Here is a 229,813-nt window from a genome sequence, read left to right on the forward strand (position 1 = left end):
CAGCGTGCCGCGGCCCTGGATGTCGACGCGGACGGTCCGCAGGAACTCGACGGGGCCGTGCACATCGAAGACGATCGCCGAGCTGCGCGGCGCCTGCGCGTCCTCGGCGACGACCTTGGGCAGCACGGACAGCAGCTCGTCGCGGACCACATGGGCGCCCGGCGAGTCCAGGTTGCCGGGGCGGCCGAGCGCCGTACGCAGGTCCTGCTCGTGCACCCAGACGTCGAAGGCCCGGTTCCGCATGGCCTGCTCCAGGGTGAGCTCCACGCCGAGCGGGCCGCGCACCTTGGTCTCCGGGTCCCGTGACTCGTTCCGCAGCTGGCGGTTGCGGCGGATGACCGTGTACTCCAGCTCGGCGGTCATCTCCGGCCCCGTGTGGTGGCGGCGGACGTCGACCTGCATCTCCATGTAGCGCTGGTGGTCGTTCTGCACGTGGTACAGGTCGCGCGGCAGTGTGTGGATGGGACGCGGGTCGCCGAGCATCTCGCAGTCCATGCCGATCACATGGGAGACCACATCACGCACCGACCAGCCGGGGCACGGTGTCCGGCGGTTCCACTCGCCCTCCACGAGCGGTGCCACCAGCTCGGATATCGCATCCACGGAGTGGGTCCAGGCGTCGGCGTAGGGCTGAAGAGTGGGATGCAGACTCACGGAACGGGACCCCTCGGGCGGTCGGTACACGGGCGGATGCAGCCGGTGGTCGGCGGTGTCAGCGGTCGATGGGCGTCGTGGAACTCCCCCGAGCTCTCGGCTTCGCTCGAGCAGGGGGGACCCCCAAGCTACGCTGCTGCGAAGCACCCCGGCAGTGCTTTCGTGTGACGATCGTAGGCCCGTGTGGACGGCTCGAATGTCAGGACGGTGGTAGTGTGCGCGCCTCGCTCATCCAGATCGGCGTAGACGAGGGCGAATCGGTCGATTCGCGTCGGCAGCGTGTGGCTGCCCTCGTACGGGAACAAGCCGAAGCGGACCTCGTCGTGCTCCCGGAGCTCTGGACCACCGGCGCCTTCGCCTACCAGGCGTTCGCCGACGAGGCGGAGCCGCTCGAAGGGCCCACCTTCGAGGTGATGGCCAAGGCCGCGAGCGACGCGGGCGTATGGCTGCACGCGGGCTCGATCCCCGAGCGCGCGCCCTCGACCGACGGCTCCGACGAAGGTGCTCTCTACAACACGTCTCTCGTCTTCTCCCCCTCCGGTGAACTGGCCGCCGCGTACCGCAAGATCCATCGCTTCGGCTTCGACAAGGGCGAGGCCGTCCTGATGGCGGCGGGCGGCGACCTGGTGACGGTCCGGCTGCCGGAGACGACGCTCGGCGTCGCGACCTGCTACGACCTCCGTTTCCCCGAACTCTTCCGCGGTCTCGTGGACGCCGGCGCCCAGACGCTCGTCGTCCCGGCGGGCTGGCCGGAGCGCCGCCGCTCCCACTGGACGCTGCTGGCCCGGGCCCGGGCGGTGGAGAACCAGGCGTACGTCCTCGCCTGCGGAACGGCCGGGACCCACGCGGGAGTTCCGCAGGCGGGCCACTCGATCGTGGTGGACCCCTGGGGCGAGGTACTGGCCGAGGCGGGCTCCGGGGAGACGGTCCTCACGGTGGAGTTCGACCCGGCGAAGGTGGCGACGACGCGCGAACAGTTCCCCGCGCTGAAGGACCGGATGCTGGGCCTCGCACCACCGCGCCGCTGACTACACGCGCGCGGGTGGGCGGCGGCCAGGCCGCCGCCCACCTTGTCACCTCGGGCGGACCGCCGACGGCCTACCGGTAGCCCTCCCGTATGTCGACGTCCCGGTCGTCGTACGGACGGCGAGGTTCGTCGTGGGTGCCCCGGCGCCGGGGGGCGTCCCTCGGCTCGCGCTCGGACTTCTCGTACGGGTCGTCGTGGTAGGGGTCGTACGGGTCACGCCCGGGCGCGCCGTCCTCGTACGCGGTGCGGTCACGCATGCCGGAGCCGCCGGTCTGGTGAGCCATGGAACCACTCCTCGGAGTCGTCCCCCCTGGGTGCGTCGAGCATCTCTCCAACACGGCTCGTACGCATCCCGTGGGCGGTCCGGCACGGATCGTCACCGGGTTGTCCACAGGCTCGCGAGCGTCCCACGGACAAGTGGCACCCTTGAGCCATGAACGACTCCACACCCCGCCGCGCACGTGTCCGCGCCCCCGAGCTGATCGGCAAGGGCGGTTGGCTGAACACGGGCGGTGAGCAGTACACCCTCGCCGACCTGCGAGGACGCGTCGTTGTTCTCGATTTTTGGACGTTCTGCTGCATCAACTGCCTGCACGTCCTCGACGAGCTGCGGGAGCTGGAGGAGAAGCACCGGGACACCGTGGTGATCATCGGCGTCCACTCCCCGAAGTTCGTGCACGAGGCCGAGCACCAGGCGGTCGTGGACGCGGTCGAGCGGTACGACGTCGAGCACCCGGTGCTGGACGACCCCGAGCTCGCCACCTGGAAGCAGTACGCGGTGCGGGCCTGGCCGACGCTCGTCGTGATCGACCCCGAGGGATACGTCGTCGCCCAGCACGCGGGCGAGGGCCACGCGCACGCCATCGAGAAGCTGGTCGAGGAGCTGGAGGCCGAGCACGAGGCGAAGGGGACGCTGCGGCGCGGCGACGGCCCGTACGTGGCGCCGGAGCCCGAGCCGACCGTCCTGCGCTTCCCCGGCAAGGCGCTCGCGCTGCCGGGCGGGAGCTTCCTGGTCAGCGACACCACCCGGCACCAGCTGGTGGAGCTGGACGCGGACGGCGAGACGGTCCTGCGGCGCATCGGCTCGGGGACACGCGGCTTCGCGGACGGCACGGCGGAGTCGGCGGGCTTCAGCGAGCCGCAGGGCCTGGCGCTGCTGGACGACGGCGCGGTGGTCGTGGCCGACACCGTCAACCACGCGCTGCGCCGGCTGGATCTGGAGACCGGGTACGTCACCACGCTCGCCGGGACGGGCCGCCAGTGGTGGCAGGGCTCGCCGACGTCGGGTCCCGCGCGCGAGGTGGACCTGTCGTCGCCGTGGGACGTCGCGGTGTTCGGCGGGCGTGTGTGGATCGCCATGGCGGGCGTCCACCAGCTGTGGGCGTACGACCCGGCGGGCGACGGCGAGGGCGGCACGGTCGCCGTCGCGGCCGGGACGACGAACGAGGGGCTCGTCGACGGTCCCGGCGACCAGGCGTGGTTCGCGCAGCCGTCGGGGCTCGCGGTCTCCGCCGACGGGGAGCGGCTGTGGCTGGCCGACTCCGAGACGAGCGCTCTGCGCTGGGTGGACCGGGAAGGGGCCGTGCACACGGCCGTCGGCACCGGCCTGTTCGACTTCGGGCACCGGGACGGCTCGGCGGAACAGGCGCTGTTCCAACACCCGTTGGGGGTGACGGCCCTGCCGGACGGCTCGGTCGCCGTCAGCGACACCTACAACCACGCGCTGCGCCGCTACGACCCGGCGACGGGCGAGGTGACGACCCTCGCCACGGATCTGCGGGAGCCGTCGGACGCGGTGCTCGTGGGGGACGACATCGTGGTCGTGGAGTCCGCCCGGCACCGGCTGACCCGGCTGCGGCTGCCCGAGGAGGCCGTGCAGGTCGCCTCGGTGGCCCACCGCACCCAGCGCGCGGCCACCGACGTCGCCCCGGGCGAGCTCCGGCTGGACGTGGTCTTCCAGGCCCCGGCGGGCCAGAAGCTCGACACCCGGTACGGCCCCTCGACCCGGCTGCTGGTCTCGTCGACCCCGCCCGAGCTGCTGCTGGCGGGCGAGGGCGCGGACACCGACCTGTCCCGCACCCTGGAGCTCAACCCCGCCGTACCGGAGGGCGTGCTGCACGTCTCGGCGATGGCGGCGTCCTGCGACGACGACCCGGCGAACGAGTACCCGGCCTGCCATGTCCACCAGCAGGACTGGGGCGTCCCGGTGCGCGTCACCGAGGGCGGCGCGGACCGGCTGCCGCTGGTGCTGGCGGGAATGGACGCCTGACGCCGTACCACGTACCGCACGTACAGGGCGGCGCGCCGTCGGTCTCCCGATCGACGCGCCGCCCTGTGGTGGTGGCTGTGCGGGGGTGTCCGGCGGCCTCATACGCCGCCGTACCCGTCACGGCGCGGTTCCTCGCTGACCACGGGAGACGTGGGCGGCACCACCACACGCCTCCGCTTGGCGATACTGCTGAACGTCGCGACGCCGATGAGCCCGACGATCATGAAGATGATGCCGACCAGGTCGAGGTTGACCCCCTGCATGTCCCAGTCGGTCGCGAACGTGAGGATGGCCCCCACGGCGATCAGAATGATGCACCCGCCCAGGCCCATGAGTGCTACCTCCCTGTCCGGTCCGGTCGGTCCGGTCGGTCCGGTCGTTCCGGTCGTTCCGGTTGCTTCCGGTCACCACCGAGTACCCGGACGGGCATCACCCAATCGGCAAGAGGGAGTTCAGCCTTCCAGGAACGCGGTCAGGGCGCTCGCCAGCAGGAACGGGTCGTCAGCGCCGCAGAGTTCGCGCGCGCTGTGCATGGAGAGGATGGCCACGCCGATGTCGACCGTCCTGATGCCGTGGCGGGCCGCGGTGATGGGGCCGATGGTGGTGCCGCAGGGCATGGCGTTGTTGGAGACGAAGGACTGGAAGGGAACGCCGGCCTTGTCGCAGGCGGCGGCGAAGATCGCGCGGCCGGAACCGTCCGTGGCATAGCGGTTGTTGACGTTCACCTTGAGGATGGGCCCCCCGTTCACGCGCGGGTGGTGCGTCGGGTCGTGACGCTCCGCGTAGTTGGGGTGGACGGCGTGGCCGGTGTCCGAGGAGAGACAGACGGTGCCGGCGAAGGCTCTCGCCCGGTCCTCGTAGGACCCTCCGCGCGCGTAGACCGAACGCTCCAGGACCGAGCCGAGCAGAGGGCCGTCCGCGCCGGTGTCCGACTGCGAGCCGTTCTCCTCGTGGTCGAAGGCCGCGAGGACGGGGATGTACGGCAGCGCGGCGGCGTCCTCGGCACCGGCGACCGCGGCCAGCGCCGCCGTGCCCGCGTGCACGGAGAGCAGGTTGTCCATGCGCGGCCCGGCGACGAGGTCCTTGTCGCGGCCCAGGTAGGCGGGCGGCTCGACGGAGTGGACCATCAGGTCCCAGCCGGTGACCTCCCCGCGCGCGAGGCCCGCTTCCTCCTCCAGGAAGCCGATGAGGTCGCCGTCGCGGACATCGTCCCCGAGCCCCCAAATGGGCTGTAGATGACGCTGTTTGTCCAGCTTCAGCCCGTCGTTGACCGAGCGGTCCAGGTGGATGGCGAGCTGCGGGACGCGCAGCAGCGGGCGGTCGACGTTCACCAGGCGGGTGGTGCCGTCCCGCAGGGAGAGCCGGCCGGCCAGGCCCAGGTCGCGGTCGAGCCAGGAGTTGAGCAGCGGGCCGCCGTACACCTCGACGGCGACCTGGCGCCAGCCGTGCGCCCCGGTGTCGGGCCGCGGCTTGACGCGGAGGTTGGGGGAGTCGGTGTGCGCGCCGACGATGCGGAACGGGGTGTGCGGCCCGGCGCCCTCCGGGACGTACCAGGCGACGATCGCGCCGCCGCGCAGCACGTACTTGCCGCCGGTCGTCCCGTCCCACGCCTCGGTCTCCTCGACCTGGCGGAAGCCGGCCTTCTCCAGCCGCTCGGCGGCGTTCGCCACGGCGTGGTACGGCGACGGGCTCGCCGCCAGGAAGGCCATCAGGTCGTCGGTGAGTCCGCGGCCGAAGCGGAGCGATGCGCGCGAAGCGCTCGATACGGGGGCGGTGCCCGGAGCCGGGCGGGCGCTTGTGCTCATGGTGTTCACCTTAACGACGTACGAGGGCCCGCTCCCGGCCTAGGGGAGCGGGCCCTCGTGAGGGGGATGTGGAGAGTCGGACGGCCCAGCGGCGGACCGACGCGTTCCGTTTCTTAGAACGCCGCCTCGTCCAGCTCCATCAGGTCCAGGTCCACGCCCGTGGACAGCTTGCGGGCCAGGGTGACACCCGGCAGGACGTTGGCCGCGAAGAACTTCGCCGCCGCGATCTTGCCCGTGTAGAAGGCCTTGTCCTTCGCCGAGACGCCGGACTCCAGCTTCTCGGCGGCGACCGCGGCGCCCCGCAGCAGCAGGTAGCCGACGATCACGTCACCGGAGGCCATCAGCAGGCGGGTGGTGTTCAGCCCGACCTTGTAGATGTTCTTGACGTCCTGCTCGGTGGCCGCGAGGTCGGTGAGCATCAGGCCGACGATGGCCTCCAGCTCGACGGCGGCCTTGGCGAGGTGGTCGCGGGCCGCGGCCAGCTCCTCGCCGCCGGTGCCGATCGCCAGGAACTTCTTGATCTCCTCGGCGAGCTGGTTCAGCGCGGCGCCCTGGTTGCGGACGATCTTCCGGAAGAAGAAGTCCTGGCCCTGGATCGCGGTGGTGCCCTCGTACAGGGTGTCGATCTTGGCGTCGCGGATGTACTGCTCGATCGGGTACTCCTGCAGGAAGCCGGAGCCGCCGAAGGTCTGCAGCGACTGGGCGAGCTGCTCGTAGCCCTTCTCGGAGCCGTAGCCCTTGACGATCGGCAGGAGGAGGTCGTTCAGGGCGTGCAGCGCGGCGGTGTCCTCGCCGGCGGCCTCCTTGACGGCGATCTCGTCCTGGACGGAGGCGGTGTGCAGCACCAGGGCGCGCATGCCCTCCGCGTACGCCTTCTGCGTCATCAGCGAGCGGCGCACGTCCGGGTGGTGCGTGATGGTGACCTTGGGCGCCGTCTTGTCCATGAAGTTGGCGAGGTCCGGGCCCTGGACACGCTCCTTGGCGTACTCCAGCGCGTTCAGGTAACCGGTCGACAGGGTCGAGATCGCCTTCGTGCCGACCATCATCCGGGCGAACTCGATGATGCGGAACATCTGGCGGATGCCGTCGTGCTTGTCGCCGATCAGCCAGCCCTTGGCGGGGTGCCGGTCGCCGAACGTCATCTCGCAGGTGTTGGAGGCCTTCAGGCCCATCTTGTGCTCGACGTTCGTGGCGTAGACGCCGTTGCGCTCGCCCAGCTCGCCGGTCTCGAAGTCGAAGAGGTACTTCGGGACGAGGAAGAGGGACAGGCCCTTGGTGCCGGGGCCGGCGCCCTCGGGACGGGCCAGCACGTAGTGGAGGATGTTCTCCTCCATGTCGTGCTCACCCGAGGTGATGAAGCGCTTCACGCCCTCGATGTGCCAGGAGCCGTCCTCCTGCTGTACGGCCTTGGTGCGCCCGGCGCCGACGTCCGAACCGGCGTCCGGCTCCGTGAGCACCATGGTGGAGCCCCAGGTCCGCTCGACGGCGACCTTCGCGGCCTTCTTCTGCTCCTCGGTGCCCTCCTCGAAGAGGATGCGGGCGAACGCCGGGCCGGAGGAGTACATCCAGACCGCCGGGTTGGCGCCGAGGATCAGCTCCGCGTAGGCCCAGATCAGGGACGGGGGAGCGGTGGTGCCGCCGATCTCCTCGGGCAGGCCGAGCCGCCAGTACTCGGAGTCCATGAAGGCCTTGTAGCTCTTCTTGAAGGACGCCGGGACCGGAGCGGTGTTCGTCTCCGGGTCGAAGACCGGCGGGTTGCGGTCGGCGTCGGTGAAGGACTCGGCCAGCTCGTTCTCGGAGAGGCGGGTCAGCTCCTCCAGGATGCTTTTCGCGGTGTCCGTGTCCATCTCCGCGAAGGGGCCGGTGCCGTACAGCTTGTCGCGCCCGAGCACTTCGAAGAGGTTGAACTCGATGTCGCGGAGATTCGACTTGTAGTGCCCCATGGCGACGCCTCCGTGGAGAGATCGGCGAGGCACTGGATCCTCGCGCTAGTTCATATACCAACAAGTAGCTTCGATGATGCTACCCACCGGTAATAAGACGCAACCCCGGCCGGGAAGGTGTGACGAGGCTCTTACGGGGCCGGCCGGGGCGCCTACGGTGCGTGACGCGCGCGGGAGTGCGGACGGTTGCGCACGGCACTCAGGGAGGTGTGACGCGCCTCGCGTGCGATTTATTGCCGCACGTTGCCGAAGGAACGCCGGAGGAACGCCGGAGGAACGATGCTGCGGCACCCGGGGGTTGACTACTCTTTGAGGCATGTACGGCTACGACCAGAACGCGGGCGCCCAGCAGCAGTACGCCCCGCCGCCGCAGCAGCAGATGCCCGGCGGGTACGGCCAGCAGCCCCCGCTGTACCCCGAGCCGTCCCCGCCCTCGCTCGCGGACGCGGTGCGTGCCTTCACCACGGGCCAGATGTCCGCCGAGGACTTCCAGCAGATCTTCGCCACCTCCAAGGTCTACTGCCCGCGCGGCGACAATCCCGGATTCCTGGCGCTGCACAACACCCAGCAGCCCGTGATCCCGATGTTCAGCTCGCTCAAGGAGCTGCGCCGCTACGCCGGCAAGGAGTCCAAGTACTTCGTGATCACCGGTGCGGAGGTCATCGACCTGCTGCCCACCGGCTACGGCTTCGTGCTCGACATGGAGGGCGAGCACCGCATGGTCTTCGACGCCAAGGCGGTGGAGCAGATGGTCGAGTTCGCGATGCGCCGGATGTACGGCTAGCCGCCCCGACCACCAGACGTCCGGGAGCCCGGAGGGAATGCCCTCCGGGCTTTCGCTGTTCCGGGGTAGCAGAAAGTTCAACTCTCAACTAAAGTTCGAGCACGAGGAGGTACCACGTACATCATCGACGGGACCTTCGACCACCAGGACAGCCACGGCGGTGGCGGCACCATCACCAACGGCGACACCCAGTGGATGACCGCGGGTGCGGGCCTGCTGCACATCGAGGCCCCGCCGGAGCAGCTCGTCATGTCCGGCGGCCTCTTCCACGGGGTCCAGCTGTGGGTGAACCTGCCGGCCAAGGACAAGATGATGGCCCCGCGCTACCAGGACATCCGCAGCGGCAGCGTCCAGCTGCTCACCTCCCCCGACGGCGGCGCGCTGCTCCGCGTCATCGCCGGTGAGCTCGACGGCCACGAGGGCCCCGGCATCACGCACACGCCGATCACGATGATCCACGCCACCCTCGCCCCGGGCGCGGAGGTCACCCTGCCCTGGCGGGAGGACTTCAACGGCCTGGCGTACGTCCTCGCCGGGCGCGGCAGCGTCGGCACCGAGCGCCGCCCGGTCCACCTGGGCCAGACGGCCGTCTTCGGCGCGGGCTCCTCGCTCACCGTGCGCGCGGACGAGAAGCAGGACGCGCACACGCCGGACCTGGAGGTCGTGCTGCTCGGCGGCCGGCCCATCCGGGAGCCCATGGCCCACTACGGCCCCTTCGTGATGAACACCCGCGAGGAGCTCCAGCAGGCCTTCGAGGACTTCCAGAAGGGCCGCCTCGGGACGATCCCGGCGGTGCACGGGATGACCGAGGACGGGATCTGATCCCTGGCCCCCCTCGGGACCGTACTGACGAAGCGTCACCCGGGCGGACCGTCCGAACAGGACGGCCCGCCCGGTGCGTGATCGGGTGGGCAGCGTGCAGCTGCTGCCCGAGCCCGTGCGCCGTCTGGCGGCCTGGTGTGCCGTCGTCCTGCTGGTGTCCGGGGTGGTGTACGTCGCCATCCGGCTGTGTGTGGAGTTCCGGACCGCCGTCATCCCCGTGCTGCTCGCGCTGCTCGGCACCGCGCTGCTGAAGCCGCTCCACCGGTGGCTCGTCCGGGCCAGGGTCAACCGCTCGGTCGCCGCCTTCGTCACCTGCGTGGCGGTCGTGGCCGTGTTCGGCGGGGCCGTCTACATCGTGGTCGCCGCCCTCATCGACAGCGGGGACCAGATCATCGCCTCCCTCCGGCAGGCGGCCCGCTCGATCGCCGACCACTTCGGGGCGGCGGGCACCTCCCTGGACGACCTCGCCGCGAACTCACGGGACCTGCTGAACCGGTTCGGCGGGACCGCCGCGTCCAACGTCATCAGCGGGGTCAGCGTCGTCGGCGAGGTCATCGCCATGGCCGTCCTCGCGCTCCTGCTCGTCTTCTTCTTCCTGCGCGACTCCCAGCGGGCCGCCGACACCCTGCGCGCCGCCTCCCCGACCGCCGCCGCCGACACCGTCGAGGCCGTGGCCCGGCGCGCCTTCCAGGCCGTCGAGGGATTCATGCGCGGAACCACCCTCATCGCGCTCATCGACGCCGTCTGCATCACCGTCGGGCTGCTGATCCTCGGTGTGCCCGGCGCCCTGGGACTCGGCGCGCTGGTCCTCGTCGGCGCCTACATCCCCTACCTCGGAGCCTTCATCTCCGGGGCCGTCGCCGTGCTCGTCGCCCTCGCCGACCGCGGGTTCGTCATCGCCGTGTGGGCCCTCGCCGTCGTCCTCGCCGTACAGGTGCTGGAGGGGCACGTCCTGCAGCCGGTGATCCAGAGCCGTACGGTCCAGATGCACCCGGCGGTCGTCATGGTGACCCTCACCGCGGGTGCGGCCGTCGCCGGGATCCTCGGCATGCTGCTGGCCGTACCGCTCACGGCGGCCGCTTTCGGGATCGTGCACGAGCTGCGGGACCGGTACTCCACCGAGGAGTCGCGAGAGGGGTCAACCACCGGGTGAGGCGGTGGTGCCGTCCGCCGTGGCCGGCTCCCGGAGCTCGAACCAGATGCTCTTGCCCTCGCCCCGCGGGTCCACCCCCCACGCGTCGGCCAGCAGCTCCATCAGCATCAGTCCCCGCCCCGAGGAGGCCAGCTCGCCGGGCCGCCGCCGGTGCGGCAGGTCGTCGCTCGCGTCCGTGACCTCGATCCGCATCCGGCGGGCGGCCGGCTCACCGGAGGCCCCCGCGACCTCGGCGACCAGCAGGGCGTCCGCGTCGGTGTGGACCAGGACGTTGGTCAGCATCTCCGAGACGAGCAGCACCGCCGAGTCGACCTGGTCCTCGCTGCGCCAGTCGTGCAGCAGCTCGCGCAGCTGGCGGCGGGCGCCGGCGATCCGCTCGGGCTCGGCCTGGGCGACGGTGAGCGCCGTACGCCGGACCGGCGGCCGGAGCGGCCCGGAGCCGTCGCGACCGTCCCCCGCGCCCCGTTCCGCGCGCTGCCGGTGCAGCAGCAGTACCGCTATGTCGTCCTCGCGCCGGTCGGCCAGCGGGCCGGTGGTGTGGTGGGACGAGGGCCCGTGCACGGCCTGGACCAGGGCGTCGGCCAGCGCCTCCACATCGCCGTCGAGTCCGCTGTCGTGCGCCTCCAGGACCCGGCGGATCCGCAGCCACCCGGTGTCCAGGTCGTGGCCCCCGGTCTCGATCAGACCGTCCGTGCAGATCAGCATGGTCTCGCCGGGCTCCAGGGAGAGTCGGGTCATCGGGTAGTCCGCGTCCGGGTCGACGCCCAGCGGCAGCCCGCCCGAGGTCGACCGCGTCAGGACCGTGCCGTCGCACATGCGCACCGCCGGCTCCGGATGCCCGGCGCGGGCGATCTCCAGCGTGCCCGTCCCGGGGTCGACCTCGATGTACAGACAGGTCGCGAAGCGCAGGTCGGCGTACTCCTCGTCGTACGTGATGCCGTGCAGGAAACGGGAGGCGCGGGAGAGGACGGCGTCCGGGCGGTGGCCCTCGGCCGCGTAGGCGCGCAGGGCGATGCGGAGCTGGCCCATGAGACCGGCGGCCCGCACGTCGTGGCCCTGGACATCGCCGATGACGAGGGCGAACCGCCCTGATCCGGACCTCGTCCGGGAGGTGCCGGAGGGCAGCGGGATCATGTCGTACCAGTCGCCGCCGACCTGGAGGCCACCACCGGTGGGCACATACCGGGCGGCGACGCTCATACCGGGGATCTGCGGGCCCAGCATGGGCAGCATCGAACGCTGCAGCCCGTCGGTCAGCTCACGCTCCGTCTCGGCCGCGCCGGCCCGGGAGAGCGCCTGGGCGAGCATGCGCGCCACGGTGGTGAGGACGGAGCGCTCGTCGGGCGTGAAGGACACCGGGTACGAGAACGCGGCCATCCACGCGCCCATCGTGCGCCCGGCCACGGTGAGCGGCAGGAACGCCCACGACCGGCGCGCGAAGCGTTCGGCGAGCGGCCAGGAGGCGGGGTAGCGGGACCGGTACTCCTCCGGGGACGACAGGTAGACGGCCCGGCCCGTACGGGCGACCTCGGCGGCTGGGTAGTCCGTGTCCAGCGACATATGGGTGAACGGGCGTTCGTCCCCCGGCTGCTGCCCGTGGTGACCGATGAGCCCGAGCCGGTCGGCCTCCACGCCGAACACGGCCAGTCCGTCCGGCGAGAACCCCGGCATCGACAGCCCCGCCGCGACCCGCAGCACCTCCTCCGTGGAGCGCGCCTCGGCCAGCGCCCGCCCCGCGTCCAGCAGGAACGCCTCGCGCGAGCGGCGCCAGTCCCCGGTGACGGGGGTGTGCGCGGCGCCCGGCGGCGGCTCGCTGACCTCCTGGAGGGTGCCCACCAGGTCGAACTCCCCGGTGGCCGGGTCCAGGGACGGCTTCGCGCGGCTGCGCACGATGCGGACGACGTCCCCCCGCTCGTCCATCACCCGCATCCGGACCTCGGCGATGGTGCCCTCGGCGGCGGCGAGCCGGATCACGCCGTCGACCTCGATCCAGTCGACCGGGTGGAAACGCGCGCGGACCGCGGCCTCCGTGACGGTCACCGGCTCCGGCGGCAGCCCGACGAGCCGCGCGGCCTCGCCGTCCAGGGCGACGAGCCCGGCGCCGGTGTCCGCGCGCCACAGCCCGGTCGCGAGGGCGGAGAGGATCTCCCCCACTGCGGGCAGGGGCTGATCAGTGAGCATTGCCCCACTTTAAGAACAGTTGATCGGGCACTGCCACCGAAGGTGTACGAGGCACCCGGACGGCCCACCCGCCACAGGGGTTCCACGGGTCGAACGGAAACGCAGGAGAGGTGATCACAACGTGGCCGGTACCCTGGGATGGCCTAGGCCGTACCCGCCTGGGCGTTCCCCGATCCGCGAAGGCTGGATGAACGACGATGCATCGGTACAGGTCCCACACCTGCGGCGAGCTCCGCGCCTCTGACGTCGGCACCGACGTCCGGCTGAGCGGCTGGCTGCACAATCGGCGCGACCTGGGCGGCATCCTCTTCATCGATCTGCGCGACCACTACGGCATCACGCAGCTCGTCGCCCGTCCCGGCACGCCCGCGTACGAGGCGCTGGACAAGGTCTCCAAGGAGTCCACGGTCCGGGTCGACGGCAAGGTCGTCTCCCGTGGCACGGAGAACGTGAACCCCGACCTGCCGACCGGCGAGATCGAGGTCGAGGTGAGCGAGGTCGAGCTGCTCGGCGCGGCCGCCCCCCTCCCCTTCACGATCAACACCGAGGACGGGGTCAACGAGGAGCGGCGCCTGGAGTACCGCTTCCTCGACCTGCGCCGCGAGCGCATGCACCGCAACATCATGCTGCGCACGGCGGTCATCTCCGCCATCCGCCACAAGATGGTGGCCCTCGGCTTCAACGAGATGGCGACGCCGATCCTCACCGCCACCTCCCCCGAGGGCGCCCGCGACTTCGTGGTCCCCTCCCGTCTGCACGCGGGCCGGTTCTACGCCCTGCCGCAGGCCCCGCAGCAGTTCAAGCAGCTGCTGATGATCTCCGGCTTCGACCGCTACTTCCAGATCGCACCCTGCTTCCGCGACGAGGACGCGCGCGCGGACCGTTCGCCGGGCGAGTTCTACCAGCTCGACGTGGAGATGTCCTTCGTCGAGCAGGAGGACGTCTTCCAGCCCATCGAGAAGCTGATGACCGAACTCTTCACGGAGTTCGGCGGCGGCCGCGAGGTCACCTCCCCCTTCCCGCGGATCCCGTTCCGCGAGGCGATGCTGAAGTACGGCTCGGACAAGCCGGACCTGCGCGCCCAGCTCGAGCTCGTCGACATCACCGACGTCTTCGAGGGCTCGGAGTTCAAGGCCTTCGCCGGCAAGCACGTACGCGCCCTCCCGGTGCCGGACGTGTCCGCCCAGCCGCGCAAGTTCTTCGACCAGCTCGGTGACTACGCGGTCGAGCAGGGTGCGAAGGGCCTGGCCTGGGTGCGCGTGGCCGAGGACGGCTCGCTGTCCGGTCCCATCGCGAAGTTCCTCACCGAGGAGAACGTCGCGGAGCTGACGAAGCGGCTCGGGCTGGCCGCCGGTCACGCCGTCTTCTTCGGCGCGGGCGAGTTCGACGAGGTCTCGAAGATCATGGGCGCCGTGCGCGTCGAGGCCGCCAAGCGGGCCGGCCACTTCGAGGAGAACGTCTTCCGCTTCTGCTGGATCGTCGACTTCCCGATGTACGAGAAGGACGAGGAGACCGGCAAGATCGACTTCTCGCACAACCCGTTCTCGATGCCCCAGGGCGGCATGGACGCCCTGGAGAACCAGGACCCGCTGGACATCCTGGCCTGGCAGTACGACATCGTCTGCAACGGCGTCGAGCTGTCCTCGGGCGCGATCCGGAACCACGAGCCGGACATCATGCTCAAGGCGTTCAACATCGCCGGCTACGACAACGAGACGGTCGAGCGCGAGTTCGCGGGCATGCTCCGCGCGCTGCGCTTCGGCGCCCCGCCGCACGGTGGCATCGCCCCCGGCGTCGACCGCATCGTCATGCTCCTCGCGGACGAGCCCAACATCCGCGAGACGATCGCCTTCCCGCTCAACGGCAACGCCCAGGACCTGATGATGGGCGCTCCGACGGAGCTGGACGAGGCGCGTCTGCGGGAGCTGCACCTGTCGGTGCGGAAGCCGCAGCCGAAGTAGGCAGGTCCGCGCAGGCTCAGTGGCCCGGAACCGGCATCGGTTCCGGGCCATTGTTGTAAGCAACGCTTGTTCCCAGCTGTCACCCAGGTGCCTGACAGGTGCACGCCCTAGCGTCCCGGGCCATGACGGAGAAGCAAGCACCAGCACACAAACGGAATCTGACGCGCCGAAAGGTCGTCGTGGCGGGCGGCGCGGCCGTGGCCGCGGTGGGCGTCGGAGGCGGTATCGCCGCGACCGCGAACGCCGGCCAGACGAAGGACACGGCGACCTCCACCGCCTCCGCCGGCAGCGCGGAGACCTGCTACAAGCTCACCTCGGAGACGACGGAGGGCCCCTACTACATCGACGCGGACAAGCTCCGTACGGACATCACCGAGGACAAGGAGGGCATCCCGCTGACCCTCCGCATCAAGGTGATCGACTCGGAGACCTGCAAGCCGCTCCGCAACGCGGCCGTCGACGTCTGGCACTGCGACGCGCTGGGCATCTACTCGGGCTACGAATCGCTGAGCACGGGCGGCGGTGGGGGCGGCATGCCCTCCGGCGCCCCGACGGGCGAGCCGCCGTCCGGTACGCCGACCGGCATGCCGACCGACATGCCGACCGACATGCCGTCCGGGGGCCCCGGCGGCGGAGGCGGCGGCGTCCACGAGGAGCCCACCGACGACGAGCGCTACCTGCGCGGTACGTGGCGCACGGACAAGCAGGGCTACGTCACCTTCAAGACCATCTTCCCGGGCTGGTACCAGGGCCGCTGTGTGCACATCCACACCAAGGTGCATGTGGGCGGCGAGTGGGCCGACACCGGGTACGAGGGCGGCAACACCTGCCACACCGGCCAGTTCTTCTTCGACGAGGAGGCCGTCCTCGCCTCCGCCGAGGTGGAGCCCTACTCCACGTCGACGACCGAGCGCACGACGCTCACCGAGGACACCATCTACGACCAGTCCGGCACCCAGGGCGGTCTGCTGAAGCTGAAGTACAAGAAGAAGGACATCGCCAAGGGCGTCGTCGCCACGATCACGGTGGGCGTTGACCCGGAGGCGACGCACGAGGGCACGGAGGACTCGGTGCAGCCGGGCGGCGGGCCGGGGACGGCGTCGCCCTCGGCGTCGGCTGCGAGCTGACGGACGAGTCGTTCCCGTACGGCACAGTGGCCCGGAACGGTCGGCGATTCCGGGCCACTCGTGCTGTGGAGAGGGTGAGCCGTCACCTGTCGCGCTGCAGGATCACCGTGCGCATGACCCCTCCGGGCGCCGTCCGTTCCCGTACGACCTGGAGTCCGGCGGCGCGGCACTGGTCCAGGACCCAGGCGTGGGAGATGCGGAGCTTGCGGTAGCTGTGGGCGTTCATGGTCCAGCCGGATCCGGAGCTGTCGCCGTCGCCGGCACGGGTGTGGACCAGGTCGTGCACGACGACCGTGTAGTCGTCGAAGTCGTCCGGGTACTCCAGGAAGCACGTCATGATCCGGTCCCCGGCGGCACGCACCGGCAGGAAGCGGTCGGTGCCGGTGAGCGGGACGGTCAGGTCGCGGTAGGACAGCACGGCCGTGCCGTCGGGTGCGAGCGCGGTCGCGATGTCCTTGAGCAGTGCGGCCACGTCTCCCCTGGTGGGCAGGTGGGTGAGCGTGTCGCCCAGGCACACCACGGCGTCCGCCGAGCCGGGGCGGACCAGATCGGGGAGCGCGGTGCGCAGGTCGGCCTCGACCGGGCGCACGGCGGGTACGTCGGCGGCGTGTGCGGAGAGTTCGTCCAGCAGGGACTGGCTCAGGTCGACGGCGAGGACCTGGTCGAAGCCCAGGTCGGCCAGGGCCAGGCTGGTGTGGCCGGGGCCGCAGCCGAGGTCCACGGCAAGTGCTCCTGAGTGGCTCTGGTCCGGGATCACTCCCCACTCCCGCAACTGTTCGCGCTGCGTCGCGGCGAGGGAGAGAAGGTCTCCGCCCAGCATCCAGGTGTAGTGCTCCGCGAGGAACAGGTCGTAGTGGTCGGCGGCGGCGGTCGTCATGGAGGCGCGGCTCCCTTCCCATCCGGCATCCGGTGAATGGGAAGGAAGCTAGGTGGTGGTGCGGGAATGTGGGGGCTTTGCCGTCCCAAATTCGGAATCCGGCCCAGAATGGCGGTCATGGACGGCATTGATTCGGCGATCCTGGACCATTTGCAGCGCGATGCACGGCTCACCAACCGGGAGCTGGCCCGCCTGGTCGGTATCGCACCCTCCACCTGTCTGGAGCGCGTGAGGGCCCTGCGGGCGCGCGGCGTGATCACCGGCTACCACGCGGCGGTGCAGCCACGCGCGCTCGGCCGTGCGCTCCAGGCGCTGGTCTTCGCGCGGCTGCGCCCGCTGAGCCGGGACGTGATAGCCGGCTTCGAGGCCTACCTCGCCCAACTGCCGGAGGTGGTCTCCGTGTTCGTGGTCTCCGGCGACGACGACTTCGTCGTCCACGTGGCCGTGCCGGACATCGAGCGACTGCACGCGTTCCTCATGGACCGCTTCAGCGCCCGCCGGGAGGTCGTGAGCTTTCGCAGCTCGGTGATCTACCAGCAGACCAGTACGCGGGTGCTGACGCCCGTGGACGACTTCGAGTGAGGCCGGAGAGCGGGGTGGGAGAGCGAGGTGGGCACTACCTCGCCACGAACTGCGTGAGTATCGCCTGGACCTCGTAGATGTCGACGCCCTTGGTGAAGGTCTTCTCGACGGGCATGGACGTGCCGGAGATCCAGATCTTGAGCTCGGCGTCGAGGTCGAAGGTGCCGGCGGTCTCCACCGCGAAGTGGGTGATGCTGCGGTAGGGGACGGAGTGGTACTCCGTCTTCTTGCCGGTGATGCCCTGCTTGTCGACGAAGATCAGGCGGCGGTCGGTGAAGAGGATCGTGTCGCGGATCAGCAGGTACGCGGCCTGGATCTGCTCGCCGTGCCCCAGCAGGCGCGCGTAGTCCTGCTGCGCGGAGGCCGGGTCGATGCTGTGTGCGTTGCCGAACAGTGCCATGGATGGTCCCCCCAGTTGGTTGGTCGTCCTGCCGGGTGGCGGCCGATATGGCCGTCCCGTTCATGATCTTGACGTTCGGGGCGGGTTGTCCATTGTGGTCGGGTAGCGGGCGGGTAACAGGCCTGCTACTCGGTCGTGAGGTCCGTCAGGTCCGTGAAGATGTCCTCGGCTGTCGGGGCGGTGACGGCGCGCCTGTGCCAGCGGGTCAGGGTGTCCAGGTGGGTACAGCTTGTGACGCGACCGCGGACGTGGTCGGGGATGGCGAGGCCGCGTGCTCCCAGTACGACGAGGATGCTCTCGGCGCCGGCCTGGGCTTGGCCTTCGGCCCGGATCTCTTCCGCGATGTACGACCTGTAGAAGGAGAGGTCTCTGGTCGCCACTAGTCGTCCTCGAAGATCCCCTCGGCGGTGGCGGCGGTGATGGCGCGCCGGTGCCAGTGGCGCAGGACCTCGGGGTCGCCGCAACTGGTGATGCGTTCGCGGACCTCGTCGGGGACGTCGATGCCGCGCACTGCCAGGACCTCCAGGACGTCTTCGGCGGCGCGTCGGATCACGCCCTCGGTACGGCCCTGGGTACGGCCCTCGATACGGCCCTCGTCTCGGATCTCTTCGCTGAGGGGCGACTTGTAGAAAGACAGGTCCACGGCCACCAGTGTCCTCCAGAGCTCTGCGGCTGGGTATGTGCCCAGGCCTTGTGCGATGAATTCGATGATCGGGTCGGCCAGGTCGCGCGGCGTGTCCCGCAGGACGGTCGTCATTGCTTTGAGTATGGCCCCGATGTCCGGGTGTGTGGCGTGGGTGATGGCGCTCAGCGTGGCGAGTACCAGGTCCTTGCGGACTTCGGCCGACTTGGTGATCACCGGCATGTTGTGCGGGCCCGCGACCAGTGGGCGCAGGGTGAGCAGGGGCCACTGGCGGGGGCCGAAGTGAACGGGGCGGGCCGCCCACTCGGCGGTCGCGCGGTCCTGACAGACGACCAGCAGTATCGGCTGCGCTTGTCGGTACTTCGCCAGCAGGTACGAGGCGTAGTACGCCCAGCTCGCGGGCTTGGCCGGGTCCTTCTTGCCCTGGGCCTCGACAGCGAGGAGGAGCGGTCCGTCGTCCTCCGTCTCCAGTTGCAACAAAGTGTCGACGCGGCGTTCGACCGGTCGGTTCTCGGTGAGGTCGGTCGGCATGACGGTGACCGAGGTGGGTGGGGGGAAGTCGACGCCGAGCACCTCGGAGAGCCTGGAGAAGAGGTCCGGGAACTCCTGGAAGATGCGGTGCATCGCCTCGTGGGGCGAGCTGACCATAGGGGATCCTGTTCAGTCGCCGCGGTAGTCGCGGCAGCGGGTGGGGCCGTCGGAGCGGAAGCCGCGGTCGCAGCCGTCGCAGTTGATCATTCGGTGGGGGACGGGTGTGGGTTGCGCGGGAGCACGGAACGGAGGCAGGGGCGGGAGCCCGGTGGTGAGGCGGTGGGCCAGGAGAGCTGCGGGGCGGCGCAGGGATTCGGGCGGTAGGTCCGCTGTCAGGGCGTGTACGACGGCTGTGGGGGGCAGGTCGCGTTCCAGCCAGGCAGCCACTCCGGGGGCCAGGTGTTCGGCGTCCGTGGCGGAGAGGAGCAGGCGGGGGTCCTTGCGGCGGAGGTCGGCGAGTACCTCGGTGGCTGTCTGGAGGAGGGAGAGGGCGGGGTACGCCGGGCGAGGTACGGCAGGAAGGGCGCGGCGTGGTGGCTCCTGCTGCGGGGCGGCTGCGGCTCGGCGGGCCGGAGGCCTGGTGGGCTCTGCTGGTGCGTGTCGGCCCGGCTGGTTGCAGGAGACCGTGCGGGTGACGACCCGGCCGCTCTCCGTGCGTTCGCGGGTGCGGCGCAGGTAGCCGTGGGTCTCCAGTTCGCGCAGGGCAGCGGCGATACGGGTGGTGCCCTCCGGGAAGCGGGCGGCGAGGGTCTTGATGTCCACGGGGACGCCGGCGGGGACGGACTGGATGTACACCGCCAGGCCGATGGCGAGCCCCGACAGGTCGGGGTGCTGGGCCAGGTGGTTGCCGATCACCGTGAAACGGGTGGTGTGGCGGGTGTTGTCGTGCTCGACGCCGCCGGGATGCGCGTTCCGGTGGTGGTTTTTACCGGTGACTCGGGACTGGGCGTGCGAGCGCACGTTAGGGTGCTGCGTATCCATCGGGAAGCTCCTACTTCCTCGGTGGTCAGGCCCTCGCATTGGGATGCCAGTCCCGGCGGGGGCCGTCGCATGTCTGGGTGTTGTGCTGTGCCGCGCTGAGCGTAGGGCAGGCAACCGGTCCCGAATCCAGCCGAGTTGGCGATGTTCACTCCCGCGAGTGAGTTTGCGCTGCGGGCGGGAGGGGTGGGGCTTGGTGTGGTTTCTTTCCCTCTCGTGTTTCTTGGGGAAGACCGCCCGCAGCACCGGAGTCCAGGTTTCTGGACTCCGGTGGCACATCGAGTTCGGCCCACGGCAGGTTCCACGTGCGCAGGTTCTCGGTGGTCAGGCGGCGGGCGAGGCTGGCGCAATGTGGTGTGGGGGACAGGTTGACGCTGAAGTGACGCTGGTGGGTGAGTAGTTGTACGGGTTGCTCTTTCACATCGCTCAGCGTGGTCGCCTGCGCTTACTGTGAACAGTGACAGAGCCGTTGCGTACGGTGACTGTCCGCTGGTTGTCCGGTGCCGTCCGGACTGTCGGAGCGCGAGGGGGCAGGGATGACGGATGAGCCGGGGTGGGAAGTCGATCCGGATGACGACTGGGGTGTCGCCGTCGTCGCCACCGTGGGGCGGCAGTTGAAACTTCGGCGGGAGGCGGTGGGGATGCGGGCCGCCGAGTTCGGAGAGGCGGTGGGGTACGGGGAGGACCTCGTCTACAAGATTGAGGGCGGGAAGCGAATTCCGCAGCCTGGGTATCTGGACAGGGCGGACGAGGTGCTGGGGGCGGATGGGTTGCTCTCGGCGATGAAGGTGGACGTGGCGCGAGTCCGTTACCCGAAGAAGGTTCGGGATCTGGCGAAGCTGGAGGCACAAGCGGTTGAGATCGGCGTGTACGTAGGGCTCAGCATTCACGGCCTCCTGCAGACGCCGGAGCATGCGCGGGCCCTGTTCGAGGCGCGACAACCGCCGTACTCGGAGGAGGAGGTGGAGCGCCTGGTGTCCGCTCGTATGGCGCGTAAGTCGGTCTTTGAGAGGTCGCCCGCCCCTCCGCTCAGCTTTGTCCAAGAAGAGGCAGCACTATGGCGCCGTGTCGGGGGGACGATGGTGCGGCGCCGTCAGCTCGAACACCTGCTGGAGGTGGCGCAACTACGTAACGTGACATTTCAGGTGATGCCTACGGACACCAGCGCCCATCCTGGTGTGGACGGCAAGATCGAGGTGCTCAAGTTCGCGGACGGTACGGCAGTCGGGCGCTCCGACGGTGCGTACAACGGCCGTCCGACCTCCGACCCGAAAGAGCTGCGGATCCTTGAACTCCGGTATGGCATCATCCGGGCCCAGGCTCTCACGCCGGGGGAGTCACTCGCTTTCATCGAGCAAGTGCTGGGAGAGACATGACCTCTGAACTCGATTGGTTCAAAAGCAGCTACAGCGACGGCACGGAAGGTGATAGTTGCATTGAGATAGCTGTCGCCGTCGGCACAGTGCACGTACGCGACTCCAAAAACGTCGGCGGCCCGCACCTCGCGCTCGCGCGCGATGCGTGGGCCGCCTTCGTGAGCTACACGGTCATGCCGTCGGCTTCTCCTCGAGGCGCGGGAACAGGATCGCGCCCTTCGTGATCGTCGAGCCGGCCGGGAGCCTGCCCCAGTCGCCCGTCTCCTGGATTCGCTGGTCCGCGAGGGCGCCGAGACCGGCCTCCGCGCCGAGGGACTCCCAGAGCTTGGCGGAGGTGTCCGGCATGACCGGGTTGAGCAGGACCGCCACCGCGCGCAGCGACTCCGCGGCCGTGTAGAGGATCGTCGCCAGGCGGGCCTTGCCCTCCTCGGACGTGTCCTTGGCGACCTTCCAGGGCTCCTGCTCGGTGATGTAGCCGTTGACCTGCTTGACGAAGTCGAAGACCGCCAGGATGCCGCCCTGGAAGTCCAGCTCCTCGCCGATCTTCCGGTCGGCCGTCTCGACCGCCTTCGCCAGGCCCTCTTGGATCGCCTGCTCGGCCTCACCGGATGCCGTCGCCTCCGGCAGCGTGCCGCCGAAGTACTTGCCGACCATGGCAGCCACGCGGGAGGCGAGGTTGCCGTAGTCGTTCGCCAGCTCGCTCGTGTAGCGGGCGGAGAAGTCCTCCCACGAGAACGAGCCGTCCTGGCCGAATGCGATCGCGCGCAGGAAGTACCAGCGGTAGGCGTCCACGCCGAAGTGCGAGGTCAGGTCCTGCGGCTTGATGCCGGTCAGGTTCGACTTCGACATCTTCTCGCCGCCGACCATCAGCCAGCCGTTGGCCGCGACCTTGCGGGGCAGGGGCAGGCCCTGCGCCATCAGCATCGCCGGCCAGATCACCGCGTGGAAGCGGAGGATGTCCTTGCCGACCAGGTGGACGTCGGCCGGGAAGGTCGACTCGAACTTCTCGGGGTTCTCGTTGTAGCCGACCGCCGTGGCGTAGTTGAGGAGCGCGTCGACCCACACGTAGATGACGTGCTTGTCGTCCCACGGGATCGGGATGCCCCAGTCGAACGTCGAGCGGGAGATCGACAGGTCCTGAAGGCCCTGGCGGACGAAGTTCACGACCTCGTTGCGCGCGGACTCGGGCTGGATGAAGCCCGGGTTGGCCTCGTAGTGCGCGAGCAGCTTGTCGCCGTACTCGCTGAGCTTGAAGAAGTAGTTCTCCTCGGCGAGGATCTCCACCGGCTTCTTGTGGATCGGGCACAGCTTCTGGCCGGCGTACTCGCCCTCGCCGTCGAGCAGCTCACCGGGGAGCTTGTACTCCTCGCAGCCGACGCAGTACGGGCCCTCGTAGCCGCCCTTGTAGATCTCGTCCTTGTCGTACAGGTCCTGCACGAACTCCTGGACGCGGTCCGTGTGCCGCTTCTGCGTGGTGCGGATGAAGTCGTCGTTCGCGATCTCCAGGTGCTCCCAGAGAGGCTGCCACGCTTCGGTGACGAGCTTGTCGGCCCACTCCTGCGGGCTGACGCCGTTCGCCTCCGCGGTGCGCATGATCTTCTGACCGTGCTCGTCCGTGCCGGTGAGGTACCACACCTTCTCGCCGCGCTGACGGTGCCAGCGGGTGAGCACGTCCCCTGCAACGGTCGTGTAGGCGTGGCCCAGGTGAGGAGCGTCGTTGACGTAGTAGATGGGGGTGGAGACGTAGAACGCCTTCTCACCCTGCTTCTCGGATCCAGTGGCCGCCATGGTCGAAATCCTACTGTCCCCGTGTAGATCGACTCACACGCGTTTCGGGTGGCGGACGGTCTGCCTCCGATGTCCGTCCGCCACCCGTGGTGCGTGTCACATGGGGTACGGCGTCATGGACGCCAGTTCGCCAGTACGCCCTCGAAGAGCTCGCCGTCCGTCAGCTCGCGCGGGGTCTCGCCGGCCAGGAAGTGGGCGGTGTTGCCCGTCTTGAGCTTGCGGAGGTAGTCGAACGCCTTGTTCTCCGGGTCACCGAAGGCGATGAAGGAGAAGAAGACGGAGGGGTTCGTCTTCGCCGCGTCTGTGAGGGACTGGGTCGCGGGGGTCTTGGCGTCCGGGGCGCCGTCCGTCTGGAAGAGGACGAGGGCGGGGTCCTTGGTGCCGGAGGTGTCGTAGTCGGTGATGATCTGCTCCACCGCCGCGTGGTAGCTCGTACGGCCCATGCGGCCGAGGCCCGCGTGCAGCTCGTCGATCTTGTTCTCGTGCGCGGCGAGGGTGAGCTCGCCGGTGCCGTCGAGCTCCGTGGAGAAGAAGACGACGTGCACCTTGGCCTCGGGGTCCAGGTGGGCTGCGAGGGCGAGGGCCTGCTCTCCGAGTGCCTGGGCGGAGCCGTCCTTGTAGTACGGGCGCATGGAGGCGGAGCGGTCGAGGACGAGGTAGACGCGGGCACGCGTGCCGGTCAGTCCGTGTTTCTCCAGCTCCGCGCCGGCGGCGTCGTACGCGGTGACGAGGTCCGGGGCGGTGGTGGTGAGGGTGGCGCGGGGGCAGGCGGGGCCGGTGGTCGTGGTCTCTTCCGTGACTGGCTCCGGCTGCTCCGGCTCGGCGTCCTTTTCGGTCTCCGGCTCGGCGTCCGTTTCGGTCTCCGGCTCGACCGCCTTCTTGGCGACCGTGGTGACGATTTCGGGCTTCGGCTCGGGTTCCGCCTCGGGCTTCGGCTCGGGTTCCGCCTCGGCGGTGGGCTCCTGCTCGGGCTGCGCGGTGGCTGACGGCTCCTGGGCCTCGGCCTCGGCCTCCGCCTTGGCTTCGGGCTCGGTCCCGGGCTGGGGCTCCGTGTCCGCCTCGGCCTCGGCCTCGGTCGCGGGCTGCGGCTCGGTCTTGGTCTCCGGCTCCGCCGACGGGGTGCCTTCGGGCTCGGTGGCCGGGGCGGGCGCGGGCTCGGGTGCCGACTCCGGCTCGGGGGCGGAAGCGGGTGAGGCTTCGGCGACGGGCTCGGGCTCCGGCTCCGGCTCGGCGGCAGGAGTGGGCTCGGACGTCGGCTTCGCCTCCTCGACGGGCTTGAGCGTCGGCTCGGGGACGGTCTCGTCGGCAGGAGAGGGGGCCGCTTCGGCGACCGGCTCGGGTGAGGGTTCCGGGGCGGGTACGGGCTCCGGCTCGGACTCGACGACGGGCTCCGGCTCGGTTTCCGCGATCGGCTCGGGTGCGGGCTCGGGCTCCGGGGCCGGCTTCGACTCGCTTGTCGGCGCCGGCTCAGGAGTGGTCTCGGCCACCGGCTCCGGTGCAGGCTCCGGCTCGGGCTGGGGCTCCGCGTCCTGCTTCGGCTGCTCCGCCGGGGGCGCCTGCCGCGGCTCCTCGGCCGAGGTCTCCGGCTCGGGCTCCGGTTCGGGCTGTTCCGCCGGAGGCGTGGGGCGGGGCTTGGGGACCGTCACGTTGTCGAAGGCCGCGGAGACCAGTTCGTCGGCCATGGACGGGGTCGGCTTGGCCTCGGGCTCGGGCCCGGACGAGGCGGTGGGCTCCGGGGCCGGGGCCGGGGCCGGGGCCTCGTCCTCGAGCTTCGGTGTCTCGTCCACGCCGGTCGCCGTCTCCGTCGCCGGCGGCGTCACCGTGTCGCGCTCCTCCGACGGGGCCGGGATCCGGTCGCCCTGCGAGGTGGCGTCCTCCGACCCGTCCGCGGTCTTCCGTGACGGGTCCTGCGCAGCCTCCCGCAGGGGCTCCGCGTCGGTGTCGCGCCCCTTGCGCGAGCGGCCGAACGCGTTCCGCAGGAGAGAGAGAATGCCCATGTGCGCAACCCTTCGCATGAGTTGTAGCCCGTCTATCCCTGGCCAGGACGGACACGTAAGGTTAGCGGCCGACGCGGGCGATCTTGGGGAGGGGAGGGCCAGTCGGTTACCTCCGCCGCGCCTCGCTGTCAACACCGCCCGACTCCCTCCGGGGTTCACCCCTCGTTCACCAGGAAGCAGCGCTTTCGCTCGCATGTGCCCCTAGCGTCACGTCGACATCACGGGCACGTATGGGAGAGCAAAGTGCGCAAACTGCTGCCGATCCTCGGGACCAATGGGGCGTCGCATCCCGGTGGGCGGTCTGCCCTGACCTGCCGTTTCCGCTGTGGCGACGCCTGCTTCCACGAGGTGCCGAACACCAGCACCAATGAATACGTCGGCGACGTCATCGCCGGTGCGCTCAGCCGCCGTTCGATGATGCGCGCCGCTGCCGTCGTCACCGTGGCGTCCGCCGCCGGTACGGCCGCCCTGACGGCCGGTGCCCCGCAGGCGCAGGCCGCCGCCCCGGCCGCGGCGGACAAGGGCAAGCACGGGGGCAAGGGGAAGGCCGCACGCGGGCTGCGCTTCACCCCCGTCGCTCCCAACACCGCCGACCAGGTCACCGTCCCCGAGGGCTACCGGCAGAACGTCGTCATCCGCTGGGGCGAGCCCATCCTGCGCGGCGCCCCCGCCTTCGACCCGGAGAAGCAGACGGCCAAGGCCCAGGCCGGGCAGTTCGGGTACAACAACGACTTCCTGGCGCTGCTGCCGCTGCCCGGTGAGCGGGGCCGCCAGATCCTCGTCGCGAACCACGAGTACACCGACGAGGTGCTCATGTTCCGCGACTACGACTCCGACAACCCCACCCGCGAGCAGGTGGAGATCGGCTGGGCGGCGCACGGTCTCTCGGCCGTCGTGGTGGAGGAGGACCGCCGCACCGGCAAGCTCACCGTCGTGTCCCGGCACCAGCTCAACCGCCGTATCACCGCCACCACCAAGTTCAAGCTGACCGGTCCGGCGGCCGGCTCCGACCTGGTGAAGACCTCCGCCGACCCGTCCGGCACCACGGTCCTCGGCACCCTCAACAACTGCGCGGGCGGCGTCACGCCCTGGGGCACGACGCTCCACGGCGAGGAGAACTTCAACCAGTACTTCGCCCACGGCACCCGGACGACCGACAAGCGGTACGGCCTGGGCAGCGGGGCAACCGACCGCAAGTGGGAGCGTTTCGACAAGCGGTTCGACGTCGCGCAGGAGCCGAACGAGGTCCACCGCTTCGGGTACGTCGTCGAGCTCGACCCGTACGACCCCGACTCCACGCCCCGCAAGCACACCGCTCTCGGCCGGTTCAAGCACGAGGGCGCGACCGTGCGCCTCACCTCGGACGGCCGCCCCGTCGTCTACACCGGTGACGACGAGCGCTTCGACTACTTCTACAAGTTCGTCGGCAGCAAGCGGATGAAGAAGGGCAGCTCCCGGGCCGTCCGCGAGCACAACCTCTCCCTCCTCGACGAGGGCACGCTGTACGTCGCCAAGCTGACCGGTGACTCCCCGGCGATCGAGATCGACGGCACCGGCAAGCTGCCGAACGACGGCGAGTTCGACGGCAGCGGTGAGTGGATCCCGCTGGCCACCGCGACCGCCAAGGGCGCCGTCTCGCACGTCGACGGCATGACGGCGGAGGAGGTCTTCGTCTTCACGCGCCTCGCCGGTGACAAGGTGGGCGCCACGAAGATGGACCGCCCCGAGGACGTCGAGCCCAACCCGGTCACCGGCAAGGTCTACGTCGCCCTGACGAACAACTCCAACCGCGGTGTCGGCTCCAACGCCAAGGCGGACGAGGCCAACCCGCGCAACGCCAACAAGCACGGCCAGGTCCTGGAGCTCACCGAGCGCTGGAACCGCGCGGACAGCACGAGGTTCGCCTGGTCGCTGTTCCTCGTGGCGGGCGACCCCGACGACCCGGCGACGTACTTCGCGGGCTTCCCCAAGGACCGGGTCAGCCCGATCTCCTGCCCGGACAACGTCGCCTTCGACTCGTACGGCAACCTGTGGATCTCCACCGACGGCTCCGCCCTCGGCTCGCACGACGGCCTGTTCGGCGTCGCCACGCGCGGTGACCGGCGCGGCGAGCTCAAGCAGTTCCTGACGGTGCCGACGGGTGCCGAGACCTGCGGGCCGGTGATCCAGGACCGGCGTGTGCTGGTGGCCGTGCAGCACCCGGGCGAGGTCGACGGGGCCTCCGCCACGAACCCGGGCAGCACCTGGCCCGACGGGCCCGGCAAGATCTCGCGCCCGGCCGTCGTCGCGGTGTGGCGCGCGGACGGCAGCGACATCGGCGAGTGATCTCGGCGGGTGACCTCGCCGAGTGACATCGGCGAGTGACCTCGGCGAGCGGGGGCGCTTCTCTTCTGAGGAGCGCCCCCGTTCGCCGTCACGTCCGGTCGTGCAGCGTGAGGTCGACGACCAGGGCACGGTGGTCGGTGTCGTCGAGGTCGAGGAAGCGGGCCCGGCGCGCGGCGAAGTCCCCGCTCACGAGGACGTGGTCGATCTGCGCGCCCAGCGCCAGGGGGCCGCGGGCGGTCCGGGCGGGCCAGGTGGGGGTGCGGGACTCCCCGGCGAGCCGTGTGCTGTCGTACAGGCCGGCGTCGAGGATGCGGCGGAAGGCCGCATGGTCCTGGGAGGCGTTGAAGTCGCCGGCGAGGATCGTGGGCGTGCCGCGGCCGGCCGCGGCGTACGCGCGCAGGGCACCGAGCTCGCGGCGCCAGGTGTCCAGCTGGTCCGGCAGCGGCGGCATGGGGTGGGCGAGCTGGAGCCGTACGGGGTGGCCCGCGACATCGGCGGTCGCGCCGGGCATGCCCAGGGTGCCGGTGACACCGTCGGCCGGGGTGAGCCGGTGTCCGCTGAGGATGACGGAGCCCTCGGAGCCGTACGCGTCGACGGCCTGCCGGTACGGGTAGGCGCCGGTGTCACCGCCGAAGGCCTTCCTGAGCGCGGCGGAGCAGGTGTACTCGCATTCCTGGACGAACACGATGTCGGGGCGGTGCCGGCGGATCTCGTCGACGAGGGCGTCCGTTCCCTGCCCGAACCGCACGTTGGCCGTCAGCACCCGGAGCTCGGCCACGGGTCTGCCGCCCGGGTCGCCGGACTTCCCGTACGGCTCCAGGAACCATGCGAGCGCCCCGAGGACGATCACACCCCACAGCAGGACGAGCCGCCGGCGGGCGAGCGCGGCGAGCAGCAGGGCGGCGCCCGTGGGGGCGAGGAGCCAGGGCAGGAAGGCGAGCAGCTGGGGCACCGGGGTGACGCCGTCGCTGTCCGCCGCCCGGCATCCGACGACCACGCTCACCCCGAGGAGCAGGAGCCCGGCGCACCAGGCGGCGGCCCGCCGCCCGCCCGTCCGTTCCCCCTCGCCCACCGCCCGGTCGGCCGCCGCTGTGTCCACGTCCCGGCCTCCGCCCGGTCGCTGGGTGCCCGCTCTCCGGATCCCCTCGAACTCCTGGTGACGCTCCTGGTGACTCCTCATGAAGACGGGGATTCCGGAAAGAAGGTTGCCACTGTGCCGTCGGTGCGGTGTCGAGTGGATGCGCCGGGCGGGATGCGCCGGGCGGGAGTCGCCGGGCGGGAGGCGCCGGGATGTGGCGGGCGACGGCCGTGATCACCGTCCGCCGCCCGCCACCCGGTCACCTCGTCGCGTAGGTGTCCCGCACCGTCAGCAGGGACCAGATGACGAACACGCCGATCGCGATCGAGATCACCGACCAGACGGGCGCGTACGGCAGGAACAGGAAGTTCTCGATGATGTACAGCGCCGCCAGGACGACACCGGCGACGCGTGCCCAGGACTTGCCCTTGAGCAGGCCGAAGCCGGTGACGGCGACCAGTACGCCGAGAATCAGGTGGATCCAGCCCCAGGCGGTGAGGCTGAACTCGTACACGTAGTCACCGACGAACGCGTACACGGTGTCCCTGGCGATGCCCGCGATGCCGTTCAGGATGCTGAGCACGCCGGTCACCACCAACAGGACCCCGGCGAAGGCGGTGCCACCGGCGGCCAGGCCCGTACCCCGCGGGCGGGCCGGGTGCGGAGGGGCCGAGCTCGGTGAGGATGCGGTGGGTTGCTGGGCCATGAGGGCCTCCTCGGCTTCGACAGCTCATCCGCATGCTTGTGCCGGGGCGGCGGGACCGCACTCGGCGTGGGCCGGACGGATGAGTCGCGATACGGTCCGAACCGCCTCAGACTACTCGGGACGGGACGTCCCGCAGCGCCGCGCTGCACTCTTTCGGCCGCCGCCCCAGGCCGCCCGGCGTGGCGTCAGACGGGGGCCCGTCCCGGCTCCTCCGCCGGAGGCGTCGGAGTCGCCGGAGCCGGGGCCGGAGCCGGAGCCGTAGCCGGTGCGGGCTCCGTGGGCGCCCGCCGTCCCCGCCCGTGACGGCCCGTGACCCACGCGCCCAGCGCCACCGCCACCCCGAACACCACCAGCAACCACGTCACCACGCGCAGCGTGCCCGTGAGGGCGTCGTAGACCGCGGCCGCCGCCCCACGCGACACGTCGGGCGGCAGATCGGCGAGTGTGAGCCGGCGCCCCACGGCCACGGCCAGTCCCAGCAGGGCGCCGCCCAGCGCCGTACCGATACCCGTCGCGAACAGCGCGCGGCGGCGGTGGGCGGCCAGCAGGACGCCCGCCACGGCCAGCGCGGCGGCGAGCGACGGCAGCCAGAACGCGGTGATCTCCAGCACGCGATACCCCTTCCGGAGCCGGTCCAGGTCGCCCGACGACAGGACGGTCACCTCGGTGTGCTCGACCGGGATGCGGTGGGCGAGCGGGACACCGTCGTGCACGAGCTGCCGCTTGACGCGTGCGGCGACGGGCGCGACGTCGAGCGTCACGGGTCCCCCGCCCTCACCGCGTACCGCCCGCATCACCGCGGCGTGCGTGGCCCGGTTCGCCTCGTTCCACGCCGTACGGAACGCCTCGGTGCGGGTGAAGGACCGGACGGCCCGGTACGTGAACGAGCGCACCGGTGCGTGGAGCGCCGGGGCCACCCGGACCTCCCGCATGATCCCGTCGGTCACCGCGTCCGCGACCGCCTCCCGCACGGCCGGGTCGGCGGCCAGGGGCGCCGTCGCCGCCGCGTACCGGGCCGGGTCCCCGACGCCGTACGTGGCCCAGCCGGCCAGTGCGCCCAGCGGCGCGAACAGGCAGGCGAGGGCGATCAGGACCGGCGACAGCAGGCCGGGGACACGTCGGCGCACTCCTCCAGGCAAGACCCGCGCGACGCGGCGGGCGAGCGGGCGGACCGGGTCTGACTGCATATGGCCGCAAGGGACAAGCCGAACGGGGAGCCCGAAGGCCAGGCAGCCCGAAGGCAGGGGCCGGCGGGGGTCAGATGCGGCGGCCCTCCGCGTTCCCGTGCAGGGGATACCGGTACCACGCCACGGCGAACACGCCCACCGCGACCAGCAGCGACAGGCCCGAGGCCCGTACGACGGTGCCGCCGTTCTGGCTGTAGAGGAAGCCGAAGGCCAGCCCCGCGAACACCGCCCACGTCAGGGCGTGCGGCTCGCGCTTCAGCCGGTGGGCGAGGGCGCGGGCGGCGGCGTACAGGACCACGAACGCGAGCGCGCTGAGCCAGCCGAGGAGCATGTTCCCGCCGGTGATGGGCCCGGCGTCGCGGTCGAGGGCCGCCACCCAGTAGCCGTAGAGGAGACCGAGCACCACGGGCACCGCCCAGTGCATGATCCTGTGGGTGCGCTCGCCGAAGACATCCGGCGTCGGCGAGGTACCGGGCGGAAGTGCGCGGTGCGGTCCCGCCATGTGTGTCGCGTAAGCCATGAGAGCACTCCTCTCTTTCCTCCCCCGACTTCCAGGGCACACCTCGCGCGAAGGGCCGGCAAGTCGGAACCGTTCGTCGGGGAGGTGCCTCACAGCACATCGCCTCTTACCACCCGCACCGGTTACCGTGCTGCCGTACGTGATGGATGGGGGAGGAACGATGCCCGGAACGGTCCTGCTGCTGGCGGCCTCGCCTGCGGGCAAGGGGTGTCTGGTGGACGCGGCGTCCGTGCTCCCGGTGCTCGCGGCCGTCGCCCCGCCGGTGCTGGCCGGCGCGGAGACCGCGAACGTCGTCGAGCTGGCCGACCCGCTGGACCCGCAGGCCGTCCTCACCCGGCTGAGGGCCGCCGCGGGCACCCCCGGCCCGCTGACGGTCTTCCTCGCCGGCCAGCTCCAGCTCGACCGCCGCCAGCATCTGCCCCATCTCGCGCTCGCCCGCACCACCCCGGCCACCGTCCGCTACACCGGCTTCCCCTGGCACTGGTTCCGCGAGGAGCTGCGCCTGCGGCCGCCGGGTACGACCACACTCCTCGCCGACCTGCACGCGGACGCCGAGACGTGGCAGCAGCTGCGCTCCCTGTCCCTGGACGCGGGCCCCGCCGTCGCCGTGTACGGGCGCATCGCCCCGCCCCCGTCGCGCCGCTCGGTCGCGCAGCCCCTGTACATGAAGACGGTCGCGACGATCCTGCGCAGCGGCCACCGCCCGCCGCCCGCCGAGCTGCACCAGCAGGCTCTGACCCGTATCGCGAGCAAGGGGCCGGGGACGTACGGGGACGTGGTGCTGTCGTACGAGGGGACGGCGCAGGGGGGCCGGGTCGGTGCGTTCGGTGCAGCGGGAATGGGCGCGGGAGCGGGCGCGGGAGCGGTTCCCGGGGCTGGCGCCTCGGGTCTGTCCCCGGCTCCTGCGGCTTCCGCGGGGCCTGTGCCTCCTGCGGCGCCTGGGGCTTCTGGGGCCTCTGCGATGCCTGCGGGCCCTGCGGCTCCCGCCCCTTCGTACGGTTCCGCCGGGCCCCTTCCGGCGTCTCCGGCGTCTCCGGCTTCTCCGTCCTCCCCGCCGCCTCCGTCTCTTCCGTCCCTCCCCCCTCTGCCGGCCGAACCGCCCACGGTCGGCGGCCCCGCCCCGGACGACGACCCGCACGCCGCCATCTCCGCCGCCGTGCAGGCCGAGCGCCACGACGAGGCCGACGCGCTCGCCGCACGGCACGAGGAGGCCGCGCGGCACGCGCACGGGGCCGCGTCCGAGCAGGCGCTGCACTGGGCCGAGGTCCGTGCGGATCTCGCGATGTTCGCGGGCGACGCCGCACGCAGCTGCCGTACCTGGCTGGCGGTCGCCACCGCGCGGCTGGCCGCGGGCGAGGCCCCGGACGCGCCCGCCGTCGAGACGGCCGTGGACCGCGCCCACCACCAGTGGGGACGCGTCGACGACGCGGCGTGGGCCCGGGAGATCGGTCCCGCGCTGCTCGAGGTGCGCCAACGGGTGCCGGGCAGGCGGGCGGGAGCGCTCCGGCATGTGCAGCGGCGTCTGGCGCGACTCGAGGGCGAGACGCGGGAGCTGCGGCCGGTGCAGCGGGTGCAGCAGGTAGCGGGGTAGAGGGGCGGCGGGGCGGAACGTGTGACCGGGGCGGTACGTGCCACCGGGCACCGTGTCTCAGGTGCGCGTGAGGGGGCCCGGCCGTACGGCGATCAGTGCGGCCGTACCACGTTCGCCGCGGTGACCAGGGCGGCCACCGCGAGCAGCGCGGCGCCGAGCGGGCGGGCGTGGCGGGAGAGCAGTTGTCGGAGCACGGCGACCTCGCAATGAGAAGCGGGGACAACGGCGACGGGGCCACGGCGCCGCAGCTGGCGACAGCGGCGCGTTAAACGGGCTTAACGCGCTGCTTAACGTAAGGGCTTGTGACGTCAACAGCAAGAGCGCACGGCCGAGTTGGCGCTGTGAGTGGAAAGTGCCGGCTCAACTCGGCTTACTGGCATGCTTGTCCCATGCCCGAGCGCGACGACCCGGAGACCATCGGGCGCAGAGTGCAGCAGCTGCGCGCCCAACGCGGTCTCACCCAGCGGCAGCTGGCCCAGCCGGCCTACACGCCCGCGTACATCTCCACCGTCGAGGCGGGGCGGGTGCGCGCCTCCGACCAGGCGCTGAACCACATCGCCGGCCGGCTCGGCGTCGCGTACGAGGAGCTGGCCACCGGCCGTCCCGCCCACCTCGCCACCGAGCTGCGGCTGCGGCTGACCGACGCCCAGCGCACGCTCGCCACCGGCGAGGCCCAGATCGCGGCCGAGAGCTACGCGACGCTCCTGAAGGAGGCCGAGGAGCACGGGCTCGTCGCCGAGCAGGCCGCGGCCCTCCTCGGGCTCGGCGAGTGCGGCCTGGACACGGGCGACCTGACGGTGGCCCTCACCTACTTCGAGCGCGCGGAACGGACGCTCGCCGACGCACCGCTGCCCGCCCGCGTCCCCGCGGTGCGCGGCCGGGTGGTCGCCCACTACCTGGCCGGTGAACTCCGGTACGCCTGCTACCTGCTGGAGACCACGCTCGACGAGCTGAACCGCGGCGGCCTGCACGACCCCGACGCGCTGCTGCTGCTCTACGCGAGCGCCATCGCCCCCTACATGGACCTGGGCGCCCACGCGCGCGCGGCACAGGCGGCCGAGCTGGCGCTGGCGCTCGCGCCGCAGGTGAAGGACCCGGTGCTGGTGGCCCGCATGCACCGCCAGGTGGCCCGGACACTGATCGCCGAGGGACGGACCGCCGAGGCCGACGCGTCCCTGGCCAAGGCGGCCGAGCTGTACCGCCAGCTGCAGATCCGCACCGAGCTCGCCAACTGCCACTGGATGCGCGGTTACCTGTACGCGCAGAACGGCGAGCTGGCGCGCGCGGAGAGCGAGCTCCGGGAGGCGCGCACCATGCTGTCGGCCCGCCGCGCCACGCTCTACCTCAGCCAGGTGACGGTCGAGCTGGCCGACGTGCTGCACCGGCGCGGCGCCTCGGAGGAGGCCGCCGGCCTGCTCCACGAGGTGCTCGGCGACCTCTCGTCCGAACGCGGCGCCGTGCACTCCGCCGCCGCGCACCGCCTGCTCGGCATCATCGCCGAGGACGCGCGCGACACCGAGTCCGCCGAGGAGCACTACGTCCGCGCGCTCAGCCTGCTGGAGCGGGCCGGGGCGGCCGGCGACCTGGCCGACCTGTGCCGGCTGCTCGGTGACCTGCTGCGCCGTACCGGCCGGGTGGAGGCGGCCCTGGACGCGTACCGGACCGGCCTCGGCCACCGCACGGCGCCGGGGACGACGACGCTGGGTCCGGCCCCGGCCCAGCCGCCTCTGTGAGCGCCGCCTGAACACCCTGTGAGGGGACACAGGGGCGGCGCCTAGCCTTCGGCGGCACACAGGTGTGCGGACGGTGGGCGAACGGGCGGAAGCGGGGCGCGTGAGGAATCAGCGGAGCGGTGCGGCCGACGGTGTGCGCCTCGCCGCGCGGGCGCTCGTGTACGCCGCGCTCGGCGGCCTCGCGCTCGCCGCCATCGCCACGGTCGTGTCGGTCCTCGGACCAGTGCTCGCCCTGGATCTCGCCACCCCCGCGATGGCCGCCTGGTGGACGGTGTTCACGGCCGTGGTCGTGCAGGGAGTGCCGTTTCTGCTGCTGGGCACGCTCGTGTCGGCCGCGATCGGTGCCTTCGTACCGGAGCGGGTGTTCGGCCGGCTGCTGCCGCGCAGCCCCGCGCTCGCCGTGCCGGTCGCGGGCGCGGCGGGTGTCGTGCTCCCCGGCTGCGAGTGCGCGTCCGTCCCGGTGGCGGGCAGCCTGATACGCCGCGGGGTCGCGCCCGCCGCCGCGCTGGCCTTCCTGCTCTCCGCGCCCGCGATCAACCCGGTGGTGCTGGTCGCCACCTCCCTCGCCTTCCCCGGGCAGCCGGCCATGGTCCTGGCCCGGCTGCTCGCCTCGCTCGCGGCGGCGCTGGTGATGGGCTGGCTGTGGGTGCGCTTCGGCAAGGAGGAGTGGCTGCGGCTGCCGGAGCGCCGTACGTCCTCCGCCGGGTCCGGAGCGCCGCGGTCCCGCTGGGACGGCTTCCGCGCCGGACTCCAGCACGACTTCCTCCACGCGGGCGGCTTCCTCGTGGTGGGCGCGGCCGCGGCGGCGACGTTCGGCATCGTCGTCCCGCGCTCGGTCCTCGACACCTTCACGGGTTCCCCCTGGCTGTCCGTCCTCCTGCTCGCGGTCCTGGCCGTGGTGCTGTGCGTGTGCAGCGAGGCGGACGCCTTCGTCGCGGCCTCGCTGACCGGCTTCTCGCCGACGGCCCGGCTGGCCTTCATGGTGGTCGGCCCGATGGTGGACCTGAAGCTGATCGCCCTCCAGGCGGGCACGTTCGGCCGCTCCTTCGCCGTACGGTTCTCCGCGGCCACCTGGGCCGTCGCGGTCACGAGCAGCGTCCTGGCGGGGTGGTGGCTGCTGTGAGGCGGTACGGTCCGGCGGTCCTGCTCCTGCTGTCCGGCGCGGCGATCCTGCGGATCTCGCTGTTCAGCGAGGTGTACCTGCGGTACGTGCAGCCGGGCCTGCGTCCGTTCCTGATCGCGTCGGGGGTGGTGCTGGTGCTGCTGGGGGCGGTTTCGGGATGGAGGTCCGCCCGTGACCGGGCGAACCACTCCCATGAGGGCCACTCTCATGCCCACGGCCCCCGTGTCGCCCTGCTCCTCGCCGTTCCCGCCCTCGCCCTCCTCCTGTCCCCGCCTCCGGCCCTCGGCTCCTACAGCGCGGAGCGCGAGGCGGCGCGGTACGCGGCCCAGGGCGTCGGCACGTTCCCGGAACTCCCGGCCGGGGACCCCGTCGACCTCACCCTGGGCGAGTACACCTCCCGCGCGATCTACGACAGCGAACGCTCGCTGAAGGGCCGCACGGTCCGGATGACGGGCTTCGTCACGCGGGAGGAGAACGAGGACGACGAGGGCGACGACGGCACCTGGTACCTCACCCGCCTCCTGGTCTCCTGCTGCGCCGCCGACGCCGCCCCGTACAGGATCGAGATCCGCGAGGCGGACGCGCCGCCGGCGGACGCGTGGGTCACCGTCACCGGCACCTGGCACCCGAAGGGCGACCTCGGCACGGACGGGGCCTGGCCGCCGGTCCTGGACGCGACCTCGGTGAAGAGGGTGGCGGAGCCGCGGAATCCGTACGAGAAGCGCTGACCGCGGCCGGGACGGCGCTGTTCACAGGCCGGAGGCCGACTCCGCGATCACCTGGCCCCGCGCGTCGTACACGGTGACCTTCCAGGAGGGGCCCCCGGGGGCGTCGGAACCGGTCTGCTGCTCGGGTGCCTCGGCACTCGCGTACCAGACACCCCACGTCGTGTTCCCCGCCAGCCGCAGCACGGTGCCCTCCACCGGGGTGCCCCCGGCCGTCTCGATCTCGACCCGGGCCGCCGCCTCCCGGACGCCGTAGTAGACCCCGGAGAGGAAGTAGCCACCGTCGCCCGAGCCCGACGCCTGGACGGAGACACCCGGTTCGCTCAGGTCGAGGTTGCCGTCCACGACGCTGCGGAACTCCACCGGCGGACCGTCCGGCTCGTGCCAGTACTTGCCCTCCTCCGTCAGCCACACCTCGGTACCGGGCGCCGCCGTCACCCGCTCGCCGGGCTCGACGACCCGTGCCCGCCCGGCGGGCGCGGAGGAGGACGGCGAGGAGGACGGTGAGGCGGACGGGGTCACGGTGGCGGCCGGGGGCGTGACGCGCTCGGCCGGTCCGCCGGAGGCGTCCGGGCGCAGCGCCAGTACGGCGGCCAGCGGCAGGAGCAGTACGGCGGCCGCACCGCCCATGGCGACGGCCCGGCGCCGCCGCACGCGCCGCCGGCCGTCCCGTTCGATCGCGGCCAGCGGTACGGCGGACGGGCTGACGCCGTGCGCGGCCTCGGCGAGCGCGTCGCGCAGCCGCCGCTCGGTGTCGCCGGTGGCGCCCTGGCCGACCGGGTCACGCGAGGTGGGATGGCTCATGGGCGGGCTCCGGGGACGCTCGGAGGGGCGAATACGGGGTGGGCGCGCAGGGCGGCGAGGCCGCGCCGGACATGGGTCTTGACCGTGCCGACCGAGCAGCCGAGCACCTCGGCTATCTCGCCCTCGCTCAGGTCCTCCCAGAAGCGGAGCACCATCACGGACCGCTGCCGCGCCGACAGGGCGGCGAGCGCCTCGGTCACCGCCGCCCGCTGCGCGACGGAGTCGGCGTGCCCCGCCTCCGGCTGGTGCACCCGCTCCGGCAGGAACGGCATCAGCAGATGGGCGACGCGTCTCTTGCGTACGCGGCTGATGTTGTTGTTGACCAGGGACCGCCGTACGTACAGGTCGACGTCGTCCCGTGGGATGCGCAGCCAGCGGGCGTAGACCTTGGCCAGCGTGGTCTGCACGAGGTCCTCCGCCTCGTGGAAGTCGCCGGTCAGCATGTGCGCGGTGCGGACCAGCCGGGGCCAGGCGGAGGTGGCGTACGCGGCGAAGTCGTCGTCCGCGGCCGGGGCCTGGGCCTGCGGAAGACCGGCGGCGAGGACTTCGGGGTCAGGGTGCGGCACGGGCGACGGTCCTCGGGTCGGGAACGTGGGGGAGCGGGGCGGGGGCCGGTCAGCCGGCGGCCCCCGCCCGGCGGTGACACAGGAGCGTCGTCACCGGGGTGTCGTCACCGGAGTGCCGTCACCGGGGTGTCGTCACCGGGGGAGCTGGGCGTACACCCGGCCCTTGGTGTCCCGGACAGTGACCGTGCCGACGAAGTCCCAGTCGGACCCGGGCGCGTGGGCCGTGGCGTACCAGGCACCCCAGCCGGGCCGTCCCGGCAGCTCGATCAGCTTGCCGCGCACCGTACCGGCCGCCGTCTCCACCTCCACGAAGGAGGCGGTGCCCCGGCCGCCGTAGTACACGCCGGACAGATAGATGTCGCCCTCCGCCGTGCCCTCCGCCTGGAGCGACACGCCCGGCTGGGTGCGGTCGATGTTGCCGTCCACGACGCTCCGGAACTGCGGATCCGGGTTGTCCGGCGTCGTCCAGTGCTTGCCCTCCTCGGTGAGCCACAGCTCGAACCCGGGCGCGGCGACGACGTGCTCACCGGGCTGGACGATGCGCGCGGCCGGCGTCTTCGCGGCCGTGCTGACCGACGCGGTGTCGTGCGCCGTCCTCCCCTGTGGGACGGCGTACGACACCGCGGGCATCCCCGCCAGCAGCGCGGTGAACGCGGCGGCGGCGACGTACTTGTGCATCCGTGTCATGGACGGACAACTCCTGCTCATAGGCGGATCGATGAATCGTTCGACAGCACGGAGGGCGCCTCTCCACCCCTGCCAACGCCGTCGGTCCCCCATCCGGATGACATCCGCGCCGAACTTTCCTCTCCGGTCTTACCGGCGTGTCCCGCGTCCGCGTACGCCGGCCGTGGGAGCCCCTCACTCGTTGGCAGCGCCTGGGCTGGTCGGCGGTGGCCGGTGGTGCTGCGGTGGACGAAACGCCACGTCCCCGGGAGGCCCCGCTCATGCAACGTCCGTACCGTGTTCTCGCCTCGGCGGTCACCGCCGCGGTGCTCGTGGGGGCGGCGGCCTGCTCACAGCGCGGGGGAGGGGCCGGAGAGGGGGACACGACCCGGCACCGGTCCTCCCCGGCGGACCGGGTGAGTCCCGCCGCCTCGCCCTCGGCCGCCGCGGGCGTCTCCGCCCTGACCGACGCCCAGGCCGCGGGCGCCCTGCTCCGCGCGGACGACCTCGGGTGGGCCTGGGGCGGCACGAAGGGCGCGGCGACCTGGCGGGACGGACTGCTCAAGGGCAGGGCGAACCGCCCCGAGTGCCAGGAACTGCTCGACACCGTGTACGCCGAGGACCTGCTGGGCGAGCCCGTCGGCGGGTCGGCGGCCGTGGGGTTCGACGACGGTGAGTACGGGGCCCAACTGCGCCACCAGGTGGGCCAGTACAAGGAGGAGGGCGTCGACGCCAAGCTCGGCCATGTGCGGGAACTCACCGACGAGTGCGGTGAGTTCGACGTCACCGGCGCGGGCGGGCGCACCCACGCCGTCAAGGTCGTCCCGGTCGACCTCCCCGCGGCCGGAGACGCGCGCCGGGGCCTCCGGATGACCGTCAACGGCGGGGTCGAGGGGAAGAAGGGCCCGCTGACGCTCGACGTCGCCGCCGTGCGGGTCGGGGACGGCGCCGCGCTCCTCACCCACGGCGGCCTCTACGGCGTCGACGGCGACACCACCCGCCGGGCCGTCGAACGGGGGGCCCAGCGCCTGAAGGAGGTCCAGGAGGCCCGGAGGACGGGCAGGACGCCGAAGGACCAGGAGAGCCCGGCGGCCGGGGAGAGCCCGGACACGCAGGACGGGGACCGGCGGGACGAGCGAAACCAGCCGGACGAGCAGGAGGAGCAGGAGGAGCAGTACGACGCCCAGGAGGACACCCCGCAGAACGAATGGCGGAACGGCTGGGGGAACAGCTGGCAGGACGACCAGTGGGGCGGCGGGCAGGACGGCCGGTGGGACGGGGGACAGGACGACGGCGAGTAACAGGCTGCCGGGACACGCGGTGGCGGGCGGCCGGGTTCCGTGGCGCGTGTCCCGGCATCCCCGGCGCGGAAAACCGGTTGCCGGGTGGTGCCCGGCGCCCGGTAGCGTGACCGGCATGTACGCGTACGCCGTCGCCGCGATGGCCAGGACCCGCCGCCCGTAGCGGCGGCACTCCGGCATGTCCCGTGGCGGGAAAACCAGTTGCCGCGCCGCCCGTGACGCGAGGTAGCGTCGGGGGCATGTGTGCGATCGCAGTGACTGAGCTCCGCCGCTTCTAGCGGCGGACCTTCCGCGTCGGAGATACGCATCGGGAGAAGCCGCCGCCTCAGCGAGTCATCGCCGGGCGGTCCGTTCGTGCTGCCCGGCTTCCCCTCGAAGCCGCGGAGATCCTGTGCGCACCCATCGTCCTGGCCGGCATGAACTGGGCCAGAACTTCCTCATCGACCGCACCACCATCGACACCGTCGTCGGCCTCGTCGCCGGCACCGACGGCCCGATCATCGAGATCGGCACCGGTGACGGCGCGCTGACCCTGCCGCTCCAGCGGCTGGGCCGCGGCCTGACCGGCGTCGAGATCGACGGCGGGCGTGCCGCGCGGCTCGCCCGCCGTACCGGCCCGGATCCGGCGACCGAGATCGTCCACGCCGACTTCCTCGGCTTCCGGCTCCCCGCCACGCCGCATGTGCTGGTCGGCAACCTGCCGTTCCACCAGACGACCGCGATACTGCGCCGGGTCCTCGGGGCCCCGGGCTGGACCGACGCCGTCCTCCTGGTCCAGTGGGAGGTGGCCCGCCGGCGCGCCGGAGTGGGCGGGGCCAGCCTGATGACGGCGCAGTGGTGGCCCTGGTACGAGTTCCGGCTCGTGTCCCGGGTGCCCGCCTCGGCGTTCCGCCCGCGCCCCGGCGTCGACGGCGGCCTGGTCGTCTTCTCCCGGCGGCCCGAGCCCCTGGTCCCCGTCCGGGAGCGGCACGGCTACCAGGACTTCGTACGGCGCGTGTTCACCGGCCGGGGCAACGGCCTGGCCCGGATCCTCGCCGCCGAGGCACCGGAACTCTCCCGGCAGGCCCGGCAGGAGGTCCAGCGCCTGCTCCGGCAGCACCGCATCGCTCCGACGGCCCTCCCGAAGAGCCTGGACGCCCCCGCATGGGCGGCTCTCTACGAGCTCCTCGGCTCCCGGCGACGGGCGGCCGACACGCGGGCGGCCGACACGCGCACGGCCGGCGCACGGGCGGCAGACACGCGCACGGCCGGTACGCGGACGCCGCCGCCCGGGACCGGCAGGACGCGACGTACGCGAGGCCGTCCCAGGCGCTGACGAGGCCGTCCCAGGCGCCGACCCCGCCGGGCAGGGCGCTCCCGCCCCTACCCCTCCACCCCCGTCAGCGCCTGCTCCGCCCAGATCACCTTGCCCTCGGGCAGGAAGCGGGTGCCCCAGCGCTGGGTGAACTGGGAGATCAGGAACAGCCCCCGGCCGCCCTCGTCGGTGGTACGGGGGTGGCGGAGGTGGGGGGCGGTGGCGCCGCCGTCGAAGACCTCGCAGATCAGGGTGCGGTCCAGGATGAGCCGGAGGCGTACGGGGCCGGTGGCGTGCCGGATCGCGTTGGTGACCAGTTCGCTGACCACCAGCTCGGTGGTGAACGCCAGTTCGTCCAGGCCCCAGGCGGCGAGCTGCCCGGTCGCGGTCCTGCGGGCCTGGGCGACGAGTGCCGGGTCGGGCGGCAGCTCCCAGTCGGCGACCCGGCCGGGGGCGAGCCGCCGGGTGCGGGCCAGCAGCAGCACCACGTCGTCGCCGGGCCGGGCCGGGACCAGGGTGTCGACCACGCGCTGGGCGCGGGTGTCGAGACAGGTGCCGGACGGCCGTTCCAGGGCCCGGCCCAGCAGCGCCGGGGACGACTCGGCCAGCAGGCCGTCGGTGTGCAGGGCGAGCACCGTACCGGGCGGCAGCTCCAGGGTCAGGGACTCGAAGGGCGGGCCGTTCACACCGAGCGGCGGCCCGATCGGCAGCTCGTCCGCGAACCGGACCGAGCCGTCGTCCGGGGACACCAGCGCCGGCGCCCGGTGCCCGGCCGCGGCCATCGCGCACGCGCCCGACACCGGGTCGTGGACCACGTACAGACAGCGCGCCCCGACCGTCTGCTCACTCCCCGCGTCCGGACCGGTGCCTGCCTGCCGGGCGGACTGGGCGACCAGGTCGTCGAGGTGGGCGAGCACCTCCTCGGGCGGCAGGTCGAGGTCGGCGAGGGTGCGGACGGCGGTGCGCAGCCGGCCCATCGCGGCGGCGCCGTCGATGCCGTGCCCCTCGACCTCGCCGACGACGAGGGCGACGCGGGCGCCGGGCAGCGGGATGACGTCGTACCAGTCGCCGCCGACCCCGGCCAGCTCGTCGGCGGGGCGGTAGCAGGCGGCCACGTCCGCGGCGTCCTGCTCGGGGAGCGAGCGTGGCAGGAGGCTGCGCTGCAGGACGAGGGCCGCGTTGCGCTCCCGGGTGTAGCGGCGGGCGTTGTCGACGCAGACGGCGGCCCGCGCCACCAGCTCCTCGGCGAGGTCCAGGTCCTCCTCGTCGAAGGGCTCCGGGCGGCCGCTCCGGAAGAACGTGGTGATGCCGAGCGTGATGCCGCGTGCCCGGATCGGCACGATCATCACGCTGTGCAGCCCGAGCTCCCGGAAGGTGGCCTGCCGTCCGCCGGGCCGGGTGTCCGACCACTCCCGGTCGAGCGGGCCGATCCGGAACCGGCACCACGGCACGCCTTCGGCCAGGGTGCGCACCGGGGGCGTACCGGGCAGATAGGCGGCCGGCGCCCCGACCCCGGCGACCGCCTCCGGCGCGCCCTCGTGCACCGACCGCTGCCCGGCGCGCCGCATCGGCACCGCGTCCGCGCCCCGCACCGGCCCGGGCTCGGCGCCCCTCAGCACGGAGTCCAGCAGATCGACGGCGACGAAGTCGGCGAGTCCGGACACGGCCACGTCGGCCAGTTCCTGCGCGGTGCGCGCGACGTCGAGGGTGCGGCCGATCTGTTCGCCGGCCCGGTCCAGGAGCGCGAGCCGCATCCGGGCGCGGTGGCGCTCGGAGACGTCCATGACCGTGTAGTACACGCCGAGGGGTCTGCCCGCGTCGTCGTCGAGCCGGGTGAAGGACATCGTGTGCGCCGTCTCGCGGTGCGGCGCCGAGCGCAGCAGGCCCACATGCTCGTGGTCGACGACGGGCTCACCGGTCCGCAGCACCTGGCGCATCTGCGCCTCCAGCCGCTCGGCGTCCAGACCGGGCTGCACCTCGGCGAGCCGGCGGCCGATCCGCTCGTGCGCGGGGCCGCCGCCGAACACCTCCAGTGCGGCGTTCGCCCACACGAACCGCAGCTCGGTGTCGACGATCGCCATGCCGACGGGCGACCGCGCGACCATGCTCTCCAGCACGCTCCGGCTCATGTCCCAGCCGGGCGCGCCGGCCATGTCGGAGAGCAGGACGACCCAGTGGTGGGCCCCGGCGTGCCGTGGCCCGCGTCCCCGCTCCCGCCCGGCCGGCCAGGAACCCCACAGGGGAACGGCCCGCACCATCAGCGGCACGCTCCAGCCCCCTCGGTGACGGGCACGGAGCACGCCGGTCCAGCCGCCGCCCCCGGCACGGTGGTCCTCGGCGAGCGCGGTGACGCGGGCGGCGTCCTCGGGAACCAGCAGCGCGCCGGCGTGCCTGCCGAGCACCGCGGCGGCCGGGTGGCCGAGGAGCCGCTCGGCGTCCCGCGTCCAGCTCGTCACCGTCCCGTGCGCGTCGAGCAGCAGCGGCACGGCATCGGCCACGTCGAACCGCTGCCCGGTGACCTCACTGTCCCTGTCGGTCCCCACGGCGACCCTCTCTGCTCTGAGACGCCTTCCCGCCTCATTATTCACCTGATGTGATCACCGGTTCAGCCCTTTGTGACGAAGACGGTTCCCAGCGCGCACGCCGGGGGCCTCCAGGTGAGTGATCCGAGGCTCCGTACGTACGTTCCGGCGGGTAGCCCGGGAGGACCACGGCGGACACGGCGGACACGGCGGACACGGAGGAGAGCGGTGCCGAGCAAGCGGCAGCGGGTGAGCGGCGCGGCGACAGCCGCGGGCCTCGCGTTCCTGCCCCTGGCCGCGGGATGCGGCGGCGGGGACGGCACCGGAGCGGACACCACCGTGGCGGCGCCCGCCCGGGTCGAGGTCATCGCCTCGCTGACCGGCTGCGAGGCGGAGATCCGCGTCGAGGCGGACGAACTGCGCGAGGGGGTCTGCCGCACCGCCGAGGGCGAGTACCTCATCACCACCTTCCCCGCGGAGAGGTACCAGCTGACCTGGCTCGACAGTGCGGCCGTCTACGGGGGCCGGTACCTCGTGGGGCCGCGCTGGGCCATCACCGCACGGCCGGAGCTGCTGGAGCCGCTGCGCGAGAAGGTGGGCGGCACGGTGCGGGACCTGGGCGCCTCCCGGGGTGCCGCTCCGGGTGCGCCGCCGGCGTCACCGTGAGCGGCCGGGAGACGTCCGGTCCCCGAACGTCGGACCCCCGGGGCGTCAGCCCTTCATGGCCTTGCGGACCGCGTCCTTCGTCCGGTCCACCAGCGCGGCGACCGGCCCCAGGGCGACATTGGCCGCCGCGGACTCGGCTCCCGGGTGGGGGCGGGTCGGCGCCATGGCCTCCGCCGCCTTGACGCCCTTGGCCATGGCCGACAGCCGGGCGGGGTCGGCGCTGCGCCGGAGATGGGTGAACTCGTAGCGCTCCTCGGCCCGGGCGTGCCGCTGGACGTCCCCGCGCAGGTCGAGCAGCAGGGGGAGGAACCGCGGGTCGTCGGTGTCCATGCCGTCCAGCACGGACAGGGCCTCCTTCGCCCCGTGCTCCTCGGCCAGCCGGTCCGCGACGATCTCCTCGCCCCCGGGGAAGGCCCGGCGGGCGACGGGGTGCACGACCTCCTCCTCCGCCGTCTCGTGCACGGCCAGCAGCCGTACGAGGCGGTGGAAGGCATCCCGGCGGGCGTCACCGGTGGACCGCTCGACCTCGTCGAACAGGTTGCGGATGTCACCGTGCTGCCGCATCAGCAGGCCCACCACGTCGTCGTCCGGCGCGCGGTCGTCACCGGCCTGCGGGGTGCGGATCCCGCTCTCGCTCTTGCTCTCGCTCATGACGCCTCCTCCCTCACTTCTCGCGCAGCCGGGAGTCGGGGTGCTCGCCCTCGGTCTCCAGGCGGTACTCGCGGCCGAACATCTCCTGGTGCTGCGCCATGACGCGCTCGCTGGGCGGCTCCTCGCCGCCGTGGATGCCGGCCTGCATCTGCTCGAAGCGCTCGTGCGCCTCGCGTACGTAGCCGGCGCCCAGGGTGGTGAGGTCGATCTGGGTGTCGAGAAGTTCCCGCAGGTAGGCCTTGTTCGGTTCGAAGGTGAGTACGTTCGGCAGCTGCGGGGCGAGGATCTCCTGCGGATCGCGGCCGTCGAAGGTGCGCATCAGGTCGCAGGCGGTGTGCAGGTGCTCCAGCTCCATGTTGAGGTGCAGCTCCCAGATCGCCTTCACCTTGGGGTCGGACTCCTGCTCCATGAAGGAGTGGTAGAGGTAGCACTCGTTGTACTCGTGGTTGACGAGCTGCTCCCACCATGTCTCGCCCGGGTCGACCAGCGACTCGTAGTGGGTGACGTGCTCCTCCTCGATGAGCCCGATCTCCTGGTAGAGCTGGCGGGCGATCGGCTCCATGTAGGTGGGGCCGGTGTTCATGTAGAAGTTCATGGTCTGCTGCTCGGCCGACATGATGGTCAACGCGTGCAGCCTGGACAGCGGGTCGACCCGCGCCTTGTCGTACGGGTCGCGGACGTTGTCGACCGGGTCGCGGTGGTGGTACTTGGTGGGCCGCCCCGGCATGACCTCGGTCAGGTCGTCGACGATCGACTCGGCCTTGCGGTGCTCGATCATCTCGTACAGGTTCGCGTACCGGTAGAGATGGTCGAAGTCCTCCAGCACGCCGAACTGGTACGCCTGCTTCAGATAGGGGTCCGGCTCCATCCGGGCCACCCACGCGGTCAGGTCGACGGCGACCTGCTCGTACGCGATGGTCGTCTCCAGCACCGACGAGGTGCCGGGCAGCAGCCAGTTGACCACCTTCTGCTGCTGGGCCTCGATGTACCGGGTCCGGGCGAGCTGCCGCTTGACGTCGGGGTCGACGGTGTTCCTGGACAGGTGGTGGCTGAACAGGATCGCCTCGACCTCGATGCCGTTCATCGTGATGACGCGGCAGCGGGTGTAGGGGTCGCAGTGGTCGGGGTCGAGGGGTTCGACGTCGAGCTCACGCCAGTTGCGCAGCTGCCGGTCCAGCGGGATGCCCCGCTGTTCGAGGGGGTTGAAGGTCATGGGTTCCTCCCGGAGGGACTTGGACTGCACGCGGCCGGGTCCCCCCGAACGGCCGGCCAGGACAGTGCTGTTCCGGCCGCATTTCCAGTGCTGCCGACGGCTGTGCCCCCACCGCCTGGTGCCGTCTGCCGTCTGCCGCCCGCGCCCTAGCGGGTCAGGGCGGTCGGCACCGTGCTGACCGCGGCGGCGCAGGCCAACACGGTCGCCGCACAGGCCGCGTGGCGTTTCAGCAGGCTGCGGCGGAGGCCGGTGTAACGGGCCTCGTACTCGCCGCGCAGCTCCGCCGCCCGCGCGATCGTGGCCCGCAGCAGCTCCCGGGTGAGGTCGAGGCGCTGTTCGGTGTAGTGCCGGGTGACGTCCTCGGCCTGCGCGCCGGTCAGCCACGGCAGCCGGGCGCAGAGGGCCTCCGCCTCGCGCCGGGCCCGCTCCCGCTCGGCGTGGGCGAGGAGATGGCCCTCGACCTCGTTGACGAAGGCGGCGGCCTGCTCGGCGGGCGGCAGACCGGGCCCGTCGCGGGGCGGCGCGCCGGGCCGGTCGCCGCGCGGCGGTACGTCGGGCCGGTCGCCGGTCATGACCGGTCTCTGCCGTGGGCGGTGTCGTCGTGGCCGCTGGCGTCGACCACGTCGCGCCGGCCGACGTTCTCCTCCATGTCCAGCTGGGCCTCGTACGAGTGGTGCAGGTCGAAGGCGGGGGACTCGGAGCGGATCCGGGGCATGACGCAGAAGTTGTGGCGGGGCGGGGGGCAGGTGGTGGCCCACTCCAGCGACCGGCCGTAGCCCCAGGGGTCGTCGACCTGCACGCGCTTGCCGTACTTGGCGGTCTTCCACACGTTGAGCAGGAACGGCAGGGTCGACAGGCCGAGCAGGAACGACCCGATGGTGGAGACCATGTTGAGCGCGGTGAAGCCGTCGGCGGCCAGATAGTCGGCGTACCGGCGCGGCATGCCCTCGGCGCCCAGCCAGTGCTGCACCAGGAAGGTCGTGTGGAAGCCGACGAACAGCGTCCAGAAGTGGAGCTTGCCGAGGCGTTCGTCGAGCATCGTGCCGGTCAGCTTCGGCCACCAGAAGTGGAACCCGGCGAACATCGCGAACACGACCGTGCCGAACACCACGTAGTGGAAGTGCGCGATGACGAAGTAGCTGTCGGTGACGTGGAAGTCCAGGGGCGGGGAGGCGAGGAGCACGCCGGTCAGCCCGCCGAAGAGGAAGGTCACGAGGAAGCCGAAGGCCCAGAGCATCGGCGTCTCGAACGACAGGGAGCCGTGCCACATCGTGCCGATCCAGTTGAAGAACTTCACCCCGGTGGGCACCGCGATCAGGAAGGACATGAAGGAGAAGAACGGCAGCAGCACCCCGCCGGTGGCGAACATGTGGTGGGCCCACACGGTCACGGACAGCCCGGTGATGGCGATCGTGGCCCCGACCAGACCCATGTAGCCGAAGATCGGCTTACGGGAGAAGACCGGGATGACCTCGGTGATGATGCCGAAGAACGGCAGCGCCAGGATGTAGACCTCCGGATGGCCGAAGAACCAGAACAGGTGCTGCCACAGCAGCGCACCGCCGTTCTCGGGCGCGAAGATCTGCGCGCCGAAGCGCCGGTCCACCTCCAGCGCCAGCAGCGCCGCCGCGAGCACGGGGAAGGCCAGCAGCGCGAGCACCGAGGTGAGCAGCACGTTCCAGGTGAACAGGGGCAGCCGGAACATGGTCATGCCGGGGGCGCGCATGCACACGATGGTGGTGATGAAGTTGACGGCGCCGAGGATGGTGCCGAAGCCGGACAGGCCCAGCCCCATGATCCACAGGTCACCGCCGACGTAAGGGGTGCGCTCCTCGCTGGTGAGCGGCGAGTAGGCGGTCCAGCCGAAGTCGGCGGTGCCCTGGGGGGTGAGATAGCTGACCAGCACGATCAGGCTGCCGAACAGGAACAGCCAGTACGCGAACATGTTCAGCCGCGGGAAGGCCACGTCCGGCGCGCCGATCTGCAGCGGCATGATCGCATTGGCGAAGCCGGAGAAGCTCGGGGTGGCGAACAGCAGCAGCATCACCGTGCCGTGCATCGTGAACATCTGGTTGTACTGCTCGGTGGAGAGGATCTGCAGCCCGGGACGGGCCAGCTCCGCCCTGATCAGCAGGGCCAGCGCGCCGCCGAACAGGAAGAAGATGAACGAGGTGATCAGATAGAGGTTCCCGATCTTCTTGTGGTCCGTCGTCGTCAGCCAGGACACCACGACGCGGCCCCTGCCGCGAGGTCCCTCGACCGGGACCAGGGTGACCGGCTCCGTCGGCTCCGTTTGTGCAGCCATCAACTTCCCTACATTTCCCTAAATCGTTCGTAGGTCCACAAGAAGCCAGTTAACGCACAAAACGGCCACTTGACCTGTCAAAGATCCAGGAAAACGGCAAACGGTGCACGTCCATCCACCGGACGGGTTCCCGTGTCGGGGGCCGTGCGGCCGGTACGGGGCGGGCGGGGCGGCGCGGCCGGGGGTGTGCGCGCCGGTCGCCCGAACGAGGGAGGGGAGGGAAGGGAGGAAGGGGGAGGAGGGGGAGGAGGCGGGTGCGGCAACCTCCGGACCGGTGGCGGCGACCAGGGGAGGAACGAACCCATCCCCCACGACGAGGAGTTCGCATGCGCAAGTACCTCGCGCATCTGTTCACCGTCCTCGCCGCGCTGATCGCGGTGACCGGCGCGGTGTCACCCGGCGCGGAGGCCGCCACCGTCCCGGCCGGCCCGGAGACGGCGGCCGTGGCGTCCCGCACGGCGGCCGCCGACCAGTGGAACCCGCCGTCCGGCCTGGTCCAGCCGCTGACCGAGGTCTGGAACCACGTCGAGTCGACCTATCCGGACCTGTACGGCTTCCGCAACTACGGCTGGGACCAGGTCATGGCCAACAAGGGCTCCGTCAACTACTGCGTCCGCTGGGAGTCCGACGCCCCGGTGAGCGCCGCGCTGCGCGACCGCGTCCACGCGGCGCTGAAGAAGCAGTTCGGGAAATGGATGTCCGCCATGGTGGAGAACGGCACGGGCCACAACGCCTGGCCGTACACGGACGTCAAGGTCGACATCGTCGGCTGGGCGGTCAAGAACCGCTCGACGCTCCAGTGGACCGACAACTCCGTGGACATCTACACCGGCATCCTCGACAGCGGCGGCGCGCCCCAGTGCGCCCCCGACTGCGGCCGCTTCTTCCACCAGGACGGGAACTACTCACGCTGCCCCGGCGGAGTGACCCGCCACTACGACCAGTCCCTGTGGCTCACGAAGGGCTTCCAGGGCGGGGCCGGCGGAGACTGGGGCCAGCGCGTCGGCCAGGAGTACTTCACGGGCGCCCTCGGCCAGGAGGACATCCACATCTATCTGCACGAGGTCGGCCACACCTTCGGCCTGGACGACTTCTACGACTGGTCGCCCACCGGCCAGTGCTGCTTCCTGATGAAGGCGGGCAGCGCGACGGCCGTCACCGAGTTCGACAAGTGGATGCTGCGCGACTTCTGGCGGCACCTGAAGTACCGGTACGGGCTGTAGGGGCGGTACGAGAGGGCGGTACGAGGGTCTGCTGACGGGGCGTGGGCGCCCCGGCGGTACGGATACGGCCGTCCCCTGCCGCACCGCCGCCGGCGCCCTCCCCCGTACGGGACCCCGGGAGGACCTCCGACGCCTCCACCCGTCCGTCACCCGCCCGCGTGGTCCCCCTGACGACGGCTGCGCGTGATCAGCCAGGTGCCGCCCACTATGAGCAGCGCGAAGAGGGCCAGTCCCACGCCCTGCGCGGCCAGCAGCCAGAGCCGGTCGCCCAGGGAGAGCGTGCCGGTCAGCGTCACCTGCAGGGAACCGACGGCGAACGCGATCGCGGCGGTGAACACGGCGACGACCTCGACGACGCGCACGGAGGAGGTGTGCAGCGAACGCTCCAGCCGGACGTTCGCGTCCGCCTGCTTCTCCCAGCGGCGCTGCTGCTCCGCGTCTCTGAGGGCCCGCAGCCGTCCCTCCTGGATCGCGTCCCGTCTGGTCAGGTACTGGTCCTGCAGCACTCCGAGGCTCGCGGTGGGGCTCGCGGCCAGCAGCGTGAGGGCCGTGTCGATGCGCTCCAGCGCCTCGTCGTGCCGCCCGCACATGTGCAGCGCGGTGGCGAGCCGCGCCTGGAACATGTGGTCGCGCGGATACGCCTCCACCGCCTCCTCCGCATGACGGCGCAGCAGCTCGCCCTGGCCCTCGAACGGGGCGGCGAAGGCCAGCCCGTTGAGGCAGACGTCCACGGTGTGCCGGGTGCGGCCGGGCGCCGACCAGGCCCGCTCCAGCAGTTCGGTGGCGTACGCGACGGTCAGCGCCCGGCTGCCGAACGCGGCGAAGGACTGGAGCGCCAGGAACACGGGATCCTCGCGGAAGCGGCCGGCGGCCACGGCCAGGGGCGAGGACAGGAGGAACGCGTGCAGCTCGTCGAAGCAGAAGTTGGCCCGCAGCTTGCCCGCGTGGAAGAGCGTGAGCAGGAAGGCGATGCGTTCACCCGTGACGCCCGGGCCCACCTCGACGGCCGCCGCCGTGAGGTCGGCCGCCGGTTCCACGCTCCCGCGGTTGAGGAACCCGTTGCCGAGTCCCCACTGCTCGGCGACCACACCCCGGCTCCCCGTCCGCCACATGGTCCGTCACCCAGCGGGCGCACTCCAGCGCCGTACGGACCGTCGGCCGGTCGTGGAAGCGCCGCCGCCAGTAGCGGTCGGCGGACATGAAGTACGGATCCGTGACGAGATCGGCCGAGGCCACCTCGTACGCGGGCGGAGTGCCCGCCGCCAGCAGCTCGCCGGCCACCTCGTCGACGATGCGGTCCCGTACCCGCGTGTCCGCGGTGCGCGCCTGATCCAGCCGCGCCGTGATGGTGGCCGTGTCCATGGGTCCCCCTCGTCCTCAGCGATCCAGCGCTCGTGGCGGTGATCGTTTCGAACCTACAGGCAGGGGCGGGAACGCAGTACTCGCGGCGAACTGCCGGGCCCGGGCCGGAAGACCGGGACCCGGCAGCGGACGCCACGAGGTGGACGGCCCTCAGACGACGGCCTTGTACCCCTTCCAGCCCGTCGCGATCTTCGTACGGCCGCCGAACGACCCCTTGCCGTTGCCGTTCTGGCGGTACACGTTGCCGCCGGTGTCGCGCGAGACCAGGTCCGCCTTGCCGTCGCCGGAGATGTCACCGGCGCCGACGACCGCGTTGTAGGAGGCGCCCCAGTTCGAGGAAACCTTCACCCGGGCCTTGAAGGTGCCCTTGCCGGTGCCGTCGTACCGGTACAGGTTGTTCGACTTGTCCTGGGCGAGGAGGTCGCCGATGCCGTCGCCGTTCAGGTCACCGGCTCCGACGACCTTCTTGTACGTCCTCCAGTCGCCGTACAGCTTCACGCGCGCCGACAGCTTGCCCGTGCTGGTGCCCTTGTACAGGTAGACCGCCCCGGTCGAGGGGTTGCGGGCGACCAGGTCCGGTCTGCCGTCACCGCTCACGTCACCCGGCGAGGTCAGCACGTCGTACTGGGTCCAGCCGGAGGTGCCGACCGCGGTGTACGGCGTCGAGGGCGTCGCCGCCGTGCCGCAGGCCGGGCGGTAGGCGCGGAGGGCGCCGCTGCTCAGCCGCACCAGGACGTCGTTGCAGCGGTCGCCGCTGAGGTCGCCGAACGGCACGAACCTCGCGGTGGTCGGCCAGCCCGCGCCGGAGACCTTGCCGCTCAGCCTGCCCGTGCCGGTGCCGCGCTGGACGGCGAGGGTGCCGGAGGAGTCGAGGGTGAGGACGTCGCCGACGCCGTCCTTCCCCGCGTGGTCGCGCGGTGCCGCCGCCCCGGCCGTCACCTTGACGGTGCCGGAGAGCGTGCGGGCGGCACCCTGGCCGTCGGCGGGCAGAGCGGTGAGCGTCCAGGTGTAGGTGCCGTTGGTGACGAGGCGGCCCGCGGAGTCCTTGCCGTCCCAGGCGGCCTTCAGCAGGCCGCGGGCGGCGGAGCCGGACAGGGTGCGCACGGTGGCGCCGGACGCCTTGTTGCGGACGGTCACCTTCCAGGAGGCGGCGGGCTTGGACAGCCACCAGGTGCCGGACCAGCTCGCGGCCCCGGAGGTGACCGTGGAGTCGATGACCGACAGGGCCGACGCAGGGACACCCGTCGGTACGAGGTGGACGCGCTGCTCGCGGTCGGCGTAGGCGACGCCGCCGCCGAAGCGGTCCACGGTCCAGGTGGTGCCCGCCCCGAGGTTGTCCCGGCCGAGGTCGGTCCAGTCGGCGAGCTTGCGGCTCGGCAGGTCCGTGTGGCTGCCACTGGACGGCAGCCCGCCGTGCAGGTCGATGAGCTTCAGTCCGCTGCCCGACTGGGTGCCGCCGACGCGCTCGACGAGGTAGCCGTCGCCGAGGAGGACCCGGCCCGCGGGGGCGGTGGCGGTGCGCTTGGTCGTACGGTCGTAGACGCCCGCGCCCGCCGCGGTGCCCGAGCCGTCCGCACAGGCCCAGTACACCCAGCGGCCCACGGCCTGGAGGTCGGACGGGGTGCAGCCGTTGCGGGTGGTGAAGGACTCCACGGCGGTGCCGGACGGCAGCCGGGTGGCCGTGACCGTGCCTCCCGTGGCCGCGCCGCTCCACAGGGTGCTGCCCCAGACGGCGGCGGCGACCCGGTCGCGCTTCTGCAGGACCTTGCCCGCCGGGCCGTCGGCGGCGAACTCGCCGACGTACTGGTAGCCGGAGGAGGCGCTGTCGACGACCGCGTACCGCCCGGAGAGGCCCTTCAGCTGCGGGGCGTCGTCGCCCGTGTCGAGGGTCGGGCCCCAGTCGGTGGCGCCGTTGGCGCGCAGCATGGTCAGGCCGGACTCGGTGGCGTGGCGGCGGCCGTGGTGGCCGGTGCCGTCGGCGAGCATCGGGATGCAGCGGGTGTTGCCGGCGTAGCAGTCGCCGTCCCTTCCGCTGACCAGACCGTCCACGGTGGCCCTGGTGACGGCCGGGGTGCCGCTCGTGGTGAGCCAGGTGCTGCGGTAGGCGCCGATGATGGTGTTCGGCTGGTACAGCGTGCTGTTGTCGGCCGTGGTGAGGATGCCGCTGCCGAGCGAGAGGCCGTTGATCTGCGCGGGCATCGGCCCCACGGCGGTCAGCCGGCTGCGGGTGACCGAGCCGTCGGCGGCCTGGGCGATCCGGTACACGCCCCAGTCGAGGTCGCCCTGCTCGACGTACTGCTCGGCGCCCGCCACGAGCACGGAGCCGTCCGGCGCCTGGACGATTCCGTGGGCGGCCGGGTTCATGACCTCGGTCAGGCCGGTGTCCGTGCCGTCGGAGGTGAGGGCCCACAGTGGCTGGCCCCGGTACTTGTTGTCGCCGGGCGACACCGGTTCGAGGCCGAGCGGCGTGTCACCGACGACGCCGAACGAGGCCTGGTAGGACAGTGCGCCCGTGTCGAAGGTGCGGGGCGCGGCGGACAGGTCGGCACGGTCGTACACGTCCGCCAGGGAGCGCCCGCTGCGCAGCCGCAGCACCGAGTCGGCGCCCAGCCGGAAGCCGGTCACCTCCCAGCCCTCCTCCGGATCGACCCGGTCGGGCAGCGCGCTGAACGCACCGGTGGCGAGGTCGACGATGCCCCAGTGCGCCCAGCCGTTCTCGTTGTCACCGGTGCTGTAGCGGAGGATGACGGACCGGGCGTCGCCGTCCTCGACGGTGATGTCCGACGCGCCGTCCGGCAGCCCGGTCACGGGGGTCCGCCCGATCCCGCCCCCGTCCTGGACACGCCACAGCTGGTAGGCGTTCGGGTTTCCGTTGACGCTGCCGGTGCTGGTGAGGACGGTGCTGCCGAACGTGCCCTGATAGGTGTGGTGTTCGGGCACCGGAACCACAGCGGTGCCGCCCGAGACCCCCGCGCCCTGGAGGAGGGTGACCTGCGACTCCTCCGCCGAATAGAGGGCGACGGTGTCGGACCCGTCCCCGTAGTTGCCGGGCTGGAAGGAGCCGGACTGCTGGAAGTAGCCGCTGTCGATGTCGTACTGGACCGGGACATCCAGCCGCTGCTCCAGCGCGGTCGTGGTGCCGGTGGCGTAATCGGTCCAGAGGAGCCGGTCGTCGCCCTCCTGCGCCCAGAGGAAACCGCTGGTCCCCGCGTTGAGGATCTGCGTGGCCCTGGGCACGGCCCGCGGGGCGGCGGGCAGTACGGTCTCACCCGCGGTGGCGGGCTGCGGAGCGGCTGCCGCCGGGGACGGTACGGCGGCGAGCGGGAGGCCGAGGGCCAGCGCCGTCGCCAGGACCGCCGCGGTACGTGCCGCCGGCGTGCCGAGGCGTGCCGAGCGTGAGCCCGGTACTGGTCCATGTCTGTGTCTGTGCCGGTCTCGGCCGAGTCGGGCCACCGTTCCTCCTGAAGGAATGAAGGAAAGAAGAAGGCATGGTGGGACGTACGGCAACGCTCTGGTGTCTCCCCCGGCCCCCCGGCCGCTCCCCCCACGCGCGTGGAGGGAGCCTAACAACATGCTCATGACGAGCTCCGGGGTTTTCGGGCCTCCCTCACTCCTCAGCCGCCTCGCGCGCCGTGAACGGCAGCACGAGCCGCGAGGGATGGGCGGTGTAGCGGTAGATCTTGTGCGTGACGGGGGGCCGACCGAGAGGCGACCCCGCATCGCACCCGGAGTGCACCCGGAGAAAAGAAGATCGGCAACCTTTGCCCGAGCGGTGGCGACCACCAGGCGAAACCCCTCGGACGAAGGAAGACCCAGTGAGCGAGAGAGCGACCCTGCGCAAGCTCCGGCGCAGGCGGACCAACCGCCGCCGGACCGTGATCACCGGTGTGCTGGCCACCGCGCTGACCGGTGGCGCGATCGTCGGCGGCGTGCTGATGACCGCTTCCGCCTCGGGCCCCGGCGCGGGTACGTACCGCCTGGTCAACGGCGCGGACGACACATGTCTCGACGTGCCGTCGGCGAGCACCGCGGCGGATGTGCAGCTGGCCACGGCGGCCTGTGGCAGCGGTACGGGGCAGCAGTGGGAACTGAGCACCTCGGGCGACGGCTTCACCGTCCAGGCCGTCGGCAGCGGCCTGTGCGTGGGCGTGAAGGGCGCCGCCACCTCCGCCGGCAAGCCGGTCCAGCAGCAGGACTGTGACGGAGGCACGTCGCAGGTGTGGAAGGCGACCGCCGTCGACGACGGGTACCAGCTGGTCAACGGCAAGAGCGCCAAGTGCCTCAACATCAAGGACGGGCTGGCGCAGCAGAACTCCTGCGACTCGGTCAGCAGCAAGACCTGGACGCTGACGACGGTCTCCGACACTCCGGCCCCGTCCTCCCCGGCCTCGTCCTCCCCGACCGCGTCCGCCCCCGTTTCCCCCTCGCCGTCCGTGACTGCTCCGGCCTCCCCGTCCGCGACGGCGTCCGCGAGCGCGACGCCCTCCTCCCCCGCGCTCACCGGCTGGCCGACCGCGACCGGCTCGAAGGCGGTCAGCGCCACGATCGAGGTGTCCGGCACCTACGACGGCGGCCTGGCCCGCCACTACGGCTCCGGCGACCTCGGCGGCGACGGCCAGGACGAGGGCCAGGACCCGATCTTCAAGCTGGCCGACGGCGCCGTCCTCAAGAACGTCGTCCTCGGCTCCCCGGCGGCCGACGGCATCCACTGCTCGGGCAGCTGCACCCTGCAGAACGTGTGGTGGGAGAACGTCGGCGAGGACGCGGCCACCTTCAAGGGCAAGTCCTCCTCCGCGACGTACCTGGTCCAGGGCGGCGGTGCGAAGGGCGCGGACGACAAGGTCTTCCAGCACAACGGCGCCGGCACCCTCACCATCAAGGACTTCCAGGTCGAGGACTTCGGCAAGCTGTACCGCTCCTGCGGCAACTGCGGCACCCAGTACGAGCGCCACGTGGTCATCGACAACGTCGTGGTCACCAGCCCCGGCAAGGTCCTGGCCGGCATCAACTCCAACTACGGGGACACGGCCACCCTCTCGAACGTGACCGTCGTCGGCGACGACGACCGGGACATCACCATCTGCGAGCGCTTCCAGGGCAACGACGACGGCGACGAGCCGACCGCTCTCGGCAGCGGCCCGGACGGCACGTTCTGCCGCTACGGCACCTCGGACATCACCTATGAGTGAGCGGCCGAGCCGCTGAACCGAAGTTCGTGAGGTCCGTGATCCAAGCGCGCACCCCCAGGTCTCTGACCTGGGGGTTTCGCATGGAGCGGGTCATCGAGCGAGTATCGACCGAGTCGCCGAGCGAGTCACCGAGCGGATTCCGATCCGTCATGGGCACTTGCATGCCATACGCTGCGTTCTCGGCAGCGTTCACACACCCGTCGTCGGTGTGAGGGGGGACGTGCTGCCGGCTCATGACCGCCCGGTGAGCACCGGGCTTCTTCTACGTGGGGGGTCACATCACTGCTCGCAGACGCGGCATGTCGATCGCGACGACACTCGCGGTCGTTCTCAGTTCCGCGGCCCTGGCGGCGGGAGCGGCGGGTCCGGCGGCGGCCGACTCCGCGACGGTCCTTAAGTACTTCACCTTCACCAAGTGATCCCAAGGCAGCCGGTCTGGACAGCACGCCCCCGGGTCGATGACCCGGGGGTTTGTCGTGAAGCTCCGGATGAACCCGGAGGGTGATCCTCTCGTCTTCCTCTGCCGACGAGCAGCTTTCTGAGAACACGTCCGATGACTGATGACTGATCAACACTAACCAGCACTAATTAACCGAAAGCAAGCAAAGCGACCGAAGATTGAGACACATAACATCGCGGGTGTTTGCGCGAATACACCCCAGAAATACGCCCTCCGTGTGGCGTCGACCGCGGACGAGACTCTGGGCCGTGGCGGGTGCGGCGGCCCTCGGATTTCTCATCGTGCTGGAAGTCGCCGCACGCCGCTACGGCCTACCGGGGCCGATGACCAACCAGGCGAAAGAGGTGATATCCGCCCCCGCTTCGGGGCCGTTGCTGTATGCCGGTATGGCGTTGATGATGGTGGTGCTCACCTGGCGGCAACGGTTCATCGCGGTCGGTGCCGCGATCGGTATCGACGTCGCCTTCTTGCTGGTGAGGTGGGCGGCCGATGCCGAAGTGACCGACGGGCACTCCTTCGGCAACGGCGCGTTGTGGGTGATTCTGGGCTGTGCGGTCATCGCTGTCACGCGCCGCACCGGCCAGGAACGTGTCCTGCTGCTGAAGGGCGCCGGGCTGGGTCTCCTGCTGGTGGCCGGCCGGAAGACGGGCGACACCTGGCTGCTGATCACCTCGAAGACGCGCCCGATGGTGCTCGACGAGTACGTGGCCACCGCCGACCACGCGCTGGGCAACCCGTCATGGGTGGTGGGCCGGATCGTCGAGGCCACAGGCCCGGTCGGCGCCCATGTCCTCGACTGGGTCTACGTCCAGCTCGCGGTGGCCGCGGTCGTCGTCGCGCTGTACCAGCTGCGCAACGTGGCGGCCCAGGGCCGCTTCCCGCGCCATCACCTGGTCCGCACCTTCCTGGTGATCGGCCTCCTCGGGCCGGCCATCTACATGATCTTCCCTGTGGTCGGACCGGTCTTCACCTACGGCACCGGCGCCTTCGGCACGGGCGGCGAGCCGTGGGCGGTGGCCAACCTGTGGCCGGACACGCCACCGCCGGCCGGCCCCCCGCACCCGGTCCCGTACGACGCGATCACACCCCGCAACTGCATGCCCAGCCTCCACACGGCGTGGGCCACCGCGATCTTCATCCACTCCCGCAGGGCCCCACGGATCCTGCGCTACGCGGGAACGTTCTGGCTCATCGCCACGCTCAGCGCGACGCTGGGATTCGGCTACCACTACGGCATCGATCTCGTAGCCGGCGTGGTGTTCACCGTCACGATCGAGGCAGCGCTGCGCTCGTTCGACCGCGGCTGGGACCGGACGGGAATCCGGCTGGTCGCCTACGGGGCGGTGGTCTTCGCCGCAATCCTGATATCGGCTCGCTGGCTGCCGATGCAGATGGCGGCACACCCGTGGGCGTTCGGACCACTGCTCATCCTGGCGATGGCGTCGGTGGTGTACGGCTACGCGCGGACCACCGCAGGGTGGGACCGGGACGGGACCCCGGTGCCGCCGGACCTGCCAGGACAGCTGATCGTGTCACCTCGGCCCACGGCACGCAGAGAGCACGCGGCGTCCGAATACGCGACTTCCGAAAGGGACTAGCCGGACCGGACAACAAAGAACCCCCGGGGCGACGCCCCGGGGGTTTCTGCTGGAACGGGTGACGAGAACCGAACTCGCGCTCTCAGCTCGGGAAGCCGAGGTGATCTACGGCTGGGGCGGCTGGGTGGGTGGACGGGTCAGTACGCCCGGGCGGCCGCTTCGGCGACGTGGACGTCCTGGTCGGCGGTGCCGCCGGAGACGCCGACAGCCCCGACCGTACGGCCGTCGGTGTCCACGATCGGCATACCGCCGCCGAAGGAGATCAGGCCGCCGTTGCTGTGCTCGATACCGTAGACAGGGCCGCCCGGCTGGGAGATCTCGCCGAGTGCTGCGCTGGGCATCCGGAACAGCACCGAGGTCTTGGCCTTCCTCAACGCCAGGTCGATCGAACCGAGCCAGGCGTCGTCCATCCTCGTGAAGTGCAGAAGGTGGCCGCCGGCATCGACGATGGCGATGTTCATCGCGGTGCCGATCTCCTTGGCCGCGGTCTCGCCGGCGGCGGCGATACGGATGGCGGCGTCCAAGGGCAGAGCAGACACATCAGCGCCTTTCGTCGGGGGTGTCCGTTGCGTGCCCACCGAGCATTGCGCTGCTCATGCGGGCCGCCCAGAGCTGTGTCGTGGCTGGGCACGCGGTTCCTGGGGACGACAGCCCCAGGAACGGCACGACCGGCGGATGTGACACTCGTGGACGTGAGCGAGCTCGGAGACTTCCTCAAGGCCAAGCGGGCGCAGATCACTCCCGAACAAGTCGGGCTGCCCCCCGTGGGCAACCCCCGCCGAGTAACGGGTCTGCGCCGGGAGGAGGTCGCACAGCTGGCCGCCGTGAGCGTCGACCACTACACCCGCCTCGAACAGGGCCGAGTAGCGACGGCCTCCGACAATGTCCTCGTCGGCCTGGCCCGCGCACTGCTGCTGACCGACGACGAACTCACCTACATGCGCCTGCTCGTCCGGTCGCGCCCGTCACGCCGTGGCCCCCGCACGCCGGCCAAGGTCGCCTCCCCCGTGCAGGACTTGCTGGACGCTCTGACCCACACTCCCGCCCTCGTGCTCGGCCGCCGCTTCGACATCCTCGCCTGGAACGCCGCCGCGACCGCCCTGTTCCGCGACTTCGCCGGGCTGCGCCCTGAGCACCGCAACCTCGTCCGGCTGGTGTTCCTCGATCCCCGCGTCCGTGGACTGTACGAGGACTGGGAGTCCGTCGCCGCCGAAACGGTGGCCCGGCTGCGGATGGATGCCGCACACAGCCCCGATGACCCACGGCTGACCAAACTGGTCGGCGAGCTGTCGGTGCGCGACGCCGACTTCCGCCGCTGGTGGAGCGGGCACGGCGTCCGCATCCCCAGCGCGGGGCGCAAACACCTGCGCCATCCGGTCGTCGGCGGCCTCGAACTCGACTGGCAGACGATGCAGCTCGGTACGGCCTCCGACCAGATCCTGGTCACCTACACCGCCCCGGCAGGCACGCCCACCCACGACGCCCTGGCCTTCCTCACATCCTGGTCGGCACGCCCGGACGCCGTCGGTCACACGGCACAGTCCGGGCCCGCCACCTAGCCGCCCGCCCACTGGTCCAGACAACAAAGAACCCCCGGGTCGATGACCTGGGGGTTTCTGCTGGAGCGGGTGACGAGAATCGAACTCGCGCTCTCAGCTTGGGAAGCTGATGTTCTACCATTAAACTACACCCGCGCGAGACGCCGGATCGAACCGGTGTCGGGACGCGTCGTCACTCTACCTCATGTCGTGCCCCCGGTGGTGAAGCCGTGGGGCCCGCCGCTGTCCGGGGGCTGGAACCGGGTGTGCGGCACGGGAGTTGGGGCATACGGTGGGGGTGTGGCCGGGGGTCCGCGTGGGGCCGGAGTGCCGCCTGGAGGGCCGTCCCTTTCATCCCGTAATGTGTGCCTTCGTCGTCAGGTCGACAGACAGACGCGGCTCTTGGGGAAGGGACTCTAGGACTTGATGGAACGCACCGTCGTCCGCTGTGCCGATGGGCACGTGTTCAGCACCGCTTCGTTCCCGATGCAGCAGGCCGAGCGCCTCGGCCCCGGACGGCTGATCCGCTGTCCGCGGTGTGCCCGGCTGCGCAGCGCGGTGCCCGTACCGGTGGCGGTAGGGGCAGTCGCGAGGCATTAGCGGCAGCGCGAGCAGGGGCCGGCCCGTGACAGAGGCCGGCAGGCGCGCGGGTCGTCCGGTTGCGGGCGGTCCGCGCGTCTTGCGTATCCTCGGGGCGTGCTTCTCTCAGACAAGGACATCCGGGCCGAGATCGACGCCGGTCGGGTGCGGATCGATCCGTACGACGAATCCATGGTGCAGCCGTCGAGCATCGACGTGCGTCTCGACCGGTACTTCCGGGTCTTCGAGAACCACCGCTACCCCCACATCGACCCGTCCGTCGAGCAGACGGATCTGACGCGGCTCGTCGAGCCGGAGGGGGACGAGCCGTTCATCCTCCACCCCGGCGAGTTCGTGCTCGCCAGCACGTACGAGGTCATCACGCTGCCCAATGATCTCGCCAGCCGGCTGGAGGGGAAGAGCTCGCTGGGGCGGCTCGGCCTCGTCACCCACTCCACCGCCGGGTTCATCGACCCCGGCTTCTCGGGGCACGTGACGCTCGAGCTGTCGAACCTCGCGACCCTGCCGATCAAGCTCTGGCCGGGCATGAAGATCGGCCAGCTGTGCATGTTCCGGCTCTCCTCGCCGGCCGAGTTCCCGTACGGCAGCGAGCGGTACGGGTCCCGCTACCAGGGGCAGCGCGGGCCGACCGCCTCCCGGTCCTACGTCAATTTCCACAGAACCCAGGTGTGAGCAGAGCGACGTGAGCAACGTACGAGAGAACCTGACCTACGAGCAGTTCGGCGTCGCCGTGCGCGAGCTCGCCCAGACCGTCGCCGACGACGGGTACGAGCCGGACATCGTGCTCTCGATCGCCCGCGGCGGCGTCTTCGTCGCGGGCGGGCTGGCGTACGCGCTGGACTGCAAGAACATCAACCTGGTGAACGTGGAGTTCTACACGGGCGTGGGGACCACCCTGGAGATGCCCGTCATGCTCGCGCCCGTGCCCAACCTGATCGACTTCTCCGACAAGAAGGTCCTGATCGCGGACGACGTGGCCGACACCGGCAAGACGCTGAAGCTCGTCCACGACTTCTGCCTCGGCACCGTCGCCGAGGTGCGGTCCGCCGTGATCTATGAGAAGTCCCACTCCCTCGTGAAGTGCGAGTACGTGTGGAAGCGGACGGATGACTGGATCAACTTCCCGTGGTCCGTCGAGCCCCCCGTCGTGAAGCGGAGTGGTCAGGTTCTCGACGCCTGAGGCGAGACAGACAGCAACATGGTCCACGGCCTGCGGACGGTTCCGGCAGGCCGTGGCGAGGTCGCTCCGGCTCACCGGTGGGCCCGACGAGTGCCGTGGCAGGCGTGGCAGAGCTGGTGCTCGTGGCAGATGTAGTGATCGTCGTGGTCCCGGCGGCTGCGGCGGCCGCCACGCCGCAAGCTGATCACAATCTTGCACAGGGTGTATCCGCCGACGAGGGTGACCGCCATGGTCACGCCGAACTGCACCGAGATGCTCGGCTTGATGATTTCTGCGAAATCACGGACGAGTTGGGCGATGAATTCTTTGATCTCGTCGATCTGAGCGTTTGATATTGCTTGCTGGACCATCGCGGTGCCATGTTCCGCTCGGTGAGCGGAATGTGTGTCGGTGGCCTGCGCGATAGTGGGTCCGGCGATGGTGACGACGAGGAGCAGTACGGCCACGCATGTCGTGCGGGCCAATCCCCTGCCGCGCCGTGCCAACGACGACTTGGGCTCTGGCATGGTGCATCACTTCCCGTGCGCTGGAAGGCGCCGCTCGGGCGCCCGGTCTCCCGACGCTCCGTGCGGTCCGCCGGTACCGACCAGTGCACTGCCGCCCTGCTCGTGGATCTCGCGTGCAGGCGCTCCTTGTTTCCGGATCGCCGAATTCGTTACCCGTTCTGAATTCGTGGACCCAATTCGTGGAGCATCGCACGTGTTTCGTGTGTCCCGGGGTGTTCCGTGGTATTCCGGGAGTGTTCCGGGGCGTTCCGGGAACTCGCGCGTCTTCGATTCTCCGGTGAATTCGGAGTTGTCGGCGGTGCGCTCCGTCGTGGAAAAGCCCCCGGCGCTTCTCGCGCCGGGGGCTTCCCTCGTACCGGTGGCTCCTAGAACGTGCCCAGCTTGATCAGCGACAGGATCGCGATCAGCTGGATCGCCGACGCGCCGAGGGCCTTCGGCCACGGGAGGTCGTGCGACTTGGCGACCATCTGGGTCAGCAGGGCGCCCGCCGCCACCCAGGTGATCCAGCCGAGGATCTGGACGAAGGACGCGTCGCCGCCCGCGAACATGGCGACGATCAGGCGGGGCGCGTCCGTGAGGGTCACGATCAGCATGGAGAGGCCGACCGTGGGCTGCCAGGCGCCGTCGCCGCCGAGTTGGCGGGCCAGGGTGTGGGTGACCACGCCCAGGATGAAGAAGCTGACCACCATGGCGACGGCGGTCGTCAGGAAGATCGGGACGGCGTTGTCCAGGGTGGCGTTGATCGCGTCCTCGCGGGCGGCGTCGAAGCCGAGGACGGCGAGCAGGCCGTAGAGGAACGTGACGATGAGGGCCGGGGCCCACATCGCGTAGTCGCGCATGACGAGGAAGGTCTGGCTGGGGCTGGTGACGATGCCCTTGAGCAGGTCCTTCCAGCCCAGGCGCGGGCCCGCCGGCGCGGGCGGTGCGTGGCCCGCGCGGTAGGTGCCGCTCTGGTTGTACGGGTCCTCGTCGATCGAGAAGGCCTGGGTGTGGCCGGGGTTGTTGGCCGCGTACGGGTCCGGGCCCGGACCCCTGCCCGCGCTCTGGGGGCCGGGGTAGCCGTGGCCGCCGTCGTCGCCGAAGTACTCCGGCTCGCCGTGGTTGCCGCCGTGCGCCTGCGGCCAGCCGGACTCGGCCCGGCCGCCGTGGCCGCCCGCGTGTCCGCCGTACTGCGGTCGCTGCGGCGCCTGGGGATAGCCGTACGACGAGCCGCCGCCCTGCGGAGCCTGGGCCTGCTGCTGCCCGTACGGGGGGTTTTGCGGTCGCGCTTGAGGAGCGCCGTTGTTCCGGCCGCGTCCGATCCTGAATCCAGCCACGTCGTCGAACGTACCTGCTTACGGCGCGTGGTGGGCCGGGCCCGGGCTCGCGGACCCGGCTTTGCGGCCGAGCTGTGACATCCACTAAGGGTGCTGTGGGGCTTCCCTTAGGGGCACTGGGGATCACCTGGGTCCGTTCCTCGCGTCGAGCTCGCACCAGACGTACTTGCCGTGGGCGCCGTCGCGGTGGACCTGGAACCAGCCCCAGTCGTCGGAGCAGGCGTCGATGAGGTGGAGGCCGCGGCCGGACTCGCCGTGTGGGTGAGGGGCGGTGGTGGCCGGGGGCGTGGGGTCCGTGTCCCAGGCGCCGAGGCGGAAGGAAGGCCCGGACAGTCTGAGCTTCAGTGCGGCCGGACCCTCGGTGTGCCGGACGGCGTTCGAGATGAGCTCCGAGGCGAGCAGCTCCGCCGGGTCGACGAGGGCGGGCAGGTCGTGGGTGGTCAGGATGTCGCGGAGGGTGCGTCGGCAGATGCCTACGGCTCGGGGGTCGTGGGGGATGTAGAGGGTGTACTCCCACGGGGCTCGTGACATACGGATCTCCTGGTGGAGGCGGCGGTAGGCGTGGGTGGGCGGCTGCGAATGTCACGAGCGGTGGCTCTGCCGCGCCCGCCATGGCATGACGGCGCGGTGCACTTCCGGGCTCCCGGGTTTCACAGCGTGTGCGGTGCGTCACAGACGGTAGAGGTAAAGCTTTCCCTCGGTCAACCGGAACTGGGATACTCGGAGCCCTCAACTAGCCCGAGAGAAGGGGCGCATGGCCTCCAGAGCTGTCATCACCGCACGTCAGGAACGGCTCGGTGCCGAGCTGCGCAAACTCAGGGAACGGGCCGGACTGACCCTCCGGGCTGCAGCGCAGGCATCGGGTATCGCGGAGAGCAAGTTGTCCAGCACCGAGGCCGGACGGGTCGGGGTGAGCGCGGAGCGCGTGCGGTACCTGGCCAGCCAGTACGCGTGCAGCGACGACGTTCTGGTCGACGCATTGGCGGCCATGGCGGCCGAGCGAGAACGCGGCTGGTGGGAGGAATACCGGGGCAAGGTGCCGTCCGGGTACTTGAACGTGGCCGAGCTGGAGCATCACGCCGTAACGCTGGAGACCTTTCAGAACGTGCATGTCCCCGGGCTCCTGCAGACTGAGGACCATATCCGGGGCATCTTCAACTCGCCGGTAGCGCCGACCGGGGAGCAGCGTGAGGCGCGGATCCGATTTCGGCGGCGGCGCCAGGAGGTCCTGGGCAGAATCGGCTATGAGGCCGTGATACACGAGGCGGCCCTCCGTACGCGGGCCGCTGACAGCAAGGCAGCGCGGAAGCAGTTGCTGCACATCCTGGACCAGTCCGAGCGTCCGCAAGTGACCGTCCGCGTGGTTCCTTTCGACGTCGACGGTTTCGCTGGGATCAGTGCTCCGCTGGTGTACGCGAGCGGCGCCGTGCCGCAGTTGGACACCGTGCTGGTGGACACGGCGCATGGCGGGGCTTACCTGGATGGAGAGGCTCAGCTGAGCCGCTACCGAGGTGTCCTCCGCACGATCGAGCAGGCTGCTTTGGGCGTCGTAGAGTCGAGAGACTTCATCCATCGCCTCGTACAGCAGATGTGAGGGACCGCGACATGGCACCCGACGCCTGGCAGAAGTCCTCGTTCTCCGGTGGGATCGACCACGACGACTGCGTCGAACTCGCCTCCCGGCAAGGCGCCTTCTATCTCCGTGAGAGCGACGAACCTGGCAGCGTCGTCCAGATAACGAGTACTGGGCTCGCAGCTCTCATACGTCACTTGCGCGGAGATCGCTGATGTGAGAGGAGAAGCCCGACATGGCCGTGGGCACCGTCTGGCAGAAGTCTTCGTTCTCCAGCGACGAGGACGCACCCAACTGCATCGAGGTCGCCGCCACCCCGGAAGCCCTGCGGCTGCGCGAGAACGACGAGCCCGGCACGATGCTGACCACCACCGCCACCGGGCTCGCCGCCCTCCTGCACCACATACGCGACAGTTACCGTTACTGAAGCGTCCCCCGCAGCACCACGTCCTCGTACTCCAGAGTCGTCGCACCCGTCTTGGTCACGCCCTTGGACGACCCCAGCAGCCGTACGCCGCTCGCGCTGCCACCGATGTACAGGTCGGCCTTGCCGTCCCTGTTCGTGTCGCGGAGGCGGACCGTGTAGCCGAGCTGGTCGTCCGCCTTCAGCGCGCCGGGGACTCCCGCCGTGTCGCGGTCGAACCACTGTGAGTTCTTGCCGGTCAGGCCGGAGGACCGCCCGTACAGGACGTGGACGCCGCCCGCGTACTCCTTGCCCTTGACCGACTCGCCGGGGACGCCGACCGCCAGGTCCTTGTAGCCGTCGCCGTTGACGTCGCCCGCCGAGACGCTGCCGCCGAACTCGTCGTACGCCTCCGGGCTGCCGGTCAGGCCGGTCGTCGACTGGGTGAAGCGGGCCGACGTGCCCGGGCCCGCCGACGCGCCGTACCAGACCGATACACGGCCCCTCAGCTTGGAGTGGATCGGCGTGCCGATGGCGATGTCGCCGTAGCCGTCCTTGTCGAAGTCGGCGATGACGCCGTCGCCGCCGCGCTCCGTGGTGCCGCCGTTGCCGGTCTGGGACTCCAGGCGGAGCGACTTGCCGGGGTACAGCTTGGCGCTGCCGCCCTTGACGAACCAGGCGTCGGAGGCGATGTACTTGTCGGTGACCACGTCGCCGATGACGACGAGGTCCGTCTTGCCGTCCTTGGTGACCTTTCCGGCGATCAGGGCCGTGGCGTCGAACGCCGTCTTGTCGAGGGTCGTCACCGAGCCGCGTACGCCCGACTTGCCGATCGAGCCCCGGTAGACGTACGCCTTGCCCGCGTTGACGAGCGCCAGATCCTTCTTGCCGTCGCCGTTGAAGTCGCCCGTGGCCAGGTCGGAGCCCATGTGGTACGAGTTCTTGCCCGCCTTGTTCGGTACGGCCGTGCCGCCGGAGAGGCCCTTGGGGCTGCCCCACAGGACGGTGACCGCGCCCGCGTTGCTGCTGCCGGCGACGTCCTCGTTGAGGGCGGTCACCGCGAGATCGCCGTAGCCGTCCGCGTTGAAGTCCGCGGCGGCGAGTGCGTCGCCGAACATGTCGCCCGCCTCGTCCGAGCCGGGGACGCCGGGGCTCGACTGGTCGACGAACTGCGTCTTCGTCCCCGGGCCGCTCTTCGTGCCGAAGGTGACCTGGACGCCGCCGCCCTTGCTCTCGTAGTCCGGGCCGTACGAGGCGACCGCGTAGTCGCGGTACCCGTCGCCGTTGAAGTCGTCGGCGTACTTGGCGGCCGCGGCGGTCGCCGGGGCGGCCGTGGCCAGGCCGAGCAGGCCGGCGGTGAGGGCCACCGCCGTCGCGGTGGCCAGGGTGGTGCGGGATCGGAGTCGTCTCATGGGTGTCAGTCCGCCAGTTCCGCATACAGGTTGGACAGGGATGTCAGGCCGAGGGTCTTGAGCGTGAGCATCTGGGAGCCCTTGCCCGTCGGGCCCGAGGAGGTGCCGGGGAGGAGGTGCAGGCGTCCCGGGATCGACTCGGGTGCGGCGGCGACGAGTTCCGCGCGGCCGTCTCGGTTGAAGTCGCGCAGCAGGACCGAGTCGCCGAACCAGGCGTCGTTGTCCTCGTTCGGTACGCCTGCGACGCCCGCGGTGGCGTAGTCGTAGTTGCGGGCGTTCTTGCCGGTCAGGCCGGAGGACGAGCCCCGGAGGACCGTGACGCCGCCCACGGCGGCCCAGTTGTCGCCGAGTACCTCACCCGGCACTCCCACGGCGAGGTCCGGGTAGCCGTCGCCGTTGGTGTCGGCGGACGAGACGTCACTGCCGAAGTCGTCCCAGGACTCCGGGGTGCCGGGAACACCCGACGTGGACTGGGTGATGGTCTTCGCCGAGGTGCTGGGGCCCGTGGAGGTACCGCGCAGGACGTACACGCCGCCGCCCTTGCCCGAGCGGCGGCCGCCGATCGCGAGGTCGCCGTAGCCGTTCTTGTCGAAGTCGGCGATCGTGGCGCTTCCCTCCAGGAGGGAGGCCGAGGAGGGCAGGTTCACCTTCTTGGTCTTCTTCGGTCCTCCCTTGCCGCCCTTGTAGAACCAGACGCGGTCGTCGTCCGTGTCCCAGTCCCGGCCGAGGACCGCGAAGTCGGCGGTGCCGTCCTTGGTGACCTTGCCGGAGACCACGAGCTCCGGGTCGATGTTCTCGCCGTCGATCGGGTCGAAGTCGGTCGCCTTGCCCCGGGAGCCGGACTTGGTGAACGGTCCGCGCAGGTACCAGATGTTCTGGTCGTCGACCGCCACCACGTCCTGCCTGCCGTCCGCGTCGAAGTCGCCCACGGCGATGTCCTTGGCGAAGCCGCGGTCCTTGTGCTTCGGGTTCCTGTACGCGCTGCCGCTGGTCAGGCCGGACTTCGAGCCCCACAGGACGGTGAACACACCGTTGTAGGCGCCGTCCTCCTCGCCGGGCGCGGTGGCGATGACGTCGGCGTAACCGTCCTTGTTCAGGTCGACGGTCGTGATGTCCCTGCCGAAGAAGTCGGACGTCTCCGCCGCGCCCGGGATGCCCGCGCTGTTCTGCGAGACGACGGTGCGCCGGGCGGGGTCCAGGCCCTTGGACGAACCCCAGATGACGATGACGGCGCCCGCCTGCTTCTTGCCGCCGACGGTGGCGCCCTCGTCGCCGATCGCGAGGTCGCGGTACCCGTCACCGTTGAAGTCGTCCGCGTACTTGGCGGCCGCGGCGGAGGCCGGGGAGGTGAGGGTCAGGGGGGTGACCCCCGCCGCGAGCAGCGCGGCGAGGGCCGTGGTGGTGCGCAGACGCATGGGCATCTCCGGGGAGGGGGACGGTGCGGGTCAGCCCGCGAGGACGTTGCCGAAGTAGGCGAGTCCGGCGGGGCGGCCCACCGTCTTGCCGTTGACGGACTTGGAGCCCGTGCCGGTGATGCCGCTGGACGTGGTCTTGAACAGCCAGGCCGCGCCCTCGCCGTCGTTCTCGCCCATCGCGCCGACGATCAGCTCCGCGCGTCCGTCCTTGGTGATGTCGGTGAGCTTGACGGCGTCGCCGAAGTGGTCGGACGACTCGGCGGTGCCGGGGACGCCCGAGGTGTTCTGGTGGTACGCCTTCGCGTTCTTGCCGGTCAGGCCCGACTTCGAGCCGCGCAGGACGATCACCGCGCCCGCCCGCTGGGCCGCGCCGATGCTCTCGCCCTGCACGCCGACCGCGATGTCCGCGTACCCGTCCTTGTTGACGTCGCCCGCCGACAGGCTCCAGCCGAACGCGTCGTTCCGCTCGGCGGCGTCGGGCACGCCCGAGGTGTCCTGGGTGATACGGACCGGGGTGCGGGAGCTGAGGCCGTTGGCGGCGCCGTACGTCACCGTGATGGCGCCGCCGGGGCCGCCGTTCGGGTTCTCGGCGGACTTCTCCATGAAGTTGCCGGTGACGATGTCTCCGTAGCCGTCCTTGTTCACGTCGGCGATCACCGCCTCGTAGCCGCCCGCGACCTTGCTGCCCGCCTTCAGGCCGGTCGCGGAGCCCTTGTAGAGGACGCTGCGGGTGCGGTAGCCGTCGGTGATCTCCTCCTGGCCCATGACCAGGAGGTCCGTCCTGCCGTCGCCGGTGACGTCGCCCGCGACGAGCTTGTCGGTGTTGATACCGGTCTGGTCGTACGTGTCGATGCCGGTCAGGGACTGCGCCTTGCCCTTGCGGGAGATCGGCCCGTTGAAGATGTTCAGCTCGGGGAAGGCGATGTTCGCCGCCGCCAGGTCCGTGTCGCCGTCCCCGTCGAAGTCGCCGGTCGCCACCGACCAGCCCAGCTCGTTGCGGTACCTCGGGAGGGGCGAGGTGATGTCGGTGGCCGTCTTGAGGCCGGACGCGCCGCCCCAGACCACGGTCAGCGCGCCCGACTCGTCCCTCGAGCCGAGCCGCTCGCCGTGCACGCCCACGATCAGGTCCGTGTAGCCGTCGGCGTCGAGGTCGCCCGTGGTGAGGCGGTCGCCGAAGTAGTCGGACGTCTCCGGGGTGCCGGGGATGCCGGTGACGGCCTGGCTGATCACCTGGCGCTTGGTGGTGCTGAGGCCGCTCTTCGTGCCGTACAGGACGGCGACGTATCCGGCGCGGGACTTGCCGGAGATCTTGCCGAGGGGGGCGGCGATCGCGAGGTCGCGGTAACCGTCGCCGTTGAAGTCGCCGGACAGGCCCGACGGGGCGGCCTGGGCGGTCGCGGGGAGGGCGGTGAGCAGGCCGGTGGTGAGGGCGGTGGCGAGGAGGAGGGTGCGCTTGCGCAAGAGGGGCTCCGGGGCTTCGGGGTGGGCGGTGCGGGGCCCGCACCGTCGGCGGGTGCGGGCCCCTGCGGTTGGAGGGGGCGGGCCCTGCCGGCAAGGGGGTGCGGGCCCTGCGGGTGAAGGGGTGCGGGCCCTACGGGTGAAGAGGGGCGCGTCAGTTGGCCGCGTTGCCGCCGAACTCCGGCGTCGCGTCCGTGGACACGCCGACCGAGGCCGGGGAGAGGGCACGGGAACCCGTCGTGGTGATCTTCTTGCCGTTGGACGGCAGGTAGTACACCGCGCCGTCGTGGCTGTTCTCGCCGTACGCGCCGACCGTCAGGTCGGCCTTGCCGTCGCCGGTGACGTCGGAGAGCTTCACCTCGCCGCCGAAGTAGTCGTTCTTCTCGTCCGTGCCGGGGACGCCGGCCGTGGACTGGGCGAAGAACTGGTAACCCGAGGCGGTGTTGACCCCGGAGGCCGAGCCGTACAGGACGGTCACCCCGCCCGCGTTGGCCACGCCGTCCAGGTCCTCGCCGGGCGCGCCGACCACCAGGTCCGTCTTCCCGTCGCCGTTGACGTCGCCGAGGGACAGCTCGCTGCCGAACCAGTCGCCGCGCTCGGAGGAACCGGGCACGTTGCCGGAGTTCTGGGTCACGGCCTTGACGGTGGCCGGGCCGCTCGCGGAACCGTAGATGATGTTGACCTTGCCGCCGGTGGACGAGCCGGGCACGGTGTCGCTGCTGTCCTTGCCCGGGTCCCAGCTCTGCCCGGTGACGATGTCCCCGTAGCCGTCGCCGTTGACGTCGCCGATGCCGGTGATGACACCGCGCCTCAGCTCCTTCGCGCTCGACGCCTTCAGGCCGGAGGCCGAGCCGGGCACGTAGTAGTTGGTGTTCCAGCCCATGTCGCTGTCGGTCTCGTAGCCGTCGACGACCAGGTCGGTCCGCTTGTCGCCGTTGATGTCGCCGGCGGTGAGGTTGAGCGTGCCGGCGACGCCGCCGGACTGGAGGGGCACCGTGAAGGAGTACTGGCCGCCGGACGTGCCCGACTTGGTGATGCCGCCCTTGAAGACGTACACGCGGTTGGACGTGGTGCCGACCGCGAGGTCCTCCGTGCCGTCGCCGTCGAAGTCACCCGCGGCGAGGGACCGGCCCCAGCGGTCGTGCGAGGAGGGCGCCGCGTCCTTGATCGTGGTGCCGCCGGACAGGCCCTTCGCCGAGCCCCACAGGATCGCGACGGTGCCGCCGTCCTTGTCGCTGCCCAGGTCCTCGTACGTGGCCGCCACGGCGAGGTCGTCGTACCCGTCGCCGTTGAAGTCGCCGTACGCGCTCATCCAGCCGAAGCCGTCGCCGGTCTCCGCGCCGCCGCCGGGCACCCCGGAGGTGTTCTGGCTGATGACGGCGCGCTTGGCGGACGTGACACCGCTCGCCGAGCCGTACAGGACGACGATCTGGCCGGCGCTCTTCTTGCCGCCGACGGTGGCGGCGCCGGCCGAGTACGCGACGTCGCCGTAGCCGTCGTTGTTGAAGTCCGCCACGGGGTGGTGGACGGAGTCGGCCGCCGTCGCCGTCGTGGCCGAGAAGGTGAGCAGACCGCCCGCCAGCGCGGCGGCGGTGGCCGTCGCAAGGGCGAGGCGCGAGTGCTTGTGCATGCGGGATTCTCCTGCGGCATGCGGAACGCCACACCGGCGTCCCCCGTCGAATGGTGTGCCGTCTGCCCCGGTTCGCCCGGTGAACGTCCGGGTTTCACTGCGCAGTTGGCTAACAGGAGACACACAGAGGCGCGCGAGGGTTGTACGGGATCGTGAAGCATTTCTGTGCGCTGTGCGGATGTTGTGATGCGCGGGGTACGGAAAAGGCCACCTCCCCGTCTCAGCGGGGAGGTGGCCTTTTCCGTACTCGCGCGGTGCCCGGTTACTTCACCGGCTCCGGCTCGGGCGCGTCCTCCGTCTCGGCCGCGCCCGCGGGGGGCTCGTCGTCCGTGACCGGGGTCTTGACCGAGTCCAGCAGCAGCTGGGCGACGTCGACGACCTGGATGGACTCCTTGGCCTTGCCGTCGTTCTTCTTGCCGTTGACGGAGTCCGTGAGCATGACCAGGCAGAACGGGCAGGCGGTCGAGACGATGTCCGGGTTCAGGCTCAGCGCCTCATCAACACGCTCGTTGTTGATGCGCTTGCCGATCCGCTCCTCCATCCACATCCGCGCGCCGCCGGCGCCGCAGCAGAAGCCCCGCTCCTTGTGGCGGTGCATCTCCTCGTTGCGCAGGCCCGGGACCCTGCCGATGATCTCGCGCGGCGGCGTGTAGATCTTGTTGTGGCGGCCCAGGTAGCACGGGTCGTGGTAGGTGATGAGGCCCTCGACCGGGGTCACCGGGATCAGCTTGCCCTCGTCGATGAGGTGCTGCAGCAGCTGGGTGTGGTGGATGACCTCGTAGTCGCCGCCGAGCTGCGGGTACTCGTTGCCGAGCGTGTTGAGGCAGTGCGGGCAGGTGGCGACGATCTTCTTCGCCGACTTCGGCTTGCGGGACTCCTCCGTCACCTTGCCGTCGTCGTCCATCTCCTCGCCGAAAGCGGCGTTGAGGGACATGACGTTCTCCATGCCGAGCTCCTGGAACAGGGGCTCGTTGCCGAGGCGGCGGGCGGAGTCACCGGTGCACTTCTCGTCGCCGCCCATGATCGCGAACTTCACGCCCGCCATGTGGAGCAGCTCGGCGAAGGCCTTCGTGGTCTTCTTGGCGCGGTCCTCCAGGGCGCCCGCGCAGCCGACCCAGTACAGGTACTCGACCTCGGTGAGGTCCTCGATGTCCTTGCCGACGACCGGCACCTCGAAGTCGACTTCCTTCGTCCACTCCAGGCGCTGCTTCTTGGCCAGGCCCCAGGGGTTGCCCTTCTTCTCCAGGTTCTTGAGCATCGTGCCCGCCTCGGACGGGAACGCGGACTCGATCATGACCTGGTAGCGGCGCATGTCGACGATGTGGTCGACGTGCTCGATGTCCACCGGGCACTGCTCGACACAGGCGCCGCAGGTGGTGCAGGACCACAGGACGTCCGGGTCGATGACGCCGTTCTCCTCCAGCGTGCCGATCAGCGGGCGCTCGGCCTCGGCGAGGGCGGCGGCGGGAACGTCCTTGAGCTGCTCCTCGCTCGCCTTCTCCTCGCCCTCCATCGTCTTGCCGCCACCGGCCAGCAGATACGGGGCCTTGGCGTGCGCGTGGTCGCGCAGCGACATGATCAGCAGCTTGGGGGAGAGCGGCTTGCCCGTGTTCCAGGCCGGGCACTGCGACTGGCAGCGGCCGCACTCGGTGCAGGTGGAGAAGTCGAGGAGACCCTTCCAGCTGAACTGCTCGACCTGCGAGACGCCGAAGACGTCGTCGTCGCCCGGGTCGGTGAAGTCGATCGGCTTGCCGCCCGACGTCATCGGCTGGAGGCCGCCGAGGGCCGTCTCGCCGGTGGCGTTGCGCTTGAACCAGATGTTCGGGAAGGCGAGGAAGCGGTGCCAGGCCACACCCATGTTGGTGTTCAGGCTGACCGTGATCATCCAGATCATGGTCGTGCCCAGCTTGATCATCGCGAAGAGGTAGACCAGGTTCTGCAGCGCGGTGAGGCTCAGCCCCTTGAAGGCCAGGACCAGCGGGTACGACGCGAAGTACGCCGCCTCGTAGCCGTCCACGTGGTGCAGGGCGCCCTCGAGGCCGCGCAGCACGTAGATGGCGAGGCCGATGGTGAGGATGACGTACTCGACGAAGTACGCCTGGCCCATCTTCGAGCCCGTGAACCGCGACTTGCGGCCCGGCCGCGAGGGCAGGCTCAGCAGGCGGATCACCATCAGCACCAGGATGCCGAGGGTGGTCATCGCGCTGATGAACTCGATGTACAGCTCGTACGGCAGGAAGCCGCCGAGGATCGGCAGCGTCCAGTCCGCCTTGAAGAGCTGGCCGTAGGCGGTGATGATCGTCGGCGGCAGCGTCAGGAAGCCGATGGCCACGAACCAGTGGGCGATGCCCACGATGCCCCAGCGGTTCATCCGGGTGTGACCGAGGAACTCCCTCACCAGCGTCACGCTGCGCTGGTAGGGGTTGTCGGTCCGGGTGCCGGCGGGTACGGGCTGCCCCAGCCGGAAGTACCGGACGAACTGGCCGACGGCGCGTGCGATCAGCGCTACGCCGACCGCGGTCAGGACCAGCGACACGATGATCGCGGCGAGTTGCATTCGGGGGCTCCTCGGGCCTGCGAGGGTTTCTGCGGGGCTTGCGGGGCTCTTCGCCTACCCCGACGGTTGATTACTAAGCGGTAACTTATGTAGTCCTCTGAGACTACCCACATCTGGCGCCGCACTGTAGTCAGGCGTGCAGTGATCTGAGTCGCTGAGGGTGGCCTGAGTGTCCGCTGTCACGGCTTCGGGACGCGGTATGGACGCGCAGGTCACCGCCCCATTCTCCGCTCTCCGTCCGCCCTTCCGGAAACTGCTCTCTCGCGAACAGATCGTGTTATTCACCGAATATTGGTGCAAACGGTCATAACCTCGGTACGTGCTGTACGGGATCCTCACCGCCGCCTCCGCCCTCCTCCTCGCCTCCGCCCTCGCGGCGGCCACCCGTGTGCCCGCGCTGCGCCTCGGCCTGGCCGAGCGGCGGCGGGCCCGCGGCGTACCGCTGAGCGGGGGCGTCGCCCTCGTCGCCGCGACCGGTGCCGTGGCCGGGGCCGGAGCGTGGGCCGGGGGCGCACCACTCGGTGCCGGTGACGGCGGGCGGCTGCTCCTGGCGGCGCTCGGACTGGCGGTGCTCGGGCTCGCCGCCGACCTGCGCGGGCCGCGGGGGCTGCCCTTCCGGATCCGGGTGGCCGGGATCGCCGTCGCCGCCGCGGTCGTCGTGCCGTACGACGAGATCGGGCTCCTCCTCGCGCTGCCCAGCATCGGGTGGATCGTCCTCGTCGTGCACGCCTTCAAGGGGCTCGGACGCTGCGACGGCGCCCTCGGGGCCGTCGGGATCGTCACCGCCTTCACGGCCGCCGCGTGTGCCGCCGCCGAGGTCATGGACGGGCTGGCCGCGCTGCTGAGTGTGCTGGCCGCCGCGCTCACCGGGGTGCTCATGCACAACTGGCCTCCCGCGCGCGTGCTGATCGGGGAGTGCGGTGCGCTGTTCGCCGGGTTCCTGATCGCGGGCGGGGTGGTGCTGGTGCAGGGCGCGCACGGCGGGGCCGGGCCCGGGGTCCCGTTCGCGCTGACGGCCATGGTCAGCGCCGATGCCGTGCTCGTCCTGGTGGCGCGGCACCGGGCCGGGCGGCCGCTGTGGCGCAGCGCGCCGGACCATCTCGCGCACCGGCTGCGCCGGCTCGGTCTCACCGCACAGGGTGCCGTGGTCGTTCTGGGTGCCACCACCCTCGCCTCGGCCTTCGTCGGCCTCGCCGTCCACATGCTGTGGATGGGCCCCGCCGCCGCGCTGTGGGTGGCCGCGGTGGCGGCGGTGACCGTTCTCGGCCTGCTGCGCGTGCCTGTTTACGGAGATGGGGGTACCCGGAGGGCCGGAACCGGGGGTACCCGGAGGGCCGGGGCCGACAGTGTCCGGAAGGTGGCCCTGCCGGAGAGCCGCCGGCCCAGGCATCCCCGGCGCCCCGCGCGTCCGCGGCACCCGCACCGGCTGTGCCCGCTGCCGTCTCCCACAAGCGTCCCTGAGTCGGGGCGCCGGCAGTCCACCGCCTGATCCGGGACCGCCGGACCGTACCGAGCGCGCCCGCACGTCGTTGTCACCCCGTGTGCGGGCCGTGGCCTGCGGGGCCCGCTCTCGGCTCGCCACGGGAACTCCCTGGTCAGAAGGGCGAGGGAGCACCTTGCGTGTAAGTACGGAATAAGAGTTGAGTCCCCTGGGCTCAGGTCTGTTGACCCAGCGGCGGCTGTGATGCACACTTGAGCCCGTTCCACTCAAGTCAGCTGGAGGAATCGAAATGGCACGTGCGGTCGGCATCGACCTGGGCACGACTAACTCCGTCGTCAGCGTTCTGGAGGGCGGCGAGCCCACCGTCATCACCAACGCCGAGGGCGCCAGGACCACGCCGTCCGTCGTCGCCTTCGCGAAGAACGGTGAGGTGCTGGTCGGCGAGGTCGCCAAGCGCCAGGCGGTCACGAACGTCGACAGGACGGTCCGCTCGGTCAAGCGCCACATGGGCACTGACTGGAAGATCAACCTGGACGGCAAGGACTTCAACCCGCAGCAGATGAGCGCCTTCATCCTGCAGAAGCTGAAGCGGGACGCCGAGGCCTACCTGGGCGAGAAGGTCACCGACGCCGTCATCACCGTTCCGGCGTACTTCAACGACTCGGAGCGCCAGGCGACGAAGGAGGCCGGCGAGATCGCCGGTCTGAACGTCCTGCGCATCGTCAACGAGCCGACGGCCGCCGCCCTGGCCTACGGCCTCGACAAGGACGACCAGACGATCCTCGTCTTCGACCTCGGTGGCGGCACCTTCGACGTGTCCCTCCTGGAGATCGGCGACGGCGTCGTCGAGGTGAAGGCCACCAACGGTGACAACCACCTCGGTGGTGACGACTGGGACCAGCGCGTCGTCGACTACCTGGTCAAGCAGTTCCAGTCCGGTCACGGCGTGGACCTGTCCAAGGACAAGATGGCCCTCCAGCGCCTCCGCGAGGCCGCCGAGAAGGCCAAGATCGAGCTGTCCTCGTCCACCGAGACCTCGATCAACCTGCCCTACATCACGGCCTCCGCCGAGGGCCCGCTGCACCTGGACGAGAAGCTCACGCGCGCCCAGTTCCAGCAGCTGACCGCGGACCTGCTGGAGCGCTGCAAGACGCCGTTCCACAACGTCATCAAGGACGCCGGCATCTCGATCAACGAGATCGACCACGTCGTCCTCGTCGGCGGCTCCACCCGTATGCCCGCCGTCGCCGAGCTCGTCAAGGAGCTGACCGGCGGCAAGGAGGCCAACAAGGGCGTGAACCCGGACGAGGTCGTCGCCATCGGCGCCTCGCTCCAGGCCGGTGTCCTCAAGGGTGAGGTCAAGGACGTCCTGCTCCTCGACGTGACCCCGCTGTCCCTCGGTATCGAGACCAAGGGCGGCATCATGACCAAGCTCATCGAGCGCAACACGACCATCCCGACCAAGCGGTCGGAGATCTTCACGACGGCCGAGGACAACCAGCCGTCCGTGCAGATCCAGGTCTACCAGGGCGAGCGCGAGATCGCGGCGTACAACAAGAAGCTCGGCATGTTCGAGCTGACCGGTCTGCCGCCGGCCCCGCGCGGCGTCCCGCAGATCGAGGTCTCCTTCGACATCGACGCCAACGGCATCATGCACGTGACCGCGAAGGACCTGGGCACGGGCAAGGAGCAGAAGATGACCGTCACCGGCGGCTCCTCGCTGCCGAAGGACGAGGTCGACCGGATGCGCCAGGAGGCCGAGCAGTACGCGGAGGAGGACCACCGCCGCCGCGAGGCCGCCGAGACCCGCAACCAGGGCGAGCAGCTCGTCTACCAGACCGAGAAGTTCCTCAAGGACAACGAGGACAAGGTCCCGGGTGACGTCAAGACCGAGGTCGAGACCGCTGTCGCCGAGCTGAAGGAGAAGCTCAAGGGCGAGGACTCCGCCGAGATCCGCACCGCCACCGAGAAGGTCGCCGCCGTCTCGCAGAAGCTGGGCCAGGCGCTGTACGCCGACGCCCAGGGCGCGCAGGCCGCGGGTGGCGCGGGTGCCGACGCGGGCGCCGGTGCCGGTGCCGGCAAGGCCGACGACGACGTGGTCGACGCCGAGATCGTCGACGAGGACCGCGACCGCAAGGACGGTGCCGCGTGACCGAGGAGACCCCGGGCTTCGACGAGCAGCAGCCGAAGCAGCCCGACGTCCCCTCCGGCGCGACCCCCGACGACGCCGAGCCGAAGGCCGCCCCCCAGGAGGGGGCGGCCCCGGCCGGGGACGCAAGCGACGTGGCCCTCGTGGCCCAGCTGGACCAGGCCCGTACCGCGCTCGGTGAGCGCACCGCGGACCTCCAGCGGCTCCAGGCGGAGTACCAGAACTACCGCCGCCGGGTCGAGCGCGACCGGGTCGCGGTCAAGGAGATCGCCATCGCGAACCTCCTGACCGAGCTCCTGCCCGTGCTCGACGACATCGGCCGCGCGCGGGAGCACGGCGAGCTGGTCGGCGGCTTCAAGTCCGTCGCCGAGTCGCTGGAGACCGTCGCGGCCAAGATGGGGCTCCAGCAGTTCGGCAAGGAGGGCGAGCCCTTCGACCCGACGATCCACGAGGCTCTGATGCACTCCTACGCGCCGGACGTCACGGAGACGACGTGCGTGGCGATTCTGCAGCCGGGGTATCGGATCGGCGAGCGCACCATCCGCCCCGCGCGGGTGGCGGTCGCCGAGCCGCAGCCGGGCGCGCAGACGGTCAAGGCCGAGGGATCCGACGAGAACGGGGCCGGCGGAGCCGACGCGGCGGGCGACGACAAGGAGAACGGTGGCCCGGACGAGGGCTGACGTAGCTCGGACGACGAGGGAGGAGGGACGTCGAGGGTGAGTACCAAGGACTTCATCGAGAAGGACTACTACAAGGTCCTCGGCGTCCCCAAGGACGCCACCGAGGCCGAGATCAAGAAGGCGTACCGGAAGCTCGCCCGCGAGTTCCACCCGGACGCCAACAAGGGCAACGCCAAGGCCGAGGAGCGCTTCAAGGAGATCTCCGAGGCGAACGACGTGCTCGGCGACCCCAAGAAGCGCAAGGAGTACGACGAGGCGCGCGCCCTCTTCGGCAACGGCGGCTTCCGTCCGGGCCCCGGCGCCGGTGGCGGATCGTTCAACTTCGACCTGGGCGACCTCTTCGGAGGCGGCGCCCAGGGCGGCGGGGGATCGGGGGCCGGCGGCTTCGGCGGCGGGCTCGGTGACGTCTTCGGCGGCCTGTTCAACCGTGGCGGCGCGGGCACCGGTGCCCGTACCCAGCCCCGGCGCGGCCAGGACGTCGAGTCCGAGGTCACGCTGAGCTTCACGGAGGCCGTGGACGGCGCGACCGTACCGCTGCGCATGTCCAGCCAGCAGCCGTGCAAGGCCTGCTCCGGCACCGGCGACAAGAACGGCACACCGCGCGTGTGCCCGACCTGCGTCGGCACCGGCCAGGTGGCGCGCGGCTCCGGCGGCGGCTTCTCGCTCACCGACCCCTGCCCGGACTGCAAGGGCCGCGGCCTCATCGCCGAGGACCCCTGCGAGGTCTGCAAGGGCTCGGGGCGCGCCAAGTCGTCGCGGACCATGCAGGTGCGCATTCCCGCGGGCGTCTCGGACGGCCAGCGGATCCGGCTGCGCGGCAAGGGCGCGCCCGGTGAGCGGGGCGGTCCGGCGGGCGACCTGTACGTGGTCGTGCACGTCGACGCGCACCCGGTCTTCGGGCGCAAGGGCGACAACCTGACGGTGACCGTGCCGGTGACGTTCGACGAGGCGGCACTGGGCGGCGAGGTCCGCGTGCCCACGCTGGGCGGGCCGCCGGTCACGCTGAAGCTGCCGCCGGGCACCCCGAACGGGCGTACGATGCGGGCCCGCGGCAAGGGCGCGGTCCGCAAGGACGGCACCCGCGGGGACCTGCTGGTCACCGTGGAGGTGACGGTGCCCAAGGACGTGTCGGGCAAGGCTCGCGACGCCCTGGAGGCGTACCGCGAGGCGACCGCGGGCGAGGACCCGCGGGCGGAGCTGTTCCAGGCCGCGAAGGGAGCATGACCAGATGGACGGCCGTCGACGTAACCCGTATGAACTGACCGAGGAGACCCCGGTCTACGTCATCTCGGTGGCGGCCCAGCTCTCCGGTCTGCACCCGCAGACGCTGCGTCAGTACGACCGCCTGGGCCTCGTCTCCCCCGACCGCACCGCGGGCCGGGGCCGGCGCTACTCGGCCCGTGACATCGAGCTGCTCCGCCAGGTGCAGCAGCTGTCGCAGGACGAGGGCATCAACCTCGCCGGGATCAAGCGCATCATCGAACTGGAGAACCAGGTCGCCGCGCTGCAGTCCCGGGTGGCGGAGCTGGAGGGGGCGCTGGACGGCGCGGCGGCGGCCATGCGGCAGCGCGAGGCCGCGGTCCACGCCTCGTACCGCCGCGACCTCGTGCCGTACCAGGAGGTCCAGCAGACGAGCGCCCTGGTGGTGTGGCGCCCCAAGGGCCGGCAGTCCTCGGACTGACACCGCTCCCGCTCCACACGTTCGTGAGGGCCCGGAGGCCGTTGTGGCCTCCGGGTCCTTTCGTATGCGGACAAAAATCGTCTACCGGGAGATAACAGCCGCGACCAGGGCCGGAGTTGGGCCCAAGACGGGCCCGATGGCGCGTAATGGCTCACAAAGTGGAAGACGTGAGTCCTCCCCATGGCCCCAAAGCTCTACTCTCTTCACATCGAGAACACAGAACACCGTTGTCATCTCGTTAAGCGGTCACTTCTTGACCATGAGGTGATCACGGCGTTGGCTTTCAGCCACTGGGTCGCATAGTCGCGTCCACGCCCGGAAGGCACCTGATGTGAACATCCGTAACACCCGCACCCGTATACGTCGTCCCGTCCTGCGCCGGACGGCCGTCGCCCTGGCCGCGTCCGCCGCGGCTCTCTCCCTCGCCTCCTGCGGCGTCATGGACGGCGCGGGCGACGAGAGCAAGGCGAGCCCCACGAAGGGCGACGACATCACGGTGGGCCTCCTCCTGCCGGAGAAGGCGAACGCCCGTTACGAGAAGTTCGACTACCCCATCATCAAGGAGAAGGTCGCCGAGCTGACCAACGGCAAGGGGAACGTCGAGTACGCCAACGCGGAGGCGGACGCCGACAAACAGCTCCGCCAGCTCGAGCAGATGGTGACCGACCAGGTCGACGTGCTGCTCGTGGACGCCGTCGACGCCAAGTCGATCGCGAGCGGCGTGGAGAAGGCGAAGGAGGCGGGCATCCCCGTCATCGCCTACGACCGGCTGGCCCAGGGCCCGATCGAGGCGTACGTCTCCTTCGACAACGAACTCGTCGGCCAGGTGCAGGGCCGGGCGCTCACCGACAAGCTGGGCGACTCCGCCGCCAGCAAGATCATCATGATGAACGGGGCGACCACCGACCCGAACGCCGCGCAGTTCAAGGCGGGTGCCCTGGGCGAGCTCCAGGACAACGTGACGATCGCCAAGACGTACGACGTCAAGGACTGGGACCCGGCGAACGCCAGGGTCCACATGGGAGAGGCGATCACGGCCGTCGGGGTGGACAACATCGCCGGGGTCTACGCGGCCAACGACGGCATCGCGGGCGCCGTCATCGACGCCCTGAAGACCGCCGGGGTGACCGAGATGCCGCCCGTCACCGGGCAGGACGCCGAGCTGGCCGCGGTGCAGCGGATCGTCGCCGGCGACCAGTACATGAGCGTCTACAAGTCCTACCCGCAGGAGGCGAGCACCGCCGCCGAGATGGCCGTCGCCAGGGTCCAGGGCCGCTCCATCGAGTTCGAGGCCCTCACCCGTGACAAGGTCGACTCCCCGACGCACGAGAAGATCCCGGCGCGACTGGTGCCCGTGGTGGCGCTGACCACGGAGAACATCGAGGACACGGTCATCGCGGACGAGATCTACACGGTCAAGGAGATCTGCACGGCCAAGTACAAGGCGGCGTGCGCGGAGATCGGGCTGTCGGAGTAGACCCGGTCACCCGGCCGCTCTTTCCCCGTCTTTTCCCCCGTCTCTTTTCTCCGTCTCTGCCCCGCACCGCCGCCCTGGTCCGTTCGCCGCCCCGGTCCGTTCGTGACCGGGGCGGCGTCGTCGTACCGCCTCGCCCTCCCGCGTCCACGTCGCCAACGCGTATGCGTCATTTCCGTTCTTCGGGCGTCCGGCGCCTACGCGGTACGTAACACATTGATCACTGTCCGATCTGTAGCGGCTCGCGTGGGCAAGAGCACGGGTGAAGGGCGTGACCTGAGGGCCTCGTGCGCTCGCGGCGGGCCGGGGCCAGGCCCGCCGGGGCTGCTCAGGGCGCCGCGGAGCCGGGTGGAGACGAGTTCCGGGGTGACGGGAACGGTACGGCGTTCCACGCCGTCAACTTGTTGCAGAGGCCCGGACGGAGGCGGGGAGAAGTCCGGATCTTTTAGGTCAGTCCCGCTTACTCGCGCGTTCGGCCCGTGTTGCGGAGACCGGACGGGCCGCGCATAGTTGCGCTGCGGAAAACGCTGGAGCCAGGGGTGGAAGATGGCCGGGCACGGGGCGGGCGCCTATCCGCACGACGGCGTCCGGGACGGTAATGGCCGGGACGGAAACGGCCGGGACGTGGACGGCCGGAACGCGCACCCCCACGGTGCCGACCGGCTGTGCGAGGCCGGGGACCGGGTGTACTCCCGGGCGGTACGGCGGGGCCGCGTGCCGCGCGAGGACGCCGAGACGGTGCCCTGCCTGGTCGACCTGGCGCTGCTGCACCCCGACCCCGACGACATGGGCTGGCTGGTGCCCACCTCTCCCCAGGAGGTCATGACCCGGCTGCTGCGCGGTGTCCACGCGGAGGTCAGCGCGAGCCAGGCACGGGTGGGCGCGGCGGTGGCGGCCGTGGAGTGGTACGCGGGACTCGGCGGCGACCGGGTGCAGCCGGCGGCCGAGAGCACGGCGATCCGCGTCCTGGACGGGCTGTCCCGCATCCGGGCCGCCATGGACCAGGCGACCGAGGCGTGCACGGCGGAGGTGCTCACCGTGCAGCCGGGCGGCATCCGCCGCGAGGACGAACTGCGCGAGGGCCTGCACCGCGCGCTGGAGATGCGCCGCAGGGGCGTCCGGATGCGCGACCTGTACACGCACGTGGCGCGGCACGGGCAGGGCCTGCACACGTACATGGAGCTGATGGGGGACGCGGCGGAGGCGCGCACCCTGGACGAGGTCGTGGAACGCCTCATCGTCTTCGACCGCACGGTGGCCTTCATCCCCGCGAACGCGGACCGCACGATGGCCCTGGAGATCCGCCACCCGGCCCTGATCGAGTACCTGGTGACGGTCTTCGAACGGCTCTGGCGCCTGGGCATCCCCCTCGCCGCCGCGCTGCCCTCGACCGGCATCGAGGGCATCACCCACCGCGAACGCTCCATCGCCGCCCTGCTGGCGGAGGGCCACCAGGACGCGGTGGTCGCGGAACGCCTCGGCATCAGCGTCCGCACGTGCCGAGCCCATATCGCGCGGCTGTCGGAGACGCTGGGGGCGGCGAGCCGTACGCAGCTGGGGGTACGGATCGCGCAGGCGGGGCTGGACGGGCCGCCGCGTTCCGGACCGGCGGGGGACGTGCTCCGGGCCGCGTCCGCGCCCTCGTCGCGCTAGGGATCGGCGCGAGGTGACCTCGGGCCTTCGCCCGTCGGGGCGTCCGTCACGGACCCGCGGGCTCCCGTCGTCGCGGCGGCCTCGCCAGGGTGATCGCCCGGAGCAGCCACTCGGCGGGCCCCTGCCTGTACCTCTCCAGCCACCACCGGCTGACGACGAGCTGGGCGCCGTACACGGCACAGCCGAACACCATCAGCGCGGCCGTACCCACGCGCCCGTAGCGGGAGAGACCGTACGAACCGCTGCCGACACATACGGATCCATGATCTGCGTGCTGTTCACCATGAGGATGCCGAGCAGCGCGAAGCCGCGCAGCGCGTCGACGGCGGGCAGTCGCCGGACGGCCGCTGACGTGTCCGGACTCAAGGCGTGCACCTTCCCCGTGGAACGTTCGGTGTCGACTGTCGCTGTCATCGTGAGCGTCGCAGGAGCTGGTCAGCGCTCCTGGTGAGGCGCGAGCTTCCATGGGGGGCATGGATCACCCAGGCGGTCGGACGGTCCGCCGAGTACTGATTCCGTACCGGGGGACACGGGGACGACCACAGCGGCGTCTACCGCTGTCGTTCCTGCTCCCGTTCCTGCTCCCGCTCCTGCTCCCGCTCCTGCTCCCGCTCCTGCTCCAGAATCCCCGACCGGCCGATGAGGTAGCCGAGCTGGGCGCGGCTCTCGCTGCCGAGGGTGGCGGCGAGTTTGGCGATGTGTACGCGGGCGGTTCGGACGTTCATGCCGAGGCGCTCCGCGATGGCGGTGTCCGTGTGGCCTTCGACGAGAAGGGTGGCAATGGCGCGCTGGCGGGGGGTGATGCCGTTGACCGAGGGCGGCTGGACCGCCTGCGGGTACATGGGCGTCGCCATCCGCCAGAGGATGTCGAAGGTGGTGGTGAGGTAGGAGAGCACGGCCGGGTGATGGACCTCCATGGCCATGCTGCGATCCTCGTTCGCGGGGATGAAGGCCACGGACCTGTCGATGACGACCATGCGGTTGGGCAGCTCGTCGAGGGTACGGACCTCCACGTCGCCGTCCAGCTGCTCGAAGTGGGCGAGGGTCGCGAGATCGTGGCGCGTGGTGTGCTGGTAGAGCGTGCGCATGCGGCCGCCTCGGGAGAGCATGTCCCGCTCCCGGGCCAGGTCGGCGTTCAGGAGTGCGGGAGGGCGTTTGCCGCCCGGTTGCACGGCGAGCAGTTCTCCGGTCGACTCGGCCATCATCCGGCCGATGCGGGCGTTGATGTTGTCCATCCCGCTCAGGACCGTGAAGGAGGCGGCGTCGGCGGAGGCCGCGTGCCGGGTGCCGAGCTCGATGAGGGGCTGCAGCATGTCCGCCAGTCGTGACTCGCGCCGGCGTTGCCGGGCGATGTCCTCCGCGATGTTCCCGAGAAGGCGCGGAAGGGCCACGGCGGGCGGGAGAGGACGCAACCACTGGTCGTCGGTGATGTCCGGGTGCAGCAGACCGAGTGCGGTCAGGCAGGAGGCCGGGCCGGCGTCCGTCCGTCGGAGGCCGCCCTCACGCAGCGCCCGCTCGTACAGCTTCAGGCCCTGCTCGCACAACTCGTCCGCTCTGTGCCCATGCGCCTCGACGCTCACATGCGGCTCGCTTCTCCGGGCTGTCCTGGGTCCTGGTCCAGGATCCCCGACTGGGCTATCAGATAGCCGAGTTGGGCCCGGCTGCCGCTGCCCAGGGCCGTGGCCAGCTTCGCTATGTGGGCGCGGCACGTGCGCACGTTCATGCCGAGGCGGCGGGCTATGGCCTCGTCGACGTGGCCCTCCACGAGGAGTTTGGCGATGGAGTGCTGGATCTCCGTGATGCCGCCCGGCGCCGTCTCGTAGGGCGCGCCGGCGCTCAGTGGGACGGCGCGGCCCCACATGAACTCGAAGACCTTGATCAGGTAACGGACGAGGCCCGGGTGGCGGAGTTCCAGGGCCACCTGCTGGTCGTCCCTGGTGGGGATGAAAGCGACGGTCTCGTCGCAGATGATGAGGCGCTCGACCACCTCGTCGATGGTGCGGTACTCGGCCTTGCCGTTGGAGAGCTGAGCCACATAGGCCAGTCTCTCCGGGCTGTAACGGGCCGTGTGCTGGTAGAGGGTCCGGATCCGCACACCACGTTCGATCAGTGGCCTGTCTCGTTCCAGCCCCTGGAGGAGGCTGCGCTCGGAGCCGCGATCGCTCGGCTGGATCGTGAGCATCTCGTTCTGGCACTGCGACGTGGCGAGGTTGAGTGCCCCGTTGATGCGGTCGCCGCCCTCCAGCACCGTGATCGAGTGAGTCGGCGTCGTCTCCCCGGCGCTGAGGGCCATGAACGGTTCGAAGGCGTCGGCCAGCTCGACCGACAGGCGCCTGCGCTCGGCTATCTCGCGCTCTATGGGGTTGAGCCGCTGGGACAGGGCGACCGACGGGGGAACGGGGCGCAGCCAGTCCGCGTCATCGGGATCGGGGTGGAGAAGTGCGAGCTCCATCAGGCACGGGGTGTTCTCCACCTCCGTGCGTTCGATGCGTCCGGTGCGCAAGGCGTGCGCATAGAGACGGCCTCCTTCTTCGCACAGCTCGGTAACCGTGTGGGGATGTGTCCCTCTGTTCCGATTTGCTGCCATATCTCCACCCCCCAGGGTCCTGAACGTGCAGGAACATGATGCATCGATTGTGTGGCGATGACGTGCCCGAATGAGCCATCGTCGTATCCGACGGGGGAAGAGGAGACCTTCAAGTGAGGACGAAGCCGACTATGGGTAAGAGAATGCTTCGCTCGGTGCTTGTCATCGCCTTCTCAGCCGTTGTGGCCTTCGGAACACTGAGTGGCCTCTCCGATGCGAAGAGCGACGTCCGGGCGGACAGTCACTGGCCGGCGGTGGCCCTGAACACTGGGGCCGCAGACGACGGCTCCGGGGGCTGACGTGACCACACCCCCTGACGACCGGTCCTTCCGCCGGGAGATGGCCACCGCCTACCGTTCCGGCTGGCACTTCATCGACCTGGCCACCGCCATCCCCCACAGCGGTGACTCGTTGATGGTGACCGTGTTCGGCGAGCCGGTGGTGGTCACCCGGGACGATGACGAGGACATCCGGGCGTTCCGGTGTCTGCGCCGTCCGCGCGGCGCGCCGCAGCCGGTACGGTGTGCCGTCCGGTACGGAATGATCTTCGTGAACCTCGACCAGCGCGACGACCAGCTCGCCCGGCCGGAGCCTCCGGCCTCCGCAGCCGTCACAGCCACCCCCCGCAGTGCCTGACGCGATTCCCCCGTCGTTAAAGATCGCTCAGGCGCTTCCCCCCAGCAGCGGCGTCACCGTGACCTGAACACGGTGACGCCGCTGCAGGTTTGCGGCGAAAACATCCGTATGGGCGGATGTGCTCCTCGGTCGAAGTCGACTGAATCCAGCCGCAACCATGGCCGCATCCGTAACGGCGGCCACTCGGGAAACATCTGCCGGTCCCGCCGCCCACGACCTACCGATTCCGGCCACACGCCCTCCTCGGGCGCGTGCCTGAGCGGGCAACGCCCACTTCGGCCTGTCCCGCTGGTGGTGCCCGTTCCGGCTCACCTCCCCCCTCCCAATGGCGCGTCCGCCTCGGACGCGTCAGCCGCCCCGGCCGCCCTCGGCCCGACGGGACCCTGCCGTGCGAGTCGGCGGCGCTTGCTCAGGTCCGTCTCACGCCGGTGACGCCCCCGGTCTCGGTTCGCCTCTTCCGGTGCTCCGTCCATGCCGGGTCAGTGGCTCTTCGGGTTCCCGTCGTCGCCTTCGGTCTGCTTCCGGTCCCCGTCTTGTCTCGTCCCCGATGACGGCGCTCTGGCCCCTTCCTGCTGCCGTGCTCTCGGCCGTCCGGCGAGTCGCTCCGGGCGGCGGGCCGTACATGACGCCGACCGGCCGGGGATCGCACCGGTCCGCAGGGGTAGTCGGTCACCGAGGCGCAGTCCGCGCAGTCCGCGTTCCGCGACCCCACGTGGCTCTTGAGTGGAATAGACTCAACTTTGTGGACGTTGCCCAAGTCAGTGTGGCGCCGGCAACAGCTGAGCGAGGCCGAGCAAGGAGGAGAAGGCGAACGTGGACGCCGAGCTGACCAACAGGAGCCGGGACGCGATCAACGCGGCCGGTAACCGCGCCGTGTCCGAGGGGCACGCGGACCTCACCCCTGCCCATCTGCTCCTCGCGCTGCTCCAGGGGCAGGACAACGAGAACATCATCGATCTTCTGGCGGCCGTCGACGCCGACCAGGCCTCCGTGCGAGCGGGCGCCGAGCGCGTCCTCGCCGGGCTGCCCAGCGTGACCGGCTCCACCGTCGCACCGCCCCAGCCCAACCGTGAACTGCTCGCCGTCATCGCCGAGGCGCAGGCCAAGGCGAAGGAGCTGGGCGACGAGTACCTCTCCACCGAGCACCTGCTGATCGGCATCGCCGCGAAGGGCGGCCAGGCCGGTGACGTACTGTCCGGTCAGGGGGCCACGGCGAAGAAGCTGCTGGAGGCCTTCAACAAGGCGAGGGGAGGACGCCGGGTGACCACAGCCGATCCCGAGGGTCAGTACAAGGCCCTGGAGAAGTTCGGGACCGACTTCACGGCGGCGGCCCGCGAGGGCAAGCTCGACCCGGTCATCGGCCGGGACACCGAGATCCGCCGTGTGGTGCAGGTGCTGTCGCGCCGCACCAAGAACAACCCGGTGCTGATCGGTGAGCCCGGTGTCGGCAAGACCGCCGTCGTGGAAGGGCTTGCCCAGCGCATCGTGAAGGGCGACGTGCCCGAGTCGCTGAGGGACAAGCGGCTCGTCGCGCTCGACCTGGGGGCCATGGTCGCCGGGGCCAAGTACCGCGGTGAGTTCGAGGAGCGGCTGAAGACCGTCCTCGCCGAGATCAAGGACTCCGACGGGCAGATCATCACCTTCATCGACGAGCTGCACACCGTGGTGGGCGCGGGGGCCGGCGGGGACTCCGCCATGGACGCCGGGAACATGCTCAAGCCCATGCTCGCCCGCGGTGAGCTGCGCATGGTCGGCGCGACGACCCTCGACGAGTACCGGGAGCGGATCGAGAAGGACCCCGCCCTGGAGCGCCGCTTCCAGCAGGTGCTGGTCGCCGAGCCCACCGTCGAGGACACCATCGCCATCCTGCGCGGGCTGAAGGGCCGCTACGAGGCCCACCACAAGGTGCAGATCGCGGACAGCGCGCTGGTCGCCGCCGCCACCCTCTCCGACCGCTACATCACCTCCCGCTTCCTGCCCGACAAGGCCATCGACCTCGTCGACGAGGCCGCCTCCCGGCTCCGTATGGAGATCGACTCCTCGCCCGTCGAGATCGACGAGCTCCAGCGCGCCGTCGACCGCCTCCACATGGAGGAGCTGGCGCTCGGCAAGGAGACCGACCAGGCCAGCCGGGAGCGGCTGGAGAAGCTGCGCCGCGACCTCGCCGACAAGGAGGAGGAGCTGCGCGGCCTCACCGCCCGCTGGGAGAAGGAGAAGCAGTCCCTCAACCGGGTCGGCGAGCTGAAGGAGAAGCTCGACGAGCTGCGTGGGCAGGCGGAGCGCGCTCAGCGCGACGGTGACTTCGACACCGCGTCCAAGCTGCTGTACGGCGAGATCCCGGCGCTGGAGCGGGACCTGGAGGAAGCCTCCGCCGCCGAGGAGGAGGCCGCCAAGGACACGATGGTGAAGGAGGAGGTCGGCCCGGACGACATCGCGGACGTGGTCGGCTCCTGGACCGGCATCCCGGCCGGGCGGCTGCTGGAGGGCGAGACCCAGAAGCTGCTGCGCATGGAGGAGGAGCTCGGCAAGCGGCTCATCGGGCAGAGCGAGGCCGTACGGGCCGTGTCCGACGCCGTGCGCCGCACCCGGGCCGGGATCGCCGACCCCGACCGGCCCACCGGGTCCTTCCTCTTCCTCGGCCCGACCGGTGTCGGCAAGACCGAACTGGCCAAGGCGCTCGCGGACTTCCTCTTCGACGACGAGCGGGCCATGGTCCGCATCGACATGTCGGAGTACAGCGAGAAGCACAGCGTGGCCCGGCTCGTCGGCGCGCCCCCCGGGTACGTCGGCTACGAGGAGGGCGGCCAGCTGACGGAGGCGGTGCGCCGCAGGCCGTACAGCGTGGTCCTGCTGGACGAGGTGGAGAAGGCCCACCCCGAGGTCTTCGACATCCTGCTCCAGGTGCTCGACGACGGGCGCCTCACGGACGGCCAGGGCCGCACGGTCGACTTCCGCAACACGATCCTGATCCTGACCTCCAACCTGGGCAGCCAGTTCCTGGTGGACCCGCTGACCAGCGAGGTGGAGAAGAAGGAGCAGGTGCTGGAGGTGGTCCGGGTCTCCTTCAAGCCGGAGTTCCTGAACCGCCTCGACGACCTCGTGGTCTTCTCCGCCCTGTCGAAGAGCGAGCTGGAGCGCATCGCCCGGCTCCAGATCGACCGGCTCGCCAAGCGGCTCGCCGACCGCCGGCTCACCCTGGACATCACGCCAGAGGCGCTGGCCTGGCTCGCGGACGAGGGGCTCGACCCGGCGTACGGCGCCCGGCCGCTGCGCCGCCTCATCCAGACCGCCATCGGCGACCGCCTCGCCAAGGAGATCCTCGCGGGCGAGGTCAAGGACGGCGACACGGTGCGGGTCGACGCCTTCGGCGACGGCCTGATCGTCGGCCCGGCGACGGGTGCGGCGGGTGCGACGGGCGCGACGGGCAAGACGCTCTGACCGCCACACGCGCCCCGCGCGTCGCGCCGCCCGGTGGCGCCGGGCCACCGGGCCCGCCGGGCTCCCCGCGGCCCGGCAGCGTAATTCCGCCAAGGGCTGAGCAACCCTCCGGGACGGGGGTTGCCAGGGCCCTCCCCGCATGGGGCAGGATGGCGGAATCCGTACGAAGGGAAGAACACGGTGAGCATCGACCCGTCCTCGATTCCGAATTTCGGGGGCCAGCCACAGCCGCAGCCGCAAGGACCGGCGGGCCCCGTCGTCCCGGATCAGGATCTCGTGAAGCAGCTCCTGGACCAGATGGAGCTGAAGTACGTCGTCGACGACGAGGGTGACCTCGCGGCGCCGTGGGAGCAGTTCCGTACGTACTTCATGTTCCGCGGCGAGGCCGAGCAGCAGGTCTTCTCGGTGCGGACGTTCTACGACCGGCCGCACCAGATCGACGAGAAGGCCCAGCTGCTCGAGGCGATCGACGACTGGAACCGCCGCACCCTGTGGCCGAAGGTCTACAGCCACACCCACGACGACGGCTCCGTCCGCCTCATCGGCGAGGCGCAGATGCTGATCGGCACCGGCGTCAGCCTGGAGCACTTCGTGTCGTCGACGGTGAGCTGGGTGCGGGCCGCCATCGAGTTCGACCGGTGGCTCGTCGAGCAGCTCGGCCTCGCGGAGGACGTCGACGAGGCGGAGAAGCCCGAGGACGAATAGTCCGGGGACGAGCAGTCCGCGCCGCGGTGGCGTGCCGTCACAGGGACGTGCGTCCGTGCACGACCAGGAACGCCCCGTAGAAGAACGAGAGCCCGGCCAGGGCGGCGACCACCACGGTCGCGTGCCAGGGCCGGGCTCGCGCCGTCCGTACCAGGGCCCGGGCGGCCGGCAGCAGCAGCGGGAAGGCCGGCAGCAGGAAGCGCGGCTTGCACGCGAAGAAGCCGGAGCCGCCGACCGCGATCAGCAGCAGCACGCCCGCGTACACCAGCAGGACCAGCGGCGGGCGGTCGGCGAGGAGCAGCGCGAACAGCACGACCGTCACCGCCACGACCACCATCGCCATGGCGTACTCGAAGCGGCCCCCCTTCATCAGCTGCTCCCCGGCGAACCGCCAGGCACCCACCCCGAAGTCGTACGTCGATCCCCAGCCCCGCTGCACCGCGAAGTACCCGCCGAGCGGATCGCCCGTGCGCACCCCCACCCACAGCACATAGCCGCACCAGCCGAGCGGCGCCAGCGCGGCGCCCGCCCACAGCCCGCCGGGGACGTCGCGGCCGCGCCGCCGTATCACCTCGTACGCCGCCGCCGCGAGCACCGCCGCCGCCACCGCCATCCCGTTCGGCCGGGACACGCCCGCGAGCGCCGCCAGCGCGCCCGCCCACACCCAGCGCCCGGTGAGCACCGCGTACAGGGACCAGGCCGCGAAGGCGGTGAGCAGGGGTTCGGTGTACGCCAGCGACAGCACGACGGAGTGCGGGAGCAGCCCCCACAGCAGCACCAGCGCGACACCGGTCCCGCGGCCGTACAGCCGTGCCCCGATCGCGTACAGCCCGCAGGCGGCGGCCCCGGCGGCCGTCCAGGAGACCAGCAGACCCGCCGCGCCGCCGCCGATCGGCAGGATCTCGGTGAGCGCCCGCACCAGCCCGGGGTAGAGCGGGAAGAACGCCAGGTCGTTGGCGACGCCGAACCAGGCGTGCTTCACCCGCCCGTAGCCGTCCTCCGCGATCCCCAGGTACCAGAGGGAGTCCCAGGAGCGCGCGAGCACGTCGAACGGGTCCCGGCCGGCCCCCTGGGCCAGCGCCACGACGACGGCGACACCGATGAGCCGGGCGGCGAGGAAGACCCCGAGCGCCAGCACGATCGCGGGCGGCCGCTCGGGTACGGACCGGGCGCGGGCGGGCGGTCGCCGGGCACCCTCCTGAGCCTGCGCCGGCACGGTGCTGACGGGAGTCACACCGGGAACCATGCGTCCGGTTAATCGGATTTGCCAGCTTTACACGCCAGTAATGTCCGGAATCACACCCCTAGAAGGCCGCCCTGAGCCGCTTGACCGCCTCCTGAAGCACCTCCACCTGCTTGCAGAAGGCGAACCGGACGAAGGGCGCGCCGGCCTCGCGGTCGTCGTAGAAGACGGCGTTCGGAATGGCGACGACACCCGCCCGCTCCGGCAGCGCACGGCAGAAGGCGAAGCCGTCCGACTCGCCGAGCGGCCGGATGTCGGTGGTGACGAAGTACGTGCCCGCCGGGCGGAACACCCGGAACCCCGCCTCCGCGAGCCCCGCCGCGAGCACGTCCCGCTTGGCCAGCATGTCCGCGCGGAACGCCGCGAAGTACGTCTCCGGCAGCGCGAGCGCCTCGGCGACCGCGTACTGGAAGGGCCCCGACGAGACGTACGTCAGGAACTGCTTCGCCGAGCGCACGGCGGACACCAGGGCGGGCGCCCCCGTCACCCAGCCGACCTTCCAGCCGGTGAACGAGAAGCTCTTCCCCGCACTGCCGATGGTCACGGTCCGCTCGCGCATGCCGGGGAAGGTCGCGAGCGGCACGTGCTCGGCGTCGTCGAAGACCAGGTGCTCGTACACCTCGTCGGTCACGACCAGCAGATCGCGCTCGACGGCCAGTTCGGCGATCGCCGCGAGCTCGTCGCGGGTCAGGACGGTCCCGGTCGGGTTGTGCGGGGTGTTGACCAGCAGCAGCCGGGTGCGGTCCGTGACCGCGTCACGCAGCTCGTCGAGGTCCAGCCGGAAGGAGGCGCCCTCGTCGTGGACGTGCGGGCGGAGCGTCACCGGCACCCGCCGGGCGCCCGCCATCGCGATGCACGCCGCGTACGAGTCGTAGTACGGCTCCAGGGCGACCACCTCGTCGCCGGGCTCCAGCAGGGCCAGCAGCGACGCGGCGATCGCCTCCGTCGCGCCCGCCGTGACGAGCACCTCGGTGTCGGCGTCGTACAGGAGCCCGTACCGCCGCTCCTGGTGCGCCGCCACGGCCGCGCGCAGCTCGGGGACGCCGGGGCCGGGCGGGTACTGGTTGCCCCGTCCGTCGCGCAGCGCCCGTACGGCCGCCTCCCGGATCTCCTCCGGGCCGTCCGTGTCGGGGAAGCCCTGGCCCAGGTTGATGGACCCGGTGCTGAGGGCCAGTGCCGACATCTCGGCGAAGATCGTCGTCCCGAACTCGGCGAGCCGGCGGTTCAGCGGGGGACGGTCGGGGTGACGTACGGGCTGCCCTACGGGGCGTGGGCTGGAGGTCATGGCCGTCATCCTGCGCACAAGCTCTGGACTTGCTCAACTCTGCTTTGGCGCGAAGGCGGCGAGGGCATCCCCGTGTCACGCAAGAAGCGGGGGACCGGTTCCGGGCCCACGGGGGGCCACGGGGGGACCGCTTCGGGGGAAGAAAGGTGGGTGACGCCATGACACTCGCGCTGATCGGCATCATCCTGGCGGTCATCTGCATCACCGTGGTCGGGGCCGTGGCGGCCACCGTCCGGAGCAGCGCAGGCCGGAACAGGGCGGTACGTCGGGGCAGCACCGGTTCGCGGGCGCGGTCGGGCGGCGGCTCCGTGCGGTCGTCGTCGGACACGGGCGGCAGCTGGTGGGCCGGTGACAGCAACTCCGGCTCGGGTTCGGACTCGGGCTCCGGCTCGTGCGACAGCGGCGGCTCGTCCTCGTCCTCGTCCTGCGGCGGCGGATCCTCCTGCGGGGGCGGCGGCGGATGCGGCGGAGGCAGCTGACACGGCAGGCCGTCACGACCGGCACGACCGACGAGTGCCCGCGGGGAGGTGAGACCTTCCGGCGGGCACTCGCCGTGTGAAGAGGTGTGCCCGGGACGTATGCGCTTTCGGCCGCCCGGCGGGACATGTGGGAGACCACACGTATCAGCAGGTAACAGGGCGCACCGGGAGCACTCCGGCGTCGCGGGCGCACGCCCGGTTGAACAGTTGAGCTGGGGAGCCCCCCGGGGGATGGAAACCCTACGAAGATGGGTAAAAACGCTGTGGCGGCGCCACAGTTCATGATTCCCTATAAATCACCAACGCAGCCCCCGGACGTCCTCACCCGACAGGCCTGACCGGGCTGATCAGACCGAATCGGACGTCCCCATCCAGCTGGCCGGCCGGGCATCTCCCGGTGCCGAACGGGGCGCGCCGGATCCACTCCACCCTTTGCGTGCTTGCGGAGCCGACCCATGCTCACGACTCTGAACACCTCCTACACCGACACGAGCGCGGCCGACCTCGCCTGGGCCCTGGGCCGCGAGCCGCTGCCCGCGCTCGCCACTCTCGACCTGGAACTGCCGGACGCCCGGCTCCAGTTGAGACTGCTCGGGGCATCGCACCAGGTGATCCTGGAGGAGGAGCGGGGCACGTGCTCGGAGACGGTCGCGTGCATCCCGGGGTCCAGCACGCCGCTGCCGCTCGGCGTGGCCAAGCGGGTGGGCAACTGGGAGTACGAGTTCGCCGCCCGTGTGGAGATGCTCTCGCCGGGCTGTTTCGCAGGCCGCGCCCAGGAGTTGCTGGGCCTCGTCTCCGACCATCCCCACGGACTCGCGGGTGTCTTTCCCGGCAGCCCCCACGCCTTCACCGCGATGCTCGTCCAGCGCCACCGGGGGCAGGTCCACTGGCACACCTGGCACGCGTACCCGCAGGACGGCCAGTTGGTGGCCACCAGGACGAGGGTGGGGGTGCGGGTGCCGGCGGTGGTGTGACCCGAGGTGAGGCGCTGACCGGTGGGTGACGGTACGTCATACAGCGGCGTCAAGGGGCCTGGCCGCGTACGGGAAGCGGAGCGCCGAGGGGGAAGCCCCCGCAAACACCCAGCACTCCACAACGCCGTTCTTTCCACACGTGTGGGTGACGGAGTGCGCCGCAGGCGTGACGTAGCGTTCCCAGCGTGATCGAGTCGCACGCCCCCGCACCGCCCGGCGCGCCACCGCCCTGGAGCGGTCCGGGCGGCGGCGGTCAGGCGCGCTTGCCCGTCCGCCAGGGCACCGGTCGCCTCCTCGTCCTCGCGTGTGTGTTCGTCTGCGCGGCCTGCGGTCTCGTGTACGAGCTCCAACTCGTCGCCTTCGCCTCGTACTTCAGCGGCGACTCGGTCACCCAGGCCTCCGTCGTGCTGTCCGTGATGGTCTTCGCGATGGGCGCCGGATCCCTCGCCGCGAAACGGCTCCGCTGGCACGCGGCGGCCGGCTTCGGCGTCATCGAGGCCGCCCTCGCCCTGATCGGCGGATGCAGCGCGATGGCCCTCTACGCGACGTTCGCCTGGGCCGGCGACCGGGCCGGAACATGGGCGAACGCGCCGGACTGCCTGCTCGTCGCCTTCTCCCTGGCCATCGGCGTCCTCATCGGCGCCGAAGTGCCCCTGCTCATGGAGCTGATCCAGCGCGTCCGCCGGCAGGACGCGGGCGGCGCCGTGGCGGACCTGTTCGCCGCGGACTACGTGGGCGCGCTCGTCGGGGGCCTCGCCTTCCCCTTCCTGCTGCTGCCCTGGCTCGGCCAGCTGACCGGTGCCCTGCTCACCGGCGCGGTGAACGCGCTGGCCGGCGCCGCCCTGGTCCTCGGCCTGTTCCGCGGCGACCTGCGCCACCGCTGCCGCTGGTGCCTCGTCCTCGGATACGTCCTCGTCCTCGGCCTGCTCGCCACGGCCGCGGTGCTCGTCGGCGACTTCGAGCGGGCGGCCCGGCAGGCGGTCTACGGCGCCGACGTACGGGCCGTGCTGCGGACCGGCGTCCAGGAGGCCGTCCTCACCGGCGGGACGCACGGCCGGCCGCTCGCCCTCTACCTCGACGGCCGGCTGCGGTTCAGCGCCCGGGACGAGCGCCGCCACCACGAGGCCCTCGTCCACCCCGCCATGAACGGCCCCCACGCGCGCGTGCTCGTCCTCGGCGACGGCGAGGGCCTTGCCACGCGGGAGGTGCTGCGGTACCCGGACGTGCACCGGGTCGACGTGGCCGGCGCCGACCCCGGCGTGGTCCGGCTGGCCCGCTCCGACCCGGCGCTCGCCGCCCTCAACGGCCACGCGTACGACGACGCGCGCGTCCACGTGCACACGGCGGACGCCTTCGCCTGGCTGCGCGAGGCGCCCCCGGCGGCGTACGACGTCGTCGTCACGAGCCTGCCCGACCCGGGCATCACCGAGAGCACGAAGCTGTACTCGCAGGAGTTCTACGGCACGGCCCGCAAGACACTGGCGCCCGGCGGCCGCCTGGTGGTCCACGCCGGGCCGGTGGACTCCCGGCGCCGGGTCTTCTGGACGGTCGACGCGACGCTACGGGCGTCCGGGCTGCGGACGACGCCGTACCGCGTGAGCGGCCGTACCTCCGCCCCCGCGACGGGCCGTGACTGGGGCTACGTCCTGGCGTCCGGAGAGAGACGGCCACGGCCGGCCGTGCCCGGCACGTTGCCCGGCGGCCCGCGTGCGCTCTCCCGCGGTGAGCTGACGGCGGGTGCACGGCGGGCGGAGGCGACGCGTCTGCGGGGGCTGCCGCCGTCCACGCTCGTGCATCCGCGCTACGCGGACTGAGGCGGGCCGAGGAATCCGCGCATGTACGGGTGCGAGCGGCGGTGCCGTGGGTAGGCTCGGCTGACATGGAGCATGAGGTGTTCGTTCCGGTTCCGGCCGACCGGCTCAGGGCGGCCCTGTCCGATCCCGAACGCGTGGCCCGAGCGGTGCCCGGACTCCAGCAGGAGGCGGGCGCGCCCCCCGTCGCCGGGCGCCTCAAGGTACGCGTCGCCGGGCACTCCATCACCTACCGCGGCGCACTCCGGGTCGCCGACCGGGGCGACGGCTCCTACACGGTCGAGGGCGACGGGACGGAGGCCCGCGGCAGCGGCTCGGTGAAGCTGTCCCTCACGGTGGGACTCCGCCCGGCGGAGGACGACGGTACGACCCTCGTCTTCACCGGTACGGCGTCGGCGGACGGCCGGGTCGCGGACCTGCCCTCCGACGCGGTGTCCACGGCGACGGCACGTCTGCTGAACCGTTTCGCGGAGAACCTGGCGAGGGTCTCCGAGGAGGAGCACGGGGAGCACGGGGAGCAGGAGGGGGACGAGGAGCACGAGAAGCACGGGGAACACGAGGGGCACTCGGTGCCGCCGCCACAGTCCCCGTCGCCGTCCGAAGCCGCGCCGGCCTCCGCGTCCGACACGGAGGTCCCGCCCCCGTCCCTCGACCCGGACACGGCGGACGACCTGGAACCTGGTGACCTGGGCGGCCCCGGTGATCTCGGTCCGGGCGACCTCGGGCCCGAGGACCTCGTGTCCGACGACTTCACCGACCCCGGGGAACTCCCGGCCGAGGCCGCGCACGCGCGCCGCACGATGATCGGGCGCAGTGCGGAGGAGGTGGACCACGCCCCGCCGCGCGGCCGCTACGCCCCCGTACCAGCCCCCGAGTCCGCCGCGCCGAGCCCCGCGCTCCGCTGGGCCGCCCCCGCCGCGGCCCTGGCCCTCGCCTCGGCCATCGTCGTCACCCGGGCCCTGCGCAAGCGCCGCTGAACAGCTGAGGTCCGTGCCGGTGCCGCTGAGTAGCTGGTGTCCGTGCCGGTGCCACCGAACAGTCGGTGCCCCGCCCGTGCCGCTGAGTTCCCGGTGTCCCTGCCGGTGCCGCCGAACGGCCGGGGCCCACGCCACCGCCGCTGAACAGCCGACCACGGACCGGGCGCTTGTCGGCGCGCCCGGGTCGCCCCCGACCGCGGAGGACCCGTGGTGCGCGCCCGTGTGGACCGGCCTCCGCAAGCCCCTCGTACCGGCTTCCACGCCCCACGGGCCGGAAGTGCTCCCCGCCTCCCCACGCCCCCGGCCGCCGACGGCGCCCCCACGCCCGCGCGCCCCGCTCCGCCCGTCCGCCGGAGGCACCCCGTAGGGTCGTGTCGTGCGTAACCAAGAGATCACGTTGACCGCGGGTGACGCGGAGGCAGTCCTGGCGCCCGCGAACGGCGGGCGGGTGAGCGGTCTGCGGGTCGGCGGTGTCGAACTGCTGCGCCAGGGTGAGCGGTTCGGCTGCTTCCCCATGGTTCCGTGGTGCGGCCGGATCCGTGACGGCCGCTTCCTGGACGGCACGACCGTCCGCCAGATGCCCCTGAACGCCCCGCCGCACGCCATCCACGGCACCACCCGCAACGGCGCCTGGAGCGTCGCCCGCACCTCACCCGACGAGGCCGTCCTCACGTACGACCTGGTCGACCCCTGGCCGTACCCCGGCCGCGTCACCCAGGTCGTCGCCCTGACGGCGGACTCCCTCACGCTGACCATGTCCGTGGAGGCGCACGAGTCGTCCTTCCCGGCGCAGATCGGCTGGCACCCGTGGTTCAACCGGAACCTGGGCGGCGAGGACGTGCGGATCGACTTCGATCCCGCCTGGCAGGAGGAGCGCGGCGACGACCACCTGCCCACCGGCAACCGCCTCGACCCGAAGCCCGGCCCCTGGGACGACTGCTTCGGCATGCCCGACGGCGTGGACGTGCGCCTCACCTGGCCCGGACAGCTGGAGCTGACGGTCGCCTCCCGCGAGCAGTGGGTCGTCGTGTACGACGAGCAGGCGGAGGCGGTCTGTGTGGAACCGCAGACCGGGCCGCCGAACGGGCTCAACACCCACCCGCGCCTGGTCACGCCCATCGACCCCCTGGAGGCCACGACCACCTGGACGTGGCGCCGACCCTGAGCGGGCCCGACGGGAGCGCCGGGTTCCGTTCCGTCCCGGGCTGTCTAAGCTGACGGGCATGAGTGACGTACGCGGCACGCTGCTGCAGCAGATCAAGGACAAGGCCGTGGTGCACGGCAAGGTGACCCTCTCCTCGGGTCTGGAGGCCGACTACTACGTCGACCTGCGCCGCATCACCCTGGACGGCGAGGCCGCGCCGCTCGTCGGGCAGGTGCTGCTGGACCTGACCGCGGACCTGGAGTTCGACGCCGTCGGCGGGCTCACCATGGGCGCCGACCCGGTCGCCGCCGCCATGCTGCACGCGGCCGCCGCGCGCGGGAAGCGCCTGGACGCGTTCGTCGTCCGCAAGGCCGCGAAGGCCCACGGGCTGCAGCGCCGGGTGGAGGGCCCCGACATCAAGGGCCGCCGCGTGCTCGTCGTCGAGGACACCTCCACCACCGGCGGCTCCCCGCTCACCGCCGTCGAGGCCGTGCGGGAGGCGGGCGCCGAGGTCGTGGCCGTCGCGACCATCGTCGACCGGGCCACGGGTGCCGCCGAGAAGATCCAGGAGGGCGCCGGGGTGCCGTACCTCTTCGCCTACTCCAAGGACGAGCTGGGCCTGGACTGAGCCTGTACCGACCGGTCCGCGGACCGCGGCATGGACCTTACGGCCAAGTCTGGAAAGATGGGGCCGACGATGACGTCGCAGCCAAGGTCTAGGTCAGGGCCGTAAGAACGCAGCACACCCACCCGCACATACAAGGAGCGGACGAATGCCCATCGCAACCCCCGAGGTCTACAACGAGATGCTCGACCGGGCGAAGGCAGGCAAGTTCGCCTACCCGGCCATCAACGTGACCTCGACCCAGACCCTGCACGCGGCGCTGCGCGGCTTCGCGGAGGCCGAGAGCGACGGCATCGTGCAGATCTCCACCGGCGGTGCGGAGTTCCTGGGCGGTCAGTACAGCAAGGACATGGTCTCCGGCGCGGTGGCCCTGGCCGAGTTCGCGCACATCGTCGCCGAGAAGTACCCGGTGAACATCGCGCTGCACACGGACCACTGCCCGAAGGACAAGCTCGACGGCTACGTCCGCCCGCTGCTGGCGGTCTCCGAGGAGCGCGTCGCCCGCGGTGAGAACCCGCTGTTCCAGTCGCACATGTGGGACGGCTCGGCGGAGACCCTCGCCGACAACCTGGCCATCGGCCAGGAGCTGCTGGAGCGTGCCCGCGCCGCGAAGATCATCCTCGAGGTCGAGATCACCCCGACCGGCGGCGAGGAGGACGGCGTCACCCACGAGATCAACGACTCGCTGTACACGACGGTCGACGACGCGGTCCGCACCGCCGAGGCGCTGGGCCTGGGCGAGAAGGGCCGCTACCTGCTGGCCGCCTCCTTCGGCAACGTGCACGGCGTGTACAAGCCGGGCAACGTCGTGCTCCGTCCCGAGCTGCTGAAGGAGCTCAGCGAGGGCGTCGCCGCCAAGTACGGCAAGCCGGCCGGCAGCCAGCCGTTCGACTTCGTCTTCCACGGCGGCTCCGGCTCCACCGCCGAGGAGATCGCCACCGCGCTGGAGAACGGCGTGGTCAAGATGAACCTCGACACGGACACGCAGTACGCCTTCACGCGTCCCGTCGCCGCCCACATGTTCCAGAACTACGACGGCGTCCTGAAGGTCGACGGCGAGGTCGGCAACAAGAAGACCTACGACCCGCGCACCTGGGGCAAGCTGGCCGAGGCCGGCATGGCCGCGCGTGTCGTCGAGGCGACGCAGGCCCTCCGCTCGGCGGGCACGAAGATCAAGTAACCGGTCGCTTCCCGACGTCCTACGGATGTCCCTCGCGGGCCCGGCGCTTCGGCGCCGGGCCCGCGGGCGTATCGGGCGTATCGAAAGTATCCCTGCGTATCGGAGTGTTCCGGAGTGTTCCGGTGTATCCGGTTGTGTGCGAGGGTGCGCGGTGGGTGTACGGGCGCGTCCGGCCTCCTCGCTCCCTCCGCGGTGACTACCGCTTCAGCGCGGTGTACGCCTCGGCGCTGCTGTCCTTGAGGAACTGCCAGCAGCGCTCCGTCTCGTCCTTCTCGTCGATCTCGCCGGCGGCGCGGGCGAGGGCGGCGAGGCAGCGCAGGAAGCCGCGATTGGCCCGGTGCTCCCAAGGCACGGGCCCGTGCCCCTTCCACCCGGCCCGGCGGAGCTGGTCGAGTCCGCGGTGGTAGCCGGTCCGCGCGTACGCGTACGACTCGACCACGCGGCCCGCCTCGAAGGCGTCGTCGGCGAGCACGGCCCAGCCGAGCGAGAAGGTGGGGTGCTTCGCCACGACCTCGGCGGCCGTCAGGGACCCCTCGTCCAGCAGGCGGTACGCCTCCTCGTTCTCCGGAAGGTACGTCGGCTCCGGGCCGCCGAGCAGGTTCTTGTGCGTCGTCATGGAAGCAGTCTGCCACTTGGGGACAGGCCCGCACGGCGGCGTCGGAGCGTTCCGCGGCCGCATGATCAGTCGACAGGTTCTTCAAAGGTTCTTCATCGTCTCCGCCCTACGGTCGACCTGCCCGTCGCGTTCGCGGACGGGTCCGACATGGAGGGCGGGGAAACCGGTGAGGACGAATCGGGTACTGCTGGCCGCGGCGGCCTCGGTCATGGCCTTGGCCCTGGCCGGCTGCGGCAGCGACGACGGCGGGCCGAAGGTGCCGACGGCCGCGAGCGGCGGCGCGGCCACGTCGTCCGCCGCCTCGGGGGAACAGGGCGGCGGGGGCGACGTGGCCGCGTATGTGCAGGCCCAGCGCGCGTACGTGAAATGCCTGCGGGAGAACGGGGTCGACGCCCCGGACCCGGACGACAAGGGGAACATCGACTTCGGTGACGATCCGGCCCTGAAGAAGGACGCCGAGTTCCAGGCCGCCACGGAGAAGTGCGCCGACCACCTGAGGGCCGTGCCCGAGAGCGTCGAGAAGGGAAACCAGACCGAGCTCACCGCCGAGCAGATCAAGGTCAAGCAGCAGTACGCGAAGTGCATGCAGGAGAACGGAGCCTCCGACTTCCCCGACCCGGGCCCCGACGGTCTCGGACAGGGCGAGTGGGACCAGAGCTCGGCCGGTGCGAAGCGGGCCATCCGCATCTGCGGGCCGATCGTCGGAGTCCCGGCGACCCCGGGCCCGGGCAAGGGCTGATCGTGGCGGAGACCGTGACGCACACCGATGACGAGCTCGACGGCGGGCCCGGGACGGCCGCCGAGCCGCCACGCGGCAGACCGGGGCGGCGTACGGCGCTGATCGTCTGTGCCGTGTTCGTCGTGGCGGCGGTCGCCGTGGTGGGCGCACTCGGGCTCGGTGGCGGTGGCGAGGACGAGGGGTCGGGCGCCCCGCCCAGGGCCGGCTCGACCGTCCCGGTCACCCGGGCCACGCTGACCGAACGCACGGAGGTGGACGGCCAGTTGGGATACGGCACGGAGATACCGTTGCCCGTCAAGGCGACGGGCACGGTGACCTGGCTGCCCGAGCCGGGCACCACCGCGGAGCGCGGTGACACGCTGCTGCGCGTCGACGACCGTCCGGTGGTGCTCCTGTACGGGACGCTGCCGATGTACCGGGATCTGGGGCCGACCGCCACCGAGCCGGAGACGACGCCCCGGACGACCGAGGGGGACGCCACGGACGGCAAGGCCGCCGCCTCGGGTCCGTCCGCGTCGCCGACGCCGACGGGCTCCGGGACGGCCGCAGCGGGTGCCGGGACGGCCGAAGGGACGGCCGCAGCGGCGGAACTCACGGGCATGGACGTCCTCCAGTTCGAGACCAATCTGGCCGCGCTCGGCTACACCGGCTTCACGGTGGACGAGACGTTCAGCGCCGGGACGGCCCAGGCGGTGAAGCGCTGGCAGAAGTCGCTCGGACTGCCCGAGACCGGCACGGTCGGCGTCGGGGACGTCGTCTACTCGGCCGGCCGGGTGCGGATCGGTCAGCCGGGCGTCCGGCTCGGCGACGCCGTCGGCGAGACCACGCTCACCTACACCGGCACGGCCCGGAAGGTGGTCGTCGACGCCTCGGCCGCGGACGCCGCCTGGGCCGTTCGCGGCACGGCCGTCCGTATCCAACTGCCCGACGGCAAGTCCGTCCGGGGGCAGGTGGCGTCGGTGGGCCGGCGGGTCACCGCCCCCGAGGGGGGCACCGGTGAGGACGGCTCGGGGCAGGGCACCGCGACCCTCCCGGTGACCATCACCATCGGGGACCAGAAGTCCGTGGGGCGGCTGGAGAGCGGCCCCGTCACCGTCGAGTACGTGGGCCGTGAGGTCAAGGACGTGCTGACCGTCCCGGTCGCCGCGCTGGTGGCGCTCGCGGAGGGCGGTCACGGCCTGGAGACCACGGACGGCACCTTCGTCGCGGTGAAGACCGGACTGTTCGCGGACGGCAGGGTGGAGGTGAGCGGTCCCGCGGTGCGCGAGGGCCTGAAGGTGAGGATTCCGGAGTGAGCGGCGGGTCTTCGGCTGTCGTGGAGTTCGACGCCGTCTCCAGGACGTATCCGGGCGGGGTGGCCGCGGTCCGCGACGTGACCCTGCGGATCGGGCGCGGGGAACTGGTCGGGGTGGTCGGCCCGTCGGGCTCCGGCAAGTCCAGCATGCTCAACCTGATGGGCAGCCTCGACCGGCCCTCCGCGGGCCGCGTCCTGATCGACGGCTACGACGTGGCCGAGCTGTCCGACCGCGAGGTGTCCGCGCTGCGGGCCACCCGGATCGGCTTCGTCTTCCAGCAGTTCCATCTCGCGGTCGGCGTCCCGGTCCTGGACTCGGTGGCGGACGGGCTGCTCTACGCGGGCGTCCCGATGCGCCGCCGCCGGGCCAGGGCCAGGGCGGCGCTGGACCGGGTCGGGCTCAGCCACCGAGTCCACCACCTGCCGCACCAGCTCTCCGGCGGTGAACGGCAGCGGGTCGCGGTGGCCCGTGCGGTGGTGGGCGAGCCGTCGGTCCTGCTGGCGGACGAACCGACCGGCAACCTGGACTCCGCGTCGGGAGCGGCCGTACTGGACCTGCTCCGCGAACTGCACGAGGCCGGTACGACGGTCGTGATCATCACCCATGACCGGGAGATCGCGGACCGGCTGCCGCGCCGTATCGAGATGCGCGACGGCCGGCTGGTCGGCGACACGGTACGGAGCACGACGATCGGGGCGCCGAGGTGACTGACGGTATGACGAGGACCCCCTCGGCGCGGGACGAGTCCCCGGAGCGGCACCCGGCACCGCCCGCCCCCCTGCCGGGACACGGCCGCGGGGGCGGCCGGCTGCGCGCCGCGCGGCTCGGGCCCGCGGACGTCGTACGGCTCGGCGGCACCGGTCTGCGGACCCGTCCGCTGCGCGTCTTCCTCTCCGCGCTCGGCATCGCGATCGGTGTCGCCGCCATGATCGCGGTGGTCGGCATCTCGGGTTCCGGACAGGCGGAGGTCGACCGGCGGCTCGACGCCCTCGGCACCAACCTCCTGCGGGTCGCCCCCGGTGAGTCGCTCACGGGGGAGAAGGCCGAACTGCCCGCCGAGTCCGTCGCGATGATCCGCCGGATCCCGCCGGTACAGCAGGTGGCCGCCACCGGCGCGACCGACGTCCACGTGTACCGCAACGAGCACATCGCCATCGGCCGTACCGGCTCGCTGACCGTTCTCGCGGCGGGCCCCGGCCTCCTGCCCGCCGTCGGCGGCGAGATCCGCAAGGGGCGCTGGCTGGACTCCGCGACCGATGAGTACCCGGCGGTGGTGCTCGGCGCCACGGCGGCGCAGCGGCTCGACGTGTACACCCCGGGGACCCGGGTCTGGCTCGGCGGCCGCTGGTTCTCGCTGATCGGTGTCCTCGATCCGGTACCGCTGGCGCCGGAGCTCGACAGCGCCGCACTCGTCGGCTGGTCGGCGGCCCGGACCTATCTGCGCTTCGACGGCCACCCGTCGACGGTGTACGTCCGCGCGGAGGACAGTCAGGTCGCGGCGGTACGGGCGGTGCTCCCGGCCACGGCGTACCCCGAGAAGCCGGGTGAGGTGCGGATCTCACGGCCCTCCGACGCGCTCGCGGCCCGCGAGGCCACCGAGTCCGCGCTGACCGGGCTGCTGCTCGGCCTCGGCGGGGTCGCCCTGCTCGTCGGGGGCGTGGGCGTGGGCAACACCATGGTCATCTCGGTCCTGGAACGGCGTCCGGAGATCGGCCTGCGCCGTGCCCTCGGCGCGACCAGGGGCCAGATCCGCACCCAGTTCGTGACGGAGTCGCTGCTGCTCTCGCTCATCGGAGGACTGGCCGGGACGGTACTCGGCACACTGATCACGGCGGGATACGCCCTCAGCCGCGACTGGCCGACCGTCGTCCCGGTGTGGGCGAGCGTGGCGGGCGTCGCCTCGACGCTGGTCATCGGCGTGATCGCCGGCCTGTACCCGGCGGTCCGGGCGAGCAGGCTGTCACCGACCGAGGCGCTGTCCGGCACATGAGCAGCCCCGTGTCACCGGCTGGGTGCGCGACGACCTTGTGAGTGGCGTAAGTGCAATACCGCTCGACAAAGGGGGAAGAGAGCATTCCGCCCGAACTGGTCGTTTCTGCTCCCGGGAGGCCAGAACTCTCGAACTCTCTCGGACAAAAGAAATGCATCGCTTTTGCGGAACGCCGGCCTGCGGAACACTCCAGCGATCATGGGAACGCGTCTTTCGGTGACCGAACAGAAGGGGTCTCGCCATGAGCTTCCGGGTCCGGGTTCTCGGTCTGCTCATGGTGGTCGCGATGGCTGCCACCGCCGCCACGGCCTGGCTGACCCTGCGGCAGGCCAACCGTCAGGTACAGGAGACCGTCACGGCCGGTCAGCAGGAGGTCTCCCGGATCACCGGCGAACTGCGTGCCTACGGATTCGCACACGGCACCTGGGAAGGCCTGTCCCCGACGGTGGCCGGACTCGCGAAGGACACCGGCCAGCGCATCCGGGTCGCCACCGAGTCCGGCGTGCTGCTCGCCGACTCCGACGCCCTGGCCGGCCGCGAGCCGCGCGCGCTGAGCAGCCGGCCCCCGATCCTGGTCGACCCGCGGCCCGCCCTGGAGCTCCCCGCGGGCCGAGTACCGCAGACCTCGGTCAAGCTGACCGCCACAGCCATCGCCGACTACCGTGCCGCGGCGGTGTACGCGGCCTGCCTGACACGGGCGGGAGCGGAGGTGACGGCCAGGCCGGACGCCGTCGGTGTCCCCCGGATCAGCACCGACCGGCGGCCTCCGCAGTGCGGGGAGACGTACGGGAAGGCGAACGCGCCGACCCGGGAGGATCTCGACGCCCTCCAGCCGTGCGCGTCCGAACAGCGGTTCACCGCCTGCCTGCAGCGGGTGTTCAACGAGCGGACCGGCTCCGTCGCCCCGCCGCGCCTGGACATCCGCCTCGGAGTCCGGAACGAGTCGCCGCCCACCCTGGCCGCCGCGCCCACGGTGGCCGTCGCGGCGGGTGTCGCCCTCGCGGTCATCCTCGGCGCACTGCTGCTGAGCAGGGCCGTACTGCGCCCCGTGCGCGCCATGACGCTCGCCGCGAAGGGGCTGGGCGAGGGCGATCTGGCGCGCCGGGTCCCCGTCTCCGGCCGGGACGAGATCGCGCAGCTCGGCGGTGCCTTCAACCGTATGGCCGACTCGATCCAGGCCGGCGAGGAGCGTCAGCGCCGCCTCACCGGTGACATCGCGCACGAGCTGCGCACCCCGCTGGCCAATCTGCGCGGCTATCTGGAGGCGCTGCGGGACGGAGTCGTGGAGCCGACCCCCGAGCTGCTCGCTTCCCTCCACGAGGAGGCGCTGCTGCAGCAGCGGATCGTGGACGATCTCCAGGATCTGGCCCTCGCGGAGGCCGGCGCGCTCACTTACCACCCCACCAGGGTCGACCTGCGTGAGCTCCTGGAGACCAGCCGCACGGCTCACCACGCCCAGGCCGAGACGGCGGGGATCGCGCTCGCCCTGGAGGCGCCGTCGCCCGTGACCGTGACCGCGGACCCGGACCGGCTGCGTCAGGTGGTCGGCAACCTGGTCGGCAACGCGCTGCGGGCCACCGCGGCGGGCGGCACCGTGACCCTGGCCCTTCGACCGCGGGGCGAGCTGGCCGTCGTGGAGGTACGGGACACCGGCAAGGGGATATCGGCGGAGGACCTGCCGCATCTCTTCGACCGCTTCTGGCGGGCGGACGCGTCCCGGGGCCGGGCGACGGGCGGCAGCGGCCTGGGGCTGTCCATCGCCCGGCAGATCGTCACCGACCACCGGGGGACGATCGAGGTGCGCAGCACGGTCGGAGCGGGCACCGCCTTCACGGTCGTACTGCCCACGGCTCCGGACGGCGGCATGTCAGGAGCGGGCTGAGCCCGGGGCGTCCGCGAGGCGGTAGCCCCGGCCGTACACCGTCTCCAGGAGGCGGGTCCGCCCCGGATCCACCTCCAGCTTCCGGCGCAGGTTCATCACGTGCGCGTCGACGGTGCGCTCCAGGACGTCCCGGTCGAAGCCGAAGACGCGCTCGATGATCTGCGCCCGGGTGAAGACCCGTCCCGGTTCCCGCGCCAGTGTCTCCAGGATGGAGAACTCCTTGGCGGTCAGCGGCACCGGCCGTCCGGCCATCCGGACCTCGAAGCGAGCGGTGTCCAGTTCCAGCTCGCCCACCCGCAGAACCGGATTCCCGGCCGCACCGGCGGTCTTTCCGGACCGGCGCAGCAGCGCCCGTACCCGGGCGGTCAGTTCGCGGGGGCTGTACGGCTTGGTGAGGTAGTCGTCGGCACCGAGGTCGAGGCCCAGGAGCAGGTCCTCCTCGGTGGTGCGGGCGGTGAGCAGCAGGATCGGGACGTCCGACTCGGCACGCAGGATGCGGCACACATCGAGCCCGTCGACCAGCGGCAGCATCACGTCGAGGACGATGAGATCCGGCCGCGAGGAGCGGGCCCGCTCCAGCGCCGCGCGGCCGTCACCCACGACCTGCACCGCGTTTCCTTCTCGCTCCAAATAGATCCGGATCAGTCGAGACTGTTTCCCGTCATCTTCAGCGACCAGAATCCGAGCACTCAACGAATACCCCCACCAAGGTCCTGCGTGTTCCAGAACCGTATTACAGAGATGGCCGGGAATTGCCTGTCCGGGTCCGGCTCCCGACAGACCGGGCGCGGGGAACCGGCCTTGCCGTTCCCGGAGTGATTGCGGAGGATGCGGGTGGGGACCGGGGCCCCCGTGCCGGCTTCGGCAGGGGCGGACCGCTACCCGGAGCACACACAGGAGACAGTGATGTCCCGACAGGCTCAACCGGCTCCTGGGCACCATGAGGCGCCTGAGCCGCAGACTCCGCATCTCGACTTCGCCGGTACGACGCCGTACGAGGACTACGTCAGGGCGGACGTGCTCACCCACCTCCAGCACCCGCTCTCCGACGACCCGGGAGAGCTGGCCTTCCTGGTCACCTCGCAGGTCATGGAGCTGTGGTTCACCGTCGTCGTGCACGAGTGGGAGACCGCGGCGCACGCCCTGCGCGCGGACGACGTACCGATGGCGCTCGACGCGCTGAAACGTTCCGTCCGTGAACTGGAGGCGCTGAACGCCTCCTGGAAGCCACTGGCCCACCTGACCCCGGCGCAGTTCAACTCCTACCGCGGCGCCCTCGGCGACGGCTCCGGCTTCCAGTCGGCGATGTACCGCCGCATGGAGTTCCTGCTCGGCGACAAGTCCGCGTCCATGCTGGTCCCGCACCGGGGCGCCCCGCGCGTCCACGACGAGCTGGAGAAGGCCCTGCACGAGCCGAGCCTCTACGACGAGGTGCTGAGGCTCCTCGCGCGCCGTGGGTACGCCGTCCCGGACGCCGTGCTGCGGCGGGACGTGTCGCAGCGCCACGAACCGTCGCCGGAGGTGGAGGCCGCCTGGGCCGAGGTCTACGCGGGCGACCAGGACGCCGAGCTGGTGCGGCTGGGCGAGGCGCTGACCGACGTCGCCGAGCTGGTGTGGCGCTGGCGCAACGACCACCTGCTCGCCACCCGCCGCGCGATGGGCGCCAAACAGGGCACGGGCGGCTCCGCCGGGGTGGCCTGGCTGGAGAAGCGGGCCCGGCAGAACGTGTTCCCCGAGCTGTGGACGGCGCGATCGTATGTCTGAACTGATCGACACGGCAGCGAAGCTGGACGCCGCCGACCCGCTCGCCGGGCTCCGCGAGCGGTTCGTGCTGGACGACACGGTGTACCTGGACGGCAACTCACTGGGCGCGCTGCCGGCGGCCGTGCCCGACCGGGTCGCGGACGTCGTCCGCCGCCAGTGGGGCGAGCTGCGCATCCGCTCCTGGGAGGAGAGCGGCTGGTGGACCGCGCCCGAGCGGATCGGCGACCGGATCGCCCCGCTGGTGGGCGCGGGCCCCGGGCAGATCGTCGTGGGCGACTCCACCAGCGTCAACGTCTTCAAGGCGCTGGTGGCCGCGGTCCGGCTCGCGGGTGACGGGCGGGACGAGATCCTCGTCGACGCCACCACCTTCCCCTCGGACGGCTACATCGCCGGGTCGGCGGCCCGGATGACGGGTTGTGCCCTGCGTCCGGTGGCCCCGGCGGACGTCCCGGGAGCCCTGACCGGCCGCACGGCCGCGGTGCTGCTGAACCACGTCGACTACCGCACCGGCCGGCTCCACGATCTGCCGGGACTGACGGCCGCGGCGCACGAGGCGGGCGCGTACACCGTCTGGGACCTGTGCCACAGCGCGGGCGCCCTGCCGGTCGGGCTGGACGAACACGGGGTCGACCTGGCGGTCGGCTGCACGTACAAGTACCTCAACGGGGGGCCGGGTTCGCCCGCGTACCTGTACGTACGCCGTGACCTCCAGTCCCGCTTCGACTCGCCCCTGCCGGGCTGGAACTCCCACGCCGATCCCTTCGGCATGCGCCCCGACCACACGCCCGCCGCCGGTGCCCCGCGCGCGCGGGTGGGCACGCCGGACATCCTGTCGATGCTGGCGCTGGAGGCGGCCCTGGAGGTCTGGGACGGGGTGTCGATCGAGGCGGTACGGGCCAAGTCGCTCGCCCTGACGGACTTCTTCCTGGAGTGCGTGGCGGCGTACGTCCCCGAGGGCCGCGTGGAGTGCCTGACGCCGGCCGGCCACGCGGAACGGGGCAGTCAGGTGGCGCTGCGCTGCCCGGACGCCGGGGACGTGATGAAGCGGCTGGCCGACCGGGGGGTGGTCGGCGACTTCCGCCGTCCTGACGTGCTGCGTTTCGGCTTCACACCGCTGTATGTCGGCTTCGGGGACGCGGAGCGGGCGGCTCGGGTGCTGGCGGAGATCCTGGTGGCCTGAGCTCGTCTTCACCGAGCGTGACATCCGCGTGTCCGCCCTTGTCACCGGCCTGATACCGTCCCCGCCAACGGAAGGATCAGCACCGGATCCGGCCGGATCCCGAACACCCAACACTGTTACGCCGCTGAGAGGTTGGAGCATGCCGGACGACGCCGCAGCCCCGGTCGACGCCGTCTCCCGCGCCGCCGCCGAGGAGGCGTCCGCCTTCTCGCACCCGCCGGTCGCCCCGGACGCCTGCGCCGCGTACGGCGACCACCCCGACCAGGTGATCGACTTCTACGCCCCGCGAGACTCCCGCGGGAACGGCGGGCCCGGTTCCGGCGCCGGTCCCGCACCGCTCGTGGTCGTCCTGCACGGTGGCGCCTGGCGTGCCCGGTACGACCGCCGGCACATCACGCCGTTCGCCGCCTACCTGGCGCGGCGGGGGTTCGCCGTGGCCAACGTGGAATACCGGCGGGGCGCCGACGGCGAGGCCGGTGAGGCCGGTGAGACCGGTGAGACCGGAGGGACTGCGCCGGAGGCGGGCCGGTGGCCGGAGACGTTCGACGACGTCGCCGCGGCGTTCGACGCGCTGCCCGGTCTCGTACGGGACGCGCTGCCGCAGGCCGACCCGCGCCGCACGGTGATCACCGGGCACTCGGCGGGTGGCCACCTGGCGCTCTGGGCGGCCGCCCGCCACGTCCTCCCGGCCGGCGCGCCCTGGCGTACGGACCGCCCGGCGCCGTTGCGCGGGGTCGTCGCCCTCGCCCCGATCGCCGACTTCGCCGTCGCGGAGAAGCTGGACGTGTGCGGGGGCGCGGCCGCGCAACTCCTGGGCGGGCCCGACGTGTTCGCCGAGCGGCAGGCGTACGCCGACCCGGCCCTCCTGCTGCCCACGGGCATCGCCACCACCGTGGTCCAGGGCCGCACCGACGCGGTCGTTCCGCAGGCGGTGACCGAGTCGTACGTGGACGCGGCGGCCCGGGCGGGGGAGATGGTGGGCCTCACGCTCCTGGAGGACGTCGGCCACTTCCCGCTGATCGACCCGGCGGCGGACGCGTGTGCCGTGGTGGCGGAGGAGATCGCGCAGCTGGCGTGGTGAGCACCGCGGTGGTGAGCACCGCGGTGGCTTCGCCGCCCCGGTGATACCCGTGACGGCAGTGGCGTCGCCAACCCGGTGATGCCCGTGACAGCAGCGGCGTCGCCGCCCTGGTGATACCCGTAATACCTGAGAGCTACGGAGCAGGTGAGCTCCCCGGCGTGACGCCGACCACGGTCGGTGATCCGTAACTTCCCCATCGGAACGGCCCGAAGGACGGGCCGGCCGGAACGGGGGAGACCATGGGAGTCGAGCCGGACGCACGGGCGCCGCGGGCCGGGGGCGAGGGGGCGCCGCAGGTCGGGGGCGAGCGGGCGCCGCAGGTCGGGGGCGAGCGGACGTCGCGGGCCGGGGGCGGCCGGCGCGGCCGTCTGCGCGGTCTGCGGCGCGCGGTGCTCGCCGCGCTCGTCACCGGGGCCGTCGTCCTGCCCCTCTCGGCCGCCGCACAGCCCCGTACCCCGGCCCCGGCTCCGGCCGTTCTCGGCCCGCTCACGGCGGCCACCCTGGACGAGGCGTACGCGGCCAACCGGGCCGCCGCCGCGGAGGCGTCCCGCATGGCCGCCGCCCACGGTGACCGGCAGCGGGCCGTTGCGGACCGCTCCCTGGCCGAGCCGTCCCGGCACCTGCTCGCCTTCGACGGGCGCGGCACCGGCCTGGCCACGGAGGTGTTCGGCGACCTGGTCCACGCCGAGCGCGTCGCCGTCCTGGTCCCGGGCTCCGACACCGGCCTCGACACCTACGACCGCTTCCGCACCGCCGCCCGCGCCCTGTACCGGGAGCTGGCCTCCATGAGCGGGGGAGCCCCCGTCGCGGTCGTCGCCTGGCTGGGCTACGAGACCCCCGGCACGGTCAGCACGACGGTCGCCACCACCGGGCGGGCCGAGCAGGCCGCGCCCCGACTGCGGGAGTTCGTCGACGAGTTGCGCGGCATCCTGGGCCGGTCCGCACGGATCGCCCTCGTCTGCCACTCCTACGGCTCGGTGGTCTGCGGACGTGCCGCCTCCGGTACGGCCGCGGACGACATCGCCCTCGTCGGCAGCCCCGGCACCGGCGCCGACAGCGCCGCCGGCCTGCACACCCGGGCGCGCGTCTGGGCGGGCCGCTCGAGCGGTGACTGGGTGGAGCACGTTCCGCACGTCGGCGTCGACCTGTTCGGAACCACCGTCGGTCTCGGCGCCGACCCCGTCTCCCCGGCCTTCGGCGCCCGGGTCTTCGCCGCGGGCGACGGCGGCCACAGCGACTACTTCGACCCCGGCTCCCTCTCCCTGACCAACCTCGCCCGGATCGTCCTGGGCGAGACCGAGGAGGTCGTCACTCATGGCTGAGTCGATCCGGCAGACCCTGAGGCAGGCCCCGCGGGAAGCCGTGGGACAGACTCCGCGGGAAGCCGTGGGACAGACTCCGCGGCAAACCGCGGGACAGACTCCGCGGCGGAGCCTGCGGGGCACCTTGTGGCGGAATGCCGCCCGGATCGACGCCGCCACCCCCGCACACCGGGACCGTGCCGTCGACGCCCTGCGCGCCGGGGCGATCCTCGGCGTCGTCCTGGGCCACTGGCTGGTGACGGCGCTGGTCGCGGACGGCCGCGGGCTGCACACGGACAGCCCCCTGCGGCACCTGCCCTGGCTGGCGCCCGTCTCCTGGGTCCTCCAGCCCCTCGCCGTGTTCTTCCTGGTGGGCGGGTACGTGGCCACCCGCGGCCACGCCGCGGCCCGGGTCCGGGGCACGTCCTACGGCCGCTGGCTGTCGGGCCGTCTGTCCCGGCTGTTCCGGCCGGTCGCCGCCGTGCTGGGGCTGTGGACGGTGACGGCGCTGCTGCTCCTGCTGTCCGGCACGGACGAGGCGACGGTCCGGACACTGGTGAAGCTGGCCCTGTCGCCCCTGTGGTTCCTGCTGGTCTTCGCCGCGCTGACGGCGGCGACCCCGCTGCTGGCCCGGCTCCACCCGCTCTGGCCACTCGCCGTCGTCCTCCACGTGGACCTGCTGCGCTTCGGCCTCGGCGCCCCGTCCTGGCTCGGCTGGATCAACCTGGCGGCGGGCTGGCTGGTGCCGTACACCCTCGGCGCCGCCTGGGCCCGCGGCGAACTGGACCGCCGCCGCGCGGGACGGATCCTCCTCGCCGGCGGTACGGCGGCGACCGCGGCGCTGGTCGCGTGGGCGGGCTACCCGGCGTCGATGGTCGGCGTCCCCGGCGCCGCGGTCTCCAACCTCAACCCGCCCACGCTGGCCGCCGTCACCTTCGGCCTGGCCCAGTGCGGCCTCGCCCTCCTGCTGCGCGACCGGCTGCGCCGGGCGATGCGCCGGCCGGTGGCCTGGGCGGCGGTGGCGCTGGCCAACCTGTCCGCGATGACCGTCTTCCTGTGGCACCAGACGGCGCTGATGGCGACCACGGCCACCGGTCTCCTCGCGGGCCGCCTGCCCGGTCTGCACACGCCGCCCGACGGCCTGGGGTGGGTCGCGGCCCGCCTCGCCTGGCTTCCGGTGTTCACGGTGGCGCTCGCCGTGTGCTGGGCCGCGTTCCGTTCCTGGGAACGGGGTGGTAGCCGGGGTCACCGTGCACGGGTGGTGCGGGAGCACCGGCCGACAGACCGGGAGATCCCTGCGGAGAGGGGCCGGGAGATACCTGCTGAGCGCGGCCGGGAGATCCCCGCGGAGGCGGGCCGTGTCTAAGGTGAGCCGTGTGACGGAGCGGGGGAGTCAGTACATGATCGTGCGCCGTGCGCGGCGCTGGCTGGGGATGCTGCGCGACGACCTGTGGACCGTACGGGCGGACCCGCTGCCGCCGTCGGTCTGGTTGCGCTGGCTGCCGCACGGCCTGGTCTGCCTCGTCGCGCTCGGCATCGCGATCGGTGACACGGGGCAGCTCAGCGACCACGGCAGCATTGCCTTCGGGTACGCCTTCCCGCTCGCGCTGGTGCACGGCGGCGCGGTGGTGCTCGCGCTCTGGCGGCCGATCCCGGGCTGGTGGCTCGCGACCGGAACCACCGTGCTGGTGGCCCTCGCGGTGCGGAGCCGGATGCTGTCCGGATCGGCGCACGGCTTCCCCTGGCCCTGGACCGCGGCCGGGATCATCGCTCAGCTGCTCGTGCTGCTGCTGCTCGCGCTGCGGGTGCCGACCCGGGTGTCCGTCGAGGCGCTGGCCCTGACCGTACTGGCCACCCTCGTCCTCCAGGCCCTGGGGGACGAGGCGGACCACGAGCCCACGGGCGTGGCGGCGATCGTCCTCTCCGCGGTGGTGGTGGTGCTCGGCATCGCGCTGCGCGGCCGTCGGGAGGCCCGCGCCGAGCTCGGCCGGCAGACCACGCTCACCGCCGAGGAGCGCGCCCGCCGCACCCTGCTGGAGGAGCGCAGCCGCATCGCCCGCGAGCTGCACGACGTCGTCGCCCACCACATGTCGGTCATCTCCATCCAGGCCCAGGTCGCCCCGCACCTGGTCAAGGACCCGCCCGAGGAGCTGAAGGAGAACCTCGCGGGCATCCGGCAGAACGCGCTGGAGGCGCTGACCGAACTGCGCCGGGTGCTCGGCGTGCTGCGCTCGGAGCAGCCCGACACGGCGCAGCCCTTCGACGGTCCCGCCACCGCCACCGCCGGCGGTACCGCCCTCACCACCGGAACCGCCCCGCACGCCCCGCAGCCCACCCTCGACCGGCTCGGCGCGCTGGTGGAGAACACCCGTGCCGCGGGCCTGACGGTGACCGTCGGGACCACCGGCGAGCGGCGTCCGCTGCCGCCCGGCGTGGAGCTGTCGGCGTACCGGATCGTGCAGGAGGCCCTGAGCAACGTCCTGCGGCACGCGCCCGGCGCGACGGCCCGGATCCACCTCACGCACCTCGCGTACGGCCTGCGCGTGGAGGTCCGCAACACGCGCCCGCGGCGGCGCGTGCCCCGATCGCCGGGGGCGGGGCACGGTCTGCTCGGCATGCGTGAGCGGACCACGATGCTCGGCGGCACCCTGGCGACGAGCCCCACGCCCGATGGCGGCTTCCAGGTGTCCGCGTTCCTGCCGGTAGACGCCCCAGGCATCATCGCAGCCCCCGTCCCCACCGACGCCCCCGTCCCCGCCGACGCCACCGACCACACCGCCGCCACCGCTCACCGCCCGCCCGACCCCGAGGACGACACCGCATGATCCGCGTACTGATCGCCGACGACCAGCAGATGGTCCGGCAGGGCTTCACGGTGCTGCTCGACACCCAGCCCGACATCGAGGTGGTCGGCCAGGCGGTGCACGGCCTCGACGCGATCGGCAAGGTCGCCGAACTGGCCCCGGACGTCGTCCTGATGGACATCAGGATGCCCGAGCTCGGCGGCATCGAGGCCACCCGTCGCATCACCGCCGAGCACCCGCACATCAGAGTGCTGGTCCTGACGACGTTCGACCTCGACGAGTACGTGTACGAGGCCCTGCACGCCGGGGCCTCCGGCTTCCTGCTGAAGGACGCCTCCGCGGACCAGCTCGCCGAGGCGGTACGGGTGGTGGCCGCGGGCGACGGCCTGCTCGCCCCCGGGGTCACCCGCCGCCTCATCGCCGAGTTCTCGCGCCTGCACGGGGCGGCCCCCCGCGCCCCGCTGAAGGAACGCGTGGCCGACCTCACCGAGCGGGAGACCGAAGTCCTCGCGCTCATCGCCCAGGGGCTGTCCAACGCCGAGATCGCCGAGCGCCTCGTCGTCGCCGAGCAGACCGTGAAGACCCATGTGGGCCGCATCCTGGTGAAGCTGGGCCTGCGGGACCGCACCCAGGCGGCGATCTTCGCGTACGAGTCGGGCCTGGTGCGGCCGTCCGGCTACTGAGCCGCGGGCGGCGTCCGGGAGCCACCCGTAGTACCTGAGAGGGACCCCGGAGAACCCCTCTCACTGGGGACGACCCAGGCGCCGGCGGGCACCTACCGTGTGGAACGTGACCGAGACGACCCAGATGCGGACGCCGCCCCGGCGGGGCGGGGACAAGCCGCGCAGCCCCGAGTACCGGCTGGCCCTGGACGCCCTGCGGGGACTGCGCCAGGACCTGATCACCGACGCGTTCGCCTACCGCCCGCTGCCCCGGATGAACATGGACGGTCCGATCACCCGGCGGCTGCCTGCGCGGCTGCGGGAGTACGCGGTGTGGACGCCGCATGCGGTCGTGGCCGTGCTCGGTCTGTGGGCGATGGCTCTCGGCACGACGGACGGGCGGAGCGACATCTCGGTGCTGAGCGGTCTGCTCGCCCTCTTCCCCGTCCTGCTGACGCTGGTCAGACCCGTCGGTGCCTTCTGGGTGTCCATGGCGGCGACCCCGGTGGCCACCACGTTCTACGACGACAGTTACGGCGACTGGCCGTGGACGATCGGAGCCTTCGCCTGCCATCTGACGGTGATGACGGTCGTGGCCCTGCGGACGCGACCCCGCGTCGCCGTGTGGATGTGGGTGATCACCGCGGCGTACGGATTTCTCGTCTCGTCGCTTCTCGGTGCGGGGCGCTACGCGAACAACGGCGTGCCGTTGCTGACCGCCTCCGCCATGGCCTTCCTGGCCGTCACCGTCATCCACATACGCCGCGCCGCCCAGCGCGAGGTGACCGCCCAGCAGACCGTCACCGAACACGAACGCTCCAAGCGCACCCTGCTGGAGGAGCGCACGACGATCGCCCGCGAGCTGCACGACGTGGTCGCCCACCACATGTCGGTGGTCGCGATCCAGGCGGAGGCCGCGCCGTACCGCGTGCAGAACCCGCCGCCGGAGCTGGCGCAGGCATTCGCCACGATCAGGGAGAACGCGGTCGCGGCGCTCACCGAGCTCCGCCGCGTCCTCGGCGTCGTCCGAGCGGAGGACTACGAGGCCCCGGAGGCACCGCAGCCCACCCTCGCCGACCTCGACGCCCTGCTCACCAATGTGCGCGAGGCGGGTCTGACCGTCGACAAGGCGGTCACCGGAGCCGTCCGCGAACTCCCGCAGGGCATCGAGCTGTCCGCGTACCGAATAGTCCAGGAGGCGCTCAGCAACAGCCTCCGGCACGCACCGGGCGCCCCGGCCCGCGTCGAGATCGGCTATGTGCTGGGCGGCCTCGGCCTCCGTATCGTGAACGGCCCGGCGACCGGCCTGGTCAAGCCCTCGCCCGGCGCCGGACACGGCATCACCGGCATGCGCGAGCGCGTCACGATGCTGGACGGGGAGATGACGGCGGGGGAGACGGCGGACGGGGGCTACGAGGTGACGGTGTTCCTGCCGGTGCCGACGGTGATCGAGGACGAGGCATGACGGGCGGCACCATCCGCGTACTGATCGCGGACGACCAGATGATGGTCCGCGAGGGCTTCTCGGTCCTGCTGGGCGCGATGCCGGACATCGAGGTCGTCGGCGAGGCGGTGAACGGCCGGGACGCGGTGGACCGGGTCCGCGAACTCTCCCCGGACGTCGTCCTGATGGACATCCGCATGCCCGAGCTGAACGGCATCGAGGCGACCCGGGAGATCGTGGCCGCGGACGGCGCGGCGAAGGTGCTGGTGCTGACGACGTTCGACCTGGACGAGTACGTGTACCAGGCACTGCGGGCGGGCGCCTCGGGCTTCCTCCTCAAGGACGCCTCGGCACGGCAACTCGCCGACGGAGTGCGGGTGGTGGCGTCCGGCGAGGCGCTGCTCGCGCCGTCGGTCACCAAGCGGCTGATCACGGAGTTCTCCCGGCTCGCGGAGACACCCCGTCTGCCGCCCTCGGCGCGGGCGGCGTACGGCGATCTGACCGAGCGGGAGACGGAGGTGCTGGTGCTCATCGCGCAGGGCCTGTCCAACGCGGAGATCGCCGAGCGCCTGGTGGTCGCCGAGTCCACGATCAAGACGCATGTCAGCCGCATCCTGGTGAAGCTGGGCCTGCGCGACCGCACCCAGGCGGCGGTCTTCGCCTACGAGGCGAGACTGGTCACGCCGGGCTGAGACCCCTGGTCAGCGGCGGGGGTACCGGGCTAGCGTCCGTCCATGGCAGCCCGTGGCACCCGTAGCAGCGCATCCGCCCTCCCCTTCGATCCGTGGGATCCCGCGTTCGTGGCCGACCCGTACCCCGCCTTCGCCGAACTGCGGGCGCTGGGCCGGGTGCACTACTACGAGCCCAGCGACCAGTGGCTGGTGCCGCACCACGCGGATGTGTCGGCCCTGCTGCGGGACCGGCGGCTCGGCCGGACGTACCAGCACCGTTTCACGCACGAGGAGTTCGGGCGGACGGCACCGCCGCCGGAGCACGAGCCGTTCCACACCCTCAACGACCACGGGATGCTCGACCTGGAACCGCCGGACCACACGCGGATCCGGCGGCTGGTGTCGAAGGCGTTCACGCCCCGGACGGTGGAGCGGCTCGCGCCGTACGTCCACCGCCTGGCCGGCGAGCTGGTGGACCGCCTGGTCGAGGCCGGCGGCGGTGACCTGCTCACGGACGTCGCCGAACCGCTGCCGGTGGCCGTGATCGCTCAGATGCTGGGCATCCCGGAGTCCGACCGGGCGCCGCTCAGGCCGTGGTCGGCGGACATCTGCGGGATGTACGAGCTGAACCCGTCGGAGGAGACGGCGGCGAAGGCGGTGCGGGCGTCGGTCGAGTTCACGGAGTACCTGCGCGAACTGATCGCGGCCCGGCGCAAGGCACCGGGCGAGGATCTGGTCTCGGGCCTGATCGCGGCGCACGACGAGGACGACGACCGGCTCACCGAACAGGAGATGATCTCGACCTGTGTGCTGCTGCTGAACGCTGGCCACGAGGCGACGGTGAACGCCACGGTGAACGGCTGGTGGGCCCTGTTCCGCAACCCCGACCAGCTGGCGGCCCTGCGCGCGGACCACTCACTGGTCCCGACGGCGGTCGAGGAACTGCTGCGCTACGACACCCCGCTCCAGTTCTTCGAACGCTGGGTCCTGGACGACATCGAGATCGACGGCACGACGATCCCGCGCGGCGCGGAGATCGCCATGCTCTTCGGCTCGGCCAACCACGACCCGGCGGTGTTCACCGACCCCGGCCGTCTGGACCTCACCCGCAAGGACAACCCGCACATCTCCTTCAGTGCGGGCATCCACTACTGCATCGGCGCGCCCCTGGCCCGTATCGAGCTGGCCGCCTCGATGAAGGCCCTGCTGACGAAGGCCCCGGCCCTGACCCTGTCGGCGGAGCCGGAGCGGAGGCCGAACTTCGTGATGCGGGGGCTGAAGGGGCTGAGCGTCGGAGTCAGCTGAACGCCTGTGCTGATCACCCGTTCGACTGATCACCGGACGAAACCGATCGGCGACCTTCGGTAACGCGACAAGCTGGTGCCGGCCTGCGAAAGGAGGCACCATGACGGTCATGGCAGAGCGCGCGTTGTCGTCGTCCCAGTCGTCCCAGCTGTCGGTGGACGTGTTCGAGCGGATCGCCGAGTTTGCTGCTCACGAGGTCGAAACCGTCGGGTTCGAGTTCATCGACGGACGGATCGGGCTGACGAAGGTGACGAACGGCAACCACGGGGCGATCATCATGTGGCTGATCCGTCAGTGCATGCACGCCCGTCCCGAGCTGGACCTCAACCCGACCCAGGGGCTGAAGGTGGAGAGGTACCGCAGGGGCCGGGCACGGCCGGACGGCGTACTGGCGCCGGTCGACCATTTCGTGGGCCAGGGCGACTGGGCCGACCCGTACGGCGTCCTCATGGTCGTCGAGATCACGTCGTACGACTCCGACACGCACAGCCGCGACCGCGTCGAGAAGCCCCGTGCCTACGCCGAGGCGGGCATCCCCGTCTACCTGCTGATCGACCGCGACCAGCTCTCGGTCCTCGTGCACAGCGAGCCGGACCCGAAGGCCGGATACCGCGACATCCACACCGTTAAGCTCGGCGCCAAGGTCGCTCTCCCCGCCCCCGTCGGCATCGAGCTCGACACCGAGGACCTCAAGCAGTACATCGACTGAGGGCCCACCGAAGCCGCCACCCCGCGCCGCCACCGCCCCACCCTCACGTCAGCAGATCCCGCCTCCGCAACCCCGCCAGCCCCGCCGCCACCAGCACCACCGCCAGCCCCGTCAGCACTCCCACAGGACCCCACGTCATCGGCCCACCCGGCAACTCCGGAAGATGGCTGAAGGGGGACAGGTCCATCACGGCGCCGGGCAGGTTCAGTGCGGGCCCCAGCCACCCGATCAGCAGGGCCGCACCCGCCACGCCCCACGCCGCCGGGGCCGCCTGCGGCCACACCCCGTGGAGCAGGACGGCACAGCCGCCGATCACCCACACCGCCGGAAGCTGGACCAGACAGGCGCCGATGACCGCGCCGGAGCGCCCGCCGTACCCGGCCGCCAGGCCCAGGCCGCCGAGCAGCAGGAGCAGCACGGACCCGCCGAAGGCGATCACCAGATGCCCGCTCGCCCAGCGCAGCCGCCCGACCACGTTCGCCAGCACCGGCTCGGCCCGCTGCGAGGTCTCCTCCGTATGCTGCCGCAGCACGGACTGGACGATGTAGAGCGCGGCGACCATTCCGAGCATGCCGGCCATGCTGCCCAGGAACGCGTCGGTCAGCCCCGACCGCCCGCCCATCCGTTCGATGATCTCGCGGGTCCGCTCGTTGTCGCCGACCAGCTCGGTGGCGCCGCCCGTGATCCCGCCGAAGGCCACCCCGGCGGCGAGGAAGCCCAGCCCCCAGCCCAGCACACTGCCCCGCTGGAGCCGCCAGGCCAGCGCGCCCGCCGTACCGAGGCGGCCCGTCGCCGGGCCCGGCCGGGTGGGCAGGAAGCTCATGCCGATGTCGCGCCGCCCGGCCAGTCCGTACGCCACGGAGCCCTGCACCGCGATCGCCCCGACGAGCAGGAGCAGCACCCACCACCGCTCGTCCGCGTACGCACGCAGGTGCTCCAGCCAGCCGACCGGTGACGCCCACGTCAGGACGGACGAACCGTCGCTCTCCGCGGCGTCGCCCGCCGCCCGCAGCACGAACGCCGCGCCGAGCAGCCCCCCGGTCAGCCCCTTCGCCAGCCGCGCGCTCTGCGTCAGCTGCGCCGCGATCGCCGCCGCCGTCGCGAAGACCATCCCGACGCCGGCCGTCCCGAGCCCGAGCGCCAGCGCCCCGGACGGGCCCAGCCCCTGCCCGACGAGACCCCCGGTGATCAGCAGGGCGAGCGCCGCGTTCGCGACGAGCGCCGTCAGCAGTGCCGCCGTGAGCGGTGCCCGCCGCCCCACCATCGCCGACGACAACAGCTCCTGCCGCCCGCTCTCCTCCTCGTCCCGGGTGTGCCGTACGACGACGACGAGGCTGACGATCGCGGCGAACAGCCCCGCGTACACACCGATGCGCCACGCCACCAGCCCGCCGAGCGAGTCGCCGAACACCGGGCCGTACGTGGCGCGCAGCGAACTGTTGGCCAGCATCTGCCGCGCGACCTCGGCACGCTCGGCCGCCGTCCCGTACATGCTCTCCAGCGCGCCCGGCAGGGAGAGCACCGCCAGCGCGATGACGGCCACCCACACCGGGATCAGCACCCGGTCCCGGCGCAGCGCCAGCCGCACCAGGGCGCCGGTCCCGGCGAGCTGCCCGGCGCCTGACCTCCTCGGCGCGAACTCCGTCGCCGTCACCGCGGTCATCGCGTCCCCACCTCCACCGGGGTGGCCGGGAGGTCGTCCTGGTAGTGCCGCAGGAACAGCTCCTCGAGGGTCGGCGGGGTCGAGGTCAGCGACCGTACGCCGGAGTCGGTGAGCGAGCGCAGCACCGGGCCGAGCCGGTCCGTGTCCACCTGGAGCCGGACGCGCCCGCCGCGCACCTCGAGGCCATGGACGCCGGGCAGCCGGGACAGTCCGTCGGGCGTCCCGGCGAGTTCGGCGGTCACGCTCGTACGGGTCAGATGGCGCAGGTCGGCGAGCGAGCCGCTCTCCACGGTGCGGCCCCTGCGGATGATGCTGACCCGGTCGCACAGCTCCTCCACCTCGCTGAGGAGGTGCGAGGAGAGCAGGACGGTGCGGCCGCGGTCGCGCGCCTCGCCCACGCACCGCCGGAAGACCTCCTCCATCAGCGGGTCCAGGCCGGAGGTCGGCTCGTCCAGGATCAGCAGGTCGGCGTCGGAGGCGAAGGCGGCGACGAGGGCGACCTTCTGCCGGTTGCCCTTGGAGTAGGTGTGGCCCTTCTTGGTGGGGTCCAGCTCGAACCGCTCGAGCAGCTCGGCCCGCCGCGCCCGGTCGAGGCCCCCGCGCAGCCGCCCGTACAGGTCGATGACCTCGCCGCCGGAGAGGTTGCGCCACAGGGTGACGTCGCCGGGAACGTACGCGATACGGCGGTGCAGCTCGACCGCGTCCGCCCAGGGATCGCCGTCCAGCAGCCGTACGGCCCCCGCGTCGGCGCGGAGCAGGCCGAGCAGGATCCGGATGGCGGTGGACTTCCCGGCGCCGTTCGGCCCGAGGAAGCCGTGGACCTCACCGGTTCCGACGTGCAGGTCGAGACCGTCCAGTGCGTGTGTTCGCCCGAAGGACTTGTGCAGTCCGCACACGTCGATGGCGTGCCGTGCCGTGGTCATGCTTCTGAACGTACGGTACGTTCACAAATTTGTGAAGTTAAGGAACCGTATAAATAGACGTTAGACTCGACGGTGGCGCCGACAGTGGCGCAGACAGTGGCGCAGACGGCGACGGGAAGACGATCGGGTGACGATGGCGGACGGGCAGAACGTGAGCGAGTCGGTGACGGACCGGGCCCGGAGCGCGGCCACGGAAGCGGCCTCCGGCCGGGACTCCGAAGCCGTGTCACGTTTCGTCGAGCGGTTCGCCTCGCAGCTCGTCGAGGCGGGGATGCAGCGGATGCCCGCGCGGGTGTTCGCGGCGCTGCTCTCGTCCGACACCGGAGTCATGACCTCCGCGCAGCTCGGCGAGCAGCTCCGGATCAGCCCGGCCGCCGTCTCCGGCGCGGTGCGCTATCTCTCGCAGCAGCACATGGTCTCCCGGGAGCGCGAACCGGGCTCGCGCCGCGACCGGTACCGCGTGCACAGCGACCAGTGGTACGAGGCGGTGACGAACCGCGACGCCGTCCTCCGCCGCTGGGAGGACGCCCTGCGCGAGGGTGTCCAGCAGCTCGGCGCCGACACCCCGGCCGGCCGCCGGCTCGCCGAGACGCTCGCCTTCTTCGAGTTCCTCCAGGGCGAGATAGGCCGGCTGATGGAACGCTGGCGCGCCCACCGCGCGGAACTGTTCGGCGGGGGCCGGGCGGAGATCTGACGGTCACCCCGGCAGCGTGAGCCCCCAGGCCCCCTCCCGTACGGTCCACGTCCGGGTCCGGACGGGGCCGGCGACGACGGAGTCCGACGCGTACCGGAAATCCGCCCCCGACACGGTCACCCGCCGTCCGACGGCCCGCAGCGGAGCGGTCCCGGCACCCATCGACGCCGGCCGTGCCTCGACCTCCGCGGATCCGTCCCCGCCCGGCGTCACCGACACCGTCCGGACCGGCTGGTCGAGGTCGACGAGCAGGACCCCGTCGACCTCCACCCGCAGCCGTGACGGCACGCATTCCGCATGGTCCGCGGCCCGAGCCGGGCGCGAGCCGAAACTGAACGTCCGCAGCAGGAGCCGGCGGGTCCGCAGCCACGGGGACGGAGCCGTGACACCCGCGGAGCCCTTGCCGCCGCTCCCGGCCGCGATTCCGCCCCCTCCGGCACCCTCGGCGCTCCCGACGGTCCCGGACCCCACGGGACCCACCGCGTGCCCGCCTCCCGCGATCCCGCCGCAGGTCCTCCAGAACCCGCCGGCTCTTCCGCACCCTCCGGCCCCCGGTACCGCCCCGGAGACCGACGGCAGCGGCACCGACGGGATGCCCACCGCCCCCAGCACCACTCCGTCGCTGTCGTCCACCAGGAGATCCAGCCGCCGTTCGACACCGTCGAGCACGGCCCGCGCCGCGGCCACGGCGCCGGTGGGCACCCCCAGCGAACGCGCCAGCGACAGCCCTCCGGCACCCGCACCCGCACTTACAGCCGCATCCGTCCCGGAACCGCCGCCACCGACCGGCACGAGCGACAGCGCGCACGTGGCCAGTTCCCGCTGCCGGTGGAGCACCGAGACGGCGCGCAGCAGCGCGCGGTCGTCACCGATCACGACCGGCCGCCGGGACCCGCGCCTCTCCAGCGCCCGCGCGAACTCCTCGGGCCCCTCCGGGAGGCAGACCTTCGTGCTCGCCGCGCCCGCGCTGAGCACGTCCTTCGCGATCCGTACCGACTCTCCGTCCGTTCGCCGGGCGAGGGGGTCGATGACCACCAGGAGCTGGTCGGAAGTCGCCACCTCGGTCCTGCCTCGCTTCCTCGGGTAGCATCTTTGTGCAAGAGCCCCTTGCGCCATTTAGCCAGGGGCTTCGTCTATTCCGGGGCATCCGGGTCCGACGACGGAGGACGGCCGGGAACGGCCACCGTGTACGCGGCACACAGGGTGCCCCGTACGCCCCTGACGTTGGACATGCCCCGCCCGGAAGGGGTGTACGCGCGTGCCCGCACTTGTGCTGCTCGGTGCTCAGTGGGGTGACGAAGGCAAGGGGAAGGCCACCGACCTGCTCGGCGGATCGGTGGACTACGTGGTGCGCTACCAGGGCGGCAACAACGCCGGCCACACGGTAGTCGTGGGTGACCAGAAGTACGCCCTCCACCTCCTCCCTTCCGGAATCCTGTCCCCGGAGTGCACTCCGGTCATCGGAAACGGCGTCGTCGTCGACCCGTCGGTCCTGCTCTCCGAGCTGAGCGGACTCAACGAGCGCGGCGTCGACACCTCCAAGCTGCTCATCAGCGGCAACGCCCACATCATCACGCCGTACAACGTCACCGTCGACAAGGTGACGGAGCGCTTCCTCGGCAAGCGCAAGATCGGCACGACGGGCCGCGGCATCGGCCCGACGTACGCCGACAAGATCAACCGTGTGGGCATCCGCGTGCAGGACCTGTACGACGAGTCGATCCTGCAGCAGAAGGTCGAGGCGGCCCTCGACGTCAAGAACCAGCTGCTCACCAAGCTCTACAACCGCCGCGCCATCACCGCCGACCAGGTGGTCGAGGAGCTGCTCGGCTACGCGGAGCAGATCAAGCCGTACGTCGCCGACACGGTCCTGGTCCTGAACCAGGCGCTGGAGGAGGACAAGGTCGTCCTGTTCGAGGGCGGCCAGGGCACGCTCCTGGACATCGACCACGGCACGTACCCCTTCGTGACCTCGTCGAACCCGACCGCGGGCGGTGCCTGCACGGGCTCCGGCGTCGGCCCGACGAAGATCAGCCGTGTGATCGGCATCCTGAAGGCGTACACGACCCGCGTCGGCGCCGGCCCGTTCCCGACCGAGCTGTTCGACGAGGACGGCGAGGCGCTGCGCCGCATCGGCGGCGAGCGGGGCGTGACGACCGGCCGCGACCGCCGCTGCGGCTGGTTCGACGCGGTGATCGCCCGGTACGCGACCCGGGTCAACGGCCTGACGGACTTCTTCCTCACCAAGCTCGACGTCCTGACGGGCTGGGAGGAGATCCCGGTCTGTGTGGCGTACGAGATCGACGGCAAGCGCGTCGAGGAACTCCCCTACAGCCAGACGGACTTCCACCACGCGAAGCCCATCTACGAGACGCTCCCCGGCTGGTCCGAGGACATCACGAAGGCCAAGTCGTTCTCCGACCTGCCGAAGAACGCCCAGAACTACGTGAAGGCGCTGGAGGAGATGTCCGGCGCCCCGATCTCCGCGATCGGCGTGGGCCCGGGCCGGGACGAGACGATCGAGATCAACTCGTTCCTGTAGGCCGGCTGCAGGCCGCGCGGCGGTCGTACGACAGCAGTGAGGGGCGCCCCCCGTCCGGGGGGCGCCCCTCGTGCTTACGGGTCGCTCGGCCTAACAGCCCGTCGTCCATGTGTGAGAGCCACCGTCGTCGTTCGCGCCCCCGTCATAGGCGACCTCCTGGCCCGGGGCCAGGCAGAGGGTGACGCGGCCGGTGAGCTCGCGGCCCTCGTAGATCTTGACGTGGTCGGGGACGCCGGGGCCGGAGACACCGTGGTTGGCCCACGAGGAGTCCTGCTTGAACATGTCGCCCTCCCACCAGTGGTCGTCGCCGCTGTGCTCGATCTTCATGCCGTCGAAGTTGGCGTCCGTCCACACACAGAAGTAGCCGCTGCGGCAGTCGGCCGCCCCGGCGGCGGCCGAGGTGGCGAGGACGGCTCCGCCGGAGAGCAGGGTGGCGGTGAGGAGGGCGGTGATGCGGTTCATAGGTGTGTTCCTCTCTTGATTCTTGTTGTGGTCACTCGGTGGTGAGCAGCGGCCCGGCGGCCCGTACGGCGCGGGCCCGCATCCGGCGCCAGTCGGCCAGTTCGGCGCGGTGCCGGGCGCGGACCTCGGCGAGGGTGCGGTGGGTGTGGGCGGCCTCGGGACGCAGATTGCCGACGATCACCGAGGCCCGGAACCAGCGGCGTTGGTCGCCGTACAGCCGGCGTTGGGCGGCGGCGAGGCAGCCGTCGGTGTGGGCGCGGACGGTGTAACCGGTGGGGAGCCTGAGCGAGAGTTCCGCCTTGCCCGTGCCGAACAGCGCGTCCGCGAGGTGCTGTTGCTCGGCGGCGGAAGGTGAGCTCTGTCCGGGGCGCGGCGGAACAAGCCCCTGACGGGTGAGACAGGCGTCGGTGAGGCGCTGGGTGGCGGTCTTGATGAGGTCGTCGGGGGACGGGCGGGCTGCCGGACTCGTGGTCGTGCAGGCGGTCAGGAGGCCGGCGGTGGCCAGCAACGTGGCGGTGGCGAGGGCGATGTGGCGCACTGGGCGGTCCCGGGTCGTGGAGGCCGATGTGTGGGTGCGGTCGGGAGCGTGAACTCCCCACCGGCCGACGGGACCATGCGCCACACCGCTCGTTCAGGTGATCAGGGAGCCGACCCGGGGGTGGCGGGCAGGTCGTGAGCCATTGCAGTGCCTCCCGCGCTCGAGGCCGCGGCGGGAAGATACGGTCCCTGCGTGAGTCACGGCGAGAGGGCGGGTTGATGGCGGCCAGGAAGCCTCCGACCGAGCGGCAGCGGCGGTTGGGCACGGAGCTGCGGAAGATGCGTGAGCAGGTCGGCCTGTCACTGACCGAGGCGGCCGAGCTGCACCGAGTGGACAAGGCCACGATCAGCAACACGGAGTCGGCCCGGTTCGGTGTGAGCGCGGACCGCGTTCGAGTGTGGGCCACCAACTACGCCTGTCCGGACCGTGCGTACGTCGACGCGCTCGCGGACATGGCGAGGGAACGCGGCAAGAACTGGTGGGACGAGTACCGAGCCGTGCTCCCGGCTGTGCTCCTGGACCTGGCGGAGCTGGAGCGGCACGCGACGGCGCTGCGCACCGCACAGCTGACCCACATGCCGGGGCTCCTCCAGAACGAGGACTACGCGCGCGCCGTGTTCAAGGAGGCGGTGCCCGAACTCGGCGCTGACGACCTCGACCGCAAGGTCGAGTTCCGGGTCAGGCGGTGCTCCGTACTCGACGCGGCGGAGCCACCGTCGTGCACCTTCCTCATCCACGAGGCCGCGCTGCGCATGCTGTTCGGCGGCGCTCGGGTGATGAAGTCGCAGCTGGATCATCTGCTGGAGCAGTCGGAGCGCAGCAACGTGACCGTCAGAGTGCTCCCTTTCACCGTCGGCGGGTTCCCGAGCGCGGGAAGTTCCGCCATGTACGCCTGCGGCCCTGTCCAGCGGCTGGACACGGTTCAGTCGGACACTCCCCTGGGTTCACGGTTTCTCCATGCTGACACCCATCTCGCCAACTACCGCCTTGTTCTGGACCGTATGGAAGAGCGGGCGCTCGACCCTGACCGTTCGTGCGACCTCATACGTGAAGTCGGCAAACAACTCTGAGGGCATGACAGCAGTGGACATAGCGTGGCGTAAGTCCTCCTTCTCCGAGGACTCGGACGGCAATTGCATCGAACTCGCCCAGCATGGTGAGGGTGTGCTTATGCGGGAGAGTGATGCACCGGGTGCGGTGATGGCGGCCCACGCCCACGGGCTCCGCATGCTCATCGCCGCCGTCAAAGCCGGCACGGCCGACTCGACATGGGCTTGGCATATGCCATCTAAGCGTTGATGTCACTTCAATGTTGAGGTGGCGTGTATGTTGTGGCTGCACGTCTAGCTACAGCGTGTGATCGCACGGTTGCAGCGAAAACAGAGCCCCGGCGGTGTGTCCGCACCCCGGGGCATGGCCAACGCCGCAAAGGAGCGTCAGCATGGCCAACCCTATCCGGCATGCCCTGTACCGGGCACTCGTCCTTCTCCTCTCCCTCCTGATCCCCGCCACCGGACGTCGCCGTCGCCTTCACGGGCCGCGGCAGCTCGCACCGATGGCGCCACGCACCCTCTCCGGGCTGCGGCTGCTCATCCGCCGGACCGTCCCGCCCGGTCTCTTCTCCCCGGACAGGATGAAGGCCCCCGCACTCCTCGACGACCCGAGTCCCCTCGTACGCCCTTACCTCCTGGCCCACGAACGACGACAGCAACAGCAGGAACGCCGCGCCGCACTCGTGCTCGCGATGGACGGCATCGACGTGGGCCCGTGGGTGATCCACGGTCACCGCATCGGAACCCCGGCGGGGGTGGCTGCCTGATGAGCGCTCAGCAGGACGCCCGCGTACGAGTGAGCCGTGTGCCCGGGAAGCCGGTGCGGCGGGGCGAGGACGGGGCGATCGCCATCGAGCTGTGGCTGAGCCGCGGGGGAGTGTTCGACTCCGACGTCGCGCTGCACCTCACGCCTGCCGAGGCCGAGGTGCTGCACGCCCAGCTCTGTTACGCGCTCGAGGACGAGACGGTGGCACTCATCGTGCCCGAGGCGGAGTTGCCCGACTGCCGGAAGGGTGTCTCCGCGAGACGGCGGCTGTGAGCCGCTCGGGTATGTCGGTGGCCGGGTGACTACGGATCGGCCGGAGGTCGCCGTCTGCCGGGCCCCGGCCGGTGGACCTGTTGGTCTCCACCCGCAGCAGCGAGCCGTCGTCGAGTTCGATCGTGGTGATGGCTGTCATGGAGGGGCGGCCCTGTCCTGTGATGCCGACGATGCCGAGCGAGCATCACGTCACGAGGGCCAACCCACTTGATCACAAACGGACTTGGCGCGTCCGTGGGAAAGTCGTCCACTCAGCTGAACACGATCATCGACCCCTGCGCCAGACTCCGCGTCGCCGCCGCGTGCAGCCCCAGCCACACGTGGCGTTCGCGGGCGAACGGGCTGGGGTCGTACGGGGCGGGGACGGCCCGTTCCTCCAGTTCCGTGGGGGCGAGCGGAGGGGCGGGGGCCGCCGGAGGGTTCGCCGGGTCGATGCCGATCGACGGGGCCACGAACTCCAGTTCCCGCAGCAGTGTCTGGGAGGAGCCCAGCGGGCCGCCGCCGGCGAGGAGTTCGTCGTCGGAGAGGGGGTGCGGGAAGTCGACCGGAACGTACGCGCCCGCGTGGTCGTAGTGCCAGACCAGGTGGGACTGCTGGGCGGTCGACTCGAACATCTCCAGCAACTGCTCGTAGTCGCCGCCGAGTTCGTCGACCGGGGTCACCGGAAGGCCGCAGACCTGGAGCAGGTACGCCCGCCGCAGGAAGTGCAGCGCGTCGTAGTCGAAGACGGCGACCGGGGCCACCTCGCCGGACAGGCCCGGCATGTACTGGTACACCGGGACCGCGGGCAGTCCGGCCTCGTGGAGGACCTTGTTGTAGAGCGCGAGTTCCTCGGCGAAGGGGTTGTCGGGGGTGTGGCACAACACGTCGACGAGCGGGACCAGCCACAGGTCACAGGCCAAAGGAAGGCTCCTTGCGTAGCACAGTGGTGAGGAAAGGGTAAGGGCAGGGACCCGTCCGGGCGCCTTTCGTGCGTGTCTCTATACCCATACTCCGGCGGCCCGGGAACCAGGTCCGGCCGCGCGGTTCATCGGGCCGCCAGGCGTTCCACCATGGCGAGGCAGTCGGCGTTATGGGCGGCGACTATGCCGTGGGCGGCCCGGGTGTCGCCCCGCACCAGGGCGTCGACGAGTTCGGTGTGCTCGGCCCACAACTGCCCGCGCAGATCAGGGAGTCTGCGCAGATGCTGGACGGCGCACACCCAGCTCTGCACGCGCAGCCGGTGCAGGAAGTCGGCGAGGTAGGGGTTGCCGAACAGGTCGCTCAGCTCGCGCCAGAAGCGCAGGTCGTAGCCGATGAGGACGTTCAGGTCCCCGGCGGTGGCGGCGCGCCGGGCCTCCTCGCCGCGGCGGCGCACCGCGGCCAGGACGGCGGTCGTGCGGGGGTCGTCGTCGATCCGCTTGTCCCGGAAGATGCCGTCGATCACGATCCCGCGGGCCTCGATCATTTCCCGGTAGTCGTCGAGGGAGTACGCGTGGACCTCGAAGCCGCGGTGCTGCACGGCGTCCAGCAGCCCCTGCGCCGACAGGTCGACCAGGGCCTCGCGGACGGGGGTCGCGGACACCCCGTACTGGTCGGCGATCTCCTTGACCGTGAACTCCTGCCCCGGCTGGAGCCGGCCGGCCAGCACCTCGTCGCGGAGCGCGTCCGCGATCTGCTGGCGCAGGGTGCTACGGGTCACGGGGGTCACGGCGCCACCGCCGTTGCGGCTCGGGCGGCCGCCGCCGGTGCCGGTGCCGGGCATGCTCGGGGCCCTCTTCCTTCGCGTGCGGGTCTGTACGTTCTTCTGCGTACATTTCTACGAGCACGTCACCTTACGCGTTCACAAGTCGCTCACCGGCGTTCGAAAGTCACATCTTGGTGTTTGCGAGTCGCTCTCATGTGTGCGGAAGTGGTCGAAGAGCTGCCGGCCGGCCCGAAGAGCTGCCGGCCGGCGCGAAGGGAGCCGGCCGTGCCGTCACTCCGTCAATCCCTCACTCCGTGTACCCGTCCGCCACGGTCAGCGCCGCGTCCAGGGCCGCCAGCCCTTCCTTCGCCTCCTCCTCCGTGAGGGTGCACGGGGGCACGACGTGGGTGCGGTTCATGTTCACGAAGGGCCAGAGGCCGTTCTCCTTCGCGGCGGCGGCGAACGCGGCCATCGGCGCGGTGGCCTCACCGGACGCGTTGTAGGGGACCAGCGGCTCGCGGGTCTCCCGGTTCCGCACCAGGTCGAGCGCCCAGAACATGCCGACGCCGCGCACCTCGCCCACCGAGGGATGGCGGGCGGCCAGGTCGCGCAGCCCCGGCCCGATCACCCGAGCGCCGAGGCCGGCCGCGTTCTCGACGACGCCCTCCTCGGCCATCACGTTGATCGTGGCGACGGCCGCCGCGCAGGCCAGCGGGTGCCCGGAGTACGTCAGCCCGCCCGGGTACGGCCGCCGCGCGAAGGTCGCCGCGATCCGCTCGGAGATGGCGACGCCGCCCAGCGGCACGTATCCGGAGTTCACGCCCTTGGCGAAGGTCATCAGGTCCGGTACGACACCGAACAGGTCCGCCGCGAACCACGTACCGGTCCGCCCGAAGCCCGCCATCACCTCGTCGAGGACGAACACGATGCCGTGGCGGTCGCAGATCTCGCGGACACCGGCCAGGTATCCCGGCGGTGGCACCATGATCCCCGCCGTGCCCGGGATCGTCTCCAGGATGATCGCCGCGATGGTGTCCGGCCCCTCGAAGGCGATCGTCGTCTCCAGGTGCTCCAGCGCCCGGGCGCACTCCTGCTCCTCGGTCTCCGCGTAGAAGCGCGACCGGTACAGGAACGGCGCCCAGAAGCGCACGACGCCCGCCGACCCGCTGTCGGACGCCCAGCGGCGCGGATCACCGGTGATGTTGACGGCCTGCTGCGTACCGCCGTGGTACGAGCGGTACGCCGACAGGATCTTGGGGCGCCCGGTGTGCAGCCGCGCCATGCGCACGGCGTGCTCCACGGCGTCGGCACCGGCGTTGGTGAAGAAGATCTTGTCCAGGTCTCCGGGCGTGCGCTCGGCGATCAGCCGGGCCGCCTCCGACCGCGCCTCGATCGCGAACGCGGGCGCGAACGTCGTCATCCGCCCCGCCTGCTCCTGGATCGCGGCGACGACCTTCGGGTGCTGGTAGCCGATGTTCGTGAAGACGAGCCCGCTGGTGAAGTCCAGGTAGCGCCTGCCGTCGTAGTCCCAGAAGTACGAGCCCTCCGCGCCGGCCACGGCGAGCGGGTCGATGAGCTCCTGGGCGGACCAGGAGTGGAACACGTGCGCGCGGTCGGCGGCCTTCACGGCGGCCCCGGTCCCGGGATCCGGATGAGGGAGCTGCGGGGGCTGAGGGAGCTGAGGGATCATGCCGCGCAGCGTAGGCGCCGCGGGCCCGCCGCGACATGGGCGTCCTGTCTGCGCCCGGGCCGGGAACGCGACAGTGTGTCGGGCCGCCCGGCCGCCCGGCCGCCCGGCACGCGCCGAGCGCCCTCGCGAAGCCCGATGAGCGCCCTCACGAAGCGCGTCCGCGCTGTTACGGAACCGTAGGGACGGGTTCCCTGGTCTCCTGGTACAGCCGCACTATTCTCGGGCTGTTGCACCCGGACGGGGGGAAGGTGGCACATGAGGGAGAACCTGGGCGCGGGGGATCCGCAGGGAGTGCCCCCGGGCCACGTACTGCGGGGGCGGGCCGGGTCGTACCGGCTGCTCGCACGGCTGGGCGGGGGCGGGATGGGCCAGGTGTACCTGGCCCGGTCCGACCGGGGCCGCACCGTCGCCGTGAAGCTGGTGCGGCAGGAGCTCGCCGAGCAGGAGGAGTTCCGGGCGCGGTTCCGGCAGGAGGTGCAGGCCGCGCGGCGGGTCGGCGGACACTGGACCGCGCCGGTCCTGGACGCCGACACCGAGGCGCGGATCCCCTGGGTGGCCACCGGATACGTGGCCGGGCCCAGCCTCCAGGCGGTCGTCGGGCACGATCACGGGCCGCTGCCCGAGCGGTCGGTGCGCATCCTCGCCGCCGGGCTCGCGCACGCGCTGCAGGAGATCCACGCCGCCGGGATCGTCCACCGGGACCTCAAGCCGTCCAACGTACTGGTCACGATCGACGGCCCGCGCGTCATCGACTTCGGGATCGCGCGGGCCCTGGAGACCGTCACCGGCGGCGGGCTGACCCGGACGGGCGCACTCGTCGGATCGCCCGGCTTCATGGCGCCCGAGCAGGTGCGCGGGGACCGCATCACGCCCTCCTGCGACGTCTTCTGCCTGGGCTCCGTCCTCGCCTACGCCGCGAGCGGCGTCCAGCCGTTCGGCGGCGCCGACTCCGGGGTGCACGCGCTGATGTTCCGCATCGCGCAGGAGGAGCCGGACCTGACCGGGCTGCCCGAGGGACTCGCCGAACTCGTCCGGGACTGCCTGCGCAAGGACCCCGCCGCCCGGCCCGCCCTGGACCGGATCCTGGCCCGTACGGGCGTGGAGGACACCGTCCTGGACGGGCGCTCCCGGGACCCGTGGCTGCCGAGCGCACTGGTGGCCCAGCTCGGGCGGCACGCCGTGCGGTTGCTGGACGCGGAGGACCCGCAGGAGGCGAGGGGCCCGGCCGGAGCGCCCGAGGCCTCCCCGGAGCACGCGCCCGCCGCGCCCGAGGGCGGGGACATGCCGCCCGCGCCGCCGCTGCCGCCCCCGCCGGGTCCGCCGGGCGGTGCGGCGGCCGGAGTGGACCGGCTGCCCACGCAGGTGTCGGGCGCTCCGCAGGCGCCCCCGCCCGCGCTTCCGCCGCCGCCCTCCGCGTACGGCTATCCGCAGCAGCATCCGCAGCCCGCCGCCGGGTACGGCCCCCCGCACGGCGGCGGCTGGTCCGGCGGGCAGGCGGGGAACGGATCGGGGAACGGATCGGGGTACGGCCCGGGGTACGGACCGGGGTACGGACCGGAGACCGGCTCCCCACCGCCGTACGGGCCGGCCGGGAGCCCGGCACCGCCCTACGGCCTCGGTCCGACTCCGCCGTACGGTCCGGGCTATCCGGGTCACGCCCCGTACGGCGGCCCGGGGGACGCCCCGCAGCCCGGCGCCCCGGGCAGGTCCGGCCGTACCACCGCGGCCCTCATCGCGGTCGCCCTCGTGGTGGCGCTGGGGGCGGGCGGATCGGTGTACGCGCTGATGAAGGGCGGCGCCGGACAGGACGACGACAAGGCCGGCCCGGTGTCGAGCGCGCCCGCCACACCCGGTCCGGGCAGCTCGCAGCCGGGCACCTCCGAGCCCGCGCCGTCCGCCACCGGACAGCCCACGTCGCAGGCGCCCGAGGACGGCGCGGTCCCCGCCGGGTACCTGGGCACCTGGGACGCCGGCATCGACGGTGCCGCCGGGCACAGCACCCGCCGGCTGGTCATCCGGCAGGGCGAGGTCGGCGACACGGTCCTGACGCTCACGGCGGACGGGCCGACGGGCGCGGGCAGCTACCACTGCGTGTTCGAGGCCGGGCTGGCGTCCGAGCCGGCCGACGGCGGCCCGCTCCGGATCGGCCCCTCCACGGTCACCGTCGGTGAACCGGCGACGTCCTGCACGCCCGGAGCCGCGAGCGAGGTCACCCTCCTCCCGGACGGCCGGCTGCGCCGTGTGATGGCCAACGGGCAGGAGCTGACCTTCACGAAGGCCGGCTGAACCGCCCGTTCGGCGGCACCAGGGCAGCACTACGGCAGCGCTACGGCCGCACCCTTGCTCACGCTTGACGTGTCCACGACCATAAGTGGAGTCCCATCGGTCCCCCTGATGCGCGCCCACCGCGGAGGCCCCATGCGCCCCAGCAGGAGAACGCTTCTGACCGCCACCGCCACCGCCACCGCCACCGCCGCCACAGCCACCGCCGCGGCGGGAATGGCCGGCACGACCCCGGCCGCCGCCGACACGGGTGCCACCGGCTCTCCCCCGCCCGCCACCGCCCAGAAGCCCGGCCGTGAACTCCGCGCGCTGCTGCGCGAGATCGACCCCGGCCGCATCGAGGCGACGGTCCGGAAGCTGGCCTCCTTCGGCACCCGCCACACGCTCTCCGCCCAGGACGACCCGGCCCGCGGCATCGGCGCGGCCCGCGACTGGATCCACGCCGAGCTCACGTCGTACGCGCGGGCCTCCGGCGGCCGGATGACGGTCGAGCTCCAGTCGTACGTACAGGAACCGGCGAGCCGGATACCCGAGCCCACCCGCATCACCAACGTGATCGCCACGCTGCGCGGCTCGGTCACGCCCGACCGCGTCTACGTCGTGTCGGGCCACTACGACTCGCGGGCCACGGACGTCATGGACGCCACCTCCGACGCGCCGGGCGCCGACGACGACGCCTCCGGGGTGGCCGTCGCCCTGGAGCTGGCCCGCGTGACGGCCCGGCGCCGGCCCGCCTCGACGATCGTGTTCGCGGCGGTGGCGGGGGAGGAACAGGGGCTGTACGGGGCCGCGCACATGGCGGAGCGGTACAAGGCCGCCGGCACGGATGTGCGGGCGATGTTCACCAACGACATCGTGGGCAGCCCGAAGGCCGACGACGGCACCCGCGACCCGTACACGATCCGCCTCTTCGCGGAGGGCGTGCCGAGTTCCGAGACGCCCGAGCAGGCGGCGGTCCGCCGGTCGGTGGGCGGCGAGAACGACTCCCCGTCCCGCCAGCTGGCCCGCTTCGTCCGCGATGTGGCCGTCAACGACGCGACGGGCATGAACGTCCGCGTGATCTACCGCCGGGACCGCTACCGCCGCGGCGGCGACCACATCCCCTTCCTCGAACGCGGCTACGCGGCCGCCCGCTTCACCGAGCCCGCCGAGGACTTCGCCCACCAGCACCAGGACGTACGGGTGGAGGACGGGAAGCAGTACGGGGACCTCCCGGAGTTCTGCGACTTCGGGTACATCGCGCGCGTGGCGAAGGTGAACGCGGCGGCCCTGTGGACCCTCGCCCAGGCCCCGGACGCCCCGCGCGACGCGCGGATCGTCACCTCGACCCTCACCAACTCCACCGAGCTCGTCTGGACCCGCGGCACCGAACCCGATCTCGCGGGCTACGAGGTGGTCCGGCGCGAGACGACGGCACCCGAGTGGACCCATGTCGTCCCGGTGGGGGACGTCACGTCCCACGAGGCAGACCTCTCCAAGGACAACGTCTTCTTCGGCGTACGGGCGGTGAACCGGGCCGGGCTGCGCGGGCCCGTGGCGTACCCGCTGCCGCAGACGTAGGCCGCGGACGCAGCCGGCCCCGCGGTCATCGTGTCTTCCGAGGTCACCGCGCCTCCGGCGGCCGCTGCCGCGGCATGTTCGGGCGGGCGGCCGGCGGGACGGCGTAGCGGCCGTTCGGGGACGCCTCCGGGCGGGCCGTCCCCGGTCCGGCCGTCTGGATGCCGAGCGGCGCGGACCCGGTACGGAACTCGATCATCCAGTCGGCGGTCTCGGTCCGTACGAGTTCGGTGACGTCCTCCGTGAATCTGCGGAGCACCCCGAGGCAGCGCTCCGCCGCCTCGCTCGCCGTCCCGTCCGTCGGGCCGAGGATCTCCCGCACGCTCTCGGACGCCCAGTCGAACTGGAGCGCCTGGAGCCGGCGCTGCACGGCCTGCGCCGTGGCCACGTCCCTCATCCAGCCGGACGTCAGCCCGAAGTACCGGTCCCCGGCCACGCAGGCGACGCACAGCAGCAGCGACAGATAGCCCCAGGCCGCCACCCCGCCCACCACCCCGGTGAGGTCGAGCAGCGGCAGCGCCGCCCCGGCGAGGGCCCCCAGCGCCGCCCCGGCCCGCAGCACCCACGCGCACCGCCGCTTCCACACCCGGTCCGCCAGGTACCACGTCACCGTGTGCAGTGCGTTCCGCTCCACCCACCGGTACAGCTCCTCCAGCCGCTCCGCGGGCTCCCCCCAGTCGCCCGCCGGGAACGGCCGCCCGGTCAGATCACCGCCCGACTCACCGCCCGACCGGAGCCCGGCGCTGTCGCCCCGTCCCTCCTGGGACGCTCTCTCGGGCTGCATCTCCGGCTGGCTCACCCGGCACTCCCTACTGCTGCTGACGCGACCTGACCCGACCACATGACGGCCGCACGACCGAGGGCACGCGCGGACGCGCTCCGGCACACGGCCGCCCCCTTCCTAGCGCCCAACGGGTGGCGACGGCGGCGCTTTCGCCGTTTTTACGCCCGGACGAAGGGTTTGATCAGGTATAGGCTCCCTCGTGGCCTCACCCGAAAGAGTGCTTGGGCGACGGGCGCGCCGACCACGTAGGCTCGTGCCGGACGGAAAAAACGGAACGTCAGAGCGACGGAACCGCGAGACCGCGGAACCGCGCCGGCGGGACGCTCGGAACGCTCGGAACGCTCGACAAGGGAGCTGATCGTGATCCCCGGTGGTGGCCAGCCCAACATGCAGCAGCTGCTCCAGCAGGCCCAGAAGATGCAGCAGGACCTGGCGAACGCGCAGGAGGAGCTCGCCCGGACCGAGGTCGACGGCCAGGCGGGCGGCGGCCTGGTGAAGGCGACCGTGACCGGCGCCGGCGAGCTGCGCGGCCTGGTCATCGACCCGAAGGCGGTCGACCCGGAGGACACCGAGACCCTCGCCGACCTGGTGGTCGCCGCGGTCCAGGCGGCCAACGAGAACGCCCAGAAGCTCCAGCAGCAGAAGCTCGGTCCTCTGGCTCAGGGCCTGGGCGGCGGCAGCGGCATCCCGGGGCTGCCGTTCTAGCCGTCCGGCTGTTCGGGCGTCCGCCCCCCGGCGGGCGGATCACCCCGTACGGCGGCCCCCACCACCCCGTTGTCCGGTTCGCCTTCTCCCCGGGGCGGGGGCCAATTACCGTACGAACTGAAAGACTCCACGAAGGGCGGGCAGTCCGTTGTACGAAGGCGTGGTCCAGGACCTCATCGACGAGCTGGGGCGGCTCCCCGGCGTCGGTCCCAAGAGCGCGCAGCGGATCGCCTTCCACGTCCTCCAGGCCGAACCGACGGACGTGCGCCGTCTCGCCCAGGCCCTGCTGGAGGTCAAGGCCAAGGTGCGCTTCTGCGCCACCTGCGGCAACGTGGCGCAGGAAGAGCTGTGCGGCATCTGCCGCGACACCCGCCGCGACCCCGCCGTCATCTGTGTGGTGGAGGAGCCGAAGGACGTCGTCGCGATCGAGCGCACCCGTGAGTTCCGCGGCCGCTACCACGTGCTGGGCGGAGCGATCAGCCCCATCGAGGGCGTCGGCCCGGACGACCTGCGCATACGGGAACTGCTGGCGCGCCTGGCCGACGGCACGGTCACCGAGCTGATCCTGGCCACGGACCCGAATCTGGAGGGCGAGGCCACCGCGACGTACCTCGCCCGCATGATCAAGCCCATGGGCCTCAGGGTCACCCGCCTGGCCAGCGGCCTCCCGGTGGGTGGCGACCTGGAATACGCGGACGAGGTCACCCTCGGCCGCGCCTTCGAGGGGAGACGACTCCTAGATGTCTGACGCCACGCTGCACGCGACCGACCCGGACCCCGGCGACTTCGCGGTCCAGATCGCGGACCAGATCGAGAGCTTCCTGGTCGCCGTCACCGAGGTCGCCAAGGGCGACGAGCCGGACTCGGCGGTGCCCTTCCTGCTGCTGGAGGTCTCCCAGCTGCTGCTGGCCGGCGGGCGCCTCGGCGCGCACGAGGACATCGTGCCGGACGAGCGGTACGAGCCCGACCTCGGCCCGGAGCCGGACGTGGACGAACTGCGCGAGAACCTGGCCCGCATGCTGGACCCCGTCGACGTGTACTCCGAGGTCTTCGACCCGTACGAGCCCCGCAAGGCGCCCGTCCCGGCCAGGATCTCCGACGACCTCGCCGACGTCATCACCGACCTGCGCCACGGCATGGCCCACTACAAGTCCGGCCGCACCACCGAGGCCCTGTGGTGGTGGCAGTTCTCCTACTTCTCCAACTGGGGCTCCACGGCCTCCGCGACCCTGCGCGCCCTCCAGTCCCTGGTCGCCCACGTCCGCCTGAACCAGCCGCTGGAGGAGCTGGACGGCCTGGACACCGACCAGGACCTCGGCGACGAGGCCCTGGAGCTGGAGGCCGGCCGGGTGATGGCGGAGGAGATCGCGGGCCCGCTGGGACTGCGCCAGGTCAAGTGACCGCGGGCTGAGACCGTGCCCCGACCGCTTCCCCCGACGACCGTGCCGTGACCGCTCTCCCGACGACCGTGCCGAAGGCCGTGCCGTGACCGCTCTCCTGCTTCTGCTGACCACCGTGGCCCTGACCGCCGCCGTGCTGGGCCCCCGTGTCCTGCTCCGGGCCGGCTGGCCGGAACGGGAACCCGTCGTCGCGCTGTGGGTGTGGCAGTGCCTGGTCGGCACCGTGCTGCTGAGCTGCCTGGCCGGGCTGGTGCTCGGGGCCGCGGCGGTCTTCGACACCGTACGGGTCCATGCCTTCGCGCCCGCGCCCGCGGCCGTCACCGACGCGTACGACCTGGCCGCGGCGCCGCCCTGGACGGCCTTCCTGACCCTGCTGCTGGCCTGCGGCGCCGCCTGGACCGGCGCCATGCTCGCCCGGGAGCTCGTCGAGGCCCGGCGGCGCGAGCGGCTGCGCCGGGAGCACCTGCGCGACCGCGTGCCCGAGCTGCCCGCCGGACTGGCGGACGGCCTGGCGGACGCCCGGGGGCCGCTGGTGGTCCTGGAGGACGAGTATCCGGACGCCTGGCTGATGCCGGGGGCGAGGCCCCGGCTCGTCGTCACCACGGGCGCGCTGCGCCGGCTGGACGAGCGGCAGGTCGACGCCGTGCTCGCCCACGAACTGGGCCACGCCCGCGCCCGCCACGACTGGCTGCTGCACCTGTCGGCGGCGCTGGCCACCGGGTTCCCGCGGGTGCCGCTCTTCGCCCACTTCGCCGACCAGACCCACCGCCTCGTCGAGCTCGCCGCCGACGACACGGCGTCGCGCCGCTGCGGCCACCTCACCGCGGCCCTGGCGCTGATCGAGCTCAACCGGCACCGGGGCGTCCTGAGCTGCGCCGGTACCCGGCGGCTCCTCGGCGACCGGGTCGAGCGCCTCCTCGAACCGCCGCCCCGCCTGGACCGCGCCCGCCGGGCCGCCACCACGACGGCCGCCGCGCTCGTCCCCCTGCTGCCGCTGCTCATCGCCTTCGCACCGGCGCTCGCGACGCTCTAGGCCGCGCCCGGGACGTGCGGCGATGTGACTCGGGGCACTTTCCGAGTGCCCCACCCGCTCCTGGGCAGGTAGAGCTCCGGAGCGACCGGGGCCTCCCGAGTGAATTCCGGCGGGTGCCGGGCCGAGACGGGAGAAACACCGGGGTCGTCGCAGGGTGGGCGGGACATCTCACCATGCGATATCCCGGAGGGGGCGACCGGCCGCTCGATAGACTGAGCCGACCGCAGTACGTGGGTATGTGCGGACAGAGACGGACTGAGCGAGGAGCGCACGTGGGCCTTGTCGTGCAGAAGTACGGAGGCTCCTCCGTAGCCGATGCCGAGGGCATCAAGCGCGTCGCCAAGCGGATCGTGGAAGCGAAGAAGAACGGCCACCAGGTGGTCGTCGTCGTTTCCGCGATGGGCGACACGACGGACGAGCTGATCGATCTCGCCGAGCAGGTGTCGCCGATGCCTGCCGGCCGTGAGTTCGACATGCTGCTGACCGCGGGAGAGCGGATCTCCATGGCCCTGCTGGCGATGGCGATCAAAAACCTGGGCCACGAGGCCCAGTCCTTCACCGGCAGCCAGGCAGGCGTCATCACCGACTCGGTCCACGGCAAAGCCCGGATCATCGACGTCACGCCGGGCCGTATCCGTACGGCGCTGGACGAGGGCAACATCGCGATCGTCGCCGGATTCCAGGGCGTCAGCCAGGACAAGAAGGACATCACCACGCTCGGGCGCGGCGGGTCCGACACGACCGCGGTCGCGCTGGCCGCGGCCCTCGACGCCGAGGTCTGCGAGATCTACACCGACGTCGACGGTGTCTTCACCGCCGACCCGCGGGTCGTGAAGAAGGCCCGGAAGATCGACTGGATCTCCTTCGAGGACATGCTGGAGCTGGCGTCGTCCGGCTCCAAGGTGCTGCTCCACCGCTGTGTGGAGTACGCCCGCCGCTACAACATCCCGATCCACGTACGCTCGTCCTTCAGCGGGCTGCAGGGCACGTGGGTCAGCAGTGAGCCGATCGAGCAAGGGGATCAGAAGGTGGAGCAGGCCCTTATCTCCGGTGTCGCGCACGACACCTCCGAGGCCAAGGTGACGGTCGTCGGCGTGCCGGACAAGCCGGGCGAGGCCGCCGCGATCTTCCGCGCCATCGCCGACGCCGAACTCAACATCGACATGGTCGTGCAGAACGTCTCGGCCGCGGCGACGGGTCTCACGGACATCTCCTTCACGCTGCCGAAGACCGACGGCCGCCGGGCGATCGACGCCCTGGAGAAGGCCAGGAACGCGATCGGCTTCGACTCGCTGCGCTACGACGACCAGATCGGCAAGATCTCCCTGGTCGGCGCCGGTATGAAGACCAACCCGGGCGTCACGGCCGGCTTCTTCGAGGCGCTCAGCGACGCCGGGGTCAACATCGAGCTCATCTCGACCTCCGAGATCCGTATCTCGGTCGTCACCCGCGCCGACGACGTGCCCGAGGCCGTCCGCGCCGTCCACAGCGCGTTCGGACTCGACTCCGACAGCGACGAGGCCGTCGTCTACGGAGGCACCGGCCGCTGATGACCCCCGATGCCGGTCGCACCGGCAGGCCGACGCTCGCGGTCGTGGGGGCGACCGGGACCGTCGGCGCGGTCATGCTCCAGATCCTGTCCCAGCGCGCGGACATCTGGGGCGACATCCGTCTGCTCGCCTCACCGCGTTCGGCCGGCCGCAAGCTGGCCGTGCGCGGTGAGGAGGTGGAGGTGACGGCCCTGTCGGAGGACGCCTTCGACGGGGCCGACGTCGCGCTGTTCGACGTGCCCGACGAGGTCGCGGCGCAGTGGGCGCCCGTCGCCGCGGCCCGGGGCGCGGTGGTCGTCGACAACTCGGGCGCCTTCCGCATGGACCCGGACGTGCCGCTGGTCGTCCCCGAGGTCAACGCGCACGCCGTCCGCCGGCGCCCGCGCGGGATCGTCGCCAACCCCGACTGCACCACCCTGTCGATGATCGTGGCGCTCGGCGCGCTGCACGCCGAGTTCGGGCTGCGCGAGCTGGTCGTCTCCTCGTACCAGGCGGTCAGCGGGGCCGGCCGCGCGGGCGTCGAGACCCTCCGCCGCCAGCTGTCGCTCGTCGCCGGTACGGAACTGGGGACGCACCCGGGCGACGTACGGCGGGCCGTGGGCGACGACACCGGCCCGTTCCCCGAGCCGGTCGCGCTGAACGTGGTGCCGTGGGCCGGGTCGCTCCGCGAGGAGGGCTGGTCCTCGGAGGAGATGAAGGTACGCGACGAGTCCCGCAAGATCCTCGGACTGCCGTCGCTCCCGGTGGCCGTGACCTGCGTACGCGTCCCCGTGGTCACCACGCACGCGCTCACCGTCCACGCCCGCTTCGAGGGCGGGGTCACCGTCGACAAGGCGCGCGAGATCCTCGCCACCGCCCCGGGTGTCGTCCTCTTCGACAACCCGGCCGCGGGGGAGTTCCCGACGCCGGCCGACGTGGTGGGCACCGACCCGACCTGGGTGGGCCGCGTGCGCCGCGCGCTCGACGACCCCACGGCGCTCGAACTCTTCGTGTGCGGTGACAACCTGCGCAAGGGCGCCGCCCTCAACACGGTGCAGATCGCGGAACTGGTGGCGGCCGACCTGCGGGCGTGAGCGGTCACCGCACGGCGACGACGTCATGGGTGGCCGCCCCCCAGGTTGTGGTGACCATGTAAATTTTGCGCACCGCGGTTTCCGGCCGCACCGCCTTCCTGTTGACCGCAACCGCGCGGAGGGCGGGGAGCGTCTTTGCGAACGCCCTTCGGGGGACCGGGCACCAGGACACACGGGCATAGGGGAAGAGCTGGTACGCATGGGGGCATACGAGACGTTGTCCGGTGCGCCGTCGGGAAGACCGGCGGACGCGCCGACACAGCCGACGCGGACACGACCTGCCGCGAAACCGATGCACGTCGCGTACAACCCCGGCGGCCCGGAACGTGTCCAACTGGCGTGGCAGAGGTACTCGACTTCACCGCGGTACGGACGACAGGCACAGCCCTGCGTCCGCCCCGCCGTTCCCGTATGGCCGTCGCTCCCGGCGGCATGCCGGTGATCGCCCCCATGCCCGCAGCGCGGCCCGCCCGCATACCCGGCCAGCGCGACGGCGCTGAGGAGACCACCGCCGAGACCACGGCGGCCGGCACCACCGTCGACCATCTCACCGCGACCTACCGCACCCACTACCGGTCGCTCCTCGGTCTCGCGGCGCTCCTGCTCGACGACACCGCGTCCTGCGAGGACGTCGTCCAGGAGGCCTTCATCCGCGTGCACTCCGCGCGCAAGAGGGTGCGCGACCCCGAGAAGACGCTGGCGTACCTGCGTCAGACGGTCGTCAACCTCTCCCGCTCGGCGCTGCGCCGCCGCATCCTCGGGCTGAAGCTGCTGTCGAAGCCGATGCCCGACATGGCGAGCGCGGAGGAGGGCGCGTACGACCAGCTGGAGCGCGACTCGCTGATCAAGGCGATGAAAGGGCTCCAGCGGCGGCAGCGCGAGGTGCTGGTGCTGCGCTACTTCGCGGACATGACCGAGGCCCAGGTCGCCGAGACGCTCGGCATATCGCTGGGCTCCGTCAAGGCGTACGGCTCGCGCGGCATCGCGGCCCTCCGGGTCGCCATGGAGGCGTCGGCATGAGCGGCCACGACGAACGGGACGAATACGGGCACGACGAGCGCGAGAGCGAGATCGAGCCTGGTCAGGACGGGCACGATCAGAACCGGTCGCACGCTCGGAACGAATCGCACGCTGGGAACGGAACTGTGAACCACGGCCCGGACGAACAGGGCCCCGACGGGCTCGAGGCGGACGAGCTGGCATTGCGCAGGCTGCTGCACCGGGCCGTCATGGACATCGAGCCCAAGGACGGCACCCTGGAGCATCTGCGGCGCGCGGTCCCCGCCCGGCGGACGCGCAGGCGGCAGGCGGTCGTCGGCATGGCGGCGGCCGTCCTCTTCGCCGGCACGGCGGTCCCGGCCCTCGTCCACGTGTCCAACTCCACCGGCACCAGCGCCAACACCTCGGCGGTCGGCAATTCCCAGGAGGCACAGGGAGGCGCCAGCCAGAGCGTGGGCGAAGAAGGCGGTTCCGGATCCTCCGGCGGCTCCGCCGACTCCTCCGAGGACACCGGCCGCAAGGACGGCGGCAAGGACGAGAAGGACGAAAAGAAGGGCACGCCCGGCGGCGGTACGGGTCCCTCGGCCACGGCATCGCCCGACAGCATGCCGGTGTGCACGGGGGGCCGGCTCGGCGGCGCCACCGCGACGGTGAACGCACCGGACGCGGCCGGCGCGGTGTACGGCACCTTCCGCGTGACCAACGTCTCCGGCACGAGCTGCAGCGTCTCCGGCACGGGCGGCGTGAGCTCGGTGGCCCAGGGCGCGGCGGACCAGTCCAAGCTGCTCGTGACCGCCCATGTCGCGGGCGACGCGGCCACCGGGCTGCCCGATCCCTCGCTGACGGTCTCCCAGCTGGTGCTCCAGCCGGGCGCCGCGTACGAGGTGAAGTTCGCCTGGGTGCCCACGGAGACCTGTCCCGTCGACGGCGGCGGCAGCGGTGGGGGCGGCGGTGCTGGAGGCGGCGGTGGCGGCACCGACCCGACCCCGGACCCGAGCCCCACCGACAGCGTTCCCGACGGCGGCGGCACCTCCGCCGAGGCGACGGGGACGGGAACGGGGACGGCGCCCCAGCTCCTCAGGCAGGACGGCGTCGCCGACGGCAGCGTGGCGGTCACCCACACGGCGGCGGACGGTGCGCCGTCCGTCACGGCGACCGTGAGCAACGCGTGCGCGGGCACGGTCTACTGGACGGGGCTGCTGGCGGGCTCCTGAGCGAGCTCACCGGGCGCCCGGCCGTACCGGGCGCCCATGACGCTACGCGGGCTCGCTCTGCCGGCCGGACTCCCGGGCCGGCGTCCCGTCGGCGCCCTGGTCCGTCTCGTCCGTCACCAGCCCCAGCCGCGCGTCGCGCGCGAACTCGAGCTCGCGGCGCAGCAGCCGGAACCACATGAAGACCACGAAGCCCGCGAAGACGAACCACTCGCCGGTGTAGCCCAGGTTCTGGAACGCCTTCAGGTCCAGGCCCGTGTCGTCGGGCGCGGTCGCGGGCACGGCCTTCATCCCGGAGTCGGCCTCGGTCAGCGTGATCCACGCGTCGTACACGTCGTCCGGCACGAGGTTCACCAGCGAGGCCGCGCTGATCACCCCGGTCTGGCCCTTCGGCAGCCCGCCGACCGCGGTCACCCCGTTCGAACCGGGGCTCTCGGACGCCTGGAGGGCACCGGTGACCGTCACCTCTCCGGTGGGCGCGGCGGGCGCCTTCGCCGGGTCCGCCTCGCCGGGCAGCCAGCCCCGTACGACGGGCAGTGTCCTGCCGTCGTCGGTGCGCAGCAGCGTCAGTACGTAGTAGCCGTTCCGGTCGTCCAGCTTCCGGTCCGGTACGAGCAGCTGCGTGCCGTACCGGCCCGTCACCGTGGCCTGCCTGCCGGAGGTCTCCTTGTCCACGGGCAGCAGCTCGTCCAGCGGCCGGGCCGCCTCCCGCTGCGCCGTCTCGGCGTGCTCCTCCGCCGCCTGGTGGGTCTCCACGCGGTCCTCGAACCGACTCAGCTGCCAGGACCCCATGAAGATGCAGAAGGGGATGGCCAGCAGCACGAAGATGTTGATCCCCCACCAACGGGGGGTCAGCAGGAACCGGTACACGCCCTTTACGGTACGGGGCCGCCGGTCCGCGCCGGTCCGCGGGGTCGTCCCTCCGCTGCCCGGACAACTGGTCGCGGCGTCGTCGCGGCGTACCGCGGACCCCACTTCCGGGTGACCGCCGGCCAGGCGCGGGCCGAGTTTTCCACAGGCTGTGGTCCTCGGCGTCGGTTCGGGGGCCGGGACGGGCAGTATGGGGCCATGACTCAGAGCAACGGATCCTCTCGCAACGGATCCTCCCCGCAGGACGAACAGAGCGGGCCGATGCCCGACTGGGAAAAGCGCTTCCGGGCCCCCCGGGTGTCGCTGCCGGACTGGGCGCAGGACGCGCCGCACCGCTCGCTGTTCGTCTCCAACGCCACGGGCACGTACGAGCTCTACGCGTGGGACCGCGAGACGGGGGAGCGCCGCCAGGTCACGGACCGGGCGAACGGCACGACGGACGGGGTGCTCTCGCCGGACGGCGAGTGGGTCTGGTGGTTCGACGACAAGGACGGCGACGAGTTCGGGGTGTGGCGGCGCCAGCCGTTCCACGGCGGCCCGGACGAGGAGGCCACCCCGGGCCTGGAGCCCTCCTACCCGGCGGGCCTGGCGATCGCCCGCGACGGCCGTACGGCGGTGGTCGGCCGCTCCACGGACGAGGACGGCTCGACGATCCATGTGTCCCGGCGCGGCGAGGACCCCGTGGAGATCTACCGCCACCGTGAGTCGGCCGGTGTCGGTGACCTCTCCCACGACGGCTCACTGATCGCGATCGAGCACACCGAGCACGGCGACGCCATGCACTCGGCGCTGCGGGTGCTGCGCCCGGACGGCACGACCGTCACGGAGCTGGACGACACCAAGGGCGGCACGGTCGAGCTGGGCCTGGAGGTGCTGGGATTCGCCCCGGTCGACGGGGACACCCGGCTGCTCGTCGGCCATCAGCGCAACGGCCGCTGGGAGCCGCTGGTGTGGGACGTCGCGTCCGGCGAGGAGACCGACCTGGGCATCGCGGGCCGGCTGCCGGGGGACCTGAGCGCCGAGTGGTACCCGGACGGGTCGGCGCTCCTCGTCGTGCACAGCTTCGAGGCACGCAGCGAGCTGTGGCGGTACGACCTGGCCACCCGGGGCCTCACGCGGGTCCCGACCCCGCCGGGCACGGTCTCGGGGGCGACGGCCCGCCCGGACGGCAGCGTGGAGTACCTGTGGTCGTCGGCGGCCGAGCCGCCGGCGGTCCGCTCGACGACGGGCGGGGTGGTCCTCGACCCGCCGCCGGTCACGGCCGGCGGCAGTACGGTGAAGTGCCCGGGGTCGGTGCCGGTGGAGGACGTGTGGGTGGACGGCCCCGGCGGCCGCATCCACGCCCTGGTCCAGCGCCCGCGGGGCGCCTCCGGCCCGTACCCCACGGTCTTCGACATCCACGGCGGCCCGACCTGGCACGACAGCGACGCGTTCGCGGCGGCCCCGGCGGCGTGGCTCGACCACGGCTACGCGGTCATCCGGATCAACTACCGCGGCTCGACGGGCTACGGCCGCGCCTGGACGGACGCCCTGAAGCACCGTGTCGGCCTCATCGAGCTGGAGGACATCGCGGCGGTCCGGGAGTGGGCGGTCACCTCGGGCTTCGCGGACCCGGCCCGGCTGGTCCTGACCGGCGGCTCCTGGGGCGGCTATCTGACGCTCCTCGGCCTCGGCACCCAGCCGGACCACTGGACCGTCGGCATCGCGGCCGTCCCCGTCGCCGACTACGTCACGGCCTACCACGACGAGATGGAAGCCCTGAAGGCCATGGACCGCACGCTCCTCGGCGGCACCCCCGAGGAGGTCCCCGAGCGCTTCGAGGCCTCGTCGCCCCTGACGTACGTTGACCGGGTCAAGGCCCCCGTCTACATCTCGGCCGGCGTCAACGACCCCCGCTGCCCGATCCGCCAGGTCGACAACTACGTCGACCGCCTGGCCGACCGCGGCGCCGTCCACGAGGTCTACCGGTACGACGCGGGGCACGGGTCCCTGGTCGTCGACGAACGCATCAAGCAGGTGCGGCTGGAGCTGGACTTCGCCCGGAGACACCTCGGGGGGCCCGACCCTCGGGAGGCCTGACCGGAGGGACGGGGAACGGGGTGAGGTACGGGTACCGAGTACTGATACGTGCCGTACCGGTACCTCACCCCCGGCCCGCCGCACCCGGCCTCCGGCCCAGCAGCTCCGCCAGCCCCCGGCGGGTGGCGGCCAGCACCACCCGGTCCTGCTTGCGGAGCACATACGTGGAGGGCAGGTCCCAGACCAGTCCGGACGGCGCGCCGGGCGCCCTTGTAGCACGCGGCGCCGCGAGGTCGGCCGCGCGCTCGGCCGGGTCCGCCGTGTCCAGGGCCAGCACCCGCCAGGCCCCCGCCCGGAACGCCTCGCCCACGGTCCGCCCCTCCAGCCGCGGGTTCCCGTCCACCTCGACGGCCGCGAACAGCAGCACCCGCCGCTCGACCGGTATGGCTCCCAGGATCTGCCGCCCCATCACGGCCCCGGCGAACGCGGGTGCCGCCAGGTGCGACACGCTTCGGCTCCGGGTCAGCGCCCGCGGATGCGCGGCCCGCAGCGTGCGGTAGACGGCGGTCGCGAAGTCGTCGTCGTACAGCCGGAGGACCACCCGCAGGTCGGGTCTGAGCGACCGGGCGTACAGCGCGGCCTCCAGGTTGGTGGTGTCCTCGCTCGTCAGCGCCAGCAGCGCGTGCGCCCGGTGGATCTTCGCGGCCTCCAGCACCCCTTCCTGCGTGACGTCCCCCAGGATCACCGGCACCCGCAGCCGCCGCGCCGCCGCCAGGCCCCGCGCGTCGGGGTCCGCCTCGACGCACACGACAGGGATGTGCAGCTCCCGCAGCCGGGTCAGCACCCGTGTCCCGATCTTGCCGAGCCCAAGCAGTACCACGTGCCCCGACAGGCCGCGCGGTGGCTTCCGCGGTGCGGTGCCGCTGCGGAACGTACCGAGCGCCTCCAGCACGGCGGCCAGCAGCACCGGCAGCAACAGCAGCCCCATCAGCCCGGACAGGAGTTGCAGCACCTGCTCGCCCAGCGTTCTGCCGACCGCGGGCTCGTTGATGGCGAAGAGATCGAGCAGCGTGATGTACGTCGCCCGCAGCGGATCCTCGTCGGTGATCACCACCTGTGCCACGGCCAGCGCGACCACACACGCCACCAGCCCCGCCAGCGACCACCGCAGCCGCCGTGAGAACAGGGACTGGAACATTCCGAGCGGTACGCCCGCGCGCCCGGGCGGCAGCTCGGGCCCCGCGTACGACACGGTCTCCAGCACGACGGTGCCGCGCCCGCCCGCCGCGGCCGTCTCGCTCTCGTCGGGCAGGAGCCGCGGCCCGCGCGGCCCACTGCTCTCGGACCCCTCGTCCCCGGCGGGGTCGCTGGTCGTCGTGGACAGCAGGGCCAGTGTGCACAGCCCGGCCCCCTGACCGGCCCCCTGCCCCGGCGCACGCTCCACGGCCCGCAGCATCAGCCCGTCGGTCTGCACGACCTTGCTGGTACCGGCGACAGCGGTAGCGGCCAGCGCGGGCGCGGCCGTGTCGGCGTCGGACAGCACGGTGGTGGACGCGTCGAACCCGAACCGCCCCCGCGCGCCGCCCCCCGACCCGTCATCCGTCCCGTCCCCCGTCCCGTCACTCGTCCCGTCCCCCGTCCCGTCACCGTCTCCGACGGCCAGGTCCGATGCCTGATCGAGCAGTTCCTCGATGTGCTGGCCCAGCCGCCGGTTGTAGAGCCGCAGGACGAGCCGCAGCCGTGGGTTGAGCCGCCGGGCCGTCAGCGCGGCCCGGATGTTGGTCTCGTCGTCGTCGTACACGAGCGCCAGTGCGGCGGCCCGCTCCACCCCCGCCTCGGCCAGCACGGCCTCGCTCGCCTCGGCGGCCTCCACCACACGGTCCCGGGCCCCGGCCGCACCGGCACCGGCACCCGCACCCGCACCCGGAGATCCCACTGCTTCCGAGTCACCGTTCCCGCCGGCCCGGCCGACCACCGCGGAGAACGCGGAGAACCGGTCCAGCCACGCCGGTGTCCGGGCCCGCCCGACCACCGGCTGCCGCGCGACCGGCTCGCGCGGCGGTACGACGAGGACCACCTGCTCCCGGTAGACGCTCCGCAACTCGGCCGCCAGCCGCAGCGCGAGCCCGTCGTCGCCGCACACCACCATGTGCGCCCCGTCGGCGAGCGATCCGCTCCGATGCGACCCACGTTGATATGGAAGGCTCCCCACGAGGGAGAAGACTGCCGCACAGTTGTGCGTGGTTCCACTGTCAACCACCGTCAACCGCTGTCAACCACTGATGAACATCGGTGACCGAGCCGAGAAGAGGACGCCCCGTGCCGCCCCGCCCCAGCCTGCTGTACGTCACGGACCTCACCTACGAGGCGAGGGGCCGGCGCTACTGCGACGAGGACATCCACCTCTCCTCCCGCCTCCGCGCGCACTTCGATGTCGCGCTGTGCCACCCGCTCGACGCCATTGCGATGATGGACCGCTTCGACGCCGTCGTGGTCCGCAACAGCGGCCCCGTCCTGCACTACCAGCAGGAGTACGACGCCTTCCGTGCCCGGGCGGCGGAGCGCGGCACCCGGGTCTACAACCCGCTGACGGGCCGCGGCGACATGGCGGGCAAGCAGTACCTGCTGGACCTGACGAGGGCGGGTTACCCGGTCATCCCCACGATCGACCGCCCGGAAGACCTGCACCACCTTCCCGAGAGCGCCCTGTACGCGGTGAAACCGAAGGCGGGAGCCGACTCGATAGGCCTGCGCTTCGTACCGCGGGAGGAACTGGACGGCCTGGACGGCCTGTTCCGCGGCGACGGCGACGTCCTCGTCCAGCCGCGCGTCGACTTCCGCCACGAGGTGTCGTTCTACTACGTCGACGACACGTTCCAGTACGCGCTGTACGCCCCCGACCCCGACCGCCGCTGGGTCCTGGAACCCTACGAGCCCACCGCTGAGGACCTCGCCTTCGCCCGGCGCTTCATCACCTGGAACACCCTCGATCACGGCATCCAGCGCGTCGACGCCTGCCGCACCCAGGAGGGTGACCTCCTCCTGGTCGAGCTGGAGGACCTGAACCCGTACCTCTCCCTCGACCGGATCCCCGCCCTCGCCCGGGACGCCTTCGTCACCGCGATGGCGAAGTCCCTGGACGACTTCCTGGCATGAGGCCGGCCGGGGTGCGGTTTTCCGCAGGTGAGCACTGCGGAAAACCGCAGCCGACCGGACGGCAATCCTCATACCGTCGCTGAGCTGCGATTTCTAGCGTGGAGGGCGATCGGGGCGCCTGCCCCGGGCCAACCGACCCGCCCGCTTGGAGACGCATATGCACCTCACATCCCTGGCCCTGCCGCAGGAACCCGCGGACGGCATCGCGGGCTGGGCCGCCGATCTCGTCGACACCCTGGGCGGCCCCGGAGCCGGACTGGCCATCGCGCTGGAGAACCTCTTCCCGCCGCTGCCGAGCGAGGTGATCCTGCCGCTGACCGGGTTCGCCGCCGGCCAGGGAGCCCTCACCCTGGCCTCGGCGCTGTTCTGGACCACGCTGGGCTCGGTCACGGGAGCCATGGCCCTGTACTACATCGGCATGCTCTTCGGCCGTGCCCGTATGCACGCGATCTGGGCGAGGCTGCCGCTGGTGAAGGCCTCCGACCTGGAGCGCACGGAGGAGTGGTTCGCGAAACACGGCACCAAGGCGGTCTTCCTCGGCCGTATGGTGCCCATCTTCCGCAGCCTCATCTCCGTCCCCGCCGGAGTGGAGCGCATGCCGCTGCCCCTGTTCGTCATGCTGACCACGCTCGGCAGCCTGATCTGGAACTCCGTCCTGGTGATGGCCGGTTACTGGCTGGGCGGCCAGTGGGAGGTGGTGGAGACGTACGTCGGGATCCTCTCCAAGGGAGTGCTGGTCCTGGTGGCCGTCGCCCTCGCGGCGTACGTGGCCGTACGGCTGCGCGGCCGCGACGGGGGTCGGCACCGCCGCGCCGCATGACGCACCGCGAGCGCGCCCGCACGGGGGACCGGAGGGTCCCGCTGCCCGGCCACCCGGATCGTCCCTGTCCCGGCCGCCCGGATCTTCCTTGTTCCGTCCGCACACCCGAACTAGTCTCGATCCCTGTGCAGGGGGAATCCGCAGGCGGCCGCGCAGGCAACTCCGCAGCCGGCCACGCGGGGATCGCCGCCCACCACCGCCTGCCGGGCCCATGGGACGGCCGGAACGGCGAGGACGACGCCGCGGCGATCGGCCGCCGCCCCTCCTGGCCGCTCCGGAGCGTCGGCGCGCTCCTCGGCTGCGCCACCGCCCTGCTCGGCTCTCTCCACTTCCTGCTCGTCGGCACCGCCCTCGGCCCCTTCCTGCTGTGGCCGCTCACCCGGACCAGCGCGTTCGGCGTCCTCATGACCGGAGCGCGCCGGCTGGCGGCCCTGGAACGGGGCCGCCGGTCCGTCTTCTTCGGCGATCGCTTCCCCGAGCACTACAAGGCGTCCGACCACAAGATCCTCCGCTATCTGGCGGTCCGCAGCTGGACGGGGCTGCTGTGCGGCATCGTGATCGGGCTGCTGGCTTTCGGCGTCGTCCTGGCGGGTGTCCTGGTGCGGGGAACGGCCCAGGGCGGCGTCCGCTGGGACGAACTGCTGACGCAGGTGCTCCTCGGCGCGGTGCTGCTCTTCCTCGACCTCCAGGGGCTCCACTCGCTCGCCGCCCTGGACGCGCGGACCGCCCGCGAGTGTTTCGGTCCCTCCGAGCGGGAACTGCTGCGGCGGCGCATCCGTGAACTGGCCACCAGCCGGGCAGCGGTCGTACAGGCGGTGGACGCCGAACGCCGGCGCATCGAGCGCGATCTCCACGACGGCATCCAGCAACGTCTGGTGGCGCTGGCCATGCTGCTCGGCCGGGCCCGCAGAGGACGCAGCCCCGAACAGGCGGAAGCCCTGCTGCGCCAGGCCCACCAGGAGTCCCAGGACGTCCTCGCCGAACTGCGCGAAGTGGCCTGGCGGGTCTATCCCTCGGCGCTGGACAGCCTGGGCCTGGAGGAGGCGCTGGCCGGGGTCTCCGAGCGGTGCGCCGTCCCGGTCCGTACGGAGTACGACGTCGCCGGGCCGCTGCCGCAGCCAGTGGCGACCGCCGCCTACTTCGTGGTGTCGGAGTGCGTGACCAACGCCGCCAAGCACTCCGGCGCCACGGCCGTCTCCGTACGGGTGGAACTGCACGGCGGGATGCTCGTGGTGCGCATCCAGGACAACGGCAGGGGCGGCGCGAACCCCGCGGGGACCGGTCTGAGCGGACTGCGCAGCCGGGTGGCCGCGCTGGACGGCGCCCTGCACATCGACAGCCCCGAAGGGGGACCCACCACCATGACCGCGGAGCTCCCATGCGCGTGATGATCGCCGAGGACTCGACCCTGCTGCGGGAGGGCCTGGTCCGCCTGCTGGCCGAGGAGGAGCACGAGGTCCTGGCCGCCGTCGGTGACGCGGCATCCCTCCTGAACGAGATGGAGACACGGCAACCGGACATCGTCGTCCTCGACATCCGGATGCCCCCGACCCACACCGACGAGGGACTGCGCGCGGCACTGGAGATCCGCGAACGCCGGCCCGAGACCGGCGTCCTCATGCTCTCCCAGCACATCGAACGCACCTACGCGGCCCAACTGCTGGCCACCAGCGCGGAACGCGTGGGATACCTCCTCAAGGACCGCGTCGCTCAGGTCGACGACTTCCTGGACGCACTGGAACGCATCCACGCGGGCGGCGCGGCCATCGACCCCGAGGTGGTACGGCAACTGGTCGTCCGCACCACCCACGGAGACCCTCTGACCCGCCTCACCCCCCGCGAACGCAGCGTCCTGGAAGCCCTGGCCCAGGGCCACACCAACGCGGCCATCGCGCAGAAACTGCACATCTCGCAGAGCGCGGTGGAGAAGAACCTCAACACGATCTTCGACAAGCTGAACCTGACGCACACCACCGGTTACAGCCGACGCATCCTGGCGGTCCTGAGGTACCTGGAGTCGTAGCCGGCCGGGGCCGGCCCCCGCTGCCGCACAAACACTCAGAGGCCCATTCGCGATCAAGCGAATGGGCCTCTGACCTGTGTCGGGGTGGCGGGATTTGAACCCACGACCTCTTCGTCCCGAAGCAACTTGGGCGCGGGCTTGACCTTGGGCTGGTGTGGCTCTCACCTGGTGCGATGGTCCGCTGGTGTGCGTGGGTGTCCGCCGGTGTGCGCGGGCGTTGTCACGCAGTTAGACACTCACCCTGCCGACGCTACCGGTGCCCTGCCGAGCAGTAGAGGTTGAGCCGGTCGCACAGCTCATGCCTCCGGCTCGTCTTCGTCCTCTACCCACTCGACGTCTACATCGGTGTAGTGAGCTGATTGCTCGGCCCATCTGTAGTCCCAAGTCATGCGACTACGGACTGTGGTGACACTACCGTCGAGTAGCTCGCCCTTGGCGGCTTCTATAGCGGCGCTCACGGCAGCCTCATAGGCGGCCTTGATCCTTGCCGCGTGAATCTTTCGTTCCCCCATCTCAAACTCAAGCGTTACGGTCAAGACCTTGGGCGTACTCATAGTTGCTCCCCTCCCGCAGATGTAAGACCTGCCACGTGCTCTCTGATCAAAGCATGTGACCCTCATCGCCGCAGGTGTTCTACGCACGTCACATGACCTCCGTCCGAGCATCAGGCCGAGTACGATGCGATGACCTTCATGCCGGCGCCCGGGGGTGGGACGAGTCGTGGCGAAGTTTTCTAGAATTGAGAAGATTCGAGACGGGGGACAAGCAACCGTCTGGAGAGCGAAGTACCTCGAACGGGATCGTCTTGTCGCGATGAAGTTCCCGCTGGAGTCCACAGATCTATCTCCAGACGAGGAAAATAGGGCTCGCTTTGTGCGCGAGGTGCGGTGTCAAAGTGCGCTTCGCCACCCGGGTGTTATGCCGATCATCGCAATGAATCTCAATGAGGCCAGCCCATTCTATGTCATGCCGCTCGCTAGCTTTTCGCTGCAGGATCTCCTGCAGTCGCGCAGTGTTGAGTGGGATGAAACCCTCGTCATGGTTATGGAAGTATTGAACGCTCTGGCTTACGCCCATGCCGAAGGGATTATACATAGGGACTTGAAGCCCGAAAATATCCTATACCTTGATGATCGCTGGGTAGTGTCTGACTTCGGGCTCTGCAAAGATGTTAACTCGAATAGTTTGACGATGACCCGTCAGGAAATCCTGTTCGGCTCCCTGCCGTACATGGCTCCGGAGCAGTACGACGATCCTCATAATGTTGGCGTAACGGCCGACATTTTCGCGATGGGGCAGATACTTTACTATTGCGTCGTAGGTGAGATCCCATATCCGCGAGCTAGAGTGGCGAAGATTCCTTCCGACTTCCGTTATGTGATCACTAAGTGTGTTGCGGAAGAGCCTGAAGACCGCTTCCAGTCGGTAGCTGACCTACGGCGAGCGCTGGAACTGGCCACTGCTCCGAGTGATGAGCTGGCTGCGCCGACGGAGCGGGCTCAAGCGCTGCGTGAAAAGGCCGTCGAAAAGGCGGCTGATGCGGTTCCTGATCTGCTGCGTTTCCTGTCGGAGAGGTCTGACGACGAAGTTTTCTTCAAGGAGTTCTTGCCCAGTCTTCCGGGCGATGTAATAGAGGCCATGGCGGAAGAGGATCCCTCGGTTTTCTCTCACGTGGTCCGAGTTTTTGACGGATACGCTGACGGTAGTCACCCCTTCAGTTACACTGACGAGCTCGCGAACTTCTTCCGTAATGTGCTGTGGTCCAGTGATGATGTATTGCTTCGGCAAATTGCGCTACGGAGGATCTTTCGGCTGGGAGTCGATCATAACCGCTTTTATATTGGCGATGTGTTCGCGTCAGCGGTCCGTAGGTTGAGTTCACCGCACGAGGTTCAGTTCGTTGCAGATCTGTTGCGCGAGGATGTGCAAGGTGCCAAATTTATGGCTCATTACCTGAAGAGGTTCGCTATTCCCGATGCTATTCGGCGAGAACTGCCGGACGTGTAGATATGCCGCTCGGTCGTTCGGTGATGTCGAAAGGTCGGCGTAGCGGCTTTGGGCTGGAGCTGATTTGGCGCGAGTGATCATGGCCCATTACGCTAGCCAGCGAATCGGGCAGGTCTGTGAGCCTGCCCGTTAGTGCCCGATTTTGGGCCATGATCTTCGAGGCTCGCGCCAAATTGGCTGCCTAAAGCCGTGGAGCCGACCGCCCCAGCCACAGAGGGTGTCTCCCACGTCATACCCGCTGCCGCCGGCGCACCGCCGGGCGGGGCCGCTGCTGGCGAAGACAGAGCGGCGGCCCCGCCGAAAAGGCGGCGCGCACCCGCGCCGTGCGCGGGCTTGATTGATGTAGGGAAAGTCTTACCGCGATCGCGGTCTTGTGGCCGTGTCGCTCCTGCTGTTGCCATGGCGACGTTACGTTCGTGGAACAGGGGGAGCCATGGCCATGCATGAGCTGCAAGTCGTGCGCTGGAAGCGGTACGGGCATGATCGCCTTTACGCCAACCTTCCGGACGGTACGGCAGTTGGCTGGGCCGACTGCAAGACAGGCGTGATCACGGTCTTGCGGGCCGAGTATCGCGAGCCGGTGACGGCCATACTGACTCAGTACTTAGCGGGCATCGTCCCGGTGCCGGCGTCGGCGGTGCCTGGTAGGCCGGTGTTGCCGCCCCTGACTGCGGCTGATGACCTCGCTTCCAACGCGCCGGGTGATGCTCTGCGCCCGCAGGTCGCTGCTGCCGGTGTGAGTGCTTGGGCGCGGGTGGTTGCCTGGCTACTACGGCGCCCGATTGAAGGGGACTCCTGGCGTAAAGGGCTGGCAGGAGAACAGCGTGTGGGGGCCGAACTCGATCGGTTGCGGCGCCAAGGGTGGCGAGTGCTGCACTCCATCCCGCTGCCGAGGGACGTAGATCTCGACCATCTCCTGGTTGGGCCCGGTGGAGTGTTCAGCATCAACACCAAGCACCATGCCAACAAGGCGGTATGGGTCGGCGACGATGCGGTGAAGGTCAACCATGGAGCACCTGAGCCCTATGCTCGCAAGAGTCGGGCTGAGGCTCGCCGCGTACAGCAAGTGCTTGAGCGCTACTGCGGCTTCCCTGTGCCGGTTGAGCCAGTGTTGGTCTTCGTCGGCGTCACCGACCTGAAGGTCGTGGCCACGCAGCTCACGGTAAGGGTGTATCGCGAACGGGAGGTTTCCGTGCTGGCCCCTCTCACCGGGGTGCTGACAGCAGACCAGATCGAGCAGGTCTACAGCGTCGCCCGGCATCGGCAGGCATGGCAGGCGGCTTGAGCCGTGAGTCGTCAGGCTTCGATGAGCTTGCGGCCGTCGTGGCTGCGTACGTGCGGGCCGTTCCCGTCCAGGGCATCCAGCAGGCGAATCGCGAAGACCTCGGACATACGCTCGCTGACCTCCTCGGGCGTGAGCCAGGCGACCGCGGTGGACTCGCTCGACGTGCGCTCGGTGCCCCCCGAGGGCTTGCAGCGGAAGACTCGGCCTGGTCCTGCGGATCAAGCTGCGTCCCGGGCAGGACGCCTTCGACGTCTCCGCCGCCACGGACCGGCTCCGCCACTCCTTCGGCATGTACGGCGTGACCTCGCGGGAGATCCGCTCCGGCGTGGTCGAGATCCGGATGACCGGCTACGACGTGCTCAAGCGGGTGCAGATGCCCGCCCAGCTCGACACCGCCCCGATGCGGGTCCCGGTCGCCCTGCGGGAAGACGGCTCCGTCCACTACCGCGACTACCGGGCCGTCCCGCATGGCCTGACGCTAGGCGCCACGGAGTCGGGCAAGTCCGTCTATCAGCGCAACCTCGTCGCCGGGCTGGCGCCGATGGATGTCGCGCTGGTCGGCATCGACTGCAAGCAGGGCGTGGAGCTGTTCCCGCTGGCCCGGCGGTTCTCCGCGCTCGCCGACAACCCCGACACCGCCCTGGAACTGCTGGAAGTCCTGGTGGCGCACATGGAGGAGGTCTACCAGCTCATCCGCGCCCAGCAGCGCATCAGCATCACCACCCCGGACGAGGAGATCGCCGCCGACATCTGGGACCTGCCCGCCGACGTCCGCCCCGTGCCGGTCGTGGTCCTGGTCGACGAGGTCGCCGAGCTCGCCCTGTTCGCCACCAAGGACGAGGAGAAGCGACGGGACCGGATCGTCACCGCCCTGGTCCGCCTCGCCCAGCTCGGCCGCGCCGCCGGCATCTACCTCGAAATCTGCGGACAGCGCTTCGGCGCCGAACTCGGCAAGAGCATCACCATGCTCCGCTCCCAGCTCAGCGGCCGTACCGCCCACCGCGTCAACGACGAGACCTCCGCCAACATGGCCTTCGGCGACATCTCTCCGGACGCCGTCCTCGCCGCCGTCCAGATCCCCACCGACATGCGCGGCGTCGCCATCGCCGGTGACTCCTCCGGCGGCTGGGCCCGCATCCGCGCCCCGCACACCTCACTGCGCCAGGCCGTGAACATCTGCAACAAGCACGCCGACCGCGTCCCGGACCTGCCCGCGCTGGAGCCCTTCCGGCCAGCGGTTGCTCCGCTGCCCTCGGCCCGGGTGCCGCTGACCAAGACGGCTCCCGTCACCGCCTGACCTTCCCGCCTCCTCGGTCGGCGCGACCGCCCTTCGCGCCAGGTCCCTACCCCCTCCATGCCTCATCCCAGGAAGGAGCCACGATGACCCGCCCCGCTCTCCGCGTCGACGCCGTACTCGTCCAGGCCGTCATCGCCGGGGCCCTGTCCTTCGCCCACCTGCATGACCTCGCCGCCGCTGCCGGACAGGACGGCTGGAAAGCCTGGGCCTACCCGATCAGCGTCGACCTGCTCCTGGTCGCCTCCTGGCGGCGGCTCCGCGTCGACGGCCCGTCCCGGCTGGCCTGGTGCTGGTTCGTGATCGCCCTGTGCGCCTCGCTCGGCGCCAACGTCGCCACCGCCGGACTCCTCGACCTCGACCAGGTCCCGGCCTGGCTGCGCATCCTCGTCGCTGCCTGGCCCGCGCTTGCCTTCATGGGAGGCACCCTCCTCGCCCACACACCCGCCCCGAACCGGGCGCCGGAACCGCCGGCACCTCCCGCCCCGATCCCCACACCCGACATCAACTCCGCCCCTGAGCCGGTCGCCTCGCCCGGGCCTGACGACATCCCGGCCGCGGTGACCGAAGCCGAGAAGACTCCGGCGCTTCCCGCCGCTGAGCTCGACCCGGCCCCGGAACCCGCCCCGGCTCCGCCCGCTGCCCCGGCTCCGCCGGTCCCGGCCGCGCTCGTCGACCACGCCCGCAAGGTCGCCGACGACCACCGCGCCCGCACTGGCTTCCCGATCGACACCGACACCCTCCGCGCCCGGCTCGGCGTCCCGCCGCAGCTCGCCGCCGCCATCGCCGCCCAGCTCACCTGATCCGGAAGGAGCACCACCGCCATGCCCGCTCGTGACCACTTCCACTCCGTGATGCGGATCGGCCCCGTGCAGATCGGCACCCACCGCGACCGCCACGGCCGCACCAAGCACGCCGCCGTGTGCACCTCCGACCGCTGCGGCTGGTCCGCCGACTACTCCAGCCAGTCCGCCGCCCAGCTCGCCGCCCGCACCCACCGCTGCGCCGCCCGCTAGGAGACCCCGTGGACGTCCCGCTCTGGCTCGCCCTGATCGTCGTCGGCTGGCTCGGCTGCAAGCTCATCCGCCCGCCGCTCTGGCTCGTCCTGGTGCTCCTCCTCGGTGGCTACCTCATCGCGGACAGCCTTCTCGCCCCGGTCATCGACACCGCCATCAAGTAGGGAGACCCGCCATGCTCCGCCCCAAGGTCCCGAGCAACCCGATGCCGACCGCCCGCGTCACCCCGCCCGCCGTCGTGGAGCCGACCACTGTCGTCCAGCACCCGGCGGCCCCCGCGCCGGCCCCGGTCGCCCCGGCCGCGGCGGCTTCGGCCCGGCCCACCGTCCAGCTCACCCCCGGCGCCGTCGTCGCGCTCGTCGGGGGCGGCACGGCCGTGGTCCTGGTCGTCGGCGCCGTCCTGGTCTCGATGCTCCTCGCGGTCGCCGTCACGGGCGCCTCGGTCGCCGTCTGCGCCTTGGTAATCCGCTCGCTCGTCACCACCGACGCCAAGCGTCGCTGACCGGCCCCCGGGCGGCCTCGATACCGCCAAGCATCCGCCGCCCGGGCGCCGTGCCCCTGTCCGATCTCGCAACCGGAAGGAACCTCCAGCATGGCCCACCGCCCGACACCCGCGCCCCGCATCTGCCCGAACTGCGACGGCTTCGCCTCCGCCGCCATCACCACCGGCGGCCGCGACGCCCACGGCCACCTGCGCACCATCACCGCCGACTGCCGGTCCTGCCACGGCACCGGAACCGTCCGCCGCCCCGCCCGCGCCCAGGACGGTGCACGTGCCTGACCTGCTCGACGACCCGACCACCCTCGGCGACCTGCTGAGGGTGGCTTCGGCTGACGACTACGACCGCTGGCACGAGCAGATCCGCCGCACCGGCGGCTGCGCCGACCCCATCCACCTCACTGGTTGGACCCTGGCCAAGGACAAGGTGACCGGCGAGACGCTGCGCCACTACACCACCGAGAGCGAGTCGGGCGGGCGGCTCCGCGTGGCCTGTGGGAACCGCCGCGCCTCCCGCTGCCCGGCCTGCGCCTGGACGTACGCGGGCGACACCTACCACCTCATCCGCGCCGGACTCGCCGGGGACGACCGCCGGGACATCCCCGCCAGCGTCCGCGACCACCCGCGTGTCTTCGCCACCCTGACCGCCCCGTCCTTCGGCCCGGTGCACAACCGACCCGACCGAGGCGTCTGCCGCTGCGGCCTCCGCCATCCGGCCGACGACCCCATCCTGGGCACCGCCCTGGACCCGGCCACCTACGACTACGCGGGCGCCGTGCTGTTCAACAACCACGCCGGACAGCTCTGGCAGCGCTTCACCAACCGGCTCCGCCGCGAGATCGCTGCCCGCGCCGGCCTTTCCCAACGGGAGCTGAAGGAGGCCGCCCGCATCTCGTACGGCAAGGTCGCCGAGTTCCAGAAGCGCGGCGCCATCCACTTCCATGCCGTGATCCGCATCGACGGCCCGGACGGTCCCGACACTCCGCCGCCCTCCTGGGCCACCGTGCAGCTCCTCGACGACGCGATCCGGGCCGCCGTCGCGCACTCCTACACGTCCGTCTCGGTCCCGGCTGCCGAGGAGCAGCCCGCCCGTACCTTCCGCTGGGGCAGACAGCTCGACGTCCGCCCGGTGAAGGCGTTCGGTGACGGCTCCGAGATCACCGAACAGGCCGTGGCCTCCTACGTCGCCAAGTACGCCACCAAGGCCGCCGAGAACACCGGCACCCTCGATCGCCGCATCGGGGAGCTCTCCGAGCTCGACCGCCACGGCGTGCCCGACCACACCCGCCGCCTGATCGAAGCGTGCAAGCGGCTGGACCCGGTCTATCCCGACCGGCGGCTGTGGGCCTGGGCACACATGCTCGGCTTCCGCGGCCACTTCTCGAGCAAGTCCCGCCGCTACTCCACCACCCTCGGCGAACTGCGCCAGGCCAGAGCCGACTACCGCGCTGCCCAGGAACGCGACGCCCTCGGCTTGGACGACGTCGAGCCGGACACCGTGCTCGTCCTCGCCGACTGGCAGTACGCCGGCCACGGCCACACCCCTGGCGAATCCGCCCTCGCGGCCACCATCTACCGCGATATCCAGCTCAACCGCGAAACCGCCCGCGAAGCCCTACGCGATCAACTCGCCCAGGAAGGAGCCGCAGCATGACCACCGCAACTACCGAGCTGCTGACCGTGCCGGAAGTCATGGCGCGGCTCAAGCTCGGACGCTCGAAGGTCTACGACCTGATCCGCACCCGTCGGTTGGCCTCCCTCAAGATCGATGGTGCTCGTCGCATCCCTGCCGACTCCGTGCGCGACTTCATCCGGGCCCAGCTGGGAGAAGCCGCCTGATGACCAAGCGTCGAAGCCGCGGGGACGGCGGGCTGCACTGGGACGAGAGGAGGCAACGCTGGATCGCTACGGCGAACCTCGGCTTCGATCCCAGCGGCAAGCGGATCGTCCGGCGGGGGAGTGGCAAGACCAAGACGGAGGCGAAGAACAAGCTCAAAGAGGTGTTGCGGGACTACGAAGACGGCCTCGCCATCGCCCCCACCGGCTACACCGTCGCCGACGCCGTGAACGACTGGCTCGCCTACGGCTTGGCGGGCCGCGACCCGCGCACGGTCGAGACCTGCACCACCCTGAGCCAGAAGCACGTCATTCCGTCCCTCGGAGCACGGAAGCTGCGGGACCTGAGCGCGGAAGACGTCGACCGCTGGCTGGCGGCCAAGGCGCAGACGCTCAGTACGCGCACCCTCCAGGCGCTCCACTCCTGCCTGAACCGCTCGGTCAAGCGGGCCATGGCGCGGGACAAGGTGAAGCGCAACGTCGTCGAGCTGTGCTCCGTGCCCCAAGGCCAGGCGGGCCGCCCGTCCAAGGCGCTCACCTTCGCCCAGGCCGAGGCGGTGCTAAAGGCGGCTGAGGGCTCCTCGATGCACGCGTACATCGTTGTAGCCCTGCTGACCGGCGCGCGTACTGAGGAGCTGCGGGCGCTCACCTGGGACCACGTCTTCCTCAAGGGCCAGCCGGATGCCGATCCGCCGCAGCCTCCGCACATCGCGGTGTGGCGCTCGGTCCGGCGCGGCGGGGACACGAAGACCCGTAAGTCCCGGCGCACGCTCGCCCTGCCGGCGCGCTGCGTGGAGGTCCTCTGGCAGCACTTCGAGGACCAGGGTTGGGAACGGCTCGCCGCTGGCGACCAGTGGGAGGAACACGGCCTCGTATTCTCGTCGGCCGTGGGCAAGCCGCTCGAAGCCACGAACGTACGGCGGGCCTTCCGCCAGGCGCTCAAGGACGCTGAGGGAGTCAACGCCGACGAGTGGACGCCCCGGAAGCTCCGGCACAGCTTCGTGTCGCTGCTCTCGGACCGTGGCGTCCCGCTGGAGGAGATCTCCCGGCTCGTCGGCCACTCGGGTACGGCCGTGACCGAGGAGGTCTACCGGAAGCAGATCCGCCCTGTGATCCAGACCGGCGCCGTGGTCATGGACGGCATCTTCAAGCGGGCCCCGGAGCGGTAGTCACGCAGATAGACACGCACACCAAACAGGTCAGCCAGTTACTGATATCAGTAACTGGCTGACCTGCTGTTTCTCTGTCGGGGTGGCGGGATTTGAACCCACGACCTCTTCGTCCCGAACGAAGCGCGCTGCCAAGCTGCGCTACACCCCGATCGTCGCTGCTCGTCGCGGCGACGTCGTTTACTCTAGCCCACTCGTGGCTGGAGACGAAATCCAGTTCTCCGGGAGCTGGTCCCAGCGGTCCCGACGGCCCCAGGGGCCCCGGCGGTTTCGCCGGCTGCGGCGATTGTCCGGTGCCCATCGGTCGAGGGGGGAATCCTGGCGGGGCCGCAGCGGATCGGGGCGGATGTGGTCGACGGCCACCAGGGCGATGGCGAGGGTGTAGATCGCCAGGCCGAGAAGGAGGGCGTTGGGGAGGACGCTCCGGTAGCCGTAGGTGTCCGCGTCCAGGAACGGATAGAGGTACTGCGTCGGCGAGCCGTCGGCGAGCAGTGAGCCTCTGACCAGCGTGAACGCCAGGTACGCCAGGGGGAAGAGCAGCCATTTCATCGCATGCGACGGCCGCAGGACGCCGGGGCGGGTCAGCAGCAGCCAGTCCGCCGCCACCGCGAGCGGGATCACTGTGTGCAGGAGCGGGCCGGTCATCGCCTGCCAGCCGCCCGCGAGTGCGGCCATGTCGTCGGTCCCCAAGGCCGCGTTCGCTCCTGTCAGGGCGAACGCGCCCACCCCTCGTGTGAGGAGCAGGTGCTGCACCATGCCCGCGACCAGGGCATACAGCAGCGTGCCGCCCGTCAGCAGGGGCGATACGGGGTGGCGGGCCGTCCATGCGCGCGACGCCGAGCAGGCGAACACCGCGGCCACCAGTGCACCGCACTGCACCGACCAGTGGCTCGCGGCCTGGAGCGGGTTGCCAAGAAGCAGTTCGGTGCCGACGCCCGCCGCCGCCGCGAGCGCCACCAGGGCGCGGAAGGCGGCGGCCGCGGGGCGCCGGGTCAGGGGTAGCACGGCTCTCGCGGGTACGAGGGCCGGCAGGGGGGTGGCGACGCCCGGGATCACGGGCAGGTCCGGAATGTCCCGAGGTATCGGAGCGGTCATGCGCTCACGCTAGGTCACTCCGGCGAATCGGACGAAACGGGGTGATCCGGATGGGTGAAGCCGGATGGGTGACGCCGGATGGTGACGCCGGATGGTGATGCCGGCCGGTGGCGCCGGACGGGTGGACAGGGCAGGGCCCGTGGTCAGTCGCGTCCCACCAGTGTCAGCAGCGACGCCTCCGGCGGGCAGGCGAACCGTATAGGGGTGTACCGGTTCGTACCGCAGCCCGCCGATACGTGCAGGTAGGACGTCCGGTCCTCCGCCGTGTGCGTCGACAGGCCCTTCACCCGGTCCGTGTCCAGGTCACAGTTGGTGACGAGCGCCCCGTAGAAGGGGATGCAGAGCTGGCCGCCGTGGGTGTGGCCCGCCAGGATCAGGGGGTAGCCGTCCGCGGTGAACGCGTCCAGCGTGCGCAGGTAGGGCGCGTGCACCACGCCCAGCGAGAGGTCGGCCGACTCCGAGGGGCCGCCCGCCACGCGCGCGTACCGGTCGCGCTTGATGTGCGGGTCGTCCAGGCCGGTCAGCTCGATCTCCATGCCGTCGATCTTGAGTGTCCCGCGGGTGTTCGTGAGGTTCAGCCAGCCCGCCGCGTCGAAGCCGTCCCGCAGCTCCTCCCACGGGTTGTGGACCACGCCCACCGCCGCCGCGTTGCCGTTCAGGCCGTGGCGGCCCTGAGCCTTCTCCAGCAGGTAACGGGCGGGGTTGCGCAGCATCGGGCCGTAGTAGTCGTTCGAGCCGAAGACGTACGCCCCCGGGAACTCCAGCAGCGGGCCCAGCGCGTCCAGCGTCTCGGGCACGCCGTCCGTGTCGGAGAGGTTGTCCCCGGTGTTGATGACGAAGTCGGGACGCAGCCCGGCCAGCGACTGCAGCCAGCGCTGCTTCTTGCGCTGTCCGCTCACCATGTGGATGTCGGAGACCTGGAGTATGCGCAGGGGCCGCATGCCCGGCGGCAGCACGGGCACCGTCACCCGCCGCAGCCGGAAGGAGCGGGCCTCGAACCCCGCCGCGTACAACAGACCGGCGGCGCCTGCCGCCGCGATCCCCAGAGGTACTCCGTATCGCGCTCGCATATGCCCATCGTGTCAGACCCGGACGACATGCAGCGCCGCCTGTGGATAACCCCGAGAACCGGCCAAATGCCCATGTGGACGGGCGATTACCACCCTCCGCGCGCCGTCTCGGCGACGCCCGGGGTGAACGGCCGCCCGTCCGCCGTCGCTCCTCGTCCGCGCGCTCGAAATCAACGGGCGGACGGCCCCGCGCACCTGCGACAATCAAGCCCATGACCACGCTCAAGTCGAAGCTGCAGGAAGACCTGAACGCCGCGATCAAGGAGCGCGACGAGCTCCGCTCCTCGACGCTCCGGCTGACGCTCACCGCGATCACCAAGGAGGAGGTCGCGGGTACGGAGAAGCGCGAGCTCTCCGACGACGAGGTGCTCAAGGTGATCACCAAGGAGGCGAAGAAGCGGCGCGAGGCCGCGGAGGCCTTCACTCAGGGCGGCCGTGCCGAGCAGGCCGAGCGGGAGCGGGCGGAGGGCGAGCTCCTCGCCGTCTACCTGCCCAAGCAGCTGTCGGACGAGGAGCTGCGGCAGATCGTCGCCCAGGCGGTCGAGGAGGCCCGTGCGGCCGGTGCCGAGGGCCCGCGCGCGATGGGCCAGGTCATGAAGATCGTGAACCCCAAGGTGGCCGGGCAGGCCGAGGGCGGCCGCGTAGCCGCGGTGGTCAAGCAGCTTCTCGCGAACGGCTGAGCGGACCCTTCAGCGATCCCCCTTCCCTACGGCGGTGGGGCGCCCCCTGGTCACTCCAGGGGGCGCCCCACCGCCGTACACGTATCAGGACCGACCAGGGCGAACCAGGAATCACCTGGTCGCCTGGTCACCTGGTCGACGGATCAGCCGAAGCCGCCCCCGTCGCCGAAGCCCCCGCCGTTCTCCTGCCCCTGGATGAGGTCTTCCGGGATCGAGAAGGAGGGCGTGGGGATGGTGCCGCCGTCGGAGCCGCCGGTGATCAGGCCGCCGTTGTTGCCGTTGCCGTTCCCACCGTTGCCGTTCCCACCGTTCCAGTTGCCCCAGCTGTCACCGTCGTCACCTTCGTCGCCGTCGTCCCCGTTGTTCCCGTCGTCGCCCCTGCCGCGGCCGTCGTTGCCGTCGGGGATGTGGACGAGGTTGAAGGAGGAGGCTTCCTTGCCGGCGAGGGCGCCGGTCATGGCGTCCTTCCAGATCGGGCCCGGGACCGCACCGCCGTATACGAGTGCGTGAGGGACGCCGCCGATCGTGATGTTCTTCATCTGCACCTGCTGCGAGGCGCTGCCGACCCAGACGGCGCCCGACAGGTTCGGCGTGTAGCCGACGAACCAGGCGTTCTTGCGCTCGTCGGTCGTGCCCGTCTTACCGGCGTTGGCGCGGTCGGTGAGGCCCGCCTCCTGACCCGTACCGGAGTCGACCACGCCCTGCAGCAGGGTGTTGATGGTGTCCGCGGTCTTCTCGGACATGGCGCGCGAGCAGGTCGACTTCGGCACCTCGAGCGGCTTCTGCTCCTTGCCGACGCGCTGGGTGATCGACTCGATGGCGACCGGCGTGCAGTACATGCCGCGGGAGGCGAAGGCGGCGTACGCGGACGCCATGGTCAGCGGGGAGATGCCCTTGGAGCCGAGGGAGATCGCGGGCACCTCGGGCAGCTTGTCGCCGTTGCCCTGCACGACCTTCAGCTTGTCGGTCATCTCCATCACGGGGCACAGGCCGATGTCGGAGATCATCTGCACGAAGTAGGTGTTGACCGACAGCTCCATCGCCTTCTTCAGGCGGTACGGGCCGACTTCCGACTCGGCCTCGTTCTCCACGGTCGTGCCGCTGTCGTTGACCCACGGCTTGCTGCCGCAGGTCTGGACGGGGCTCGGGTACTCCATCTGGTACGGCGACGAGTACTCCTGGGTCGCCGGCCGGCCCTGCTCCAGGGCGGCCGCCGCCACGAAGGGCTTGAACGTCGAACCGGTCGGGAAGCCGTAGTTGGAGCCGCCCATGCCGCTGCCGACCGAGTAGTTGATCTCGGTCTCGTTCTCGCCGTAGCCGAACGGCTTCGACTGGCCCATCGCGAGGATCTTGCCGGTGCCGGGCTCGACCAGGGTGGTCGCCGCGGCGACCGGGTCCGACTTGTAGATGTGGTCCTCGAGGGAAGCCTGGACCGACTCCTGCGCCTGCGGGTCGAGTGTCGTCTTGATCGTCAGACCGCCCTGGTTCCACACCTTGGCGCGGTCCTCCCTGGTCTTGCCGAAGACCGGGTCACTGAGGAAGACGTACTCGACGTACTTGCAGAAGAAGCTGGCGCCCTTCACGGCCGTGATGCAGCCGTTCTTCGGCTTGCTGACGTTCAGTTCGATCGGCGTCGCCTTGGCCTTGTCGGCCTGTGCCTGGGAGATGTCGCCGACCTCGGCCATGCGCTGGAGGACGACATTGCGGCGCTGTTTGGCGGTCGCCTCGTCGTTCACCGGGTCGTAGCTGGTCGGGGCCTGGACGATGCCGGCGAGGAGGGCCGCCTCCTGGAGCTTCAGGTCCTTGGCCGACTTGGAGAAGTAGCGCTGGGACGCAGCCTCGACGCCGTACGCCTGCTGGCCGAAGTACGTGATGTTGAGGTAGTTCTCCAGGATCTTCTTCTTGCCCAGCTCTTCCTCGACCTGGATCGCGTACTTCAGCTCGCGGATCTTGCGGCCGAGGGTCTGCTGGGTGGCCTGGGCGACCTTCGTCGGGTCGTCGCCGGCCTCCTCCACGAAGACGTTCTTCACGTACTGCTGCGTCAGCGTCGAAGCGCCCTCCTCGACACCGCCGCTCCGCGCGTTCTTGTTCAGCGCGCGCAGGATGCCCTTGAGGTCGACCGCGCCGTGCTCGTAGAAGCGCGCGTCCTCGATCGCGACGATCGCCTTCTGGATGTACGGCGACATGTCCTTGAGGTCGACCACCGTGCGGTCACGGGAGTAGACCGTGGCGATCTGGTCGCCGTTGCTGTCCAGGATCTGTGTGCGCTGGCTCAGCGGAGGGCGCTTCAGATTGGACGGGATCTCGTCGAACCCCTCGACCGATCCCTTGGCGGCCAGGCCCAGAGCGCCGACCGCGGGCATCGCGATGCCCGCCATGACGGCGCCCGCGAGCACGCTGACACCGAGGAACCTGGCGGCCTGCTGCGTTGGCGACAGACCACCGCCCGAGCGCTTGTTTGCCATGAAGGCAGCCTAATCCGTAGTCATGAAGATCCCGAGGGAGCATTTGTTCCTCGGGATGTTCGAGTACCGGATCGTGACGTACGGGGCAGCGGGCGGCGCCCGTCCCGCGGTCAGTACCCGTCTCCCCGGTCGGCGCCCGTCCTCCCGGTCGGCATGCCAATGACAAGTGCCAGGGTTTCGCATTCGCCGGACACGCGCATATGCCTTGGCCTAAGCTGCTCTCGGTCGTCACAGAAGTAGACCCATGTATCAAGTACGTCCGGCGACCCCGGATCGTTCCGACGGCGCCCCACTTTTCTCCAGGGGCGAGTCCGAATCCGCCTTGTGTGTCACCCGGTGTCCGATGTGGTGCATGGCAACTGTCCCGGTCTGACGGGATGGTCACGTATGCCCTCAGGTCACTCCCGCGGGTGATCTGCCGCTTACGCATAGTCCGTTCGGGCCATTCAAGATTGGGCCCGAAGGGGGTGTTGCACTGTGCCCACCTTCCGTAACGTCCTCAACTGGCGGCGGTGAATATGCCGCTGCCGCCGTGGGGGAGCCTCGATTCGGGAGAGGACGGCGCCGGTATGGGCTGGGTAACCGACTGGAGTGCGCAGGCTGCCTGTCGCACTACCGATCCGGATGAACTGTTCGTTCAAGGAGCGGCGCAGAACAGGGCCAAGGCGGTGTGTACCGGGTGCCCGGTGCGCACGGAGTGCCTGGCCGACGCGCTGGACAACCGCGTCGAGTTCGGCGTGTGGGGAGGCATGACGGAGCGCGAGCGTCGTGCGCTGCTGCGCAGGCGGCCGACCGTCACGTCGTGGCGCAGGCTGCTGGAGACCGCGCGTACGGAGTACGAGCGCGGCGCCGGCCTGCTTCCCCTCGATGAGGACGAGACCTACGAGAACTACGCGGCGGTGGGCTGAGGGCCGCTTCACCGCCCTCACCGATCACCGGGAGCACGGGGCTCGCCGGGAGCACGAGGTTCACTCAGGACGCCCTTCGGGCGTCGGCGTGTCGGGCAGATGTGCCAGGTCCGGGTGCCCCGGGCCGCCACAGGCGCCGGTGGATGCCGTCGGCGACCGTCTGCCGGTCGATGCCGCCGGTGCCCCGGACGGTGAGCGGTGCCGGTCACGCCCGGGGCGGGTGTGTCCCGGGACGTTCAGGCGCCGGTCTCGGTCTCGGGAAGCTCCGGCCGTACGGCCGCGAGCCGGTCTCCGATGTCCCGCAGCCCCGCGAGGTCGTGGACATCGCCGGGCAGCGCGGCCACTTCCGCGACGGCCACCTCCGGGTGGAGCGCGGCGAAGCGGTCACGCGTGCGCTGCTCGCGGGAGAGCAGTTGCATGCGCTCGGCGTGCAGCCTTAGCAGGCCTGCGGTGAGTTGTTCGATGGTGGGGTCGTCCGTGGTGGTCCGGTTGTCCGTGGCGGCCCGGTCGGTGACGACCCGATCGTCGGCGGGGGAGCCGGGTTCGGGTGCGGGAGCCGCGGATCCGGGGCCCTCGGATGCGGGAGATTCAGAACAGCCGTGCGTGTCGGGAGAGTTACAAAGTCCTACTTTCCCGTCCTGCTGATCCACAATGCGGGTCTCTTCAAGATTTTCGGCGGCGGCGAGCGCGCGCTCGGCGGACAGCTGGGCCGCGCCGCTGCCGTGGACCCGGTTGAGCACCAGACCCGCGAGCGGCATGTCCTCGGCGGCCAGCCGCTCCACGAAGTACGCGGCCTCCCGCAGCGCGTCCCGCTCCGGGGCCGCCACCACCAGGAACGCCGTGCCGGGCGCCTGCAGCAGCTTGTACGTGGCGTCCGCGCGGGTGCGGAACCCGCCGAACATCGAGTCCATGGCGGCCACGAACGTCTGCACGTCCTTCAGCAGCTGCCCCCCGAGCAGCTTGCCCAGGGCGCCCGTCATCATCGACATCCCGACGTTGAGGAACTTCATCCCCGCACGGCCGCCCATCTTGGCCGGCGCCAGCAGCACTCGGATCAGCTTCCCGTCCAGGAAGGACCCGAGCCGCTTCGGAGCGTCCAGGAAGTCCAGCGCCGAACGCGACGGCGGGGTGTCGACGACGATCAGGTCCCACTCGTCCCGCGCGCGGAGCTGTCCCAGCTTCTCCATCGCCATGTACTCCTGCGTGCCCGCGAAGCCGGCGGAGAGCGACTGGTAGAAGGGGTTGCCCAGAATGGCGGCCGCCCGCTCGGCGTCCGCGTGCGCCTCGACGATCTCGTCGAAGGTGCGCTTCATGTCGAGCATCATGGCGTGCAGCTCGCCGCCCGCGGTGTCGTCGATGCCCTTCACCCGGCGCGGGACGTTGTCCAGGGAGTCGATACCCATGGACTGCGCCAGCCGGCGGGCCGGGTCGATGGTGAGCACGACCACCTTGCGGCCGCGCTCGGCGGCCCGCAGCCCCAGGGCCGCGGCCGTGGTCGTCTTGCCGACGCCGCCGGAGCCGCAGCACACCACGATGCGGGTCGCCGGGTCGTCCAGGAGCGGATCGACCTCCAGCAGCCGGGCCGGCCGGATGGAGCGGTGGGGGTCGTGGGCACGGGACGGCCCGTGCGTGTCGTGCGCGGGGGCCGAGCCGTGCGCGGAGGCCGAGTCGTGCGCGGAGGCCGAGTCGTGCGTGGCGGACGGGTCCGTAGTCATGAGATCCCTTGCTGACGCAGTTCCGTGGCCAGTTCGTACAGGCCCGCCAGGTCCATCCCCTCGGCGAGCAGCGGGAGTTCGTGCAGCGGCAGGCCCAGCTCCTGCAGTACGGTCCGCTGCTCGTGCTCCAGGGCGTGGCGCTCGGCGTACTCCCCGGCCTGCTCCAGCAGCGGCATGACGAGCCGATCGGCGCCGCCGCCACGGCGCGCGCCGCCGAGCCCGGTGCCGGAGAGCGCCCGTGCGATGGCGGGGCGGGAGGCGGTCTCCATGAACTCCAGATCGGCGGCGTCCAGCACGGTCGGCCGCACCATGTTGACGATGACGCGGCCCACCGGCAGCCGGGCGCCGCGCAGCTCCGCGATGCCGTCCACGGTCTCCTGGACCGGCATCTCCTCCAGCAGCGTCACCAGGTGCACCGCCGTCTCCGGGGACTTGATGACACGCATCACGGCCTGGGCCTGATTGTGTATCGGGCCGATCTTCGCCAGGCCCGCCACCTCGTCGTTGACGTTGAGGAAGCGGGTGATGCGGCCCGTGGGCGGGGCGTCCATCACCACGTAGTCGTACGTGAACCGCCCGTTCTTCTCCTTGCGGCGGACCGCCTCGCACGCCTTGCCCGTGAGGAGCACGTCCCTGAGACCCGGTGCGATGGTGGTGGCGAAGTCGATGGCGCCGAGCTTCTTCAGGGCCCGGCCGGCGCCGCCCATCTTGTAGAACATCTGGAGGTAGTCCAGAAGGGCCAGTTCGGGATCGATGGCGAGCGCGTACACCTCGCCGCCGCCCGGAGCCACGGCGATCTTCCGTTCCCCGTACGGCAGCGCCTCCGTCTCGAAGAGCTGTGCGATGCCTTGTCTGCCCTCGACCTCGACGAGGAGGGCGCGCTTTCCCTCGGTCGCGAGGGCGAGCGCGAGTGCTGCGGCGACCGTGGTCTTTCCGGTACCGCCCTTGCCGCTGACGACCTGGAGCCTGCTCACGTATTCGAGCGTAACCAGTCCGTCCACGGCCTACGCGTGAGGCTGTGGACAACGGGGCCCCGCTCGGCCACGCGACCGCCGAGCGGCAGCGGCTAGAGTCGGCCACATGACCAAGTGGGAATACGCAACCGTGCCGCTGCTCGTCCACGCCACGAAGCAGATTCTGGACACCTGGGGCGAGGACGGCTGGGAGCTCGTCCAGGTCGTGCCCGGGCCGAACAACCCCGAGCAGCTCGTGGCCTACCTGAAGCGGGAGAAGGCGTGAGCGCTGTCGAGGCCAAACTCGCGGAGCTCGGGCTGAGGCTGCCCGAGGTCGTGCCCCCGCTGGCGGCGTACCAGCCCGCCGTGCGGTCCGGGGTGTACGTCTACACGGCCGGCCAGCTCCCCATGGTGGATGGCAAGCTGCCCGTCACCGGCAAGGTCGGTGCCGAGGTCACGCCGGAGGAGGCCAAGGACCTGGCTCGCACCTGCGCGCTGAACGCGCTCGCCGCGGTCAAGTCGGTCGCCGGTGACCTCGACCGCATCGCGCGCGTGGTGAAGGTCGTGGGCTTCGTCGCCTCGGCCGCCGACTTCACGGGGCAGCCCGCCGTCGTCAACGGTGCCAGCGAACTGCTCGGCGAGGTTCTCGGGGAGAAGGGCGTCCACGCGCGCAGCGCCGTCGGCGTGGCCGTGCTGCCGCTGGACGCGCCGGTCGAGGTCGAGATCCAGGTGGAGCTGGCGGAGGCGTGAACGGGCCGGTGACCGGGGTCCCAGGGACGCCGGTCACATCGCTTCCTGTCGGACTGGCCGGGCTCCCGGGGACGTCGACGCCCTCCGGGGCCGCGGGTACGACAGTGCGCCCTTGTTGTCACTCATGTGTCACGTGATGTTCCCTCTCGAACATCAGCGCGCCACGGGATAGCCTCCGGCCATGGCGAACGGTCAGTGGTACCCCCCGGAGTGGCCGGAACGCATCCGTGCGCTGGCCGAGGGCTCACTCACCCCGGTCACGCCCAGGCGGGCGGCCACGGTCATGCTGCTGAAGGACACCGACGGCACCCCCGTGGTGCACATGCTGCGCAGACGCGCCTCCATGGCCTTCGCCGCGGGCGCGTACGCCTATCCGGGCGGCGGAGTGGACCCGCGCGACGACGACCGCCTCATCCGCTGGGCGGGCCCCACGCGCGCGTGGTGGGCGGACCGGCTCGGCGTCGACGAGACGGCCGCCCAGGCCATCGTGTGCGCGGCCGTACGCGAGACGTACGAGGAGGCGGGCGTCCTGCTCGCCGGCCCCACCGCCGACACGGTGGTCGGTGACACGACGGGCGAGGACTGGGAGGCCGACCGGGCCGCACTGGCCGCCCATGAGCTGTCCTTCGCGCAGTTCCTGGAGCGCAGGGGGCTGATGCTGCGGTCGGACCTGCTGGGTGCCTGGGCCCGGTGGATCACCCCCGAGTTCGAGTCCCGCCGCTACGACACCTGGTTCTTCGTGGCCGCGCTGCCCGAGGGCCAGCGCACCCGCAACACCTCCACGGAGGCCGACCGCACCGTGTGGATCCGCCCCCAGGACGCGGCCGACGCCTACGACCGGGGCGACCTGCTGATGATGCCGCCCACCATCGCCACGCTGCGCGGGCTCACCACGTACACCACCGCGGCCGAGGCGCTGGCCGCCGCGCCCGCGCGCGACCTGACGCCCGTCCTCGCCACGGCCCGGCTGGAGAACGGCGAGATCGTGCTGGCCTGGCCCGGTCACGACGAGTTCACCAAGCACGTCCCCACCGTTCCGGCCGTTCCCACCGTTCCGACCGGGGGAGCATCCGCATGACCGACGCCGCCGCCCTGCCTGGCCAGCCACGCGGCGGGGTCCTGTCGGGCCCTGCCACCGCGCGCGCGGTCAACGTGCTCGCGCCCAACGCGTCCGCGATGACCCTTGACGGCACGAACACCTGGATCCTGTCCGAGCCGGACTCGGACGTGGCGGTCGTCGTCGACCCGGGCCCGCTGGACGAGGGGCACCTGCGCACCGTCGTCGGCACGGCGGAGCGGGCCGGCAAGCGCATCGCGCTGACCCTGCTCACGCACGGGCACCCCGACCACGCCGACGGCGCCGCACGGTTCGCGGAGCTGACGGGAACGGCGGTGCGGGCGCTGGACCCGGCGCTGCGGCTCGGGGACGAGGGCCTCGGCGCGGGCGACGTGGTCACGGTCGGCGGGCTGGAGCTGCGGGTGGTGCCGACGCCCGGGCACACCGCCGACTCGCTGTGCTTCCATCTCCCGGCCGATCAGGCGGTCCTGACGGGCGACACCGTCCTGGGGCGCGGTACGTCCGTCGTGGCCCATCCCGACGGCCGTCTCGGCGACTATCTGGACTCCCTGCGGCGTCTCAGGTCGCTGACGGTCGACGACGGCGTGCACACCGTGCTGCCCGGGCACGGTCCCGTCCTCGACGACGCCCAGGGCGCCGTGGAGTACTACCTCGCCCACCGCGCCCACCGGCTCGCCCAGGTCGAGACGGCGGTCGAGAACGGCTACCGGACGCCGGGCGAGGTCGTGGCGCACGTGTACGCGGACGTGGACCGCTCCCTGTGGCCGGCGGCCGAGCTGTCGGTACGGGCGCAGATGGTCTATCTGCGGGAGCACGGGTTGATCTGAGGGAGGGCGGGGCGGGGCGCGAAACGGCGACGGGGCCCCGTCGCTCCGAGGAGGCGGGGCCCCGTCGCCGTACGGCGGGCGGTCAGCGCGACCGCTTGGCCAGGCGCTCCACGTCGAGGAGGATCACCGCGCGGGCCTCCAGGCGGAGCCAGCCACGGCCGGCGAAGTCGGCGAGGGCCTTGTTGACCGTCTCACGGGACGCGCCGACGAGCTGGGCGAGCTCCTCCTGCGTGAGGTCGTGGACGACGTGGATGCCCTCCTCCGACTGCACGCCGAAGCGGCGGGAGAGGTCCAGGAGCGCACGGGCCACCCGGCCGGGCACGTCCGAGAAGACCAGGTCGGACATCTGGTCGTTGGTCTTGCGCAGGCGCCGGGCGACGGCGCGCAGCAGGGCGGCGGCCACCTCGGGGCGCGCGTTCAGCCACGGCTGGAGGTCGCCGTGGCCGAGGCCCAGCAGCTTGACCTCGGTCAGCGCGGTGGCCGTGGCCGTACGCGGGCCCGGGTCGAAGAGCGACAGCTCGCCGATCAGCTCGCCGGGACCGAGCACCGCCAGCATGTTCTCGCGGCCGTCGGGGGACGTGCGGTGGAGCTTGACCTTGCCTTCCATGACCACGTAGAGGCGGTCACCCGGGTCGCCCTCGTGGAACAGCGAGTCGCCGCGCGCGAGGGTCACCTCACTCATGGAGGCGCGGAGCTCCGCGGCCTGCTCGTCATCGAGCGCCGCGAAGAGCGGGGCGCGCCGCAGAACGTCGTCCACGAGTTCTCTCCTTGTCGACCTGCTCAGGGGATCTTTTCCCCCGTTTACCAGGGGACCGTGCTCCCCATTTTGCCGGACGGTCCAAACAGTGTGATCTGTCACAAGGATGCCGCACCGGTGTGCCGGGACATGCGGCAGGGGTCCAATCGGGCGCCGATCCCCTGGCCCCGGGGCGGATGTCCTTGCTGGGCCTTAGGCTGGCCGGGTGTCCAAATCGCCGGTGAGCACACAGGCCGAGGGGGCTGGGCGGGTGGTTGCACGTCGGGATTCCGCTGTGGGCGAACAGGACCCCGTGGGAGCGAAGAAAGCGGCAAAGGGGACCAAGGTGACTGCAGCCAGGACGTCGACATCGACATCGACCTCGACCTTGGCCGGGACCCCGGCCAAGAAGGCGACCAGGACGGCCGGCGGGAAGAGCGCCGCCGAGACGGCCGCCCCCGCGCGGCCGGCGGGCGCGAAGCGCGTGACCGGTCACCCCCCGAAACCCGAGTCGCGTACCGCCCTCGTACGCCGCGCCCGCCGGATCAACCGCGAGCTCGCCGAGGTGTACCCGTACGCGCATCCGGAGCTGGACTTCGAGAACCCCTTCCAGCTGATCGTGGCCACGGTGCTGTCCGCCCAGACCACCGACCTGCGGGTGAACCAGACGACACCGGCGCTCTTCGCGCGGTATCCCACCCCCGAGGACCTGGCCGCGGCCGACCCGGAGCAGGTCGAGGAGATCCTGCGGCCGTGCGGGTTCTTCCGGGCCAAGACCAGGTCGGTGATCGGGCTGTCGAAGGCGCTGGTGGAGGAGCACGGCGGCGAGGTCCCCGGGCGTCTGGAGGACCTGGTCAAGCTGCCCGGAGTGGGCCGCAAGACCGCGTTCGTCGTGCTCGGCAACGCCTTCGGACGGCCCGGGATCACCGTGGACACGCACTTCCAGCGGCTGGTGCGCCGGTGGCGGTGGACCGAGGAGACGGACCCCGACAAGATCGAGGCGGCCGTCGGCGCGCTCTTCCCGAAGAGCGACTGGACGATGCTCTCGCACCATGTGATCTGGCACGGCCGCCGAATCTGCCACGCCCGCAAGCCCGCCTGCGGCGCCTGCCCCATCGCGCCGCTGTGCCCGGCCTTCGGTGAGGGCGAGACGGACCCGGAGAAGGCGCAGAAGCTCCTGAAGTACGAGAAGGGCGGCTTCCCCGGCCAGCGCCTCAAGCCCCCGCAGGCGTACCTGGACGCGGGCGGCATCCCGGCACCGCCGCTGGGGGCCGCGTGACGGTGCCCGCCCGGCGGGAGCGCCGCACGCAGCGGCGGACGCGGACGGCGGGGCGCCGCTGCCCCGCGCTTGGTGGCGCGGACCTGGCCGGCTCCGTCGGACGGCCGCCCGGAGGCACAAGCCCGGCCGGCTCCGTGAGCCGGCGGGACGCGGCGGCACACCCACATGGGGGACACATGGAACGATCGGTGTTCCCAGGAGCGTTGGGACCAGCAGAGCGACGGGGGTGGCGATGAAGCACGCGAGCGACACGCACGACGGGCGGCTGGAGCTGAGCCGGGACGGCCTGCCCGCCTGGCTGGACCCGGTGGCGCACGTCGTGGAGACGGTGGAGCCGCGGCAGTTGAGCCGCTTTCTGCCGCCGGCCGACGGAGCGGGACGGCAGTCCGCCGTGCTGATCCTGTTCGGCGAGGGCAGGAGCGGCCCCGAGCTGCTGCTCATGGAGCGGGCGAGTTCGCTCCGCTCGCACGCCGGACAGCCCGCCTTCCCCGGCGGCGCCCTCGACCCCGAGGACGGTGACCCGCAGGGCGACGGACCGTTGCGGGCCGCTCTGCGCGAGGCCGAGGAGGAGACCGGGCTCGACCCGGCAGGTGTCCAGCTCTTCGGCGTGCTGCCCAGGCTCTACATCCCGGTGAGCGGGTTCGTCGTGACGCCCGTGCTGGGCTGGTGGCGCGAACCGAGCCCGGTGGGCGTCGTCGACCCGAAGGAGACCGCCCGGGTGTTCACCGTTCCCCTGGCGGATCTCACGGACCCCGCGAACCGGGCCACGGCCGTCCACCCGCGCGGCCACGAGGGCCCGGCCTTCCTGGTGGAGTCGGCTCTCGTCTGGGGCTTCACGGCCGGGATCATCGACCGTCTGCTGCATCTGGCGGGCTGGGAGCGGCCCTGGGACCGCGGGAAGCATGTCCCCCTCGACTGGAGCGCGTGACAGGGTGGCGGCCGTGCTGTGTTCTTCCGGGAGCCACCTCCCGGGCCCGGGGGCGGTCGACGGCGACCGCGGGGTGGGCCATGGCGACCGCATGGTGACGAGGCGAGGCGTGAAGCGGTGAACGTGCTGGACATCCTGTTGCTGGTCGCCGCCGTGTGGTTCGCGATCGTGGGCTACCGCCAGGGGTTCGTCGTCGGCATCCTGTCGGTGATCGGCTTCCTGGGCGGCGGCCTCGTCGCCGTCTATCTGCTTCCCGTCGCCTGGGACGCGCTGACGGACGACGCGGAGGTGGGTACGGCCGCCGCCGTCGTCGCGGTGATCGTCATCATCGTCTGTGCCTCCGTCGGCCAGGCCCTGACCACCCATCTGGGCAACAAGCTGCGCCGGTACATCACCTGGTCCCCGGCCCGCGCCCTGGACGCCACCGGCGGTGCCCTCGTCAACGTGGTGGCGATGCTGCTGGTCGCCTGGCTGATCGGCACCCTCCTGGCCCGTACGACGATACCGACGGTCGGCAAGGAGGTGCGCAACTCCAAGCTCCTGCTCGGTGTCTCGAGCGCCCTCCCCGACCAGGCCGACACATGGTTCGGCGACTTCTTCTCGGTCCTCGCGCAGAACGGCTTCCCCCAGGTATTCAGCCCGTTCTCGAACGAACCCATCACCGAAGTGCGGCCCCCGGACCCCGAGCTGGCCGACAGCGCGGTCGCCACCCGCGCCAAGCGGTCCATCGTCAAGGTCATGGGCACCGCCGAGAGCTGCGGCAAGGTTCTGGAGGGCACCGGCTTCGTCTTCGACGAGCGCCGAGTGATGACCAACGCCCATGTCGTCGGCGGCGTCGACGAGCCCACCGTCCAGATAGGCGGGGAGGGCCGCAGGTACGACGCCATGGTCGTCCTCTACGACTGGGAGCGCGACATCGCCGTCCTGGACGTGCCGAGACTGAACGCGCCGGTACTGCAGTTCGCGTCGGCCGACGCCGGCAGCGGCGACGGCGCGATCGTGGCGGGGTTCCCGGAGAACGGCGCGTACGACGTGCGTCCCGCGCGCGTGCGCGGCCGCATCACGGCCGACGGCCCGGACATCTACCACCGCGGCACCGTCCGCCGTGACGTCTACTCGCTGTACGCGACCGTCCGTCAGGGCAACTCCGGGGGCCCGCTCCTCACACCCGAGGGCGAGGTCTACGGAGTGATCTTCGCCAAGTCCCTCGACGACCCGGACACCGGTTACGCCCTCACCGTGGACGAGGTGAAGGAGAACATCAGCGAGGGTCGTGCGGCCAACCGGCAAGTGGGAAGCGACAGCTGCGCGCTCTGACCGCCGGGTGGCGTCAGGGGCGCTGGTGACGCAGCCGCGCCGAGACCCAGCGGGCCCGGCGGCGCAGAATGTGGGGGATGCCCAGCCGGGGATCCGTGCCCGGGAACTGGGGGGTGCTCCTCTGGTAGGAGCTCAGCTCCGCGGCCGAGCGGCGGTTGCGTGCTGCGTCACTGTAATCGTGCGTCCAGCCCATACCCGGACGTGTGCCCCCGCCCCAAGGTCGATAACCGCTCTCAGGCCCCTCAATTGGCCTATGCGCCGGGCATGTGTTCGGTCGCAGGTCGGCGGTTCCCTTTGCAGGCCAGGCGTATCGACGCGATCACCGTCCGGCAGGGTCGTCGGCCGGACGATCACCGGTCGGGTTCGGGGTCCTTCAGCCAGTTGATGAGCTCGGCGGAGAAGGCGACCGGGTCCTCCTCGTGCGGGAAGTGGCCGAGGCCGTCGAACAGCCGCCAGCGGTACGGCGCCTCGACGTACTCCCCGGAGCCGGCCGCGCTGCGGGTGCGCATCACCGGGTCGAGCGAGCCGTGCAGATGGAGGGTGGGCACCCGGACCGGCCGCTTCATCCGGCGGTTGAACTGGTAGCCGTCCGGGCGGGCCAGCGAGCGGACCATCCAGCGGTACGGCTCGATCGAGCAGTGGGCGGTCGACGGGATGCACATGGCACGCCGGTACGTCTCCACGGCCTCGTCGTCCGGCAGGCGCGGCCCCGACCAGTCCCGTACCAGACGGCCCACCAGGGCGCCGTCGTCGGCGGTGAGCTGCCGCTCGGGGATCCAGGGCCGCTGGAAGCCCCAGATGTAGGAGCTGGCCGCGGTCTGCTTGACGTCCGACAGCATCGCGGAGCGCCAGCGCCTCGGGTGCGGCATCGAGGAGACCACGAGCCGCCGTACGAGCTTGGGCCGCATCACGGCCGCCGTCCACGCCAGATATCCGCCCAGGTCGTGCCCGACGAGCGCGGCGTCGGGCTCGCCGAGGGACCGTACGACCCCCGTGATGTCGAGCGCGAGATTGGCCGGGTCATAGCCCCGGGGCGTGCGGTCGCTGCCGCCGACCCCGCGCAGATCCATGGCCACGGCCCGGAAGCCCGCTTCGGCGAGGGCGACCAGCTGGTGCCGCCAGGTCCACCAGAACTGCGGGAAGCCGTGCAGCAGCAGGACCAGCGGACCGTCGCCCAGCTCGGCGATGTGGAAGCGCGCCCCGTTGGCCGCGACGTCCCGGTGCGTGACCTTCCCGCCGGGCACGTCGAGCCGTACGACCGACGTGGGCTGAGCCGAAGCCGAAGCCGGACCCGAGGTGGAAGCGGAAGTCGGCTCCGAGGCGGCAGTCGAAAGCGAGGGCGAGGCCGGGGAAGCCGGAGAGGCCGGGGCAGGGGCGGGGTCCGTCATGACGACGAGCGTGCCACAGCCTCGACGCCGCCGTCGGCCGGTCCGGCCTGACGGGGGTGCGGCCTGGCCTTCTGCAGGACGCCCGCCGACTCCTTCATCGAGGCGGCGACCTTCTGCGGGCCCCGGCCCTTCTTGGCCTTCTTCGCGAAGACGACGCCGATCAGCGCGAGCAGCCCGGCGACCAGTACGTTCGCCGCGAAGGACAGCAAGAAGCAGACGGCGAGGTTCCAGTCGCTCCACGTCCTGATGCCGTACGCGAGGGCGAAGCTCAGCATCGGCAGGGAGAAGATCAGCACCGCGCCGGCCGCCGCGAACGCGCCGCCGCCCACCGCGCCGCGCTTGACGTCATGCTTGAGCTGGGCCTTGGCCAGCGCGATCTCGTCGTGCACCAGCGCGGACAAGTCGGTCGTCGCCGAGGCGAACAACTGGCCGATGCTGCGTTCGGCGTCGACCGGGCTGCCGTCGGGTGCGCTCATCGGAGTCTCCCTCTTCTGCTGTCTGCGTCCTGGGCGTCCCGGGGGCGTGGGCCCCGCGTGCGGCCCCGGGTGTGCCTGCGATTTTCTGTACGGTCCTGTCAGATCATGCCGGACCGCCGTGACCCTCGCCTGCCCTGCCCGCCACTTCGGCAAGCCTTCGGTGTTCGGCGGCCTTGCGCTCGTGGATCTCGGCCATGCGCAGGTGGTACGCCGGATCGTGCTCCTCATAGATGTCGGGGACGCCGCTCAGGTCGTCGTCACGCTCCTCGTTCTCCCACATGCGGCGGTACTTGGCGTTACGCATTTTCAGCAGCACGGTGGCCAGTACGGCCGCTATGAGGGAGCCGGTGAGGACGGACGCCTTGACCTTGTCGGTGAGCGCCGCGTCGCCCTCGAAGGCGAGTTCGCCGATGAGCAGCGAGACCGTGAAACCTATGCCCGCGAGCGTGGCGACCGCGAACACGTCCGGCCAGGCGAGGTCGTCGCTGAGCGTCGCCCTGGTGAAGCGGGCCGTCAGCCAGGTCCCGCCGAAGACACCGACCGTCTTGCCGACCACGAGGCCGAGCACCACGCCCAGTGTCTCGGGTTGCGTGAACACCTCGCCGAGAGCGCCGCCGGATATCGCGACACCTGCGCTGAACAGCGCGAACAGCGGTACGGCGAGGCCTGCGGACAGAGGCCGTACGAGGTGCTCGATGTGCTCGCCGGGGGAGTGCTCCTCGCCCTCGTGCGCCGTGCAGCGCAGCATGAGCCCCATCGCGACACCGGCGATCGTGGCGTGGACACCGCTGTTGTACATCAACGCCCAGATGACGACGGCCAGCGGGACGTACACGTACCAGCCGCGCACGCCCTTGCGGAGCAGCACCCAGAAGACGACGAGGCCGGCCAGCGCGCCGCCGAGCGCGGCGAAGTTCAGGCCCTCGGTGAAGAACACCGCGATGATCAGGATGGCGAAGAGGTCGTCGACGACGGCGAGGGTGAGCAGGAAGGCGCGCAGGGCGGAGGGCAGCGAGGTGCCGATCACCGCGAGGACGGCCAGCGCGAAGGCGATGTCGGTGGCGGTGGGCACGGCCCAGCCGCCGAGCGAACCGCCACCGAGGGAATTGGTGAGGGTGTAGACGAGCGCCGGTACGGCCATGCCGCACAGCGCCGCGACGACGGGCAGCAGGGCCGCCTTCGGGTCCCGCAGCTCGCCTGCCACCAGTTCGCGCTTGAGCTCGATCCCGGCGACGAAGAAGAAGACGGCGAGCAGTCCGTCGGCGGCCCAGTGTCCTATGGAGAGGTCGAGACCGAGTGCGGCGGGGCCCAGGTGGAAGTCCCGCACGGTCTCGTAGCTGTTGTGCAGCGCGGGGACGTTTGCCCAGATCAGCGCGGTGACGGCGGCGACCAGCAGCAGGACACCGCCCACGGTTTCGGTACGCAGTGCGTCCGCGATGAAGGTCCGCTCCGGCAGGGACAGACGGCCGAAGAACTTGCGGGTGTTCGCGGGGCGGGTGGGCATGGCGGGGACCTCCGGGCAGGTGGGCAGGGCGGAGCACATGCCGACCAGACTTCCCGGCGCGCCTTGAGGTTCTTATCGTGTTGTTTACGCGTTGCTTAGCCTATCTAACGTTGGTGGGGCTGTCTAAGGACCTGGTGCGGAGGCCGAGGGCGGTCCTCAGGACGTGCCAGGGGCACCCGCCACATGTGCCGCGTGTGACGAGTGCCCCTTCCGGTACGTCCTCAGTCCTCGCTCGGCGCCGCGGGCAGCTTGCTCTGGATCAGGTCCATCACGGTCGAGTCGGACAGCGTCGTCACGTCTCCGACCTGCCGGTTCTCCGCGACATCGCGCAGCAGACGACGCATGATCTTGCCGGAGCGGGTCTTGGGCAGCTCCGCCACCGGCAGGATCCGCTTCGGCTTGGCGATGGGCCCGAGGGTCGCGCCCACGTGGTTGCGCAGCTCGGCCACCAGGTCCTCGGTCTCCGCCGCCGTACCGCGCAGGATCACGAACGCCACGATCGCCTGTCCGGTCGTCTCGTCGGTCGCGCCGACCACGGCCGCCTCCGCGACCGACGGGTGGGACACGAGCGCCGACTCCACCTCGGTGGTCGAGATGTTGTGACCGGACACGAGCATCACGTCGTCCACGCGCCCGAGGAGCCAGATGTCCCCGTCGTCGTCCTTCTTGGCGCCGTCGCCCGCGAAGTACTTGCCCTCGAAGCGGGACCAGTAGGTGTCGATGAACCGCTGGTCGTCGCCCCAGATGGTGCGCAGCATGGACGGCCACGGTTCGGTGAGGACCAGATAGCCACCGCCGCCGTTCGGGACCTCGTTCGCCTCGTCGTCGACGACGGTCGCCGAGATGCCCGGCAGCGGCCGCTGGGCGGAGCCCGGCTTGGCCTCCGTCACACCCGGCAGCGGCGAGATCATCATGGCGCCGGTCTCGGTCTGCCACCAGGTGTCCACGATGGGTGTCGTGTCGGCGCCGATGTGCTTGCGGTACCAGATCCACGCCTCGGGGTTGATCGGCTCACCGACCGACCCGAGGACCCGCAGGCTGGACAGGTCGAACTTGGCGGGGATGTCGTCGCCCCACTTCATGAACGTACGGATCGCCGTCGGCGCCGTGTACAGGATCGTGACGCCGTACTTCTGCACGATCTCCCAGAAGCGGCCCTGGTGCGGCGTGTCGGGCGTGCCCTCGTACATGACCTGCGTCGCGCCGTTCGCCAGCGGCCCGTACACGATGTAGGAGTGTCCGGTCACCCAGCCGACGTCGGCCGTGCACCAGTACACGTCGGTCTCGGGCTTGAGGTCGAAGACGGCGTGGTGGGTGTACGCGGTCTGGGTGAGGTAGCCGCCGGAGGTGTGCAGGATGCCCTTCGGCTTCCCGGTCGTACCGGAGGTGTAGAGGATGAACAGCGGGTGCTCGGCCTCGAACGCCTCGGGGGTGTGCTCGGCGGACTGCCGCCCGACGACGTCGTGCCACCACACGTCGCGGCCCTCGGTCCAGGCGACGTCCTGGCCGGTGCGGCGCACGACGAGGACGTGCTCCACGTTGTCCACGCGCCCGACCGCATCGTCCACCGCCGGCTTGAGGGCGGACGGCTTGCCGCGCCGGTAGCCGCCGTCGGAGGTGATGACGACCCTGGCGTCGGCGTCCTCGATGCGCTTCGCGAGCGCGTCCGCGGAGAAGCCGCCGAAGACCACGGAGTGGGCGGCGCCGATCCGGGCGCAGGCCAGCATCGCGACGGCCGTCTCGGGGATCATCGGCATGTAGACCGCGACGCGGTCGCCCTTCTGGACACCCAGCTCCAGCAGGGCGTTCGCCGCCCTGGACACCTCGTCCTTGAGCTCGGCGTAGGTGATGGCCCGGCTGTCGCCCGGCTCGCCCTCGAAGTGGATGGCGACCCGGTCGCCGTGCCCGGCCTCGACGTGCCGGTCCACGCAGTTGTACGCGACGTTGAGCCTGCCGTCCTTGAACCACTTGGCGAACGGCGGGGTGGACCAGTCCAGCGTCTCGGTCGGCTCGGTGTCCCAGGTCAGTCGGCGGGCCTGCTCGGCCCAGAAGCCGAGCCTGTCAGCCTTGGCCTGTTCGTACGCCTCCGCGGTGACGTTGGCGTCGGCGGCCAGGTCGGCGGGGGGCGCGAACCTGCGCTCTTCCTTGAGCAGGTTGGCCAAGGATTCGTTGCTCACGACATCTCCCTTTCTCAGGGTGTGCGCTGTGTCCCGGGCCACAGCTCATCAGACGCGGACCCCCGCTGACAAGGGTCGACGGATGAATGGTTTAGACCTGTGGGCGGGTGGCTCCGCAGCTCGGGCCACTGATGGTCACGGACGCGGAGCGGGTGTGGTTCAGACACGGAGCGCATCGGGCGGGGGACGAGTCGGAGCACATCGGGCGGGGTGAGCCGAGCGGCCCGCCCGACCGGGGCCGGGCGGGCCGCACACCGCCACCGTCACACCGGGCTGCGCTGCTCCTTCGTGTCATGGGCCTCCACATGGCGGAACAGCTCGGACCCACCCGTGAGCAGGTACGCCTGTGCCTCACCCACGTGGAAGTACATCCCGTGCAGTTCCAGCCGCCCTTCGTGCAGGGCGCGCGCCACGGACTCGTGCGCCTTCAGGTGCTCCAACTGCTGGACCACATTGGTCAGACAGAGCTGCTCGGTGGCGTCGGCCGGTGCCCGTCCGGCGAGCCGGGCCCAGGGCCGTTCCTTGTCCGCCATGCGCTCCAGGCTCGGCCGGCCGTGCCGCAGCCACCGCTTGAGCGGTGTCCGGGCGCCGCCGGGATCCGTGTTCAGCAGCGCCTGCATCGCCCCGCAGCCGGAGTGCCCGCACACGGTGATGGACCGCACCGCCAGTACGTCCACCGCGTACTCGATCGCCGCCGCCACCGAGTCGTCCCCGCTCTCCGCGCCGGGCAGCGGCACCAGATTGCCGACGTTGCGCACGACGAAGAGGTCCCCCGGGCCGCTTGAGGTGATCATCGATGTGACGAGCCGTGAGTCCGCGCAGGTCAGGAAGAGCTGCGAGGGCCGCTGTCCCTCACGCGCGAGCCGGGCCAGCTCATCGCGCACCAGGGGAGCGGTGTTGCGCTGGAACGTGCTGATCCCCCGTGCCAGCCGGTGGCCGCCGGTCCCGTCGTCGGCGGCTTGCTCCGGCTGCTCGCCGACCGGATCGGGCCGGGGGTCTTCGCAGTGGTGGTTGCGCCAGGGCGTCCAGGGGCGGCATCGGCAGCCGGTCGCTTCGGTGGGTTCCGCGATCCGCAGACCGGCGCGCCCGCTGATCTCCACGGAACCGCCGCCCTGCGCGGTGTGCGTCTTCTGCCAGTCCTGCAATGTCTCGTACGCGGCGTGATCCATGAAGGACCCGTCCAGTTCGACGACCGCCTCGGCACCATGGGGCACGAGATGCAGGGCACGGCTCAGCCGGGGCACCGCGAGGAACGTCAGCTGACCTCTGACGTGTACGTAGTGGACGCCGTCTTTCTCGTCGTGCGTGATGCGGGTGCGGGCGAGGCGGTGGAGGGCGACGGTGACGGCCACGGCGACACCCAGCGCCACTCCCTCCAGGACGCCGAGGAGGACGACGCCGAGCGTGGTGACGGCGTACACCAGCACCTCGCGGTGGCGAGTGATCGTGCGGATGTGGTTCAGGGACACCATCTGGATGCCTACGGCCATCACGAGGGCGGCGAGGGCGGCCAGGGGGATCAGCTCGAGCACCGGGACCATCAGCAGCGCGGCCACCACCACCCAAACGCCGTGCAGCATGGTGGAGTTCCGGCTCACGGCGCCGGCGTGCACGTTCGCCGAGCTGCGCACGGCGACACCGGCGACGGGCAGTCCGCCGAGCGCTCCGGAGACGATGTTGGCGGAGCCCTGGCCGAGGAGCTCCCGGTCGAGGTTCGACCGCGCCATGCCCGGCTGTCCCGCCACGAGTTTGTCCACGGCGACGGCACCCAGCAGTGACTGCACGCTGCACACCAGCGTGATGGTGAGGACGGCGGTGGCGAGTCCGAACGCCGGTTCCTCGGGAAGCCCGGCCAGGGCGTGGCTGTGCCAGGAGGGCAGCTCGACCTTGGGCAGGCTGAGCCCGGCGAGGGCGGCGGCCGTGGTGGCCGCGGTGACGGCGACGAGCGCGCCGGGGGCCCTGCGCAGCAGCCGGCCGGCCCGGCCGGGCAGCCGCGGCCAGGCGAACAGGACGGCGAGGGTCAGCGCGCTCGTCGCCAGGGCGGCGGGGTGCAGCTGCGCCAGCTGGGCGGGAAGCGCGTGGAGATTGTCGAGGACGGCGCTCTGCGGGGTGCCGCCGAGCACGATGTGCAGCTGGGCGACGGCGATGGTCGCGCCGATACCGGCGAGCATGCCGTGCACGATGGCCGGGCTGACGGCGAGCGCCGTACGGGCCACGCGCAGGCAGCCGAGACCGAGTTGGGCGAGACCGGCGAGGACGGTGATGGCGCAGGTCGTCCGCCAGCCGTAGCGGTGGATGAGCTCGGCGGTGACGACGGTGAGCCCGGCGGCGGGGCCGCTCACCTGGAGCGGAGAGCCGCCGAGGCGCCCCGCGACGAGCCCTCCGACGGCCGCGGCGACCAGACCGGCCTGCAGGGGCGCGCCGGTGGCGAGGGCGATGCCGAGGGACAGAGGGAGCGCGATCAGGAAGACCGCGAGCGAGGCGGACAGGTCGGCGCCGTGGACGCGGAACCGCCGTCGGGGGGCTGGTGGGGGGCTGTGGGGTGGGTGAGCCCTGTTCGTCCGGGACGACTCGGTGGCTCGGGCGGGGACGCAGGCTGGCATGGTTCCCGTCTCCTCCAGGGGCGGCGCGTGCCGTGGCAGGTGGCCCCGCGTGGAGGCGGGGCCGGGGGACGACCGTCGATCGGTCACGGTGGACAGCGGCGGGATATCTCAACGCTCGGTAAACGAATCGTAATCAAGAGTAAAGGCCACGTCAGGACATTCTTCGCATATGGGGTAGTGGATCACTCCAAAGAGTGACAAAGGGCGTTTGTGGGCTTGTCATACCAATTCCTTCCGGAGTGTGTGCGACCTTGACCGCCCTGCCGTCTCTCGCGCACCGCCGCCCGGGGAGCAGGACTTTCTGATCAGCGTTGCCCGGACTGAAGGAAGAAGGTGGGACGACCATGGCCGCCCCCCAGAGGATCGCCGCGGGATGCGTGCTCGCCGCAACCGGCGCCACGGCGCTTGCCGGTTGTGCGCTCGGCGGCGCCGGTTCCGAGGAAGACGTGCGCGGCGGGAGGAAAGCCGCCGCGGCCCCGGCACCCAAGAGCGTCGTGCGCCTGATCGGCGACGGCTCGACCGCCTACACCGGGCTCCAGCCCCGGCTGCCGAAGCCCCAGCGGCTGAAGCCGGGGCAGCGGCCGCCGCAGTTCGTCGTCTTCTCCTGGGACGGTGCGGGCGAGGACGGCCAGCGGCTGTTCTCGCACTTCCGCAAGGTGGCCAGGGCCAACGACGCGACGATGACGTACTTCCTGAGCGGCGTGTACATGCTGCCCGAGGCCAAGCGCCATCTGTACCGGCCCCCGCGGCACTCGCCGGGCAGCTCGGACATCGGCTTCAACGATGTACGGGGAGTCAGGGACACCGTGACGCAACTGCGCGGTGCCTGGCTGGAGGGCGACGAGGTCGGGACCCACTTCAACGGCCACTTCTGCGGCAGCGAGGGTGGCGTCGGCGAGTGGTCGGTGGCCGAGTGGAAGAGCGAGATCGCGCAGGCCAAGGCGCTCGTCAAGTCCTGGCGGACCAACACGGGCGCCAAGAAGGCCGAACCGCTGCCCTTCGACTACGACAGGGAGCTGATCGGCGGCCGTACGCCGTGTCTGGAGGGCCGGAAGAACTTCCGGAAGGCCGCCCGTGACCTGGGCTTCCGCTACGACACCAGCGGCGTCAACGATCAGGTGTGGCCACGGAAGAGGAAGGGCCTGTGGGACCTGTCCATGCAGCTCGTCCCCGTCCCGGGCCGTGGCTTCGAGACGCTGAGCATGGACTACAACTTCTACATGAACCAGTCGGACGCGCGTACCGGTGACCCGGACCGGCACGAGTACTGGGGCGACCAGTTCCGCGACGGCCTGCTCAGAGGTTTCCTGCGCGCCTACCACGGCAACCGCGCGCCCCTGATCATCGGCAACCACTTCGAGTCCTGGAACGGCGGAACCTATATGCGTGCGGTCGAGGAGGCCGTCGAAAGGACCTGTACCAGACGGGAAGTGCGCTGCGTCTCCTTCCGGCAGCTCGCCGACTGGCTCGACGCCCAGGACCCCAGGGTGCTGGCCAGGCTGCGCACCCTCGAGGTCGGCGAGGCCCCGGAGCGGGGCTGGAGGACATTCCTGGGCGGCGCGCACGGCCCCGCCCCCAGGGGCGTTCCCGGGGCGCCGGCCGCCAGACCGTGATGTCCGGCCGTCGTACGGACGCCCGCCGGAGCCCCGGAGACGCTTCCCGTACGGCAGCCGGACGAGGACGGCGGGCTTGAGGCCGGACGCTCGGGAGCGCTCAGGCCGTGGCCATGAACCCCTCACCGAGGACGAACCCGGGATCGACCTGCGCCGCCAGGTCGGTTCCGGTGCGCGCGTTGCCCCACGTGCTCGCGTTCTTCAGGTGGAAGTGGACCATCTGACGGGTGTAACGCACCCAGTCCCGCCGCCCGTACATGGTGTCCACGGCCGACTGAAGGGCGCGCAGGGCGTCGCGGTCGGTCTCCGCCAGTTGCCCGAACCGGGGCGGGCGGCCCTTCTCCATGGCGCGCACCCAGTCCGAGTGCCCGACGGTGACCAGGAGGTCGTCGCCGATCTCCGCACGCAGGAAGTCGAGGTCGTCCTGGCCCTGCACCTTGTTCCCGACGACCTTCAGGGCGACCCCGTAGTCCCGCGCGTACTCCTTGTACTGGCGGTAGACGGAGACCCCCTTCCGGGTCGGCTCGGCGACGAGGAACGTGATGTCGAACCGGGTGAACATGCCGGACGCGAAGGAGTCGGAGCCGGCCGTCATGTCGACCACCACGTACTCGTCGCGGCCGTCGACCAGATGGTTCAGGAACAACTCCACCGCACCCGTCTTGGAGTGGTAGCACGCGACCCCCAGATCGGCGTCGGTGAAGGGGCCGGTGACCATCAGACGGACGGCGCCGCCGTCGAGTTCCACGGACCGTGCGCAGGCGTCGTACACCGGGTTGTCCTCGCGCACTTGCAGCAGCCGGGAGCCCTCACCGGGCGGAGTGGTCTTGATCATTGTCTCGGCGGACGCGATACGGGGATTGGAGCCGCGCAGGTAATCCTTGATCAGCGGCAGTCGTTCGCCCATCGCCGGCAGCTCGGCGGCCTCCGCCTCACCGAGGCCGAGCGCGGCGCCGAGGTGCTGGTTGATATCGGCGTCGACGGCGACGACCGGCGCCCCGACGGCGGCGAGATGCCGGATGAACAGGGACGACAGGGTGGTCTTGCCGCTGCCGCCCTTCCCGACGAAAGCAATTTTCATGTTCACCTAGCGTAGCGGAACGATGACCCGCCGTACTCCATTTGTGGGTGAGACCACTCCTTGGTGAAAGAGGGCGGTGGACGAGGCGCGTCGCGGCCTGACGGGGTGGCGGTCGGGCGGTGCGGGGCGCGTAGGGTCGTACTCATGAGTACGACAGGCGCGACTGCCGATCCGCTCGCGGCCCTGGGAGCCCTCCCCGGTGTGGCCGAGTCCGTGGAGTCCGTGCGCAAGGCCGTGGACCGGGTCTACGGGCACCGGATCATGCGGCGCCGCAGCAACGAGGTCACCTCTGAGGCGGCGCTCCGCGGAGCGCGCGGCTCCGCGGCACTGTCCGGCGCCGACTGGGCCCTGGAGGAGGTGCGTCGCCGCACCGACTTCAGCGGCGACGACGAGGCCCGCGTCGTGGGTGCGGCCCTGAGGCTCACCGCGGAGGCGGGGCAACTGCTGTCCATCTGGCGGCAGTCACCGCTGCGCGTACTGGCCCGGCTGCATCTGGTGGCGGCGTCCGGCCGGGACGACGCGCGCGTGGGGCGCCCCCGGCAGGACGGCGAACCGGTCGACGAGCCGCTCGTCGGCCTGCCGCTGCCGGACGCCGCCGAGGTCTCGGGGCGCCTCGAAGGGCTCTCTCAGCTGATCATCGCGGGCAGTTCGGCCCCTGCCCTGGTGACCGCGGCCGTCGTCCACGGCGAACTGCTGGCCCTGCGCCCCTTCGGCTCACACAACGGCCTCGTCGCGCGCGCGGCCGAGCGCATCGTCCTGGTCGGCAGTGGCCTCGATCCCAAGTCGATCTGCCCCGCCGAGGTGGGGCACGCGGAACTCGGCCGTGCCGCCTACCTGGCCGCCCTGGAGGGTTATGTCTCCGGTACCCCGGAGGGCATGTCGGCCTGGATCACCCACTGCGGCAAGGCGGTCGGACTCGGGGCCCGTGAGTCGACGGCGGTGTGCGAGGCCCTGCAGCGCGGCGCGGCCTGAGATCCCGTGCCCCTCCGCACGAGGGGATCGGCGGCCCTCGGGCCTCGCCCGGAGGGCGAGCCGGCGCCGGTAAAAGGGTTGCGGCGGTACGAATGCTCGTACCGCCGCTGGCATGTTCACCGAGTTACCATGCGTCCTCGATATGTTGCCCATCAGGTCGGGAACTTCGCCCGTCACCTGGTGCGGCTGGCCCGTAATCGACGGGTCGACGTCGCGTGGGTGCTCGGCGTCCATGCTCGGTCCGTGGGGCCAATTGCGTTTAAAGGTGATCCCTTCGGATGTCCTTTGGACTCGCGGGCCGTTGAATCCTTTGTACTCCCGGACCGGAGCAAGCGGAAGCCCTGGATGCACTTCTTTACTTTTGCATTCAAAGAGGTGTGAAAAGGGCGTCGCGGTCCCGTGGGTGGGGCCATCGGTGGCGCGTACCGCGTCTGCTGGTGCGACATGCCGCATGCGGCGGCTGGCCGGCGCCTCACGCCGTAGGTGGCCGGCGCCTCACGCTGTGGCCGGTCGGCGTCGGCTCGCGTACCAGACCAGTCCTGCCGTGGCTGCCGCGGCGCCTATGGCGGCAGCGGCCACGAGCGCCGGACGTGGCGGTACGGACAGCCGCTGCTTGAGTCGCACCGGGTGGTTGAAGTCCAGGATCGGCCACCCGCGCGCGAGGGCCTCGCGGCGCAGCGCGCGGTCCGGATTCACCGCGTGCGGATGCCCGACGGCCTCCAGCATCGGCAGGTCGGTGACGGAGTCGCTGTAGGCGTGGCAGCGCGCGAGGTCGTAGCCCTCGGACTCGGCGAGCTCCCTGATCGCCTCGGCCTTGGTCGGGCCGTAGGCGTAGTACTCCACCTCCCCCGTGAAGCGTCCGTCGTCACCCACCACCATGCGGGTCGCGACCACGCGGTCCGCGCCGAGGAGCTCGCCGATCGGTTCGACCACCTCCGCGCCGGACGTCGAGACGATGACGACGTCCCGACCGGCGAGATGGTGCCCCTCGATGAGGGAGGCGGCCTCGTCGTAGATGATCGGGTCGATCAGGTCGTGAAGCGTCTCGGCGACGATCTCCTTTACTTGTTGGACGTTCCACCCGCGGCACAGTGCGGACAGGTACTCGCGCATCCGCTCCATCTGGTCGTGGTCGGCGCCACCCGCGAGGAAGACGAACTGGGCATATGCAGTACGCAAGACCGCTCTGCGGTTGATCAGACCGCCTTGGTAGAACGACTTCCTGAACGTGAGCGTGCTCGACTTCGCAATGACCGTCTTGTCCAGGTCAAAGAAGGCCGCTGTGCGAGGCAAGGAGTGGTTTTCCACGAGCCCGAGCATATGCGCCCGCCATTCGGGCTAGTGTGGTGCGCGTGGGTTTGCCTGAGAGGGCTCTCGGGTACACCATGGAAGTCACGGATCGTTCGCGACCGTGCTAACCCGGTCCGACTCCTCCCCCCCCGAGTCGGCCGTGGGGACGACCCCCGCTCTCCCCCCCGGCGGGGGTCGTCGCATGTCCGGGTGGGTTTTTCGCTTCTGCCCCATGACCGCCGCGCGGTGTCGTATCCCCACGGTGTCCTCTCGCCCGCCACCCATGATTCGTAACTGTGCGTAGCTGTCGAACTGCGCTGCGGTATCCGGTCCAACGCTGTGCGGGGATCGCCTGTATGGGTGGCGGAGATATCCACAAGCGCCGAGATGTCCACAGTTATCGAGCAAGATCCACACGATTTTCCGGATCGCTGCACTGTGATTCCGGCGCACCGCTCACGGCGAGTTCATGGCCGGTTCGGTTTGTCGGTGCGTTTGGCCGGTTTCTGTCGGCCGTGCATATGAAGGCCGGGCGCCGGTTCTTCACAGGTCTTCGACATGAGCGGGATTCACGGGGCGCAGTGCGCCGAGCGGATCCCGCGCAGGAAGCAGCGAAGGGGGCTGGACATCGTGGCGGGAGCCATCACGGATGGTCGGCCGCCCGCCGCCGAGGGGCGGCAGGGCAGGCCATTGATCGTCACCGAGGACGCGGAGCTCTTGGACGACCTGCTGCGCCTGTGCGCGGCCGCGGGCGCCAGACCCGAGGTCCATCACGGCGGGCCGCAGGGCAGGGACAGCTGGGAGGCGGCACCGCTCGTCCTCGTGGGCGACGATGCCGCGCGGCGCGTGCGGGGAGCCACGCGCAGACGGGGAGTGGTGCTGGTCGGCCGGGACCAGGACGACTCCGGAGTCTGGCGGCGAGCCGTGGAGATCGGTGCCGACCATGTGCTGGTGCTGCCGGACGGCGAGCAGTGGCTGGTCGACCGCATCGCCGACGTGGCCGAGGGCGTGGGCAGACCCGCCCTCACCGTCGGCGTGATCGGCGGGCGGGGCGGTGCCGGCGCGTCCACCCTGGCCTGCGCGCTCGCCGTCTCCTCCGCCCGGCAAGGACGGCGCACCCTCCTCGTGGACGCGGACCCGCTCGGCGGCGGGCTCGACGTCCTCCTGGGCGGGGAGACGGCCGAGGGGCTGCGCTGGCCCGACTTCGCCGCCTCACGTGGCCGGGTCGGCGGCGGCGCCCTGGAGGAGTCACTCCCCGAGCTGCACTCGCTGCGGGTCCTCAGCTGGGACCGCGGCGACACGGTCACCGTTCCGCCCCAGGCCGTACGGGCGGTCCTCGCCGCCGGCCGCCGACGGGGCGGCGCGGTGGTCGTCGACCTGCCGCGCCGCCTCGACGACAGCGTCACCGAGGCGCTCGCCCAGATCGACGTGGGGCTGCTGGTGGTGCCCGCCGAGCTGCGCGCGATCGCGGCCGCCGGACGGGTGGCCTCGGCGTTCGGAATGGTCCTGCGTGATCTGCGGGTGGTGGTGCGCGGTCCGTGTGCGCCAGGGCTGGACGACCTCGAAGTGGCCCGGCTGCTAGGGCTTCCACTGGTCGGCGAGGTCCCCGCGGAGACGGGGCTCCTGGATGCCGGCGCTCCTCCGGGAAGTGTCGCGCGCGGGCCACTCGCCCGGTTCTGCGGAGGGTTCTGGGAACGGGCGCTGGCGGGAGCTGATGCGGCGTGAGCGGGTATCAGGACGCGCGGGGCGACGACCAGGTGCGGGACGTGCGGGCAGGTGCTCGGACCACCCGTACCGCGTGGATGGACGATCGGATCCATAGTGCGTGGATGGACGATCGGACCGGGGACCCGATGGCGGGAGCCGGTCACGACCTTCTGGACGACGTACGGCAGTGGCTTGCCGAGAGCGGCTCCGAACCGACGCCCGCGCGTGTGGCGCAGGCGCTCAGGGAGCGGGGCCGGGTACTGGGGGACGCCGAAGTGCTCGGTGCCGCTGAGCAACTGCGCTCCGAGCTGATCGGCAGCGGGCCGCTGGAACCGCTCCTCGCCGACCCGTCCGTCACCGACGTACTGGTGTCCGCGCCCGACCGGGTCTGGGTGGACCGGGGCGGCGGCCTGGAGCTGACCGGGGTCACCTTCCGGGACGCGGCGGCCGTACGGCGCCTCGCGCAGCGGCTGGCCGCTGTGGCCGGCCGACGGCTCGACGACGCCCGGCCGTGGGTCGACGCACGGCTCCCGGACGGCACACGTCTGCACGCGGTCCTGCCGCCGGTGGCCGTGGGCTCGACCTGTCTGTCCCTCCGCGTGGTGCGGCCGAGAGCCTTCACCCTCGGCGAGTTGACGGCGGCGGGAACGGTGCCGCCGGGCGGGGACCGCGTACTGCGGGCACTGATCGCCTCCCGCCTGTCCTACGTGATCACCGGGGGCACCGGGACGGGCAAGACGACGCTGCTGAGCGCGTTGCTCGGCCTGGTCGACCCGGGGGAACGGATCGTGCTGGCCGAGGATGCGGCGGAACTGCGGCCCGACCATCCGCATGTCGTGCGTCTGGAGGGCAGACCCGCCAACCAAGAGGGGGCCGGGCTCGTGGAACTGCAGGATCTGGTGCGGCAGGCACTGCGGATGCGGCCCGACCGGTTGGTCGTCGGTGAGGTGCGCGGACCCGAGGTGGTGTGCCTGCTGGCCGCGTTGAACACGGGCCACGAGGGCGGCTGCGGGACGTTGCATGCCAACGCCGCGGCACAGGTGCCCGCCCGGCTGGAGGCACTCGGCACGGCGGCCGGACTCGACCGGGCCGCACTGCACAGCCAGCTGGCGGCGGCTCTGTCGGTGGTCCTCCACCTCGTACGGGACAGGGACGGGCGGCGCCGGATCGCCGAGGTGCACGTGCTGGAGCGGGATGCGTCGGGCCTGGTGGTGACGGTGCCGGCGCTGCGATGGGAAGCCGAGGCCTTCGCGTACGAGCGGGGTTGGGAGCGGCTGCGGGGGCTGCTCCGGGTTCGGGCAGGGGGTTCGGGCAATACAGGGGGTCTGGCCCGTATGGAGGGTCCGGTCCGTACAGCGGGCCCGGTTCATGCAGAGGACCCGGGTCGTACGGGGGGTCCGGGTCGGACAGGGGGCTTGGCCCGGGCAGAGAGCGGAGTGCCGCTCACGAGGGCGGTACCGGAAGGGGGCGGTGGCTGTGACGGGGGTCGGTGAGCTGTCGGCCGGGGCGGCCGTGGCGTGTGCCGGGGCGGCGGCCTGGCTGCTGGGCGGACCGGGTGACGGGGCGCGGCGGACACAGTTGCTGCTCGCCGGTGGCGGGTCGGTCGGGCCGCCGCCTTGGGAGAGGGCGCTCGTACGGATGCGGAAACTGCGGGCCGAATGGTGGGCGGTGGCCGTCGGTGGAGTCATCGCCCTGCTCGGCGAATCCGTGTTGCCGGTACTCGCCGGCGCGCTCGCCGTGCCGCTGCTGCGGCGCGTACGGCGGTCTCGGGAGGCGGGGCGGGCACGGGAACGCCGGTGCGACGCCGTCATCGCGCTCTGCGGGGCGCTCGCCGGGGAAGTGCGCGCGGGGCGGCAACCGGGTGAGGCGCTGCTGCGGGCGTCGCGGGACTCGGGCGGGCTCGGCGAAGCGCAGCCGGTCGTCCTGGCGGCGGCGCGGTTCGGCGGGGACGTGCCGGGTGCGCTCACGGACGCGGCACGCAGGCCGGGCGCAGACGGCCTGCTGGGGCTCGCCGCCTGCTGGCGGGTGGCCGTGGACCGGGGCGCGGGTCTCGCGGCGGGCCTCGACCGCCTGGAGGGCGCCCTGCGTGCCGAACGGGACCAGCGGGCGGACCTGTCCGCCCAGTTGGCGGGCGCCCGCTCCACGGCGGTGATGCTCGCCGGGTTGCCGGTGCTCGGGCTGCTGCTGGGCACCGCGCTCGGCGCCGATCCGCTGCACGTGGTGCTGCACAGCACGGCCGGGCTGGGGTGCCTGCTGGTCGGCGGAGCGCTCGAGGGCGCCGGCCTGTGGTGGGCGCTGCGGATCGTACGGTCAGCGGAGACGGCATGAGTACGGAAGGCGTCCACAGGCTGGGAGCACTCCTGTGTGCGGTCGCGGGGCTGTGCTGGCTGGTGCGGTCGCTCGGTGCCGCGAGGCGTGAGCGGAGACTGCGCGGACGGATGGGCGCGGTGCTGAGCCTCGAGGCCGTGCCGTCGGGCCGACGCCTTGCGGTGCTGGGTGCCCTGCGGCGGTGGCTGCCGGTGGCGGGCGTGGTCTGCGCCGGGTGGGTGCTGGTCGAGGGCGTTGCCGGACTGCTGGTGGGCGTGGCGGCCGGGTTCGCGGTTCGGTGGTGGGCGCGGCGACGAGGCAACCGACCGGTCCGGGAGACAGACGACCTGGCCCGTGAGTCACATGACCCGGCTCGCGAGTCACACGAGCCGGCCCGCCAGCCGCGGGATCCGGTCCAGGTCGCGGGACAACTTCCCCTCGCCGCGGACCTGCTGGCCGCCTGCATCACGGCCGGGGCGAGCCCGGTGGCGGCGGCGCAGGCGGTCGGTGACGCCCTGGGCGGCCCGGTCGGTGAGCGGCTGTGCCGGGGAGCGGCTCAGCTTCGGCTCGGGGGCGAGCCGACGGAGGCGTGGCGGGCGCTGGGTGCGCTGCCCGGTGCCGGGCGGCTGGCCCGCCTGCTGGAGCGGGCCGACGAGTCGGGGGTACCGGCCGCCGCCCCGGTTGCCCGGCTCGCCGCCGACGCCCGCGCCGAACGGGGGCGCGCCGCGACCGGACGGGCCCGCCGGGCTGCCGTCATGGTCACCGTGCCGGTGGGGCTGTGCTTCCTGCCCGCGTTCATCGTCGTCGGGGTGCTGCCGGTGGTGATCGGGCTCGCGGGCGGGCTGCTGGGAGGAGGCGGGTGATGACGGACTGAGCGGCGGGACCGAGCGGCGATGGCGACGACAGCACATGTGGTGAACGGAACGGGACCTCACGGGGGTTTGAGATGCGGAAGACGGTACGGGCCGCGGTGATGGCGGTACGAGGACGGATGGGCGCCCTGGTGCGCGGGGTGTGCAGGGTGCACGGGGTACGCACGGTGCGGAGGGATGCGGGAATGGTCACCTCCGAGTACGCGGTGGGAATCGTCGCGGCGGTGGCCTTCGCCGCGGTGCTCTACAAGGTGGTGACCAGCGGGCAGGTTCAGTCGGAGCTGCAGGACATCGTGAAGCAGGCCCTCGATGGCGGGGCATGAGATGACGGGGCATGAGGCAGCGGCCGGCGCGCCGAGGGGCTCGCGAGCGCGGGAGAGCCGGAGCGCGCGTTCGTACGAGGTGCGGGGGCCGCGTTCGGCCAGTGGCAGAGGGCCGGTGCCGGCCTCGATGCCCCGGACCTGGAGAAGCGATCGGGGATTCGTGACGGCCGAGGCTGCCGTGGCGCTGCCCGTGCTGGTCTTGTTCACGATGGCGCTGGTGTGGGCGCTGCTCGCCGCTTGTGCGCAGATCCAGTGCGTGGACGCGGCACGGGTCGGCGCCCGGGCCGCGGCGCGCCAGGACCCGCCAGACGCGGTGGTGGCAGCGGCCCGCCGGGCGGCACCGGACGGCGCCAGGGTCGGTGTGAGCCGGGAGGGTGACCTCGTGCGTGTGACGGTCACGGCCGACCCGCCGGGGCCGGACGCGCTGAGCATCGACCTGGGCCATGAGGTCGTGGCCCTGGCGGAGGAGACGGTGGGGGTGACCGGGTGAGGCCGGGGAGCCGGAACCGTGGCCGGGTGGGGCGTCGAGCGGTCGGTGGCCGAGCGCGGGCCTGGGCGGACCGCGGATCCGGCACCGTCTGGGCCGCGGCCGCCGTGACCGTCCTGTGTGTCGTCTTCGGTGCCGTACTGGCCGTGGGCCAGGCCGTCGTGGTCCGGCATCGCGCTGCCGGGGCCGCCGACCTCGCGGCGCTGGCCGCCGCCGATCACTGGACGGAGGGCACCGACGCGGCCTGCGACGTCGCGGGCCGCGTCGCCCGGGTCCAGGGCACTCGGCTCGTGCGGTGCGTGATCGAGGGTGACACCTCGGACGTGACGGCGGCGTCGGGCAGGGAACCGTTCACGGCTGAGGCCAGGTCACGAGCGGGCCCGGCCGGACCCGTGGATCCGGCGGACCCCATGGGCGCGACGTCCCTGGGCGCCCTCGGGCCCCTGGCAGGAAGCACGTCCCCCCCGACCCACAGGCCGACACTCCGCCCCGCAGGCCGAGGAGTCTCTCAGCCTTCCGCACTTCGTTCGGTGGTCCGCGGAGGACCTCAGCCCTCGGTGGCTCGCGCCCCCCGCAGCAGTTCCGTGAGCAGCCGTACGGCGCCCCGCTTGTGCAGGGGTTCGTTGCCGTTGCCGCACTTGGGGGACTGGATACAGGACGGACAGCCGGCCTCGCACTCGCAGGAGGCGATGGCCTGGCGGGTGGCGGTGAGCCACGCATGGGCGGTGTGGAAGGCGCGCTCGGCGAAGCCCGCGCCGCCCGGATGGCCGTCGTAGACGAACACCGTCGGCAGCAGCGTGTCGGGGTGGAGCGGGATCGAGACCCCACCGATGTCCCAGCGGTCGCAGGTGGCGAAGAGGGGCAGCATGCCGATCGACGCGTGCTCGGCGGCGTGCAGGGCACCGCCGAGGATCTCCGGCGGGATCCGGGCAGCGTCCAGCTGGTCCTCGGTGACCGTCCACCACACGGCACGGGTGCGGAGCGTACGAGGAGGGAGGTCGAGTTTCGTCTCGCCGAGCACTTCGCCGGTGATCAGCTTTCGACGCAGGAAGGAGACGACCTGGTTGGTGACCTCGACGGAGCCGTAGCACAGGCGGCCCTCGCCCCAGGGGACCTCGACGTCCGTCTCCAGGACGGAGATGGCGGTCGTGTCGCGGGCGACCGTCGAGTACGGCGGGTTGGCCTCCTCGACCAGGGCGACGGAGTCCTCCAGGTTCAGTTCGCGCACCACATACGTACGGCCCTGGTGCAGGTGGACCGCGCCCTCGTGGACGGTCGTGTGGGCGGAATTCGCGTCGACCGTGCCCAGCAGCCGGCCCGTGCCCGCCTCCACGACCTGGACGGGACGGCCGCCCTCGCCGCGGATGTCGGCCAGGTCGGCGGCCCGTTCCCGGCGCGTCCAGTGCCACGCCTTAGTACGGCGCCGGAGCAGCTTCGCGGCCTCCAGCTGCGGCAGCAACTCCTCGGTGGACGGGCCGAACAGGGGCAGATCGTCCTCCGTCAGGGGGAGCTCGGCGGCGGCCGCGCACAGGTGCGGGGCGAGGACGTACGGGTTGTCGGGGTCGAGGACCGTCGACTCGACCGGCTGGTCGAACAGGGCCTCCGGATGGTGGACGAGGAAGGTGTCCAGCGGGTCGTCCCGAGCCACCAGGACGGCCAGGGCGCCCTGCCCCGAGCGGCCGGCCCGGCCCGCCTGCTGCCACAGCGACGCCCGGGTGCCCGGATAACCGGCGATCAGCACGGCGTCCAGGCCGGAGACATCGACGCCGAGTTCCAGGGCGGTGGTGGCGGCGAGGCCGAGGAGTTCGCCGGAGTGCAGGGCGTGCTCCAGGGCGCGGCGTTCCTCGGGGAGGTAGCCGCCGCGGTAGGCGGCGACACGCCGGGCGAGCGAGCGGTCCACCTCGGCGAGGCGCTCCTGGGCGATCAGCGCGATCAGCTCGGCGCCGCGCCGGGACCGTACGAAGGCGACCGAGCGGACCCCCTGGACCGCTAGGTCGGTGAGGAGGTCGGCGGTCTCGGTGGTGGCGGTGCGGCGGACGGGGGCGCCCTTCTCGCCGTGCAGCTCGGTGAGCGGAGGCTCCCAGAGGGCGAACACGAGTTCACCCCGGGGGGAGGCGTCGTCCGCGACCTCCACCACGGGCAGACCGGTGAGCCGGGACGCGGCGACCGCGGGTTCGGCGGCGGTCGCCGAGGCGAGCAGGAAGACGGGTGAGGAACCGTAACGCGCGCACAGGCGGCGCAGCCGGCGCAGCACCTGGGCGACGTGCGAGCCGAACACGCCGCGGTAGGTGTGGCACTCGTCGATGATCACGTAGCGCAGGGCGCGCAGGAAGGAGGACCAGCGCGGGTGGGAGGGCAGGATCCCGAGGTGGAGCATGTCGGGGTTGGTGAGGACGTAGTTGGCGTACTGGCGGATCCACTCGCGTTCCTCGACGGGAGTGTCGCCGTCGTACACCGCCGCGCGCACCGCGGTGCCCAGAGGTTGTGAAAGTTTCTTCACCGAGCGGCACTGGTCCGCGGCGAGCGCCTTGGTCGGCGCCAGGTACAGGGCGGTGGCGCCGCGGCCGTTGGGGGCCTCGGAGCCGTCCAGGATGCGCGACAGCGCCGGTACGAGGTAGGCCAGGGACTTTCCGGAGGCCGTACCGGTGGCGACGACCACCGACTCGCCGTCCAGCGCGTGTTCGGCTGCGCGCGCCTGGTGGGCCCAGGGGTGCTCGACGCCTGCCTGCCGGACGGCTGCGAGGACCTCCGTGCGGATCCGGTCAGGCCAGAGGGCATGGCGAGCCTCCCGCGGGGGCAAGTGCTCCGTATGAGTGATGCGCGACGCCCGGTCCGGACCGTGGGCGAGCCGGTCCAGGACCGTACCGGGCGCGGGGCGGGAGGCTGTGTCCGTCGGGGATCGATCGGATCGGTGATTCTTGGCCATCGGCACCGAGTGTGTCACTGGCGTGACGGACAATGGCCCCAAGGCGTCGTGCACGCCTGCCGGTAAGTGATTGAATGCCATCGCGGCTGGCGAACCGTTCTGGGGCTGAAGCCGAGGTGTCCCGAGGGACGACCGCTCGATAGCAAGGTGCTGGAGGATCCGTGGACCTGTCCCTGTCGACCCGTACCGTCGGCGATCGCACGGTCGTCGAGGTCGGTGGCGAAATCGATGTATATACCGCGCCCAAGCTGCGCGAGCAGCTGGTCGAGCTGGTGAACGACGGGAATTTTCACCTCGTCGTCGACATGGAGGGTGTGGACTTCCTCGACTCCACCGGGCTCGGCGTGCTGGTGGGCGGCCTGAAGCGGGTGCGGGCCCATGAGGGCTCGCTGCGCCTGGTGTGCAACCAGGAGCGCATCCTGAAGATCTTCCGTATCACCGGTCTCACCAAGGTGTTCCCGATCCACACCTCGGTCGACGAGGCGGTGGCGGCCACCGACTGACCGTCTCCAGGGCTGCGTGCCCATGGCGGTACAGACGACAAGAGGGGGGACCGGGCCCGACGGGGCCCGTCCCCCCGACAGCACGCCCGTAGTTCCGAGGGGGATGCATGGCCACCGTTGAACTCCGTTTCAGCGCGGTCCCAGGACATGTCAGGACCGCCCGTCTGGTGGCCGCTTCCGTCGCGCGCAAGGCCGGGGTGGACGAGGCCGTCCTCGACGAGGTGAGGCTCGCCGTCGGCGAGGCGTGCACCCGGGCCGTCGGACTGCATCAGAGCGGCGGCATCACGGCGCCGGTGCGAGTGCTGCTGATCGAGGAGGAGAAGCAGTTCTCCATCGAGGTCGGCGACGAGGCGCCGCGGGCGGTTCCCGGCGACAGGACGCACGGCGCCCACGACGACGCCGATGTGGAGGCCGAGGAGGACGAGATGGGCCTCGCGGTCATCAGCGGCCTCGTCGACGACTTGGAGGTCTCCGCCGGCGAGCACGGTGGCCTGATCCGTATGAGCTGGCCCACCACGCCGCCGGGCACGCTCGCGTTCACGTCCCGTTGACGATGAGCGGGCTTCTGTCCGCGCCGTGTTGACGGCGGCCCGCATTCTGTTGACGCCGCGTCGACGGCGGCCGTGCCGTCGCGACGGGAGATCGTGACCGGTTGCCGGTGACATCGATCGGTGTGGCGTACACCTGGCCTGTGCCTCCTCCCTGAAGGCCGCTCGTCCTGTTCCAAGGGTGTACACCACGGTCCGAGATCCCTGGATCTCCCCCCGAGGGTCCTGCTGAGCAGGGCCCTCGCTTCTTTTTCGGAGACCCGGCCGGAATTCGTGAAGACATTCACAATCCATACCATGATTATTCGATCAAACGTCAACGCTTTTGAGGCATTACCGCTTTCGGGTTCTGTGCTTCCCGGGCGATCATTTGCTGAGAGGCTCATGAAGGCTAATTCCATTTACCGCGCACTGTTTTGATCAGGTTCCGCTCCCTACAATCCGTCCACATCTTGAGCTCAGCCCAAGCGTCAAGGAGGACGAATGGCGGGGCTTTCTCCCCCTCAGCAGTTTGATCACCAGTTTGATCACCCCACGACCTTCGCAGCCGCAGTACTGACCGACGACAACCGGCTCATCGTGATGGTCATCGGACTTGTCGCGCTGGCCGCGCTCGTGGTCGCCGGGATCCTGGTCCGCCAGGTTCTCGCGGCGGGCGAGGGCACCGACAGCATGAAAAAGATCGCGGCGGCGGTCCAGGAAGGCGCGAACGCCTATCTGGCCCGGCAGCTGCGCACGCTCGGCGTATTCGCCGTCGTCGTGTTCTTCCTGCTCATGCTGCTGCCCGCGGACGACTGGAATCAGCGCGCCGGACGGTCGGTGTTCTTCCTGATCGGTGCGGCGTTCTCGGCGGCCACCGGTTATATCGGTATGTGGCTCGCCGTACGGAGCAATGTGCGGGTCGCAGCCGCCGCGCGCGAGGCGACCCCGGCGGAGGGTCAGCCGCAGAAAGACCTCACCGCTGTCGCGCACAAAGCCATGAAGATCGCTTTTCGCACGGGCGGCGTCGTCGGCATGTTCACGGTGGGGCTCGGCCTGCTGGGCGCCTCCTGTGTGGTGCTGGTGTACGCGGCCGACGCGCCGAAGGTCCTGGAGGGCTTCGGCCTCGGTGCCGCGCTGATCGCGATGTTCATGCGGGTCGGCGGCGGCATCTTCACCAAGGCGGCCGACGTCGGCGCCGACCTGGTCGGCAAGGTCGAGCAGGGCATTCCGGAGGACGATCCGCGCAATGCCGCGACCATCGCCGACAACGTGGGCGACAACGTCGGCGACTGCGCGGGCATGGCGGCCGACCTCTTCGAGTCGTACGCCGTGACCCTGGTCGCGGCGCTGATCCTCGGCTCGGCCGCCTTCGGTCACGCCGGACTCGCGTTCCCGCTGCTCGTACCCGCGATCGGGGTGCTCACCGCGATGATCGGCATCTTCGCGGTGGCCCCGCGCCGCACCGACCGCAGCGGGATGACCGCCATCAACCGCGGCTTCTTCATCTCCGCGGTGATCTCGCTGGCCCTCGTGGCTCTGGCGGTCTACGTCTATCTGCCGTCCTCGTACGCGGGCCTGGAGGGCGTCACGGACACGGCGATCACCGGCAAGGACGGCGATCCGCGGATCCTCGCGCTCGTCGCGGTGGCCATCGGCATCGTGCTGGCCGCGCTGATCCAGCAGCTGACCGGCTACTTCACCGAGACCAACCGACGCCCGGTGCGGGACATCGGCAAGACCTCGCTCACCGGCCCGGCCACTGTCGTTCTCGCGGGCATCTCCATCGGCCTGGAGTCGGCCGTGTACACCGCCCTGCTGATCGGCCTCGGCGTCTACGGGGCGTTCCTGCTCGGCGGTACGTCGATCATGCTGGCCCTCTTCGCGGTGGCGCTGGCCGGTACCGGGCTGCTCACCACGGTCGGCGTCATCGTCGCCATGGACACCTTCGGACCGGTCTCCGACAACGCGCAGGGCATCGCCGAGATGTCCGGCGACGTCCAGGGCGCCGGCGCTCAGGTGCTCACCGAGCTGGACGCGGTGGGCAACACCACCAAGGCCATCACCAAGGGCATCGCCATCGCCACGGCCGTGCTCGCCGCGGCGGCGCTCTTCGGGTCGTACCGCGACGCGATCGTCACGGCGGCGCGCGACGTGGGCGAGAAGGTCGGCGAGGGCGGACCGATGAGCCTGGTGATGGACATCTCGCAGCCCAACAACCTGGTCGGTCTCATCGCGGGCGCAGCAGTCGTCTTCCTTTTCTCGGGACTGGCGATCAACGCGGTCTCGCGGTCGGCGGGAGCGGTCGTCTACGAGGTGCGGCGGCAGTTCCGCGAGAAGCCCGGGATCATGGACTACAGCGAGAAGCCCGAGTACGGCAAGGTCGTCGACATCTGCACCAAGGACGCCCTCAGGGAGCTCGCCACGCCCGGTCTGCTGGCCGTCATGGCGCCCATCGCCATCGGGTTCACACTCGGCGTCGGCGCGCTCGGCGCCTATCTCGCGGGAGCCATCGGCACAGGCACGTTGATGGCGGTCTTCCTCGCCAACTCCGGTGGCGCGTGGGACAACGCCAAGAAGCTCGTCGAGGACGGTCATCACGGCGGCAAGGGCAGCGAGGCCCATGCGGCGACCGTGATCGGTGACACGGTGGGCGACCCGTTCAAGGACACCGCGGGGCCCGCGATCAACCCGCTGCTGAAGGTGATGAACCTGGTGGCGCTGCTCATCGCGCCCGCAGTCGTCAAGTTCAGTTACGGCGCGGACAAGAGCCTCGGGCTGCGCGTACTCGTCGCGGTGGTAGCGATCGCCGTGATCGTGGGCGCGGTGTACGTGTCCAAGCGGCGCGGGATCACCATGGGTGACGAAGGCAACGCCGAGCCGGTTGCCAAGTCGGTCGATCCGGCGGTGGTTTCGTAGGCGGTACCGCCACGACTCGCCTTCAGCCGGTCAAGGGGCGGGCGTACGGCACGTTTTGATGTGCCGTACGCCCGCCCTGCTGTGTGCACGCCTTGTGCGCGAGCCGTGTGCGTGAGTTCTCTACGTGTGCTTTGTGCGTGAGCCTTCTCTCGGCTGATGCAAATGGCTCAAAAGGTGATAGAGCGGTCGTTCGACATGTGGGTGCCACCCGTCCGGCGTGTATGTTCCGGGGCCGAGAGCCATGGAAGGGACCAATCCGGTGAACAAGAAGCTCGCGGCCGCGCTGTCCGGCGGTGCGGTACTGGTACTGGCGCTGACGGGATGCGGTGGCGACGACAGCAGCGACAAGCTGGACTCCTGGGCCAAGCAGGTCTGCGACGCGGTGCAGCCGCAGGCCAAGAAGATCGAGGCCGCCAACGCCGCGATCCAGAAGCAGACCTCGGACAACAGCGCACCGGAGGACGTCCAGAAGACCGACTCCCAAGCCTTCCAGGACATGTCCGCGGCCTACAAGGCGATCGGAGCGGCCGTGCAGAAGGCCGGGGTACCGGACGTCGAGGACGGCGAGAGCAAGCAGAAGAACGCGGTCAAGGAACTCAACGAGATCTCGACGGCGTACACGGAGCTGAAGAAGCAGGTCGACGAACTCGACACCAAGGACCAGGCGAAGTTCGCCGACGGCCTGAAGGATGTCGCCGGCGAGCTCAACAAGCTCAGCGCGAGCGGGAACGACGCGCTGAAGAAGCTGGAGGAGGGCGACGTGGGCCGGGCGATGGCCCGGCAGGAGAGCTGCAAGTCCGCTTCCGCCTCCGCCTCGGCCGCGAAGAGCTGACGGCTGCTGCTCCGCCCGGCCGCAGCGCCGCCGCGTAGGTGCGCGTGCCGAAGTACTCGGACGCGGCGGCCTGCGACGCGCGTACGACGATGTGTTTCTGAGGCGGCTTCGTGACTACGCGCGCGTGCCGGCGTACTTCTGAGGCGGCGTCCCGTACGCGCGCGTGCCGACGTGACCGGAGACGTCGTCCACAGCTGACGTGTCATGTCGGTGGGAGCCGACACAATGGGGGGCGTGAGCAACTCCAGCCTGTCATCCCTGCCGTCCACCGACCGCCCCGAAGTCGCCGCGCGGCTCCGTGACGCCCTGATCGGGGCCTCCTTCACCGCCGACGGGCTGCTCGACCTGCTCGGCGCGCCCGCGTACGCGGCGCTGGCACGGAGCGAGATCGTGCCCGCGCTGCGGGCGACGCGCGGCGACTCGCCGCTGGAGGCCCTCGTACGGCTCTTCCTGCTGCAGCAGCCCGTGCCGTACGCGCGCGTGGCGGACGTCCTGCCGGTCGACGACTGCGTGGACAGCGGCTGGCTGGTCCGGGCCGGCGGTGACGAGCTCGCGGCGGCCGTGGATGTCAGGCCGTACGGGGGGCCGGACGGCGAGGACTGGTTCATCGTGTCCGACCTGGGGTGCGCGGTCGGCGGGGCCGGCGGCATCGGCAGCCGCGCGGAGGGCGTCGTCCTGGGCGTGGGCGGGGCGTCCACCACGCTTGCCGGGATCACCGTACGTACTCCCGTCACGTCCGCGCTCGACCTCGGCACCGGCTCCGGCATCCAGGCACTGCACGCCGCTCGGCACGCCACGCGCGTCACCGCGACCGACGTCAACCCGCGCGCGTTGCACATCACGGCGCTCACGCTCGCACTCTCCGGCGCCCCGGCGGCCGACCTGCGCCAGGGCTCGCTCTTCGAGCCGGTCCGGGACGACGAGACGTACGACCTCATCGTGTCGAACCCGCCCTTCGTGATCTCGCCCACCCGTCTCCCACCCCCACCCTCGGCCGAATCGCTCCGCGATGCCCCTCTGTTTGCCCGGCTCACCTACCGTGACGGCGGCATGGGCGGGGACGACCTGTGCCGCACGCTCGTCCGGCAGTCGGGGGAGCGGCTGAACGAGGGCGGCTACGCGCAGTTCCTCGCCAACTGGCAGCACGTGGAGGGCGAGGACTGGCAGGACCGGCTGCGCGCGTGGGTGCCGCGCGGCTGCGACGCGTGGATCGTGCAGCGCGAGGTGCAGGACGTCACGCAGTATGCGGAGCTGTGGCTGCGGGACGCGGGCGACCACCGCGGCGACACGGCCGAGTACCAGGCGCGGTACGACGCGTGGCTCGACGAGTTCGAGTCGCGCAAGGTCAAGGCCGTCGGCTTCGGGTGGATCACGCTGCGGAAGGCCGCGGCCGCCGACACCGAGCCCGTCATCACGGTCGAGGAGTGGCCGCACCCCGTGGAGCAGCCGCTCGGGGACGCGGTGCGCGCACACTTCGAGCGCGTGGACTACCTGCGCGAGCACGATGACGCGGCATTGCTCGCCGCGCACTTCCGGCTCGTCGAGGAGGTCGTCCAGGAGCAGGTCGGGCTGCCGGGCGCGGAGGACCCGGAGCACGTGGTGCTGCGGCAGAACCGCGGGATGCGCCGCGCCACCAAGGTCGACACGGTCGGGGCGGGCTTCGCGGGCGTGTGCGACGGCACGCTCGGCGCGGGCCGCATCCTGGATGCCATCGCCCAGCTGGTGGGCGAGGACCCGCTGGCGCTGCGCGACCGGACCCCGGCGCAGATCCGGCTGCTGGTGGAGCAGGGATTCCTCGAACCTGCCGGGTGACCTGTCCGAAGGGCTCTGAGGCACTCCGAGTTCCTCCGAGGGACTCGGAGGAACTCGGAGGGACTTCGGGGGACTACGTCTGGGAGTGCCGGAAGGGCATCGGCTCACGTTGTGGGCCCTCTGGGGCAACAGGTTCGCGCCGACTTCGGCCTCCGGTGAGGAGTGTGCGGCGTCCGGACCGGACCGACGGACGGGCCGGCGGACGGACACCGCGGGACCGGCCGGAACGACGGGTTCGCGGCAGTGGTGTGCACGGGGGCCGTAGCGAGAGTGCTCAGATCATCGGAATGGCGCCCCCGCCGGACGAGGACCGAAGGGCCGGTCGCCTGACGTTCACCGCGGATTCGCATGCTCGCTGCCCGTGCGTGCCAGTCTCTCGTCACTGGGACCCCGCGACGGGAGGAACGGGACATGGAGAGCGGGCCGGCGATCTTCACGGGAGTGGTGTTCGCCCTGTTCGGAGCCGGGCTCGCGGTCTGGACCGGCACCCGGCTGAGGCAGGGGCTGCCGGTGGCCGAAGGGGTGCGCCCCGTCGCCTCGGCGACGCTCGCGGGAGTCGTGGCGCTGGTCGCTCTCGCCGTCGGCGTGTGGTGCCTCGCCCGCGTCTGAGGAACCGGGCCGGGAAGGACGGCCGGGTAACTGAGAGAGCACCTTCCGGATGGGGCCGGAAAGGGCGCTGACCACGCCGGGCGGCAGGAATACCGGTAGTCGGGTTACCGTTCGAGTGGCCGTTGCGGGCTTTTCCCGTTTGACACGGGGGCGGGATGTACCGTCACACTCCGCAGCGTCAGCATGACCCGACCCCGGGACGAAAACCTGGGGAGACCCAGCGTCGACCGGAGAGAAGAGCGAAGTTGTCCCCGACCAGCGAGACCGCGAAGGGCGGCCGCCGACTCGTCATCGTCGAGTCGCCTGCCAAGGCGAAGACGATCAAGGGCTACCTCGGCCCTGGATACATCGTCGAGGCGAGCGTCGGGCACATCCGCGACCTTCCGAACGGCGCCGCGGAGGTGCCCGAGAAGTACACCGGCGAGGTGCGCCGCCTCGGCGTGGACGTCGACCATGACTTCGCGCCCGTCTACGTCGTCAACGCCGACAAGAAGGCCCAGGTCAAGAAGCTCAAGGACCTGCTGCGCGACTCCGACGAGCTCTTCCTGGCCACCGATGAGGACCGCGAGGGCGAGGCCATCGCCTGGCACCTCCAGGAGGTGCTCAAGCCCAAGGTCCCGGTCCGCCGGATGGTCTTCCACGAGATCACCAAGGACGCGATCCGGGCCGCCGTGGCCAACCCGCGCGAGCTCAATCAGAGGCTCGTCGACGCCCAGGAGACCCGCCGCATCCTCGACCGTCTGTACGGCTACGAGGTCTCGCCGGTCCTGTGGAAGAAGGTCATGCCGCGGCTGTCGGCGGGCCGTGTCCAGTCCGTGGCGACCCGGCTGGTCGTCGAGCGGGAGCGCGAGCGCATGGCGTTCCGCTCCGCCGAGTACTGGGACCTGACCGGCACCTTCGGCACCGGCCGCGCCGGTGACCCGTCCGACCCGTCGTCCCTGGTCGCACGCCTGACCACGGTCGACGGCAGGCGCGTCGCCCAGGGCCGCGACTTCAACTCGCTGGGGCAGCTCAAGAGCGCGAACACTCTCCACCTCGACGAGGCCGCCGCCCGCGCGCTGGCCGCCGCGCTGGAGCACACCGCGTTCTCCGTGCGCTCGGTCGAGTCCAAGCCGTACCGCCGCTCGCCGTACGCCCCGTTCCGTACGACGACGCTGCAGCAGGAGGCGAGCCGCAAGCTCGGCTTCGGCGCGAAGGCCACCATGCAGATCGCGCAGAAGCTGTACGAGAACGGCTTCATCACCTACATGCGTACGGACTCCACGACGCTCAGCGACACCGCCGTCGCGGCCGCCCGCGCCCAGGTCACCCAGCTGTACGGTGCCGACTACCTGCCGGAGAAGCCGCGCACGTACGCCGGGAAGGTCAAGAACGCGCAGGAGGCGCACGAGGCCATCCGGCCCTCGGGTGATCGTTTCCGCACGCCCGCGGAGACCGGGCTGACCGGCGACCAGTTCAGGCTCTACGAGCTGATCTGGAAGCGGACCGTCGCCTCCCAGATGAAGGACGCGACCGGGAACAGCGTCACCGTCAAGATCGGTGGCACCGCCGCCGACGGCCGCGACGCCGAGTTCAGCGCGTCCGGCAAGACAATCACGTTCCACGGCTTCCTGAAGGCGTACGTCGAGGGCGCCGACGACCCGAACGCCGAGCTCGACGACCGTGAGCGCCGGCTGCCGCAGGTCAGTGAGGGCGACCCGCTGAGCGCCGAGGAGATCTCGGTCGACGGCCACGCGACCAAGCCCCCGGCCCGCTACACCGAGGCCAGCCTGGTCAAGGAGCTCGAGGAGCGGGAGATCGGCCGCCCGTCGACGTACGCGTCGATCATCGGGACCATCCTCGACCGCGGCTATGTGTTCAAGAAGGGCACGGCGCTCGTGCCGTCCTTCCTGTCCTTCGCCGTGGTCAACCTCCTGGAGAAGCACTTCGGGCGGCTCGTCGACTACGACTTCACCGCCAAGATGGAGGACGACCTCGACCGCATCGCGCGCGGCGAGGCGCAGGCCGTGCCGTGGCTCAAGCGGTTCTACTTTGGTGAGAACGGTGAGAACACGGACGGCGCCGGGCTCGCCGCCGAGGCCGGCAACGGCGACGGCGACCACCTGGGCGGTCTGAAGGAGCTGGTCACGGACCTGGGCGCGATCGACGCGCGCGAGGTGTCGTCCTTCCCCGTCGGCAACGGCATCGTGCTGCGCGTGGGCCGCTACGGTCCGTACATCGAGCGCGGCGAGAAGGACTCCGAGAACCACCAGCGCGCCGACATCCCGGCCGACCTGGCGCCGGACGAACTGAGCGTCGAGCTCGCCGAGGAACTGCTCGCCAAGCCGAGCGGCGACTTCGAGCTGGGCACGGATCCCGCGACCGGCCACACGATCGTCGCCAAGGACGGCCGCTACGGCCCGTACGTCACCGAGGTGCTCCCCGAGGGCACCCCTAAGACGGGCAAGAATGCCGTCAAGCCGCGTACGGCCTCGCTGTTCAAGTCGATGTCGCTGGACACGGTGACCCTCGACGACGCGCTGCGGCTGATGTCGCTGCCGCGCGTCGTCGGTACGGACGCGGAGGGTCAGGAGATCACCGCGCAGAACGGCCGCTACGGCCCGTACCTGAAGAAGGGCACGGACTCGCGCTCCCTGCAGTCCGAGGAGCAGCTGTTCACGATCACGCTGGAGGAGGCGCTGGCGATCTACGCCCAGCCCAAGCAGCGTGGCCGGGCCGCCGCCAAGCCGCCGCTGAAGGAGCTGGGCACCGACCCGGTCAGCGAGAAGCCGGTCGTCGTCAAGGACGGGCGCTTCGGGCCGTACGTCACCGACGGTGAGACCAATGCGACCCTGAGGTCCGGCGACAGCGTCGAGACGATCACCCCGGAGCGCGGCTTCGAGCTCCTCGCCGAGAAGCGGGCGAAGGGGCCCGCCAAGAAGACGGCGAAGAAGACGGCCGCGAAGAAGGCCCCGGCCAAGAAGACGGCCGCCAAGAAGACCACGGCGAAGAAGACGGCCGCCAAGAAGACCACGGCGACGGCGAAGAAGACCGCGGCGAAGAAGACGGCGGCGTCGGCCTCCAAGGCGACGGCTGAGGACTGATCGAAGGCGGCGGTCGGGGACTGGCCGAAGGCGGCGGGCGAGGACTGGCCGAAGGCAGCGGCTGAGGGCCGCCGCGCCGGGCGCCGGTGGCGCCGCGGGCCTTCACCGGTGCTTCACATCGGGTCCCGGAGTCGGGCGTACCGGCGTCACGAGGTGGGGACGTCCGTGCGTGTGTGGGGGGTCGTGCACGGGCGGGCGGTCCTCTCGGGGTGTCGGCGGCTCCCGATAGGCTGAATGCATGACGCGAGCCGAGCAGCCAACGGCCCCCACCCCGGCCCCCGACGACGCACTGGTCGCGGATTCCCGCGAGCGCGCCGTCCGCGCCCTGCTGCGCCACCCCCAGCTCAGGCGGCTGTGGAGTGCGCAGCTCGTGGGCGGTGCGGGTGATGTCCTGGCGCTGTTGGTCCTCGTGATCCTCGCCTTCCAGGTGGCCATCGCGGAGGGTTCGTTCGGCGGTGGCTACCGGGGCGTCGCCCTCACGGTCGCCGCCGTGTTCGGGGCACGCGTTCTGGCCACGCTGCTCTTCGGGGCCGTGCTTCTCGGGCCCCTCACGTCGCTCACGTCCCCGGAGGGCCCGCTCGACCGGCGCTGGACCATGGTCGGCGCGGACGGACTGCGCGCCGTGCTGCTGATCGTCGCGCCGCTGTGGATCGACTGGACGCCGGACAGCGCGCTCGCCGCCCTGCTGGTGACCGCGTTCGTGGCCGGTGTCGCCGAGCGCTTCTGGACGGTGTGCCGGGAGAGCGCGGCGCCCGCGCTGCTGCCCGCGCCGCCGCTGGAGGGCGCGACCGTGCGCCCGCTGCCGGACCACATGGAGGCGCTGCGGCGCCTGTCCCTGCGCACGGGTTTCCTGGCGGTGCCGCTCGCAGCCGCCGCCCTCGTCGTCGTGTCGTTGCTGAACAACCTGCTGGGCGCCGGTATCGCCTGGTTCGGCCTGCACCAGGCGGCACTGCCGGCGTACGTCGCCGCCGGGCTGTTCGCCGCCTCGCTGTCGGTCGTCGTCTTCCTCGAGCTGCCCGGCACGCGCACCCCGCGCGCGCGGTCGCCGCTGGAGGGTCTGCGCCGCCCCCGGACGGGGACGGGCCCGGGCGGGGACAAGGGGCGTACCGGCGCGATCCCAATCCTGGTGCTCGCCTGCACGGCCGTCGCGGCGGCGGTCGCCGCGGCCGTCGCCGTCGCCGTGCTCCACGCCAAGGACCTGGGTGGCGGCCCGGTCCTGTACGGGCTGCTGGTCGTCGCGCTGACGGGCGGCGTGGCCGCCGGCATCCGCACGGCGCCCTCGGTCCTGCCCTCGCTGTCGCGGCGCCGGCTGCTTTCGCTGGCCGTCGCCTTCACGGGCGTGGCCCTGCTCGCCGCCGGACTCGTACCGGACGTGACCAGCGTGGTGCTGGTCTTCGGGCTCGCCGGGGTCGGCGCGGGTATCGCCGCGAACACCGGGCACGCGTTGCTCGACCAGGAGACGGAGGCCGCCCGCCGGGTGCGGACGACCGGGCACCTGCACGCGGTCGTACGGGTCTTCGTGGCGCTCGGCGCCCTGATCGCCCCCCTGGTGGCGGCGCTGATCGGGCCGCACCGGGTGGAGAACGGCAGGTTCGTGTTCGCCCACGGGGGCGCCGCGTTCACGCTGATGCTGGTGGGCGCGCTGCTGCTGCCGGTGGCCGCACTGGTGCTGGCCAAGGTGGACGACCGGTCCGGCGTACCGCTGCGGCACGACCTGCGGGACGCGCTGCGCGGCGGGGACGAGCCGGCGGACGCGCCCTCGGCGACCGGGTTCTTCATCGCCCTGGAGGGCGGCGACGGCGCGGGGAAGTCCACCCAGGCCGAGGCGCTCGCCGAGTGGATCCGGGCCAAGGGACACGAGGTCGTGCTGACGCGGGAGCCGGGGGCGACGCCGGTCGGCAAGCGGCTGCGCTCGATCCTGCTGGACGTCTCCTCGGCCGGGCTGTCGCACCGCGCGGAGGCGCTGTTGTACGCCGCCGACCGCGCCGAGCACGTCGACACGGTCGTACGGCCCGCCCTGGAGCGGGGTGCGGTCGTCATCTCGGACCGGTACATCGACTCGTCGGTGGCGTACCAGGGCGCGGGCCGTGATCTGTCGCCGACCGAGATCGCCCGTATCTCGCGGTGGGCGACGAACGGGCTGGTGCCCCATCTGACGGTGCTGCTGGACGTGTCGCCGGAGACCGCGCGGGAGCGGTTCACGGAGGCGCCGGACCGGCTGGAGTCGGAGCCGGCCGAGTTCCACGCGCGCGTGCGGTCCGGTTTCCTCACGCTGGCCGCGGCCGACCCGGGCCGCTACCTCGTCGTGGACGCGGGCCAGGAGCCCGAGGCGGTCACCACCGTCGTCCGGCACCGGCTCGACATGATGCTGCCGCTCTCCGAGGCCGAGGTGAAGGCCCAGGAGGAGGCCCGCCGCAAGGCCGAGGAGGAGGCGCGGCGCAAGGCCGAGGAGGAGGCCGCCCGCAAGGCCGAGGAGGAGCGCCTGGAGCGCGAGCGGCAGGAACAGCTCGCCCAACTGCGCGCCGAGGAGGAGGAGCGCAAGCGGCGCGAGCTGGAGGAGGCCCAGCGGCGCGAGGCCGAGCGGCAGGCCGAGGAGGCTCGGCAGCGGGCCGAGGAGGCGCGCCGGCGTGCCGAGGAGGAGCGGGAACGGCTCCTCGCCGAGGAGCGGGCACGGGCCGAGGAGGAAGCGCGGCGCAAGGCCGAGGAGGAGCGCCGCCGAGCGCAGGCCGCCGAGGAGGAGCGGCTGCGCGCCGAGGCCGAGGCGCGGCGTCTGGAGAAGCAGCGGAAGGCCGAGGAGGCACTGCTGCGGGCCGAGGAGGCCCGCAGAGCGGCGGAGGCGGCGGCCGCGGCCGCGGCTTCGGCGGCGACGAGCGGGGCGGGGACGTTCGGTGGCGGTGCGTCGGCCGGTGGGACGGGGACGTCCGGTGGGGCGGGAACGTCCGGTGGGGCGGGAACGTCCGGTGGGGCCGGGGCCGCGCGGGTCTCTTTCGACAAGCGGGTCTCTTTCGAGAAGCGGAACGCTGCCGCGGGACCGGGTTCTGCGGGTTCGGGGTCGGGTTCTGCGGGATCGGGTTCTGCGGGTTCGGCGTCGGGTTCCGCGGGTTCGGAGGCGGGCAGTGCCGGCGAGGCGCGAGGCGCGCGAGGCTCTGAGGGGGCGCCCGCATTCGCGGCCGACAACGCGCCGACCGTACCCACACCGCTGGTGACGCCGACGGATGCGCCGGGCGGCCCCGCGGACGAGACGGCCGTGCTGCCGCAGGTGCGCGCCGGTGCGCCCGACACGGAGACGACGGCCGAGCTTCCGCAGCCGCCGGTGCATCCGGGGGCGGCGGACGAGACAGCCGTACTGCCTCCCGTACGGGAGGACGACGTCCGATCGGGGAGTGGCGCGGACGAGCCCGCCGACCGGGTGCCGCCCGGGTACTTCCGGGACGAGTGGCAGGCTCCCGGGCAGCAGGCCGCCGAGCGGCCGGAAGAGCGTACGCGGGAGCTGCCCCAGGTGGATGCCGAGGGCACGCCGCGCCGTCGCCCCCGGTCCGACTGGGCAGAGGAGACCCCGCTGGACGACCTGCCGACCCTGGCGGACGAGCTGCTGGGACCGCGCGAGGAGCACGGGCACGACTACCGGGACGACGGCGGCCACGGCCGGGGACGGGGCGGTCGGCGCCGCTGATCCGGCGGGGCCTCGCCCCGGCGGGAGCTGCGGACCGTCGCTGATTCGGTGGGGTCTCCGGTACACGGACCCGGATGTCAGTGCTCTCCCGCACAATGGGTCACGGCAGGGCAGAGTGTGACGGAAGGGCGGTGCCGTATGCCCGTGTGGGACGACCTGGTGGGCCAGGAGAAGCTGAGCGCGCAGCTCGACGCGGCCGCCCGGGACGCCGACGCGATCGTCACCGCGGCCGCCGCCGACGCCCCGCCGCCCGAGGGGTCGAAGATGACGCACGCGTGGCTGTTCACGGGCCCGCCGGGAGCGGGGCACACCGCGGCCGCCCGGGCCTTCGCGGCGGCCCTCCAGTGCGTGAGCCCGGACCGCGCGCTCGGCGGCAGCCCCGGCTGCGGCTTCTGCGACGGCTGCCACACGGCTCTGGTGGGCACGCACGCGGACGTCACCACGGTCGCCGCCGTGGGCACGCAGATCCTGGCCGACGACATGCGGGACACCGTCCGCAAGTCCTTCACCTCGCCGGCGAACGGCCGCTGGCAGGTCATCCTCGTCGAGGACGCCGAGCGGCTGAACGAGAAGTCGGCGAACGCCGTGCTGAAGGCCGTGGAGGAACCCGCCCCCCGTACGGTCTGGCTGCTGTGCGCCCCGTCCCTGGAGGACGTGCTGCCGACGATCCGTTCGCGCTGCCGTCACGTCAGCCTGCTGACGCCCTCGGTCGACGCCGTCGCCGACATGCTGGTCCGCCGCGAGGGCATCGAACCGGACGCGGCCGCGACGGCCGCCCGCGCCACCCAGGGGCACATCGACCGCGCCCGCCGGCTGGCCACCGACCCGCGTGCGCGGGAGCGCCGGGCCGCCGTGCTCAGGCTGCCGCTGCGCGTCGAGGAGATCGGCGGCTGCCTCAAGGCGGCCCAGGAGCTGGTCGACGCCGCCACGGAGGAGTCCAAGCAGCTCGCCGAGGAGGTCGACGCCAAGGAGACCGAGGAGCTGAAGGCGGCGCTGGGCGCGGTCCAGGGCGGGCGGCTGCCGCGCGGCACCGCGGGTGTGATGAAGGACCTGGAGGACAAGCAGAAGCGCCGGCGGACGCGTGCGCAGCGCGACAGTCTCGATCTGGCGCTGACCGACCTCACCGGCTTCTACCGCGATGTCCTCGCCCTCCAGCTCGGCTCCCGCGTCGCCCTCGCCAACACCGAGGTACAGGACACGCTGGACCGCCTCGCGCGCGGGACGACGCCGGAGTCGACGCTGCGCCGTATCGACGCGATCGCCGCCTGCCGCGACGCCCTGGACCGCAATGTCGCCCCGCTGTTGGCCGTGGAGGCGATGACCGTGGCGCTGCGGGCCGGCTGACGCCGGTTGTCGCTGACTGACCCACTTTTCGGCGACTGACCTGCTCGTCGACGGCTGAGCCGGCCGACACCTTCGTCCGTATGGGTGTCGTACGTCGCGGATGGTGATCGGTCGGTTGCTTGGCGTTACGCTCGCGCAATGTACAAGAGGCGCACTTCCCCCCGCCCCGACCGTCCCCTCCGCGGGACGGGCCGCCGCCTCGGCAGTACGGGCACGATGCTGGTCGCGGCGTTCTCGCTGCTGGTGCCCGCCTGCACCTCCGGTGGTGTGACGGCGGCCACGACGACCTCGACCAAGCGGGCCGCCGTTCTCGCACCGCTGCCGCGCGCCGTCCCGGTGGCGCTGTCGGCGTACTACCGGCAGCAGCTCGACTGGCGCGACTGCGTGGGACCCGGCTTCCAGTGCGCCACGATGCGGGCCCCGCTGGACTACGCGAAGCCGGAGGCGGGCGACGTCCGGCTGGCGGTGGCCCGCAGGAAGGCGACCGGCCCCGGCGAGCGCCTCGGCTCGCTGCTCGTCAACCCGGGCGGACCGGGCGGCTCGGCGGTGGAGTACCTGGAGTCGTACGCGGCCCTCGGCTATCCGCAGGCGGTCCGCGCCCGCTACGACATGGTGGCCGTCGACCCGCGCGGCGTCGCCCGCAGCGAGCCGGTCGAGTGCCTCACCGGCCCCGGCATGGACACGTACACCCAGACGGATCCCACCCCCGACGACGAGGCGGAGGCCGACGCGCTGGTGGGGTCGTTCCGGCAGTTCGCGAAGGGCTGCGAGGCACGCTCGGCACGGCTGCTGGGCCATGTGTCCACGGTCGAGGCGGCCCGCGACATGGACGTCCTGCGCGCACTGCTGGGCGACGAGAGGCTGACGTACGTGGGGGCGTCGTACGGGACGTTCCTGGGCGCGACGTACGCCGGCCTGTTCCCGGGGCGCGTCGGCCGGCTGGTGCTGGACGGCGCGATGGACCCGTCCCTGTCCGCCCGCAGGCTGAACGAGGACCAGACGGCGGGCTTCGAGACGGCCTTCCAGTCGTTCGCGAAGGACTGCGTACGGCAGGCCGACTGTCCCCTCGGCGGCCGGGGCACCACCCCCGGCCGGGTCGGTGAGAACCTGAAGGCATTCTTCCGGCGGCTCGACGAGAAGCCCCTCGCGACCGGCGACCCGGACGGCCGGGAACTCGGCGAGTCCCTGGCCACCGTGGGCGTGATCGCCGCGATGTACGACGAGGCCGCGTGGCCCGAACTGCGCCAGGCTCTCAACCAGGCCGTCGAGGACGAGGACGGGGCGGGCCTGCTCGCCCTCTCGGACAGCTACTACGAGCGGGACCCGGACGGCCGCTACTCCAACCTGATGTACGCCAACGCGGCCGTGAACTGCCTGGACCTCCCGGCGGCCTTCTCGGGCCCCGAACAGGTCGAGAAGGCGCTGCCCGCCTTCGAGAAGGCGTCCCCGGTCTTCGGCAGGGGCCTCGCCTGGGCCGCCCTGAGCTGCACGTACTGGCCCGTTAAGGCCACGGGAGCGCCGCAGCGCATCGAGGCGAAGGGCGCCTCCCCGATCGTCGTGGTGGGCACCACCCGCGACCCGGCGACCCCGTACCCCTGGGCGCGGGCCCTGGCCTCCCAGCTCTCCTCCGGACGGCTGCTCACATACGAGGGCGACGGACACACGGCGTACGGCCGCGGCAGCGACTGCATCGATTCGGCGATCAACACCTACCTGCTGCGGGGCACACCGCCGGCCGAGGGGAAACGCTGCGCACAGCGGTGAGGCCGGGCCGGCCGGCGGGCACCCGCGGCTTCCCGCCGCGGGCGTCCAGGAGGGTGCCCCGGTGGGTGGTAGGGGGAGCTCGGGAAACTGTGTAGACTTACCGATGTTGCTGATCGCACCATAGTGCGGGCAGCGCGCCGCTTTAGCTCAGATGGCCAGAGCAACGCACTCGTAATGCGTAGGTCTCGGGTTCGAATCCCGAAAGCGGCTCCATGAGAGGCCAGGTCACGTGATACGTGTCCTGGCCTCTGGCTGTTGTGGGCCGCCCCCGGGCGGGCCCGGGCATGCCGATGTGCGGGCCCGGGCAAGCGACGTGCGACTGTGATCCGTATGTGATCGCCGCCCCGTAGCCTCCGCTTGATCAGAGGGTGCACGCGAGTGCGTCATCGCAGCGCAGGGCCGTACATCACATATCGGCGCGCGGCGATACCGGCAGTGGTCGGCGGGGTACTGATCCCGGTGCTGTTGTGGTGGGCGGGAGCGAGTGCGCAGGCGCTGCACCTGCAGGGTGCCGTCGACCTGCTCGGCGGCCGGACCACTGCCGAGCTCGAGCACTGGCTCGTCCCCTGGTCGTACGATCCGCCGGACTCGCTCCGGTTCAGCGCCGGGAGCAGTGACACGGCCGGGAGTGACGGCAGCCGGTACGGCGAGCTCTACCGCACCGCTCTGCAGATCAGGTTCGTCGCGGTCTTCGCCTTCTTCGTGCCCGGGGCACTGTTCCTGGTCCGCAGGCTGCCGCCGGTGCGCGGCCGGACGCCTGCCGCGCTGCTCGCGGTGTGGGCCTGGGGCCTGGTGGCCGGGACCCTGGCGGTGGCCGTCTCCGCGCCGTGGCTGATCGCCTCGCAGGGCGGCAGTTACTGCTTCCTGCCGCAGCTGGCGTCCATGATCTCCTCCGGGCGGCAGATCCTCGTGGTGGCCGCGCTGGTCGCGGCGGTGGGGGCGGTGCTCGTGGCACGCGTCACCGCGGAGGGCGCCGGTCCGTTGCCGCGGCGGCCCGTTCCGGCGCCTGCCGCCCGGCCGGCCGCAACCGCCGGGACCGCGGTGATCGCACTGTCCTCGGTCGTCCTGTCGTACCAGTCGAACGCCGCCGCTCTCCAGACGGCCTTCACGGGCAGCGGAGTGTTCGCCGAACCGGGCGACCTGCTGCGCCAATGGCTGCTGCTCGGCGCCTGGACGGGCCCGTCCGGCACACCGCTCGGCGACTGGCTCCTGTACCGCAGCGCCGACGTACTGCTGCTCGCCGTGGTGTGGTGGGCGCTGCGGCTGCTGCCCGGGCTGCTCACCCGAGCCGCTGTGCCGGCGATGGCGGTCGGCGCGGTCTGTGCGACCGTGATCGGGCTGCTGGCGAGCCAGCTGCTGCGGGTGGTGACGGACGGGACGGGCATGCGCTGGGGACTGCTGCATCTGTCCGCCGTCCTGGGCGGCGGCGTTCCGGCCGCCCTGACCTTCGGACTGGTGGCGGGAGCCGCGGCTGCCGTGATCCTGCGGCTGACCACGGGCCGCGCGGGAACCGCCGAGGCCGACGCCCGCGCCCAGGACCCGGCACAGGACCCGGTGCAGGACCCGGATCGGGACCAGGTTCAGGATTTCGCCCGGCCCTAGCAGTACGACGTACGACGAAGCCCTGTGGCACGCACAAGGCCCCGGTCGTTCACCTCAGCCGACCGGGGCCCCGCAGGCCCCGGACCCGGCCGCGGCGGCGACACTCCCCCGAGCAACGCGTCCTACGCGCGCACCGTCGGGCCAGATCCGATGAAGTGATCACATCAGACGGCACCAACGGATCGCTAACATGTGGCCAACGGGCGGCGCGAAGTCGTCGTGGAGCACGGCCCGGAGGCCGGGCGGAGGGACGACAGGCGGTGCTATGCGGTACGGGCTGCGGTTCGGACTGCTGGGTTCGCCGGTGCTGTACGACGCCGACGGCGGCGTACGGCCGATCGGCAGCGGCAAGATGCGTGCCCTGCTCGTCGCGCTGCTGCTGGAGCCCGGCCGGTCCGTTTCGGTCGAGTCGCTCAAGGACGCGCTGTGGGGCGGTGCGCCCCCGCCGTCCGCGCACGCCTCGCTGCAGAACCATGTGACCAGGCTGCGGCGGCTGTTGGACGATCCGGAGCGGCTGCGTGCCGTTCCGCCCGGGTATCTGCTGCGGGTCGGCGAGGGCGAGTTGGACGTCCGGGTCTTCGAGACACACGTGTCGGCCGCGCGCTCCGCGCACGCGGACCGGGACTGGGCGGGTACCGTGCGCGAGGCCGCCGCCGCGCTCGCGCTGTGGCGGGGGACGCCGCTCGGCGCGCTGCCGCAGGGCTTCGGTGGTCACGCCTTCGTCCAGCGGCTGGAGGAGGCGCGGCTGCTGCTCCTGGAGTGGCGGTACGAGGCGGAACTCGGCCTCGCCCAGGGTGCCGGGGGCGCGGGTGCCGCCCTGGCCTCGGGCGCGCTCGCAGATGCTCCGGCCGCCGGACCCGCCCGGCTGGCCGCGCTCGCCCCCGAGTTGGCCGCGCTCGTGGCCGAGCATCCCCTGCGGGAGGCCTTCCACCGGCTGCTCATGCTGGTGCTGCACCACACCGGACGCCAGGCCGAGGCACTGGCCGTGCACCGCGATCTGCGCGCCCGGCTGGTCGAGGAACTCGGCGTGGAACCGGGGGCGGCGGTACGCGACGCGCATCTGGAGATCCTCCAGGAGGAGCCCGCCGGAAGGCTCACCGGCAGGGCACCCGACAGTTCTGACGGCCCCCATGGCGCCGCGAGCAGTGGCGTCGGTACGGGCACGGCGGGTACCGGCAGTACTGCTGCCACTGCCGGTACCAGCGGTGCCACCAGCTCTGTCGACGCGCCCTCCGGCCGTCCGCGTCCCGCCCAGCTCCCGGCCGCTCCCGCCCACTTCACCGGCCGCGGCGACACACTCGCCGCCCTGCGCCGCGCTCTGGACACCGGTCTGTCCCCGGCCGACCGTTCCCCTGCGGTGGCCGTCGTCAGCGGCATGGCGGGCGTCGGCAAGAGCGCCGTCGCCCTGCAGGCGGCCCATGAGCTGGCGGATCGCTTTCCCGACGGCCAGCTGTACGTCCATCTGCACGGTGCCACGCCCGGTATGACCCCCGTCAGCCCGCACCAGGCCCTCACCGCACTGCTGCGCGACCTCGGTACCGAGCCGCGCCAGATCCCCGAACACCCGGACGCGGCGGCCGCGTTGCTCCGTTCCACGCTCGCGCCGACCCGCACGCTCATGGTGTTCGACGATGCCGCGAACGCCGCGCAGGTACGGCCGCTGCTGCCCGCGGGCGCCGGATGCGCCGTGATCGTGACCAGCCGGTCCCCGCTCACCGCGCTGGACGGCGCCCACCGCTTCCCGCTCACGCCGCTGTCGGACGAGGACAGCGCGGCGTTACTGCGCGCGGTCTCCGGCCGCGACGGGCTCGACGGCGCCCACCCGCTCGTCGAGCTCGCCGGCCGTCTCCCGCTCGCGCTGCGGATCGTGGCGGCACGCCTCGCCGCGCGCCGTGCGCTCAGCCCGGACGCCCTCGCCGGGCAACTGGCCGCTACGGAGGGGCGGTTGCACCACCTGGAGTACGACGATCTGAGCGTGCGCCGGTCCCTCGCGGTGGCGCACGAGGCCCTGCGCGCCTCCGACCGCGAGGCCGACCGCGACGCGGCACTCGCCCTGCACCGCATCGGGGCGCTCGACCTGCCCGCGTACGGCGCACCGCTCGTCGCCCGTCTCACCGGCACCGACGAACGGCGTGCCGAGGCCGCTCTCGACCGGCTCGTCGACGTGGCGCTGCTGGAGGAGACGGCGTACGGCCGGTACGCACCGCACGATCTGGTACGGGACTTCGCCCGCGAGCTCTCCGCCGACGGCAGTGACGCCAGTGACGCCTGCGATGCCTGTGATGACAGCTGTGCCAGTGGTGGAAGCGACGGCGGCGCGGGCAGTGACGGCAGCGGGGGCAGTACCGGCACCGAGCGCGGTGGTGCCGTCGCGGACGCGCTGCGCTGGTACGCCGACCGTGCGCGCCAGAGTCTGATCGCGCTTCTGCCGCCCGGATACGAGCGTGAGGAACGGCTGCGGCCGACGGCCGGTGAGTCGGCCCCGGTCGACACCCGCCCGTTCCCCTCCGCGGAGGCGGCCTTCGCCTGGGGCGACCGTGAACTGCCCAACATCGTCGCCCTCGTGGAGCGCTGCGTACGGCCGGGCGCGACCGGCATCGCCGCAGGGGCGGTGGCCGGGACAGCAGCCGGTACGGCCGGCGGGATGAACGACGGTACCGCCGATGGGACGGCCGCGGCCGCCACCCCCTTGGCGCTGGTGCCCGTGCTGGTCCGCCAGCTCTTCCCGTACCTGCAGCGCAGCGGACGTCTCGCCGAGCTGGACGTGCTGGGGCGGATCGCGCTGGACGTGGCCCGGTCGGTGGGGGACGACGCGGCCGAGGCGTTCGCCCTCACCGACCGGGCGGGGCTGCACTTCATGTCGGGCCGGCTCACGGAGGCCCTCGCCCTGAACGACCTGGGGCTCGAACTGTGGCGCGGGCTCGGTGCCGTCTCGTGCATCCGGCGCTGTCTGAACAACCGGGGCCTGCTGCTGGAGAGCCTCGGCCGGTACGAGGAGAGCGAGGAGACGCTGCGCCAGAGCCTGGAGCTGTCGCGGCAGCTGGGCGATCCGTACGGCCAGGCCGTCACCTTCAGCCATCTCGGCAACCTGCTCAAGCACACCGACGCGCGAGCCGCCATCGTGCACCACCAGCGCAGTCTGGCGCTCGGCGAGGTCGCCGACAGCGTCCTCGTACGGCACACCGCACACTGCAACATCGGATACGCCCACCTCCGGCTCGGTGAACCGGACCGGGCCGTGCAGAGTTTCGAGCAGGCCCTCGCGATCCTCGGTGACGACGAGGACTGGGGCGGCGAGTCCCAGACCCGGCTCGGGCTCGTACGCGCCCTGCGCGCACTGGACCGCACCGAACGCGCCTTCGACGAGTGCGGCCGGCTGCTGGAGCTCGCCGAACGGCGGGCCGACCAGTACATGGAGGGTCTCGCCAGGCACCAGCGGGGCCTGTTGCTGGCGGACGAAGGGTGCTCCGACGAGGCGTACGCGGAGTGGGAGGCGGCGCTGCGGGTCCTCGACGGCACGGACTCGCCGGTGGCGGGGAAGCTGCGGAACCTGCTGGCGGACCGCTGAGCAGGTGCGCGAGCACCCTCACCACCCTCACTTCGCGTCGGCATAGCACTCCACCACCGCCGTCGTGAACGGGAAGCGCACCGGTGTCCGGCCGAACGTGAGGTGTCCCGCCAGATCGGCCGCCTCCCGGATCGCCGCGACGACCGCCTGGGCCTCCTCCTCCGGGCAGTGCACGATCACCTCGTCGTGCTGGAAGAAGACCAGTTCGGCCGCCATGTCCGCCAGTGTGCGGCGCAGGGCGGCGAGGAGGAGCAGCGCCCAGTCGGCGGCGCTCCCCTGGACGACGAAGTTACGGGCGAAGCGGCCCCGGGCGCGGGAGTCGGTGGACGCGTATCCGGGCGTCCAGTCCTGGTCGGTGCCGGAGTCGGCGCCCACGGAAGCCCGCGCGGGCTCGTCCTGCGGGATGCCCGCTTCCTCCGCCGCGGCCTCGGCCGCGGCTCCGGCCGCCGGCGGGCTCGTACGGCCCAGCCAGGTCCGTACGAGCCGGCCCTCCTCGCCCGCGCGGGCCGCGTCGTCCACGTACGCGACGGCCCGGGGGAAGCGGCGGCGGAGTGCCGCGAGGTTCTTGAGGCCGTCACCGGAGGTCTGCCCGTAGACCGCGCCGAGCACGGCGAGCTTCGCCTGCGCGCGGTCGCCGGCGAACGCCCGGTCGGACACCTCCTGATACAGGTCGGTGGCGCGGCTCGCCACCTCCATCAGGCCGGGGTCGCGGGAGATCGCCGCCAGCACGCGCGGTTCCATCTGGTCGGCGTCGGCCACGACGAGCCGCCAGCCGGGGGCGGCGACGCAGGCGCGGCGGATCACCTTGGGGATCTGCAGGGCGCCCCCGCCATTGGTGACCCAGCGGCCGGTGACCGTGCCGCCCGCGAGGAACTCGGGCCGGAACCGGCCCTCCCGCACCCAGTCCTGGAGCCATGACCAGCCGTGGGCGACCCAGATGCGGTACAGCTTCTTGTACTCCAGCAAGGGCCGTACGGCGGGATGGTCGACGGACTCGAGCTCCCAGCGGCGCGTGGACCTGACCTTGATCCCGGCCTGGGCGAAGGCCTTGACGACATCCGCGGGCAGGTCGGGCCGTACGCGCCGGCCGAACGCCTGGGACACCTCGTCGGCGAGCTCGGCCAGCCGCCGGGGCTCACCGCCGCCCGCGTACCGCTCGCCGAGGAGTTCGTGCAGGACCCGGCGGTGCACGTCGGGGCTCCAGGGCAGGCCGGCGTGGTTCATCTCGGCGGCGACCAGCATGCCGGCCGACTCGGCGGCGGTGAGCAGGCGCATGCGGCCGGGGTGGGCGGTGGCGTCGTGCCGCCGCTGCTGGTCCGCGTACACCTCGACGAGGTCCGTGAGGGGGACGTGGACGGGGCGGGGCTCGAAGAGCGGGGCCTGGGCGCCCGGCTCGGCGGCGCGCTGGGGCGGGTCCGGGGGGACCGGGGCGCCGCGGAGGCGGGCGAGCGCCGCGGCGGCCGAACGGGGTTCGCCGTGCCGTCCCTCATGGCCGAGCAGCAGGTTCTCGGCGACATCGATGTCGTAGCACCGCTCCACGCGCACCCCCGCGGCGATCAGGCGCGGATACGTCGCCGCGGTCGCCCGCCACACCCAGCGGGCGACCCGCGGCCGGCTCCGGACGGCGGTGACCGGGTCCGGCTCGTGCCGTACGGGTCCCGCGAGCAGCCCGTCGGGGCCGAGGGGGGCGATGTACGCGCCTCCGTCCTCGGCCTCCGCGAGAGCCCAGCGAGCCCAGTGGTCGGTCATGGGTGCGAGTGTGACAGGGGGGTCTGACAACGGGCCCGCGCTCACCCCGCACCCCCGGCCTTCCCCCACTCGGCTCCGGCCGCTTACACGTCCGTGTCCTCCGTGTCCTCCGTGTCCTCCGTGTCCTCCGTGTCTTTCGTGTCCCCCGTGATCGCCCGCAGCTCCTGTGCCACGTTCGCCTCCGTCGCGTCCTTCCTCACGCCCAGCCCGCTGAGCACCCCGTCCCCGTTCTCGAACTCCAGCAGGGCGAGGAGGATGTGCTCGGTGCCGATGTAGTTGTGGCCGAGCCGGAGGGCCTCGCGGAAGGTGAGTTCGAGGACCTTCTTGGCGTCCGCGCCGTAGGGGAGGAGCTCGGGCACGTCGGCGGACGCCGGAGGCAGTGCGGCCGTCGCCGCGGCGCGGACCTCCTCCAGGGTGACCCCCTGGGCGGTGATCGCCTTGGCCCCGAGGCCCTCGGGCTCGCTGAGGAGGCCCAGTACGAGGTGTGCGGGAAGGCCCTCGGTGTTTCCCGCCGCCTTGGCCTCGTTGTGCGCGGTGACCACCACGTTGCGGGCCCGAGGGGTGTAGCGGCTGAAACCCTGGCTGGGGTCGAGGTCGGCCTCGGCCTTCGGCACGAAGCGCTTCTGGGCCGCCTGCCGGGTGACCCCCATGCTCCTGCCGATCTCGGTCCAGGACGCGCCCGAACGCCGGGCCTGGTCGACGAAGTGGCCGATCAGGTGGTCGGCCACGTCACCGAGGTGGTCCGCGGCGATCACCGCGTCCTCGAGCTGGTCGAGGGGCTGGGGGTGGACCTTCTTGATGGCTTCGATCAGGTCGTCGAGGCGAATGGACGCCGTGACCAAGGGGTTCGTCGTCATGTGTCAACCGTAGGTTGACGCTGGGGGGTCGTCAACCCCGAGTTGACAGCCGAACGCTTTTCGATGCCGGACGGCGGCATGTCACGATCGACGCGTGAGTACGACCAGCACGGTGGACAGCGCCTTCGGCACCGCCCTGTACGCCGACACCGACGCCGCCCTGGACGCGGGCGCCTCACTGCTCGCCGCCGACCCGTCCGCCGACCCAGAGGTCGCCCGCAGGGGGCGCGACTTCGTCGCCGCGGCCTGGCGGCGTGGCTGGCAGCCCGCCGACGTCGTACGGCTCGTGCGGCGTGAGCTCGACGACCACCACGTACGCCTCGTCGCCCGGCTGATCCTCGACGAGCAGGAGCATCCCGCCCCCGAGGAGGCCGGGCGTGGCTCCCGCTGGGCCGCCCAACTCGGGGAACTGGACGGGTTCGCGCCGCCGCCCCGCACCGACCGTTTCTCGCACGCCACCGCCGTACTGGAGCTGTACCGCCTGCTCCTGCGCCTGCCCGCCCTCGAACCGCTCGGCGAGGCGCGGGCGCCCCGCAGCTCTCCCGGCTCTCCGGAGCGTCCGTCCGGCGGCGCCCGCGTGCTGTCCCGCATCCGTGCCCTGCTCGCCAAGGCCGAGGCCACCGGTTTCCCCGAGGAGGCGGAGGCGCTCAGCGCGAAGGCGCAGGAGCTGATGGCGCGGCACAGCATCGACGAGGCGCTGCTCGCCGCGCGGGCACACGACCCGAACGTGCCCAGTGCCTGCCGGATCGGCGTCGACCCGCCGTACGAGACGGCCAAGGCGGTGCTCCTCGACGCGGTCGCGCGCGCGAACCGCTGCCAGGCCGTGTGGAACGAGGCCCTCGGCTTCTCCACGGTCGTCGGCTTCGAACCCGACCTGGAGGCGGTCGAACTCCTCTACACCTCACTCCTCGTGCAGGCCACGACCGCGATGACGACGGCGGAAGCGGCGCAGAGGGCGGGGGGCAGGAAGCGTACGAAGACGTTCCGGCAGTCGTTCCTGGCGGCGTACGCGTACCGGATCGGCGACCGGCTGGCGGCGGTCGCCGAGGCGCAGACCGAGGCGTCCGGGAGCCGGGCCGAAGGGGTGTCCGGGGAAACGCCCGGGCCGGACCTGCTGCCCGTCCTCGCCGCCCGCGACCTGGCCGTCCACGAGCAGGTCACGCGTCTGTTCCCGGACACGGTCACCACGCGCGTGCGCGGGGTGAGCGACGAGGCCGGCTGGCACCAGGGCGCGGAGGCGGCGGACCGCGCCCGGCTCGCGGCCCGGCCCAGGCTGCCGTGAGCGGGCGTCCGCGCCCTGCGGGCCCCCGTCGCCCCGGGTGTTCTCAGTCGCCCGACGGCAGGAACGGGCTCACCGTCATGTCCAGCTCCTCCGCGGACTTCACGGCGACCTCCGCGTCCGGCCACGCGTAGCTCTGCGCCGTGCCGCCGCCGGGCAGCCGGAACTCCACCCGTTCCGGCCGTACGGCCTGCTCCGGGTCCCCCGCGGCCCCGCGTACGTAGGTGATCGTGAAGGACGCCGCCGCGTTCTCGGCCAGGGTCAGCTTCGGCTCCGCGGCGCCCTCCTCGGTGCTGACGGTCCAGGAGCTGTCGCCGCTGTGGACCTCGGTGTCGGGGACGCCCTGGAGCGTGCAGGTGCTGCCGGTGTTGGTGAGAGTGACGGGGATGTTGCCCGTGTCCCCGGCGGCGGGGGCGGCGTTGCTGGGGCCGAAGCCGACGGTGAGCTTGTCGGCCGCGCAGGCGGTGACCTTGCCGCCGGCCGCGCCGGACGCGGTGTCCTCGTCGGAAGTGCCGGGAGTGTCGGACGAGTCGCCGCAGGCGGTCAGAGTGAGGGCGGCCACGAGGGCGGCGGTGACGGCGGCGGGCGTGGTGCGCATGGGCTCCCCCGGGTCGGGTAAGGGACGGTGTGCTCCGACGATCATCACGCGGTGCGGATGGTGAAGCTTCACATCACCCGCGCAGGCGACCGGCCGCGGGGTGGGCCGACGCCGCGTATGACCGAGACATCCCGTTTGCTCCCCGTACCCGTACGCTGATGTGGATGAGCTGGTTCCGGGCGCTGAAGGAGACCGGCCGCTCGGGACTGACGGTCGAGCGCAAGCGTCTCGAACCGCTGGTCGCGGTGCGGGCCGCGGCAGGGCTGGCGATCATGCTCGGGTTCGGCCTGTGGGCGTTCGGGCCCCTGGCCGCGGCCAGCTCGGCGTTCGGGGCGTTCCAGGCGGCGATGGCCACGTTCCAGCGCAGCTGGCGGCCGCGCCCCACCCTCGCCCTCGTCTCCGGCACGACCCTCGCCGTCTCGACCTTCCTCGGCTACGTCACGATCTCCCGCCTGCCGCTGTTCCTGGTCCTGCTGATGGTGTGGACGTTCCTGGCCGGCCTGGCCTGGGGAGCGGGGCCCACGACCGGCCTGATCGCCGCCTCGAACGTCGCGATCATGCTCATCACCATCACCCTGCCGACCTCGGTCGCGGAAGCCGCGGTCCACGCCGCGATGATGATCGTGGGCGGTCTGGTGCAGGCCACGCTGATCGTCCTCTTCCCGGTACGCCGCTGGGGCGCCCAGCGCGACGCGCTCGCCGACGCCCTGGCCGCCGAGGCCGACTACGCCCGCCGCCTCCGTCACGACCCGGTCGCCCGCTTCGACCCCGAGCCCCTGATGGCGGCCCGCGACGCGGCCACGCTGACGCCCCGCCAGGCCCGCACCCGGCCCGCCGAACTGCGCGGCTCCCGCCTCCTCGCCGAGCGCATCCGGCCCGTCCTCGCCACCCTCGCCGACCCGGCGCTGGGCGTCCCCGACGAGGGCCGGGCACGCGACCGCGTCCGCGAACTCCTCGCCGCCGCGGCCACCGTCCTGGACGCGTCGGCCTCCGCGATCCGCCACGGCGGGGAGGTCGACGTCCCGCCGGCCGCGCTCGCCGCGCTCCGCACCCCGGACACGGGCGCGATCCTGAAGGGCCCGTCGGCCCGGGCGGCGACCCGGCTCGGCACACTGCTGCAGGACGTCGTCGAGACGGCGGGCGGCGCGCACACCGACGGCCCTCGCCCGCACACCCGGTCCCTGCGGCGCCCCTCGCTCCTCGGCCTGGTCCCCGTCACCCTGCGCGCCATGCGCGGGGAACTCCGCCGGGACTCCCCGATCGCCCGCCACGCCGTCCGCATCACCGCGGTCGCCGTCGCCGGCTACCTCATCGGCGCGGCCCTGCCCTTCGGCCACGGCTACTGGGCCCCGCTGACCGCGGTCATGACCATGCGCCCCGACTTCTCACAGACGTACAGCCGCGCGGTCGCCCGCTTCGGCGGCACCCTGATCGGCATCGCCCTGGCGACGGGCATCATGCAGGTGGCGCACCCGGGGACGTACCTCTCGGGCGCCCTCGCCGTGCTGAGCGCGGGCCTGACGTACCTCCTGATGCGCACCGGCCAGATCGCGGCCCAGGCCTGTATCGCCGCGTACGTGGTCTTCCTGCTCGGCATGGGCGGCGAGGCATGGACGCAGACGGTGACGGAACGCCTGCTGCTCACCCTCGCCGGCGGCCTCCTCGCGATGCTCGCGTACGCCGTCTACCCGGCCTGGGAGACCCCGCGGCTGCGCACCCGCCTCGCCGACTGGCTGGCCGCGACGGGCCGTTACGCGGGGGCGGTGGTCGGCCGGTACGCCGCTCCGGGCGACCCCGAGCGCTCCGCCCACGAGGTGCGCGAGGCCCTGCTGGCCGGCCGTACCGCCCGTATGGACTGGCACACCGCGGTCGCCCGCGCCGAGAACGAGCCCGTACGCCACCGGGGCCTTTCCCGGACCGCCGCCGAGGAGGCCGAGGAGGCGGTCGCCCAGTTCGGCCGCGTCGCCATGCTGCTGGAGGCCCATGTCCCCGGCCGGGACGCGCCCCCGAACCCGGCGGCCACCCGTTTCGCCGACGTCCTGCGCACCGTCACGGACCGGGGCGCGAAGGCCGTACGCGAGCGCCGGGTCCCCCGCTGGGACGGGGCGCGCGAGGCGCTGGCGGCCTGGGACGCCCAGGACGCCGGGCGCGGGGAGGCGGCGACGGACACCGGGCACGAGGAGGCGGCGACGGACACCGGCGCGGTCGTACGGCTCGGCGCCGCGCTCCTCCTGGAGGCGCTGGACGAGCTCTCCGAAGCCCTCGACACGGGCGCACCGCCGATGTCGGTGCGCGGAAGGGGCGACAGCGGCCGACCCCGTTCCTGATCCCCGGTCCCTCTCAGGTCCCGAGTCCAGCCGTCGGCAGCCCCGACGGCATCGAGCCGCCCTCCGCCTTCCGGTACGTCTCCTCGCCCGCGCCGCCCTCCCACGTGACCGTGAGGCTCCCGGCGCCCACGGAGTCGACCCGGCCGTCGGCGCGGTCGTCACCGCCACCCCTGCACGTGAGGCGGAGCATCCGCACGCCGGCCTCCTCCTCGGCGGTGCCGCTGCACATGGTCCCGCCGGTCTCGAAGACCGCTGCCTTCTCGCCGGTGACGATCAGTGCCACCGCCTTGCCGTCCGTGGTGGCCAGCCAGCTGCCCTCGAGCCCGCCCGTCGCGCCGGACGGCTCCGTCGTCGGCGCGGCGGGCGCGGACGACGAGGCATCACTGCCGGAGGAGCCCCCGCCCCCGGAGGAATCCCCGCCCCCGGAGGAATCCCCGGCTCCGGAGGAATCCCCGGCTCCGGAGGAACCCTCGCCTCCAGCGGAGTCCCCGTCCCCGCCGCTGCACCCCGTCAGGACGAGCGCGGCCGTCAGTGCGGCCGCCGCTGCCGCGACACGGGCCCGCCGGGCCGGGAAGGCTGCCGTGGTCGTCGTGGTCACTGGAACCCCCAGGTGTGCGTGTGGCTGTGATGTCACCTCGGCAACAGCCGCAAGCCGGCAGCCGTCGCGGACAACTCCACGGACGATCACACAAGGGGGCGGTCCTCACCAGGCCCTCACCACGAGGACTTGCGCACCCCCGGCAGGAATCCGGCGTGCGCCTGCTCCCTCAGACTCACCCGGGACAGCCCGAAGGCCCGGAAGTAGCCGCGGGGGCGGCCGTCCACCTGGTCCCGGTTGCGCACGCGCGTGGGACTCGCGTCGCGAGGCTGGCGGCGCAGCTCCCGCTGCGCGGCCTCCCGTTCGGCCGCCGTGGAGGAGGGCCTGCGGATGACCTCCTTCAGTGCGGCCCGGCGCGCCGCGTACCGCTCGACGGTCTCCCTCCGCTTCTCGTTCTTCGCGATCTTGCTCTTCTTCGCCATTCCCTGCTCCGTCCCCTCGGATCCTTCGACCTTCAGACCTTCGTCCCACGCGCGCGGATGCGCGCCACGGCCGCCTCGACGCCGATCGCGTCGACCGTCCGGATTCCCCTGGCGCTGAGCCGCAGGCGCACGTACCGGCCCTCGCTCGGCAGCCAGTAGCGCTTGGACTGGATGTTGGGGTCGAAACGGCGGGACGTGCGCCGGTGGGAGTGCGAGATGTGATTGCCGAAGCCCGGCCGGGCCCCGGTCAGCATGCAGTGGGCGGACAAGGGTGACGCACCTCTCTCGATCGCTTGCTGTAAATGGAATTCATTTTCAGTAAGGTACCAGTCATGGCACGCAACGAACTCCGTCCGGTCATCAAGCTCCGGTCCACCGCCGGCACCGGCTACACCTACGTCACCCGCAAGAACCGGCGGAACGACCCGGACCGCATGACGCTGCGCAAGTACGACCCGGTCGC

At 71.6% G+C, this 229,813-nt stretch carries 199 protein-coding genes, 3 tRNA genes and 6 pseudogenes (2 of these 208 cut by a window edge); 128 read left to right on the forward strand and 80 right to left on the reverse strand.

What is annotated here, in order from left to right; translation table 11 throughout:
* On the reverse strand, window positions 1-654 hold the 5' portion of the coding sequence (locus IE242_RS17225; RefSeq protein WP_189860104.1) for a maleylpyruvate isomerase family mycothiol-dependent enzyme. 171 nt of this gene lie to the left of the window's left edge; the window shows 654 of its 825 coding nt (coding positions 1-654); the start codon lies at window positions 652-654; the stop codon falls past the left edge of the window.
* A 215-nt stretch (window positions 655-869) separates the two neighbouring features.
* On the opposite strand from IE242_RS17225, the gene IE242_RS17230 reads away from it, so the two are divergent.
* A complete protein-coding gene (locus IE242_RS17230) occupies window positions 870-1,682 on the forward strand; it encodes a carbon-nitrogen family hydrolase (RefSeq protein ID WP_189860106.1) in 813 nt (270 codons plus the stop codon).
* Window positions 1,683-1,752: 70 nt separating this feature from the next.
* Here IE242_RS17230 and IE242_RS17235 read toward each other — a convergent pair whose 3' ends face one another.
* Entirely contained in the window at window positions 1,753-1,965 is a 213-nt protein-coding gene (locus tag IE242_RS17235; protein ID WP_189860108.1) for a hypothetical protein, read from the reverse strand.
* Between the two features lie 149 nt (window positions 1,966-2,114).
* Between IE242_RS17235 and IE242_RS17240 the strand changes: the two genes are divergently transcribed.
* Complete coding sequence (locus tag IE242_RS17240; protein WP_189860110.1) at window positions 2,115-3,950, forward strand: thioredoxin-like domain-containing protein; 1,836 nt, start codon at window positions 2,115-2,117, stop codon at window positions 3,948-3,950.
* A 98-nt stretch (window positions 3,951-4,048) separates the two neighbouring features.
* On the opposite strand, the gene IE242_RS17245 is transcribed toward IE242_RS17240, so the two are convergent.
* The 3 genes from IE242_RS17245 to IE242_RS17255 all read right to left on the reverse strand — a co-directional run bounded on the left by IE242_RS17245 (window position 4,049) and on the right by IE242_RS17255 (window position 7,698).
* On the reverse strand, window positions 4,049-4,282 hold the full coding sequence (locus IE242_RS17245) for a DUF6458 family protein (protein WP_189860112.1): 234 nt from the start codon (window positions 4,280-4,282) through the stop codon (window positions 4,049-4,051).
* A gap of 120 nt (window positions 4,283-4,402) precedes the next feature.
* On the reverse strand, window positions 4,403-5,659 hold the full coding sequence (locus IE242_RS17250; RefSeq protein WP_189860622.1) for a M18 family aminopeptidase: 1,257 nt from the start codon (window positions 5,657-5,659) through the stop codon (window positions 4,403-4,405).
* Between the two features lie 209 nt (window positions 5,660-5,868).
* On the reverse strand, window positions 5,869-7,698 hold the full coding sequence (locus tag IE242_RS17255; RefSeq protein WP_189860113.1) for an acyl-CoA dehydrogenase: 1,830 nt from the start codon (window positions 7,696-7,698) through the stop codon (window positions 5,869-5,871).
* 316 nt (window positions 7,699-8,014) lie between these two features.
* Here IE242_RS17255 and IE242_RS17260 point away from each other — a divergent pair, with 316 nt between their 5' ends.
* The 3 genes and pseudogenes from IE242_RS17260 (at window position 8,015) to IE242_RS17270 (ending at window position 10,457) form a co-directional block, all read left to right on the forward strand.
* Window positions 8,015-8,482 carry an SseB family protein gene (locus IE242_RS17260; protein ID WP_189860115.1) on the forward strand — a complete coding sequence of 156 codons (468 nt, stop codon included), beginning with the start codon at window positions 8,015-8,017 and terminating at the stop codon, window positions 8,480-8,482.
* A 114-nt stretch (window positions 8,483-8,596) separates the two neighbouring features.
* Window positions 8,597-9,304: pseudogene (locus tag IE242_RS17265) on the forward strand (pirin family protein); the annotation flags it as partial.
* Window positions 9,305-9,398: 94 nt separating this feature from the next.
* Complete coding sequence (locus IE242_RS17270; protein WP_189860624.1) at window positions 9,399-10,457, forward strand: AI-2E family transporter; 1,059 nt, start codon at window positions 9,399-9,401, stop codon at window positions 10,455-10,457.
* Here the strand turns inward: IE242_RS17270 and IE242_RS17275 are convergent.
* Window positions 10,443-12,638: an ATP-binding SpoIIE family protein phosphatase gene (locus IE242_RS17275; RefSeq protein ID WP_189860117.1), complete on the reverse strand. Its 2,196-nt coding sequence runs from the start codon at window positions 12,636-12,638 to the stop codon at window positions 10,443-10,445. The two genes, IE242_RS17270 and IE242_RS17275, sit on opposite strands and share 15 nt — an antisense overlap.
* Window positions 12,639-12,835: 197 nt before the next feature.
* Between IE242_RS17275 and aspS the strand changes: the two genes are divergently transcribed.
* Both aspS and IE242_RS17285 read left to right on the forward strand, forming a co-directional pair.
* Complete coding sequence (aspS, locus tag IE242_RS17280; RefSeq protein WP_189860119.1) at window positions 12,836-14,599, forward strand: aspartate--tRNA ligase; 1,764 nt, start codon at window positions 12,836-12,838, stop codon at window positions 14,597-14,599.
* Between the two features lie 122 nt (window positions 14,600-14,721).
* Window positions 14,722-15,726 (forward strand): intradiol ring-cleavage dioxygenase, encoded by a 1,005-nt coding sequence (locus IE242_RS17285; RefSeq protein ID WP_189860121.1) that lies wholly within the window; start codon window positions 14,722-14,724, stop codon window positions 15,724-15,726.
* A gap of 82 nt (window positions 15,727-15,808) precedes the next feature.
* Here IE242_RS17285 and IE242_RS17290 read toward each other — a convergent pair whose 3' ends face one another.
* Entirely contained in the window at window positions 15,809-16,603 is a 795-nt protein-coding gene (locus tag IE242_RS17290; protein WP_189860123.1) for a class I SAM-dependent methyltransferase, read from the reverse strand.
* A 117-nt stretch (window positions 16,604-16,720) separates the two neighbouring features.
* Between IE242_RS17290 and IE242_RS17295 the strand changes: the two genes are divergently transcribed.
* Entirely contained in the window at window positions 16,721-17,185 is a 465-nt protein-coding gene (locus IE242_RS17295; protein WP_189860125.1) for an Lrp/AsnC family transcriptional regulator, read from the forward strand.
* 34 nt (window positions 17,186-17,219) lie between these two features.
* Here IE242_RS17295 and IE242_RS17300 read toward each other — a convergent pair whose 3' ends face one another.
* From IE242_RS17300 to IE242_RS17315, 4 genes are all read right to left on the reverse strand, one after another.
* Window positions 17,220-17,585 (reverse strand): PH domain-containing protein, encoded by a 366-nt coding sequence (locus tag IE242_RS17300; protein ID WP_030573173.1) that lies wholly within the window; start codon window positions 17,583-17,585, stop codon window positions 17,220-17,222.
* Between the two features lie 125 nt (window positions 17,586-17,710).
* Window positions 17,711-17,965, reverse strand: a complete 255-nt coding sequence (locus tag IE242_RS17305; RefSeq protein ID WP_189860127.1) for a hypothetical protein — start codon at window positions 17,963-17,965, stop codon at window positions 17,711-17,713.
* Window positions 17,965-18,876 carry an RpnC/YadD family protein gene (locus tag IE242_RS17310; RefSeq protein WP_189860130.1) on the reverse strand — a complete coding sequence of 304 codons (912 nt, stop codon included), beginning with the start codon at window positions 18,874-18,876 and terminating at the stop codon, window positions 17,965-17,967. Before IE242_RS17310 ends, IE242_RS17305 begins: the two co-directional genes overlap by 1 nt.
* 12 nt (window positions 18,877-18,888) lie before the next feature.
* Window positions 18,889-19,740 carry a helix-turn-helix domain-containing protein gene (locus IE242_RS17315; protein ID WP_189860132.1) on the reverse strand — a complete coding sequence of 284 codons (852 nt, stop codon included), beginning with the start codon at window positions 19,738-19,740 and terminating at the stop codon, window positions 18,889-18,891.
* A 533-nt stretch (window positions 19,741-20,273) separates the two neighbouring features.
* On the opposite strand from IE242_RS17315, the gene IE242_RS17320 reads away from it, so the two are divergent.
* Both IE242_RS17320 and IE242_RS17325 read left to right on the forward strand, forming a co-directional pair.
* On the forward strand, window positions 20,274-21,113 hold the full coding sequence (locus IE242_RS17320; protein WP_189860134.1) for a helix-turn-helix domain-containing protein: 840 nt from the start codon (window positions 20,274-20,276) through the stop codon (window positions 21,111-21,113).
* Window positions 21,110-21,337 (forward strand): DUF397 domain-containing protein, encoded by a 228-nt coding sequence (locus tag IE242_RS17325; RefSeq protein WP_189860136.1) that lies wholly within the window; start codon window positions 21,110-21,112, stop codon window positions 21,335-21,337. Before IE242_RS17320 ends, IE242_RS17325 begins: the two co-directional genes overlap by 4 nt.
* Here the strand turns inward: IE242_RS17325 and metG are convergent.
* Complete coding sequence (gene metG / locus IE242_RS17330) at window positions 21,285-22,901, reverse strand: methionine--tRNA ligase (RefSeq protein ID WP_189860138.1); 1,617 nt, start codon at window positions 22,899-22,901, stop codon at window positions 21,285-21,287. The genes IE242_RS17325 and metG overlap by 53 nt on opposite strands.
* Window positions 22,902-23,014: 113 nt before the next feature.
* Complete coding sequence (locus tag IE242_RS17335) at window positions 23,015-24,898, reverse strand: VWA domain-containing protein (protein WP_189860140.1); 1,884 nt, start codon at window positions 24,896-24,898, stop codon at window positions 23,015-23,017.
* 243 nt (window positions 24,899-25,141) lie between these two features.
* Between IE242_RS17335 and IE242_RS17340 the strand changes: the two genes are divergently transcribed.
* The gene (locus IE242_RS17340; protein WP_189860142.1) at window positions 25,142-27,223 is read left to right on the forward strand and encodes a PhoX family protein; all 2,082 of its coding nucleotides are present in this window, start codon (window positions 25,142-25,144) and stop codon (window positions 27,221-27,223) included.
* A gap of 88 nt (window positions 27,224-27,311) precedes the next feature.
* Here the strand turns inward: IE242_RS17340 and IE242_RS17345 are convergent, their stop codons facing one another.
* The 4 genes from IE242_RS17345 to IE242_RS17360 all read right to left on the reverse strand — a co-directional run bounded on the left by IE242_RS17345 (window position 27,312) and on the right by IE242_RS17360 (window position 30,714).
* Complete coding sequence (locus tag IE242_RS17345; RefSeq protein WP_229859034.1) at window positions 27,312-28,322, reverse strand: endonuclease/exonuclease/phosphatase family protein; 1,011 nt, start codon at window positions 28,320-28,322, stop codon at window positions 27,312-27,314.
* Between the two features lie 238 nt (window positions 28,323-28,560).
* The gene (locus IE242_RS17350; protein WP_189860146.1) at window positions 28,561-29,007 is read right to left on the reverse strand and encodes a DUF7144 family membrane protein; all 447 of its coding nucleotides are present in this window, start codon (window positions 29,005-29,007) and stop codon (window positions 28,561-28,563) included.
* Window positions 29,008-29,192: 185 nt separating this feature from the next.
* On the reverse strand, window positions 29,193-30,134 hold the full coding sequence (locus IE242_RS17355) for a hypothetical protein (protein WP_189860148.1): 942 nt from the start codon (window positions 30,132-30,134) through the stop codon (window positions 29,193-29,195).
* A gap of 130 nt (window positions 30,135-30,264) precedes the next feature.
* Window positions 30,265-30,714, reverse strand: coding sequence for a hypothetical protein (locus tag IE242_RS17360; RefSeq protein WP_229859036.1), 450 nt, complete (start codon window positions 30,712-30,714; stop codon window positions 30,265-30,267).
* Between the two features lie 160 nt (window positions 30,715-30,874).
* Here IE242_RS17360 and IE242_RS17365 point away from each other — a divergent pair, with 160 nt between their 5' ends.
* The 4 genes from IE242_RS17365 to IE242_RS17380 all read left to right on the forward strand — a co-directional run bounded on the left by IE242_RS17365 (window position 30,875) and on the right by IE242_RS17380 (window position 35,889).
* Window positions 30,875-32,305 (forward strand): hypothetical protein, encoded by a 1,431-nt coding sequence (locus IE242_RS17365; RefSeq protein WP_189860150.1) that lies wholly within the window; start codon window positions 30,875-30,877, stop codon window positions 32,303-32,305.
* 389 nt (window positions 32,306-32,694) lie between these two features.
* Window positions 32,695-34,038, forward strand: coding sequence for a helix-turn-helix domain-containing protein (locus IE242_RS17370; protein ID WP_189860152.1), 1,344 nt, complete (start codon window positions 32,695-32,697; stop codon window positions 34,036-34,038).
* A gap of 100 nt (window positions 34,039-34,138) precedes the next feature.
* The gene (locus IE242_RS17375; RefSeq protein ID WP_189860153.1) at window positions 34,139-35,161 is read left to right on the forward strand and encodes a permease; all 1,023 of its coding nucleotides are present in this window, start codon (window positions 34,139-34,141) and stop codon (window positions 35,159-35,161) included.
* On the forward strand, window positions 35,158-35,889 hold the full coding sequence (locus IE242_RS17380) for a TIGR03943 family putative permease subunit (protein WP_189860155.1): 732 nt from the start codon (window positions 35,158-35,160) through the stop codon (window positions 35,887-35,889). Before IE242_RS17375 ends, IE242_RS17380 begins: the two co-directional genes overlap by 4 nt.
* Before the next feature lie 21 nt (window positions 35,890-35,910).
* Here the strand turns inward: IE242_RS17380 and IE242_RS17385 are convergent, their stop codons facing one another.
* The 3 genes from IE242_RS17385 to IE242_RS17395 form a co-directional block, all read right to left on the reverse strand.
* Entirely contained in the window at window positions 35,911-36,690 is a 780-nt protein-coding gene (locus IE242_RS17385; protein WP_189860157.1) for a hypothetical protein, read from the reverse strand.
* On the reverse strand, window positions 36,687-37,256 hold the full coding sequence (locus tag IE242_RS17390; protein WP_189860159.1) for a SigE family RNA polymerase sigma factor: 570 nt from the start codon (window positions 37,254-37,256) through the stop codon (window positions 36,687-36,689). Before IE242_RS17390 ends, IE242_RS17385 begins: the two co-directional genes overlap by 4 nt.
* A gap of 132 nt (window positions 37,257-37,388) precedes the next feature.
* A complete protein-coding gene (locus IE242_RS17395) occupies window positions 37,389-37,943 on the reverse strand; it encodes a hypothetical protein (protein WP_189860161.1) in 555 nt (184 codons plus the stop codon).
* Between the two features lie 260 nt (window positions 37,944-38,203).
* Between IE242_RS17395 and IE242_RS17400 the strand changes: the two genes are divergently transcribed.
* Both IE242_RS17400 and erm read left to right on the forward strand, forming a co-directional pair.
* On the forward strand, window positions 38,204-39,223 hold the full coding sequence (locus IE242_RS17400; RefSeq protein WP_189860163.1) for a hypothetical protein: 1,020 nt from the start codon (window positions 38,204-38,206) through the stop codon (window positions 39,221-39,223).
* Between the two features lie 391 nt (window positions 39,224-39,614).
* Window positions 39,615-40,394: pseudogene (erm, locus tag IE242_RS17405) on the forward strand (23S ribosomal RNA methyltransferase Erm); the annotation flags it as partial.
* A gap of 191 nt (window positions 40,395-40,585) precedes the next feature.
* Here erm and IE242_RS17410 read toward each other — a convergent pair.
* Window positions 40,586-43,060 carry a SpoIIE family protein phosphatase gene (locus IE242_RS17410; RefSeq protein ID WP_189860167.1) on the reverse strand — a complete coding sequence of 825 codons (2,475 nt, stop codon included), beginning with the start codon at window positions 43,058-43,060 and terminating at the stop codon, window positions 40,586-40,588.
* Between the two features lie 207 nt (window positions 43,061-43,267).
* Here IE242_RS17410 and IE242_RS17415 point away from each other — a divergent pair, with 207 nt between their 5' ends.
* On the forward strand, window positions 43,268-43,705 hold the full coding sequence (locus IE242_RS17415) for a hypothetical protein (RefSeq protein WP_189860169.1): 438 nt from the start codon (window positions 43,268-43,270) through the stop codon (window positions 43,703-43,705).
* 45 nt (window positions 43,706-43,750) lie between these two features.
* Here the strand turns inward: IE242_RS17415 and IE242_RS17420 are convergent, their stop codons facing one another.
* The 4 genes from IE242_RS17420 to ctaD all read right to left on the reverse strand — a co-directional run bounded on the left by IE242_RS17420 (window position 43,751) and on the right by ctaD (window position 47,874).
* Window positions 43,751-44,356, reverse strand: coding sequence for a hemerythrin domain-containing protein (locus IE242_RS17420; RefSeq protein WP_189860171.1), 606 nt, complete (start codon window positions 44,354-44,356; stop codon window positions 43,751-43,753).
* 13 nt (window positions 44,357-44,369) lie between these two features.
* The gene (locus IE242_RS17425; protein ID WP_189860173.1) at window positions 44,370-45,569 is read right to left on the reverse strand and encodes a hypothetical protein; all 1,200 of its coding nucleotides are present in this window, start codon (window positions 45,567-45,569) and stop codon (window positions 44,370-44,372) included.
* Between the two features lie 146 nt (window positions 45,570-45,715).
* Window positions 45,716-46,141 (reverse strand): hypothetical protein, encoded by a 426-nt coding sequence (locus IE242_RS17430; RefSeq protein ID WP_308436766.1) that lies wholly within the window; start codon window positions 46,139-46,141, stop codon window positions 45,716-45,718.
* Entirely contained in the window at window positions 46,138-47,874 is a 1,737-nt protein-coding gene (ctaD, locus tag IE242_RS17435) for an aa3-type cytochrome oxidase subunit I (RefSeq protein WP_189860175.1), read from the reverse strand. Before ctaD ends, IE242_RS17430 begins: the two co-directional genes overlap by 4 nt.
* Before the next feature lie 326 nt (window positions 47,875-48,200).
* Between ctaD and IE242_RS17440 the strand changes: the two genes are divergently transcribed.
* Window positions 48,201-49,097, forward strand: coding sequence for a hypothetical protein (locus IE242_RS17440; RefSeq protein ID WP_189860177.1), 897 nt, complete (start codon window positions 48,201-48,203; stop codon window positions 49,095-49,097).
* Between the two features lie 146 nt (window positions 49,098-49,243).
* Here IE242_RS17440 and IE242_RS17445 read toward each other — a convergent pair whose 3' ends face one another.
* On the reverse strand, window positions 49,244-50,185 hold the full coding sequence (locus tag IE242_RS17445) for a hypothetical protein (RefSeq protein ID WP_229859038.1): 942 nt from the start codon (window positions 50,183-50,185) through the stop codon (window positions 49,244-49,246).
* A gap of 110 nt (window positions 50,186-50,295) precedes the next feature.
* On the opposite strand from IE242_RS17445, the gene IE242_RS38595 reads away from it, so the two are divergent.
* Window positions 50,296-50,427, forward strand: coding sequence for a hypothetical protein (locus tag IE242_RS38595; protein WP_268249467.1), 132 nt, complete (start codon window positions 50,296-50,298; stop codon window positions 50,425-50,427).
* Between the two features lie 182 nt (window positions 50,428-50,609).
* Here the strand turns inward: IE242_RS38595 and IE242_RS17450 are convergent, their stop codons facing one another.
* Window positions 50,610-53,912 carry an FG-GAP-like repeat-containing protein gene (locus tag IE242_RS17450; protein WP_229859040.1) on the reverse strand — a complete coding sequence of 1,101 codons (3,303 nt, stop codon included), beginning with the start codon at window positions 53,910-53,912 and terminating at the stop codon, window positions 50,610-50,612.
* A 482-nt stretch (window positions 53,913-54,394) separates the two neighbouring features.
* On the opposite strand from IE242_RS17450, the pseudogene IE242_RS37745 reads away from it, so the two are divergent.
* The 3 genes and pseudogenes from IE242_RS37745 to IE242_RS17460 form a co-directional block, all read left to right on the forward strand.
* Window positions 54,395-54,766: pseudogene (locus tag IE242_RS37745) on the forward strand (RICIN domain-containing protein); the annotation flags it as partial.
* A gap of 126 nt (window positions 54,767-54,892) precedes the next feature.
* The gene (locus tag IE242_RS37750) at window positions 54,893-55,648 is read left to right on the forward strand and encodes a pectate lyase (RefSeq protein ID WP_229859092.1); all 756 of its coding nucleotides are present in this window, start codon (window positions 54,893-54,895) and stop codon (window positions 55,646-55,648) included.
* A 708-nt stretch (window positions 55,649-56,356) separates the two neighbouring features.
* The gene (locus IE242_RS17460) at window positions 56,357-57,706 is read left to right on the forward strand and encodes a phosphatase PAP2 family protein (RefSeq protein WP_189860178.1); all 1,350 of its coding nucleotides are present in this window, start codon (window positions 56,357-56,359) and stop codon (window positions 57,704-57,706) included.
* A 137-nt stretch (window positions 57,707-57,843) separates the two neighbouring features.
* Here IE242_RS17460 and IE242_RS17465 read toward each other — a convergent pair whose 3' ends face one another.
* Entirely contained in the window at window positions 57,844-58,245 is a 402-nt protein-coding gene (locus tag IE242_RS17465) for a GlcG/HbpS family heme-binding protein (RefSeq protein WP_189860180.1), read from the reverse strand.
* 153 nt (window positions 58,246-58,398) lie between these two features.
* On the opposite strand from IE242_RS17465, the gene IE242_RS17470 reads away from it, so the two are divergent.
* On the forward strand, window positions 58,399-59,265 hold the full coding sequence (locus IE242_RS17470) for a helix-turn-helix domain-containing protein (protein ID WP_229859042.1): 867 nt from the start codon (window positions 58,399-58,401) through the stop codon (window positions 59,263-59,265).
* Between the two features lie 61 nt (window positions 59,266-59,326).
* On the opposite strand, the gene IE242_RS17475 is transcribed toward IE242_RS17470, so the two are convergent.
* Window positions 59,327-59,400: transfer RNA gene (locus IE242_RS17475), tRNA-Gly, on the reverse strand.
* A gap of 540 nt (window positions 59,401-59,940) precedes the next feature.
* Between IE242_RS17475 and dcd the strand changes: the two genes are divergently transcribed.
* Window positions 59,941-60,516 (forward strand): dCTP deaminase, encoded by a 576-nt coding sequence (gene dcd, locus IE242_RS17480; RefSeq protein WP_189860184.1) that lies wholly within the window; start codon window positions 59,941-59,943, stop codon window positions 60,514-60,516.
* 10 nt (window positions 60,517-60,526) lie between these two features.
* Window positions 60,527-61,024, forward strand: a complete 498-nt coding sequence (locus IE242_RS17485; protein WP_189860186.1) for a phosphoribosyltransferase — start codon at window positions 60,527-60,529, stop codon at window positions 61,022-61,024.
* Window positions 61,025-61,095: 71 nt separating this feature from the next.
* On the opposite strand, the gene IE242_RS17490 is transcribed toward IE242_RS17485, so the two are convergent.
* The 3 genes from IE242_RS17490 to IE242_RS17500 all read right to left on the reverse strand — a co-directional run bounded on the left by IE242_RS17490 (window position 61,096) and on the right by IE242_RS17500 (window position 63,377).
* On the reverse strand, window positions 61,096-61,530 hold the full coding sequence (locus tag IE242_RS17490; RefSeq protein WP_189860187.1) for a hypothetical protein: 435 nt from the start codon (window positions 61,528-61,530) through the stop codon (window positions 61,096-61,098).
* A 365-nt stretch (window positions 61,531-61,895) separates the two neighbouring features.
* On the reverse strand, window positions 61,896-62,846 hold the full coding sequence (locus tag IE242_RS17495) for a Yip1 family protein (RefSeq protein ID WP_189860189.1): 951 nt from the start codon (window positions 62,844-62,846) through the stop codon (window positions 61,896-61,898).
* 123 nt (window positions 62,847-62,969) lie between these two features.
* The gene (locus IE242_RS17500; RefSeq protein ID WP_189860191.1) at window positions 62,970-63,377 is read right to left on the reverse strand and encodes an ATP-binding protein; all 408 of its coding nucleotides are present in this window, start codon (window positions 63,375-63,377) and stop codon (window positions 62,970-62,972) included.
* A gap of 223 nt (window positions 63,378-63,600) precedes the next feature.
* Between IE242_RS17500 and IE242_RS17505 the strand changes: the two genes are divergently transcribed.
* From IE242_RS17505 to IE242_RS17515, 3 genes are read left to right on the forward strand one after another with little or no spacing between them, the layout of a single operon-like run.
* Complete coding sequence (locus tag IE242_RS17505) at window positions 63,601-64,440, forward strand: helix-turn-helix domain-containing protein (protein ID WP_189860193.1); 840 nt, start codon at window positions 63,601-63,603, stop codon at window positions 64,438-64,440.
* Between the two features lie 11 nt (window positions 64,441-64,451).
* A complete protein-coding gene (locus IE242_RS17510) occupies window positions 64,452-64,634 on the forward strand; it encodes a DUF397 domain-containing protein (protein ID WP_189860195.1) in 183 nt (60 codons plus the stop codon).
* A gap of 20 nt (window positions 64,635-64,654) precedes the next feature.
* Entirely contained in the window at window positions 64,655-64,846 is a 192-nt protein-coding gene (locus IE242_RS17515; protein ID WP_189860197.1) for a DUF397 domain-containing protein, read from the forward strand.
* On the opposite strand, the gene IE242_RS17520 is transcribed toward IE242_RS17515, so the two are convergent.
* From IE242_RS17520 to IE242_RS17540, 5 genes are all read right to left on the reverse strand, one after another.
* The gene (locus tag IE242_RS17520; protein ID WP_189860199.1) at window positions 64,840-66,234 is read right to left on the reverse strand and encodes an FG-GAP-like repeat-containing protein; all 1,395 of its coding nucleotides are present in this window, start codon (window positions 66,232-66,234) and stop codon (window positions 64,840-64,842) included. The genes IE242_RS17515 and IE242_RS17520 overlap by 7 nt on opposite strands.
* Before the next feature lie 5 nt (window positions 66,235-66,239).
* On the reverse strand, window positions 66,240-67,649 hold the full coding sequence (locus IE242_RS17525) for an FG-GAP-like repeat-containing protein (protein ID WP_189860201.1): 1,410 nt from the start codon (window positions 67,647-67,649) through the stop codon (window positions 66,240-66,242).
* A gap of 30 nt (window positions 67,650-67,679) precedes the next feature.
* Window positions 67,680-69,110, reverse strand: coding sequence for an FG-GAP-like repeat-containing protein (locus IE242_RS17530; RefSeq protein WP_189860203.1), 1,431 nt, complete (start codon window positions 69,108-69,110; stop codon window positions 67,680-67,682).
* A 151-nt stretch (window positions 69,111-69,261) separates the two neighbouring features.
* Window positions 69,262-70,737: an FG-GAP and VCBS repeat-containing protein gene (locus IE242_RS17535; protein WP_189860205.1), complete on the reverse strand. Its 1,476-nt coding sequence runs from the start codon at window positions 70,735-70,737 to the stop codon at window positions 69,262-69,264.
* Between the two features lie 262 nt (window positions 70,738-70,999).
* Window positions 71,000-73,294, reverse strand: a complete 2,295-nt coding sequence (locus IE242_RS17540) for a (Fe-S)-binding protein (RefSeq protein WP_189860207.1) — start codon at window positions 73,292-73,294, stop codon at window positions 71,000-71,002.
* Window positions 73,295-73,613: 319 nt separating this feature from the next.
* Here IE242_RS17540 and IE242_RS17545 point away from each other — a divergent pair, with 319 nt between their 5' ends.
* The 7 genes from IE242_RS17545 (at window position 73,614) to IE242_RS17575 (ending at window position 82,372) form a co-directional block, all read left to right on the forward strand.
* Window positions 73,614-74,783 (forward strand): MraY family glycosyltransferase, encoded by a 1,170-nt coding sequence (locus IE242_RS17545; protein WP_189860209.1) that lies wholly within the window; start codon window positions 73,614-73,616, stop codon window positions 74,781-74,783.
* Between the two features lie 241 nt (window positions 74,784-75,024).
* Window positions 75,025-76,887: a molecular chaperone DnaK gene (gene dnaK / locus IE242_RS17550; RefSeq protein ID WP_189860211.1), complete on the forward strand. Its 1,863-nt coding sequence runs from the start codon at window positions 75,025-75,027 to the stop codon at window positions 76,885-76,887.
* On the forward strand, window positions 76,884-77,564 hold the full coding sequence (grpE, locus tag IE242_RS17555; protein WP_189860213.1) for a nucleotide exchange factor GrpE: 681 nt from the start codon (window positions 76,884-76,886) through the stop codon (window positions 77,562-77,564). The genes dnaK and grpE overlap by 4 nt, the downstream gene beginning before the upstream one ends.
* Window positions 77,565-77,600: 36 nt before the next feature.
* On the forward strand, window positions 77,601-78,788 hold the full coding sequence (gene dnaJ / locus IE242_RS17560) for a molecular chaperone DnaJ (RefSeq protein ID WP_189860215.1): 1,188 nt from the start codon (window positions 77,601-77,603) through the stop codon (window positions 78,786-78,788).
* 4 nt (window positions 78,789-78,792) lie between these two features.
* Window positions 78,793-79,245, forward strand: a complete 453-nt coding sequence (locus IE242_RS17565) for a heat shock protein transcriptional repressor HspR (RefSeq protein WP_030573370.1) — start codon at window positions 78,793-78,795, stop codon at window positions 79,243-79,245.
* A gap of 331 nt (window positions 79,246-79,576) precedes the next feature.
* Window positions 79,577-80,722: a sugar ABC transporter substrate-binding protein gene (locus IE242_RS17570; RefSeq protein WP_373299528.1), complete on the forward strand. Its 1,146-nt coding sequence runs from the start codon at window positions 79,577-79,579 to the stop codon at window positions 80,720-80,722.
* A gap of 543 nt (window positions 80,723-81,265) precedes the next feature.
* Window positions 81,266-82,372: a helix-turn-helix transcriptional regulator gene (locus IE242_RS17575; RefSeq protein ID WP_229859044.1), complete on the forward strand. Its 1,107-nt coding sequence runs from the start codon at window positions 81,266-81,268 to the stop codon at window positions 82,370-82,372.
* A gap of 46 nt (window positions 82,373-82,418) precedes the next feature.
* On the opposite strand, the gene IE242_RS37755 is transcribed toward IE242_RS17575, so the two are convergent.
* From IE242_RS37755 to IE242_RS17590, 4 genes are all read right to left on the reverse strand, one after another.
* Entirely contained in the window at window positions 82,419-82,565 is a 147-nt protein-coding gene (locus tag IE242_RS37755) for a DUF418 domain-containing protein (protein ID WP_229859046.1), read from the reverse strand.
* Window positions 82,565-82,786, reverse strand: coding sequence for a hypothetical protein (locus IE242_RS37760; protein WP_229859048.1), 222 nt, complete (start codon window positions 82,784-82,786; stop codon window positions 82,565-82,567). The genes IE242_RS37755 and IE242_RS37760 overlap by 1 nt, the downstream gene beginning before the upstream one ends.
* A gap of 137 nt (window positions 82,787-82,923) precedes the next feature.
* On the reverse strand, window positions 82,924-83,952 hold the full coding sequence (locus tag IE242_RS17585; protein WP_189860218.1) for a LuxR C-terminal-related transcriptional regulator: 1,029 nt from the start codon (window positions 83,950-83,952) through the stop codon (window positions 82,924-82,926).
* Window positions 83,949-84,959 (reverse strand): helix-turn-helix domain-containing protein, encoded by a 1,011-nt coding sequence (locus tag IE242_RS17590; RefSeq protein ID WP_189860220.1) that lies wholly within the window; start codon window positions 84,957-84,959, stop codon window positions 83,949-83,951. Before IE242_RS17590 ends, IE242_RS17585 begins: the two co-directional genes overlap by 4 nt.
* Window positions 84,960-85,259: 300 nt before the next feature.
* On the opposite strand from IE242_RS17590, the gene IE242_RS17595 reads away from it, so the two are divergent.
* From IE242_RS17595 to IE242_RS17605, 3 genes are all read left to right on the forward strand, one after another.
* Window positions 85,260-85,595, forward strand: a complete 336-nt coding sequence (locus IE242_RS17595; RefSeq protein WP_189860222.1) for a Rieske (2Fe-2S) protein — start codon at window positions 85,260-85,262, stop codon at window positions 85,593-85,595.
* Between the two features lie 813 nt (window positions 85,596-86,408).
* Window positions 86,409-89,033, forward strand: coding sequence for an ATP-dependent chaperone ClpB (gene clpB, locus IE242_RS17600; protein ID WP_189860224.1), 2,625 nt, complete (start codon window positions 86,409-86,411; stop codon window positions 89,031-89,033).
* 180 nt (window positions 89,034-89,213) lie between these two features.
* On the forward strand, window positions 89,214-89,738 hold the full coding sequence (locus IE242_RS17605) for a type III secretion system chaperone family protein (RefSeq protein WP_189860225.1): 525 nt from the start codon (window positions 89,214-89,216) through the stop codon (window positions 89,736-89,738).
* A gap of 37 nt (window positions 89,739-89,775) precedes the next feature.
* Here the strand turns inward: IE242_RS17605 and IE242_RS17610 are convergent, their stop codons facing one another.
* Together IE242_RS17610 and IE242_RS17615 are read right to left on the reverse strand one after the other, a co-directional pair.
* Window positions 89,776-90,972: a hypothetical protein gene (locus IE242_RS17610; protein WP_373299529.1), complete on the reverse strand. Its 1,197-nt coding sequence runs from the start codon at window positions 90,970-90,972 to the stop codon at window positions 89,776-89,778.
* A 70-nt stretch (window positions 90,973-91,042) separates the two neighbouring features.
* A complete protein-coding gene (locus IE242_RS17615; protein ID WP_189860227.1) occupies window positions 91,043-92,275 on the reverse strand; it encodes a pyridoxal phosphate-dependent aminotransferase in 1,233 nt (410 codons plus the stop codon).
* A gap of 149 nt (window positions 92,276-92,424) precedes the next feature.
* On the opposite strand from IE242_RS17615, the gene IE242_RS17620 reads away from it, so the two are divergent.
* The 7 genes from IE242_RS17620 to fbaA all read left to right on the forward strand — a co-directional run bounded on the left by IE242_RS17620 (window position 92,425) and on the right by fbaA (window position 99,456).
* Window positions 92,425-92,745, forward strand: coding sequence for a hypothetical protein (locus IE242_RS17620; RefSeq protein WP_189860229.1), 321 nt, complete (start codon window positions 92,425-92,427; stop codon window positions 92,743-92,745).
* Between the two features lie 455 nt (window positions 92,746-93,200).
* A complete protein-coding gene (locus IE242_RS17625; RefSeq protein ID WP_189860231.1) occupies window positions 93,201-93,719 on the forward strand; it encodes a DUF2617 family protein in 519 nt (172 codons plus the stop codon).
* 185 nt (window positions 93,720-93,904) lie between these two features.
* Window positions 93,905-95,533 (forward strand): polyamine aminopropyltransferase, encoded by a 1,629-nt coding sequence (locus tag IE242_RS17630; protein WP_189860233.1) that lies wholly within the window; start codon window positions 93,905-93,907, stop codon window positions 95,531-95,533.
* 65 nt (window positions 95,534-95,598) lie between these two features.
* Window positions 95,599-96,507: an SRPBCC family protein gene (locus tag IE242_RS17635; protein WP_189860235.1), complete on the forward strand. Its 909-nt coding sequence runs from the start codon at window positions 95,599-95,601 to the stop codon at window positions 96,505-96,507.
* Window positions 96,508-96,883: 376 nt separating this feature from the next.
* A complete protein-coding gene (locus IE242_RS17640) occupies window positions 96,884-97,672 on the forward strand; it encodes an aldose epimerase family protein (protein ID WP_189860237.1) in 789 nt (262 codons plus the stop codon).
* Window positions 97,673-97,730: 58 nt separating this feature from the next.
* Window positions 97,731-98,279, forward strand: coding sequence for an orotate phosphoribosyltransferase (pyrE, locus tag IE242_RS17645; protein ID WP_189860239.1), 549 nt, complete (start codon window positions 97,731-97,733; stop codon window positions 98,277-98,279).
* Window positions 98,280-98,424: 145 nt separating this feature from the next.
* Window positions 98,425-99,456, forward strand: coding sequence for a class II fructose-bisphosphate aldolase (fbaA, locus tag IE242_RS17650; RefSeq protein ID WP_189860241.1), 1,032 nt, complete (start codon window positions 98,425-98,427; stop codon window positions 99,454-99,456).
* Between the two features lie 196 nt (window positions 99,457-99,652).
* Here the strand turns inward: fbaA and IE242_RS17655 are convergent, their stop codons facing one another.
* A complete protein-coding gene (locus IE242_RS17655; protein WP_189860243.1) occupies window positions 99,653-100,072 on the reverse strand; it encodes a DUF3151 domain-containing protein in 420 nt (139 codons plus the stop codon).
* 166 nt (window positions 100,073-100,238) lie between these two features.
* Between IE242_RS17655 and IE242_RS17660 the strand changes: the two genes are divergently transcribed.
* The 5 genes from IE242_RS17660 (at window position 100,239) to IE242_RS17680 (ending at window position 105,978) form a co-directional block, all read left to right on the forward strand.
* Window positions 100,239-100,811 (forward strand): hypothetical protein, encoded by a 573-nt coding sequence (locus IE242_RS17660; protein WP_189860245.1) that lies wholly within the window; start codon window positions 100,239-100,241, stop codon window positions 100,809-100,811.
* Window positions 100,812-100,813: 2 nt separating this feature from the next.
* On the forward strand, window positions 100,814-102,106 hold the full coding sequence (locus IE242_RS17665; RefSeq protein ID WP_229859050.1) for a peptidoglycan-binding domain-containing protein: 1,293 nt from the start codon (window positions 100,814-100,816) through the stop codon (window positions 102,104-102,106).
* Window positions 102,103-102,813: an ABC transporter ATP-binding protein gene (locus IE242_RS17670; protein WP_189860247.1), complete on the forward strand. Its 711-nt coding sequence runs from the start codon at window positions 102,103-102,105 to the stop codon at window positions 102,811-102,813. Before IE242_RS17665 ends, IE242_RS17670 begins: the two co-directional genes overlap by 4 nt.
* Window positions 102,814-102,821: 8 nt before the next feature.
* Window positions 102,822-104,096, forward strand: a complete 1,275-nt coding sequence (locus tag IE242_RS17675; RefSeq protein ID WP_229859052.1) for an ABC transporter permease — start codon at window positions 102,822-102,824, stop codon at window positions 104,094-104,096.
* Between the two features lie 241 nt (window positions 104,097-104,337).
* Window positions 104,338-105,978: a sensor histidine kinase gene (locus IE242_RS17680; protein ID WP_189860249.1), complete on the forward strand. Its 1,641-nt coding sequence runs from the start codon at window positions 104,338-104,340 to the stop codon at window positions 105,976-105,978.
* Here IE242_RS17680 and IE242_RS17685 read toward each other — a convergent pair.
* A complete protein-coding gene (locus IE242_RS17685; protein ID WP_189860251.1) occupies window positions 105,964-106,671 on the reverse strand; it encodes a response regulator transcription factor in 708 nt (235 codons plus the stop codon). The genes IE242_RS17680 and IE242_RS17685 overlap by 15 nt on opposite strands.
* Before the next feature lie 213 nt (window positions 106,672-106,884).
* On the opposite strand from IE242_RS17685, the gene IE242_RS17690 reads away from it, so the two are divergent.
* The 11 genes from IE242_RS17690 (at window position 106,885) to IE242_RS17740 (ending at window position 118,899) form a co-directional block, all read left to right on the forward strand.
* Entirely contained in the window at window positions 106,885-107,742 is an 858-nt protein-coding gene (locus IE242_RS17690; RefSeq protein ID WP_189860253.1) for a tryptophan 2,3-dioxygenase family protein, read from the forward strand.
* Window positions 107,735-108,922, forward strand: a complete 1,188-nt coding sequence (gene kynU / locus IE242_RS17695) for a kynureninase (RefSeq protein ID WP_189860255.1) — start codon at window positions 107,735-107,737, stop codon at window positions 108,920-108,922. Before IE242_RS17690 ends, kynU begins: the two co-directional genes overlap by 8 nt.
* A 139-nt stretch (window positions 108,923-109,061) precedes the next feature.
* Entirely contained in the window at window positions 109,062-110,003 is a 942-nt protein-coding gene (locus tag IE242_RS17700) for an alpha/beta hydrolase family protein (RefSeq protein WP_189860257.1), read from the forward strand.
* Between the two features lie 239 nt (window positions 110,004-110,242).
* Complete coding sequence (locus IE242_RS17705; protein WP_189860259.1) at window positions 110,243-111,325, forward strand: alpha/beta hydrolase; 1,083 nt, start codon at window positions 110,243-110,245, stop codon at window positions 111,323-111,325.
* 124 nt (window positions 111,326-111,449) lie between these two features.
* Complete coding sequence (locus IE242_RS17710) at window positions 111,450-112,670, forward strand: acyltransferase family protein (RefSeq protein ID WP_229859054.1); 1,221 nt, start codon at window positions 111,450-111,452, stop codon at window positions 112,668-112,670.
* Window positions 112,671-112,704: 34 nt separating this feature from the next.
* A complete protein-coding gene (locus IE242_RS17715; protein WP_229859056.1) occupies window positions 112,705-114,129 on the forward strand; it encodes a sensor histidine kinase in 1,425 nt (474 codons plus the stop codon).
* Window positions 114,126-114,791 (forward strand): response regulator, encoded by a 666-nt coding sequence (locus IE242_RS17720; protein ID WP_189860263.1) that lies wholly within the window; start codon window positions 114,126-114,128, stop codon window positions 114,789-114,791. Before IE242_RS17715 ends, IE242_RS17720 begins: the two co-directional genes overlap by 4 nt.
* Window positions 114,792-114,897: 106 nt before the next feature.
* The gene (locus IE242_RS17725) at window positions 114,898-116,235 is read left to right on the forward strand and encodes a sensor histidine kinase (RefSeq protein WP_189860265.1); all 1,338 of its coding nucleotides are present in this window, start codon (window positions 114,898-114,900) and stop codon (window positions 116,233-116,235) included.
* Window positions 116,232-116,906: a response regulator gene (locus IE242_RS17730; RefSeq protein WP_189860267.1), complete on the forward strand. Its 675-nt coding sequence runs from the start codon at window positions 116,232-116,234 to the stop codon at window positions 116,904-116,906. The genes IE242_RS17725 and IE242_RS17730 overlap by 4 nt, the downstream gene beginning before the upstream one ends.
* 42 nt (window positions 116,907-116,948) lie before the next feature.
* Window positions 116,949-118,190, forward strand: coding sequence for a cytochrome P450 (locus IE242_RS17735; protein WP_189860269.1), 1,242 nt, complete (start codon window positions 116,949-116,951; stop codon window positions 118,188-118,190).
* 100 nt (window positions 118,191-118,290) lie between these two features.
* Window positions 118,291-118,899: a Uma2 family endonuclease gene (locus tag IE242_RS17740; RefSeq protein ID WP_189860270.1), complete on the forward strand. Its 609-nt coding sequence runs from the start codon at window positions 118,291-118,293 to the stop codon at window positions 118,897-118,899.
* Between the two features lie 43 nt (window positions 118,900-118,942).
* Here the strand turns inward: IE242_RS17740 and IE242_RS17745 are convergent, their stop codons facing one another.
* Window positions 118,943-120,562: an ABC transporter permease gene (locus IE242_RS17745; RefSeq protein ID WP_189860272.1), complete on the reverse strand. Its 1,620-nt coding sequence runs from the start codon at window positions 120,560-120,562 to the stop codon at window positions 118,943-118,945.
* Complete coding sequence (locus IE242_RS17750; protein WP_189860274.1) at window positions 120,559-121,485, reverse strand: ABC transporter ATP-binding protein; 927 nt, start codon at window positions 121,483-121,485, stop codon at window positions 120,559-120,561. The genes IE242_RS17745 and IE242_RS17750 overlap by 4 nt, the downstream gene beginning before the upstream one ends.
* Before the next feature lie 133 nt (window positions 121,486-121,618).
* Between IE242_RS17750 and IE242_RS17755 the strand changes: the two genes are divergently transcribed.
* Window positions 121,619-122,179, forward strand: a complete 561-nt coding sequence (locus tag IE242_RS17755) for a GbsR/MarR family transcriptional regulator (RefSeq protein WP_189860276.1) — start codon at window positions 121,619-121,621, stop codon at window positions 122,177-122,179.
* A 3-nt stretch (window positions 122,180-122,182) separates the two neighbouring features.
* Here IE242_RS17755 and IE242_RS17760 read toward each other — a convergent pair whose 3' ends face one another.
* Window positions 122,183-123,295, reverse strand: coding sequence for a diacylglycerol kinase family protein (locus tag IE242_RS17760; RefSeq protein WP_189860278.1), 1,113 nt, complete (start codon window positions 123,293-123,295; stop codon window positions 122,183-122,185).
* 142 nt (window positions 123,296-123,437) lie between these two features.
* Between IE242_RS17760 and IE242_RS17765 the strand changes: the two genes are divergently transcribed.
* Window positions 123,438-124,721 carry an adenylosuccinate synthase gene (locus IE242_RS17765; protein ID WP_189860280.1) on the forward strand — a complete coding sequence of 428 codons (1,284 nt, stop codon included), beginning with the start codon at window positions 123,438-123,440 and terminating at the stop codon, window positions 124,719-124,721.
* 90 nt (window positions 124,722-124,811) lie between these two features.
* Here the strand turns inward: IE242_RS17765 and IE242_RS17770 are convergent, their stop codons facing one another.
* Both IE242_RS17770 and IE242_RS17775 read right to left on the reverse strand, forming a co-directional pair.
* Entirely contained in the window at window positions 124,812-125,183 is a 372-nt protein-coding gene (locus tag IE242_RS17770) for a peptidase inhibitor family I36 protein (RefSeq protein ID WP_189860282.1), read from the reverse strand.
* Between the two features lie 31 nt (window positions 125,184-125,214).
* Window positions 125,215-125,721, reverse strand: a complete 507-nt coding sequence (locus IE242_RS17775) for a hypothetical protein (protein ID WP_373299530.1) — start codon at window positions 125,719-125,721, stop codon at window positions 125,215-125,217.
* A gap of 218 nt (window positions 125,722-125,939) precedes the next feature.
* Between IE242_RS17775 and IE242_RS17780 the strand changes: the two genes are divergently transcribed.
* The 4 genes from IE242_RS17780 to IE242_RS17795 all read left to right on the forward strand — a co-directional run bounded on the left by IE242_RS17780 (window position 125,940) and on the right by IE242_RS17795 (window position 127,812).
* Window positions 125,940-126,791, forward strand: coding sequence for a Scr1 family TA system antitoxin-like transcriptional regulator (locus IE242_RS17780; protein ID WP_189860284.1), 852 nt, complete (start codon window positions 125,940-125,942; stop codon window positions 126,789-126,791).
* A 4-nt stretch (window positions 126,792-126,795) separates the two neighbouring features.
* Window positions 126,796-127,020, forward strand: a complete 225-nt coding sequence (locus IE242_RS17785; RefSeq protein ID WP_229859060.1) for a DUF397 domain-containing protein — start codon at window positions 126,796-126,798, stop codon at window positions 127,018-127,020.
* Window positions 127,021-127,162: 142 nt separating this feature from the next.
* A complete protein-coding gene (locus IE242_RS17790) occupies window positions 127,163-127,540 on the forward strand; it encodes a hypothetical protein (RefSeq protein WP_229859061.1) in 378 nt (125 codons plus the stop codon).
* Window positions 127,540-127,812 carry a hypothetical protein gene (locus IE242_RS17795; protein WP_189860286.1) on the forward strand — a complete coding sequence of 91 codons (273 nt, stop codon included), beginning with the start codon at window positions 127,540-127,542 and terminating at the stop codon, window positions 127,810-127,812. Before IE242_RS17790 ends, IE242_RS17795 begins: the two co-directional genes overlap by 1 nt.
* Window positions 127,813-128,063: 251 nt before the next feature.
* On the opposite strand, the gene IE242_RS17800 is transcribed toward IE242_RS17795, so the two are convergent.
* From IE242_RS17800 to IE242_RS17810, 3 genes are all read right to left on the reverse strand, one after another.
* Window positions 128,064-128,714, reverse strand: coding sequence for a putative DNA-mimic protein (locus tag IE242_RS17800; protein ID WP_189860288.1), 651 nt, complete (start codon window positions 128,712-128,714; stop codon window positions 128,064-128,066).
* A gap of 125 nt (window positions 128,715-128,839) precedes the next feature.
* Window positions 128,840-129,556, reverse strand: a complete 717-nt coding sequence (locus IE242_RS17805) for a GntR family transcriptional regulator (RefSeq protein WP_189860290.1) — start codon at window positions 129,554-129,556, stop codon at window positions 128,840-128,842.
* Between the two features lie 229 nt (window positions 129,557-129,785).
* A complete protein-coding gene (locus tag IE242_RS17810) occupies window positions 129,786-131,168 on the reverse strand; it encodes an aspartate aminotransferase family protein (RefSeq protein WP_189860292.1) in 1,383 nt (460 codons plus the stop codon).
* A 255-nt stretch (window positions 131,169-131,423) separates the two neighbouring features.
* Here IE242_RS17810 and IE242_RS17815 point away from each other — a divergent pair, with 255 nt between their 5' ends.
* Both IE242_RS17815 and IE242_RS17820 read left to right on the forward strand, forming a co-directional pair.
* Entirely contained in the window at window positions 131,424-133,454 is a 2,031-nt protein-coding gene (locus tag IE242_RS17815) for a serine/threonine-protein kinase (RefSeq protein ID WP_189860294.1), read from the forward strand.
* A 132-nt stretch (window positions 133,455-133,586) separates the two neighbouring features.
* Window positions 133,587-135,011: a M20/M25/M40 family metallo-hydrolase gene (locus IE242_RS17820; RefSeq protein WP_189860296.1), complete on the forward strand. Its 1,425-nt coding sequence runs from the start codon at window positions 133,587-133,589 to the stop codon at window positions 135,009-135,011.
* 43 nt (window positions 135,012-135,054) lie between these two features.
* On the opposite strand, the gene IE242_RS17825 is transcribed toward IE242_RS17820, so the two are convergent.
* Window positions 135,055-135,807, reverse strand: coding sequence for an SLATT domain-containing protein (locus IE242_RS17825; protein WP_189860298.1), 753 nt, complete (start codon window positions 135,805-135,807; stop codon window positions 135,055-135,057).
* Between the two features lie 345 nt (window positions 135,808-136,152).
* Between IE242_RS17825 and IE242_RS17830 the strand changes: the two genes are divergently transcribed.
* The 8 genes from IE242_RS17830 (at window position 136,153) to IE242_RS17865 (ending at window position 143,766) form a co-directional block, all read left to right on the forward strand.
* The gene (locus IE242_RS17830; protein ID WP_189860300.1) at window positions 136,153-136,497 is read left to right on the forward strand and encodes a YbaB/EbfC family nucleoid-associated protein; all 345 of its coding nucleotides are present in this window, start codon (window positions 136,153-136,155) and stop codon (window positions 136,495-136,497) included.
* Window positions 136,498-136,645: 148 nt separating this feature from the next.
* Window positions 136,646-137,245, forward strand: coding sequence for a recombination mediator RecR (recR, locus tag IE242_RS17835; protein ID WP_189860301.1), 600 nt, complete (start codon window positions 136,646-136,648; stop codon window positions 137,243-137,245).
* On the forward strand, window positions 137,238-137,897 hold the full coding sequence (locus IE242_RS17840) for a DUF5063 domain-containing protein (protein ID WP_189860303.1): 660 nt from the start codon (window positions 137,238-137,240) through the stop codon (window positions 137,895-137,897). Before recR ends, IE242_RS17840 begins: the two co-directional genes overlap by 8 nt.
* A gap of 85 nt (window positions 137,898-137,982) precedes the next feature.
* On the forward strand, window positions 137,983-138,930 hold the full coding sequence (locus IE242_RS17845; protein ID WP_189860305.1) for a M56 family metallopeptidase: 948 nt from the start codon (window positions 137,983-137,985) through the stop codon (window positions 138,928-138,930).
* Between the two features lie 272 nt (window positions 138,931-139,202).
* Window positions 139,203-140,480: an aspartate kinase gene (locus IE242_RS17850; protein WP_189860307.1), complete on the forward strand. Its 1,278-nt coding sequence runs from the start codon at window positions 139,203-139,205 to the stop codon at window positions 140,478-140,480.
* Entirely contained in the window at window positions 140,480-141,553 is a 1,074-nt protein-coding gene (locus IE242_RS17855) for an aspartate-semialdehyde dehydrogenase (protein ID WP_189860309.1), read from the forward strand. Before IE242_RS17850 ends, IE242_RS17855 begins: the two co-directional genes overlap by 1 nt.
* Window positions 141,554-141,964: 411 nt before the next feature.
* Window positions 141,965-142,573, forward strand: a complete 609-nt coding sequence (locus tag IE242_RS17860; protein WP_189860649.1) for a SigE family RNA polymerase sigma factor — start codon at window positions 141,965-141,967, stop codon at window positions 142,571-142,573.
* Window positions 142,570-143,766 carry a DUF4232 domain-containing protein gene (locus IE242_RS17865; RefSeq protein ID WP_189860311.1) on the forward strand — a complete coding sequence of 399 codons (1,197 nt, stop codon included), beginning with the start codon at window positions 142,570-142,572 and terminating at the stop codon, window positions 143,764-143,766. Before IE242_RS17860 ends, IE242_RS17865 begins: the two co-directional genes overlap by 4 nt.
* 42 nt (window positions 143,767-143,808) lie before the next feature.
* Here the strand turns inward: IE242_RS17865 and IE242_RS17870 are convergent, their stop codons facing one another.
* A complete protein-coding gene (locus IE242_RS17870; RefSeq protein WP_189860313.1) occupies window positions 143,809-144,633 on the reverse strand; it encodes an SURF1 family protein in 825 nt (274 codons plus the stop codon).
* 198 nt (window positions 144,634-144,831) lie between these two features.
* Between IE242_RS17870 and IE242_RS17875 the strand changes: the two genes are divergently transcribed.
* A complete protein-coding gene (locus IE242_RS17875) occupies window positions 144,832-146,712 on the forward strand; it encodes a S9 family peptidase (RefSeq protein WP_189860314.1) in 1,881 nt (626 codons plus the stop codon).
* Between the two features lie 64 nt (window positions 146,713-146,776).
* Here IE242_RS17875 and IE242_RS17880 read toward each other — a convergent pair whose 3' ends face one another.
* The gene (locus tag IE242_RS17880) at window positions 146,777-148,801 is read right to left on the reverse strand and encodes an NAD-binding protein (protein WP_189860316.1); all 2,025 of its coding nucleotides are present in this window, start codon (window positions 148,799-148,801) and stop codon (window positions 146,777-146,779) included.
* Between the two features lie 170 nt (window positions 148,802-148,971).
* Here IE242_RS17880 and IE242_RS17885 point away from each other — a divergent pair, with 170 nt between their 5' ends.
* From IE242_RS17885 to IE242_RS17900, 4 genes are all read left to right on the forward strand, one after another.
* Entirely contained in the window at window positions 148,972-149,808 is an 837-nt protein-coding gene (locus IE242_RS17885) for an ATP-grasp domain-containing protein (protein ID WP_189860318.1), read from the forward strand.
* A 157-nt stretch (window positions 149,809-149,965) separates the two neighbouring features.
* Window positions 149,966-150,628, forward strand: a complete 663-nt coding sequence (locus IE242_RS17890; RefSeq protein ID WP_189860320.1) for a DedA family protein — start codon at window positions 149,966-149,968, stop codon at window positions 150,626-150,628.
* 125 nt (window positions 150,629-150,753) lie between these two features.
* The gene (locus IE242_RS17895) at window positions 150,754-152,016 is read left to right on the forward strand and encodes a sensor histidine kinase (protein WP_373299531.1); all 1,263 of its coding nucleotides are present in this window, start codon (window positions 150,754-150,756) and stop codon (window positions 152,014-152,016) included.
* Window positions 152,007-152,651, forward strand: a complete 645-nt coding sequence (locus IE242_RS17900; RefSeq protein WP_189860323.1) for a response regulator — start codon at window positions 152,007-152,009, stop codon at window positions 152,649-152,651. Before IE242_RS17895 ends, IE242_RS17900 begins: the two co-directional genes overlap by 10 nt.
* A gap of 296 nt (window positions 152,652-152,947) precedes the next feature.
* Here IE242_RS17900 and IE242_RS17905 read toward each other — a convergent pair whose 3' ends face one another.
* Window positions 152,948-153,205 (reverse strand): hypothetical protein, encoded by a 258-nt coding sequence (locus IE242_RS17905; RefSeq protein WP_189860325.1) that lies wholly within the window; start codon window positions 153,203-153,205, stop codon window positions 152,948-152,950.
* Between the two features lie 166 nt (window positions 153,206-153,371).
* On the opposite strand from IE242_RS17905, the gene IE242_RS17910 reads away from it, so the two are divergent.
* Both IE242_RS17910 and IE242_RS17915 read left to right on the forward strand, forming a co-directional pair.
* A complete protein-coding gene (locus IE242_RS17910) occupies window positions 153,372-154,658 on the forward strand; it encodes a serine/threonine-protein kinase (RefSeq protein WP_189860327.1) in 1,287 nt (428 codons plus the stop codon).
* A 439-nt stretch (window positions 154,659-155,097) separates the two neighbouring features.
* Window positions 155,098-155,943, forward strand: coding sequence for a nuclease-related domain-containing protein (locus tag IE242_RS17915; RefSeq protein WP_189860651.1), 846 nt, complete (start codon window positions 155,098-155,100; stop codon window positions 155,941-155,943).
* Window positions 155,944-155,954: 11 nt separating this feature from the next.
* Here IE242_RS17915 and IE242_RS17920 read toward each other — a convergent pair.
* Window positions 155,955-156,143: pseudogene (locus tag IE242_RS17920) on the reverse strand (NUDIX hydrolase); the annotation flags it as partial.
* Between IE242_RS17920 and IE242_RS17925 the strand changes: the two are divergent.
* The 9 genes and pseudogenes from IE242_RS17925 to IE242_RS17965 form a co-directional block, all read left to right on the forward strand.
* A pseudogene (locus IE242_RS17925) lies at window positions 156,086-157,240 on the forward strand (FtsK/SpoIIIE domain-containing protein); the annotation flags it as partial. The pseudogenes IE242_RS17920 and IE242_RS17925 sit on opposite strands and share 58 nt — an antisense overlap.
* Before the next feature lie 83 nt (window positions 157,241-157,323).
* The gene (locus IE242_RS17930; protein ID WP_189860329.1) at window positions 157,324-158,040 is read left to right on the forward strand and encodes a DUF2637 domain-containing protein; all 717 of its coding nucleotides are present in this window, start codon (window positions 157,324-157,326) and stop codon (window positions 158,038-158,040) included.
* A 21-nt stretch (window positions 158,041-158,061) separates the two neighbouring features.
* The gene (locus IE242_RS17935) at window positions 158,062-158,253 is read left to right on the forward strand and encodes a mobile element transfer protein (protein ID WP_189860331.1); all 192 of its coding nucleotides are present in this window, start codon (window positions 158,062-158,064) and stop codon (window positions 158,251-158,253) included.
* A gap of 8 nt (window positions 158,254-158,261) precedes the next feature.
* A complete protein-coding gene (locus IE242_RS17940) occupies window positions 158,262-158,417 on the forward strand; it encodes a hypothetical protein (RefSeq protein WP_189860333.1) in 156 nt (51 codons plus the stop codon).
* 11 nt (window positions 158,418-158,428) lie between these two features.
* Entirely contained in the window at window positions 158,429-158,755 is a 327-nt protein-coding gene (locus tag IE242_RS17945) for a SpdD-like protein (RefSeq protein WP_189860335.1), read from the forward strand.
* A gap of 90 nt (window positions 158,756-158,845) precedes the next feature.
* Window positions 158,846-159,034, forward strand: coding sequence for a hypothetical protein (locus IE242_RS17950; RefSeq protein ID WP_189860337.1), 189 nt, complete (start codon window positions 158,846-158,848; stop codon window positions 159,032-159,034).
* On the forward strand, window positions 159,027-160,406 hold the full coding sequence (gene repSA, locus IE242_RS17955) for a replication initiator protein RepSA (RefSeq protein ID WP_189860339.1): 1,380 nt from the start codon (window positions 159,027-159,029) through the stop codon (window positions 160,404-160,406). Before IE242_RS17950 ends, repSA begins: the two co-directional genes overlap by 8 nt.
* Window positions 160,403-160,591 carry a helix-turn-helix domain-containing protein gene (locus IE242_RS17960; protein WP_189860341.1) on the forward strand — a complete coding sequence of 63 codons (189 nt, stop codon included), beginning with the start codon at window positions 160,403-160,405 and terminating at the stop codon, window positions 160,589-160,591. Before repSA ends, IE242_RS17960 begins: the two co-directional genes overlap by 4 nt.
* Window positions 160,591-161,757: a site-specific integrase gene (locus tag IE242_RS17965; RefSeq protein WP_189860343.1), complete on the forward strand. Its 1,167-nt coding sequence runs from the start codon at window positions 160,591-160,593 to the stop codon at window positions 161,755-161,757. The genes IE242_RS17960 and IE242_RS17965 overlap by 1 nt, the downstream gene beginning before the upstream one ends.
* A 77-nt stretch (window positions 161,758-161,834) precedes the next feature.
* Here the strand turns inward: IE242_RS17965 and IE242_RS17970 are convergent.
* From IE242_RS17970 to IE242_RS17980, 3 genes are all read right to left on the reverse strand, one after another.
* A tRNA-Pro gene (locus tag IE242_RS17970) sits at window positions 161,835-161,908 on the reverse strand.
* 29 nt (window positions 161,909-161,937) lie between these two features.
* The gene (locus IE242_RS17975) at window positions 161,938-162,852 is read right to left on the reverse strand and encodes a Pr6Pr family membrane protein (RefSeq protein WP_189860345.1); all 915 of its coding nucleotides are present in this window, start codon (window positions 162,850-162,852) and stop codon (window positions 161,938-161,940) included.
* Between the two features lie 143 nt (window positions 162,853-162,995).
* Entirely contained in the window at window positions 162,996-163,922 is a 927-nt protein-coding gene (locus IE242_RS17980) for a metallophosphoesterase (RefSeq protein WP_189860347.1), read from the reverse strand.
* A gap of 212 nt (window positions 163,923-164,134) precedes the next feature.
* On the opposite strand from IE242_RS17980, the gene IE242_RS17985 reads away from it, so the two are divergent.
* Window positions 164,135-164,602 (forward strand): GatB/YqeY domain-containing protein, encoded by a 468-nt coding sequence (locus tag IE242_RS17985; RefSeq protein ID WP_189860349.1) that lies wholly within the window; start codon window positions 164,135-164,137, stop codon window positions 164,600-164,602.
* Between the two features lie 143 nt (window positions 164,603-164,745).
* On the opposite strand, the gene IE242_RS17990 is transcribed toward IE242_RS17985, so the two are convergent.
* Complete coding sequence (locus IE242_RS17990; RefSeq protein ID WP_189860351.1) at window positions 164,746-167,067, reverse strand: transglycosylase domain-containing protein; 2,322 nt, start codon at window positions 167,065-167,067, stop codon at window positions 164,746-164,748.
* Between the two features lie 569 nt (window positions 167,068-167,636).
* Here IE242_RS17990 and wblA point away from each other — a divergent pair.
* A complete protein-coding gene (gene wblA / locus IE242_RS17995; protein ID WP_030573555.1) occupies window positions 167,637-167,975 on the forward strand; it encodes a transcriptional regulator WblA in 339 nt (112 codons plus the stop codon).
* A gap of 236 nt (window positions 167,976-168,211) precedes the next feature.
* Here the strand turns inward: wblA and bagB are convergent, their stop codons facing one another.
* Both bagB and bagA read right to left on the reverse strand, forming a co-directional pair.
* Window positions 168,212-169,690, reverse strand: coding sequence for an ATPase BagB (gene bagB / locus IE242_RS18000; RefSeq protein WP_189860353.1), 1,479 nt, complete (start codon window positions 169,688-169,690; stop codon window positions 168,212-168,214).
* The gene (gene bagA, locus IE242_RS18005) at window positions 169,687-170,664 is read right to left on the reverse strand and encodes an ATPase BagA (RefSeq protein WP_189860354.1); all 978 of its coding nucleotides are present in this window, start codon (window positions 170,662-170,664) and stop codon (window positions 169,687-169,689) included. The genes bagB and bagA overlap by 4 nt, the downstream gene beginning before the upstream one ends.
* A 106-nt stretch (window positions 170,665-170,770) precedes the next feature.
* On the opposite strand from bagA, the gene sp36 reads away from it, so the two are divergent.
* The 4 genes from sp36 (at window position 170,771) to IE242_RS18025 (ending at window position 173,298) form a co-directional block, all read left to right on the forward strand.
* Window positions 170,771-170,929 (forward strand): Sp36 family protein, encoded by a 159-nt coding sequence (gene sp36, locus IE242_RS18010; RefSeq protein WP_003967454.1) that lies wholly within the window; start codon window positions 170,771-170,773, stop codon window positions 170,927-170,929.
* Window positions 170,926-171,393 carry a RidA family protein gene (locus IE242_RS18015; protein WP_189860356.1) on the forward strand — a complete coding sequence of 156 codons (468 nt, stop codon included), beginning with the start codon at window positions 170,926-170,928 and terminating at the stop codon, window positions 171,391-171,393. Before sp36 ends, IE242_RS18015 begins: the two co-directional genes overlap by 4 nt.
* A gap of 181 nt (window positions 171,394-171,574) precedes the next feature.
* On the forward strand, window positions 171,575-172,471 hold the full coding sequence (locus IE242_RS18020) for an NUDIX hydrolase (protein ID WP_189860358.1): 897 nt from the start codon (window positions 171,575-171,577) through the stop codon (window positions 172,469-172,471).
* Window positions 172,468-173,298 carry an MBL fold metallo-hydrolase gene (locus tag IE242_RS18025; RefSeq protein WP_189860360.1) on the forward strand — a complete coding sequence of 277 codons (831 nt, stop codon included), beginning with the start codon at window positions 172,468-172,470 and terminating at the stop codon, window positions 173,296-173,298. Before IE242_RS18020 ends, IE242_RS18025 begins: the two co-directional genes overlap by 4 nt.
* 82 nt (window positions 173,299-173,380) lie before the next feature.
* Here IE242_RS18025 and IE242_RS18030 read toward each other — a convergent pair whose 3' ends face one another.
* Entirely contained in the window at window positions 173,381-174,055 is a 675-nt protein-coding gene (locus tag IE242_RS18030; RefSeq protein WP_030573597.1) for a Crp/Fnr family transcriptional regulator, read from the reverse strand.
* A 367-nt stretch (window positions 174,056-174,422) separates the two neighbouring features.
* Here IE242_RS18030 and nth point away from each other — a divergent pair, with 367 nt between their 5' ends.
* The 3 genes from nth (at window position 174,423) to IE242_RS18045 (ending at window position 177,558) form a co-directional block, all read left to right on the forward strand.
* Window positions 174,423-175,313: an endonuclease III gene (gene nth, locus IE242_RS18035; protein WP_373299536.1), complete on the forward strand. Its 891-nt coding sequence runs from the start codon at window positions 174,423-174,425 to the stop codon at window positions 175,311-175,313.
* A 232-nt stretch (window positions 175,314-175,545) separates the two neighbouring features.
* The gene (locus IE242_RS18040) at window positions 175,546-176,241 is read left to right on the forward strand and encodes an NUDIX hydrolase (RefSeq protein ID WP_189860364.1); all 696 of its coding nucleotides are present in this window, start codon (window positions 175,546-175,548) and stop codon (window positions 176,239-176,241) included.
* 117 nt (window positions 176,242-176,358) lie between these two features.
* Window positions 176,359-177,558, forward strand: a complete 1,200-nt coding sequence (locus tag IE242_RS18045; RefSeq protein ID WP_189860366.1) for a MarP family serine protease — start codon at window positions 176,359-176,361, stop codon at window positions 177,556-177,558.
* Between the two features lie 13 nt (window positions 177,559-177,571).
* Here IE242_RS18045 and IE242_RS37770 read toward each other — a convergent pair whose 3' ends face one another.
* The 6 genes from IE242_RS37770 to IE242_RS18070 form a co-directional block, all read right to left on the reverse strand.
* Entirely contained in the window at window positions 177,572-177,751 is a 180-nt protein-coding gene (locus IE242_RS37770) for a hypothetical protein (protein ID WP_229859067.1), read from the reverse strand.
* A 157-nt stretch (window positions 177,752-177,908) separates the two neighbouring features.
* Window positions 177,909-178,946, reverse strand: coding sequence for an alpha/beta fold hydrolase (locus tag IE242_RS18050; protein ID WP_229859069.1), 1,038 nt, complete (start codon window positions 178,944-178,946; stop codon window positions 177,909-177,911).
* Entirely contained in the window at window positions 178,943-179,422 is a 480-nt protein-coding gene (locus tag IE242_RS18055) for a phage holin family protein (RefSeq protein ID WP_189860370.1), read from the reverse strand. The genes IE242_RS18050 and IE242_RS18055 overlap by 4 nt, the downstream gene beginning before the upstream one ends.
* A gap of 103 nt (window positions 179,423-179,525) precedes the next feature.
* Entirely contained in the window at window positions 179,526-180,926 is a 1,401-nt protein-coding gene (nhaA, locus tag IE242_RS18060) for a Na+/H+ antiporter NhaA (protein ID WP_229859071.1), read from the reverse strand.
* Window positions 180,927-181,147: 221 nt separating this feature from the next.
* Entirely contained in the window at window positions 181,148-183,103 is a 1,956-nt protein-coding gene (acs, locus tag IE242_RS18065) for an acetate--CoA ligase (RefSeq protein ID WP_189860374.1), read from the reverse strand.
* A 263-nt stretch (window positions 183,104-183,366) separates the two neighbouring features.
* Window positions 183,367-185,706 carry a SulP family inorganic anion transporter gene (locus tag IE242_RS18070; protein WP_189860376.1) on the reverse strand — a complete coding sequence of 780 codons (2,340 nt, stop codon included), beginning with the start codon at window positions 185,704-185,706 and terminating at the stop codon, window positions 183,367-183,369.
* Between the two features lie 344 nt (window positions 185,707-186,050).
* Here IE242_RS18070 and IE242_RS18075 point away from each other — a divergent pair, with 344 nt between their 5' ends.
* Window positions 186,051-187,319, forward strand: a complete 1,269-nt coding sequence (locus IE242_RS18075) for a polysaccharide deacetylase family protein (RefSeq protein ID WP_189860378.1) — start codon at window positions 186,051-186,053, stop codon at window positions 187,317-187,319.
* Between the two features lie 100 nt (window positions 187,320-187,419).
* Here the strand turns inward: IE242_RS18075 and IE242_RS18080 are convergent, their stop codons facing one another.
* Window positions 187,420-188,400 carry an ATP-binding protein gene (locus IE242_RS18080; protein WP_189860380.1) on the reverse strand — a complete coding sequence of 327 codons (981 nt, stop codon included), beginning with the start codon at window positions 188,398-188,400 and terminating at the stop codon, window positions 187,420-187,422.
* A gap of 144 nt (window positions 188,401-188,544) precedes the next feature.
* Here IE242_RS18080 and IE242_RS18085 point away from each other — a divergent pair, with 144 nt between their 5' ends.
* Window positions 188,545-189,372: a Fic family protein gene (locus tag IE242_RS18085; RefSeq protein WP_189860382.1), complete on the forward strand. Its 828-nt coding sequence runs from the start codon at window positions 188,545-188,547 to the stop codon at window positions 189,370-189,372.
* 495 nt (window positions 189,373-189,867) lie between these two features.
* On the opposite strand, the gene IE242_RS18090 is transcribed toward IE242_RS18085, so the two are convergent.
* Window positions 189,868-190,692 carry an HAD family hydrolase gene (locus IE242_RS18090; protein ID WP_189860384.1) on the reverse strand — a complete coding sequence of 275 codons (825 nt, stop codon included), beginning with the start codon at window positions 190,690-190,692 and terminating at the stop codon, window positions 189,868-189,870.
* Between the two features lie 600 nt (window positions 190,693-191,292).
* On the opposite strand from IE242_RS18090, the gene ssd reads away from it, so the two are divergent.
* The 7 genes and pseudogenes from ssd to IE242_RS39205 form a co-directional block, all read left to right on the forward strand.
* Window positions 191,293-192,387, forward strand: coding sequence for a septum site-determining protein Ssd (gene ssd, locus IE242_RS18095; RefSeq protein ID WP_189860655.1), 1,095 nt, complete (start codon window positions 191,293-191,295; stop codon window positions 192,385-192,387).
* Between the two features lie 104 nt (window positions 192,388-192,491).
* A complete protein-coding gene (locus tag IE242_RS18100; protein ID WP_373299532.1) occupies window positions 192,492-193,862 on the forward strand; it encodes a TadA family conjugal transfer-associated ATPase in 1,371 nt (456 codons plus the stop codon).
* Window positions 193,846-194,697: a type II secretion system F family protein gene (locus tag IE242_RS18105; protein WP_229859106.1), complete on the forward strand. Its 852-nt coding sequence runs from the start codon at window positions 193,846-193,848 to the stop codon at window positions 194,695-194,697. The genes IE242_RS18100 and IE242_RS18105 overlap by 17 nt, the downstream gene beginning before the upstream one ends.
* Window positions 194,694-195,539, forward strand: coding sequence for a type II secretion system F family protein (locus tag IE242_RS18110; RefSeq protein WP_189860388.1), 846 nt, complete (start codon window positions 194,694-194,696; stop codon window positions 195,537-195,539). Before IE242_RS18105 ends, IE242_RS18110 begins: the two co-directional genes overlap by 4 nt.
* Before the next feature lie 83 nt (window positions 195,540-195,622).
* Window positions 195,623-195,871: a DUF4244 domain-containing protein gene (locus IE242_RS18115; protein ID WP_189860390.1), complete on the forward strand. Its 249-nt coding sequence runs from the start codon at window positions 195,623-195,625 to the stop codon at window positions 195,869-195,871.
* Between the two features lie 127 nt (window positions 195,872-195,998).
* Window positions 195,999-196,361 carry a TadE family type IV pilus minor pilin gene (locus IE242_RS18120; protein ID WP_189860392.1) on the forward strand — a complete coding sequence of 121 codons (363 nt, stop codon included), beginning with the start codon at window positions 195,999-196,001 and terminating at the stop codon, window positions 196,359-196,361.
* Window positions 196,362-196,465: 104 nt separating this feature from the next.
* Window positions 196,466-196,681, forward strand: a pseudogene (locus tag IE242_RS39205) (Rv3654c family TadE-like protein); the annotation flags it as partial.
* A gap of 224 nt (window positions 196,682-196,905) precedes the next feature.
* Here IE242_RS39205 and sftH read toward each other — a convergent pair.
* Window positions 196,906-199,365: a DEAD/DEAH box helicase gene (sftH, locus tag IE242_RS18130; protein WP_189860393.1), complete on the reverse strand. Its 2,460-nt coding sequence runs from the start codon at window positions 199,363-199,365 to the stop codon at window positions 196,906-196,908.
* A gap of 80 nt (window positions 199,366-199,445) precedes the next feature.
* On the opposite strand from sftH, the gene bldG reads away from it, so the two are divergent.
* From bldG to IE242_RS18195, 13 genes are all read left to right on the forward strand, one after another.
* Window positions 199,446-199,787: an anti-sigma factor antagonist BldG gene (gene bldG / locus IE242_RS18135; RefSeq protein ID WP_009189842.1), complete on the forward strand. Its 342-nt coding sequence runs from the start codon at window positions 199,446-199,448 to the stop codon at window positions 199,785-199,787.
* Between the two features lie 107 nt (window positions 199,788-199,894).
* The gene (locus IE242_RS18140; protein WP_189860395.1) at window positions 199,895-200,338 is read left to right on the forward strand and encodes an ATP-binding protein; all 444 of its coding nucleotides are present in this window, start codon (window positions 199,895-199,897) and stop codon (window positions 200,336-200,338) included.
* A 480-nt stretch (window positions 200,339-200,818) separates the two neighbouring features.
* Window positions 200,819-203,233 carry a sodium-translocating pyrophosphatase gene (locus tag IE242_RS18145; protein ID WP_189860396.1) on the forward strand — a complete coding sequence of 805 codons (2,415 nt, stop codon included), beginning with the start codon at window positions 200,819-200,821 and terminating at the stop codon, window positions 203,231-203,233.
* Window positions 203,234-203,474: 241 nt separating this feature from the next.
* The gene (locus IE242_RS18150) at window positions 203,475-204,065 is read left to right on the forward strand and encodes a small secreted protein (RefSeq protein WP_189860398.1); all 591 of its coding nucleotides are present in this window, start codon (window positions 203,475-203,477) and stop codon (window positions 204,063-204,065) included.
* Window positions 204,066-204,299: 234 nt separating this feature from the next.
* Window positions 204,300-205,877 carry a DUF7059 domain-containing protein gene (locus tag IE242_RS18155; RefSeq protein WP_444545830.1) on the forward strand — a complete coding sequence of 526 codons (1,578 nt, stop codon included), beginning with the start codon at window positions 204,300-204,302 and terminating at the stop codon, window positions 205,875-205,877.
* 411 nt (window positions 205,878-206,288) lie between these two features.
* Entirely contained in the window at window positions 206,289-206,486 is a 198-nt protein-coding gene (locus tag IE242_RS18160) for a hypothetical protein (protein WP_189860402.1), read from the forward strand.
* A 245-nt stretch (window positions 206,487-206,731) separates the two neighbouring features.
* On the forward strand, window positions 206,732-209,569 hold the full coding sequence (gene topA / locus IE242_RS18165; RefSeq protein WP_189860404.1) for a type I DNA topoisomerase: 2,838 nt from the start codon (window positions 206,732-206,734) through the stop codon (window positions 209,567-209,569).
* A 238-nt stretch (window positions 209,570-209,807) separates the two neighbouring features.
* Window positions 209,808-213,242, forward strand: a complete 3,435-nt coding sequence (gene tmk, locus IE242_RS18170; RefSeq protein ID WP_189860406.1) for a dTMP kinase — start codon at window positions 209,808-209,810, stop codon at window positions 213,240-213,242.
* Window positions 213,243-213,380: 138 nt separating this feature from the next.
* On the forward strand, window positions 213,381-214,586 hold the full coding sequence (locus IE242_RS18175; protein ID WP_189860408.1) for a DNA polymerase III subunit delta': 1,206 nt from the start codon (window positions 213,381-213,383) through the stop codon (window positions 214,584-214,586).
* Between the two features lie 138 nt (window positions 214,587-214,724).
* Window positions 214,725-216,350 carry an alpha/beta hydrolase gene (locus IE242_RS18180; RefSeq protein ID WP_189860410.1) on the forward strand — a complete coding sequence of 542 codons (1,626 nt, stop codon included), beginning with the start codon at window positions 214,725-214,727 and terminating at the stop codon, window positions 216,348-216,350.
* A gap of 136 nt (window positions 216,351-216,486) precedes the next feature.
* Window positions 216,487-216,563 (forward strand) — tRNA-Thr (locus tag IE242_RS18185).
* 192 nt (window positions 216,564-216,755) lie between these two features.
* Window positions 216,756-217,952, forward strand: a complete 1,197-nt coding sequence (locus tag IE242_RS18190; protein ID WP_229859109.1) for a hypothetical protein — start codon at window positions 216,756-216,758, stop codon at window positions 217,950-217,952.
* Window positions 217,953-218,217: 265 nt separating this feature from the next.
* The gene (locus IE242_RS18195; RefSeq protein ID WP_189860412.1) at window positions 218,218-221,520 is read left to right on the forward strand and encodes an AfsR/SARP family transcriptional regulator; all 3,303 of its coding nucleotides are present in this window, start codon (window positions 218,218-218,220) and stop codon (window positions 221,518-221,520) included.
* Between the two features lie 27 nt (window positions 221,521-221,547).
* Here the strand turns inward: IE242_RS18195 and IE242_RS18200 are convergent, their stop codons facing one another.
* Both IE242_RS18200 and IE242_RS18205 read right to left on the reverse strand, forming a co-directional pair.
* On the reverse strand, window positions 221,548-223,269 hold the full coding sequence (locus IE242_RS18200; RefSeq protein ID WP_189860414.1) for a bifunctional 3'-5' exonuclease/DNA polymerase: 1,722 nt from the start codon (window positions 223,267-223,269) through the stop codon (window positions 221,548-221,550).
* 83 nt (window positions 223,270-223,352) lie between these two features.
* Window positions 223,353-224,126, reverse strand: a complete 774-nt coding sequence (locus IE242_RS18205; RefSeq protein ID WP_189860416.1) for a Clp protease N-terminal domain-containing protein — start codon at window positions 224,124-224,126, stop codon at window positions 223,353-223,355.
* Between the two features lie 94 nt (window positions 224,127-224,220).
* Between IE242_RS18205 and IE242_RS18210 the strand changes: the two genes are divergently transcribed.
* Complete coding sequence (locus IE242_RS18210) at window positions 224,221-225,408, forward strand: DUF2786 domain-containing protein (RefSeq protein WP_189860418.1); 1,188 nt, start codon at window positions 224,221-224,223, stop codon at window positions 225,406-225,408.
* A gap of 43 nt (window positions 225,409-225,451) precedes the next feature.
* Here the strand turns inward: IE242_RS18210 and IE242_RS18215 are convergent, their stop codons facing one another.
* Window positions 225,452-226,003 (reverse strand): DUF4232 domain-containing protein, encoded by a 552-nt coding sequence (locus tag IE242_RS18215; protein ID WP_189860419.1) that lies wholly within the window; start codon window positions 226,001-226,003, stop codon window positions 225,452-225,454.
* Window positions 226,004-226,167: 164 nt separating this feature from the next.
* Here IE242_RS18215 and IE242_RS18220 point away from each other — a divergent pair, with 164 nt between their 5' ends.
* Window positions 226,168-228,330 (forward strand): FUSC family protein, encoded by a 2,163-nt coding sequence (locus IE242_RS18220; protein ID WP_189860421.1) that lies wholly within the window; start codon window positions 226,168-226,170, stop codon window positions 228,328-228,330.
* 13 nt (window positions 228,331-228,343) lie between these two features.
* On the opposite strand, the gene IE242_RS18225 is transcribed toward IE242_RS18220, so the two are convergent.
* From IE242_RS18225 to rpmB, 3 genes are all read right to left on the reverse strand, one after another.
* Window positions 228,344-228,928 carry a hypothetical protein gene (locus tag IE242_RS18225; RefSeq protein WP_189860423.1) on the reverse strand — a complete coding sequence of 195 codons (585 nt, stop codon included), beginning with the start codon at window positions 228,926-228,928 and terminating at the stop codon, window positions 228,344-228,346.
* Between the two features lie 116 nt (window positions 228,929-229,044).
* Window positions 229,045-229,350, reverse strand: coding sequence for a 30S ribosomal protein S14 (gene rpsN, locus IE242_RS18230; RefSeq protein WP_189860425.1), 306 nt, complete (start codon window positions 229,348-229,350; stop codon window positions 229,045-229,047).
* Between the two features lie 32 nt (window positions 229,351-229,382).
* Window positions 229,383-229,619: a 50S ribosomal protein L28 gene (gene rpmB, locus IE242_RS18235; protein WP_189860447.1), complete on the reverse strand. Its 237-nt coding sequence runs from the start codon at window positions 229,617-229,619 to the stop codon at window positions 229,383-229,385.
* A 63-nt stretch (window positions 229,620-229,682) separates the two neighbouring features.
* Here rpmB and rpmG point away from each other — a divergent pair, with 63 nt between their 5' ends.
* Window positions 229,683-229,813 carry the 5' portion of a 50S ribosomal protein L33 gene (rpmG, locus tag IE242_RS18240; protein WP_030573688.1) on the forward strand. 34 nt of this gene lie beyond the right edge of the window, so only the first 131 of its 165 coding nucleotides appear in the window; its start codon is at window positions 229,683-229,685; the stop codon falls past the right edge of the window.

It is taken from the genome of Streptomyces poonensis (genome assembly GCF_014650915.1).
Lineage (GTDB): Bacteria > Actinomycetota > Actinomycetes > Streptomycetales > Streptomycetaceae > Streptomyces > Streptomyces poonensis.

Bases quoted from the DNA above. Each gene is read 5' to 3' on its own strand.
- IE242_RS18085 (WP_189860382.1), top strand. From the start codon at position 188,545: ATGAGTACGACAGGCGCGACTGCCGATCCGCTCGCGGCCCTGGGAGCC.
- IE242_RS18180 (WP_189860410.1), top strand. From the start codon at position 214,725: ATGTACAAGAGGCGCACTTCCCCCCGCCCCGACCGTCCCCTCCGCGGG.
- IE242_RS17400 (WP_189860163.1), top strand. From the start codon at position 38,204: ATGCAACGTCCGTACCGTGTTCTCGCCTCGGCGGTCACCGCCGCGGTG.
- IE242_RS17945 (WP_189860335.1), top strand. From the start codon at position 158,429: ATGCTCCGCCCCAAGGTCCCGAGCAACCCGATGCCGACCGCCCGCGTC.
- IE242_RS17420 (WP_189860171.1), bottom strand. From the start codon at position 44,356: ATGAGCGAGAGCAAGAGCGAGAGCGGGATCCGCACCCCGCAGGCCGGT.
- IE242_RS18145 (WP_189860396.1), top strand. From the start codon at position 200,819: ATGGCGGGGCTTTCTCCCCCTCAGCAGTTTGATCACCAGTTTGATCAC.
- IE242_RS17990 (WP_189860351.1), bottom strand. From the start codon at position 167,067: ATGGCAAACAAGCGCTCGGGCGGTGGTCTGTCGCCAACGCAGCAGGCC.
- IE242_RS17785 (WP_229859060.1), top strand. From the start codon at position 126,796: ATGACAGCAGTGGACATAGCGTGGCGTAAGTCCTCCTTCTCCGAGGAC.
- IE242_RS17815 (WP_189860294.1), top strand. From the start codon at position 131,424: ATGAGGGAGAACCTGGGCGCGGGGGATCCGCAGGGAGTGCCCCCGGGC.
- IE242_RS17575 (WP_229859044.1), top strand. From the start codon at position 81,266: ATGGCCGGGCACGGGGCGGGCGCCTATCCGCACGACGGCGTCCGGGAC.
- IE242_RS17335 (WP_189860140.1), bottom strand. From the start codon at position 24,898: ATGGGCATTCTCTCTCTCCTGCGGAACGCGTTCGGCCGCTCGCGCAAG.
- IE242_RS17295 (WP_189860125.1), top strand. From the start codon at position 16,721: ATGGACGGCATTGATTCGGCGATCCTGGACCATTTGCAGCGCGATGCA.
- IE242_RS17855 (WP_189860309.1), top strand. From the start codon at position 140,480: ATGACCCCCGATGCCGGTCGCACCGGCAGGCCGACGCTCGCGGTCGTG.
- IE242_RS37770 (WP_229859067.1), bottom strand. From the start codon at position 177,751: ATGGGCTGGACGCACGATTACAGTGACGCAGCACGCAACCGCCGCTCG.
- IE242_RS17625 (WP_189860231.1), top strand. From the start codon at position 93,201: ATGCTCACGACTCTGAACACCTCCTACACCGACACGAGCGCGGCCGAC.
- IE242_RS17865 (WP_189860311.1), top strand. From the start codon at position 142,570: ATGAGCGGCCACGACGAACGGGACGAATACGGGCACGACGAGCGCGAG.
- wblA (WP_030573555.1), top strand. From the start codon at position 167,637: ATGGGCTGGGTAACCGACTGGAGTGCGCAGGCTGCCTGTCGCACTACC.
- IE242_RS17255 (WP_189860113.1), bottom strand. From the start codon at position 7,698: ATGGGGCACTACAAGTCGAATCTCCGCGACATCGAGTTCAACCTCTTC.
- IE242_RS17250 (WP_189860622.1), bottom strand. From the start codon at position 5,659: ATGGCCTTCCTGGCGGCGAGCCCGTCGCCGTACCACGCCGTGGCGAAC.
- IE242_RS17235 (WP_189860108.1), bottom strand. From the start codon at position 1,965: ATGGCTCACCAGACCGGCGGCTCCGGCATGCGTGACCGCACCGCGTAC.
- IE242_RS18020 (WP_189860358.1), top strand. From the start codon at position 171,575: ATGGCGAACGGTCAGTGGTACCCCCCGGAGTGGCCGGAACGCATCCGT.
- IE242_RS17880 (WP_189860316.1), bottom strand. From the start codon at position 148,801: ATGGTGGTGTGCGGCGACGACGGGCTCGCGCTGCGGCTGGCGGCCGAG.
- IE242_RS17960 (WP_189860341.1), top strand. From the start codon at position 160,403: ATGACCACCGCAACTACCGAGCTGCTGACCGTGCCGGAAGTCATGGCG.
- IE242_RS17310 (WP_189860130.1), bottom strand. From the start codon at position 18,876: ATGGTCAGCTCGCCCCACGAGGCGATGCACCGCATCTTCCAGGAGTTC.
- IE242_RS17840 (WP_189860303.1), top strand. From the start codon at position 137,238: ATGTCTGACGCCACGCTGCACGCGACCGACCCGGACCCCGGCGACTTC.
- IE242_RS17540 (WP_189860207.1), bottom strand. From the start codon at position 73,294: ATGCAACTCGCCGCGATCATCGTGTCGCTGGTCCTGACCGCGGTCGGC.
- IE242_RS17430 (WP_308436766.1), bottom strand. From the start codon at position 46,141: ATGACCGGCGACCGGCCCGACGTACCGCCGCGCGGCGACCGGCCCGGC.
- IE242_RS17615 (WP_189860227.1), bottom strand. From the start codon at position 92,275: ATGACGGCCATGACCTCCAGCCCACGCCCCGTAGGGCAGCCCGTACGT.
- IE242_RS17275 (WP_189860117.1), bottom strand. From the start codon at position 12,638: ATGCTCACTGATCAGCCCCTGCCCGCAGTGGGGGAGATCCTCTCCGCC.
- aspS (WP_189860119.1), top strand. From the start codon at position 12,836: ATGCATCGGTACAGGTCCCACACCTGCGGCGAGCTCCGCGCCTCTGAC.
- IE242_RS17535 (WP_189860205.1), bottom strand. From the start codon at position 70,737: ATGCACAAGCACTCGCGCCTCGCCCTTGCGACGGCCACCGCCGCCGCG.
- IE242_RS18205 (WP_189860416.1), bottom strand. From the start codon at position 224,126: ATGACGACGAACCCCTTGGTCACGGCGTCCATTCGCCTCGACGACCTG.
- tmk (WP_189860406.1), top strand. From the start codon at position 209,808: ATGACGCGAGCCGAGCAGCCAACGGCCCCCACCCCGGCCCCCGACGAC.
- IE242_RS17315 (WP_189860132.1), bottom strand. From the start codon at position 19,740: ATGGATACGCAGCACCCTAACGTGCGCTCGCACGCCCAGTCCCGAGTC.
- IE242_RS17805 (WP_189860290.1), bottom strand. From the start codon at position 129,556: ATGCCCGGCACCGGCACCGGCGGCGGCCGCCCGAGCCGCAACGGCGGT.
- IE242_RS17875 (WP_189860314.1), top strand. From the start codon at position 144,832: ATGACTCAGAGCAACGGATCCTCTCGCAACGGATCCTCCCCGCAGGAC.
- IE242_RS17985 (WP_189860349.1), top strand. From the start codon at position 164,135: ATGACCACGCTCAAGTCGAAGCTGCAGGAAGACCTGAACGCCGCGATC.
- IE242_RS18120 (WP_189860392.1), top strand. From the start codon at position 195,999: ATGCCCCGGACCTGGAGAAGCGATCGGGGATTCGTGACGGCCGAGGCT.
- IE242_RS17790 (WP_229859061.1), top strand. From the start codon at position 127,163: ATGGCCAACCCTATCCGGCATGCCCTGTACCGGGCACTCGTCCTTCTC.
- sftH (WP_189860393.1), bottom strand. From the start codon at position 199,365: ATGGCATTCAATCACTTACCGGCAGGCGTGCACGACGCCTTGGGGCCA.
- kynU (WP_189860255.1), top strand. From the start codon at position 107,735: ATGTCTGAACTGATCGACACGGCAGCGAAGCTGGACGCCGCCGACCCG.
- IE242_RS17440 (WP_189860177.1), top strand. From the start codon at position 48,201: ATGCGCAAGTACCTCGCGCATCTGTTCACCGTCCTCGCCGCGCTGATC.
- IE242_RS17930 (WP_189860329.1), top strand. From the start codon at position 157,324: ATGACCCGCCCCGCTCTCCGCGTCGACGCCGTACTCGTCCAGGCCGTC.
- IE242_RS17760 (WP_189860278.1), bottom strand. From the start codon at position 123,295: ATGGCGCAAGGGGCTCTTGCACAAAGATGCTACCCGAGGAAGCGAGGC.
- IE242_RS17300 (WP_030573173.1), bottom strand. From the start codon at position 17,585: ATGGCACTGTTCGGCAACGCACACAGCATCGACCCGGCCTCCGCGCAG.
- IE242_RS17240 (WP_189860110.1), top strand. From the start codon at position 2,115: ATGAACGACTCCACACCCCGCCGCGCACGTGTCCGCGCCCCCGAGCTG.
- rpsN (WP_189860425.1), bottom strand. From the start codon at position 229,350: ATGGCGAAGAAGAGCAAGATCGCGAAGAACGAGAAGCGGAGGGAGACC.
- IE242_RS17350 (WP_189860146.1), bottom strand. From the start codon at position 29,007: ATGGCCCAGCAACCCACCGCATCCTCACCGAGCTCGGCCCCTCCGCAC.
- IE242_RS18100 (WP_373299532.1), top strand. From the start codon at position 192,492: ATGGACGATCGGACCGGGGACCCGATGGCGGGAGCCGGTCACGACCTT.
- IE242_RS18140 (WP_189860395.1), top strand. From the start codon at position 199,895: ATGGCCACCGTTGAACTCCGTTTCAGCGCGGTCCCAGGACATGTCAGG.
- IE242_RS18150 (WP_189860398.1), top strand. From the start codon at position 203,475: ATGGAAGGGACCAATCCGGTGAACAAGAAGCTCGCGGCCGCGCTGTCC.
- IE242_RS17740 (WP_189860270.1), top strand. From the start codon at position 118,291: ATGACGGTCATGGCAGAGCGCGCGTTGTCGTCGTCCCAGTCGTCCCAG.
- IE242_RS17810 (WP_189860292.1), bottom strand. From the start codon at position 131,168: ATGATCCCTCAGCTCCCTCAGCCCCCGCAGCTCCCTCATCCGGATCCC.
- IE242_RS17715 (WP_229859056.1), top strand. From the start codon at position 112,705: ATGATCGTGCGCCGTGCGCGGCGCTGGCTGGGGATGCTGCGCGACGAC.
- IE242_RS17795 (WP_189860286.1), top strand. From the start codon at position 127,540: ATGAGCGCTCAGCAGGACGCCCGCGTACGAGTGAGCCGTGTGCCCGGG.
- ctaD (WP_189860175.1), bottom strand. From the start codon at position 47,874: ATGGCTGCACAAACGGAGCCGACGGAGCCGGTCACCCTGGTCCCGGTC.
- IE242_RS17950 (WP_189860337.1), top strand. From the start codon at position 158,846: ATGGCCCACCGCCCGACACCCGCGCCCCGCATCTGCCCGAACTGCGAC.
- IE242_RS17655 (WP_189860243.1), bottom strand. From the start codon at position 100,072: ATGACGACGCACAAGAACCTGCTCGGCGGCCCGGAGCCGACGTACCTT.
- IE242_RS17720 (WP_189860263.1), top strand. From the start codon at position 114,126: ATGATCCGCGTACTGATCGCCGACGACCAGCAGATGGTCCGGCAGGGC.
- IE242_RS17820 (WP_189860296.1), top strand. From the start codon at position 133,587: ATGCGCCCCAGCAGGAGAACGCTTCTGACCGCCACCGCCACCGCCACC.
- IE242_RS17320 (WP_189860134.1), top strand. From the start codon at position 20,274: ATGACGGATGAGCCGGGGTGGGAAGTCGATCCGGATGACGACTGGGGT.
- IE242_RS17260 (WP_189860115.1), top strand. From the start codon at position 8,015: ATGTACGGCTACGACCAGAACGCGGGCGCCCAGCAGCAGTACGCCCCG.
- IE242_RS17565 (WP_030573370.1), top strand. From the start codon at position 78,793: ATGGACGGCCGTCGACGTAACCCGTATGAACTGACCGAGGAGACCCCG.
- IE242_RS17735 (WP_189860269.1), top strand. From the start codon at position 116,949: ATGGCAGCCCGTGGCACCCGTAGCAGCGCATCCGCCCTCCCCTTCGAT.
- IE242_RS18110 (WP_189860388.1), top strand. From the start codon at position 194,694: ATGAGTACGGAAGGCGTCCACAGGCTGGGAGCACTCCTGTGTGCGGTC.
- IE242_RS17360 (WP_229859036.1), bottom strand. From the start codon at position 30,714: ATGGCTTACGCGACACACATGGCGGGACCGCACCGCGCACTTCCGCCC.
- IE242_RS17505 (WP_189860193.1), top strand. From the start codon at position 63,601: ATGGCCTCCAGAGCTGTCATCACCGCACGTCAGGAACGGCTCGGTGCC.
- sp36 (WP_003967454.1), top strand. From the start codon at position 170,771: ATGACCAAGTGGGAATACGCAACCGTGCCGCTGCTCGTCCACGCCACG.
- IE242_RS17490 (WP_189860187.1), bottom strand. From the start codon at position 61,530: ATGCCAGAGCCCAAGTCGTCGTTGGCACGGCGCGGCAGGGGATTGGCC.
- IE242_RS17755 (WP_189860276.1), top strand. From the start codon at position 121,619: ATGGCGGACGGGCAGAACGTGAGCGAGTCGGTGACGGACCGGGCCCGG.
- IE242_RS17245 (WP_189860112.1), bottom strand. From the start codon at position 4,282: ATGGGCCTGGGCGGGTGCATCATTCTGATCGCCGTGGGGGCCATCCTC.
- IE242_RS18175 (WP_189860408.1), top strand. From the start codon at position 213,381: ATGCCCGTGTGGGACGACCTGGTGGGCCAGGAGAAGCTGAGCGCGCAG.
- IE242_RS17525 (WP_189860201.1), bottom strand. From the start codon at position 67,649: ATGCGTCTGCGCACCACCACGGCCCTCGCCGCGCTGCTCGCGGCGGGG.
- IE242_RS18195 (WP_189860412.1), top strand. From the start codon at position 218,218: ATGCGGTACGGGCTGCGGTTCGGACTGCTGGGTTCGCCGGTGCTGTAC.
- IE242_RS17635 (WP_189860235.1), top strand. From the start codon at position 95,599: ATGGAGCATGAGGTGTTCGTTCCGGTTCCGGCCGACCGGCTCAGGGCG.
- IE242_RS17680 (WP_189860249.1), top strand. From the start codon at position 104,338: ATGAGCTTCCGGGTCCGGGTTCTCGGTCTGCTCATGGTGGTCGCGATG.
- IE242_RS17285 (WP_189860121.1), top strand. From the start codon at position 14,722: ATGACGGAGAAGCAAGCACCAGCACACAAACGGAATCTGACGCGCCGA.
- IE242_RS18220 (WP_189860421.1), top strand. From the start codon at position 226,168: ATGAGCTGGTTCCGGGCGCTGAAGGAGACCGGCCGCTCGGGACTGACG.
- IE242_RS17590 (WP_189860220.1), bottom strand. From the start codon at position 84,959: ATGGCAGCAAATCGGAACAGAGGGACACATCCCCACACGGTTACCGAG.
- IE242_RS17890 (WP_189860320.1), top strand. From the start codon at position 149,966: ATGCACCTCACATCCCTGGCCCTGCCGCAGGAACCCGCGGACGGCATC.
- IE242_RS18070 (WP_189860376.1), bottom strand. From the start codon at position 185,706: ATGCCAGCCTGCGTCCCCGCCCGAGCCACCGAGTCGTCCCGGACGAAC.
- IE242_RS18055 (WP_189860370.1), bottom strand. From the start codon at position 179,422: ATGAGCGCACCCGACGGCAGCCCGGTCGACGCCGAACGCAGCATCGGC.
- IE242_RS17620 (WP_189860229.1), top strand. From the start codon at position 92,425: ATGACACTCGCGCTGATCGGCATCATCCTGGCGGTCATCTGCATCACC.
- IE242_RS17520 (WP_189860199.1), bottom strand. From the start codon at position 66,234: ATGAGACGACTCCGATCCCGCACCACCCTGGCCACCGCGACGGCGGTG.
- IE242_RS17905 (WP_189860325.1), bottom strand. From the start codon at position 153,205: ATGAGTACGCCCAAGGTCTTGACCGTAACGCTTGAGTTTGAGATGGGG.
- IE242_RS18215 (WP_189860419.1), bottom strand. From the start codon at position 226,003: ATGCGCACCACGCCCGCCGCCGTCACCGCCGCCCTCGTGGCCGCCCTC.
- IE242_RS18075 (WP_189860378.1), top strand. From the start codon at position 186,051: ATGGCCGCCCCCCAGAGGATCGCCGCGGGATGCGTGCTCGCCGCAACC.
- IE242_RS17425 (WP_189860173.1), bottom strand. From the start codon at position 45,569: ATGACCTTCAACCCCCTCGAACAGCGGGGCATCCCGCTGGACCGGCAG.
- pyrE (WP_189860239.1), top strand. From the start codon at position 97,731: ATGAGTGACGTACGCGGCACGCTGCTGCAGCAGATCAAGGACAAGGCC.
- IE242_RS17915 (WP_189860651.1), top strand. From the start codon at position 155,098: ATGCATGAGCTGCAAGTCGTGCGCTGGAAGCGGTACGGGCATGATCGC.
- IE242_RS17980 (WP_189860347.1), bottom strand. From the start codon at position 163,922: ATGCGAGCGCGATACGGAGTACCTCTGGGGATCGCGGCGGCAGGCGCC.
- IE242_RS17365 (WP_189860150.1), top strand. From the start codon at position 30,875: ATGCCCGGAACGGTCCTGCTGCTGGCGGCCTCGCCTGCGGGCAAGGGG.
- IE242_RS17325 (WP_189860136.1), top strand. From the start codon at position 21,110: ATGACCTCTGAACTCGATTGGTTCAAAAGCAGCTACAGCGACGGCACG.
- IE242_RS17510 (WP_189860195.1), top strand. From the start codon at position 64,452: ATGGCACCCGACGCCTGGCAGAAGTCCTCGTTCTCCGGTGGGATCGAC.
- IE242_RS18160 (WP_189860402.1), top strand. From the start codon at position 206,289: ATGGAGAGCGGGCCGGCGATCTTCACGGGAGTGGTGTTCGCCCTGTTC.
- IE242_RS17965 (WP_189860343.1), top strand. From the start codon at position 160,591: ATGACCAAGCGTCGAAGCCGCGGGGACGGCGGGCTGCACTGGGACGAG.
- IE242_RS18090 (WP_189860384.1), bottom strand. From the start codon at position 190,692: ATGCTCGGGCTCGTGGAAAACCACTCCTTGCCTCGCACAGCGGCCTTC.
- IE242_RS17770 (WP_189860282.1), bottom strand. From the start codon at position 125,183: ATGAACCGCATCACCGCCCTCCTCACCGCCACCCTGCTCTCCGGCGGA.
- IE242_RS17730 (WP_189860267.1), top strand. From the start codon at position 116,232: ATGACGGGCGGCACCATCCGCGTACTGATCGCGGACGACCAGATGATG.
- IE242_RS17515 (WP_189860197.1), top strand. From the start codon at position 64,655: ATGGCCGTGGGCACCGTCTGGCAGAAGTCTTCGTTCTCCAGCGACGAG.
- IE242_RS17780 (WP_189860284.1), top strand. From the start codon at position 125,940: ATGGCGGCCAGGAAGCCTCCGACCGAGCGGCAGCGGCGGTTGGGCACG.
- IE242_RS37760 (WP_229859048.1), bottom strand. From the start codon at position 82,786: ATGACAGCGACAGTCGACACCGAACGTTCCACGGGGAAGGTGCACGCC.
- nhaA (WP_229859071.1), bottom strand. From the start codon at position 180,926: ATGCCCACCCGCCCCGCGAACACCCGCAAGTTCTTCGGCCGTCTGTCC.
- IE242_RS18050 (WP_229859069.1), bottom strand. From the start codon at position 178,946: ATGACGGACCCCGCCCCTGCCCCGGCCTCTCCGGCTTCCCCGGCCTCG.
- IE242_RS17395 (WP_189860161.1), bottom strand. From the start codon at position 37,943: ATGACACGGATGCACAAGTACGTCGCCGCCGCCGCGTTCACCGCGCTG.
- IE242_RS17860 (WP_189860649.1), top strand. From the start codon at position 141,965: ATGGCCGTCGCTCCCGGCGGCATGCCGGTGATCGCCCCCATGCCCGCA.
- IE242_RS37755 (WP_229859046.1), bottom strand. From the start codon at position 82,565: ATGGTGTTCGGCTGTGCCGTGTACGGCGCCCAGCTCGTCGTCAGCCGG.
- IE242_RS18200 (WP_189860414.1), bottom strand. From the start codon at position 223,269: ATGACCGACCACTGGGCTCGCTGGGCTCTCGCGGAGGCCGAGGACGGA.
- bagB (WP_189860353.1), bottom strand. From the start codon at position 169,690: ATGACTACGGACCCGTCCGCCACGCACGACTCGGCCTCCGCGCACGAC.
- IE242_RS18080 (WP_189860380.1), bottom strand. From the start codon at position 188,400: ATGAAAATTGCTTTCGTCGGGAAGGGCGGCAGCGGCAAGACCACCCTG.
- dnaK (WP_189860211.1), top strand. From the start codon at position 75,025: ATGGCACGTGCGGTCGGCATCGACCTGGGCACGACTAACTCCGTCGTC.
- IE242_RS18115 (WP_189860390.1), top strand. From the start codon at position 195,623: ATGCGGAAGACGGTACGGGCCGCGGTGATGGCGGTACGAGGACGGATG.
- IE242_RS17385 (WP_189860157.1), bottom strand. From the start codon at position 36,690: ATGAGCCATCCCACCTCGCGTGACCCGGTCGGCCAGGGCGCCACCGGC.
- IE242_RS17975 (WP_189860345.1), bottom strand. From the start codon at position 162,852: ATGACCGCTCCGATACCTCGGGACATTCCGGACCTGCCCGTGATCCCG.
- IE242_RS17900 (WP_189860323.1), top strand. From the start codon at position 152,007: ATGCGCGTGATGATCGCCGAGGACTCGACCCTGCTGCGGGAGGGCCTG.
- metG (WP_189860138.1), bottom strand. From the start codon at position 22,901: ATGGCGGCCACTGGATCCGAGAAGCAGGGTGAGAAGGCGTTCTACGTC.
- IE242_RS17935 (WP_189860331.1), top strand. From the start codon at position 158,062: ATGCCCGCTCGTGACCACTTCCACTCCGTGATGCGGATCGGCCCCGTG.
- IE242_RS17370 (WP_189860152.1), top strand. From the start codon at position 32,695: ATGCCCGAGCGCGACGACCCGGAGACCATCGGGCGCAGAGTGCAGCAG.
- IE242_RS18025 (WP_189860360.1), top strand. From the start codon at position 172,468: ATGACCGACGCCGCCGCCCTGCCTGGCCAGCCACGCGGCGGGGTCCTG.
- IE242_RS17690 (WP_189860253.1), top strand. From the start codon at position 106,885: ATGTCCCGACAGGCTCAACCGGCTCCTGGGCACCATGAGGCGCCTGAG.
- IE242_RS17745 (WP_189860272.1), bottom strand. From the start codon at position 120,562: ATGACCGCGGTGACGGCGACGGAGTTCGCGCCGAGGAGGTCAGGCGCC.
- IE242_RS38595 (WP_268249467.1), top strand. From the start codon at position 50,296: ATGAAGTACGGATCCGTGACGAGATCGGCCGAGGCCACCTCGTACGCG.
- IE242_RS17700 (WP_189860257.1), top strand. From the start codon at position 109,062: ATGCCGGACGACGCCGCAGCCCCGGTCGACGCCGTCTCCCGCGCCGCC.
- IE242_RS17500 (WP_189860191.1), bottom strand. From the start codon at position 63,377: ATGTCACGAGCCCCGTGGGAGTACACCCTCTACATCCCCCACGACCCC.
- fbaA (WP_189860241.1), top strand. From the start codon at position 98,425: ATGCCCATCGCAACCCCCGAGGTCTACAACGAGATGCTCGACCGGGCG.
- IE242_RS17705 (WP_189860259.1), top strand. From the start codon at position 110,243: ATGGGAGTCGAGCCGGACGCACGGGCGCCGCGGGCCGGGGGCGAGGGG.
- IE242_RS17750 (WP_189860274.1), bottom strand. From the start codon at position 121,485: ATGACCACGGCACGGCACGCCATCGACGTGTGCGGACTGCACAAGTCC.
- IE242_RS17675 (WP_229859052.1), top strand. From the start codon at position 102,822: ATGACGAGGACCCCCTCGGCGCGGGACGAGTCCCCGGAGCGGCACCCG.
- IE242_RS17290 (WP_189860123.1), bottom strand. From the start codon at position 16,603: ATGACGACCGCCGCCGCCGACCACTACGACCTGTTCCTCGCGGAGCAC.
- IE242_RS18040 (WP_189860364.1), top strand. From the start codon at position 175,546: ATGAAGCACGCGAGCGACACGCACGACGGGCGGCTGGAGCTGAGCCGG.